At 58.9% G+C, this 225,193-nt stretch carries 206 protein-coding genes, 1 tRNA gene, 1 other RNA gene, 1 pseudogene and 1 other annotated feature (2 of these 210 only partly in view); of the genes and pseudogenes, 111 read left to right on the top strand and 98 right to left on the bottom strand.

The features are described from left to right. Window positions 1-1,129: the 5' portion of a low temperature requirement protein A gene (locus tag ACJ8OK_RS09585; protein ID WP_033634036.1), read on the bottom strand. 47 nt of this gene lie to the left of the window's left edge; the window shows 1,129 of its 1,176 coding nt (coding positions 1-1,129); it begins with the start codon at window positions 1,127-1,129; the stop codon falls past the left edge of the window. 309 nt (window positions 1,130-1,438) lie between these two features. Here ACJ8OK_RS09585 and ACJ8OK_RS09580 point away from each other — a divergent pair, with 309 nt between their 5' ends. Together ACJ8OK_RS09580 and ACJ8OK_RS09575 are read left to right on the top strand one after the other, a co-directional pair. Beyond that, window positions 1,439-1,723, top strand: a complete 285-nt coding sequence (locus ACJ8OK_RS09580; RefSeq protein WP_033634035.1) for a YdgH/BhsA/McbA-like domain containing protein — start codon at window positions 1,439-1,441, stop codon at window positions 1,721-1,723. Between the two features lie 240 nt (window positions 1,724-1,963). Continuing rightward, entirely contained in the window at window positions 1,964-2,521 is a 558-nt protein-coding gene (locus tag ACJ8OK_RS09575) for a class I SAM-dependent methyltransferase (RefSeq protein ID WP_004940516.1), read from the top strand. Here the strand turns inward: ACJ8OK_RS09575 and ACJ8OK_RS09570 are convergent, their stop codons facing one another. Beyond that, the gene (locus ACJ8OK_RS09570; protein ID WP_033634034.1) at window positions 2,522-2,983 is read right to left on the bottom strand and encodes a GNAT family N-acetyltransferase; all 462 of its coding nucleotides are present in this window, start codon (window positions 2,981-2,983) and stop codon (window positions 2,522-2,524) included. Window positions 2,984-3,202: 219 nt separating this feature from the next. Between ACJ8OK_RS09570 and ACJ8OK_RS09565 the strand changes: the two genes are divergently transcribed. From ACJ8OK_RS09565 to aroL, 4 genes are all read left to right on the top strand, one after another. Continuing rightward, a complete protein-coding gene (locus ACJ8OK_RS09565; protein ID WP_033634033.1) occupies window positions 3,203-4,318 on the top strand; it encodes an ABC transporter substrate-binding protein in 1,116 nt (371 codons plus the stop codon). Next, a complete protein-coding gene (locus tag ACJ8OK_RS09560) occupies window positions 4,311-6,434 on the top strand; it encodes a TonB-dependent siderophore receptor (RefSeq protein ID WP_033634032.1) in 2,124 nt (707 codons plus the stop codon). The genes ACJ8OK_RS09565 and ACJ8OK_RS09560 overlap by 8 nt, the downstream gene beginning before the upstream one ends. Before the next feature lie 53 nt (window positions 6,435-6,487). Beyond that, on the top strand, window positions 6,488-7,006 hold the full coding sequence (locus ACJ8OK_RS09555) for a GNAT family N-acetyltransferase (protein ID WP_004940503.1): 519 nt from the start codon (window positions 6,488-6,490) through the stop codon (window positions 7,004-7,006). 109 nt (window positions 7,007-7,115) lie between these two features. Then, on the top strand, window positions 7,116-7,640 hold the full coding sequence (gene aroL, locus ACJ8OK_RS09550; protein WP_033634031.1) for a shikimate kinase AroL: 525 nt from the start codon (window positions 7,116-7,118) through the stop codon (window positions 7,638-7,640). 36 nt (window positions 7,641-7,676) lie between these two features. On the opposite strand, the gene ACJ8OK_RS09545 is transcribed toward aroL, so the two are convergent. Next, a complete protein-coding gene (locus tag ACJ8OK_RS09545; protein ID WP_407573171.1) occupies window positions 7,677-8,420 on the bottom strand; it encodes a helix-turn-helix domain-containing protein in 744 nt (247 codons plus the stop codon). Window positions 8,421-8,516: 96 nt separating this feature from the next. Between ACJ8OK_RS09545 and ACJ8OK_RS09540 the strand changes: the two genes are divergently transcribed. The 14 genes from ACJ8OK_RS09540 to ppnP all read left to right on the top strand — a co-directional run bounded on the left by ACJ8OK_RS09540 (window position 8,517) and on the right by ppnP (window position 23,264). Continuing rightward, window positions 8,517-8,921, top strand: a complete 405-nt coding sequence (locus ACJ8OK_RS09540) for a nuclear transport factor 2 family protein (RefSeq protein WP_033634029.1) — start codon at window positions 8,517-8,519, stop codon at window positions 8,919-8,921. Window positions 8,922-8,968: 47 nt separating this feature from the next. Further along, window positions 8,969-9,169 carry a YaiA family protein gene (locus tag ACJ8OK_RS09535; RefSeq protein ID WP_015376810.1) on the top strand — a complete coding sequence of 67 codons (201 nt, stop codon included), beginning with the start codon at window positions 8,969-8,971 and terminating at the stop codon, window positions 9,167-9,169. Window positions 9,170-9,315: 146 nt separating this feature from the next. After that, window positions 9,316-9,816, top strand: a complete 501-nt coding sequence (locus ACJ8OK_RS09530; RefSeq protein WP_033637263.1) for an RNA polymerase sigma factor — start codon at window positions 9,316-9,318, stop codon at window positions 9,814-9,816. Between the two features lie 76 nt (window positions 9,817-9,892). After that, the gene (locus tag ACJ8OK_RS09525; protein ID WP_166729630.1) at window positions 9,893-10,846 is read left to right on the top strand and encodes a FecR family protein; all 954 of its coding nucleotides are present in this window, start codon (window positions 9,893-9,895) and stop codon (window positions 10,844-10,846) included. Between the two features lie 156 nt (window positions 10,847-11,002). Beyond that, on the top strand, window positions 11,003-13,690 hold the full coding sequence (locus ACJ8OK_RS09520) for a TonB-dependent receptor (RefSeq protein WP_033634028.1): 2,688 nt from the start codon (window positions 11,003-11,005) through the stop codon (window positions 13,688-13,690). Between the two features lie 78 nt (window positions 13,691-13,768). Beyond that, window positions 13,769-14,335 (top strand): heme acquisition protein HasA, encoded by a 567-nt coding sequence (locus ACJ8OK_RS09515; protein WP_004940479.1) that lies wholly within the window; start codon window positions 13,769-13,771, stop codon window positions 14,333-14,335. Between the two features lie 72 nt (window positions 14,336-14,407). Next, the gene (locus ACJ8OK_RS09510; RefSeq protein WP_033634027.1) at window positions 14,408-16,192 is read left to right on the top strand and encodes a type I secretion system permease/ATPase; all 1,785 of its coding nucleotides are present in this window, start codon (window positions 14,408-14,410) and stop codon (window positions 16,190-16,192) included. Beyond that, on the top strand, window positions 16,189-17,520 hold the full coding sequence (locus tag ACJ8OK_RS09505) for an HlyD family type I secretion periplasmic adaptor subunit (protein ID WP_060558690.1): 1,332 nt from the start codon (window positions 16,189-16,191) through the stop codon (window positions 17,518-17,520). The genes ACJ8OK_RS09510 and ACJ8OK_RS09505 overlap by 4 nt, the downstream gene beginning before the upstream one ends. A gap of 2 nt (window positions 17,521-17,522) precedes the next feature. After that, window positions 17,523-18,314, top strand: coding sequence for an energy transducer TonB (locus tag ACJ8OK_RS09500; protein WP_374930450.1), 792 nt, complete (start codon window positions 17,523-17,525; stop codon window positions 18,312-18,314). A gap of 253 nt (window positions 18,315-18,567) precedes the next feature. Continuing rightward, window positions 18,568-19,341 carry an IclR family transcriptional regulator gene (locus ACJ8OK_RS09495; RefSeq protein WP_015376816.1) on the top strand — a complete coding sequence of 258 codons (774 nt, stop codon included), beginning with the start codon at window positions 18,568-18,570 and terminating at the stop codon, window positions 19,339-19,341. A gap of 218 nt (window positions 19,342-19,559) precedes the next feature. Continuing rightward, a complete protein-coding gene (locus ACJ8OK_RS09490) occupies window positions 19,560-21,116 on the top strand; it encodes an OPT/YSL family transporter (protein ID WP_213929535.1) in 1,557 nt (518 codons plus the stop codon). A gap of 34 nt (window positions 21,117-21,150) precedes the next feature. Next, window positions 21,151-22,080: a DUF1177 domain-containing protein gene (locus ACJ8OK_RS09485; protein WP_060558694.1), complete on the top strand. Its 930-nt coding sequence runs from the start codon at window positions 21,151-21,153 to the stop codon at window positions 22,078-22,080. A gap of 4 nt (window positions 22,081-22,084) precedes the next feature. Then, complete coding sequence (locus ACJ8OK_RS09480) at window positions 22,085-22,762, top strand: AroM family protein (protein WP_213929534.1); 678 nt, start codon at window positions 22,085-22,087, stop codon at window positions 22,760-22,762. 211 nt (window positions 22,763-22,973) lie between these two features. Next, window positions 22,974-23,264: a pyrimidine/purine nucleoside phosphorylase gene (gene ppnP, locus ACJ8OK_RS09475; protein WP_004940463.1), complete on the top strand. Its 291-nt coding sequence runs from the start codon at window positions 22,974-22,976 to the stop codon at window positions 23,262-23,264. Between the two features lie 65 nt (window positions 23,265-23,329). Here ppnP and rdgC read toward each other — a convergent pair whose 3' ends face one another. Then, complete coding sequence (rdgC, locus tag ACJ8OK_RS09470; RefSeq protein ID WP_004940461.1) at window positions 23,330-24,241, bottom strand: recombination-associated protein RdgC; 912 nt, start codon at window positions 24,239-24,241, stop codon at window positions 23,330-23,332. A 217-nt stretch (window positions 24,242-24,458) separates the two neighbouring features. Here rdgC and mak point away from each other — a divergent pair, with 217 nt between their 5' ends. From mak to ACJ8OK_RS09455, 3 genes are all read left to right on the top strand, one after another. After that, window positions 24,459-25,373, top strand: a complete 915-nt coding sequence (mak, locus tag ACJ8OK_RS09465; RefSeq protein WP_442530556.1) for a fructokinase — start codon at window positions 24,459-24,461, stop codon at window positions 25,371-25,373. Between the two features lie 102 nt (window positions 25,374-25,475). Further along, window positions 25,476-25,709 (top strand): type II toxin-antitoxin system Phd/YefM family antitoxin, encoded by a 234-nt coding sequence (locus tag ACJ8OK_RS09460; protein ID WP_004940455.1) that lies wholly within the window; start codon window positions 25,476-25,478, stop codon window positions 25,707-25,709. Beyond that, window positions 25,706-26,092 (top strand): type II toxin-antitoxin system VapC family toxin, encoded by a 387-nt coding sequence (locus ACJ8OK_RS09455; RefSeq protein ID WP_015376820.1) that lies wholly within the window; start codon window positions 25,706-25,708, stop codon window positions 26,090-26,092. The genes ACJ8OK_RS09460 and ACJ8OK_RS09455 overlap by 4 nt, the downstream gene beginning before the upstream one ends. Here the strand turns inward: ACJ8OK_RS09455 and licT are convergent. From licT to sbcD, 3 genes are all read right to left on the bottom strand, one after another. Then, the gene (licT, locus tag ACJ8OK_RS09450) at window positions 26,089-26,937 is read right to left on the bottom strand and encodes a BglG family transcription antiterminator LicT (RefSeq protein ID WP_004940446.1); all 849 of its coding nucleotides are present in this window, start codon (window positions 26,935-26,937) and stop codon (window positions 26,089-26,091) included. The two genes, ACJ8OK_RS09455 and licT, sit on opposite strands and share 4 nt — an antisense overlap. A 231-nt stretch (window positions 26,938-27,168) precedes the next feature. Continuing rightward, window positions 27,169-30,420, bottom strand: a complete 3,252-nt coding sequence (gene sbcC / locus ACJ8OK_RS09445; RefSeq protein WP_442530550.1) for an exonuclease subunit SbcC — start codon at window positions 30,418-30,420, stop codon at window positions 27,169-27,171. Further along, a complete protein-coding gene (gene sbcD, locus ACJ8OK_RS09440; RefSeq protein WP_442530549.1) occupies window positions 30,417-31,649 on the bottom strand; it encodes an exonuclease subunit SbcD in 1,233 nt (410 codons plus the stop codon). Before sbcD ends, sbcC begins: the two co-directional genes overlap by 4 nt. A gap of 215 nt (window positions 31,650-31,864) precedes the next feature. Here sbcD and phoB point away from each other — a divergent pair, with 215 nt between their 5' ends. From phoB to proY, 5 genes are all read left to right on the top strand, one after another. Next, window positions 31,865-32,554 (top strand): phosphate response regulator transcription factor PhoB, encoded by a 690-nt coding sequence (gene phoB, locus ACJ8OK_RS09435; protein WP_004940438.1) that lies wholly within the window; start codon window positions 31,865-31,867, stop codon window positions 32,552-32,554. Window positions 32,555-32,578: 24 nt separating this feature from the next. Further along, window positions 32,579-33,895: a phosphate regulon sensor histidine kinase PhoR gene (phoR, locus tag ACJ8OK_RS09430; RefSeq protein ID WP_235363530.1), complete on the top strand. Its 1,317-nt coding sequence runs from the start codon at window positions 32,579-32,581 to the stop codon at window positions 33,893-33,895. 14 nt (window positions 33,896-33,909) lie between these two features. Further along, complete coding sequence (locus ACJ8OK_RS09425; RefSeq protein ID WP_004940432.1) at window positions 33,910-34,872, top strand: PstS family phosphate ABC transporter substrate-binding protein; 963 nt, start codon at window positions 33,910-33,912, stop codon at window positions 34,870-34,872. A 485-nt stretch (window positions 34,873-35,357) separates the two neighbouring features. After that, a complete protein-coding gene (gene brnQ / locus ACJ8OK_RS09420; protein ID WP_085336562.1) occupies window positions 35,358-36,674 on the top strand; it encodes a branched-chain amino acid transport system II carrier protein in 1,317 nt (438 codons plus the stop codon). Between the two features lie 73 nt (window positions 36,675-36,747). Then, complete coding sequence (gene proY / locus ACJ8OK_RS09415) at window positions 36,748-38,154, top strand: proline-specific permease ProY (RefSeq protein WP_004940425.1); 1,407 nt, start codon at window positions 36,748-36,750, stop codon at window positions 38,152-38,154. A gap of 32 nt (window positions 38,155-38,186) precedes the next feature. Here proY and ACJ8OK_RS09410 read toward each other — a convergent pair whose 3' ends face one another. Continuing rightward, on the bottom strand, window positions 38,187-38,450 hold the full coding sequence (locus ACJ8OK_RS09410; RefSeq protein ID WP_015376826.1) for a hypothetical protein: 264 nt from the start codon (window positions 38,448-38,450) through the stop codon (window positions 38,187-38,189). A 132-nt stretch (window positions 38,451-38,582) separates the two neighbouring features. Further along, complete coding sequence (locus ACJ8OK_RS09405) at window positions 38,583-39,839, bottom strand: mechanosensitive ion channel family protein (protein ID WP_342117070.1); 1,257 nt, start codon at window positions 39,837-39,839, stop codon at window positions 38,583-38,585. A 246-nt stretch (window positions 39,840-40,085) separates the two neighbouring features. On the opposite strand from ACJ8OK_RS09405, the gene malZ reads away from it, so the two are divergent. Further along, window positions 40,086-41,909 carry a maltodextrin glucosidase gene (gene malZ, locus ACJ8OK_RS09400; RefSeq protein WP_048322325.1) on the top strand — a complete coding sequence of 608 codons (1,824 nt, stop codon included), beginning with the start codon at window positions 40,086-40,088 and terminating at the stop codon, window positions 41,907-41,909. A 53-nt stretch (window positions 41,910-41,962) separates the two neighbouring features. Here malZ and ggt read toward each other — a convergent pair whose 3' ends face one another. The 3 genes from ggt to ACJ8OK_RS09385 form a co-directional block, all read right to left on the bottom strand. Beyond that, window positions 41,963-43,726 (bottom strand): gamma-glutamyltransferase, encoded by a 1,764-nt coding sequence (gene ggt / locus ACJ8OK_RS09395; RefSeq protein ID WP_442530548.1) that lies wholly within the window; start codon window positions 43,724-43,726, stop codon window positions 41,963-41,965. Window positions 43,727-43,960: 234 nt separating this feature from the next. Then, entirely contained in the window at window positions 43,961-44,563 is a 603-nt protein-coding gene (locus tag ACJ8OK_RS09390; protein ID WP_004940403.1) for a peroxiredoxin C, read from the bottom strand. Window positions 44,564-44,792: 229 nt separating this feature from the next. Beyond that, on the bottom strand, window positions 44,793-45,374 hold the full coding sequence (locus ACJ8OK_RS09385; protein ID WP_004940396.1) for an ACP phosphodiesterase: 582 nt from the start codon (window positions 45,372-45,374) through the stop codon (window positions 44,793-44,795). 120 nt (window positions 45,375-45,494) lie between these two features. On the opposite strand from ACJ8OK_RS09385, the gene queA reads away from it, so the two are divergent. From queA to secF, 5 genes are all read left to right on the top strand, one after another. Continuing rightward, window positions 45,495-46,565: a tRNA preQ1(34) S-adenosylmethionine ribosyltransferase-isomerase QueA gene (gene queA / locus ACJ8OK_RS09380; RefSeq protein ID WP_374930446.1), complete on the top strand. Its 1,071-nt coding sequence runs from the start codon at window positions 45,495-45,497 to the stop codon at window positions 46,563-46,565. Window positions 46,566-46,637: 72 nt separating this feature from the next. Next, window positions 46,638-47,762, top strand: a complete 1,125-nt coding sequence (tgt, locus tag ACJ8OK_RS09375; RefSeq protein ID WP_033634014.1) for a tRNA guanosine(34) transglycosylase Tgt — start codon at window positions 46,638-46,640, stop codon at window positions 47,760-47,762. Window positions 47,763-47,795: 33 nt separating this feature from the next. Continuing rightward, a complete protein-coding gene (gene yajC, locus ACJ8OK_RS09370; protein WP_004940391.1) occupies window positions 47,796-48,128 on the top strand; it encodes a preprotein translocase subunit YajC in 333 nt (110 codons plus the stop codon). A 24-nt stretch (window positions 48,129-48,152) separates the two neighbouring features. After that, window positions 48,153-50,000 carry a protein translocase subunit SecD gene (gene secD, locus ACJ8OK_RS09365; RefSeq protein ID WP_004940390.1) on the top strand — a complete coding sequence of 616 codons (1,848 nt, stop codon included), beginning with the start codon at window positions 48,153-48,155 and terminating at the stop codon, window positions 49,998-50,000. A 10-nt stretch (window positions 50,001-50,010) separates the two neighbouring features. Continuing rightward, window positions 50,011-50,979 carry a protein translocase subunit SecF gene (gene secF, locus ACJ8OK_RS09360; protein ID WP_004940389.1) on the top strand — a complete coding sequence of 323 codons (969 nt, stop codon included), beginning with the start codon at window positions 50,011-50,013 and terminating at the stop codon, window positions 50,977-50,979. Window positions 50,980-51,044: 65 nt separating this feature from the next. On the opposite strand, the gene ACJ8OK_RS09355 is transcribed toward secF, so the two are convergent. After that, window positions 51,045-51,605 carry a DUF3251 domain-containing protein gene (locus ACJ8OK_RS09355; protein ID WP_048322329.1) on the bottom strand — a complete coding sequence of 187 codons (561 nt, stop codon included), beginning with the start codon at window positions 51,603-51,605 and terminating at the stop codon, window positions 51,045-51,047. A 174-nt stretch (window positions 51,606-51,779) separates the two neighbouring features. Between ACJ8OK_RS09355 and nrdR the strand changes: the two genes are divergently transcribed. From nrdR to pgpA, 6 genes are all read left to right on the top strand, one after another. Then, window positions 51,780-52,229: a transcriptional regulator NrdR gene (gene nrdR, locus ACJ8OK_RS09350; RefSeq protein WP_004940387.1), complete on the top strand. Its 450-nt coding sequence runs from the start codon at window positions 51,780-51,782 to the stop codon at window positions 52,227-52,229. Window positions 52,230-52,239: 10 nt separating this feature from the next. After that, the gene (gene ribD / locus ACJ8OK_RS09345) at window positions 52,240-53,349 is read left to right on the top strand and encodes a bifunctional diaminohydroxyphosphoribosylaminopyrimidine deaminase/5-amino-6-(5-phosphoribosylamino)uracil reductase RibD (protein WP_021504683.1); all 1,110 of its coding nucleotides are present in this window, start codon (window positions 52,240-52,242) and stop codon (window positions 53,347-53,349) included. Window positions 53,350-53,456: 107 nt separating this feature from the next. Continuing rightward, window positions 53,457-53,927 (top strand): 6,7-dimethyl-8-ribityllumazine synthase, encoded by a 471-nt coding sequence (ribH, locus tag ACJ8OK_RS09340; RefSeq protein ID WP_004940385.1) that lies wholly within the window; start codon window positions 53,457-53,459, stop codon window positions 53,925-53,927. A 20-nt stretch (window positions 53,928-53,947) separates the two neighbouring features. Further along, on the top strand, window positions 53,948-54,364 hold the full coding sequence (nusB, locus tag ACJ8OK_RS09335; protein ID WP_004940384.1) for a transcription antitermination factor NusB: 417 nt from the start codon (window positions 53,948-53,950) through the stop codon (window positions 54,362-54,364). A gap of 51 nt (window positions 54,365-54,415) precedes the next feature. Then, window positions 54,416-55,408: a thiamine-phosphate kinase gene (thiL, locus tag ACJ8OK_RS09330; protein WP_033634011.1), complete on the top strand. Its 993-nt coding sequence runs from the start codon at window positions 54,416-54,418 to the stop codon at window positions 55,406-55,408. Next, window positions 55,401-55,895, top strand: a complete 495-nt coding sequence (pgpA, locus tag ACJ8OK_RS09325) for a phosphatidylglycerophosphatase A (protein ID WP_033634010.1) — start codon at window positions 55,401-55,403, stop codon at window positions 55,893-55,895. Before thiL ends, pgpA begins: the two co-directional genes overlap by 8 nt. A gap of 32 nt (window positions 55,896-55,927) precedes the next feature. Here pgpA and ACJ8OK_RS09320 read toward each other — a convergent pair whose 3' ends face one another. The 4 genes from ACJ8OK_RS09320 to xseB all read right to left on the bottom strand — a co-directional run bounded on the left by ACJ8OK_RS09320 (window position 55,928) and on the right by xseB (window position 60,099). Beyond that, complete coding sequence (locus tag ACJ8OK_RS09320; protein ID WP_049242813.1) at window positions 55,928-56,902, bottom strand: aldo/keto reductase; 975 nt, start codon at window positions 56,900-56,902, stop codon at window positions 55,928-55,930. A gap of 107 nt (window positions 56,903-57,009) precedes the next feature. Continuing rightward, entirely contained in the window at window positions 57,010-58,875 is a 1,866-nt protein-coding gene (gene dxs, locus ACJ8OK_RS09315; protein WP_025301753.1) for a 1-deoxy-D-xylulose-5-phosphate synthase, read from the bottom strand. A gap of 34 nt (window positions 58,876-58,909) precedes the next feature. Further along, window positions 58,910-59,830, bottom strand: a complete 921-nt coding sequence (gene ispA, locus ACJ8OK_RS09310) for a (2E,6E)-farnesyl diphosphate synthase (RefSeq protein ID WP_033634008.1) — start codon at window positions 59,828-59,830, stop codon at window positions 58,910-58,912. A 5-nt stretch (window positions 59,831-59,835) separates the two neighbouring features. Next, a complete protein-coding gene (xseB, locus tag ACJ8OK_RS09305; RefSeq protein ID WP_015376838.1) occupies window positions 59,836-60,099 on the bottom strand; it encodes an exodeoxyribonuclease VII small subunit in 264 nt (87 codons plus the stop codon). Window positions 60,100-60,259: 160 nt separating this feature from the next. On the opposite strand from xseB, the gene thiI reads away from it, so the two are divergent. Then, the gene (thiI, locus tag ACJ8OK_RS09300) at window positions 60,260-61,708 is read left to right on the top strand and encodes a tRNA uracil 4-sulfurtransferase ThiI (protein ID WP_004940377.1); all 1,449 of its coding nucleotides are present in this window, start codon (window positions 60,260-60,262) and stop codon (window positions 61,706-61,708) included. Window positions 61,709-61,774: 66 nt separating this feature from the next. Here the strand turns inward: thiI and yajL are convergent, their stop codons facing one another. Both yajL and panE read right to left on the bottom strand, forming a co-directional pair. Then, entirely contained in the window at window positions 61,775-62,365 is a 591-nt protein-coding gene (gene yajL, locus ACJ8OK_RS09295) for a protein deglycase YajL (RefSeq protein WP_019454200.1), read from the bottom strand. Next, window positions 62,328-63,239: a 2-dehydropantoate 2-reductase gene (gene panE, locus ACJ8OK_RS09290; RefSeq protein WP_033634005.1), complete on the bottom strand. Its 912-nt coding sequence runs from the start codon at window positions 63,237-63,239 to the stop codon at window positions 62,328-62,330. Before panE ends, yajL begins: the two co-directional genes overlap by 38 nt. A gap of 182 nt (window positions 63,240-63,421) precedes the next feature. On the opposite strand from panE, the gene ACJ8OK_RS09285 reads away from it, so the two are divergent. Further along, complete coding sequence (locus ACJ8OK_RS09285; protein WP_004940373.1) at window positions 63,422-63,913, top strand: YajQ family cyclic di-GMP-binding protein; 492 nt, start codon at window positions 63,422-63,424, stop codon at window positions 63,911-63,913. Window positions 63,914-63,947: 34 nt separating this feature from the next. On the opposite strand, the gene ACJ8OK_RS09280 is transcribed toward ACJ8OK_RS09285, so the two are convergent. The 8 genes from ACJ8OK_RS09280 to ACJ8OK_RS09245 form a co-directional block, all read right to left on the bottom strand. Next, on the bottom strand, window positions 63,948-65,312 hold the full coding sequence (locus ACJ8OK_RS09280; RefSeq protein WP_004940371.1) for an MFS transporter: 1,365 nt from the start codon (window positions 65,310-65,312) through the stop codon (window positions 63,948-63,950). Window positions 65,313-65,510: 198 nt separating this feature from the next. After that, complete coding sequence (gene cyoE / locus ACJ8OK_RS09275; RefSeq protein WP_015376842.1) at window positions 65,511-66,401, bottom strand: heme o synthase; 891 nt, start codon at window positions 66,399-66,401, stop codon at window positions 65,511-65,513. A gap of 17 nt (window positions 66,402-66,418) precedes the next feature. Then, the gene (locus ACJ8OK_RS09270) at window positions 66,419-66,757 is read right to left on the bottom strand and encodes a cytochrome o ubiquinol oxidase subunit IV (RefSeq protein WP_004940369.1); all 339 of its coding nucleotides are present in this window, start codon (window positions 66,755-66,757) and stop codon (window positions 66,419-66,421) included. After that, window positions 66,757-67,371, bottom strand: coding sequence for a cytochrome o ubiquinol oxidase subunit III (locus ACJ8OK_RS09265; protein ID WP_004940367.1), 615 nt, complete (start codon window positions 67,369-67,371; stop codon window positions 66,757-66,759). The genes ACJ8OK_RS09270 and ACJ8OK_RS09265 overlap by 1 nt, the downstream gene beginning before the upstream one ends. After that, window positions 67,361-69,352 (bottom strand): cytochrome o ubiquinol oxidase subunit I, encoded by a 1,992-nt coding sequence (cyoB, locus tag ACJ8OK_RS09260; protein ID WP_004940366.1) that lies wholly within the window; start codon window positions 69,350-69,352, stop codon window positions 67,361-67,363. The genes ACJ8OK_RS09265 and cyoB overlap by 11 nt, the downstream gene beginning before the upstream one ends. A 3-nt stretch (window positions 69,353-69,355) precedes the next feature. Continuing rightward, a complete protein-coding gene (gene cyoA, locus ACJ8OK_RS09255; RefSeq protein WP_004940365.1) occupies window positions 69,356-70,306 on the bottom strand; it encodes a cytochrome o ubiquinol oxidase subunit II in 951 nt (316 codons plus the stop codon). A gap of 440 nt (window positions 70,307-70,746) precedes the next feature. Next, window positions 70,747-72,225 (bottom strand): muropeptide MFS transporter AmpG, encoded by a 1,479-nt coding sequence (gene ampG, locus ACJ8OK_RS09250; protein WP_442530547.1) that lies wholly within the window; start codon window positions 72,223-72,225, stop codon window positions 70,747-70,749. A 51-nt stretch (window positions 72,226-72,276) separates the two neighbouring features. Next, entirely contained in the window at window positions 72,277-72,855 is a 579-nt protein-coding gene (locus ACJ8OK_RS09245) for a lipoprotein (RefSeq protein WP_033634001.1), read from the bottom strand. Between the two features lie 314 nt (window positions 72,856-73,169). Between ACJ8OK_RS09245 and bolA the strand changes: the two genes are divergently transcribed. From bolA to ACJ8OK_RS09200, 9 genes are all read left to right on the top strand, one after another. Further along, window positions 73,170-73,484, top strand: a complete 315-nt coding sequence (gene bolA / locus ACJ8OK_RS09240) for a transcriptional regulator BolA (RefSeq protein WP_004940361.1) — start codon at window positions 73,170-73,172, stop codon at window positions 73,482-73,484. 367 nt (window positions 73,485-73,851) lie between these two features. Beyond that, window positions 73,852-75,156: a trigger factor gene (tig, locus tag ACJ8OK_RS09235; RefSeq protein ID WP_031300019.1), complete on the top strand. Its 1,305-nt coding sequence runs from the start codon at window positions 73,852-73,854 to the stop codon at window positions 75,154-75,156. A 439-nt stretch (window positions 75,157-75,595) separates the two neighbouring features. Next, on the top strand, window positions 75,596-76,219 hold the full coding sequence (clpP, locus tag ACJ8OK_RS09230; protein ID WP_015376845.1) for an ATP-dependent Clp endopeptidase proteolytic subunit ClpP: 624 nt from the start codon (window positions 75,596-75,598) through the stop codon (window positions 76,217-76,219). A gap of 143 nt (window positions 76,220-76,362) precedes the next feature. Then, the gene (clpX, locus tag ACJ8OK_RS09225) at window positions 76,363-77,634 is read left to right on the top strand and encodes an ATP-dependent protease ATP-binding subunit ClpX (protein WP_004940354.1); all 1,272 of its coding nucleotides are present in this window, start codon (window positions 76,363-76,365) and stop codon (window positions 77,632-77,634) included. A 194-nt stretch (window positions 77,635-77,828) separates the two neighbouring features. After that, window positions 77,829-80,183, top strand: a complete 2,355-nt coding sequence (lon, locus tag ACJ8OK_RS09220) for an endopeptidase La (RefSeq protein ID WP_004940352.1) — start codon at window positions 77,829-77,831, stop codon at window positions 80,181-80,183. Window positions 80,184-80,399: 216 nt separating this feature from the next. Then, window positions 80,400-80,672, top strand: a complete 273-nt coding sequence (gene hupB, locus ACJ8OK_RS09215) for a nucleoid-associated protein HU-beta (protein WP_004940351.1) — start codon at window positions 80,400-80,402, stop codon at window positions 80,670-80,672. Window positions 80,673-80,850: 178 nt separating this feature from the next. After that, window positions 80,851-82,734, top strand: coding sequence for a peptidylprolyl isomerase (ppiD, locus tag ACJ8OK_RS09210; protein WP_442530546.1), 1,884 nt, complete (start codon window positions 80,851-80,853; stop codon window positions 82,732-82,734). 138 nt (window positions 82,735-82,872) lie between these two features. Further along, on the top strand, window positions 82,873-83,247 hold the full coding sequence (locus ACJ8OK_RS09205) for a ComEA family DNA-binding protein (RefSeq protein WP_004940345.1): 375 nt from the start codon (window positions 82,873-82,875) through the stop codon (window positions 83,245-83,247). Between the two features lie 154 nt (window positions 83,248-83,401). Next, entirely contained in the window at window positions 83,402-83,815 is a 414-nt protein-coding gene (locus ACJ8OK_RS09200; RefSeq protein ID WP_025301769.1) for an acyl-CoA thioesterase, read from the top strand. Window positions 83,816-83,851: 36 nt separating this feature from the next. Here ACJ8OK_RS09200 and queC read toward each other — a convergent pair whose 3' ends face one another. Both queC and ACJ8OK_RS09190 read right to left on the bottom strand, forming a co-directional pair. After that, window positions 83,852-84,550: a 7-cyano-7-deazaguanine synthase QueC gene (gene queC / locus ACJ8OK_RS09195; protein ID WP_004940343.1), complete on the bottom strand. Its 699-nt coding sequence runs from the start codon at window positions 84,548-84,550 to the stop codon at window positions 83,852-83,854. Between the two features lie 115 nt (window positions 84,551-84,665). After that, window positions 84,666-86,381, bottom strand: coding sequence for an SgrR family transcriptional regulator (locus tag ACJ8OK_RS09190; RefSeq protein WP_442530545.1), 1,716 nt, complete (start codon window positions 86,379-86,381; stop codon window positions 84,666-84,668). 104 nt (window positions 86,382-86,485) lie between these two features. Here ACJ8OK_RS09190 and cof point away from each other — a divergent pair, with 104 nt between their 5' ends. Continuing rightward, a complete protein-coding gene (gene cof / locus ACJ8OK_RS09185; RefSeq protein WP_442530544.1) occupies window positions 86,486-87,310 on the top strand; it encodes an HMP-PP phosphatase in 825 nt (274 codons plus the stop codon). Between the two features lie 60 nt (window positions 87,311-87,370). Here cof and ACJ8OK_RS09180 read toward each other — a convergent pair whose 3' ends face one another. Continuing rightward, the gene (locus ACJ8OK_RS09180; RefSeq protein ID WP_442530543.1) at window positions 87,371-88,411 is read right to left on the bottom strand and encodes a PLP-dependent cysteine synthase family protein; all 1,041 of its coding nucleotides are present in this window, start codon (window positions 88,409-88,411) and stop codon (window positions 87,371-87,373) included. Window positions 88,412-88,533: 122 nt separating this feature from the next. Here ACJ8OK_RS09180 and ACJ8OK_RS09175 point away from each other — a divergent pair, with 122 nt between their 5' ends. The 5 genes from ACJ8OK_RS09175 (at window position 88,534) to amtB (ending at window position 94,572) form a co-directional block, all read left to right on the top strand. After that, window positions 88,534-88,995, top strand: coding sequence for an Lrp/AsnC family transcriptional regulator (locus ACJ8OK_RS09175; protein ID WP_004940330.1), 462 nt, complete (start codon window positions 88,534-88,536; stop codon window positions 88,993-88,995). Between the two features lie 92 nt (window positions 88,996-89,087). After that, window positions 89,088-90,863, top strand: a complete 1,776-nt coding sequence (gene smdA, locus ACJ8OK_RS09170; RefSeq protein WP_044031830.1) for a multidrug efflux ABC transporter permease/ATP-binding subunit SmdA — start codon at window positions 89,088-89,090, stop codon at window positions 90,861-90,863. Further along, a complete protein-coding gene (smdB, locus tag ACJ8OK_RS09165) occupies window positions 90,856-92,634 on the top strand; it encodes a multidrug efflux ABC transporter permease/ATP-binding subunit SmdB (RefSeq protein ID WP_442530542.1) in 1,779 nt (592 codons plus the stop codon). Before smdA ends, smdB begins: the two co-directional genes overlap by 8 nt. Before the next feature lie 277 nt (window positions 92,635-92,911). Continuing rightward, window positions 92,912-93,250: a P-II family nitrogen regulator gene (gene glnK, locus ACJ8OK_RS09160; protein WP_004940327.1), complete on the top strand. Its 339-nt coding sequence runs from the start codon at window positions 92,912-92,914 to the stop codon at window positions 93,248-93,250. A gap of 35 nt (window positions 93,251-93,285) precedes the next feature. Then, window positions 93,286-94,572, top strand: a complete 1,287-nt coding sequence (gene amtB / locus ACJ8OK_RS09155; RefSeq protein WP_033633994.1) for an ammonium transporter AmtB — start codon at window positions 93,286-93,288, stop codon at window positions 94,570-94,572. Window positions 94,573-94,662: 90 nt separating this feature from the next. Here amtB and tesB read toward each other — a convergent pair whose 3' ends face one another. Then, window positions 94,663-95,526 carry an acyl-CoA thioesterase II gene (tesB, locus tag ACJ8OK_RS09150; protein ID WP_004940320.1) on the bottom strand — a complete coding sequence of 288 codons (864 nt, stop codon included), beginning with the start codon at window positions 95,524-95,526 and terminating at the stop codon, window positions 94,663-94,665. Between the two features lie 231 nt (window positions 95,527-95,757). Between tesB and ACJ8OK_RS09145 the strand changes: the two genes are divergently transcribed. Beyond that, window positions 95,758-96,249: a YbaY family lipoprotein gene (locus ACJ8OK_RS09145; protein ID WP_004940318.1), complete on the top strand. Its 492-nt coding sequence runs from the start codon at window positions 95,758-95,760 to the stop codon at window positions 96,247-96,249. A gap of 64 nt (window positions 96,250-96,313) precedes the next feature. Here the strand turns inward: ACJ8OK_RS09145 and ACJ8OK_RS09140 are convergent, their stop codons facing one another. Beyond that, window positions 96,314-96,628, bottom strand: a complete 315-nt coding sequence (locus ACJ8OK_RS09140) for an MGMT family protein (protein WP_033633993.1) — start codon at window positions 96,626-96,628, stop codon at window positions 96,314-96,316. A gap of 156 nt (window positions 96,629-96,784) precedes the next feature. Between ACJ8OK_RS09140 and ffs the strand changes: the two genes are divergently transcribed. Beyond that, window positions 96,785-96,881, top strand: an RNA gene (ffs, locus tag ACJ8OK_RS09135) — signal recognition particle sRNA small type. 330 nt (window positions 96,882-97,211) lie between these two features. On the opposite strand, the gene ACJ8OK_RS09130 is transcribed toward ffs, so the two are convergent. From ACJ8OK_RS09130 to ACJ8OK_RS09120, 3 genes are all read right to left on the bottom strand, one after another. Then, window positions 97,212-97,415, bottom strand: coding sequence for an HHA domain-containing protein (locus tag ACJ8OK_RS09130; protein ID WP_004940313.1), 204 nt, complete (start codon window positions 97,413-97,415; stop codon window positions 97,212-97,214). 49 nt (window positions 97,416-97,464) lie between these two features. After that, complete coding sequence (tomB, locus tag ACJ8OK_RS09125) at window positions 97,465-97,833, bottom strand: Hha toxicity modulator TomB (RefSeq protein ID WP_004940312.1); 369 nt, start codon at window positions 97,831-97,833, stop codon at window positions 97,465-97,467. A gap of 158 nt (window positions 97,834-97,991) precedes the next feature. Beyond that, on the bottom strand, window positions 97,992-98,345 hold the full coding sequence (locus ACJ8OK_RS09120) for a hypothetical protein (RefSeq protein ID WP_004940311.1): 354 nt from the start codon (window positions 98,343-98,345) through the stop codon (window positions 97,992-97,994). A 405-nt stretch (window positions 98,346-98,750) separates the two neighbouring features. Between ACJ8OK_RS09120 and ACJ8OK_RS09115 the strand changes: the two genes are divergently transcribed. Genes ACJ8OK_RS09115 through ACJ8OK_RS09105 form a run of 3 tightly spaced genes read left to right on the top strand, consistent with a single transcriptional unit; the run spans window position 98,751 to window position 101,221 of the window. Further along, window positions 98,751-99,464 (top strand): metal ABC transporter ATP-binding protein, encoded by a 714-nt coding sequence (locus ACJ8OK_RS09115; protein WP_442530541.1) that lies wholly within the window; start codon window positions 98,751-98,753, stop codon window positions 99,462-99,464. After that, on the top strand, window positions 99,461-100,318 hold the full coding sequence (locus ACJ8OK_RS09110) for a metal ABC transporter permease (protein ID WP_033633988.1): 858 nt from the start codon (window positions 99,461-99,463) through the stop codon (window positions 100,316-100,318). The genes ACJ8OK_RS09115 and ACJ8OK_RS09110 overlap by 4 nt, the downstream gene beginning before the upstream one ends. A gap of 24 nt (window positions 100,319-100,342) precedes the next feature. Next, window positions 100,343-101,221, top strand: coding sequence for a metal ABC transporter substrate-binding protein (locus ACJ8OK_RS09105; RefSeq protein ID WP_021504668.1), 879 nt, complete (start codon window positions 100,343-100,345; stop codon window positions 101,219-101,221). 108 nt (window positions 101,222-101,329) lie between these two features. Here ACJ8OK_RS09105 and ykgO read toward each other — a convergent pair whose 3' ends face one another. The 4 genes from ykgO to sdeX all read right to left on the bottom strand — a co-directional run bounded on the left by ykgO (window position 101,330) and on the right by sdeX (window position 106,274). Next, a complete protein-coding gene (ykgO, locus tag ACJ8OK_RS09100) occupies window positions 101,330-101,470 on the bottom strand; it encodes a type B 50S ribosomal protein L36 (RefSeq protein ID WP_004940304.1) in 141 nt (46 codons plus the stop codon). A 12-nt stretch (window positions 101,471-101,482) separates the two neighbouring features. Continuing rightward, a complete protein-coding gene (locus tag ACJ8OK_RS09095; protein ID WP_004940303.1) occupies window positions 101,483-101,737 on the bottom strand; it encodes a type B 50S ribosomal protein L31 in 255 nt (84 codons plus the stop codon). 185 nt (window positions 101,738-101,922) lie between these two features. Next, window positions 101,923-105,069 carry a multidrug efflux RND transporter permease subunit SdeY gene (gene sdeY, locus ACJ8OK_RS09090; RefSeq protein ID WP_033633987.1) on the bottom strand — a complete coding sequence of 1,049 codons (3,147 nt, stop codon included), beginning with the start codon at window positions 105,067-105,069 and terminating at the stop codon, window positions 101,923-101,925. A 17-nt stretch (window positions 105,070-105,086) separates the two neighbouring features. Further along, window positions 105,087-106,274 (bottom strand): multidrug efflux RND transporter periplasmic adaptor subunit SdeX, encoded by a 1,188-nt coding sequence (sdeX, locus tag ACJ8OK_RS09085; RefSeq protein ID WP_004940290.1) that lies wholly within the window; start codon window positions 106,272-106,274, stop codon window positions 105,087-105,089. Window positions 106,275-106,416: 142 nt separating this feature from the next. On the opposite strand from sdeX, the gene acrR reads away from it, so the two are divergent. The 3 genes from acrR to mscK all read left to right on the top strand — a co-directional run bounded on the left by acrR (window position 106,417) and on the right by mscK (window position 110,952). Then, the gene (gene acrR / locus ACJ8OK_RS09080; RefSeq protein WP_442530540.1) at window positions 106,417-107,100 is read left to right on the top strand and encodes a multidrug efflux transporter transcriptional repressor AcrR; all 684 of its coding nucleotides are present in this window, start codon (window positions 106,417-106,419) and stop codon (window positions 107,098-107,100) included. An 11-nt stretch (window positions 107,101-107,111) separates the two neighbouring features. Beyond that, window positions 107,112-107,465, top strand: coding sequence for a DsrE/DsrF/TusD sulfur relay family protein (locus ACJ8OK_RS09075; protein ID WP_004940282.1), 354 nt, complete (start codon window positions 107,112-107,114; stop codon window positions 107,463-107,465). A 100-nt stretch (window positions 107,466-107,565) separates the two neighbouring features. Continuing rightward, the gene (mscK, locus tag ACJ8OK_RS09070; protein ID WP_442530539.1) at window positions 107,566-110,952 is read left to right on the top strand and encodes a mechanosensitive channel MscK; all 3,387 of its coding nucleotides are present in this window, start codon (window positions 107,566-107,568) and stop codon (window positions 110,950-110,952) included. A 43-nt stretch (window positions 110,953-110,995) separates the two neighbouring features. Here the strand turns inward: mscK and rsmS are convergent, their stop codons facing one another. Further along, entirely contained in the window at window positions 110,996-111,175 is a 180-nt protein-coding gene (gene rsmS, locus ACJ8OK_RS09065) for a pleiotropic regulatory protein RsmS (RefSeq protein ID WP_004940278.1), read from the bottom strand. A 106-nt stretch (window positions 111,176-111,281) separates the two neighbouring features. Beyond that, a complete protein-coding gene (gene priC / locus ACJ8OK_RS09060) occupies window positions 111,282-111,818 on the bottom strand; it encodes a primosomal replication protein PriC (RefSeq protein ID WP_442530538.1) in 537 nt (178 codons plus the stop codon). Window positions 111,819-111,952: 134 nt separating this feature from the next. Here priC and ACJ8OK_RS09055 point away from each other — a divergent pair, with 134 nt between their 5' ends. The 12 genes from ACJ8OK_RS09055 (at window position 111,953) to ACJ8OK_RS09000 (ending at window position 125,381) form a co-directional block, all read left to right on the top strand. After that, a complete protein-coding gene (locus ACJ8OK_RS09055; protein WP_016928835.1) occupies window positions 111,953-112,333 on the top strand; it encodes a DUF454 family protein in 381 nt (126 codons plus the stop codon). A gap of 278 nt (window positions 112,334-112,611) precedes the next feature. Further along, window positions 112,612-113,163 carry an adenine phosphoribosyltransferase gene (apt, locus tag ACJ8OK_RS09050; RefSeq protein WP_015376864.1) on the top strand — a complete coding sequence of 184 codons (552 nt, stop codon included), beginning with the start codon at window positions 112,612-112,614 and terminating at the stop codon, window positions 113,161-113,163. A 92-nt stretch (window positions 113,164-113,255) separates the two neighbouring features. Further along, window positions 113,256-115,214 carry a DNA polymerase III subunit gamma/tau gene (gene dnaX, locus ACJ8OK_RS09045; protein ID WP_442530537.1) on the top strand — a complete coding sequence of 653 codons (1,959 nt, stop codon included), beginning with the start codon at window positions 113,256-113,258 and terminating at the stop codon, window positions 115,212-115,214. Then, window positions 114,547-114,611: a sequence feature (DnaX frameshifting element), on the top strand. It overlaps the preceding gene by 65 nt. 41 nt (window positions 115,215-115,255) lie before the next feature. Next, a complete protein-coding gene (locus ACJ8OK_RS09040) occupies window positions 115,256-115,585 on the top strand; it encodes a YbaB/EbfC family nucleoid-associated protein (RefSeq protein WP_004940264.1) in 330 nt (109 codons plus the stop codon). Further along, window positions 115,585-116,190: a recombination mediator RecR gene (gene recR / locus ACJ8OK_RS09035; protein ID WP_004940263.1), complete on the top strand. Its 606-nt coding sequence runs from the start codon at window positions 115,585-115,587 to the stop codon at window positions 116,188-116,190. Before ACJ8OK_RS09040 ends, recR begins: the two co-directional genes overlap by 1 nt. Before the next feature lie 143 nt (window positions 116,191-116,333). Further along, window positions 116,334-118,199 (top strand): molecular chaperone HtpG, encoded by a 1,866-nt coding sequence (htpG, locus tag ACJ8OK_RS09030; RefSeq protein ID WP_004940262.1) that lies wholly within the window; start codon window positions 116,334-116,336, stop codon window positions 118,197-118,199. 202 nt (window positions 118,200-118,401) lie between these two features. Then, on the top strand, window positions 118,402-119,046 hold the full coding sequence (gene adk / locus ACJ8OK_RS09025) for an adenylate kinase (protein WP_004940261.1): 645 nt from the start codon (window positions 118,402-118,404) through the stop codon (window positions 119,044-119,046). A 165-nt stretch (window positions 119,047-119,211) separates the two neighbouring features. Further along, window positions 119,212-120,345 carry a sugar diacid recognition domain-containing protein gene (locus ACJ8OK_RS09020; RefSeq protein WP_060558729.1) on the top strand — a complete coding sequence of 378 codons (1,134 nt, stop codon included), beginning with the start codon at window positions 119,212-119,214 and terminating at the stop codon, window positions 120,343-120,345. A gap of 119 nt (window positions 120,346-120,464) precedes the next feature. Continuing rightward, on the top strand, window positions 120,465-121,730 hold the full coding sequence (locus ACJ8OK_RS09015; RefSeq protein ID WP_015376868.1) for a GntP family permease: 1,266 nt from the start codon (window positions 120,465-120,467) through the stop codon (window positions 121,728-121,730). A gap of 9 nt (window positions 121,731-121,739) precedes the next feature. Next, entirely contained in the window at window positions 121,740-122,903 is a 1,164-nt protein-coding gene (locus ACJ8OK_RS09010) for a glycerate kinase (protein WP_250602443.1), read from the top strand. Window positions 122,904-123,022: 119 nt separating this feature from the next. Next, window positions 123,023-123,985: a ferrochelatase gene (hemH, locus tag ACJ8OK_RS09005; RefSeq protein ID WP_060558732.1), complete on the top strand. Its 963-nt coding sequence runs from the start codon at window positions 123,023-123,025 to the stop codon at window positions 123,983-123,985. 91 nt (window positions 123,986-124,076) lie between these two features. Then, window positions 124,077-125,381 carry an inosine/guanosine kinase gene (locus ACJ8OK_RS09000; protein WP_004940249.1) on the top strand — a complete coding sequence of 435 codons (1,305 nt, stop codon included), beginning with the start codon at window positions 124,077-124,079 and terminating at the stop codon, window positions 125,379-125,381. A 54-nt stretch (window positions 125,382-125,435) separates the two neighbouring features. On the opposite strand, the gene ybaL is transcribed toward ACJ8OK_RS09000, so the two are convergent. Both ybaL and ACJ8OK_RS08990 read right to left on the bottom strand, forming a co-directional pair. Then, window positions 125,436-127,127, bottom strand: coding sequence for a YbaL family putative K(+) efflux transporter (gene ybaL / locus ACJ8OK_RS08995; protein ID WP_004940247.1), 1,692 nt, complete (start codon window positions 127,125-127,127; stop codon window positions 125,436-125,438). 245 nt (window positions 127,128-127,372) lie between these two features. Continuing rightward, a complete protein-coding gene (locus ACJ8OK_RS08990; RefSeq protein ID WP_049278714.1) occupies window positions 127,373-128,593 on the bottom strand; it encodes an MFS transporter in 1,221 nt (406 codons plus the stop codon). Between the two features lie 178 nt (window positions 128,594-128,771). On the opposite strand from ACJ8OK_RS08990, the gene ushA reads away from it, so the two are divergent. Beyond that, window positions 128,772-130,424, top strand: a complete 1,653-nt coding sequence (gene ushA / locus ACJ8OK_RS08985) for a bifunctional UDP-sugar hydrolase/5'-nucleotidase UshA (protein ID WP_074469410.1) — start codon at window positions 128,772-128,774, stop codon at window positions 130,422-130,424. A gap of 107 nt (window positions 130,425-130,531) precedes the next feature. Here ushA and ACJ8OK_RS08980 read toward each other — a convergent pair whose 3' ends face one another. Next, window positions 130,532-131,299 (bottom strand): AraC family transcriptional regulator, encoded by a 768-nt coding sequence (locus ACJ8OK_RS08980; RefSeq protein WP_047025742.1) that lies wholly within the window; start codon window positions 131,297-131,299, stop codon window positions 130,532-130,534. 99 nt (window positions 131,300-131,398) lie between these two features. On the opposite strand from ACJ8OK_RS08980, the gene ACJ8OK_RS08975 reads away from it, so the two are divergent. Continuing rightward, window positions 131,399-132,562 carry a multidrug effflux MFS transporter gene (locus ACJ8OK_RS08975; protein ID WP_082997052.1) on the top strand — a complete coding sequence of 388 codons (1,164 nt, stop codon included), beginning with the start codon at window positions 131,399-131,401 and terminating at the stop codon, window positions 132,560-132,562. 3 nt (window positions 132,563-132,565) lie between these two features. Here ACJ8OK_RS08975 and ACJ8OK_RS08970 read toward each other — a convergent pair whose 3' ends face one another. The 4 genes from ACJ8OK_RS08970 to ACJ8OK_RS08955 all read right to left on the bottom strand — a co-directional run bounded on the left by ACJ8OK_RS08970 (window position 132,566) and on the right by ACJ8OK_RS08955 (window position 140,320). Further along, window positions 132,566-133,297 carry a thioesterase II family protein gene (locus tag ACJ8OK_RS08970; RefSeq protein WP_161800771.1) on the bottom strand — a complete coding sequence of 244 codons (732 nt, stop codon included), beginning with the start codon at window positions 133,295-133,297 and terminating at the stop codon, window positions 132,566-132,568. Window positions 133,298-133,396: 99 nt separating this feature from the next. Beyond that, window positions 133,397-134,134 (bottom strand): tryptophan 2,3-dioxygenase family protein, encoded by a 738-nt coding sequence (locus ACJ8OK_RS08965; RefSeq protein WP_033633975.1) that lies wholly within the window; start codon window positions 134,132-134,134, stop codon window positions 133,397-133,399. Next, window positions 134,131-134,943, bottom strand: coding sequence for a cyclase family protein (locus ACJ8OK_RS08960; protein WP_442530536.1), 813 nt, complete (start codon window positions 134,941-134,943; stop codon window positions 134,131-134,133). Before ACJ8OK_RS08960 ends, ACJ8OK_RS08965 begins: the two co-directional genes overlap by 4 nt. Next, entirely contained in the window at window positions 134,930-140,320 is a 5,391-nt protein-coding gene (locus ACJ8OK_RS08955) for an amino acid adenylation domain-containing protein (RefSeq protein WP_442530535.1), read from the bottom strand. Before ACJ8OK_RS08955 ends, ACJ8OK_RS08960 begins: the two co-directional genes overlap by 14 nt. Here ACJ8OK_RS08955 and ACJ8OK_RS08950 point away from each other — a divergent pair. Then, window positions 140,303-140,587 (top strand): hypothetical protein, encoded by a 285-nt coding sequence (locus ACJ8OK_RS08950; RefSeq protein WP_161800773.1) that lies wholly within the window; start codon window positions 140,303-140,305, stop codon window positions 140,585-140,587. The two genes, ACJ8OK_RS08955 and ACJ8OK_RS08950, sit on opposite strands and share 18 nt — an antisense overlap. A gap of 119 nt (window positions 140,588-140,706) precedes the next feature. Here ACJ8OK_RS08950 and ACJ8OK_RS08945 read toward each other — a convergent pair whose 3' ends face one another. Next, entirely contained in the window at window positions 140,707-141,642 is a 936-nt protein-coding gene (locus ACJ8OK_RS08945) for a diiron oxygenase (protein WP_033633971.1), read from the bottom strand. A gap of 13 nt (window positions 141,643-141,655) precedes the next feature. Next, complete coding sequence (locus tag ACJ8OK_RS08940; RefSeq protein WP_072010128.1) at window positions 141,656-141,940, bottom strand: 2Fe-2S iron-sulfur cluster-binding protein; 285 nt, start codon at window positions 141,938-141,940, stop codon at window positions 141,656-141,658. Window positions 141,941-142,294: 354 nt separating this feature from the next. Here ACJ8OK_RS08940 and dacB point away from each other — a divergent pair, with 354 nt between their 5' ends. Then, window positions 142,295-143,761 carry a D-alanyl-D-alanine carboxypeptidase/D-alanyl-D-alanine endopeptidase gene (dacB, locus tag ACJ8OK_RS08935; protein ID WP_033633970.1) on the top strand — a complete coding sequence of 489 codons (1,467 nt, stop codon included), beginning with the start codon at window positions 142,295-142,297 and terminating at the stop codon, window positions 143,759-143,761. 10 nt (window positions 143,762-143,771) lie between these two features. Here the strand turns inward: dacB and ybaK are convergent, their stop codons facing one another. The 17 genes from ybaK to ACJ8OK_RS08850 form a co-directional block, all read right to left on the bottom strand. Further along, a complete protein-coding gene (ybaK, locus tag ACJ8OK_RS08930) occupies window positions 143,772-144,251 on the bottom strand; it encodes a Cys-tRNA(Pro)/Cys-tRNA(Cys) deacylase YbaK (protein WP_033633969.1) in 480 nt (159 codons plus the stop codon). 228 nt (window positions 144,252-144,479) lie between these two features. Further along, window positions 144,480-145,286, bottom strand: a complete 807-nt coding sequence (locus ACJ8OK_RS08925; RefSeq protein WP_015376874.1) for a TraB/GumN family protein — start codon at window positions 145,284-145,286, stop codon at window positions 144,480-144,482. Window positions 145,287-145,419: 133 nt separating this feature from the next. After that, on the bottom strand, window positions 145,420-148,131 hold the full coding sequence (gene copA, locus ACJ8OK_RS08920) for a copper-exporting P-type ATPase CopA (protein WP_033633968.1): 2,712 nt from the start codon (window positions 148,129-148,131) through the stop codon (window positions 145,420-145,422). Between the two features lie 206 nt (window positions 148,132-148,337). Beyond that, a complete protein-coding gene (locus ACJ8OK_RS08915; RefSeq protein WP_021504656.1) occupies window positions 148,338-149,066 on the bottom strand; it encodes a DUF1295 domain-containing protein in 729 nt (242 codons plus the stop codon). A gap of 18 nt (window positions 149,067-149,084) precedes the next feature. Further along, window positions 149,085-150,143 (bottom strand): prodigiosin biosynthesis protein PigM, encoded by a 1,059-nt coding sequence (locus ACJ8OK_RS08910; RefSeq protein ID WP_088381301.1) that lies wholly within the window; start codon window positions 150,141-150,143, stop codon window positions 149,085-149,087. After that, window positions 150,140-150,787 carry a 4'-phosphopantetheinyl transferase gene (locus tag ACJ8OK_RS08905; protein ID WP_033633966.1) on the bottom strand — a complete coding sequence of 216 codons (648 nt, stop codon included), beginning with the start codon at window positions 150,785-150,787 and terminating at the stop codon, window positions 150,140-150,142. The genes ACJ8OK_RS08910 and ACJ8OK_RS08905 overlap by 4 nt, the downstream gene beginning before the upstream one ends. Then, a complete protein-coding gene (locus ACJ8OK_RS08900) occupies window positions 150,771-151,085 on the bottom strand; it encodes a RedY-like protein (protein WP_004940233.1) in 315 nt (104 codons plus the stop codon). The genes ACJ8OK_RS08905 and ACJ8OK_RS08900 overlap by 17 nt, the downstream gene beginning before the upstream one ends. A gap of 13 nt (window positions 151,086-151,098) precedes the next feature. Continuing rightward, window positions 151,099-153,387, bottom strand: a complete 2,289-nt coding sequence (locus ACJ8OK_RS08895) for a polyketide synthase (RefSeq protein WP_033633965.1) — start codon at window positions 153,385-153,387, stop codon at window positions 151,099-151,101. Further along, window positions 153,384-154,859 (bottom strand): L-proline--[L-prolyl-carrier protein] ligase PigI, encoded by a 1,476-nt coding sequence (gene pigI / locus ACJ8OK_RS08890; protein WP_241005084.1) that lies wholly within the window; start codon window positions 154,857-154,859, stop codon window positions 153,384-153,386. The genes ACJ8OK_RS08895 and pigI overlap by 4 nt, the downstream gene beginning before the upstream one ends. Window positions 154,860-154,863: 4 nt before the next feature. Further along, complete coding sequence (locus ACJ8OK_RS08885; protein WP_060558737.1) at window positions 154,864-156,810, bottom strand: aminotransferase class I/II-fold pyridoxal phosphate-dependent enzyme; 1,947 nt, start codon at window positions 156,808-156,810, stop codon at window positions 154,864-154,866. Continuing rightward, a complete protein-coding gene (locus tag ACJ8OK_RS08880; protein ID WP_004940224.1) occupies window positions 156,807-157,070 on the bottom strand; it encodes an acyl carrier protein in 264 nt (87 codons plus the stop codon). Before ACJ8OK_RS08880 ends, ACJ8OK_RS08885 begins: the two co-directional genes overlap by 4 nt. A 23-nt stretch (window positions 157,071-157,093) precedes the next feature. Beyond that, the gene (locus ACJ8OK_RS08875) at window positions 157,094-158,110 is read right to left on the bottom strand and encodes a methyltransferase (RefSeq protein ID WP_004940222.1); all 1,017 of its coding nucleotides are present in this window, start codon (window positions 158,108-158,110) and stop codon (window positions 157,094-157,096) included. A gap of 10 nt (window positions 158,111-158,120) precedes the next feature. Further along, a complete protein-coding gene (locus ACJ8OK_RS08870; protein ID WP_033633960.1) occupies window positions 158,121-160,682 on the bottom strand; it encodes an aminotransferase class III-fold pyridoxal phosphate-dependent enzyme in 2,562 nt (853 codons plus the stop codon). Continuing rightward, window positions 160,679-163,282, bottom strand: coding sequence for a hypothetical protein (locus tag ACJ8OK_RS08865; protein ID WP_033633958.1), 2,604 nt, complete (start codon window positions 163,280-163,282; stop codon window positions 160,679-160,681). Before ACJ8OK_RS08865 ends, ACJ8OK_RS08870 begins: the two co-directional genes overlap by 4 nt. 170 nt (window positions 163,283-163,452) lie before the next feature. Continuing rightward, window positions 163,453-166,119: a PEP/pyruvate-binding domain-containing protein gene (locus tag ACJ8OK_RS08860; protein WP_033633957.1), complete on the bottom strand. Its 2,667-nt coding sequence runs from the start codon at window positions 166,117-166,119 to the stop codon at window positions 163,453-163,455. Next, window positions 166,116-168,131, bottom strand: coding sequence for an FAD-dependent oxidoreductase (locus tag ACJ8OK_RS08855; RefSeq protein WP_442530534.1), 2,016 nt, complete (start codon window positions 168,129-168,131; stop codon window positions 166,116-166,118). Before ACJ8OK_RS08855 ends, ACJ8OK_RS08860 begins: the two co-directional genes overlap by 4 nt. Further along, window positions 168,128-169,285 carry an acyl-CoA dehydrogenase family protein gene (locus tag ACJ8OK_RS08850; RefSeq protein WP_442530533.1) on the bottom strand — a complete coding sequence of 386 codons (1,158 nt, stop codon included), beginning with the start codon at window positions 169,283-169,285 and terminating at the stop codon, window positions 168,128-168,130. The genes ACJ8OK_RS08855 and ACJ8OK_RS08850 overlap by 4 nt, the downstream gene beginning before the upstream one ends. A gap of 406 nt (window positions 169,286-169,691) precedes the next feature. Between ACJ8OK_RS08850 and cueR the strand changes: the two genes are divergently transcribed. Beyond that, window positions 169,692-170,093, top strand: coding sequence for a Cu(I)-responsive transcriptional regulator (gene cueR, locus ACJ8OK_RS08845; protein ID WP_015376888.1), 402 nt, complete (start codon window positions 169,692-169,694; stop codon window positions 170,091-170,093). On the opposite strand, the gene ACJ8OK_RS08840 is transcribed toward cueR, so the two are convergent. Together ACJ8OK_RS08840 and ACJ8OK_RS08835 are read right to left on the bottom strand one after the other, a co-directional pair. Beyond that, window positions 170,090-170,551, bottom strand: coding sequence for an NfeD family protein (locus ACJ8OK_RS08840; RefSeq protein WP_274850607.1), 462 nt, complete (start codon window positions 170,549-170,551; stop codon window positions 170,090-170,092). The two genes, cueR and ACJ8OK_RS08840, sit on opposite strands and share 4 nt — an antisense overlap. 2 nt (window positions 170,552-170,553) lie before the next feature. Beyond that, a complete protein-coding gene (locus ACJ8OK_RS08835) occupies window positions 170,554-171,459 on the bottom strand; it encodes an SPFH domain-containing protein (RefSeq protein ID WP_004940203.1) in 906 nt (301 codons plus the stop codon). A 325-nt stretch (window positions 171,460-171,784) separates the two neighbouring features. On the opposite strand from ACJ8OK_RS08835, the gene cfa reads away from it, so the two are divergent. Beyond that, window positions 171,785-172,936, top strand: a complete 1,152-nt coding sequence (gene cfa / locus ACJ8OK_RS08830; RefSeq protein WP_015376906.1) for a cyclopropane fatty acyl phospholipid synthase — start codon at window positions 171,785-171,787, stop codon at window positions 172,934-172,936. A 127-nt stretch (window positions 172,937-173,063) separates the two neighbouring features. On the opposite strand, the gene ACJ8OK_RS08825 is transcribed toward cfa, so the two are convergent. The 3 genes from ACJ8OK_RS08825 to tesA all read right to left on the bottom strand — a co-directional run bounded on the left by ACJ8OK_RS08825 (window position 173,064) and on the right by tesA (window position 175,437). Then, window positions 173,064-173,918, bottom strand: coding sequence for a co-chaperone YbbN (locus ACJ8OK_RS08825; protein WP_004940198.1), 855 nt, complete (start codon window positions 173,916-173,918; stop codon window positions 173,064-173,066). Window positions 173,919-173,995: 77 nt separating this feature from the next. Beyond that, on the bottom strand, window positions 173,996-174,772 hold the full coding sequence (locus ACJ8OK_RS08820) for an SDR family oxidoreductase (RefSeq protein WP_442530532.1): 777 nt from the start codon (window positions 174,770-174,772) through the stop codon (window positions 173,996-173,998). A gap of 26 nt (window positions 174,773-174,798) precedes the next feature. Further along, window positions 174,799-175,437, bottom strand: coding sequence for a multifunctional acyl-CoA thioesterase I/protease I/lysophospholipase L1 (gene tesA / locus ACJ8OK_RS08815; RefSeq protein WP_197787975.1), 639 nt, complete (start codon window positions 175,435-175,437; stop codon window positions 174,799-174,801). Between tesA and ybbA the strand changes: the two genes are divergently transcribed. Next, window positions 175,408-176,094 (top strand): putative ABC transporter ATP-binding protein YbbA, encoded by a 687-nt coding sequence (gene ybbA / locus ACJ8OK_RS08810; RefSeq protein WP_004940192.1) that lies wholly within the window; start codon window positions 175,408-175,410, stop codon window positions 176,092-176,094. The two genes, tesA and ybbA, sit on opposite strands and share 30 nt — an antisense overlap. Next, entirely contained in the window at window positions 176,091-178,523 is a 2,433-nt protein-coding gene (gene ybbP, locus ACJ8OK_RS08805) for a putative ABC transporter permease subunit YbbP (protein ID WP_033633952.1), read from the top strand. Before ybbA ends, ybbP begins: the two co-directional genes overlap by 4 nt. Before the next feature lie 94 nt (window positions 178,524-178,617). Here ybbP and ACJ8OK_RS08800 read toward each other — a convergent pair whose 3' ends face one another. The 5 genes from ACJ8OK_RS08800 to ppiB all read right to left on the bottom strand — a co-directional run bounded on the left by ACJ8OK_RS08800 (window position 178,618) and on the right by ppiB (window position 183,406). Further along, window positions 178,618-180,012 (bottom strand): hypothetical protein, encoded by a 1,395-nt coding sequence (locus ACJ8OK_RS08800; protein WP_085058557.1) that lies wholly within the window; start codon window positions 180,010-180,012, stop codon window positions 178,618-178,620. 428 nt (window positions 180,013-180,440) lie between these two features. Then, a complete protein-coding gene (gene purK, locus ACJ8OK_RS08795; protein ID WP_033633951.1) occupies window positions 180,441-181,508 on the bottom strand; it encodes a 5-(carboxyamino)imidazole ribonucleotide synthase in 1,068 nt (355 codons plus the stop codon). After that, window positions 181,505-182,029, bottom strand: coding sequence for a 5-(carboxyamino)imidazole ribonucleotide mutase (gene purE, locus ACJ8OK_RS08790; protein WP_004940188.1), 525 nt, complete (start codon window positions 182,027-182,029; stop codon window positions 181,505-181,507). Before purE ends, purK begins: the two co-directional genes overlap by 4 nt. Before the next feature lie 149 nt (window positions 182,030-182,178). Further along, a complete protein-coding gene (locus ACJ8OK_RS08785; RefSeq protein ID WP_015376912.1) occupies window positions 182,179-182,901 on the bottom strand; it encodes a UDP-2,3-diacylglucosamine diphosphatase in 723 nt (240 codons plus the stop codon). 10 nt (window positions 182,902-182,911) lie between these two features. Further along, window positions 182,912-183,406, bottom strand: a complete 495-nt coding sequence (gene ppiB, locus ACJ8OK_RS08780) for a peptidylprolyl isomerase B (RefSeq protein WP_016928800.1) — start codon at window positions 183,404-183,406, stop codon at window positions 182,912-182,914. Window positions 183,407-183,715: 309 nt separating this feature from the next. On the opposite strand from ppiB, the gene cysS reads away from it, so the two are divergent. Continuing rightward, a complete protein-coding gene (cysS, locus tag ACJ8OK_RS08775) occupies window positions 183,716-185,101 on the top strand; it encodes a cysteine--tRNA ligase (RefSeq protein ID WP_033633950.1) in 1,386 nt (461 codons plus the stop codon). A gap of 60 nt (window positions 185,102-185,161) precedes the next feature. Here the strand turns inward: cysS and ybcJ are convergent, their stop codons facing one another. Then, the gene (ybcJ, locus tag ACJ8OK_RS08770) at window positions 185,162-185,374 is read right to left on the bottom strand and encodes a ribosome-associated protein YbcJ (RefSeq protein ID WP_015376914.1); all 213 of its coding nucleotides are present in this window, start codon (window positions 185,372-185,374) and stop codon (window positions 185,162-185,164) included. Between the two features lie 10 nt (window positions 185,375-185,384). Continuing rightward, window positions 185,385-186,251 (bottom strand): bifunctional methylenetetrahydrofolate dehydrogenase/methenyltetrahydrofolate cyclohydrolase FolD, encoded by an 867-nt coding sequence (gene folD, locus ACJ8OK_RS08765; RefSeq protein ID WP_004940177.1) that lies wholly within the window; start codon window positions 186,249-186,251, stop codon window positions 185,385-185,387. A gap of 205 nt (window positions 186,252-186,456) precedes the next feature. Between folD and ACJ8OK_RS08760 the strand changes: the two genes are divergently transcribed. From ACJ8OK_RS08760 to ACJ8OK_RS08705, 12 genes are all read left to right on the top strand, one after another. Further along, entirely contained in the window at window positions 186,457-186,666 is a 210-nt protein-coding gene (locus ACJ8OK_RS08760; protein WP_033633949.1) for a hypothetical protein, read from the top strand. Window positions 186,667-187,078: 412 nt separating this feature from the next. Then, window positions 187,079-187,155: transfer RNA gene (locus ACJ8OK_RS08755), tRNA-Arg, on the top strand. Window positions 187,156-187,319: 164 nt separating this feature from the next. Next, a complete protein-coding gene (locus tag ACJ8OK_RS08750) occupies window positions 187,320-188,534 on the top strand; it encodes a tyrosine-type recombinase/integrase (RefSeq protein ID WP_442530531.1) in 1,215 nt (404 codons plus the stop codon). 145 nt (window positions 188,535-188,679) lie between these two features. Continuing rightward, on the top strand, window positions 188,680-189,636 hold the full coding sequence (locus ACJ8OK_RS08745) for a hypothetical protein (RefSeq protein ID WP_442530530.1): 957 nt from the start codon (window positions 188,680-188,682) through the stop codon (window positions 189,634-189,636). 123 nt (window positions 189,637-189,759) lie between these two features. Further along, window positions 189,760-189,957, top strand: coding sequence for a helix-turn-helix transcriptional regulator (locus ACJ8OK_RS08740; RefSeq protein WP_262190234.1), 198 nt, complete (start codon window positions 189,760-189,762; stop codon window positions 189,955-189,957). Beyond that, window positions 189,957-190,379: a hypothetical protein gene (locus ACJ8OK_RS08735; protein ID WP_442530529.1), complete on the top strand. Its 423-nt coding sequence runs from the start codon at window positions 189,957-189,959 to the stop codon at window positions 190,377-190,379. Before ACJ8OK_RS08740 ends, ACJ8OK_RS08735 begins: the two co-directional genes overlap by 1 nt. 14 nt (window positions 190,380-190,393) lie before the next feature. Next, on the top strand, window positions 190,394-191,245 hold the full coding sequence (locus ACJ8OK_RS08730; protein ID WP_442530528.1) for an antA/AntB antirepressor family protein: 852 nt from the start codon (window positions 190,394-190,396) through the stop codon (window positions 191,243-191,245). After that, on the top strand, window positions 191,232-192,119 hold the full coding sequence (locus ACJ8OK_RS08725) for an ash family protein (protein WP_442530527.1): 888 nt from the start codon (window positions 191,232-191,234) through the stop codon (window positions 192,117-192,119). Before ACJ8OK_RS08730 ends, ACJ8OK_RS08725 begins: the two co-directional genes overlap by 14 nt. Further along, window positions 192,103-192,297 carry a hypothetical protein gene (locus ACJ8OK_RS08720; RefSeq protein ID WP_407595759.1) on the top strand — a complete coding sequence of 65 codons (195 nt, stop codon included), beginning with the start codon at window positions 192,103-192,105 and terminating at the stop codon, window positions 192,295-192,297. Before ACJ8OK_RS08725 ends, ACJ8OK_RS08720 begins: the two co-directional genes overlap by 17 nt. Continuing rightward, complete coding sequence (locus ACJ8OK_RS08715; protein WP_407595760.1) at window positions 192,294-192,518, top strand: hypothetical protein; 225 nt, start codon at window positions 192,294-192,296, stop codon at window positions 192,516-192,518. The genes ACJ8OK_RS08720 and ACJ8OK_RS08715 overlap by 4 nt, the downstream gene beginning before the upstream one ends. Next, window positions 192,515-193,042, top strand: a complete 528-nt coding sequence (locus ACJ8OK_RS08710) for a hypothetical protein (protein ID WP_442530526.1) — start codon at window positions 192,515-192,517, stop codon at window positions 193,040-193,042. Before ACJ8OK_RS08715 ends, ACJ8OK_RS08710 begins: the two co-directional genes overlap by 4 nt. Before the next feature lie 57 nt (window positions 193,043-193,099). Beyond that, entirely contained in the window at window positions 193,100-195,235 is a 2,136-nt protein-coding gene (locus ACJ8OK_RS08705) for a DUF927 domain-containing protein (protein WP_442530525.1), read from the top strand. A 59-nt stretch (window positions 195,236-195,294) separates the two neighbouring features. Here ACJ8OK_RS08705 and ACJ8OK_RS08700 read toward each other — a convergent pair whose 3' ends face one another. Continuing rightward, on the bottom strand, window positions 195,295-195,501 hold the full coding sequence (locus tag ACJ8OK_RS08700; RefSeq protein WP_442530524.1) for a hypothetical protein: 207 nt from the start codon (window positions 195,499-195,501) through the stop codon (window positions 195,295-195,297). Window positions 195,502-195,909: 408 nt separating this feature from the next. On the opposite strand from ACJ8OK_RS08700, the gene ACJ8OK_RS08695 reads away from it, so the two are divergent. From ACJ8OK_RS08695 to ACJ8OK_RS08680, 4 genes are read left to right on the top strand one after another with little or no spacing between them, the layout of a single operon-like run. Continuing rightward, a complete protein-coding gene (locus tag ACJ8OK_RS08695) occupies window positions 195,910-196,377 on the top strand; it encodes a DUF2824 family protein (protein ID WP_110147368.1) in 468 nt (155 codons plus the stop codon). Between the two features lie 52 nt (window positions 196,378-196,429). Continuing rightward, the gene (locus tag ACJ8OK_RS08690; protein ID WP_141960735.1) at window positions 196,430-197,062 is read left to right on the top strand and encodes a DNA transfer protein; all 633 of its coding nucleotides are present in this window, start codon (window positions 196,430-196,432) and stop codon (window positions 197,060-197,062) included. After that, a complete protein-coding gene (locus ACJ8OK_RS08685) occupies window positions 197,062-198,366 on the top strand; it encodes a phage DNA ejection protein (protein ID WP_442530523.1) in 1,305 nt (434 codons plus the stop codon). The genes ACJ8OK_RS08690 and ACJ8OK_RS08685 overlap by 1 nt, the downstream gene beginning before the upstream one ends. Then, a complete protein-coding gene (locus ACJ8OK_RS08680) occupies window positions 198,366-201,197 on the top strand; it encodes a lytic transglycosylase domain-containing protein (protein WP_442530522.1) in 2,832 nt (943 codons plus the stop codon). The genes ACJ8OK_RS08685 and ACJ8OK_RS08680 overlap by 1 nt, the downstream gene beginning before the upstream one ends. 17 nt (window positions 201,198-201,214) lie before the next feature. On the opposite strand, the gene ACJ8OK_RS08675 is transcribed toward ACJ8OK_RS08680, so the two are convergent. Beyond that, window positions 201,215-201,493 carry a hypothetical protein gene (locus ACJ8OK_RS08675; RefSeq protein ID WP_442530521.1) on the bottom strand — a complete coding sequence of 93 codons (279 nt, stop codon included), beginning with the start codon at window positions 201,491-201,493 and terminating at the stop codon, window positions 201,215-201,217. A 1,072-nt stretch (window positions 201,494-202,565) separates the two neighbouring features. Between ACJ8OK_RS08675 and ACJ8OK_RS08670 the strand changes: the two genes are divergently transcribed. Beyond that, entirely contained in the window at window positions 202,566-202,757 is a 192-nt protein-coding gene (locus ACJ8OK_RS08670; RefSeq protein WP_442530520.1) for a hypothetical protein, read from the top strand. A 1-nt stretch (window position 202,758) separates the two neighbouring features. On the opposite strand, the pseudogene ACJ8OK_RS08665 reads toward ACJ8OK_RS08670, so the two are convergent. From ACJ8OK_RS08665 to ACJ8OK_RS08630, 8 genes and pseudogenes are all read right to left on the bottom strand, one after another. Beyond that, window positions 202,759-203,194: pseudogene (locus ACJ8OK_RS08665) on the bottom strand (hypothetical protein). A gap of 244 nt (window positions 203,195-203,438) precedes the next feature. Continuing rightward, window positions 203,439-204,311 (bottom strand): hypothetical protein, encoded by an 873-nt coding sequence (locus ACJ8OK_RS08660; RefSeq protein WP_442530519.1) that lies wholly within the window; start codon window positions 204,309-204,311, stop codon window positions 203,439-203,441. Continuing rightward, window positions 204,311-205,069 carry a HipA family kinase gene (locus tag ACJ8OK_RS08655; RefSeq protein ID WP_442530518.1) on the bottom strand — a complete coding sequence of 253 codons (759 nt, stop codon included), beginning with the start codon at window positions 205,067-205,069 and terminating at the stop codon, window positions 204,311-204,313. The genes ACJ8OK_RS08660 and ACJ8OK_RS08655 overlap by 1 nt, the downstream gene beginning before the upstream one ends. 447 nt (window positions 205,070-205,516) lie before the next feature. Continuing rightward, window positions 205,517-206,071, bottom strand: a complete 555-nt coding sequence (gene xis, locus ACJ8OK_RS08650; RefSeq protein WP_442530517.1) for an excisionase Xis — start codon at window positions 206,069-206,071, stop codon at window positions 205,517-205,519. Window positions 206,072-206,593: 522 nt separating this feature from the next. After that, window positions 206,594-206,944 (bottom strand): helix-turn-helix domain-containing protein, encoded by a 351-nt coding sequence (locus ACJ8OK_RS08645; protein ID WP_072010127.1) that lies wholly within the window; start codon window positions 206,942-206,944, stop codon window positions 206,594-206,596. Between the two features lie 145 nt (window positions 206,945-207,089). After that, a complete protein-coding gene (locus tag ACJ8OK_RS08640; protein ID WP_135637859.1) occupies window positions 207,090-207,494 on the bottom strand; it encodes a hypothetical protein in 405 nt (134 codons plus the stop codon). A gap of 297 nt (window positions 207,495-207,791) precedes the next feature. After that, window positions 207,792-208,322: a nuclear transport factor 2 family protein gene (locus ACJ8OK_RS08635; RefSeq protein WP_213929491.1), complete on the bottom strand. Its 531-nt coding sequence runs from the start codon at window positions 208,320-208,322 to the stop codon at window positions 207,792-207,794. 187 nt (window positions 208,323-208,509) lie between these two features. Beyond that, window positions 208,510-209,142: a hydrolase gene (locus ACJ8OK_RS08630; protein ID WP_033634142.1), complete on the bottom strand. Its 633-nt coding sequence runs from the start codon at window positions 209,140-209,142 to the stop codon at window positions 208,510-208,512. Window positions 209,143-209,562: 420 nt separating this feature from the next. Between ACJ8OK_RS08630 and ACJ8OK_RS08625 the strand changes: the two genes are divergently transcribed. The 6 genes from ACJ8OK_RS08625 to ACJ8OK_RS08600 all read left to right on the top strand — a co-directional run bounded on the left by ACJ8OK_RS08625 (window position 209,563) and on the right by ACJ8OK_RS08600 (window position 216,117). Continuing rightward, the gene (locus tag ACJ8OK_RS08625; RefSeq protein WP_033633947.1) at window positions 209,563-210,132 is read left to right on the top strand and encodes an NADPH-dependent FMN reductase; all 570 of its coding nucleotides are present in this window, start codon (window positions 209,563-209,565) and stop codon (window positions 210,130-210,132) included. A gap of 178 nt (window positions 210,133-210,310) precedes the next feature. After that, window positions 210,311-211,228, top strand: coding sequence for a LysR family transcriptional regulator (locus ACJ8OK_RS08620; protein WP_033633946.1), 918 nt, complete (start codon window positions 210,311-210,313; stop codon window positions 211,226-211,228). Window positions 211,229-211,387: 159 nt separating this feature from the next. Next, a complete protein-coding gene (locus tag ACJ8OK_RS08615) occupies window positions 211,388-211,531 on the top strand; it encodes a hypothetical protein (RefSeq protein WP_015376917.1) in 144 nt (47 codons plus the stop codon). A 125-nt stretch (window positions 211,532-211,656) separates the two neighbouring features. Then, the gene (locus ACJ8OK_RS08610; protein WP_336954205.1) at window positions 211,657-213,189 is read left to right on the top strand and encodes a glycosyltransferase family 39 protein; all 1,533 of its coding nucleotides are present in this window, start codon (window positions 211,657-211,659) and stop codon (window positions 213,187-213,189) included. Between the two features lie 324 nt (window positions 213,190-213,513). Further along, complete coding sequence (locus tag ACJ8OK_RS08605) at window positions 213,514-214,065, top strand: flavodoxin family protein (RefSeq protein ID WP_085336537.1); 552 nt, start codon at window positions 213,514-213,516, stop codon at window positions 214,063-214,065. A 603-nt stretch (window positions 214,066-214,668) separates the two neighbouring features. Beyond that, window positions 214,669-216,117 carry a GGDEF domain-containing protein gene (locus tag ACJ8OK_RS08600; protein ID WP_033634141.1) on the top strand — a complete coding sequence of 483 codons (1,449 nt, stop codon included), beginning with the start codon at window positions 214,669-214,671 and terminating at the stop codon, window positions 216,115-216,117. A gap of 6 nt (window positions 216,118-216,123) precedes the next feature. On the opposite strand, the gene ACJ8OK_RS08595 is transcribed toward ACJ8OK_RS08600, so the two are convergent. Both ACJ8OK_RS08595 and ACJ8OK_RS08590 read right to left on the bottom strand, forming a co-directional pair. Next, window positions 216,124-216,285, bottom strand: a complete 162-nt coding sequence (locus ACJ8OK_RS08595) for a YnfU family zinc-binding protein (protein WP_015376921.1) — start codon at window positions 216,283-216,285, stop codon at window positions 216,124-216,126. An 81-nt stretch (window positions 216,286-216,366) separates the two neighbouring features. Next, entirely contained in the window at window positions 216,367-216,846 is a 480-nt protein-coding gene (locus ACJ8OK_RS08590; protein ID WP_015376922.1) for a cold-shock protein, read from the bottom strand. 166 nt (window positions 216,847-217,012) lie between these two features. Between ACJ8OK_RS08590 and ACJ8OK_RS08585 the strand changes: the two genes are divergently transcribed. After that, window positions 217,013-217,522: a VOC family protein gene (locus ACJ8OK_RS08585; RefSeq protein WP_004940041.1), complete on the top strand. Its 510-nt coding sequence runs from the start codon at window positions 217,013-217,015 to the stop codon at window positions 217,520-217,522. Window positions 217,523-217,558: 36 nt separating this feature from the next. Here ACJ8OK_RS08585 and ACJ8OK_RS08580 read toward each other — a convergent pair whose 3' ends face one another. The 6 genes from ACJ8OK_RS08580 to ACJ8OK_RS08555 form a co-directional block, all read right to left on the bottom strand. Further along, window positions 217,559-218,386: an amino acid ABC transporter ATP-binding protein gene (locus ACJ8OK_RS08580; RefSeq protein WP_015376924.1), complete on the bottom strand. Its 828-nt coding sequence runs from the start codon at window positions 218,384-218,386 to the stop codon at window positions 217,559-217,561. Between the two features lie 9 nt (window positions 218,387-218,395). Next, entirely contained in the window at window positions 218,396-219,283 is an 888-nt protein-coding gene (locus tag ACJ8OK_RS08575) for an amino acid ABC transporter permease (RefSeq protein WP_004940038.1), read from the bottom strand. Window positions 219,284-219,314: 31 nt separating this feature from the next. Next, complete coding sequence (locus ACJ8OK_RS08570) at window positions 219,315-219,842, bottom strand: GNAT family N-acetyltransferase (protein WP_004940037.1); 528 nt, start codon at window positions 219,840-219,842, stop codon at window positions 219,315-219,317. 9 nt (window positions 219,843-219,851) lie between these two features. Beyond that, window positions 219,852-220,772 carry an ABC transporter substrate-binding protein gene (locus ACJ8OK_RS08565; protein WP_060558748.1) on the bottom strand — a complete coding sequence of 307 codons (921 nt, stop codon included), beginning with the start codon at window positions 220,770-220,772 and terminating at the stop codon, window positions 219,852-219,854. Window positions 220,773-220,798: 26 nt separating this feature from the next. Continuing rightward, on the bottom strand, window positions 220,799-222,124 hold the full coding sequence (locus ACJ8OK_RS08560) for an LLM class flavin-dependent oxidoreductase (protein WP_060558751.1): 1,326 nt from the start codon (window positions 222,122-222,124) through the stop codon (window positions 220,799-220,801). A gap of 189 nt (window positions 222,125-222,313) precedes the next feature. Then, window positions 222,314-223,477 carry a M20 peptidase aminoacylase family protein gene (locus ACJ8OK_RS08555; protein WP_033633940.1) on the bottom strand — a complete coding sequence of 388 codons (1,164 nt, stop codon included), beginning with the start codon at window positions 223,475-223,477 and terminating at the stop codon, window positions 222,314-222,316. A 345-nt stretch (window positions 223,478-223,822) separates the two neighbouring features. Between ACJ8OK_RS08555 and cspE the strand changes: the two genes are divergently transcribed. After that, window positions 223,823-224,032 carry a transcription antiterminator/RNA stability regulator CspE gene (gene cspE / locus ACJ8OK_RS08550; RefSeq protein ID WP_004940030.1) on the top strand — a complete coding sequence of 70 codons (210 nt, stop codon included), beginning with the start codon at window positions 223,823-223,825 and terminating at the stop codon, window positions 224,030-224,032. Between the two features lie 57 nt (window positions 224,033-224,089). Here the strand turns inward: cspE and ACJ8OK_RS08545 are convergent, their stop codons facing one another. Then, on the bottom strand, window positions 224,090-225,193 hold the 3' portion of the coding sequence (locus ACJ8OK_RS08545) for a multidrug effflux MFS transporter (RefSeq protein ID WP_033633939.1). It continues 87 nt past the right edge of the window; 1,104 of the gene's 1,191 nt are visible here — the last part of the coding sequence; its start codon lies off the right edge, out of view — the gene reads right to left on this strand; it ends in the stop codon at window positions 224,090-224,092.

The following is a 225,193-nucleotide window of genomic DNA, read 5'->3' as shown; positions in this document are numbered from 1 at the left end:
CCCACACCGCCACCACCACCATGATCAGCGTCGTCAGGCCATTGACCATCAGCAGATCGGTTAAATAGGCGGCGGGGGCCAATACCGCCAGCGCCAGCAGCCCAACCAGGTGCGACAGCGGGAAGCGGCGATACACCAACCGTTTATACAGCGCGTTGGCGAACAGGTAAATCGCCGGGCCGAGCAGCAGCACCGCCGCTGTGGCGTGTTGGATGCGGCCGTCAGGATGGGCGATCACCAGTTCGTTGGCCACGGCGCAGACGATGATGGCCCCCACCAGCGCGACGTGCACGTAGTGGAAATAAGCGCCCAGCTGGCCGGGGTTTTCCGCCTGGCTGATGGCGTGGCTGCCGGCTTTGCTGCTGGTGTCGAAGTAAACCCACCACATCGCCAGGCTGCCGAGAAAGGCCACCAGCGAAGCGATGAGCACCGGCAGGCTCCAGCTTTCCATTTCGCTCAGGGTGGCGCCGGTGATCAGAATGGTTTCCCCCAGCGCCACGATCACGAACAGCTGGCAGCGCTCCGCCAGATGGTGGCCTTCGATGGTCCATTCGCTGCTGCTGTCCGAGCGCCCCAGCACCGGCAGACGGAAGCCGAACATCGGCGAGACGTATTCGCACAAGACGGCGATCGCCCACAGCGCCAGGCGAGTATGGCCTTCCGCCAGCCCGCCGGCGATCCAGAAGACGGCGGAGATGCACAGCCAGCCGAGGATGCGGCGAAAGTTTTGTTTCAACGGGTGGCCAGGCGCCAGCAGGCGCAATACCGTGGCGGAGCGGCCGACCTGAATAGCGACATAAAACAGCGCGAAGATCAGGCCGCGCTCGCCAAACGCCTGCGGCAGCGCGGCGGCGGCGAACAGCCCCAGCAGCATGATCGCGAACAGCAGCAGGCGGATCTGGCGGGTATCCGGATTGAACCAGTTGGTGACCCAGGCGGTGTATTGCCAGGCCAGCCAGACGGCGAACCACAGCAGCAGGGTTTCCAGCGCGCCGGTCAGCGTCAGGTGATGCAACAGATAGTGGGAAAGTTGGGTCACGGCGAAAACGTAGATCAGATCGAACAGCAGCTCGGAAAATGAGACCGACGCGCCCTGACCGTCACGCACGCGCAGCAGGTTTTGCGACATAAGCGTTCTTCCTTAAAAGGGTAAGCCACAAAATCAGCGTAGCTCAGCGCGCTCCGGCGGGTAAAAAATCTTAAATAGACGCGGCGCGCATGCTTTATCTCGCACCGTCTTTAATTGTTCATCAAATAGGGGTAAGGTGAGGTTTATAAAGTCATTCCCGCCTGAAAATACACACCCGCTCTCACTTCCTCCTTATTCTCCTCACAATGATTGATGTTCTTTACGTTGCATGACGTCCGTTTTCATTGGCTAGCGGATAATTAACATCACTGACCACGAGCTAATAAACAAGAACACCTGGAGTCAATCATGAAACTCATCCCAAGCATCGCAGCCGTATTGATCGCCGCCGCTTCTTTCTCCACTTTCGCCGCGCCGCTGTCGTCGGTAAAACAGGTCAACAGCGAGCAGGCCGCCAATCTGCAAAGCCTCGGCGTTGTGTCGGTTTCCGGCGTTAGCGGCTCACCGCATGACGCCATCACCGCCCTGAAAGAAAAAGCTGCGGCGGACGGCGCCAGTCATTATCGCATTATCGGTCTGGACACCCCCGGGGACTCCAGCAACTGGCGCGGCAATGCGGAAATTTATCGCTAAGCGTTAGCTTTTTACCCTCTGGCCGCGGCAACGCGGCCAATAAAATAAACGGTCGCAATAATTATCTGAATAGTCGGTGTATAAACGACTTATTCTCAGGTCATTATTACGGCCGTTTTTCTTTGCGTGCCGTTGATGAGGTTGCATTTTATTACAACTGTGTCTGCCGCTTTCGGAATCATGTTAATGATTACTTAAGAAATTCGGCTCACATTGAGGGCTTAACCCAAGGAGGCCTCAATGTTAAATGCGACCCGGCTGCAACTGATGAATCACTTCGCTTACCTGCAGCAATTTATGGCTTCACCGCGCACCGTCGGTACGCTGGCGCCTTCTTCCCCGTGGCTGTGTCAGGCGATGCTGAACCAGATTGAATGGACCCGGGCGCTGTCGATCGCGGAACTGGGCGCGGCCGACGGGGTGTTGACCAAACGCATTCTGGGGCGGATGCGCGCCGATGCAGCGCTGGAGGCTTTCGAAATCCAACCCCATTTCGTGCATCGGCTGCGCGGGATAGACGATCGGCGGCTGCAGGTGATGGGCCACTCTGCGACCCGGATGGCCACGGATTACGACGTGGTGTTTTCCTGCCTGCCGCTGTTGTCGATCCCGGTCAGGATCAGCGTGCGCATTCTTCAGCAGGCCCGGCAGCGGCTGCTGGCGCGCAACGGCACGCTGGTGTTGTTTCAATACAGCCACCTGTCGGAAAAATTGCTGTCGCGCTATTTTCACTGGAAGCGCCTGCGGGTAGTGCGCAACTTCCCGCCGGCGCTGGTGTATGTCTGTACGCCGCGTTAGCTACAGCGTTTTCGCCATCACCACCACCTCTTCGTCATGCTGCCGCCGGCGTTCCACGGGATGCCAACCCCAGCCGGCGTACAGCGCTTCCGACTTGTCGGTAATGAGATGCAGAACCGAGTGATGGCGTTGCCGCGCCGCCTCGACGATGGCCATTTCAAGACGGTGGGCGATGCCCTTGCGGCGGTGATCGGGATGCACGAAGACGCCGGCCAGCCACGGAGTGAGATCCTGACGCTGGCGATCGTCGCTGGGCCACAGGCTGGCCATGCCGACCGGACGATCGCCGTCGATCATCATCAGCGTCAGGTGATCGTCGCTTGGCCGGCTGCATTGGGCGAAACGCAGCTGGGTGCGCGCCAGCGAACCGCCGCGCTGTGAACCCCATTGGCCGAAAGCCCAGGCGGCGCACACATCGGCAAACTGCGGGCACTCCGACAGCGGAATGATGCGTTGAGTCATGGAGGTCTCCCGGTTTTTTTGCTGTTTCCCCCTCCTATTTAACCGATTTTTCCGCCATTTTTTTAACTTTTTAAAGCCGCTATTTTAGCGGTTTTACGGTGTTTTACCGCGTGCCCGGCACCGTTTCCCGGATTTCTTTTGGCAATCGCGGCGTGGGATTGCAAGTGCTAATGAGAGTGATTATCATGCGCACACTATTTCTCCCGTTTCGGCTCAATCATGCGCAATTCCCTCATTTTACTGCTGCTTTCCCTGTGGTTCGGCATGTTCTCCGCCCAGGCGAAGACGGTGACCGATATCACCGGCCGCCAGGTCGCGGTGCCGGACAACCCGCAGCGCATCGTGGTGGGGGAGAGCCGCATGTTGTATACGCTGGCGCTGCTGGAGCCGGGCAACCCGGCGCAGCGCATCGTCGGCTGGCCGGCGGATCTGGCGCGCTTTGATGCGCAAAGCTGGCAGCTGTATACGCAGACGTTTCCACAGATAGCCCAGATCCCCGTCATCAGCGGTAATAACTTTCGCCAGGTCAACATCGAAAGCCTGCTGCAGCTGAAGCCGGATCTGGTGATTCTGGCGCGCTACGCGCGTGAAGACGGCGACAACGATCTGCTGGTTTCCGCACTGAGCAAGGCCGGCGTGGCGGTGATCTACGTCGATCTGCGCATCGATCTGCTGAACAACACCGTGCCGAGCGTGCGGCTGCTGGGCGAAGTGCTCAATCGCCAGCAACGCGCCGAGCAGTTCATCGCGTTTTATCAGCAGCATATGACGGTGATCCGGCAACGGTTGGCGGGCTATCAGGGGCCGAAGCCCAAGGTGATGCTGCACCTGCATCTGGGGCGGCGCGACACCTGTTGCACCACCGCCGCGCACGGCAACCTCGGCGATCTGCTGACCTTCGCCGGCGGCGACAACATCGCCAACGCCAGCGTCAAAGGGGTGTATGGCGAGCTGAACCCGGAAACCATTCTGAGCGCCAATCCTGACGTGTACCTCGCCACCGGCATGGCCGGCCCGCAGGGCAAACGGCTGTCCGATCTGCGTCTCGGGCCGCAGGTCAGCCCACAGGAGGCCGCCGACAGCTTCCGCCAACTGATCGCCAAACAGCCGATGCTGGCCAGCCTGCAGGCGGTGAAAAACCACCGCGCCTGGAGCGTCTGGCACAACTTTTACCTCAGCCCGTACCATGTCGTGTTGGTCGAGATGTTCGCCAAAGCGTTTTACCCGGATCTGTTCGCCGACATCAACCCGCAGCAGACCTTCCAACAGTTGTATCAGCAGTTTTTGCCGTTACCTTTTTCAGGGACCTATTGGAGTCAGTTAGATAATGAATAACAACAAGCGCGGCTGGTGGTGCGCATTGCCTTTGGCAGCCTGCGCGACATCGCCGGCGTGGGCGGCGGAAAAAGCCGCGCCGCAAGAAGAGAGCCTGGTGGTGGTCGGCCGCAAAGACGCCGACGGCGTGCAGAGCTATCAGCCGTTGACCAGCGTCACCGGCACCCGCAGCGAAACCAACCTGCTGAACGTGCCGCAGGCGATCGACGTGGTGCCGCAACAGGTGATTACCGATCAGGCGGTCAGCAGCCTGGACGAAGCGCTGTACAACGTCAGCGGCATAACCCAGGCCAACACGCTGGGGGGCACCCAGGACGCGGTAATGAAACGCGGCTTCGGCGACAACCGCGACGGCTCCATTCTGCGCGATGGCGTGCGCTCGGTGCAGGCGCGCAACTTTACGCCGACCACCGAGCGGGTGGAGGTGCTCAAGGGGCCGGCCTCGATGCTGTACGGCATGGGCGAGCCGGGCGGGATGATCAACATGATCACCAAAAAGCCCCAGCTGCAGCAGCATACCCACGTGGAAGGCTGGGGCAGCAGTTTCAACGGCGGCGGTGGCCAGCTCGACGTTACCGGGCCGCTCGGCACGTCGGGATTCGCCTATCGGATGATCGTCGATCACGATGAAACCGATTACTGGCGCAACTTTGGCCGCAATCGTCAGACGGTGATCGCGCCCTCGCTGATGTGGTACGGCGAGAACACCACCGTGCGGCTGGCCTACGAGCATATGGAATATCTGGTGCCGTTCGATCGCGGCACCATTATCGATTCGCGCACCGGCAAACCGGTGAATACGCCGCGCGATCGCCGTTTCGACGAGGCTTATAACGCCACCCGCGGCGATCAGGACAGCGTCACTCTGCAGATCGATCAAACGCTCAATGAGCGCTGGAAAAGCTCGCTGACCTACGCCTACAGCCGCAACAGCTACAGCGACAACCAGGCGCGCGCCACGGCGCTGGACCCGGAGAGCGGCGCATTGAGCCGCCAGGCCGACTCGACCGCCCATGCCGTCAGCCACGCCAACGCGGTGCAGCTGACGCTCAATGGTGACGTGGACTGGGGCAGCATCAATCACCAGATGCTGTTCGGCTTTGATTTTGAAGATAACCGTACCTACCGCGGCGACATGATCCGCGGTAAAAAGAACAGCGATTTCAATATTTATCATCCGGTATACGGCCTGATGCCGCCGTCGACCGCGGTCAGCGCCAAAGACAGCGACCAGCGGGAAAATCTCACCAGCTACGGCTGGTTTATGCAGGATTCCATCCAACTGACCGATAAATGGCTGGTGATGGGCGGGCTGCGCTACGACGCTTTCGACGTCTATGCCGGCAAGGGGCGGCCGTTCCAGACCAATACCGACAGCTCGGACGGCAAGCTGGTGCCGCGCGCCGGGGTGGTCTACAAGCTGACGCCTTACGTGTCGCTGTACAGCAGCTATACCGAGTCGTTCAAGCCGAACTCTTCCATCGCCACCCAGATTGATTCGCTGCCGCCGGAGCAGGGCAAGTCGTGGGAAGTCGGCGGCAAGCTGGCGCTGCCGAACGGTGTTACCGGCACGTTGGCGCTGTTCGACATCACCAAGCGCAACGTGATGGTCAGTGAGCTGGTGGCGGGCGAAACCGTGACGCGCACCGCCGGACGCGTGCGTTCGCAGGGCGTGGAGCTGGACGTGGCCGGTAATCTCACCGACTCGCTGAGCCTGATCGGTTCCTATGCGTATACCGACGCACGGGTGGTGGACGATCCGGACAACAAGGGCAAAGAGATGACCAACGTGGCGCGCCACACCGCCTCGCTGTTCCTGACCCAGAACCTGGGCAGCCCGGGTCTCTACAGCGGCGATGAGGTGCGCATTGGCGCCGGTGCGCGCTACGTAGGGCGCCGCCCGGGTGACGCTGCCAACAGTTTCTACCTGGATAACTACACCGTTGCCGATGCGTTCGCCGCTTACACCATGCCGATCAACGGCTATCGGGTGAAATGGCAACTGAACGTGAAGAACCTGTTCGATAAAACCTACTACCCGTCCAGCGGCGGCAATTTGCGCGTGGCGGTGGGGGAACCGCGTGAGGTGGTGCTGCGCGGCAGTGTCGATTTCTAAGCCACGGGCGGTGAAATTTGCTTAAATAACCGCCCCAACGTTAAGGAGAACCCATGAGCCTGCAGATTCGTTTGGCGCAGCAGCGGGATATCGCGCATCTGATGGCGGTTGAACGCTCGGCGGCGCAGTTGTTTCGCCAACAGCCGGAATGGCGCTTTATTGCCGAAGGCGAGGTGATGGCCCCGCAGCAGCATGCCGCGTTTATCGCCGAGCGCCGTGAATGGCTGGCGGAAAGCGACAACGGCGAGTGCGCCGGTTTCATCGCCGTGCTGGCTCAGGGGGAAGATTGGCACATCGCCGAATTGTCGGTCGCCGGCACCTGGCAGCGGCAGGGCGTCGGCCGCCGCTTGATCGGCGCGGTGGCGGAAGAGGCCAAACGGCAGGGTGCCGGCCGCCTGACGCTCACCACCTTCATTGAGGTGCCGTGGAATGCGCCTTACTACCGGCGGCTGGGATTCCGGCCGCTTGAGGGCGCGCAGCTCACGGCCGCCTTGCGGCGGCATCTGGATGAGGATCTGGCGCACGGCTTTGCCGTCGGCAGTCGCTGTGCCATGGAATTTACACTATCGTAAATATTGAAATACAGAGCGGGCAGGGTATGATGCTGCCACCACGCCATCGCACCCGCTCGGCATTTTGGTATGCAATGCACTCAAGTCACCGCATAAGGGACAACCCGTAATGACACAAACCCTGTTCATGATAGGCGCTCGCGGAGCCGGCAAGACCACGGTAGGCCACGCATTGGCGCTGGCGTTGGGCTATCAATTCGTCGATACCGATCTGTTTATGCAGCAGGCGGCGCAGATGAGCGTGGCGGAAATGGTCGAGCGCGAGGGTTGGCTGGGGTTCCGCCGCCGTGAGACCGTCGCGTTGCAAACCGTGACTAAGCCGTCAACTATAGTTGCCACCGGCGGCGGGGCGATCCTGGCGGAAGAGAATCGTCAGTTTATGCGCCAGCATGGCACCGTTATCTACCTGCGCGCGCCGGCCAGCGTGTTGGCGCAGCGGTTGGAAGAGTACCCGGAAGATGCGCAGCGCCCGACGCTCACCGGCAGGCCGATCGCCGAAGAGATGCGCGAGGTGCTGGCCGCGCGGGAAGCGCTGTATCAGGATGCCGCACATTACGTGATGGACGGCGCCGCCGATCCGCAGCGGGTGGTGGAACAAATCCTCGCGGTGCTGCCGCGTGAGACGGTGAAATAACCTTTTCTTCTTTTCGGGCGCTGTGCGCCCGTTTTTCTATTCCGTTTGCCGAGCGGCCGCAAAGTAGGCTCCGGGCGTGACGCCGAAGCGGCGGCGAAAGGCGGCGATATAGGCGCTGACGTTGTCATAGCCACAGGCGTCGGCCACCTCGCCAACCGCTTTGCCGCGTGATAACTCCTCCAGTGAACGCAATACCCGCGCCTGCTGGCGCCACAGCGCGAAGCTGATGCCGGTTTCCTGCAGAAAACGGCGGCTCAGGGTGCGCGGGCTGAGCCCGGCCCAGATGGCCCAGTCGCGCTGGCTGCGCGGGCTGGCGGGATCGTTCAGCAGCGCCCGGGCGATGTTCAGCAACCGGGCGTCCTGCGGCAGCGGCAATTGCAACGGCGCGCGGCTTGCCGCGTGCATTTCGTCCAGCAGCACCTGCAGCAGCCGCCGTTGCGGCGCACTCAGCGGGCCGGCGGGGAACTGCGCGATGCGCTCCACCAGGGCCTGCAACAACGCAGAGGCCGTGAACAGCTGCGGCAGCGGCGGCATCTCCGGCACGCTTTCCACCGGCAGATACAGGCTCCAGCCCGCCACGTCGCCACAGGCCAGCGCCTGATGGGCGCATCCCGGCGGCAGCCAGCCCAGCGTGCCGCCGGTGATCGCCCATTGCCGGCCCGGGAGTTCCATTGCCAGCATGCCGCGCGTCAAGAGATAGATCTGGCCGCCTTCGTGCCGGTGCCAGGGCGTCAGGTGCTTTTTTTCATGCTGAAGGCGTTGGCTGCGGATCTGCGTCATGTTGGCCGTTTAACGTTATTGAAAGTCTTTATGTGGTTATTATGCCATCGCCTGGCCGGGATAGGATCGCCGTTCACCCTATTTCGGAGAAATGTGATGACTCAACTTACCCCATTGAACCTGGTGCTCGATACGCTGCAGCAGGTGGTCGCCAGCCCGGAGCATCGGCCGACGCAGCTCGCCGCCCGTTTCAGCGCAGGCTACCGCCAGCAGGTGGATGGCAAAGTGCTGAACTTCGAGCAGTTTGAGCAGCATATGGCGCTGCTGAAGCGGCAAACTCGCCGCATGACGCTGAGCGTGATCGCGGCGGCGGAGCAGGGCGAGGCGGTACTGACTCACCATCTGGTCGAGGTGGAAAAGCGTGACGGTTCCCGCTGCCGCGTGCGGGTGCTGGCGCACTTCACCGTGCGCGAAGGCCGCATTTGCGCCTGCGACGAATTGACCGAGCTATTGGCGGGCCCCCCTGGCGATCGCGATCTCGGCTCGCGCGTGTCGGAATGAGGACGGCTGCTATACTTGCTACTGTGTGAAACACACGGGAGAACGGCATGCGCGAAAATGATCAACCTGCTTATCCACGGAGCGCCCGCGTCGTAGAGGTGTTTCGGGGGGACCCGAACCTGCATCTGCGCCGTTTTGAGGTGCGCACCGACGACATTGAGCCAAATACGCTGCTCAGTGAACATGAAACCGAGCAGGAAGCGCTCGACGCCAAGCACCGCTATGAAGACGAGGCGCTAGAGCACTGACCTGCAGCCCAGCGGAAACCGGCGTCAGGCCGGTTTCCTGTTTATCCCCCCGCGTCAGCACATATTTCCCAGAACAATATTGATAATGATAATCATTTATGTGATTTTTATCGCCCCTATTGGGTGTTTCACTTCTGGGAAAAGAGATGTCCAATTCCGAGTTGCAGGCGCTGTTTCTGCGCCATATGCGGCCGCTGCAAGCCTATTTGAACGCCAAACTGCGCGACCCTCAGCTGGCCGCGGACTTGGCGCAGGAAAGCTTTACCCGCCTTACCGAGCAATATCCGCAGGGTAACATTCTCGATATCGAAGCCTACCTGTATAAAACCGCCAAAAACCTGATGCTCGACCATCTGCGCCAGCAGCAGCGGCGGCAGACCGAAGCGGTCGAAGACGACATTCTGGCGCAGTATCCCTCCGGTGAACCGGCGCTTGAACAACTGGCGATCGATAGCCAATTGCTGCAGCTGTTGCAGCAGGCGCTGGCGGGCATGCCGCCGCGCACGCAGCAGATTTTCCGCCTTAACCGGCTTGATGGCCTGACCCAGGCGCAGGTGGCGGCGCAGCTGGGCGTGTCGCTCAGCACGGTGGAAAAACACCTGGCCAGCGCGCTCGAGCGGCTGATGGCGCGGATGGAAGAACAATAATGGCAATTTTTTTACGGGTTTATCCGCGCTCAGACGTCTTAACCTATAACCAGAAAAAACAGAGGTCTATGCCATTATGAAACCGCTAACCGCACAGGTGCGACAGCAGGCGGCCGCCTGGGCCGTGAGCCTGGCCGAAGGGGCGCTGCCGGCCGATCGGCGGCGAGCGTTGGACGCCTGGCTGGCCGCCGATCCGCAGCATCCGGCGGCGCTGCGTCAGGCTCGCCTGCTGTGGACGACGCTGGGACAGCTGCCGCCTGAGCAGCGGCAGGCGTTACAACCGCAGGTGGCGACGCTGAAAACGTCATCCCATCGCAGGTGGCCCCGCTGGGCGGTGGCGGCGGCGGTGGCGATCGCCGTTTCCTTCGGCGTTTATCACGGGCCGGATCTATGGATTGGCATGCAGGCGGATTATCAAACCGTTCGCGGCGAGGTGCGCGAAGTTGCGTTGCCGGACGGCAGCCGGGTGGCGCTGGACAGCGGCAGCGCGATCGCACTGGCGTATTCCGCAGGCGAACGCAAGGTGCGGCTGCTTAGCGGCGCCGCCTATTTTGTCGTCGCGCCGTTGGGCGGGCCGGAAAGTCGCCCGTTCAGGGTGGAGGCGGAAAACGGCGTCACCCAGGCACTGGGCACCGAGTTCAGCGTGGCGCGCACCGAGCAGGGCGTCGACGTCAGCGTGCATCAGCACAGCGTGCGGGTAACGCTTGAGCACGGTGAGCGTTCGCTGGTGGTCGCGCAACGCCAGGCGGCGCATTACCGCAACGGGCAGCTGCAGCTGACGCGGCAAACGGCCGGTGATGACGCCTGGCGGCGCGGCTGGCTGGTGATCGACCGCCAACCGCTGACGCAGGCGCTCGCGCAGCTCAACCGCTATCGCGAAACCCGCATCGTAGCGATCAATCCCGAACTCAGATCGCGTACGGTCAGCGGCGTGTTCGCGCTCAATAAACTCGACGACGGCGTCGGCGCCATTCGTCAGGAACTCTCCGCCCGCCAGCTGAATCTCCCCGGCATTACGCTGCTTTACTGAGCGGTGCAGGCGGGCCGGGATGCCCGTCTCGCCGCTATTTTCACTTTCTGTAAAAAATCTTTACGGGTTTTTGCCTCCCGGAACGTCCTTATGTTTAAACGAGATTGATTTCCATTATCACTTGGTTTGACATTCTTTCGGGTGGAACACACACGCATGCTTATTCACAAGGGAACCACGCCGGCCGGCCGCTTGGCCACGGCGGTACGCGCCGCGCTGGCGGCGATGATGTTGACTCAGCCGGCTGTGGCGCTCGCCGTCCAGGCTGAGGCGAACGGTGCGCAGGCTGCACAGCAAAAGCATTTCAACATTGCGGCGCAGCCGCTGCAGAGCGCCATGTTGCGCTTCGCCGAGCAGGCCGGCATGCAGGTGTTTTTCGACGAGGTGAAGCTCGATGGCATGCAGGCGGCGGCGCTGAACGGCAGCATGAGCGTTGAACAGGGCCTGAGGCGCTTGATCGGCGGCAATCCGGTGGCTTTCCGCCTGCAGCCGCAGGGGCAGATCGTATTGAGCCGGCTGCCGACGGCGAACGGCGATGGCGGCGCGCTGGCGCTGGATAGCCTGACGGTGCTGGGCGCCGGCGGCATCAACGCCAACGATTGGGTTTACGACGAACCGCGCTCGGTCAGCGTCATCAGCCGCGAACAGATGGACAACCGCCCGGCGCGGCACGCGGCCGATATTCTGGAACAGACCACGGGGGCCTATTCCAGCGTCAGTCAGCAAGATCCGGCGCTGTCGGTCAACATCCGCGGCATACAAGACTATGGCCGGGTGAACATGAACATCGACGGCATGCGGCAGAATTTTCAAAAGAGCGGCCATGGCCAGCGTAACGGCACCATGTACATCGATTCTGAACTGCTGTCCGGCGTGACCATCGACAAGGGCACCAGCGGCGGTATGGGCAGCGCCGGCACGCTCGGCGGCATCGCCACCTTCAATACCGTCAGCGCGAGCGATTTCCTGGCGCCGGGCAAAGAGCTGGGCGGCAAGCTGCACGCCAGCACCGGCGATAACGGCACCCACTTCATCGGCAGCGGCATACTGGCATTGGGCAACGAAACCGGCGATATCCTGCTGGCCGCCAGCGAACGCCACCTCGGCGACTATTGGCCCGGCAACAAGGGCGACATCGGCAACATTCGCATCAATAACGACACCGGCAATTACGATCGCTACGCCGAGAGCATCAAGAACAACAAAATCCCCGACACCCATTACCGCATGCACTCGCGGCTGGCCAAGGTGGGCTGGAATCTGCCCGCCAACCAGCGCCTGCAGCTGAGTTATCTGCAGACCCAGACCGCATCGCCGATCGCCGGCACCTTGACTAACCTGGGCACTCGCCCGCCCTACGAACTGGGCTGGAAGCGCACCGGCTACACCGACGTGATGGCGCGCAACGCGGCGTTCGACTACAGCCTGGCGCCGGAAGACGTCGACTGGCTCGATTTTCAGGCCAAGCTGTATTACGTCGATACTCAGGATGACAGCGACACCTACAGCACCAGTTCGCTGCTGGACAACGGCTACGCGACGCGCACCCGCCTGCGTACCTATGGCGCACAGGCGCAAAACACCTCGCGCTTCAGCCTGGCGCCGGGGCATGACTTCCGCGCCAATTACGGGCTGGAGTTCTATTACGACAAAGCGACCAGCGACTCTTCCCGCCAAGGCATGGAAGGGGTGACGCCGGCCGGCAACCGTTCGGTAGCCAGCCTGTTCGCCAACCTGACCTATGACTACGACGGCTGGCTGACGTTGGAAGGTGGGCTGCGTTACGACCGCTATCGCCTGCGTGGCCAGACCGGCCTGAGCTACGCCGACTTCCCGTATACGGCGGAGAATCCCTGCAAACAGCTGCGGCTGCGCAACTGCCTGGCGACGACCACGCAGCAGGAGTGGAACGTCGATCGCGATCAGGGCAAGCTGTCGCCGACGCTGGCGCTGGCTGTGCGTCCCGGCGTGGAGTGGCTGGAGCTGTATACCACCTACGGCAAATCCTGGCGGCCGCCGGCGATCACCGAAACGCTGACCAACGGCAGCGCGCACAGCACCTCTACGCAATATCCCAACCCGTTCCTGCAGGCCGAGCGCTCGCGCGCCTGGGAAGTGGGGTTCAACGTGCAGCAGCCTGACCTGTGGTTTGAGGGCGATCGGTTGGCAGCCAAGGTGGCCTATTTCGACACCAAAGTGGATAACTACATCAACCTGGCGATTAACCGCGACAAGCCGGGGCTGGTGCAGCCGAGCATCGGCAACGCCGCCTACGTCAACAATCTGTCGAAAACCCGTTTCCGCGGGCTGGAGTACCAGCTCAACTATGACGCCGGGGTGTTCTACGCCGACCTGACCTACACCCACATGATCGGTAAAAACGAGTTTTGCTCCAGGAACGCCTGGCTGGGCAATCGCCTGCGTTACGGCGCCAACTCCCGGCCGGGCAATTTCTACGCGGAGCAGGATCCGACGGCGAATGACGCCGTGTCCTGCGACGGCGGCTCGCAGTTCGGCACCGCCGCTTACCTGCCGGGCGATCGCGGCTCGGTGACGCTGGGCGGCCGCGCTTTCGATCGCAAGCTGGACGCCGGGGTGACCGTGCGCTTCGCGCCGGGCTATCAGGACAGCTCGGTGCCGTCCAACTACCCGTATCTGGCCGACTGGCCGAAGTACACCCTGTTCGATCTGTACGCCAGCTACAAACTGACCGACAGCCTGACGCTGCGCGGCTCGGTGGAGAACCTGACCAACCGCGCCTACGTCGTCAGCTACGGCGAGACGCTGGCCAATACCCTGGGGCGCGGCCGCAGCGTGCAGGGCGGGGTGGAGTACCGTTTTTAAGCAGTAAAAGGGCGTTGCTCATCGTTGAGCACAGAGGTCGCCTCGTAAGGGGCGCCGTTCATCAATGGAGATAGAGAAATGGCATTTTCAGTCAACTATGACAGCAGTTTCGGCAGCTACAGCATCCATAACTATCTGAACGAGTGGGCGTCGTCGTTTGGCGATATCAACCACACCAACGGTAATGTCACCGACTCCAACAGCGGCGGTTTCTACGGCGGCAGCCTGTCCGGCAGCCAATATGCCGTGACCAGCACCGCCAACAACATCACCTCGTTCGTGGCGGGCGGCAACCTGACCTACACCCTGTTTAACGCACCGGCGCACACCCTGTACGGTCAACTGGATTCCCTGTCGTTCGGCGACGGCCTGAACGGCGGCGGCTCTACGCCGTACAACATCCAGGTGCCTGACGTCAGCTTCGGCGGCCTGAATCTCAGCAGCCTGCAGGCGCAGGGCCACGATGGCGTGGTGCACCAGGTGGTGTACGGCCTGATGTCCGGCGATACCGGCGCGCTGGAAACCGCGCTGAACGGCATCCTCGACGACTACGGTCTGAGCGTCAACTCCACCTTCGATCAGGTGGCGGCGGCGACGGCGGTGGGCGTGCAACACGCCGACAGCCCGGAATTGCTGGCGGCCTGATCGCGGCCGTTTGCCCGCCGGCGCCGTGTGCCCCGGCGGGCGTTTTCTCGTTTTTAGCCGATGGAAAACGCCATGAAAAACGCCGTCAGGCGCGGAGAAGTGATGAGCGTGCTGGCAGCATACCGGCGCGGATTTTGGGGCATTGCACTGTTTACCGCAGTGATCAACCTGCTGATGCTGGCCCCGGCGCTGTACATGCTGCAGGTCTACGATCGCGTGTTGCCGTCGGGCAACCGCATGACGCTGGCGATGCTGACCCTGATGGTGGTCGGCCTTTACCTGTTTATGGGCCTGCTGGAGTGGGTGCGCAGCCAGGTGGTGATCCGCCTTGGCGCCCAGATGGATATGCGCCTCAATCAGCGAGTCTACGACGCCGCCTTCGAAACCAATTTGAAAACCGGCAACCCGCTGGCGGGGCAGGCATTGAACGATCTGACCAACCTGCGCCAGTTCGCCACCGGCAATGCGCTGTTCGCCTTTTTCGATGCGCCCTGGTTCCCGGTTTATCTGCTGGTGGTTTTCCTGCTCCACCCCTGGCTTGGCGCGTTGGCCAGCGCTGGGGTGATCGTGCTGGTGCTGCTGGCCTGGCTCAACCAGCGGGTGTCGCAGGCGCCGCTGGCGGAGGCCGGCCGCGTCGCGCTGAGCGCCACGCAGCAGGCCAACGGCAACCTGCGCAATGCCGAAGCCATCGCCGCCATGGGCATGTTGACCGACTTGCGCCTGCGCTGGCTGCGGCAGCATCAGCAGTTCCTGCTGCTGCAGAACCGCGCCAGCGAGAAAATCGCCGCGGTCACCGCCTGGTCGAAAACCGTGCGGCTGGCGCTGCAGTCGCTGATGTTGGGCTGCGGCGCGCTGCTGGCGGTCAACGGCGACATTACGCCGGGCATGATGATCGCCGGATCGATCCTGATCGGCAGGGTGCTGGGGCCGATCGATCAGCTGATCGGCGCCTGGAAGCAGTGGTCATCGGCGCGCCAGTCCCTGCAGCGGCTGGAGGTGATGCTGGCCGCTAACCCGCCACGAATACCGAGTCTGCCGCTGCCGGCGCCCGGCGGTAAATTGGCCGTGAATCAGTTGACCGCCAGTGCGCCAGGCGGCACGGCGCCTGTGTTGCACGGCGTCAGTTTTCGCCTGGAGGCCGGCGAGGTGCTGGGCGTGATTGGCGCGTCCGGCTCCGGCAAAACCCTGCTGATGCGCCAACTGGTTGGCGCGCTGACGCCGCTCAGCGGCGACGTGCGGCTGGACGGTGCAGACATTCAGCAGTGGGACAAGCAACAACTCGGGCCGCATATCGGCTACTTGCCGCAGGATATCCAGCTGTTCGCCGGCACCCTGACGGATAACATCGCCCGCTTTGGGCAGGTCGACGCCGAGAAGGTGGTGGCCGCGGCGGCGCTGGCCGGCGTGCATCAGCTGATCCTGCATTTACCGAAAGGCTATGAGACCGAGCTGGGTGAAGGCGGCAGCGGCCTGTCCGGCGGCCAACGTCAGCGGGTGGCGCTGGCGCGCGCGCTGTATGGATCTCCGGCGCTGGTGGTGCTGGACGAACCGAACGCCAACCTCGATCGCGAAGGGGAAGGGGCGCTGCAGCGGGCGATCGAAGCGCTGAAGGCGCGCGGCACCACCATCGTGTTGGTGACCCATAAACCGGCGATCCTGGCGACCACCGACAAATTGCTGGTGCTGAGCGCCGGCCAGATACAGCACTTCGGCCCCAGCGACGCCATCCTGAAAAAACTGCCTGGTTTTGCGCCCGCCGCTGCCGCCGCACCGGCCAATGCCGGGCGCAGCAACGGCGGCTTCAACGTCAATTACGCCAACTTCGCCAAAACGGCCAGCGGTGAACGAAAAGTATGAGCAATCAGAGTGTGATCCCCGGCGATATCGACGCCCTTTCCCGGCAGTTCGACGAAGGCCGTTATCTGCGGCTGGGAGGCTGGCTGGTGCTGTTGGGGTTTGGCGGTTTCCTGCTGTGGGGGCTGTTGGCGCCGCTGGACAAAGGCGTGCCGGTTTCCGGCAGCGTGGTGGTGGCCGGCAACCGCAAGGCGGTGCAGCACCCGAGCGGCGGCGTGGTGTCGCAGATTCAGGTGCATGAGGGCGACCGGGTCATCGCCGGGCAGGTGCTGTTGTTGATGGATACCGTCGACAGCCGCACCCAGCGCGATGCACTGCGCAGCCAGCAGTTGAGCAACGCCGCGCAGCAGGCGCGGCTGCAAGCCGAGCGCGATGGTCTGCAAGCGATCGCTTTCCCGCCATCGCTGCAAGCGCGGCGAGAAGAGCCGGAGGTGATGTCGCTGATGCTGCTGCAGCAACAGCTGTTCACCAGCCGCCGTGCGGCGCTGCAGAGCGAGCTGGCGGCGATCGCGGAAAGCATCGCCGGATCGCAGGCGATGTTGGAAGGGGTTCGGCAGTCTTACGCCAGCAAGCAACGGCAAAAGGCCATGCTGCAGGAGCAACTGGGCGGCATGCGCAAGCTGGCGGCGCAAGGGTATGTGGCGCGTAATCGGCTGCTGGATCTGGAGGGGCAGCATGCGCAGATCGACGGCCAGGCGTCCGAGGACAGCGGCAATATCGGCCGTCTGGGGCGCCAGATCCTGGAGCTGAAACTGCGGGCGATCCAGCGGCGGGAAGAGTATCAGAAAGAGGTCAGCAGCCAGCTGGCCGAGGTGCGGATGAAGCTGGACGAGCTGGATAACCGCCTGGCCAAGGCGGAGGCCGATCTGGGGCATACGCAGGTGAAAGCGCCGGTGGCGGGCACCGTGGTGGGGTTGAGCGTGTTCACCGAAGGCGGCGTGATCGGCGCCGGTCAGCAACTGATGGAGATCGTGCCCAGCGATCGCGGGCTGCAGGTAGAAGCGCGCATCCCGGTCGAGTTGATCGATAAAGTGCAGGTGGGGTTGCCGGTCGAGCTGTTGTTCTCGGCGTTCAACCAAAGCACCACGCCGCGCGTCGAGGGCGAAGTGACGCTGGTCGGAGCCGATCGCCTGACCGACGAGAAAAGCGGCGCGCCTTATTACAGCGTGCGCGCCAAGGTCAGCGAAGAAGGATTGCAACGCTTGAGCGGGTTGGAGATCCGCCCGGGGATGCCGGTCGAAGGCTTCATCCGCACCGGTGAGCGTTCGATGATGAACTATCTGTTCAAACCGCTGACCGATCGCCTCCATTTGGCGCTGACGGAAGAGTGAGCATGTCGGTTTCGCCGCTGCCTTTCGCCGCGCCCGGCACCGCCATGCCCTGGCGCCGTTGTCTGGTGTTGGTGCTGGCGCTGCATCTGCTGGTTGCCGCGCTGTTTTGGTCCTGGAGAGACAAGGCCGAGCCGCCGTGGGTGCCGCCGCCGGCGGTGATGGTGCTGATGGCCGCCGCGCCGCAGGCCCCGGCCGAGGCGAAACAACCGCCGGGACAAAGGACGCCGCCGCCTCAGGTTGAACCGCCGGCGCCGCCGGAGCCGTTGCCGCTAGTGAAAGCGCCTGACGCCGCGCAGCCGAACATCGCCGTGCCGCCGAAACAGAAAAAACCACCTAAGCCGGTGAAGAAAAACAACCTGCCCCGCACGCCGCCGCACGAGAGAATCATCGCGCCGCCGAAGGTTCAGGAACAAAGCGTCGGCGCGCCGCCGCCGGGCCGCGCGGATAAAACGGCCGCGCCGCAAACCCGCCTGACGCCCTATGCTCAGGCGGGGGAGGACAACTGGCGCAGCCGCATCAGCGGCCGCCTGAATCGCTTTAAGCGTTACCCCAAAGACGCACTGCGGCTGAAGCGCCAGGGCGTCGGGCAGGTGCGTTTCACGTTGGACAGACAGGGCCACGTGCTGGCGGTGACGCTGGTCAGCAGCGCCGGGCTGCCGTCGCTGGATCGTGAAATCCAGGCGCTGGTCAAACGCGCTTCGCCGCTGCCCACGCCGCCGTCGGACGCCTACGTCAACGGCACGGTGGAATTGACGCTGCCGATCGATTTCAGTTTGCGCGGCGCGGGTTTTTGAGTCGCGACGAGATATCCCCCGAACAAAACCATTTTTCAGCAGCTTGTCCTGCTATTCATTATTTTCAAAGCGTATCGTTATTTTAATCAACGTGACGAAGTTGGCGTTCTGCGCGATATTTTAATTTAAAAAGCACGAATGCCTTTTATTTTTCTGCTGATAAAAAATAAACAGCTTGACGCTGTGGAGTTCGGGTTTTAGTTTTTAATTATAAAACAGGAACTGAGTTCCATATAGTGGAACAAGGCGGATCATGACAACGCTGGAAAATGCCGCTGCGGTATTAAAACTCTTTTCTCAACAACGCGTGATGCATGGCCAGCCGGGTATAGCATTCAGCGACGTGGTGGATCAATTGGCGCTGCCGAAAAGCACGGTGTCGCGCCTGCTGCAGACCATGGAAAATCAGGGCATGCTGGAGCGCGATCCCGATAGCCGGCGTTACCGCATCGGCGCGCTGTTGCTGGCGGTATCCAGCCACTATCTGTCGATGCCGCTGGTGGACAGCCTGGCGGCCAGTATGGCGCAGCTGTGCCGCCAGACGGCGTGTACCGGCTACCTTTCGGTATTGGAGGGGCAGGAGATCATGGTGATGCGCATGTTTCCCGGCCGCCACTTTTTGCAGGTGGTCACTCCGGCGGGTTACCGTTCACCGGCGGCGGAAACCTCGGTCGGCCGGGCGATACTGGCGCGTGAAAGCGACGAGCAGGTTCGAGCGCGTTATGCCGGCGGTTACCGGGCGGCTTCGCCCAATGCGCCGCAAACGCTGGATGCGCTGTTGCAGAAGTTGCAGCAGGTGAGGCACCAGGGATGGTCGTTGGCACGCAATGAAACTTTGAACAGCATCAGTTCGCTGGCGACCGCGCTGGTGAACAAGCACGGCAGCGAGACGGTGGGGCTGTGTCTGTCCTTCCCTTCGCAGGGTGAGGAACAGCCGTTCGTACCGGAAGTTCTGGCCGAATTAACCGCAGTCACCTGCCAACTGGCGGAAAAATATGGCGATGATTATTGGCAGCAGATCAAATAACGCGTCAGAGCTGTAGCATTCCATCATAATTAACGAGTGCCGACACCAGGGAACTCATTAGTTATATTCCACCGTATTTTATTGGTGGGAATAGATAGGCTGAGTAAGAGAATAATAACGTTATGACGCCAGCAGTTCCAAATAATGGAACTGCTGCGGCGAGCTATAGCCTGGCGTTATTTCCGTCATGCGGCAGGGAATATTCAGGGAAACCAAGCATGAAATCAAATAATCCGCTAAAAGCGGCCGGCACGCTGTTGGTCATGGCGCTACTTTCGGTGATGGGGGCGATCATCGGCGTTCAACTGATCACCACGCTGGGCGTGACGCCCAACACTTCGATCATCGGCGCGCTGATCGCCATGCTGTTGGCGCGCATCCCGCTACAGATGTTCCAACGCTATCGTTCGGTGCATACCCAGAACCTGGCGCAAACGGTGATCTCCTCCGCCACCTTCGGTGCAGCCAACTGTCTGCTGATGCCGATTGCGGTGCCTTACGTGATGGGGCAACCGCAGCTTATTCTACCGATGTTCTGCGGCGTGGCGGCGGCGATGCTGCTCGACGCCTATCTGCTTTATCGTCTGTTCGATACCAAAGTGTTCCCCGCCGCCAATGCCTGGCCGCCGGGCGTCGCCGCCGCAGAGGCGATTAAAGCCGGCGATCGCGGCGGCAAGCAGGCCTGGCTCCTGGTGGTGGGCGTAGTGGTGGGCATCGCCGGATCAATGCTAAAGATCCCCATGGCGGCTTTCGGCACCGCCTTTATCGGCAATATTTGGGCGCTGAGCATGTTCGGCGTCGGGCTATTGCTGCGGGCCTACGCCGAGCCGGTGGCCGGATTCGATATTAACGCCCATTTTATTCCGCACGGCGTGATGGTCGGCGCTGGACTGGTGGCGCTGATCCAGGTCGCGCAGGTGATCCGCAGCCGCCGCGCCGATAGCGCCGGTTATACCCAACCCGACAGCGCCGTAAGCAAAGCGCTCGGTCTGGGCGCGGTCGGCTATATCGTCATCGCCGCTTTTTTGGCCCTGGTCGGCGGGCTGTTTAGCGAGATGTCGCTGCCGATGTTGGCGCTGTTCGTGATTTACGCGGCGTTTGCCGCTTTCGTTCATGAGTTGATCGTCGGTATCGCTGCCATGCACTCCGGCTGGTTTCCCGCGTTCGCGGTGGCGTTGATCACCCTGATAGTCGGTATCCTGATCGATTTCCCACCGCTGGCGCTATGCATCCTGACCGGTTTTACCGCCGCCACCGGGCCGGCCTTCGCCGACATGGGCTTTGATTTGAAAGCCGGCTTCATCCTGCGCGGCTACGGTGAGGATCTGCAGCAAGAGCTGCTGGGGCGTCGCATTCAGCTGTTTGCGGCGTTGATCGCTTTCATCATCGCCATTCCGGTGGTTTACCTCTCTTACCACAGCTATTTCCTGCAGGATCTGATCCCGCCGGTCGCGCGCGTTTACGCCAAAACCATCGAGGCCGGCGCGCAGCCGGGCATCGCCTGGAGTCTGTTGATCTGGGCGATCCCCGGCGCCGTGGTGCAGCTGGTCGGCGGCCCTAAACGCCAGCTCGGCGTGCTGCTGGCAACCGGCCTGCTGATCAACAACGCCTTGGCCGGGTGGGCGGTGCTGGTGGGCATAGCGCTGCGGGTGGCGATCCTGCGCCGTTGGGGCGATCGCGGCCGCACGCCGATGGAGATCATGGCGGCCGGGTTTATCGCCGGCGATGCGCTCTACAACTTCTTCAGCTCGATTTTTTCCAGCAAGGGCAAATAGCTCCTGCCGATGACATTGGTGAGGTAAAACGACCATGAGTTTGCAACAAACGCTGCAGGTTTTTGAATTGATTGATAGCGCATTCGTCAGCGGCCAGGACGTCGTCGACCTGTTTGCGTCTTACCCGGCGATCCGGGCCAGCACCTTGCGCGCCGAGGGGCCGAAGGGCGGCACCGATTTCGTGCGTATCGAGATCCCCGGCAGTGCAGGAAAATTCGGCGGCGGTGCGGCGCCGACGCTGGGCATTATCGGCCGCCTGGGCGGCATTGGCGCGCGGCCGACGCGAATCGGGCTGGTGTCCGACGGCGACGGCGCGATCGCCGCCATTGCCGCCGCGCTGAAGTTGGCGGAGATGCAGCGCAAGGGCGACATGCTGCCGGGCGATGTGATCGTCACCACCCATATTTGCCCGAACGCGCCGACCCGGCCGCACGATCCGGTCGATTTTATGGATTCACCGATCGATGACGTGACGATGAACGATAACGAAGTGGTGCCGGAGGCTGACGCCATCCTGTCGATCGACACCACCAAAGGCAACCGCATCATCAATCATAAAGGCTATGCGCTGTCGCCGACGGTGAAAGAGGGCTACATCCTGCGGGTGGCGGAAGATCTGCTGCGCATCATGGAGATGACCAGCGGCCGGCCGGCGGTGACTTTCCCGATCACCACGCAGGACATCACCCCTTACGGCAACGGTGTACATCACCTCAACAGCATCTTGCAGCCCTCGACCGCTACCGCAGCGCCGGTGGTCGGCGTGGCGATCTGCAGCGAATCAGTGGTGCCGGGCTGCGGTACCGGCGCCAGCCACGAAACGGACATCGCGTTGGCGGTCAAATTCGCGGTGGAAGTCGCCAAAGAATTCGGCCGCGGTACCTGCCGGTTCTATGATGCCGCCGAATACGGCCAACTGCTGGCGCTGTACGGCAGTCTAAGCCACCTGCAAAAAAGGAGATAGACCCATGACGGCTTCATTCGCCACGCTGACCATCGGTCAGGCGCCGCGCAGCGATATCATGCCGCTGCTGTCTGCTTATCTGCCGGCGGAGCGAGTGAGGCACGTCGGTTTGCTGGACGGCCTGGATATCGGGCAGATCGCCGAGCGTTATGCGCCGCAACAGGGCGACAAGCTGCTGGTGTCGCGTCTTTTGGACGGTACGCAGGTGACGCTCGGCGCCGCTCGCGTCGAAAGCGGGTTGCAGGAGAAGATCCGCGAACTGGAAGCGACGGGATGCGAGGTGATTCTGTTGCTATGCACCGGCGAATTCGGTCGATTGCAGGCGAAACGGGTGCTGTTGCTGGAACCGGATCGCATTATCCCGCCGTTGATCTCTGCGATCGTCGGCACACACCGTGTCGGCATCGTGGTGCCGGTGGCTGAACAGGTTGGGCAGCAGGCGCGCAAATGGCGGCAACTGGCGGCGCCGCCGATCTATGCCGTCGCCAGCCCCTATCTGGCGGATGACGCTGCGCTGGAGCAGGCGGCTTGCACCCTGCTGCGGCAGGGGGCGGAGGTGGTGGTGCTCGATTGTATCGGTTATCACCAGCGTCACCGCGCTTTTCTGCAGGCGCGTCTGTCGGTGCCGGTGCTGCTGTCGAACGTACTGGTCGCCAAGCTGGCCGCAGAGTTAATCGACTGATTCAAATAGCCATAAATCTGCGCTCGACGCGACCACGGGCGTTTTGCGCCCGTGAGGCGCCCCGGGCTTCAGCAGCCCTGACTGTCGGCGAGAGGGCCTGTAGCATTTTACTCTGCGCCGCGATCGCATTTCGCGCGAAAAACCAGTGACAGATCAACCGCAATCCCCCAATATGGATTTTCCATCAAGATGATTACGCGGGTGCCAGTCTATGCTGAAAGTGAATGAGTATTTTGCCGGAAAAGTGAAGTCTATCGGTTTTGACAGTAGCAGCATCGGTCTTACCAGCGTGGGTGTGATGGAAGAGGGCGAATACACCTTCTCCACCGCGCAGCCGGAAGAAATGACGGTGATCACCGGGGCGCTGAAAGTGCTGCTGCCGGGAGCGCCGGACTGGCAGGTGTTTACGCCGGGCGAGAAGTTCTTCGTGCCGGGGCACAGCGAGTTCAACCTGCAGGTGGCCGACGCCACCGCCTATCTGTGCCGCTACCTGAGCAAATAAACGTTGCTCGTTAGGGGAACGCAGGGCTCAGCGAAGGCTGGGCCCTGGTCGTTTCTGCGGCGGGATTAACGCTGGGCTTCGCCGCCGAGCGCTTCGATGGTGTTTTTGATCAACGCCGCCAGCTCGCTGGTCATCAAGATAAAGTCGGCGTCAAAGCGCTGGGCGAAGTCATCGCGATCGATATCGTCGTTCTGCTCGCGCAGCGTGTCGGCGAACTTCAGGCGCTTGAGCGAACCGTCGTCCGACAGCATCAGCTGGATGCGCTCCTGCCAATCCACCGCCAGCTTGGTCACCAGCTTACCGGCTTCGATGTGCACCGCGATTTCGTCGCTGATCAGATTCTGTTTCTTGCAGCGGATCACGCCGCCTTCTTCCAGAATCGCTTTCAGTTCCGCTTCATCCTGAATGGCGAAGCCGGCCGGCATCTCACCGGAACGCACCCATTCGGTCAGCGTCAGTTCGATCGGGCTTTCCATGGTCAGAGGCACCACCGGCAGCGAGCCGAGGCTTTTGCGCAGCAGCGCCAGCGTGTCTTCAGCGCGTTTGGCGCTGGCGGCGTCGACCATGATCAGGTCGTTGACGGTGTCTATCCACATGAAGGTCTGGTTGAAGCGGCTGAACGCGCGCGGCAGCAGGCTGTGCAGCACTTCATCCTTCAGCGCGTCTTTCTCGGTTTTCTTCAGTTTGCGGTGTTGTTCCGCCTCCAGGCGCTCAATCTTGGCCTGCAGCTCTTGCTTGATCACCGGCGACGGCAGGATTTTCTCTTCCTTGCGCGCGCAGATGACGATCTGGCCGTTGACCGCGTGCGTCAGCGCATCGCTGTGCGAGCCCATCGGGGAGACCCAGCCGGTCTTCGCCATGTCCTGGCTGCCGCACGGCGTGAAGGCGAACGCGCTGAGTTGTTTTTCCATTTCATCCGCGTTTAACGCCACTTCGCGGCTCAAACGGTAAACCATCAAATTCTTAAACCACAGCATAATGTTATCCCTGGCTGGGCGTGCGTTCGGCACGCTGATTCGTCAAAAGCAGGGCGGCATGATAACGAATTGACGCTGAAAAATCGCCCCATTCTCTCCGAATTGCGTCGCTTTGCGCACCGGGGAAGGACGGGACGGAGAATGGGAAACAGGTGATTCATTCGCGCGCTTACATTAGGCTGTGACAACGCTGCGCGGCATCGAGGAGAAAAAATACGTGCGCATTGGCATCGACTTGGGTGGAACGAAAATTGAAGTGATCGCGTTGGCGAATGACGGGCGGGAGCTGTTTCGCCATCGCATCGCCACGCCGCGCCATGACTACCGGCAAACCCTGGCGGCGATCGCCGGGCTGGTGAAACTGGCGGAGGATCATACCGGCGAACGAGGATCGGTCGGGATCGGCATTCCCGGCACGCTGTCGCCGTTTACCGGGCGAGTAAAGAACGCCAACTCGGTGTGGCTCAACGGCCAGCCGCTGGATAAGGATCTGTCGGCGCTGCTGGCGCGCGAAGTGCGCATCGCCAACGACGCCAACTGCCTGGCGGTGTCGGAAGCCACCGATGGCGCCGGCGCCGGCGCGAAAACCGTGTTTGCGGTCATCATCGGCACCGGCTGCGGCGCCGGCGTGGCGCTGAACGGCCAGGCGCATGCCGGCGGCAACGGCATCGCCGGCGAATGGGGCCACAATCCGCTGCCGTGGCAGGATGACGATGAGCTGCGCTACGCCCGCGAAGTGCCGTGCTACTGCGGCAAGCCGGGTTGCATCGAAACCTTTATTTCCGGCACCGGTTTCGCCACCGACTATGCGCGCCTGAGCGGCAACGCGCTGCAAGGGCATGAGATCATGGCGCTGAGCGAGCGGGGCGATGCGCTGGCGGCACAAGCGATTGAACGTTACGAAATGCGATTGGCGAAATCGCTGGCACACGTGATCAACATGCTGGATCCGGACGTGGTAGTGCTCGGCGGCGGCATGAGCAACGTGGATCGTCTGTACCGCACGGTGCCGCAGTTGGTGAAAGACTGGGTGTTCGGCGGCGAGTGTGAAACGCCGATCCGCAAGGCGGTTCACGGCGATTCCAGCGGCGTGCGCGGTGCGGCCTGGCTGTGGCCGCAACAGCAGCGCTAAGCGTTGCAACAAAGCGCGAGGTTGCTCGCGCTTTAAACCCTTCACTGTACAAAAACTGGACGGCGCTTTATGCTTTAGCTAACTTAGCTAAGGAGAACGCGTATGCCGATTCAGGCCAATATGCACGAAGCCAAATCCAATCTGAGCCAACTGGCGGACAGAGCCGCGGAGGGAGAAACCGTGATTATTGCAAAAGCAGGGAAGCCGTACGTACAGCTGGTCGCCATCAAGGGGGAAGCGCGCCGCCCTGGCGCCGCCAAGGGCAGGTTCACCGTGCCGGCGGATTTCAACGCCGGGGATGCGGCCATTGCGGCGCTGTTTGAGGGCGATGAATGAAGCGCCTGCTGCTGGATACCCACGCGTTGCTGTGGTGGCTGATCGATGACGCCTGCCTGGGCGCGAACGCCAAAAGGCAGATCGCCGATCCGGGCAATGCGGTGTACGTCAGCGCGGCCAGCATTTGGGAGATCTCGATTAAGCAGGCGCTGGGCAAGCTGGCGCTGCCGGAAGACATCTTTGCGATCATCGAGGCCGAAGATTTTCTGTCGCTGCCGATGGACGCCTTTCATTGCCAACAGGCCGGGCAGCTGCCGCCACACCATCAGGATCCTTTCGATCGCATGCTGATCGCCCAGGCGCAGGCCGAGGGGCTGACGCTGATTTCCGCCGACGCGGTGTTTCCGCAGTACGGCGTGCGGGTGGCGGACGCCCGCCGTTAAACCGGCTTTTCCTCGCTTTCGCTGCGCACCCGTTCGATATGAATGGTCAGGAACATCATCTCTTCCGTGGTGAGCTGGTGCTGATAGTGCTTTTCGATGTGGCGGTTGATCTTGCCGGCGCAGGCGAATGACTCGCGGTACTTCTCTTTTACCACCTGATACAGCGAGTCGTCGTCGCTGTCGACGTAGTTTTTCCCCAGCAGGCGCTGGGCGAAAAATTTCAAGTGGGTGACGAACCGGTGGTAGCTCAGGGATTCCTCGTTGTAATCAAAGCGGAAATGGTATTTGACCAGGTTGAGGATCTCTTGCATCACGCGGGTAATGTGCAGCGTGTTGTGCATCTCGTCGTTAAGCTGGGCGTTGACCAGGTGCAGGGCGATAAATCCGGCTTCGTCCTCCGGCAGCGCGGTATCCAGCCGCTGGGCGATCAGAGCCAGCGCCTCCAGCCCGACGGCGAATTCGGCCGGGTAGAGCTTTTTAATCTCCCACAGCAGCGCATTTTTGATATCCAGCCCTTGCGCATGGCGCTGCAGGGCGAAATGGATGTGATCGGTGAGCGTGATGTAGACGATGTTATGCAACTTGCCCGGCAGGCGTTCGCGGGCGAGGGTGATGATCCTGTCGGCGGTGGTGACGCAGGCCAATGGGATCTCGGCGAGCAGCTCTTTATAGCGCTCGGCGATTTCACCGCCGTTATGGGTGAACACCTTTTCGATCAGGCTTTCGTCCAGCGTATCGCCGGGCTTCTTTTTAAAGCCGATTCCTTTTCCCATCACCACCGTCTCTTCCTGACGGTCGTCCAGCGTAATCACCACGTTATTATTGAGTATTTTAGCGATTTTCATGGTTTTTCCCGGTGTTTCAGCATCCTGAAAACGAAAAAACCTGACGCCCGGAAGCGATCCCGGGCGTCAGGTTTTGCCTGTATTTTATGTTTCTGTCCTGCGGCCTGAGCGGCGAAGGGGATACAGTAACAATCCTGTTATGCCTGCATAATAACCCGTGCCCGCCGCAGCTCAACGCTTTTCACTGCGGAGTGCCGCCGCGGTCACACTTCTGCGCCGCGCGCGGCGGGATCATTCCAGCCTGAAGTGCGCCTCCAACCGGCTGACGCCGAGCCCGTTGACCTTTTTCACTTTGATCTGCACCGGAATACGCTCTTTCATCGCCTCGACGTGACTGATCACGCCGATGGTTTTGCCGGAGGCGTTCAGACTGTCCAGCGCGTCCAGCGCGGTATCGAGGGTTTCGGCGTCCAGCGTGCCGAAACCTTCGTCGAGGAACAGCGAGTCGATGCTGGTTTTGTGGCTGACCAGATCGGACAACGCCAGCGCCAGCGCCAGGCTGACCAGGAAACTCTCGCCGCCGGACAGGGTGCGGGTATCGCGCAGCGCGTCCGCCTGCCAGGTGTCCACCACCTGCAGCTCCAGCGCGTCGCTGGTCTTGCGCTGCAGCAGGTAGCGCCCGTGCAGCCGGCCGAGCTGAAGGTTAGCCAGATACACCAGATGATCGAGCGTCAGCCCCTGAGCGAAGCGGCGAAACTTGTCGCCCTCTTTTGAGCCGATCAGCTGGTTGAGGTAGCTCCAGTCGTCGTAGTCTTGCTGGCTGCGGGCGATCTGCTCGAACAGCGCCTGCTGATTGAGACGGCGTTCGGCGTCGCTTGCCAGCTGGTTGCGCAGTTCGCCTTGGCGCAGCTGCAGCGCCTTCAACTGCTGCGCCAGCTCGGCCAGCGATTGGGTGAGCGCGTCGAGATCCGCGTTGGCTTCATCCAGCCCTTCAGGGCGGTTCTGCCGGTGCTGCTCCAGCGTTTGCGTCGCCTGTGTCAGCAGGGCGGCGGCCTCCACTTGCCGCTGTTGCAGCTGCTCTTTGCGCTGCTGCAATTCGCGGCGCAGGGCGTCGTCCAGCAGCGCGGCGGCGAAGGCGGTTTCATCGGCGAATTCGCTGTCGGCCAGCGCCTGCTGCCACTGCTGCTGCGCCTGCTGCAGCCGCTCCTGCATCTGGGTGTGTTGCTGTTGCAGCCCGGCCTGCTGGCCGGCCAGGCGCTCGCGCAGTTCCTGCGCCTTTTGCCACTGCTCGGCGGCCTGCAAACTGGCCTGTTCACAGGCGGTTTGTTTGGCGCGCAGCTGTTCGCGCACCTCGGCGACCTGCTGTTCGCCGAACAGCGCCAGCCGCTGCGCGCGTCGTTCGGCAAGGGTTTTCTCGCCTTCTTGCCAGCGTTGTTGCAGCTCTTGCTGCTGTTGCAGGCTGTCGGCGTGGGCTTTCTGCAGCAGCGTAAAGCGTTCTTCGAGCAACGCCAGCTGTTGCTGCGTCTGCTGCTGCTGCGTTTGCAGAGCGATGAGCGCATCCTTCGCCTGCTGTACCGCCTGCGCCGCCTGTTCATGCTGTTGCAGCGCCTGTTGCCCGCGCCGTTCTTCGTCGTCGCAGCCGTTCAGCCAGGCGCTGAGTTGCTCGCCATCCGCCAGCGTAAAATCGAACGCCAGCGGCGCGCTGAGCTGCCGCCACTGCTGCTGTTGGCCGGCCAGCTGTTGTTCATCCTGCGCGATGGTTTGCTGCTGACGCTGCAATTGCTGTTGCAGGTTGTCGTAACGGGCTCGCAGCTCGACGCCTTGTTTTTGCAATGCTTCGGTCTGGACTTTCATTTGCTCCAGACGTTGCGCGGTTTCTGACAGTTTTACCTCTTGGTATTGTTCTACCGCCGGGTGCTCGCATGAGCCGCACAGCGGGCAGGGGGCGCCGGGTTGCAAACGGGCGCGCTCGGCCTCCAGACCCACGATCCGTTGTTCCAGCGCATAGGTTTTTTCAACATCGGCCTGGTGGGCTTTCTGCTGCTTAAATCGCTGACGGATGAGTTCTAGCTGTGGTTCCAACTGGGTCAGTTCATGTTGACCGCTGTTTAGCTCTTGCCGCTGTTGTTCCAGCCGTTTAACGATTTGCTGCGACAAAGAGGATAGAGTAAACAGCTGCTGGCGCGTCGGGCGCAGATCCGCCAGGACGCTCAGGCGCTGGCGCAGCGGGGCCAGCGGCGTTTGCGCCTCCAGCGCTTGCTGCTGCTGTTGTTGAGCGGCCAGCGCTTCGGTCAGCGCGTTCAACTGCTGCTGATGCTGTGCGGTCTGCGTCGTCAGTTGATTGCGCTGGACGGTGAGCTGCTCCAGCGCGGTCTGCTGCTGGGCGCACTGCTGCGCGGCGGCATCGCCGGCCTGTCTACGTTCGGCCTGTGTCGACTGCAGTTGGGCTATTTGATGGTCGAGCGGGGCGACCTGCTCGTCGATCAACTGTTGCTGTTGCCGCATGTGTTCGGCATGCGCTTGCTGCGCCAGACGGGCTTTTTCCACCGTCTGCTGCAGCGGCGCCAGCTGCGCCGACTGCTGTTCCTGCTGTTGCGTCAGCTGGGCTGCCTGCTGTTGTATCGTCTGCAGCTCGGCGCGGCAGCGATCGCGTTCACCGCGCAGCGGCCGCAATTTCTCGGCCGGCTCGCTGAGCGCCAGCCGCTGCAGCTGCGGGGCGGCCTCCGCCTGCTCGCGCTGGGCGGTGTCCAGCCGCAATTGCCCCTCGCTTTGCTGTTGCCGGAGGCGTTGCCATTGCTGCAGCCAGCTCAGCGCCTGTTGCTGTCGCTGGGTTTGTTCGCCGAGAGCGATTTCCTGCGCGCTCAGCGCCGTCAGCTGTTCGGTCAGAGACTGGCGCTGCTCGTCGTTCAGCAGTTCGATGCCGCTGGCGCGTTGGTGCAACGCATCCAGGTCGGTTTTGGCCTGCTTGTGCGACTCGAACACCTGTTCGGACAACCGCCCGTAGATTTCGGTGCCGGTCAGCTCTTCCAGCAGCTCGGCGCGATCGTTGGCGTCGGCGTTGAGGAAGGCGGCGAACTGCCCCTGAGACAGCATCATCGATTTGGTGAAGCGGCCAAAGTCCAGCCCGGTGATGGCGGCGGTAAGCTCCAGCTTGTCGCGCACTTTGTCCGCCAGGATCTTGCCGTCCTCGCGGCGCGCCAGTTCGACCTTCGGCGCCTGCAGATTGCCGTCCGGCGCGTTTTTGGCGCGGCGCTGGCTCCAGAAGGCGCGATAGCCGATGCCCTTGACCTCGAACTCGACCTCCGCCAGCGATTCGGCGGTGTGGCGGGTCATCAGTTCATTCTGGCTTGGCGTGACGTTGAGACGCGGCGTCTGGTGGTACAGCGCCAGGCAAATGGCGTCCAGCAGGGTGGTTTTGCCCGCGCCGGTCGGGCCGGTAATGGCGAACAGACCGTTGCTGGCGAACGGCTCGGCGGTGAAGTCAATTTTCCATTCGCCCTGCAGCGAGTTGAGGTTTTTTAACCGCAGGCTGAGGATCTTCATGAATTCGTCTCCTCGGCGTTGTGTTGCACCGCCTCGACCACCTGGCGGAACAGTTGGCGCATCCGCTGTTGGCGCGTTTCGGGCATCTCAGCCTCCTGCGCCAACCTGCGTTCGAACACCTCGTTGACGCTCAGCTCGTTCAGCGTTTCCTTATCCTGCTGCGCGATCGCCTGGCGGCGCTGCTCTTTACTGCGCCGCAGCAGCACCACTTCCACCGGCAGCTCATCCGCCAGCAGCTGGATGCGGCGCTGGATATCGCTGAGGTAGTCCTGCGTCGCCACTTCGATATCCAGCCACACCGGCAGCTCGCCGGCATAATCGGCAAATTGCCGCAGCTGCCGTTCGATCTCGGCCAGATCGCCTTTGATCAGTTGCATGGGCTGAAACTGCGGGATCGTTAACGCGTCTACCCGTTGCAAAGCGCCGTCGGCGAAATCCACCAGGAAGACGCTTTTGGCTTTGCCCAGCTCATCGAAGCTGAGCGGGATCGGTGAGCCGCTATAGCGAATATGCTCCGATTTGGCGACGTTCTGCGCGCGGTGAATGTGCCCCAACGCGATATAGTTGGCGGGCGGGAAGGCCTGCGCCGGGAAGGCGTCGAGGGTGCCGATATAGATGTCGCGCACCGAGTCGGAGGTGGTAACGCCGACGGTGGTCAGGTGGCCGGTGGCGACGATCGGCAGCGGCAGGCCCAACTGGTCGCGGCGCTCGCAGGCCGCCTGGTACAGCGCTTGGTAATGTTCGGCGATGGCTTCCTGCAGCGCCTGCTGTTTCTGCGCGCCGGATTCGCCGGCGCGGCTGGTGAGCAGATCGCGCGGCCGCAGGAACGGGATGGCGCACAGCACCGCGCCCGGCTGGCCGTCGCGTTGGTTAAGCACCACGATCTGCTGTTCCGGGGCGCCCTGCGCGCTGGCGATCACCGTGGTGTTCAGGCAGGAAAGCAGTTCACGCGATTCGTTCAGCGTCGCGACCGAATCGTGGTTGCCGCCCAGCACCACCAACTGGCAGCCGGTGCGCTGCAGTTCCACCACGAAGCGGTTGTACAGCTCGCGGGCATAGCTGGGCGGCGAGCCGGTATCGAACAGATCTCCGGCGACGATCAGCGCATCCACCTGCTGCTGATCTACCTGTTCGATCAGCCAGTTCAGAAAAGCCTGGTGCTCGGCGGCGCGGCTTTTGGTGAAAAAGTACTGGCCAAGGTGCCAGTCAGAGGTGTGGATCAGGCGCATGACACTCCCGGATGTAAAGATAATGGCGATGATTATAAAGGCGGCGGCGGCGGCTGTCCCGGCGCAATGATGATGACAACCGGATGATTTTTCGTTACTGCGGGAAATAATCGCTATGCTTACTGCCTATAACAGCCGGTTTTTTTCATAAAAGTGTCACAAAACTGACGCATAATGGCGCCCGAAAAGTCGCTAACACATTGGCAGGATTGACGATGGCAAGACGCATACTGGTGGTGGAAGACGAAGCGCCGATCCGTGAGATGGTGTGCTTTGTGTTGGAACAGAATGGTTACCAACCGTTGGAAGCCGAGGATTATGACAGCGCCGTGACGCGTCTGTCTGAGCCGTTCCCTGATTTGGTGTTGCTTGACTGGATGTTGCCCGGCGGTTCCGGCATTCAGTTTATCAAACATATGAAGCGCGAAGCGCTGACCCGCGATATCCCGGTGATGATGTTGACCGCGCGCGGCGAAGAAGAAGACCGGGTGCGCGGCCTGGAAGTGGGGGCGGATGATTACATCACCAAGCCGTTCTCGCCCAAGGAGCTGGTGGCGCGCATCAAAGCGGTCATGCGCCGCATTTCGCCGATGGCGGTGGAAGAAGTGATTGAAATGCAAGGGTTGAGCCTGGATCCGTCCTCCCACCGCGTAATGGCGAACGATCAGGCGCTGGACATGGGGCCGACCGAGTTCAAGCTGCTGCACTTCTTTATGACTCACCCGGAGCGGGTTTATAGCCGCGAGCAGTTGCTTAATCACGTCTGGGGCACTAACGTTTATGTGGAAGACCGTACCGTTGACGTGCATATCCGTCGGCTCCGCAAGGCGTTAGAAACCAGTGGGCATGATAAAATGGTTCAAACCGTTCGGGGCACCGGCTACCGGTTCTCAACGCGCTACTGATCGCGCCGCGCTGGAGAATATGCCGTGTTAGAACGTCTGTCGTGGAAGAGGCTGGCTTTGGAGCTGGCTCTTTTCTGTCTGCCCGCCTTACTGCTGGGGCTGATTTTCGGTTATCTGCCCTGGTTCCTGCTGGCCTCTGCGCTGGCTGCGCTGGTGTGGAATTTCTACAACCAGCTCAAACTCTCCCATTGGCTGTGGATCGACCGCAGCATGACGCCGCCGCCCGGCCGCTGGAGCTGGGAGCCGCTGTTCTATGGCCTGTATCAGATGCAGCAGCGCAACCGCCGCCGCCGGCGCGAGCTGGCGCTGCTGATCAAGCGCTTTCGCAGCGGGGCCGAATCGCTGCCTGACGCGGTGGTGATGACCACCGTCGAGGGCAACATCTTCTGGTGCAACGGGCTGGCGCAGCATCTGCTCGGCTTCCGCTGGCCGGAAGACAACGGCCAGCACATCCTTAACCTGCTGCGTTATCCGGAATTCAGCCACTATCTGCAACAGCAGGAGTTTTCGCGCCCGCTGACGCTGCAGCTGAACAACGAACACTACGTCGAATTCCGCGTGATGCCGTATTCCGAAGGGCAATTGCTGATGGTGGCGCGCGACGTCACCCAGATGCGGCAGTTGGAGGGCGCGCGGCGCAACTTCTTCGCCAACGTCAGCCATGAGCTGCGCACGCCGCTGACGGTGCTGCAGGGCTACCTGGAGATGATGGGCGACGAAGAGCAGGACGGTTCGCTGCGCAGCAAAGCGCTCAGCACCATGCAAGAGCAGACCCGCCGGATGGACGGGCTGGTCAAGCAGCTGCTGACGCTGTCGCGCATCGAGGCGGCGCCCAATGTCGACATGAACGAGCGGGTGGATATCCCGCTGATGCTGCGGGTGTTGCAGCGTGAGGCGCAATCGCTGAGCGGCGGCAATCACGAGATCACCTTCCGGGTGAACGAACAGCTCAACGTGTTCGGCAATGAAGACCAGTTGCGCAGCGCGGTGTCTAACCTGGTGTACAATGCGGTCAACCACACGCCGAAGGGCACCCATATCGAAGTCAGCTGGCAGCAGACGGCGCATGGCGCGCAGTTTCAGGTCAGCGACAACGGGCCTGGCATCTCCGCCGAGCACCTGCCGCGCCTGACCGAGCGTTTTTACCGCGTCGACAAGGCCCGCTCGCGCCAGACCGGCGGCAGCGGGCTGGGGCTGGCGATCGTCAAGCACGCGCTCAGCCATCACGATGCGCGGCTGGAGATCCTCAGCGAACCGGGGATCGGCACCCGCTTTATCTTTACCTTACCCAATCGGTTGATTGTTCCCGCCGCTTTATCAGAGAATGCGGTGAAAAATTAACGCGAGACACCGGTATGACCCGAATCACCCGAGGGCTGTTGCTTTGCCTGGCGCTGCTGGCCGGACGCGGCGCGCTGGCGCAGCCTGACGGCATGTTGGCGGGCAACCTGTCCAGCGTCGGCTCCGACACGCTGGCGAATCTGATGGCGCTGTGGGCGCAGGATTTCAGCCAGCATTATCCCAACGTCAACCTGCAGATCCAGGCCGCCGGTTCGTCGACCGCGCCGACCGCGTTGGCGGCGGGCGCCGCGCAGCTGGGCCCGATGAGCCGGCCGATGAAGGCGGCCGAGGTTTCGGCGTTCGAACACCGTTACGGCTATGCGCCGCTGGCGGTGCCGGTAGCGGTGGATGCGCTGGTGGTGTTGGTGCATCAGGACAATCCGCTGCGCGGCCTCAACCTGCAGCAGCTCGACCGCATTTTCTCCGCCACCCGGCGTTGCGGCGAAAGCCAGCCGCTGACGCGCTGGGGCGAGCTGGGGCTGCGCGGCGACTGGGCGACGCGCTCGCTGCAACGCTTCGGCCGCAACTCGGCGTCCGGCACCTACGGCTATTTCAAACTGCGCGCGCTGTGCGGCGGCGATTTCATGCCGCGCGTCAATGAGCTGCCCGGTTCGGCCTCGGTAGTGCAGGCGGTGGCCGGTTCGCTCAACGGCATCGGCTACGCCAGCATCGGTTTTCGCGCCAGCGGCGTGCGGCTGCTGCCGCTGGCGGAGTCGGGAGAAGACTATGTCGCGCCTACCGCCGCCAACGTGCGCAACGATCGCTACCCGCTGTCGCGCTATCTGTATATCTATATCAATAAAGCCCCCCATCAACCGCTGGAGCCGCTGACCGCCGCGTTTCTCGATCGCGTGCTGTCGACACCAGGGCAAAGCCTGGTCAATCACGACGGCTATCTGCCACTGCCGCCGGCCGCGCTGCAGAAGACCCGCCAGGCGCTCGGGTTGCCACCGCTCGCGCCGGCCACGGTGCAATAAGCGACAAAAAGCGGCGTAATTTTCGCCTTTTTTCACGGCAAAACGGAGCTTATACCACGCGAAAACCGGGCATTTATTGGCGTTTTCGCGCGGTAAAGTGATATATGCTTCACGTTTCGTGAATTCATTGTTCAAAAATGATACAAATCATGTAGTGTATATTTATTGATAGCCAATATGATCGACTGGTGGCTAAAGTTTATATGGTCGATAGCTCTGCTTTTCGCCGTGCGTCTTGCCTTGAAGCGCTATAAACGTTTACCTTAGCCTTCGTTGTCGGATTAAACCTCCATTTTTATAACTCCTAAAATTTTGCCCATCTTCATGAGCGGCCACTTTCGAATAGGGACATAAACGCCGGATCGACTGCGTTTAGGGTGCTTATTTGGCGCGGCGACGATCGGGCATGCCGGCAACCGGGTGGGGCGTTTCGCCACCACGCTATCGGACACTATTTTTCATTTGAACAGGCAACACGACATCGTATGAGTCATCGTTTAACGTCAAAAGATATCCTGGCACTGGGCTTTATGACCTTTGCCTTATTCGTCGGGGCCGGGAACATCATCTTCCCGCCGATGGTCGGCTTGCAGTCCGGTGAACATGTCTGGACTGCGGCGCTGGGCTTCCTGCTCACCGCCGTGGGCCTGCCGGTCATCACCGTCATCGCGCTGGCGCGCGTCGGCGGCGGCATCGACGCCCTCAGTTCGCCGATCGGCCGCGGCGCCGGCCTGCTGCTGGCGACCGTCTGCTACCTGGCCGTCGGCCCGCTGTTCGCCACGCCGCGCACCGCCACCGTGTCCTTTGAGGTGGGCATCGCCCCGCTGACCGGCGACGGCGCCATGCCGCTGTTCATCTACAGTCTGGTGTACTTTGCGCTGGTGATCGGCATCTCCCTGTATCCGGGCCGCCTGCTCGATACCGTCGGCCATGTGCTGGCGCCGCTGAAGATCGTCGCGCTGGCCGTACTGGGCATCGCCGCGCTGCTGTGGCCTGCCGGCGCGCCGATTCCAGCGACGGCGGCTTATCAGAGCGTGCCTTTCTCCTCCGGTTTCGTTAACGGCTATCTGACCATGGATACGCTGGGCGCGCTGGTATTCGGCATCGTTATCGTCAACGCGGCGCGTTCGCGCGGCGTGAAAGACGCCGGTCTGTTGACCCGTTACACCATTCTGGCCGGTTTGATCGCCGGCGTGGGCCTGACGCTGGTTTATCTGAGCCTGTTCAAGCTGGGTTCCGGCAGCGGCGCGCTGGTGCCTGACGCCACCAACGGCGCGGTGATCCTGCACGCTTACGTTCAGAACACCTTCGGCGGCCTCGGCAGCTTCTTCCTGGCGGCGCTGATCTTCATCGCCTGTATGGTGACCGCGGTGGGCCTGACCTGCGCCTGCGCCGAGTTCTTCGCGCAATACCTGCCGTTCTCTTACAAGACGCTGGTGTTTATCCTGGGCCTGTTCTCGATGGTGGTGTCCAACCTCGGCCTGAGCCACCTGATCCAGATCTCCATTCCGGTGCTGACCGCGATTTACCCGCCGTGCATCGTGCTGGTGGTGCTGAGCTTCACCCTGCGTTGGTGGCACAGCGCGCCGCGTATCATCGCGCCGGTGATGCTTGTCAGCCTGTTGTTTGGTATTCTTGACGCGGTGAAAGCGTCCAGTTTCCAGCAGCTGCTGCCGGCCTGGACCACTCATCTGCCGCTGGCGGAGCAGGGGTTGGCATGGTTGCCGCCTTCGCTGCTGATGCTGGCGCTGGTCGCGATTTATGATCGGGTGTGCACGCGTTCCCAAGTGACCGCGCACTGATAATCCCCCGGCTTAATCCAGGGCCACGGACATGTCCGTGGCTTTTTTACGTTTAAAACTATGGGTCATCTTCATGCAACAACAGTCACCCACCACCGCCTCCGACAATAAGCTGAAACGCGGCCTCAGTACGCGCCATATTCGCTTTATGGCGCTGGGATCGGCCATCGGCACCGGGTTGTTCTACGGCTCGGCGGACGCCATCAAAATGGCCGGCCCGAGCGTGCTGCTGGCTTACCTGATCGGCGGCATCGTGGCCTTCATCATCATGCGCGCACTGGGGGAGATGTCGGTCAATAACCCGCAGGCCAGCTCATTTTCCCGCTACGCTCAGGACTACCTCGGCCCGATGGCGGGTTACATCACCGGCTGGACTTACTGCTTTGAAATTCTGATCGTCGCCATCGCCGACGTGACCGCCTTCGGCATCTATATGGGCGTCTGGTTCCCGGAAGTGCCGCACTGGATCTGGGTGCTGAGCGTGGTGCTGATCATCGGTGCCATCAACCTGATGAGCGTCAAGGTATTCGGCGAGCTGGAGTTCTGGTTCTCGTTCTTCAAGGTCGCCACCATCATCATCATGATCGCGGCCGGCATCGGCATCATCATCTGGGGTATCGGCAACGGCGGGCAACCGACCGGCATTCATAACCTGTGGTCGAACGGCGGCTTCTTCAGCAACGGCGTTATCGGCATGATCCTGTCGCTGCAGCTGGTGATGTTCGCTTACGGCGGCATTGAAATCATCGGCATCACCGCCGGCGAAGCCAAAGATCCGAAAAAATCGATTCCCAAAGCCATCAACTCGGTGCCGTGGCGCATTCTGGTGTTCTACGTCGGTACGCTGTTTGTCATCATGTCGATCTACCCGTGGAACCAGGTGGGCACCAACGGCAGCCCGTTCGTGCTGACCTTCCAGCATATGGGCATCACCGTGGCGGCAGGCATCCTCAACTTCGTGGTGATCACCGCTTCGCTGTCGGCGATCAACAGCGACGTGTTCGGCGTCGGCCGCATGCTGCATGGCATGGCCGAGCAGGGCCATGCGCCGAAGATGTTCAGCAAGGTGTCGAAACGCGGCATTCCCTGGGTGACGGTGGTGGTGATGATGCTGGCGCTGCTGCTGGCGGTGTACCTCAACTACATCATGCCGGAGAGCGTATTCCTGGTGATCGCCTCCCTGGCGACCTTCGCCACCGTGTGGGTGTGGATCATGATCCTGTTCTCCCAAATCGCCTTCCGCCGCAGCCTGAGCAAAGAGCAGGTGAAGCAGCTGGCGTTCCCGCTGCGCGGCGGGGTGTTCACCTCGGTGGTGGCGATCGTGTTCCTGGTATTCATCATCGGCCTGATCGGCTATTTCCCGACCACGCGCGTCTCGCTGTACGCCGGCCTGGTCTGGGTGGTGTTGCTGCTGGCGGGGTACTGGTTCAAGGTCAACCGCCAGAAAAAACGCGCGCTGCTGGCGACGCAGCAAGACTAAATGGAAAAACACCGGCTGAGGCCGGTGTTTTTTTAGGGTTTATCTTCCACTTCCTCATCCCCGGCGGCGCGCGCTTCGATGCGCATGCCGCCGTCGTTCAGGCGTTCCTCCTCTTCCTCGCCGGCGCAGCGTGCCAGCACTTCGCGAATGTCCTGCAGGTTGCTGCTAAGGGCGCTCAGCGAAGGTTGCAGATTGCGGGGCATGCGGCTTTCATCCAGCGATGCGCTGTGCAGGCAGCCGATAAACAGCAGCGTGGCCATCAGGGTGAACAGCCGATGACGTAACCGTTTCAGCAAGGGCTTTCCCTCTCGGTGGTGAAGGTGATGGCGCATTAACGCCGTTTTCGCCGGGGAAAAGAAGGGGATGGAGATATCTGCTGGCAATTGAAAGCGAATAATTACCAGCAGACACAGTTACGTCAGCTGACGTCAGGAAGCGTTCGCGCTTTGTTGCAGCATGCCGCGCAGGTCGTTGCCGGTCGGCGTCTGATGCACGCGCAGGCCGAACTCGTCGATCACCGCCAGGATATGGTCGAAAATATCCGCCTGAATGCTTTCGTACTCCGCCCAGACCGTGGTGTTGGTGAAGGCGTAGATTTCCAGCGGCAGGCCCTCCGGCGTCGGCGCCAGCTGGCGTACCATCAGCGTCATGTTCTGGTGAATACGCGGATGAGCGCGCAGGTAGGCTTCCAGATAGGCGCGCAGCGTGCCGAGGTTGGTGAGACGGCGGCCGTTGAGCGGCGAGGCCAGATCGACGGCGATCTCCTGGTTGTGCTGGCTCAGTTCCTGGGTCTTAACGTTCAGGTAGCTGTGCAGCAGCGGGTTGCGCTGCAGGCGGCGCTGTTCCTCTTCCGACAGGAAGTGCACGCTGCCGGTGTCGATATTCAAGCTGCGCTTGATGCGGCGCCCGCCGGATTCCGACATCGAACGCCAGTTTTTGAACGAGTCGGAGATCAGCGCGTAGGTCGGTATGGTGGTGACGGTGTTGTCCCAGTTACGCACTTTGACCGTGGTCAGGCCGATGTCGGTGACCGCGCCGTCGGCGCCGTATTTCGGCATTTCCAGCCAGTCGCCGATCTTCAGCATATCGTTGGCGGAGAGCTGAATGCCGGCCACCAGCCCGAGGATCGGATCCTTGAACACCAACATCAAGACCGCGGTCATGGCGCCCAGGCCGCTGAGCAGCAGCAGCGGCGATTTGCCCATCAGCAATGAGACGATCATGATGCCGATCAGGATCGCCGCCACCAGTTTCAGGCCCTGGAAAATGCCGCGCAGCGGCAGCTGATTGGAAATCGGGCTTTGGCGCAGCAGCGCCAGCAGCGTATCCAACAGCGAGAACAGCGACAGCAGGGTGAAGGCGAGGATCCACACCTGTGCGGCGGTGACGATCACCGCCTGGGTCTGGCTGCCGCTCTGCAGCCACAGCGTCGCCTGGATACTGATGATCACCCCTTGCAGCAGCAGCGCCACGCGCTGGAACAGTTTGTATTGGGTGATGGCCTGTTGCCAGACGCGCTGCGATTGCTGGCCACGGCGCTGAAGAGCAGCCAACACCACCCGGTGCAGCACTAGGTGGATCGCCACCGAGATCAGAACAATCAACCCCAATACCATCAACAGCGACATCACTCCGCCGAATTCCAAACCAAACTGTTCCAGCCAGCGCGTTATCTGTTGTTGCATTACCGCTCCTTAAAAAATGCGCAAAAAATATCCTGTAAACTTAAAACGCGTTAGCCTAAGGGGTAACGTGCAGGATTTGTACCTGTTTACCTTTTTTTACATCAAGTTAGCGCTATTTTTCGGTCTCCGCCCCCCGGCTCATCCCCGGGTTTTGCGGCCAGAGAGGAGGGGGAGTTGCACTTAACGTGGCATTGTTCGTTTCTTGAAGAACGCCGTCGATTTCGTTTGGTACAGCAGGAGAACAGTATGCTTAACGCCTGGCATCAACCGGTCCCGCCTTTTGTGGTGAAGCAAGGGCAACGTTTGGATATCACGCTGTGGTTACAAGGGGATGAACTGCCGGAACGGGTGTTTTTGCGCGCCGAACCGGACAATGAAGAGTGGCTGCTGGTGATGAAAGCGCAGCGCCACGAGGGGATGCGGCGCTACCAGGCCAGCCTGACGCTGAATGAGGGCGAGCCGACGCGGCGTTACTGCTTCAAGCTGCTGTGGGCCGATCGCCAACAGTGGTTCGGCCCGCAGGGCTGGTCGCCAACGCCGCCGGGCCAGCTGGCGCAGTTCGCCGTCGACGATCCTGACAATGGCCCCGAGTGGGTGGCGGATCAGCTGTTCTACCAGATTTTTCCCGATCGCTTCGCCAGCAGCGGCGGCGAGCACGGCATCCAGAGCGGCAGCTATCGCCATCATGCGGCCGGCGCCGAGGTGATTCGGCGCGACTGGCAGCACCCGTTGGAGGATCGCCACGCCGCCTCGACCTTTTACGGCGGCGATCTGGACGGCATCAGCGGCAAACTGCCGTACCTGCAGCAGCTGGGCGTGACGGCGCTGTACCTGAACCCGATTTTTACCGCGCCGAGCGTGCATAAGTACGATACCGAGGACTATTACCAGGTCGATCCGCACTTCGGCGGCAACGCGGCGCTGCAGCGTTTGCGAGTAAGCACTCACAAGGTGGGCATGAAACTGGTGTTGGACGGGGTCTTCAACCACACCGGCGATTCGCACCCGTGGTTTGACCGCCATCGTCAGGGCGAAAACGGCGCCTGTCACCACCCCGATTCGCCGTATCGCGGCTGGTTCAACTTCTACCCGGACGGCCGCGCGCTCGACTGGAAGGGCAACGCCAGCCTGCCGAAGCTCAACTTCGCCGAGCCGCAGGTGGCGGAAGCGATTTATCAGGGCGAAGGCAGCGTGGTGCGTCACTGGCTGCGCCCGCCGTACAGCATCGACGGCTGGCGGCTGGACGTGGTGCATATGCTGGGGGAGAACGGCGGCGCCACCGGCAATCTGCGCCACCTGGCGGGCATCTATCAGGCGGTGAAGCAGGAGAATCCGCAGGCCTATGTCTTGGGCGAGCACTTCGGCGACGCGCGCCGCTGGCTGCACGCCGGCGTGGAGGATGCGGCGATGAACTACATGGGCTTCGCGCTGCCGGTGCGGGCGTTTTTGGCGGGGCTGGACGTGGCCTACCACCCGGTGCGGCTGGACGCCGCCGGGTGCGCGCAGTGGATGGACGGTTACCGCGCCGGGCTGCCGCACAGCCGCCAGCTGATCCAGTTCAATCAGCTGGACAGCCACGATACCGCGCGCTTCCTCACGCTGTTGCAGGGGAACGCGGCGCGCATGCAGATGGCGGCGGTGTGGTTACTGAGCTGGATCGGCGTGCCTTGCCTCTATTATGGCGATGAGATTGGCCTGGACGGCGGCAACGATCCGTTCTGCCGCAAGCCGTTCCCGTGGGACGTCGGCGACTGGGACCGGCCGCTGCTGGCGCTGTTCCAGCGCATGGCGGCGCTGCGTAAACAGAGCCTGGCCTTGCGCCGCGGCGGCTGTCAGGTGCTGTACGCCAGCGGAGAAACGCTGGTGTTCGTGCGTCTGTATCAGCAGGAGCAGGTGCTGGTGGCGCTGCAGCGCGACGGCAGCGGCCAGGCGCAGCTGCCGCATAACCCGCTGTTGGCGCGCGGCCCGTGGCGGCGTGTGGAAGGGCGGGGAGAGTTGAGCGAAACGGCGGGCGGGTTGCGGCTGCAGTTGGCGGAAGAGTCGGCCACCGTATGGCGCTGCGAGGGCTAAAGGGAGTGCGGGGGCAGAAACGCCCCCGCGATTAAGGTGAGTGGGTATTTACATCAGTAACCGACCGCGGAGCCTGCCGGACGGCGCACGTCGTTGGCGCCGTACAGGTAGCCTTCACGCACTTTACCGGAAACCGCCGAATCGTTGCCGGAGTTGGCCGGGCTGACGCCCGCCGCGCCCGGCAAACCGACCAGAATCAGTTCGGCGGCGCCCCACGGCGTTTGCTCGACCATCTTGTAGCCCATACCGCTCAGCAGCTTCAGCGTATCGGCGGAAACGCCGCGCTGTTCGTAGTACACCTCATCCGGCAACCATTGGTGATGGATGCGCGGTGCGTCCACCGCTTCCTGCGGCGCCATGCCGTGGTCGATCACGTTCAACGCGGTCTGCAGGGTGATGGTGATAATGCGCGAACCGCCCGGCGAGCCCAGCACCATAAAGATCTTGTTGTCCTTGGTCACCAGTGTCGGGCTCATCGACGATAGTGGGCGCTTACCGGGGGCAATACTGTTGGCGGTGCCCTGCACCAGCCCGTACAGGTTTTTCTCGCCCACTTTCACCGTAAAGTCGTCCATCTCGTCATTGAGGAAGAAGCCGGTGCCCGGTGCGATGACGACAGCGCCGAAGCGGCCGTTGACGGTATAGGTGGTGGAGACCGCGTTGCCGTCGTGATCGACAATCGAATAGTGGGTGGTTTCCGGCTTCTCATGCGGCTCCATGCCGGGCTGCACGTTTTCCGACGGCGTGGCCTTGTCCGCGACGATTTTCTTGCGGATCTGCTCGGCGTAGCTCTTGCTCACCAGCCGGTCGATCGGGTTCTTGATGAATTCCGGGTCGCCCAGGTAGGTGTTGCGATCCATGTAGGCATGACGCATCGCTTCGGTCATGGTGTGAATGGCCGCCGCCGAGTTGAAGCCCATGCTTTTCAGATCATAGCCTTCCACCACGTTGAGGATTTCGCACAGCGTCACGCCGCCGGAGCTGGGAGGCGGCGCCGACACGAACTTGTAGCCGCGATAGCTGCAGGTGATCGGCGGCGTTTCGGTGACTTTGTAGTTGGCGAAGTCGGCCGCCGTCAAAATGCCGCCGCCCTGTTTGGCTGCCGCCTCCACCGCCTGCGGGATCTTGCCTTTATAGAAGGCGTCGGTTCCGCCTTTGGCGATGGCCTCCAGCGTGTTGGCCAGATCGGTTTGCACCAGTTTATCCCCCGGCTGCAGCGGGCTGCCGTCCGGGCGCAGGAAGATTTTGGCCGATTCGGGATCCTGCTTGAAGCGTGTGATGGTGGTGTCGAGGATATCGGTGTCGGCGCGGGTCAGCACAAAACCTTCGCGCGCCAGCTTGATCGCCGGCGCCAGCACCTGTTCGCGGCTCAGCTTGCCGTACTTCTCACGCGCGGTTTCCATCCCCAGCACGGTGCCCGGCACGCCCGCCGCCAGATAGCCGTACAGGCTGGCGTCTTTTTTCACCTTGCCGTCGGCGTCCAGATACATGTTGGCGCTGGCCGCCGCCGGCGCGGTTTCGCGGAAGTTGATGAAGGTATCGGTGCCGTCCGCTAGGTGGACGGTCATAAAGCCGCCGCCGCCGATGTTGCCGCAGCAGGGGTTGACCACCGCCTGCGCATAGCCGACCGCCACGGCGGCGTCGATGGCGTTGCCGCCCATTTTCAGGATATCCACCCCGACCTGCGAGGCCAGATGCTGCGAGGTGACCACCATGCCGTTTTGGGCCTCCACCGCTGGGTTGGATGCCGCGTACAGGCTGCCGCTGACCAGCAGCGCCGCCATGGTCAGGGGTTTGCTCCATTTCTGTAAAAACATAGTTATTCCTACCCTGTCAGTTTTTTATTGTGTTGTGTTTGCTTGCCGTTACTCGCTTGCAAAGCGCGAGCCAGCGTTATTGATAGTAGCCGCAGATGGGCGTACGCGCGGTGAACAGGGTGGGAAATGTGAGCGGAAACAGGGAAATAAAGCACTGAAGGCGGGCGGGCTGCCCCAAAATGGAGCATAAAAAAACCGGCCGCGGGGGCCGGTTGATTCACTATCAGGCTGAAATTACAGCTTGGCAGCGTTTTCAGACAGGTATTTTGCCACGCCGTCTGGGGAAGCGCCCATACCTGCTTTGCCTTTTTCCCACTGAGCCGGGCACACTTCACCGTGCTCTTCGTGGAATTGCAGCGCGTCAACGGTACGGATCATTTCGTCGATGTTACGGCCGATTGGCAGGTCGTTAACCACCTGAGCACGCACGATGCCGTCTTTGTCGATCAGGAAGGAGCCGCGCAGCGCAACGCCGGCTTCCGGGTGTTCGATGCCGTAAGCTTTCTGGATTTCACGCTTAACGTCAGCAACCATTGCGTATTTCACTTCACCGATGCCGCCTTTGTCGACAGGGGTTTTACGCCATGCGTTGTGAACGAATTCTGAGTCGAAGGAAACGCCAACCACTTCAACGCCACGCTTCTGGAACTCTTCATAGCGGTGATCGAAAGCGATCAGCTCGGAAGGGCATACGAAGGTGAAGTCCATTGGCCAGAAGAACAGCACGGCCGGTTTGCCGTTCAGGTGCTTCTTCAGGTTGAAGTTTTCAACGATTTCGCCGCTACCCAGTACGGCAGCTGCAGTGAAGTCAGGGGCTTGACGAGTTACCAGGACCATAATTACTCCTGTAATAGGTGTTAAAGGGTGGATGTAAAAGCAAGGGCCAGTATAGGGGCCGTGACTTGGTGAATAAAGGGTAAAAGACCAATCGATGAGATAGCTTTTACCTATCAAAATCGTTGATATATTTTATCGAGCTTTAAAAATAACCTTTTCCCACAAAAGGGCAAGCGGCAAAACGTAAATTCTTGCAAGCCGCTGCAATTTCAAACGCTTGGGCTTGACCTCAGAGCGTTTTTTCCTTCGCCTGCCGCATCATTTGCGGATAAAACTGCCAGAATTGTGTTTCAAGCTGATGATAATGTTGTTCGACATCGGCGAACGAGCCGGCCAGCGCTTCGAGGCGCGGGCGGCGGCTGGCCATGCCCTGCAACACTCGGGCGATGAACGGCAATTCGGCGTAGCGTTCCAGCCAGCGCTCCGGCCACAGATAGCCGTTCAGGTTCTGAAAACGCGGCGGCGTGAGCGGCAGGTAAGGTTCGATCTGGCTGCGGGCTTCCTGGGTAAACTGGTGCAGATCGCGCGAGGGCTCCAGCTGCTGCCAGTGGCGCGCCAAAAAATGGTCCCACACCACGTCGAGGGTGATCGGCGCCACGCGGCGGTAGGGGGCGCTGAAATAGTCGCGGCTGGTTTTGACCTGCGGCAGGCTGTCGGTCAACACGTCGACGCGGCGGTGCATCATGATGCCGGCCACCACGTCGGGCTGGTAGTCGGCGGCGGGATTGCCGCGCACGAAGTCGGCCAGCAGGTTGCCCAGCAGCGAGCTGTCCGCCAGCATGGCCAGGTGAAGATGAGCGAGAAAATTCATCCCTCAACTATACCTGAAGTCAGGCAAATCCTCCTTATTTCTTGCCGCTGACCGCCCCCGGCTTTAGACTAGGCCGCCTGTTTTTTACCAACCAGCCCTAAATTGAAGAAGTGAATACCCATGCGCGTCGCTGATTTTTCGTTTGAACTTCCCGAATCCCTGATTGCCCATTATCCCCAGGCCGAGCGCAGCGCATGCCGCCTGCTGCAGCTGGACGGGCCGAGCGGGGCGCTGACGCATGGTGTATTCACCGATCTGCTGGACAAGCTGGAGGCCGGCGATCTGCTGGTGTTCAACAATACCCGCGTGATCCCGGCGCGCATGTTCGGCCGCAAGGTCAGCGGCGGCAAGATTGAAGTGCTGGTGGAGCGCGTGCTGGACGACCATCGCGTGCTGGCGCACGTGCGCGCGTCGAAAGCGCCAAAGCCGGGCGCCGAGCTGCTGCTGGGGGATGACGAGAGCATCACCGCCACCATGGTGGCGCGCCACGAGACGCTGTTCGAGCTGCGTTTCAACGACGAGCGCGACGTATTCACCATTCTCAACGCGGCCGGCCATATGCCGCTGCCGCCGTATATCGCTCGCCCGGATGAAGACGCCGACCGCGAGCTGTATCAGACGGTCTACAGCGAGAAGCCGGGCGCGGTCGCCGCGCCGACCGCCGGCCTGCATTTCGACGAACCGCTGCTGGCGGCGCTGCGCGCCAAGGGCGTGGAAATGGCGTTCGTGACGCTGCACGTCGGCGCCGGCACCTTCCAGCCGGTGCGCGTGGAAACCATCGAAGATCACGTGATGCACGCCGAATACGCCGAAGTGCCGCAGGAGGTGGTCGATGCGGTGCTGGCCTGCAAAGCGCGCGGCAAGCGCGTGGTGGCGGTGGGCACCACCTCGGTGCGTTCGCTGGAAAGCGCCGCGGCGGCCAGCAAAGAGGCGCTGATTGCGCCGTTCTTCGGCGACACCAGCATCTTTATCTATCCGGGCTATCACTACCAGGTGATCGACGCGCTGGTGACCAACTTCCACCTGCCTGAATCCACCCTGATCATGCTGGTGTCGGCCTTCGCCGGCTATAAAAATACCATGAACGCCTATCAGCAGGCGGTGGCCGAGCAGTATCGCTTTTTCAGCTACGGCGATGCGATGTTCATCAGCCGTAATCCGCAGGCGGAAAACGAATCCGTCGGCGGCTAAATTCCCGGGCTGCGCGCACGGCGCGGCCCCGTTTCAACGACATCAGACTGTTTCTCTGATGCTGGAGGCTTTGTGAAGTACGAACTACAAACTACCGATGGCCGCGCTCGCCGCGGCCGCCTGATTTTCGACCGCGGCGTGGTGGAAACCCCGGCCTTTATGCCGGTCGGTACCTACGGTACGGTCAAGGGCATGACGCCGGAAGAAGTGAAAGAGACCGGCGCGCAGATCCTGCTGGGCAACACCTTCCACCTGTGGCTGCGCCCGGGCCAGGAGATCATGAAACTGCACGGCGATCTGCACGACTTCATGCAGTGGCCAGGTCCGATCCTCACCGACTCCGGCGGTTTCCAGGTGTTCAGCCTGGGGGCGATGCGCAAGATCAAAGAGGAAGGCGTGTACTTCCGCAACCCGATCAACGGCGACAAGGTGTTCCTGAGCCCGGAAAAATCGATGGAGATCCAGTATGACCTGGGCTCCGACATCGTGATGATCTTCGACGAATGCACGCCATACCCGGCCGACTGGGACTATGCCAAGCGTTCGATGGAAATGTCGCTGCGTTGGGCACAGCGCAGCCGCAAGCGTTTCGACGAACTGGAAAATAAAAATGCGCTGTTCGGCATCATTCAGGGCGGCGTTTACGAAGATTTACGTGATGTTTCCGTCAAAGGGCTGGTGGATATCGGCTTTGACGGGTACGCTGTGGGCGGCTTGGCTGTAGGCGAGCCGAAAGAGGATATGCATCGCATTCTTGAACACGTTTGCCCGCAAATTCCGGAAGATAAGCCACGCTATTTGATGGGCGTCGGCAAGCCGGAAGATTTGGTGGAAGGCGTGCGCCGCGGCATCGACATGTTCGATTGCGTCATGCCGACCCGCAACGCCCGCAACGGCCATTTGTTCGTGACTGACGGTGTGGTAAAAATCCGTAATGCCAAGCACAAGGATGATACTTCTCCGCTGGATAAGGACTGTGATTGCTACACTTGTCGCCATTACAGCCGCGCCTACTTGCACCATCTCGACCGTTGCAACGAAATATTGGGTGCTCGACTGAACACGATTCATAACCTGCGTCACTACCAGCGCCTGATGGCGGGTTTACGCCAGGCTATCGAAGAGGGTAAATTAGAGCAGTTTGTTGCGGATTTCTATGGTCGGATCGGCAAGCCGATTCCGCCTTTAAACGCTTGATCTAATAATTGATAACTTAATGAGGGAATTTCAATGAGCTTTTTCATTTCTGACGCCGTCGCATCCGCAGGGGCTCCGGCTCAGGGAAGCCCGTACTCTCTGATCATTATGCTGGTGGTGTTCGGCCTGATCTTCTACTTCATGATCCTGCGCCCACAGCAGAAACGCGCGAAAGATCACAAGAAGCTGATGGACTCCATCGGTAAAGGCGACGAAGTGCTGACCACCGGCGGCCTGATCGGTCGCGTGACCAAAGTGGCCGACACCGGCATCATCGCCATCGCGCTGAACGACACCACGGAAGTGATGATCAAGCGTGACTTCGTGGCGGCCGTTCTGCCGAAAGGTACCATGAAGGCCCTGTAATCTTTTTTCCCGAAGGGAATTGCCGTGCTAAACCGTTATCCTTTGTGGAAGTATCTGATGTTGATCGTCGTGATCCTCGTCGGTCTGCTTTATGCGCTTCCCAACATCTACGGTGAGGATCCGGCCGTACAAATCACTGGCGCGCGCGGCGTCGCCGCCAGTGAAACTACGCTGGACCAGGTCCGTACCGTATTAGAAAAAGACAACATCGCGAGCAAGTCGATTGCGCTGGAAAATGGCGCCATCCTGGCTCGCTTTAAAGATCCTGACGTTCAGCTGCGCGCCCGCGAAGCGCTGGTGACCGAGCTGGGTGACAAATTCGTCGTGGCGCTGAACCTGGCGCCGGCCACGCCGACCTGGCTGGCCATGCTGGGCGCAGAGCCGATGAAACTCGGCCTGGACCTGCGCGGCGGCGTGCACTTCCTGATGGAAGTGGACATGGACACCGCGCTGAGCAAGCTGCAGGAACAGACCATGGATACCCTGCGCAGCGAGCTGCGCGAGAAGGGCATTCCTTACGCGTCTATCCGCAAGCTGGACAACAACGGCGTGGAAGTTCGCTTCCGCGACGATGCGGCTCGCGACCAGGCCATCAGTTACATCGGCCCGCGTCAGCGCGATCTGGTGCTGTCCGCCAATGGCGCCAACACCATGAAAGCCAACCTGACGGACGCCCGTCTGAGCGAAGCGCGCGAATACGCCGTACAGCAGAACATCACTATCCTGCGTAACCGCGTCAACCAGCTCGGCGTCGCCGAACCGCTGGTGCAGCGCCAGGGCGCCGACCGCATCGTGGTTGAGCTGCCGGGCATTCAGGACACCGCGCGCGCCAAAGAAATTCTGGGCGCCACCGCGACCCTGGAGTTCCGTCTGGTGAACACCAATGCGGATGCCACTGCGGCGGCCAACGGCCGCGTGCCGGGCGACTCCGAGGTGAAATACACCCGTGACGGCCAGCCGATCGTGCTGTACAAGCGCGTGATCCTGACCGGTGACCACATCACCGACTCCACTTCGAGCACCGACGAATACAACCAGCCGCAGGTTAACATCTCGCTGGACAGCGCCGGCGGCACGTCGATGTCCAACTTCACCAAGGACAACATCGGCAAGCCGATGGCGACTCTGTTCGTGGAGTATAAGGACAGCGGCAAGAAAGACGCCAACGGCCGTGCGGTGCTGGTGAAACAGGAAGAAGTGATCAACGTGGCGAACATTCAGTCGCGTCTGGGCAACAGCTTCCGCATCACCGGCATCGGCAACCCGAACGAAGCGCGCCAGCTTTCGCTGCTGCTGCGTGCGGGTGCGCTGATCGCGCCGATTCAGATCGTCGAAGAGCGCACCATCGGTCCAACCCTGGGTCAGCAGAACATCACCCAAGGTCTGGAAGCCTGTCTGTGGGGCCTGGTGGCGTCCATCGTCTTCATGGTGGTCTGGTACCGTAAGTTCGGCGTGATCGCCACCACGGCGCTGGTCGCCAACCTGGTGCTGATCGTCGGCGTGATGTCCCTGTTGCCGGGGGCGACGCTGACCATGCCGGGCATTGCCGGGATCGTGTTGACGCTGGCGGTGGCGGTCGACGCCAACGTACTGATTAACGAACGTATCAAGGAGGAGCTGAAGAACGGCCGGTCCGTTCAGCAGGCGATCCATGAGGGCTATAAAGGCGCGTTCTCCAGTATCGTCGACGCCAACATCACCACTCTGATCACCGCGGTCATCCTGTACGCAGTGGGCACCGGTTCGATCAAAGGCTTTGCGATCACCACCGCTATCGGTGTGGCGACGTCCATGTTCACCGCGATTGTCGGTACCCGTGCCATCGTCAACCTGCTTTACGGCGGCAAACGCATTAACAAGCTGTCTATCTGAGGAGTGCGTTGTGGCACAGGATTATACTGTTGAGCAACTCAACTACGGCCGTAAAGTCTACGACTTTATGCGCTGGGACTATTTGGCCTTCGGCATCTCGTTGCTGCTGTTGGTCGCGTCGATCGTCACCATGTCGGTGCGCGGCTTTAACTGGGGTCTGGATTTCACCGGCGGTACGGTGATTGAAATCAACCTGGAGAAGCCGGCTAACCTCGACCTGATGCGCGATACGCTGGAGAAGGCCGGGTTCCAGGATCCGATCATCCAGAACTTCGGCAGCAGCCGCGACGTGATGGTGCGCATGCCACCGGCGACCGGCACCGCAGGCCAGGAACTGGGCAACAAGGTGATCGGCGTGATCAACGACTCGGTGGATAAAAACGCCACCGTGAAGCGTATCGAGTTCGTCGGCCCGAGCGTGGGCAGCGAACTGGCGCAAACCGGCGGCATGGCGCTGCTGGTGGCGTTGATCTGTATCCTGATCTACGTTGGTTTCCGCTTCGAATGGCGCCTGGCGCTGGGGGCGGTTATCGCGCTGGCGCACGACGTGATCATCACGCTGGGCGTGCTGTCGCTGTTCCACATCGAGATTGACCTGACCATCGTCGCTTCCCTGATGTCGGTTATCGGTTACTCGCTGAACGACAGCATCGTGGTTTCCGACCGTATTCGTGAGAACTTCCGCAAGATCCGCCGCGGCACGCCTTACGAGATCATGAACGTGTCGTTGACCCAGACGCTGAGCCGTACGCTGATGACTTCCGGTACTACCCTGATGGTGGTGCTGATGCTGTACATCTTCGGCGGCGCGATGCTGCAAGGCTTCTCGCTGGCGATGCTGATCGGCGTGTCGATCGGTACCGTCTCCTCCATCTACGTCGCGTCCGCGCTGGCGTTGAAACTGGGGATGAAACGCGAGCACATGCTGCAGCAAAAAGTGGAAAAAGAGGGCGCGGATCAGCCTTCGATTCTGCCTTAACCGCCGCAGTATTCAGCGAAATGAGAAGGAGCGCCGCCGGCGCTCCTTTTTTTTGCCTCGAGTTTTCAGTGTTGCTGCACCACCGCCGGTTGGGCGGTCGAAACCAGACTGTGCAGACGGATATAGCCCAGCTGTTCCGGCGTCAGGCCGCTGAAGCGCAGCTCAAAGTCCTGGCCGGGCTTCGGCAGCAGCGAGTCGGCGCTGACGATCGGTTGCGACAGCGCCTCGGCGGTCAACGGCCGGCCGGTGGCCTCATCCAGTTGGCCCCATTCCACGACCGCGTTGAACGGCGGCAGCGTGGCCTGTGAGAGGATGCGCACATGCAGCTGCGCCTGCGTGCCGTTGGCTTCGCTCTTGATGTGGCTCAGCGAAACGCTCAGCTCGCCGATGCCGCTCTGCAAACGGGCGGCGCTTCGGGCCGCCGGCAGCAGGTAGACGCCGTTGTCGGAGTGCTGATTGAGCATATTCTGCCGCTCCAACGCGGTGGTTTGATCGGTCAGCACGCTCACTTTCTGGTTCAGCGCGGCGACCTGATGGCGCAGTTGAGGGACGGCGGCGTTGTGCGCGCAGCCTGCCAGCAACACGGCGGCGGCGAGCAGGGCGATTTTGGGGTAACGGGTTGTCATGACGGCGATTTCCTATGCTGAATCTCCTGTTATCAGCTTAGTCCGCCCGGAGGGGAAAGTCATATCGGCGCCGCTTCCCGGCTGCGTGTCGCAACAAATGGCCGCCGCCCTTTGTTGTGGCTGCACTTCGGGGTAAACTGCATTTATCTATAAAAACGTTTATCAGGACGTGTTATGCATTGCCCTTTCTGCGCCGCCGTTGATACCAAAGTCATTGATTCCCGCCTGGTGGGGGACGGTTCGCAAGTGCGCCGCCGCCGCCAGTGTCTGGTGTGCAATGAACGCTTCACCACCTTCGAGGTGGCCGAGTTGGTGATGCCGCGAGTGATTAAAAGCGATGAGGTGCGCGAGCCGTTCAACGAAGACAAACTGCGTCGCGGCATGCTGAAAGCGCTGGAGAAGCGCCCGGTCAGCTCGGACGACGTGGAAAACGCCCTTAATCATATCAAATCCCAACTGCGCGCCACCGGCGAACGCGAAGTGCCGACCAAACTGGTGGGCAACCTGGTGATGGACGCGTTGAAAAAGCTGGATAAGGTCGCCTACATTCGCTTTGCGTCGGTGTACCGCAGCTTCGAGGACGTGCGCGAGTTCGGCGAAGAGATTGCCCGCCTGCAAGACTAAAGGATCTTTCATGCATCACGACGAATTTTACATGGCGCGCGCCTTCGAACTGGCGCGGCTGGGGCGTTTCACCACCGCGCCCAATCCGAACGTCGGCTGCGTTATTGTGCGCGACGGCGAAATTGTCGGTGAAGGCTATCATCTGCGCGCCGGCGAGCCGCACGCGGAAGTGCATGCGCTGCGTATGGCGGGCGACAAGGCGCGCGGCGCCACCGCCTATGTGACGCTCGAGCCGTGCAGCCATCACGGCCGCACGCCGCCCTGCGCCGATGCGCTGGTGGCCGCCGGCGTAACGCGAGTGGTCGCGGCGATGCAAGATCCCAATCCGCAGGTGGCGGGGCGCGGGCTGTACAAGCTGCAGCAGGCCGGCGTCGAGGTGCGGCACGGCCTGATGCTGGCCGAGGCCGAAGCGGTCAACCTGGGCTTCCTCAAACGCATGCGCACCGGTTTCCCCTATGTGCAACTGAAGCTGGGCGCGTCGCTGGACGGGCGCACGGCGATGGCCTCCGGCGAGAGCCAGTGGATCACCTCACCCGAAGCGCGTCAGGACGTGCAGCGCCTGCGCGCGCAGAGCGCCGCCATTCTCAGCACCAGCGCCACCGTGCTGGCGGACGATCCGTCGCTGACGGTGCGTTGGGATGAGTTGGATGCGGAGACCCAGCGCCTCTATCCGCGCGAAAATCTGCGTCAGCCGCTGCGCATCCTGCTCGACAGCCAAAACCGCATTACCCCGCAGCACCGCGTGGTGCAGCAGCCGGGCGCCACCTGGCTGGCGCGCCTGCAGGCGGATGAACAGGCCTGGCCGCAAGACGTTGAGCAGTTTATCTGCCCGGCGCACGGCGGCGGCGTCGATCTGGTGGTGATGATGATGCTGTTGGCCAAGCGCCAGGTGAATTCAATCTGGGTGGAGGCGGGCGCATCGCTGGCCGGCGCGCTGCTGCAGGCCGGCCTGGTGGATGAGCTCATTTTGTACATCGCGCCAAAACTGTTGGGCGATAATGGCCGTGGCCTGTGCCACCTGCCGGGCCTGGAGCGGTTGGCCGACGCGCCGGAATTCGTCTTTAGCGACGTGCGCCAGGTTGGCCCCGATCTGCGTTTGCGCCTGCGGGCGAAACACTGAATCTCGCGCCCGCGCGCCGGTTTTACAAAAGCGCCGCGCAGGCGATGAAAGAATATGATAGAATCCGCCCCCCTGCGGGGTATTGAACCCATTTTTAAGGAAAGCCCATGAAAGTTATCGAAGGTGTTGTTGCTACTCCAAATGCCCGTGTGGCGATCGCAATTGCACGTTTTAACAATTTCATCAACGACAGCCTGCTGGAAGGCGCCATCGACGCGCTGAAACGCATTGGTCAGGTTGCTGACGACAACATCACCGTTGTCTGGGTCCCGGGCGCTTACGAGCTGCCGTTGACGGCGAGCGTATTGGCCAAAACCGGCAAATACGACGCGGTTATCGCGCTGGGCACCGTTATCCGTGGGGGCACCGCGCACTTCGAATATGTGGCGGGCGAAGCCAGCTCCGGCATCGGCAACGTTGCGATGAATGCCGAAATCCCGGTTGCCTTTGGCGTGCTGACCACCGAAAGCATCGAACAGGCGATCGAACGCGCCGGCACCAAAGCGGGCAACAAGGGCGCTGAAGCCGCGTTGACCGCACTTGAAATGATTAATGTTATCAAAGCTATTAAAGCCTGAATTTAGTTAAGGGGAATTCCGTGAAACCTGCTGCTCGTCGCCGCGCTCGTGAGTGCGCTGTTCAAGCGCTTTACTCTTGGCAGTTGTCTAAAAACGACCTTGCCGATGTTGAACACCAGTTCCTGACGGAGCAGGATGTCAAAGATGTTGACGTCGCCTATTTTCGCGAGTTGCTGTCCGGCGCGGCAGTGAATGCAGGTATGCTGGACGAACTGATGGCGCCATACCTGTCGCGTCAGCTCGAAGAGCTGGGCCAGGTGGAGCGCGCAGTGCTGCGCGTCGCGCTGTTTGAACTGAAAATGCGCGAGGATGTCCCTTACAAGGTGGCGATCAACGAAGCGATCGAGCTGGCGAAAACCTTCGGCGCGGAAGACAGCCACAAGTTTGTGAACGGGGTGCTGGATAAAGTGGCGCCAACCCTTCGCAAGAAAAAGTAAAACATTAAGGCCGGCATTCCCGGCCTTAATTTCTTCTCGTGGAATATCGATATGGCATGCGGTGAATTTGACCTCATTGCCCGCTATTTTGACCGGTTTAAGCGCGTGCGCCGGGATGTACAGTTGGGCATTGGAGATGACTGCGCACTGCTGGCAGTGCCGGAAAAACAGCTGGTGGCCGTCAGTACCGATACGTTGGTGGCGGGCGTGCACTTCTTGCCGGATATCGATCCGGCCGATCTCGGTTATAAAGCGCTGGCGGTCAATCTGAGCGATCTGGCGGCGATGGGCGCCGATCCGGCGTGGCTCTCGCTGGCCCTGACCCTGCCGGAGGTGAACGAGCCCTGGCTGAAGGCCTTCAGCGACAGCCTGTTTGATCAGCTCAACTATTACGGCATGCAACTGATCGGCGGCGATACCACGCGCGGCCCGCTGAGCATGACCTTGACCATTCAGGGCTTGATCCCGGCCGGCCGGGCGTTGACCCGCAGCGGCGCGCGCATCGGCGACTGGATCTATGTGACCGGCACGCTGGGCGACAGCGCCGCCGGTTTGGCGATCCTGCAGGATCGTCTGGCGGTGACGGATACGGCGGCGCGCGATTACCTGATCGCTCGCCATCTGCGCCCGCAGCCGCGGGTGTTGCAGGGGCAGGCGCTGCGCGATCTGGCCAGTTCGGCGATCGACATCTCCGACGGCCTGATCTCCGATCTGAAACACATCCTGAAGGCCAGCGACTGTGGCGCACGCATCGTGCTGGACGAGCTGCCGATGTCGCAGGCGCTGAGCAGCCACGCGGATGCCGAGCAGGCGCTGCGTTGGGCGCTGGCGGGCGGCGAAGATTACGAGCTGTGTTTCACCGTGCCGGAAATCAACCGCGGCGCGTTGGAAGTGGCGCTGAGCCACCTCGGGGCCGACTACACCTGTATCGGTCAGATTGGTCCGCTGTCTGAAGGCATCCGCTATTATCGCAACGACGAGGCGGTGGAGCTGGACTGGGTCGGGTTCGACCATTTCAATGCGGAGCCGGGCAACCATGGATGAAGCCAAGCGCCGGCTGCGGATGAGCAATCCGTGGCACCTGCTGGCCACCGGTTTTGGCAGCGGTTTGTCGCCGGTGATGCCGGGTACCATGGGATCGCTGGCGGCGATCCCGTTCTGGCTGCTGCTGATCCAACTGCCGTGGCAGCTCTACTCGCTGACGGTGATGTTCAGCATTTGCATCGGCGTCTATATTTGCCACCGCACGGCAAAAGACATGAAGGTGCACGATCACGGCAGCATCGTCTGGGATGAGTTCGTCGGCATGTGGATCACGCTGATGGCGCTGCCGGTCAACGACTGGCGCTGGGTCGCCGCCGGTTTCGTCATCTTCCGCATTCTGGATATGTGGAAGCCGTGGCCGATCCGTTGGTTCGACCGCAACGTGCATGGCGGCATGGGCATTATGGTCGACGATATCATCGCCGGCGTGCTGTCTGCGGGCATCATCTACCTGATTGGCCACCACTGGCCGATCGGGCTGTTCTGACCGCCGGGCGCGGCGTTTCGCGCCCGCTTCTCTTATTCAAACCCCGTCACCCGATGCGGCACGTAAGCCGTCTCCAGTTCCGCCACCTCTTGCGGCGACAAACTCAAATCGACCGCGGCGATGGCGTCATCCAACTGCTCACTGCGTGACGCGCCGACGATCGGCGCGCTGACCGCCGGTTTGTTCAGCAGCCAGGCCAGCGCGATCTGCGCGCGTGAAACGCCGCGTTCTTCGGCGAGGCTGGCGACGCGCTCGGCGATGATGGCGTCGATGCCTTCAGTTTCCTCGTACAGGCTTTTGCCGAACTGGTCGGAGACCAACCGCGCGGTGGTTTCGCCCCAGGGGCGGGTCAGGCGGCCGCGCGCCAGCGGGCTCCACGGCAGTACGGCGATGCCTTCGGCGGCGCACAGCGGGTGCATCTCGCGCTCTTCTTCGCGCTGGATCAGGTTGTATTGATCCTGCATGCTGACGAAGCGCGTCCAGCCGTGCAGATCGGCGGTATACAGCGCCTTGGCGAACTGCCAGGCGTACATGGAAGAGGCGCCGATATAACGCGCCTTACCGGCTTTCACCACGTCGTGCAGCGCTTCCAGCGTCTCTTCCAGCGGCGTTTCGTAATCCCAGCGATGGATTTGCAGCAAATCGACATAGTCGGTGCCGAGACGGCGCAGGCTGTCGTCGATGGACTGCATGATCTTGGCGCGCGACAAACCGCGCTCCAGGTTGCTCAGCGGGAAATAGACCTTGGTGGCGATAACGACGTCCTCGCGGCGTGCATAGTCGCGCAGCGCCCGGCCGAGGATCTCCTCGCTGCTGCCGTCGGAATAGCTGTTGGCGGTGTCGAAAAAGTTGATGCCGGCTTCCAGCGCCTGTTTCAGCAGCGGGCGGCTGCTCTCTTCCGGCAGCGTCCAGGCGTGATTGCCGCGGTTCGGTTCGCCATAGGTCATGCAACCCAGGCAGATGCGTGAGACGTTCAGATCGGTGTTGCCCAGTTTCAGGTACTTCATGTTTGCCTCCCATTCACAGCTCAGACAGTAACTGTAGCGCGGATCCCGGAGGGCGGAAACGAAAACGCCCCCGAAAGCGGAGGCGTTTTATCAGGCGCGGGCGGCGATTACTGCGCCAGCCAGGTTTCGATTTGGCGCTGAATGCCGGCGGCGTCCAGCCCCAGATCGGCACGCAGTTCTTCCTGGCTGCCCTGTGAGACGAAGCTGTCCGGCAGGCCGAGGTTCAGCACCGGCACCGGACGGCGTTTGGCCATCAGCAGTTCGTTGACGCCGCTGCCGGCGCCGCCCATGATGGCGTTCTCTTCCAGCGTGACCAGCGTTTCATGGCTGGCGGCCAGTTCGAGCACCAGCTGCTCGTCCAGCGGCTTGACGAAGCGCATGTCGACCAGCGTGGCGTTGAGCGCTTCCGCCGCTTGCGCGGCCTCCGGCAGCAGGGTGCCGAAGTTGAGAATGGCGATCTTTTCCCCCTGGCGACGCACCACGCCTTTGCCGATCGGCAGCAGGCTGAGCGGCTCCAGCGCCGCGCCGGTGCCGGTGCCGCGCGGATAGCGCACGGCGCTCGGGCCGTCGTTATAGTGATAGCCGGTATACAGCATCTGGCGGCATTCGTTTTCGTCGCTCGGCGTCATGATCACCATGGTCGGGATGCAGCGCATGAACGACAGATCGAACGCCCCCTGGTGGGTCTGGCCATCGGCGCCGACGATGCCGCCGCGATCGATGGCGAACATCACCGGCAGGTTTTGGATCGCCACGTCGTGGATCAGCTGGTCGTAGGCGCGTTGCAGGAAGGTGGAATAGATCGCCACCACCGGCTTGTAGCCGCCGATCGCCAGCCCAGCGGCGAAGGTGACCGCGTGCTGTTCGGCGATCGCCACATCGAAATATTGCTGCGGATAGTCGCGAGAGAACTGCACCATGCCGGAGCCTTCGCGCATCGCCGGCGTGATCGCCATCAGTGAGCTGTCTTTGGCGGCGGTTTCACACAGCCAGTCGCCGAAGATTTTCGAATAGGTCGGCAGACCGCCGGCGCTTTTCGGCAGCGTGCCGCTGGCGGGATCGAACTTCGGCACCGCGTGGAAGCTAATTGGGTCCTTCTCCGCCGGCGCGTAACCGCGGCCTTTCTTGGTCATGATGTGCAACAGCTGCGGGCCTTTCAGATCGCGCATGTTTTTCAACGTGGCGACCAGCCCCTGCACGTCGTGGCCGTCTACCGGGCCGATGTAGTTGAAGCCCAGCTCTTCGAACAGCGTGCCTGGCACCACCATGCCTTTCAGGTGCTCTTCGGTGCGTTTCACCAGCTCCTTGATCGGCGGCACGCCGGCCAGCACTTTCTTGCCGCCTTCGCGCAGGGTGGAGTAAAGCTTGCCGGACAGTAGCTGAGCCAGATGGTTGTTCAGCGCGCCGACGTTTTCCGAGATCGACATCTCGTTGTCGTTCAGCACCACCAGCATGTCCGGATTGATATCGCCGGCGTGGTTCATCGCTTCGAACGCCATGCCGGCGGTGATGGCGCCGTCGCCGATCACGCACACCGTGCGGCGGCCCTTGCCTTCACGCTCTGCCGCCACCGCCATGCCGAGGCCGGCGCTGATCGAGGTCGACGAATGGCCGACTGACAGCACGTCGTATTCGCTTTCGGCGCGCCACGGGAAGGGGTGCAAGCCGTTCTTTTGCCGGATAGTGGCGATCCGGTCGCGGCGGCCGGTCAGAATTTTGTGCGGGTAGGCCTGGTGGCCGACGTCCCACACCAGATGATCGAACGGCGTGTTGTAGACGAAATGCAACGCCACCGTCAGTTCGACGGTACCCAGCCCGGAGGCAAAGTGGCCGCTGGAACGACTGACGCTGTTCAGCAGGTATTGCCGCAGCTCATCGCACAGCTTCGGCAAGCTCTCTTTGGGCAGTGAGCGGAGTTCCTCGGGGTTTTCCGCTAGCGCCAGGGTTGGGTATTTGGCTATATCAAGACTCATTCGATACTCATATCAGAGGAGTTAACGTCACACGTTAATTGTCGCGTTCAATAATGAAGCTGGCTAACGCTCGCAATGGCGCTGTGTTATAAGATTGCGCTGCCAAAGTGTCTAATGCAGCTAATGCTTCCTGATAGAGATCCCACGCTTTTGCTTTCGCGCTGTCAAGCCCGAGCAACGCCGGGTAGGTACTCTTTCCGTGTTGTTGGTCCGCGCCCTGGCGCTTGCCGATCTTTTCAGTCTCGCCGACAACGTCCAAAATGTCATCCTGCACCTGGAACGCCAGGCCAACCGCGGCGGCGTAACGATCCAGCTGCGGCAGCGCCGCTCGCCCGGCTTCGCCGGCGCTCAGCGCGCCCAGGCGCACCGCCGCGCGGATCAGCGCGCCGGTTTTGTGGCGGTGGATCTGTTCCAGCGCCTGCAGATCAACGCGCTTGCCTTCAGCTTCCAGATCCAGCGATTGGCCGCCGCACATGCCGGCGACGCCGCTGGCGGTCGCCAGTTCGGAGACCATCGCCAGCCGATCGCGCAGCGCCACGTCGGGCATCTCGGCATCGGCCAGGATCGAAAACGCCAGCGTTTGCAGCGCATCGCCGGCCAGGATCGCGTTGGCTTCGCCGAATTTAATGTGACAGGTCGGCTGGCCACGGCGCAGATCGTCGTCGTCCATCGCCGGCAGATCGTCATGGATCAGCGAGTAGGCGTGTATGCATTCCACCGCCGCCGCCGGCGCGTCCAGGTTGCTCAGCGACACGCCGAACATCTGGCCGGTGGTGTACACCAGGAACGGACGCAGGCGCTTGCCGCCCAGCAAGGCGCCGTGACGCATCGCCGCCACCATGTTGCCGTCGTTGAACGGCAGCGGGGCGATGAAGTCCAGCAGCGCGCGATCGGCCCGCTGGCGGAAAATCTGCAGTTGATCGGCAAAAGCGGCCGATGGTGCGATCTCAGACATGTCGGTTACTCGGCATCCGGTGTGAAAGGCGCCAGCGCCGCATCGTCGGCGCTGTCGTTAAGAAGTATCTGCACACGCTGTTCCGCCTGTTGCAGTTTCTGCTGGCCTTGGCGCGCCAGCTGCACGCCGCGTTCGAATTCGTTCAGCGCGTCTTCCAGCGGCAGTTCGCCCGACTCCAGACGCGTCACGATGCTTTCCAGCTCGCCGAGGGCGCTTTCAAAGCTGGCTGTTTGCTCTGTACTGGCTGATTGTGCTGGTTTTTTCGGCATAATTTTCTTTTTACGTCATCATGTGAACCGTGGCGCCAGAGCCTATCCTAGCGGATCTTGATTAGCAAATCATGGCGCTCATGTGTGGTTTTGTGCGCAGAGCGCGGCGATATGGTGATATACTCCGCGCCGTAATTCTTATCTGACAACAAAGACCGCCATGAAGTTTATCATTAAATTGTTCCCGGAAATCACCATCAAGAGCCAATCTGTGCGCTTGCGCTTTATCAAGATTCTCTCGACCAATATTCGCAACGTCCTGAAGCAGTATGATGAAACGCTGGCGGTCGTCCGTCACTGGGATCATATCGAAGTTCGCGCCAAAGATGAAAACCAGCGGCCGATCATCGCCGACGCGCTGACGCGCATTCCCGGCATCCACCATATTCTGGAAGTGGAAGATCGCGCTTATACCGACATCCACCACATCTTCGAGCAGACGCTGGAAGCCTACCGCGCCCAGCTGGAAGGCAAAACCTTCTGCGTGCGCGTCAAGCGTCGCGGCAAGCAGGCGTTCAATTCGCAGGACGTGGAGCGTTACGTCGGCGGCGGCCTGAACCAGCATATCGAGAGCGCGCGCGTTAACCTGACCCGCCCGCAGGTCACGGTAAACCTCGAGATTGAAGACGACAAGCTGATGCTGGTCAAACGCCGCCTCGAAGGCATCGGCGGTTACCCGGTCGGCACCCAGGAAGACGTGATGTCGCTGATTTCCGGCGGTTTCGACTCGGGCGTGTCCAGCTATATGCTGATGCGCCGCGGCTGCCGCGTGCACTTCTGCTTCTTCAACCTGGGCGGCGCCGCGCATGAGATTGGCGTGAAGCAGGTGGCGCACTACCTGTGGAACCGTTTCGCCAGCTCGCACAAGGTGCGCTTCGTCGCCATCGACTTCGAGCCGGTGGTGGGCGAGATCCTGGAGAAGGTCGACGACGGCCAGATGGGCGTGGTGCTCAAGCGCATGATGGTGCGTGCCGCTTCGCAAGTGGCCGAACGCTACGGCGTGCAGGCGCTGGTAACCGGTGAGGCGCTGGGGCAGGTGTCCAGCCAGACGCTGACCAACCTGCGCTTGATCGACAATGCGTCCGATACGCTGATCCTGCGTCCGCTGATTTCGCACGATAAAGAGCACATCATCAAGCTGGCGCGCGAAATCGGCACCGAAGACTTCGCCAAAACCATGCCGGAATATTGCGGCGTGATTTCGAAGAGCCCGACGGTGAAAGCCGTCAAGGCCAAGATCGAAGAGGAAGAGAGCCACTTCGATTTCAGCATTCTCGATCGGGTGGTGAGCGAAGCGAAGAACGTCGATATTCGCTCCATCGCCGAGCAGGCGCAGGAGCAGGTGACCGAAGTGGAAACCGTTGCGGCCTTCGGCGCCGACGAGGTGATCCTGGATATCCGCTCCAACGACGAGCAGGAAGAGAAGCCGCTGCAGCTGGAACAGGTTGAAGTGAAAGCGTTGCCGTTCTACAAGCTGAGCACCCAGTTCGGCGATTTGGATCAGAGCAAAACCTATCTGCTGTACTGCGAGCGCGGCGTAATGAGCCGCCTGCAGGCGCTGTACCTGCTGGAGCAGGGCTTCAGCAACGTGAAGGTTTATCGCCCGTAACGCGGGCAGCGGCGTAAACGAGAGGGGCTGAACTGGTGTTCAGCCCTTTTTTTATCGGCAAGCCGCTCAGTCGCGGAAATCGTACATCCCAGGGATCAGCACCAGCTGCGCGGCGATCTCCGCCGCTTTGGCCTTGCCGAGCAGCAGATCGATCAGCTTCAGCGCAAACTCCATCGCGGTGCCCGGCCCCTGGCTGGTGAGCAGGTTGACGCGCGCGTCATACACCACGCGGCGTTCCATCCATTTATCCGCCGGTATCTGGTCTTTCAGGCCCGGGAAACCGGTCATGTTGCCGACCGGGAACAGATCGTGGTGCTGCAGCACCAACGCCGGCGCCGCACAGATGGCGGCGACGATATTCCCCTGCAGGTGCATCTGCCGCACTTTTTCCACCAGCAACGGGCTGTCGCGGAAGCATTCTGCGCCTTTCAGGCCGCCGGGCAGCACGATGGCGTCGAAAGGCTCATCGACGATCGCCACCAGCGGCGCGTCGGCCAGCAGCTTGACGCCGCGCGAACAAACGATAGTCAGCTCGCCGTCACCGGCGACGCTGGCGGTAGTGACTTTAACGCCCGCCCGCACCAGCAGATCGATGGTGGTGACGGCTTCGGTTTCTTCGCTACCAGGTGCCAGGCAAACCAGCGCCGATACGCTCATATTCATTTTCCTTTCGTTTAATCAATTCAAACAGCCGCGCATTCTCCGGCAGCGTGAGGCCGTGACTGCGCGCACGGCGCAGCAGGTAGCCGGTGATGTAGTCGATCTCGGTATGCCGCTGGCTGCGGATATCCTGCAGCATCGACGAAACGTTGTCGGCGGTGCTGTGGATCACGTCCATCACATATTGCATCAGGCCTTCGCAGGAGGTGTGGTAGCCCTCCATCGCCATCACGCTGGCGACTTCACGACACAGCGTTTCGATCTGCTCCGGGTAGCGCTGCAGATCGCCGTTGCGGCAGCCGTACAGCGCCGTCAGCGGGTTGATCACGCAGTTGACCGCCAGCTTGCGCCAGTTGGCCGAGGCGATGTTGTTGTGCCAGGCGACGTCGGGCAGCGCCTGATGCAGCACTTCCGCCAGGTGGCTGAAGTGCTGGGCGGCCGGTGAGGTGGGGCCGATGTGGGTGATGCCGGTGGCGACGTGGATAATGGTGCTGCCTTCGTGGCGCGCGGCGTGGGTGGTGGTGCCCTGCAAGATGGGCTGGCCGTTCGGCGGCAGCTCCTCCTGAGTGCCCATGCCGTTGTGCAGCAGCAAGATGGCGCAGCGGGGGTTCAGCTTCGGCAACAGCGCGCCGACCGCGCTGGATACCTGCCAGGCTTTCAGCGTCACCAGCAGCAGCTCGCTCTGCGCGAGGTGCTCCGGATCGTTGGTGGGCAAATTGCGATTAAACGAGACGCCTTCCGGCTCTATCACGTTCACGGCGCAAAAAGGCTGCGGCACTCTTAGCCATCCCTGTACATCGTGGCCCTGCTGATACAGCCGGGAGAGCCACAGTTGTCCGAGCGCGCCGCAACCAAGAATGGTTATTTTCATTCAGTCTCCTTGGAAACACGGGAATACCGCTCAATTACCGTGATCTAACTATAGGCTTTATGGCAGCCTGAAGCGCTATCCCTGCGTGCGTTCAGCAGATTTTGTCTGAGGCGGCAAAGCGGTTATCATGCTCGGCATCAAAATCGCCTAAGCTATTAGGCACTCATTCAGGAGGAAGAAGTATGCCATCTTTCGACATCGTTTCCGAAATTGATATGCAGGAAGTGCGTAACGCCGTTGAGAACGCCACCCGCGATCTCGGCACCCGCTGGGATTTTCGCAACGTGCCGGCCAGCTTTGAGTTAAACGAGAAAAACCAAAGCATCAAGGTTGCCACCGAGTCTGATTTCCAGGTGCAGCAGTTGCTCGACATTCTGCGCGAAAAGCTGAGCAAGCGCAGCATCGACGGCGCCGCGCTGGAGATCCCGGAAGAGTTTACCCACAGCGGTAAAACCTACAGCGTGGAAGCCAAGCTGAAGCAGGGGATTGAAACCTCTGTAGCGAAGAAAATCGTCAAGCTGATCAAAGACAGCAAGCTGAAGGTGCAGGCGCAGATCCAGGGCGAAGAAGTGCGGGTGACCGGCAAGTCACGCGACGATTTGCAGAGCGTGATGGCGTTGGTGCGCGGCGGCGATCTGGGGCAGCCGTTCCAGTTCAAGAACTTCCGCGATTAATCTCGACGGGGCCGGCATTGCCGGCCCCGTTTCTTTACAGCGAATTGACCAGCGCTTCCAACTGACCGCGATTGGTCTGCTTGGTGTCCACCTTGACGTAGGCGCTGCGCTCTTCCGGCACCACGATCGCCTCGGCCACGCCGGGCTGCGCCCTCAGGCGGCTTTCCAGCGCCGAATCCTTCACCGCCAGTTCAGACAGCGTAATGCGCAGGCTGCTGACATACGGCGGCTCTTTCATGGTGCTGCTGACCAGGAACCAAACGGCGGCCAATACCGCGCCGGCGATAAACACCAAGCCTGCCCCCTGCAAACCGTACAGCCAGCCGCCGAGGCTGCCGCCGATCGCCACGCCGATAAACTGGCTGGTGGAGTAGACCCCCATCGCGGTGCCCTTATAGCCGGCCGGTGATTCTTTGCTGATCAGCGAAGGCAGAATGGCTTCCATCACGTTGAAGGCCATGAAGAACAGCTGCACGCCGGCGATGATGCCCCACAGGTGCGCGCCGGAGAGCCACAGCAGCACTTCGGCGCAAAACAGCACCGCCACGCAGCCCATAAACACCTGCTTCATGCGGCGATATTTTTCGGCATAGATGATGAAAGGCACCACGGCAGCGAACGACACCAGCATGGTCACCAGGTAGACGATCCAGTGTTCGCTGGCCGCCAGCCCGGCTTTCTCCATCGCCAGCGGCAGCGCCACGAAGCTCGACATCAGCAGGATATGCAGACACATGATGCCGAAGTTGAGTTTCAACAGGCGCGAGTTGCTCAGCACTTTGCGGAAACTGCCGCGCACAATGCTGGATTCGCGGTTCAACAGGTGAGTATCGGCGGAAGGTACCACCGCCAATGTGATGGCGATCCCGGCCAGCGCCAGCACGGCGATCATCCAGAACAGCGCATGCAGGCCGAAGGCGTGGGTAATTATAGGGCCCAACACCATGGCGATGGCGAAGGTGATGCCGAAGCTGACGCCGATGAACGCCATCGCTTTGGTGCGGTTCTGCTCGCGGGTCAGATCGGAGAGCAGCGCCATGACCGCGGCGGCGATCGCGCCGGAGCCTTGCAACGCGCGGCCGAGGATCACACCCCAGATAGAGTCGGTCGCGGCGGCGATCACGCTGCCGAGGGCAAAGATCAGCAGGCCGCCGACGATCAGCGGCTTACGGCCGATGCGATCGGACACCAGGCCGAACGGGATCTGAAACACCGCCTGCGCCAGGCCGTAGATGCCGATGGCGATGCCGATCAGCGCTTCGCTGGCGCCGTTGAGCGCCATGCCGTAGGTGGTCAACACCGGCAATACCATAAACATGCCGAGCATGCGTAGGGAGAATACGGTGCCCAATCCCCAGGTGGCGCGGCGCTCCTGCGGGGTCATTGAATTATCGTTCACATCAAACCTCGGTAAAAACCATGCCATCAGACGTTGCGACAGCGCCTGATGGCATGATTTCTGTAAAGCTGCGTCATTTTAGTGTGCGGGGCAGGGGGGGTAAATCGAATGTTGTTTAACAGATATTACAGTTTGGCCGCTTTTCGGCGTGACAAATAAAATGGGCCGCATACGCGGCCCATTGACAGATGATTTGGCTTACCAAACGTAGGTCACCAGCGCTTCAGGCGCCGCCGTGGCGCTGAAGTCGATCGACATCATCACGCTCAGCGAGGTGATGGCGACGATGGAGAACACGAACAGTTTACGCGCCCAGACGCTGTCGTTTTCGGTTTTATAACCGCGCAGCGCCATGCCCAGCCACCATACGCTCACCGCCGCAGCGACGATCAGGTATTTGTAGCCGGCGTAGCCCACCAGGGTCAGCATCAGCGTGGCGATCATAAATGCCAGGATGTAGACCGTGATGTGGTTCTTGGCGACGGAAATGCCTTTCACCACCGGTAGCACCGGAATGTTGGCCGCCTGGTAATCTTTAAAGCGGAAGATAGCGATCGCATAAGAATGCGGCATCTGCCACAGGCTAAAGATAGCCAGCAGGATCAACGCGCCGGCGTCGAACTCGTTGGTGACCGCGCAGTAGCCGATAACCGGCGGCGCGGCGCCCGACAAGCTGCCGATCAGCGTGCCGTAGACCGAATGACGTTTCATGTACAGGCTGTAAACGCCGACATAAACCACGAAGCCCATCACCGCCAGCCACATGGCCAGCGGGTTGGCCGCGATATACAGCAACGCGAAGCCCGCAATACCCAACACGGTCGCATAAACCAGGGTGACACTCGGCGCGATCAGGCCTTTTACCAGCACCCGATTCTTCGTTCTCTCCATTTTCTTGTCGATATCGCGGTCGATGTAGTTGTTAAACACACAGCCCGACGCGACCACCAACGAGACACCCACCAGGGTGGCGAGAAACAGGGGATAGTCGATGCTCCCTTTGGAAGCGAGCAGGAATCCCCCAACGACAGAAATTAAATTGCCGAAAATAATTCCTGGTTTAGTGACTTGCAGGTATTGCTTAATCATCACGTGCAGCTCAGCTCTTAATCGACCATCATATTGATGTTGAGGTTGTACATAATCCAGAGTGAACCTACAACAACGATACCGATGATCATAGCGGTGAACAGCAATGCCACCAGGTTCCAGCGCTCTTCCGATGAGGTGTTCATGTGCAGGAAGTAAACCAGGTGAACAATCACCTGGATAACCGCCATACCGACAACAACCGCCAGGATGGTGGAATGAGAGGCAGTGCCGTTCATTACCATCGCAAATGGAATTACCGTCAGGATGATCGACAGGATAAAGCCGATCAGGTATGACTTCACGCTGCCGTGGCTTGCGCCGCCGTGAGAGGTTTCATGGGATGAATGGCTCATTACATAACCCCCAGCAGGTAGACAACGGTAAATACGCAGATCCAGACCACGTCCAGGAAGTGCCAGAACAGGCTCAGGCACATCAGACGGGTTTTGTTGGTCGCGGTCAGGCCGAACTTGCTCACCTGAATCATCAGCACGATGATCCAAATCAGGCCGGAAGTCACGTGCAGACCGTGGGTGCCGACCAGCGCGAAGAAGCTGGACAGGAACGCGCTGCGATCCGGCCCGAAGCCTTCGGCGATCAGGTGATGGAATTCATAGATTTCCATCGCCACGAAGCCCAGACCAAACAGGAAGGTCAGGAACAACCAGGTGTTTACACCGCCAACTTTACCCTTGTTCATGGCGATCATCGCCATGCCGTAGGTGATGGAGCTGAACAACAGCAGGAAGGTTTCGACCAGGACAAACTTCAGGTCGAAGATGTCTTTGCCTGAGGGACCGCCAGCGGTCCCGTTCACCAGGACTGCATAAGTCGCGAACAAGCTCGCAAACAAAATACAGTCGCTCATCAGGTAGATCCAGAATCCGAAGACTTTGGTCTCTCCCGCGTCGTGGTGCCCATGCTCTGCATGGGCTGCGTTATGATTGGTCAGAGTTTCAGTTGACATGGTTCACGCCTGCTTTACGGATTTGTTCGTAGTGTTGGTTCTCAATGCGCTCGATTTCATCAACCTGCACATAGTAGTCAACATCGTGATCGAAGCTCTTGCCGATCCAGACAACGATCATACCGATGAAGCCGGCCAGAGCCATCCACCAGATTTCCCAAATCATTGCGAAACCGAATACCAGGCTGAAGAAGGCGATGATAACGCCGGCGCCGGTGTTCTTAGGCATATGAATCGGTTCGTATTTAGCCGGTTTCTTATAAGCTTCGCCTTTTTCTTTCATGTCCCAGAATTCATCGCGGTCATGAATCTGCGGCACTACGGCAAAGTTATAGAACGGCGGTGGAGACGAGGTTGACCACTCCAGAGTACGAGCACCCCATGGGTCACCGGTCAGATCGCGGTTTTGTTCGCGGTCACGGATACTGACGAAGATCTGGGTCAGCTGGCACAGGATGCCGCAGGCGATCAACGCCGCACCGCCGGCTGCAACCAGCAGCAGAGGGTGGAACTCAGGGTTGATGTTCTGGCTGATACGACGGGTCATGCCCATAAAGCCCAATGCGTACAGCGGCATGAAGGCGGTGAAGAAGCCGATGATCCAGAACCAGAACGCGCGGATGCCCCATTTTTCGTTCAGCGTGAAGCCGAAGGATTTCGGGAACCAGTAGGTCAGGCCCGCGAAGCAACCGAACACCACGCCGCCGATGATGACGTTGTGGAAGTGTGCGATCAGGAACAGGCTGTTGTGCAGCACGAAGTTCGCGCCCGGCACCGCCAGCAGAACGCCGGTCATACCACCCACGGAGAAGGTGATGATGAAGCCAACGGTCCACAGCATTGCGGAGTTGAGCTTGATGCGGCCCTGATACATGGTGAACAGCCAGTTGAAGATTTTCACCCCGGTCGGGATGGAAATGATCATGGTGGCGATACCGAAGAAGGCGTTAACGTTCGCGCCGGACCCCATGGTGAAGAAGTGGTGCAGCCAGACGATGAACGACAGAACGGTGATCGCGATGGTTGCCCATACCAGTGAGGTATAGCCGAACAGGCGTTTTCTGGAGAAGGTCGCGGTGACTTCGGAGAATACGCCGAACACCGGCAGAACCAGAATGTACACCTCTGGGTGACCCCAGGCCCAAATCAGGTTGATGTACATCATCATGTTGCCGCCCATATCATTGGTGAAGAAATGGGTGCCCAGATAGCGATCCAGGGTCAGCAGCGCGATGGTGACGGTCAGAATTGGGAAAGAAACGATGATCAGGACGTTGGTGCACAGCGCCGCCCAGGTGAACACCGGCATCTTCATCATAGGCATGCCAGGGGCACGCATCTTCAGAATGGTGGCGAAGAAGTTCACGCCGGTCAGCAGGGTACCCAGACCGGAAATCTGCAGACTCCAGATCCAGTAATCGACCCCGACGCCAGGACTGTACTCTTTACCCGACAGCGGCGGATACGCCAGCCAACCGGTCTGAGCGAACTCACCGACCCCCAGGGAGATGTTGATCAGCACCACGCCCACCACGAAGAACCAGAAGCTCAGGGAGTTCAGGAACGGGAAGGCGACGTCGCGCGCACCGATTTGCAGCGGCACCACGACGTTCATCAGGCCAACCACGAAAGGCATCGCCATGAAGAAGATCATGATGACGCCGTGCGCGGTGAAGATCTGGTCGTAGTGGTGCGGCGGCAGGAACCCGGCTTCACCGGCGGACGCCAACGCCTGCTGGCTACGCATCATGATGGCGTCGGCAAAGCCGCGCAGCAGCATGACCATCGCCACGATGATGTACATGATACCAATTTTTTTATGGTCGACCGAAGTCAGCCATTCGCTCCACAGCCACTTCCATTTACCGAAATACGTCAGCAGCGCCAGCACTGCCAGGCCCCCGACAATAATTGCGGCTACGGTGACCATGATGATCGGTTCGTGGTACGGAACCGCATCAAGTGTTAATTTTCCCAACATCAGTTATTCCTCGGCTCCGGCGTGAGCAGCATGTTCACCCATGTCCATACCTTGGCTCATGTCCATGCCTTCGTGCGCGCCAGCGCCCTTGTGCATATCCATGTCGCCCATGAATTTGGCAATTGTTTCTTTGAACAAATTCGGTTTGACAGCGGCAAAGTACTCAACCGGGTTGTTTTCACTCGGCTCTGCCAGTTTGTTAAAGTCGTCGGTGGTGTTCAGGTTTTTAGACGATGCCTTCACCTTGGCCACCCACTGATCGAAGTCGCCTTCGGTCGGGGTAACGATCGCGGTGAATTTCATACCGGAGAAGCCTGCGCCGCTGTAGCTGCTGGAGATGCCTTTGTAGGCACCGGCTTCGTTGCCGATCAGGTGCAGTTTGGTCTGCATGCCGGCCATCGCATAAATCTGTCCACCCAACTGCGGGATAAAGAACGAGTTCATTACCGAGTTAGAGGTGATCTTGAATTCGACTGGAACATCTTTCGGGAAAGCCAGCTCATTAACGGTCGCAATGCCTTGTTCCGGGTAGATGAACAGCCATTTCCAGTCGAGCGACACCACTTCGATCGTCATCGGCTTCTTGTCGGTGACAATCGGCTTGAACGGATCGAGTTCGTGGGTGGTCTTCCAGGTAATGGTGCCAAGGATGGCGATGATAATGATAGGAATGGTCCAGACGACCGCTTCGATCTTGTTGGAGTGGGCCCAGTTCGGACTGTACTTGGCGTCTTTGTTGGAAGCGCGATACTTCCAGGCAAAGGCGAACGCCATGAAGATAACTGGCACCACTACGATCAACATCAATGCGATTGCAGTGATAATCAGTGTCCGTTGCTCAACACCAATTGCTCCTTTGGGATTCATCAAAACCATATCGCAGCCACTGAGCAATACAGTGCCTGCGATTAATGACAGCATCCCAATACTTTTATTGTATTTCTTAAGTCTCATCTAACGACCTCAATAACAAAGGCTCAATTGTCGTTTCATGTGTGCGGGCATTTTACGGGAAGGTTGCAGTACTGTAAACATGCTTAAGGGAGTGTCAGCGGCTTGTTGACACTTTCTGTTAAGGGGGTCACAGATGTAACCCTGCGTGACAATTTACCAATGACAACAACGCGTTGGCACGCTGAATCGTGACGAGCAGCCCGTATGTTAAGGAAAACTAAAGGTATGATGAATTTGGCGAAGAAATGCGCGGCGGGGAAATACGCAGAAAAGGTTTATTTAATGTAAAATAATTGTGTCTTAAAGGTGAATTTAATTTTATTTCCGAGTGCGGCAGTCGGATAAAAAAATAATTTCCGCGCCGATTATCTTTTTTTACCGAAATAAATATACCCCCGGATCGCTTTTTTTTCGGCCGGTGAAATCACCGGCCGGTCAGATTATGCCAAACGGGTGCGGCGCAGGGCGAGGTAATCCAACGTACTGCCCATGGCGACGCCGAGCAGGCTCAGCGCGGCGCCGACCTGCAGCAGCCGATCGGCCAACTGCGGGGCCTGCGTCCAATCCAGCGCATTGGTGATAAGCAACAGCAACCACAGGCCCAACAGCGAACAGCCTAGCGTCAGCAAGCGCAGCGCCCAACGGTAAGATTCTGAAAACTCGGTGCGCGGCATAAAATTGCCATGCTGCTGGGTGTGCTCCAGCGTCTGACGACAGATACCGAGCAGCAGTAAGCCGGGCAGGGCAGCGGCGATAGAGAACAGGTAGAATAACGGCCAACCGTGGGCTTCAACGAACCAGCCGGCGATCGGGCCGACATAGACGCGCCCTACGGCGGACAGCGCCGACAGCAGCGCGAACTGGGTGGCGGAGAACGACCGGTTGCACAGCGTCATCAGCAGCGCCACGAAGGCCGCGGTGCCCATGCCGCCACACAGATTTTCGAGGAAGATGGCGCTGCCCATGGTGAGCAGGCTCTTGTCGGTCACCGCCAGGATCCAATACCCGAGATTGGAGACCGCCTGCAGGACGCCGAACAGCATCAGCGCGCGGAACAGGCTGAGACGCTGCATCAGCACGCCGCCGAACAGGGCGCCGACGATGGTCGCGAACAGGCCGAGGGTTTTGTTCACCAGCCCGACTTCACCGGCGTCGAACCCCACGCCGCGGATCAGGAAGGTGGTACTCAGGCTGCCGGCGAAGGCGTCGCCCATTTTGTACATCACGATCAGCAGCAGGATCAGCCAGGCGTTGTTGCGGCCGAAGAAATCGCGCAGCGGCGCGACGACCGCCTGTTCCATGGTGCGCGGCGCCGGGATGCTTTCATCCGGCTCCGGCGCCAGCAGCGTGGCGGCCACGCCGATCAGCATCAACCCGGCCATTAGCCAGTAGGTGGCTTGCCAGCCGAAATAGCGATCCGCCAGCCACAGCGCCAGGCCGCCGGAAACCAGCATCGCCAGCCGATAACCCAGCACCGAGATCGCCGCGCCCGTGCCGCGTTCTTCGGCTCTCAGCAGATCGGTTTTATAGGCGTCGAACACGATATCTTGCGAGGCGGAGCAGAACGCCACCAGCACCGCCAACGCCGCCAGCCACCATAGGTGCTGCGCGGGTTGCATAAAGCCCATCGCCACAATCGCCGCCACCAGCAACAGCTGGCTGATCAGCAGCCAACCGCGCCGCCGCCCGAGAAGCGGCGGGGTATAGCGGTCCATGAACGGCGACCAGAGGAATTTGAAGACGTAGGCCTGGCCCACCAGCGAGAAGATGCCGATGGTTTTCAGATCGATATTTTCGACGGTCATCCAGGCTTGCAGCGTGCCGGAGGTCAATGCCAGCGGCAGACCCGACGCGAAGCCCAGCAGCAGCAGAATGGCGGAGTTACGCTGGGTGAAGATGTTCAGATAGTGTTTCGACATGAGTTCCCTGTCTGCGCCGCCCGATCCGCCGGGCGGCACAAGGCGCGGCGATTAACGCGCGTTTTGCTTGATGAAATCGTTGACGCTGGTGTCCTGAGCCATGTCGGCGATCACGTCGCCCAGCACGGAGTTGACGGCGTCGGTGATCTTCTCGTTGGTCGCCGTGAAGGCGCCCTGCACGTTATAGGTCGAGCGGTAATTCTTCACCTGCTTGTTGCCGTTCTTCGCTTGGGCGATGATCGAAATGTCGGCTTTGGTGGTGATGTTGTAGCGCAGGTTACCTTCGGATACGTCCGCGTACAGATTATTGACGACGATTTGCAGCGCCACCGGGCCGTCGGCACCGATCATGTAGCCGCGTGCGCCCATCTGTTTCTCCAGCACTTCCTGCAGCAGGAAACGCAGATCGCGCGATGGCGTCAGCGTGACCAACTGGCCGTCGCGGTTCACCTTGGCCAGCGCCTGGTCGGTGCGCTGATCCGCGCCGTTGATGCTGACAGTGATGCCCTGCAGGGTAGGATCCTGCTGCGGCAGAACGATTTTCGGCGTGACGTTCAGGGTGTTGCTGCTGGTCGCGCAGCCGGCCAGCAGCAGGGCGGCCAGCAAAGGAAGACAAAGTTTCTTTAACATGTTTTCTGTCTCATTCTCGATGGATTTAGCAATAATCAGAGCGGGATAGCCGACAACAAATTGCCGACATCATAGCATCGCCGCCGTGCGGTGGAAGCGCGGAAGGCGCCTGAGTGACAAATTTTTACCTGCCGTTGATAAAAACACGCTTTTTTGGCCCGCTCAATCGGATAATCCCCCAAGCGGCGGGGATGGCGCTCATCATTTGACCGCAGAAAAGAGAAATTTGTCCCGGCGATGGTCTAAACGGGGGAAAACCGGCTAATATTGAACTAGATGGGCACGGTCCTCTGCCGGTGTTGTAAGGAGATCCTATGATTCGCGAGCAAATAGAAGCAAAGTTAAGGGCGGCGTTTGAGCCCGCGTATCTGGAAGTCGTTGATGAAAGCTATCGTCATAACGTTCCGGCGGGTTCAGAAAGCCATTTCAAAGTGGTATTGGTCAGCGATCGCTTCGTCGGCGAACGTTTTTTGACGCGCCACCGCTCCATCTACGGCGTATTGTCGGAGGAGCTGGCGGACGGCGTACACGCGCTGGCGCTGCACACCTATACGCTCAAAGAGTGGGAAGGTCTGCAGGATACCGTGCCGGCCTCGCCGCCGTGCCGCGGCGCCGGCACGCTGGCCTGAGGGGGAAATTTTCAGGTATCAGTGGAACTTTGCCCTTGAATTAGGGTATTACTACTGACGAATTTTGAAACGGCCTGCGGGCCGTTTCTGTTTTTGACGACGACACGGCCGACGCGCAATGTGGCCAACGTTCGGTCTGTTTTGGCGGCCTTTGGGCGATCGAATCGGCAAAAGTGTGAGTTTTAGCGCGCCTGCGCCGCCTAGCTTTCCTCGACTCGCCACGCATGCGCCGCTATAATGTCGCGTCTTATTTTTCCGGAATGGTTTCGGGACGCTTCTGTCATCAGGGAACTCGGTTCTTATCTGTAGCCGTCCTGGTTCTTGGAACGGAGTTGACCGAGCACTGTGATTTTTTTGAGGTAACAAGATGCAAGTTTCAGTAGAAACCACTCAAGGCCTTGGGCGCCGTCTCTCTATTACTGTACCGGCTGATACTATCAAGCAGGCGGTGAAGAAAGAGCTGATCAACGCAGCGAAAAGCGTGCGTATCGACGGCTTCCGCAAAGGCAAAGTGCCGATGAACATCGTGGAACAGCGTTACGGCGCCTCTGTTCGTCAGGACGTGCTGGGCGAAGCGATGCAGCGCAGCTTCGTTGACGCGATCATCAAAGAAAAGATTAATCCGGCTGGCGCACCAAACTACGTGCCGGGCGAGTACAAAGAAGGTGAAGACTTCACTTTCGCCGTTGAATTCGAAGTGTATCCAGAAGTTGAGCTGAAAGGCCTGGAAAACATCGAAGTCGAAAAACCCGTAGTTGAAGTGAACGACGAAGACGTCGACGCGATGCTGGATACCCTGCGCAAGCAGCAGGCCACCTGGAAAGAAACCGATCGCGCGGCGGAAGCTGAAGATCGCGTGACCGTTGACTTCACTGGTTCTATCGACGGTGAGGAGTTCGAAGGCGGCAAAGCGTCCGACTTCGTGCTGGCAATGGGCCAGGGCCGCATGATCCCAGGCTTCGAAGAAGGTCTGGTCGGTCACAAAGCGGGCGAAGAGTTCTCCATCGACGTGAACTTCCCGGAAGACTACCACGCGGAAAACCTGAAGGGCAAAGCGGCCAAATTCGCTATCGTGCTGAAGAAAGTTGAAGAGCGCGAGCTGCCGGAACTGACCGAAGAGTTCATCAAGCGTTTCGGCGTGGCGGACGGTTCCGTTGCCGGCCTGCGCACTGAAGTTCGCAAGAACATGGAGCGCGAGCTGAAAGGCGCCGTGCGTAACCGCATCAAGTCTCAGGCGATCGAAGGCCTGGTGAGCGCGAACGAAATCGACGTGCCTGCTGCCCTGATCGACGGCGAAATCGACGTGCTGCGTCGTCAGGCTGCACAGCGTTTCGGCGGCAACGAGAAGCAAGCGCTGGAACTGCCACGTGAACTGTTCGAAGAGCAAGCGAAACGCCGCGTAGTGGTTGGCCTGCTGCTGGGTGAAGTGATCAGCACCAACGATCTGAAAGCTGACGAAGACCGCGTGAAGACGCTGATCGAAGAAATGGCCTCCGCCTACGAAGATCCGAGCGAAGTCATCGAGTTCTACAGCAAAAACAAAGAGCTGATGAACAACATGCGCAACGTGGCTCTGGAAGAGCAAGCGGTTGAAGCCCTGCTGGCGAAAGCGAAAGTGACTGAAAAAGCCACTACCTTCAGCGAGCTGATGAACCAGACTCAACAGGCGTAATGCCGGCGTGCCGGGCGCGATGAACGGCGCCCCCGGTTTCGCCTGGCGAACCGGCGCACGATGAAAAAGCCCGCAACCTCAGGTTGCGGGCTTTTCTTTTTGCCACGTTGCTGATTAATCTCAGGTTAAGCGGGATAATATGCACTATATTTACCCTGTTGCCTGGGGGAACTGGCTGGCATGATAACGGTCAGAATAACGGCATCGTTTCCGGCGCGCGGAGAAAATCGGCCTCTGGGCTTGAAATCGCGCCGGGCTCCCCCAATCTGTAAAGAATAATTCTGGGGCTGTTTGCCAAAGTGCGCGGGATAAAACAACCGTCGGGTACGTGCGGCGCGGGTCGAATGCTTGAGCATAGTCATCATGGCCGTTCTCAAGTAGAATCGGCGTATTAGGGTGACACCCTGGCCGCCAAGGCAATTTCTATTAGGAGACGGTAATGTCATACAGTGGCGAACGAGATCAATTTGCACCGAACATGGCGCTGGTGCCGATGGTGGTAGAGCAGACTTCACGCGGGGAGCGTTCTTACGACATTTATTCCCGCCTGCTGAAAGAGCGCATCATTTTCCTGACCGGCCAGGTGGAAGATCACATGGCCAACCTGATCGTGGCGCAAATGTTGTTCCTCGAAGCGGAAAGCCCGGAAAAAGACATTTACCTCTACATCAACTCGCCGGGTGGGGTAATTACCGCGGGCATGTCGATTTACGACACCATGAAGTTCATCAAGCCGGACGTCAGCACCATCTGTATGGGCCAGGCGTGCTCGATGGGCTCCTTCCTGCTGACCGCGGGCGCCAAAGGCAAACGTTTCTGCTTGCCGAACTCGCGCGTGATGATTCACCAGCCGCTGGGCGGCTACCAGGGCCAGGCGACGGACATCGAAATCCACGCGCGTGAAATCCTGAAGGTGAAAGCGCGCATGAACGAACTGATGGCCGAGCATACCGGCCAGCCGCTGGAGCAGATCGAGCGCGATACCGAGCGCGATCGCTTTATGACCGCGGACGAAGCCGTGGAATACGGCCTGGTTGACGGCATTCTGACACACCGCAGCTAGAACCACGCGGCGCCGATGGACTATAGTAATCAGAGTGGGCAGGGGCTCGTTCTGTTGCGGTCCCTCGGCGTTCCCGATATGAGTTTGGGCGCACTGCCGCCGTGATTTTCCTGCGGGACAAGACTAAAGAAGAGGTTTGACTGATGACAGATAAGCGCAAAGACGGTTCAGGAAAGCTGCTGTACTGCTCTTTTTGCGGCAAAAGCCAGCATGAAGTGCGTAAGCTGATTGCCGGGCCGTCAGTGTATATCTGCGATGAATGTGTCGATCTGTGTAACGACATTATTCGCGAAGAGATTAAAGAAGTTGCCCCGCATCGTGAGCGCAGTGCGCTGCCGACGCCACACGAAATTCGCCACCACCTGGATGACTACGTCATCGGCCAGGAGCAGGCGAAGAAAGTGCTGGCGGTTGCGGTGTACAACCACTACAAACGCCTGCGCAACGGCGATACCAGCAACGGTATCGAGTTGGGCAAGAGCAACATCTTGCTGATCGGCCCGACCGGCAGCGGCAAGACTCTGCTGGCGGAAACGCTGGCGCGCTTCCTGGACGTGCCGTTCACCATGGCCGACGCCACCACCCTGACCGAAGCCGGTTACGTGGGCGAGGACGTGGAAAATATTATCCAGAAGCTGTTGCAAAAATGTGACTATGACGTGCAGAAAGCGCAGCGCGGCATCGTTTATATCGATGAAATCGATAAGATTTCCCGTAAGTCCGACAACCCGTCGATCACGCGTGACGTCTCGGGTGAAGGCGTGCAGCAGGCGCTGCTGAAGCTGATTGAAGGCACCATCGCCGCGGTTCCGCCGCAGGGCGGGCGCAAGCATCCGCAACAGGAATTCCTGCAGGTCGATACTTCCAAGATCCTGTTTATCTGCGGCGGCGCATTTGCCGGCCTGGATAAGGTGATCGGTCAACGCGTCAACACCGGCTCCGGCATCGGCTTCGGCGCGACCGTCAAGGGCGAGTCCGAGAAGGCTACCGAAGGCGAACTGCTGCTGCAGGCCGAACCGGAAGATTTGATCAAGTTTGGTCTGATCCCTGAGTTCATCGGCCGTCTGCCGGTGGTGGCGACCCTGAGCGAGCTGAGCGAGGACGCGCTGATTCAGATCCTGAAAGAGCCGAAGAACGCCCTGACCAAGCAGTATCAGGCGCTGTTCAATCTGGAAGGCGTGGAGCTGGAGTTCCGCGACGAAGCGCTGAACGCCATCGCCAAGAAAGCCATGGCGCGCAAAACCGGTGCCCGCGGCCTGCGTTCCATCGTGGAAGGCGCGCTGCTCGACACCATGTACGATCTGCCGTCGATGGACAGCGTAGACAAAGTGGTGATCGACGAGTCGGTGATCGCCGGCCAATCCAAACCGCTGCTGATTTACGGCAAGCCTGAAGCCCAGGCGTCTGGCGAATAATTAGCCAGTTAAACCAGCGCGTTATCAGTAAAATGGGGGATTTCATCCCCCATTTCTTTTTCCTGCATTCTTGCCGTTGAATGTAAGAGATTCATCCCCATATACTCATTAACCAGATTTTATGAAACGTTAGATGCTTGCGTCTCATGAGATTCCCCCTCAACCTGGCGGAAATTAAACTAAGAGAGAGCTCTATGAACCCTGAGCGTTCCGAACGCATTGAAATCCCCGTTTTGCCATTGCGCGACGTGGTGGTTTATCCGCACATGGTGATCCCGTTATTTGTTGGCCGGGAAAAATCGATTCGGTGCCTCGAAGCCGCAATGGATCACGATAAGAAGATCATGCTGGTGGCACAGAAAGAGGCCTCAACGGATGAACCTGGCATTAACGACTTGTTCTCGGTCGGCACCGTAGCGTCGATCCTGCAGATGCTGAAGCTGCCGGACGGCACGGTAAAAGTGCTGGTCGAGGGGCTGCAGCGCGCACGCATCACTACGCTGTCCGACAGCGGTGAGCATTTCGCCGCGCAGGCGGAATACCTTGAGTCGCCGGCTATCGACGAGCGCGAGCAGGAAGTGCTGGTGCGCACCGCGATCAATCAGTTTGAAGGCTATATCAAACTGAACAAAAAAATCCCGCCGGAGGTGCTGACTTCACTCAACAGCATCGACGACGCCGCGCGCCTGGCGGACACCATCGCCGCCCATATGCCGCTGAAACTCAGCGACAAGCAGTCGGTGCTCGAGATGTCCGACATCACCGAGCGTCTGGAATACCTGATGGCGATGATGGAGTCGGAGATCGACCTGCTGCAGGTTGAGAAACGCATCCGTAACCGCGTCAAGAAGCAGATGGAGAAGAGTCAGCGCGAGTACTATCTGAATGAGCAGATGAAGGCGATTCAGAAAGAACTGGGGGAGATGGACGACGCGCCGGACGAGCACGAAGCGCTGAAGCGCAAGATCGATGCGGCGAAAATGCCGAAAGAGGCGCGCGAAAAAACCGAAGCGGAACTGCAAAAGCTGAAGATGATGTCGCCGATGTCGGCGGAAGCGACCGTGGTGCGCGGCTACATCGACTGGATGCTGCAGGTGCCGTGGAATGCGCGCAGCAAGGTGAAAAAAGACCTGAACAAGGCGCAGGAAGTGCTCGATACCGATCACTACGGCCTGGAGCGCGTGAAAGATCGCATCCTCGAGTACCTCGCGGTACAGAGCCGCGTCAGCAAAATCAAGGGGCCGATCCTGTGTCTGGTGGGGCCGCCGGGCGTGGGTAAAACCTCGCTGGGGCAGTCGATCGCCAAGGCGACCGGTCGCCAGTACGTGCGCATGGCGCTGGGCGGCGTGCGTGACGAAGCGGAAATCCGCGGTCACCGTCGTACCTACATCGGTTCGATGCCGGGCAAGCTGATCCAGAAGATGGCCAAGGTGGGGGTGAAGAACCCGCTGTTCCTGCTGGATGAGATCGACAAGATGTCTTCCGACATGCGCGGCGATCCGGCCTCCGCTCTGCTGGAGGTGCTGGATCCGGAACAGAACGTGGCGTTCAACGACCACTACCTGGAAGTGGATTACGATCTGTCCGACGTGATGTTTGTCGCCACCTCGAACTCGATGAACATTCCTGCGCCGCTGCTGGATCGTATGGAAGTGATCCGCCTGTCGGGTTATACCGAGGACGAGAAGCTCAACATCGCCAAACAGCACCTGCTGCCGAAGCAGCTCGAGCGCAATGCGCTGAAAAAAGGCGAGTTGACGGTCGACGACAGCGCCATCATCGGCATTATTCGCTTCTATACCCGCGAAGCCGGGGTGCGCAGCCTGGAGCGTGAAATCTCCAAACTGTGCCGTAAAGCGGTGAAAACGCTGCTGATGGACAAGAAGCGCAAGCACATCGAGATCAACGGCGACAACCTGAAGGATTACCTGGGCGTGCAGCGCGTCGATTACGGCCGTGCGGATACCGAAAACCGCGTGGGCGAAGTCACCGGGCTGGCGTGGACGGAAGTGGGCGGCGATTTGCTGACCATCGAAACCGCCTGCGTGCCGGGCAAAGGCAAGCTGACCTACACCGGTTCTCTGGGTGAAGTGATGCAGGAATCGATTCAGGCGGCGCTGACCGTGGTGCGCGCGCGCGCGGAGAAATTGGGCATCAACGCCGATTTCTACGAGAAACGCGACATCCACGTGCACGTGCCGGAAGGGGCGACGCCGAAAGATGGCCCGAGCGCCGGTATCGCGATGTGCACCGCGCTGGTCTCCTGCCTGACCGGCAACCCGGTACGCGCCGATGTGGCGATGACCGGCGAGATCACGCTGCGCGGCCAGGTGTTGCCGATCGGCGGCCTGAAAGAGAAACTGCTGGCGGCGCATCGCGGCGGCATCAAAACCGTGCTGATCCCTTACGAGAACAAGCGCGATCTGGAAGAGATTCCGGACAATGTTATCGCCGATCTGGAGATTCATCCGGTGCAGCGAATCGATGAAGTTTTGAACATTGCGTTGCAAAACCCGGCCTTCGGCGCACTGCCGGTAGCGGCAAAATAGTGACGAATCGCAAAAACCATTGATAAAACTTATACTGGCAAGCCATTTCGGACTTGCCAGTATTTTTTTGTACCGCTAAGTTAGATCTCTGTCGGCCCGCGTTTTGTCACCCAGTCGGTGGCTTGCCAAGGTTCGATGGGATTGATATAACAGCTGCGCTGTCGCAACCGTAGGGATTTTTCGGTGCGACGATAGAATTCTAGAGGGGATGATAGAGTGAATAAGTCACAACTGATCGACAAGATTGCCGCAGGTGCTGATATTTCCAAAGCGGCAGCGGGACGTGCTTTAGACGCAGTAATCGCTTCCGTTACCGACTCCCTGAAAGCAGGGGATGACGTGGCTCTGGTAGGTTTCGGTTCCTTTACCGTGCGTGAACGTTCGGCCCGTACCGGCCGCAACCCGCAAACCGGTAAAGAGATCAAGATCGCGGCAGCCAAAGTACCTGCCTTCCGTGCAGGGAAAGCGCTGAAAGACGCTGTAAACTGATTTAGCGTCTAACCGTTTAGCGTAACAGGGTTTTGTAATAAACAATCACCTGACGCAGCGGTGCTGGTAAGGTAAGATACAAGGCGCATCGGACTGATGCGCTTTTTTTATTTTTGTCGCAGGGAACGCGCCTGCGCAAGGGTTGTTAATCCACATCACAGCGGAGTGTTGTCACACTATGATGGACAATTTACGCGCGGCTGCCAATCACGTCGTGCTCAAAATCATCCTGGCCCTGATCATCCTGTCATTCGTTCTGACCGGGGTGGGTAACTACCTGATCGGCGGCTCCGGCGATTATGCTGCGAAAGTAAATGGTCAGACGATCGAACGCGCTCAGCTGGAACAGGCTTTCCAAAGCGAGCGCAGCCGCATGCAGCAGCAGCTGGGTGACCAGTTCTCTGCGCTGGCCGGCAACGAAGGCTACATGCAGCAGATGCGCCGTCAGGTGTTGTCCCAGTTGATCGACAACATGCTGCTCGACCAGTATGCCAAGAAGCTGGGCCTAGCGGTCAGCGACGATCAGATCAAGGACGCCATCCGCAAGGCGCCTTACTTCCAGACCAACGGCCAGTTCGATAACGCCAAATATCTCGATCTGATTGGCCGCATGGGCTACACCGCCGACAACTTCGCGCAGTCGATGCGTCAGCAGTTGGTCAATCAGCAGGTGATCCAGGCCTTCGGCGAGTCCGGTTTCGTGCTGCCGTCTGAATCGCAAGCCATGGCGGCGCTGGTGCTGCAGGAGCGCGACGTGCGCCTGGCGACCATCGATTTGAAAGCGCTGCAGGCGAAACAAAGCGCCGGCGACGACGAACTGAAGGCGTATTACGATCAGAACAAGAACAGCTTCATCGCCCCGGAGCAGGTGAAGGTGAGCTATATCCCGCTGGACGCCGCGTCCATGCAGGACAAGGTGAAAGTGAGCGAAGAGGACATCAACGCTTACTACGACCAGCACAAGAGCAGCTACGGCCAGCCGGAGCGTAAAAACTACAGCGTGATCCAGCTGAAAACCGAGGCGGAAGCCAACGCGGCGCTGGACGAGCTGAAGAAGGGCGCCGATTTCGCCACCCTGGCGAAAGAGAAATCCACCGACATCATCTCACGCCGCACCGGCGGCGAGCTGGGTTGGCTGGAGCCGGAAACCACCGCCGACGAACTGAAGCAGGCTAACCTGACCGAGAAAGGGCAGCTGTCTGGCGTAGTGAAATCCTCCGTCGGCTACCTGATCGTGCGTTTGAACGACATCGAACCTGAGAAACTGAAACCGCTGAGCGAAGTGCATGACGCCATCGCCAAGCAGGTGCAGCAGGAGAAAGCGGTAGACGCCTATTACGCGCTGCAGCAGAAGGTGAGCGAAGCGGCGACCAGCGACAACGAATCTTTGGCCTCGGCTGAGGAAGCGGCCGGCGTGAAAGCGGCGCAAAGCGACTGGTTCACCCGCGACAACATCCCTGCCGCGCTGAACTTCAAACCGGTGGTGCAGGCGATCTTCGACGGCTCGCTGATCGGCGAGAACGGCGCGCCGGGCAGCAACTCCGACGTGATCACCGTAGACGGCGACCGCGCTTTCGTGGTGCGCGTGAGCGGCCACAAGCCGGAAGGCATCGAACCGTTCGACCAGGTAAAAGACCGCGTGGCGGAACTGGTGAAACGCAACAAGGCGCTGCAGGCAGCGAAGCTGCAGGGCGAGAAGCTGCTGGTTGAGCTGAAGCAGGGCAAGGGCGACGAAGCGATGAAAGCCGCCGGCCTGAGCTTTGGCGCCGTGCAGAAGATGGCGCGCGCGCCGGAAGACAGCCAGCTGGTGGAGAGCGTGTTCGCGCTGCCGCGCCCGCAGGACGGCAAGCCGGTGTACGGCATGTCGCAGGATCGTCAGGACAACGTGGTGCTGATTGCGCTTGATGCGGTGAAGCCAGGCACGCTGCCGGAAGACGAAATGAAAACCTTCGTCGGCAAGATGGAAGAGGGCGCGACCGGCGTTTCCTTCGATTCGCTGCTGGCGAGCCTGCGTAAAGAAGCCAAGATCAAAATGGGCGCCGCTGAGCAACAGCCTCAGTAATCGCCGCATTTTTCTGCAACGCAGTGCAACAAACAAAGGCCGCTTTCGCGGCCTTTTCCATATCTGACATCCGTCGATTGCTGAATATTCGCCGCCGCGGCAAGGTAGCCGTGCTGTCACACACAAGGAGGATACAGCATGCAATATTCAGAGAAAAAAGCGTTTTTCGGTTACCGTCGTCACGTTAACGCCGCGCTGACCGCGCTGTTGTTATGCCTGGCCGGGCCGGCCGCCGCGGTGGAAAAAAACGAGGCGCCGATGCTCTCAACACCGGCGAGCCATGGCGGACAATCGGTGATGACCAAGGCAACCGAAGAGGCGGCGGTCAGCATCAATCAGGCCACTGCCGAACAACTGGCCGCCGCCTTGAGCGGCGTCGGCCTGAAGAAGGCGGAAGGCATCGTGCGCTATCGCGAACAGAACGGGCCGTTCACCCAGGTTGAGCAGTTGCAGGAGGTGCCGGGCATCGGGCCGGCGCTGTTTGAGAAGAACCGCACCCGGCTGAAAATGTGATCCCGGTCGCGGCTGCGTGGCAAAATGGCGCTGAGGCCGTGACTCCTCTGCTACATTTTACAGGTCTTACCAGTTTGGCGCGTTGACCAAACGGGCGAGGGAGCCAGCGCGGCTCCCTCTTTCTGTAATCACCAGGCAGGAGCGATCGTTCCCTATGCAAACCTTTATCAAAGTTCGCGGTTATCACCTTGATGTCTACCAGCACGTTAACAATGCCCGCTATCTGGAGTTTCTGGAGGAGGCGCGCTGGGAGTGGCTGGAAAACGAGGCAGGGTTCCGTTGGATGACGGAAAACAACATCGCTTTCATCGTGGTGAACATCAATATCAATTACCGCAGCCCGGCGGTATTGGGGGATAAGCTGCGTATCGACAGCCAGATGGTGCAGCTCAACGGCAAGAGCGGGGTACTGAGCCAAAAGGTGACGCAGGATCCGGCGGGGACGCCGGTGGCAGACGCGCTGCTGACTTTCGTGTGCGTCGATCTGAAAACGCAGCGTGCGCTGCCGATCGAAGGAGAATTGCGCGAGCACCTGGAGGCGCTCACGCTGAAGGAGAATCCGCAGTAAGCTCACGGGCGGCATAGGCTGCCGCCGTCACTGCCCTCAGGCCAGGCCGGCTTTCTGTTTCAACGCCGCCATCACTTCCGCCTGGTTGGCCCGGTACTGCGTCAGGCCATTGGCGCGCAGGTTGCAGGCGGCGCACTCGCCACAGCCGTCACCCTTGATGCCGTTGTAGCAGGTCAGCGTATCCTGGCGTACGCGATCCAGCTGGTGGTAATAATCCGCCAGTGCCCAGGTCTCGGCCTTGTTCAGCCACATCAGCGGCGTTTCGAAGCGGATATCGCGGGCGATGCCCAGCGTCACCGCCTTGTTCAGCGCTTTAACGAACTCGTCGCGGCAATCCGGGTAGCCGGAGAAATCGGTTTCACACACGCCGGTGATCACCGCTTCCGCTTCGACCTGGTAGGCGTAGATCGCCGCCAGCGTCAGGAACAGGATGTTGCGGCCCGGCACGAAGGTGCTCGGCAGCGCATTTTTCTGGTTGGGATCGTAGGCGGGAACCGGAATATTGTCGCGCGTCAGGCTGCTGACGGCCAGCTCATTGAGCAGCGTTACGTCCAGCACCTTGTGCGCCTTGGCGCCGAGGGCTACCGACAGCTCTTGAGCCACTTCAATCTCGGCGCGATGGCGCTGGCCGTAATCGAACGTGACGCAGTGAACTTCGTCATACTGTTGCAATGCCTGTATTAAGCAGGTCGTGGAGTCTTGTCCACCGCTGAAAACGACAACCGCGCGCTTCATAAAATCACCTTTTTGGGCTTTGGCCTCTCCCGATACACATTCGGGCGGCAGGATAAAAATTGCGTTGCGGCGACAATAGTAGCAGAAAGGGCCGTCAGACGCAGGGCGGTTCGGTTCAGGCCGCTCCGTCGTCCACCGGCGGCGGCAGCCACGCCTGGCAAAAATCGAACCAGCCGTGGGCGGTCAGCGTGACGCCATGCATGCGCGGCGGCGCGCTGATCTGATACTGGTAGTGAAACAGCGGCGTGATGATGGCGGCGGCCATCAGCTTTTGATAATAGGCCTGCAGCCGTGCGAAACGCGGTTGCTGCGCCTGCAGCTGCTGGATCCGCCGCAGCGTATCCTGTTGCTGATGCCAGCGGCTTTCCGTCAGGATGCCGCGCCACAGCGTATCCTGCCGCAGCCAGCTCTCCAGCGTCGCCTCCGGCGCTTCGCCGATCAGGTTGTCCGCCAGCAGCAGATCGGCCTGGGCGATTTGCTCCTCGCTTTGCCAGCGCTTGCCGGCATAGTAACGCACTTCCAGCTCGCAGCCGTGCTGCGCGAGCAACCGCTTTAGCGCGGCCGTCACCGTTTCCAGCTCGACCGGCGGCCGATACAGCAGCGTCAGCCGGGCGGGCAGGGCGACATCCTCTTCGACCTGTTGGCGGGGGATGCGCCAGCCGGGCAGCATTTCATGGCTGGGGGTGATCACACTGTTGGGGATCGGCAGATGGCTCAGCAGGCCGGACTGCTGGATCAGCATCAGCAGCTTTTGCCCCTGTGCTTCGTTCAGCACGCCGTGGCGCAGGTTCAGCGCCAGATAACACCAGCCCAGGCTCATGCTGCGCTGCACCGGCCGGGCCTGCGCTAAATCGTCTTGCTGGCCTATGGTGATGCGCACCGGATGCTGGCAACTGGTGTAGGTGCCGGCGGTAGGTAAATCGGGGGTGATCCAGTATTCGATGGTATCCAGATACGGATGCTGCAGATGATAACCGGCGTGCTGTTCCAGCCGCACCAGTTGCGGCTCATTCAGTGTCAGCTTGAACGGGCCGGCGCCGATGGCCGGCAGCTCCGGGTGAGTCATCAGGCAAGGCAGCTCCGCCAGCCGGTGGGCCAGCCAGTAGTCCGGCAGGTGCAGATCGAACTGAATACACAACGGATGCGGCAGGCTGATGCGCGCGACGTTGGCCAGGCTCGGTTGGCTGCGCGGATGGCGCTGCAGTTTTTCCAGCGTTTGCAGCAGTTGGTGGCCGGTCAACGGTTCGCCGTTGTGCCAGCGCAGCTGGCTGCGCAGAAAGAAGCGCCAGCGCAGGCCGCGATCGCTAATCTGCCAATGGTGCGCCAGATCGGGCTGCGGTTCCGGGTTACCGGTCATCAGGCGCGTCAGTCCGGCGTGCAGGGTCGACACCAGATGTTGTTCGGCGCGGCCGGTCAACGTGAGCGGGTCGAGCGCTTCCAGCGTGCGGTAATAGGGAATGCGCAGCGTCGGGCTGCCGGCCTGCCATTGCCCGCCGAGGTGCGGGCTGAGCAGATCCTGCAGGTGCTGCGGATCGAGCTGCGCCATCTCCAGCGCCCCCTGATGATTGCCCTGTTGCAGCAGCTGTTGAAGTAGCTGCGCGCGCAGTTCATCCGGGGTTTTCAGGCAGTGCAGGCGAGCGCGCTTACCGCGGCCGGGCTGCGAATGCCAGCTCAGCCAGCCCTGATCCTGCAGCTGCTGCACCAGCGTGCGGGCATGGCGTTCGCTGCAGTAGAACATCGCCGCCAGCTCGCCGATGGTCACGGCGACCGGCGCGCTGCCGAGCTGTTGATACAGGCGTTGATATTGGCTGAGGCGGTGAACCAGGCGCATGGGCAGAAATCCGGAACAGTTTTCTCAAATTGTTCACTATTACTTCCGCAAATGCCATCCCATACTGCAGTGATTGTAATCGTGTTCACATTCATGAGGTCTTTATGTATCGCCTGGCAGCTTTCGATATGGACGGCACGCTGTTGATGCCGGATCACCGGGTTGGCCCGGAAACGCTGGCGGTGCTGAACCAGCTGGTGGAGCGGGAGATGGTGGTGACGTTCGCCACCGGGCGCCACTACCTCGATGCGCAACCGATCATGGCGCAACTGGGGCTGCAGGGGTACCTGATCACCGGCAACGGCACGCGGGTATATGACAACCGTGGCCAACAGCTGCACGCCACCGACCTGCCGGCGGCGGTGGCCGAAGAGGTGCTGCATCATCATTGGCGCACTCGCGCCAGCATGCATGTATTCCGCGACGAAGGTTGGCTGACCGAGTTTCCCGTGCCGGAAGAGATGCTGCGGGCGCATCACCTGAGCGGTTTTCGTTTTCAACTGGCCGATGTGCGCCGTCTGCCGGCGTTCGGCAACAGCAAGGTGTGCTTTGTCGCGCCATATGAGGAGTTGCTGGCGTTGCAGGTGCAGCTGCGGGCGCAATTGGGCGACGAGGCAGACCTGTGCTTTTCCGCCTACGACTGTCTGGAGGTGCTGCCGCTCGGTTGCAACAAAGGCACGGCGCTGGAGCGGCTGAGCTGTCATCTGGGGCTGACGATGGCCGACTGCATGGCGTTCGGCGACGCGATGAACGACAAAGAGATGCTGGGAGCGGTGGGGCACGGCGTGGTGATGGGCAACGCCCTGCCGCAGCTGAAATCCCTGCTGCCGCAGCTACCGGTTATCGGCCATTGCCAACAACAGGCGGTGGCTCACTATTTACAACATTGGCTGCGTTCACCTTGCCTCACCTATTCCCCCGAAGAATGAGGTTCTCCTTACAGCCGGCCGGGTATGACTACCCGGCTTTTTTTTACCCGAAGCCTGGCGTTACAAATCCGCCAGCTGCGCGAGATACGGCTGCAGATCGCCGATGTTGTTGCTGACCCAATCCGGGTTGTAATAGGTATCCAGATAACGCTCGCCGCTGTCGCACAGCAGGGTGACGATCGCCCCTTGCTCGCCGTTTTCCCGCATCTGCTTCGCCAACTGCAGCGCACCCCAAACGTTGGTGCCGGTAGAGGCGCCAACCTTGCGGCTCAGCACGCCTTCCAGCCAGTGAATGGTGGCGACGCTGGCGGCATCCGGCACGCGCAGCATGTTGTCGACCACCGAAGGGATGAACGATGGCTCGGCGCGCGGGCGGCCGATGCCTTCGATACGGCTGCCGCAGCTGCCGATCAGGGTGCGATCGCCGTGGTGGAAGCAGTCATAGAACACCGAGTTTTCCGGATCAACCACCGTCAATTGGGTGTCGTGCCCCTGATAGCGGATGTAGCGCCCCAGCGTGGCAGAGGTGCCGCCGGTGCCGGCGCTCATCACGATGTGTTTCGGCACCGGGAAAGGTTCGCGCGCCATCTGGCGGAAGATGCTGTCGGCGATGTTGTTGTTGCCGCGCCAGTCGGTGGCGCGCTCGGCGTAGGTGAACTGATCCATATAGTGGCCGTTCAGCTCTTTCGCCAGCTGTTCGGAGGCAGCGTAGATCTGGGCGGCATGATCGACGAAGTGACAGCGGCCGCCGTAAAAGGCGATCTGCTCCACCTTGCGGCGCGCGGTGCAGGACGGCATCACCGCGATGAACGGCAGGCCGATCAGACGGGCGAAGTAGGCTTCGGACACCGCGGTGCTGCCGGAAGAGGCCTCGATGATGGTGGTGTTCTCGGTGATCCAGCCGTTGCACAGGCCATAAAGGAACAGCGAGCGCGCCAGGCGGTGTTTCAGGCTGCCGGTCGGGTGGGTGCTCTCGTCTTTCAGGTACAGGCAGATGCCGGGAAACGCCGGCAGGTTCAGGCGAATCAAGTGCGTATCGGCGGAGCGCTGAAAATCCGCTTCTATTTCACCGATAGCATATTTTACCCAAGAGTTTGTCATGATATGGCCTCAGAATAGGGGGCTGGTTTATGGCGTAGCATAGCCTGTCGGCGGGAAAAAAGGATTGCCATTTTCCCTGTTTAATCGCCTAATGGGAGAAAATTTTTCTCCGGGTGGCCGCTATGTTAGATAAAACAGACCGTAAGCTGCTGTGCATGCTGCAGCAAGATTGCACCCAGTCGCTGCAGGCACTGGCCGATGCGGTCAATTTGACTTCGACGCCATGCTGGAAACGGCTGAAGCGCCTGGAGGACGAAGGCTATATCCGCGGCCGGGTGGCCTTGCTGGATAATGAAAAGCTCGGCCTGGGGTTGACGGCGTTCGTGTTGATCAAGACCCAGCAGCACAGCAGCGAGTGGTATCAGGCGTTTGTGCAGCTGACCAGCCAGATGCCCGAGGTGCTGGCGTTCTACCGGATGGCAGGAGAGTACGACTACCTGATGCAGGTCGAAGTGGCGGACATGAAAAGCTACGACGGCTTTTATAAGCGCCTGGTGAACGGCGTACCGGGCCTTATTGACGTCACCTCGAGCTTTGCCATGGAAAAAATCAAATACACCACCGCGCTGCCGGTGCCGGAGTGAAAAGTTAACCGGACGGGCGGCTCAACGGTGGTATCCTGCTCTGCTGAAGCAGAAAAAGAGACAAATCCCATAAAATCCTGGAATCAAACTGCGTGAGATTATTTGCACAAATCGGCTGGTACTTCCGCCGGGAGTGGCGCCGCTACCTCGGGGCGGTGGTGCTGCTGATCGTCATCGCCATCCTGCAACTGTTGCCGCCTAAGCTGGTCGGCATCATCGTGGACGGCGTCACCGAAAAACAGATGTCCACCGGCGTGCTGTTGGCCTGGCTCGGGCTGATGATCGGCACCGCGATCGTCGTTTATCTGCTGCGCTATGTGTGGCGGGTGCTGCTGTTCGGCGCTTCCTACCAGCTGGCGGTCGAACTGCGCGAAAACTTTTACCGCCAGCTCAGCCGACAAAACCCGGCGTTCTACCTGCGTCATCGCACCGGCGACCTGATGGCGCGCGCCACCAACGATGTGGATCGCGTGGTGTTCGCCGCCGGTGAAGGCGTGCTGACGTTGGTGGATTCGCTGGTGATGGGGGTGGTGGTGCTGGTGGTGATGAGCACCCAAATCAGCTGGCAGCTGACGGTGTTGGCGTTAATCCCGATGCCGCTGATGGCGATCGCCATCAAATATTACGGCGACCAGCTGCACCAGCGCTTTAAATCGGCGCAGGCGGCGTTTTCCAGCCTGAACGATCAGGCGCAGGAAAGCATGACCAGCATCCGCATGATCAAGGCCTTCGGGCTGGAAGATCACCAATCCAACCGCTTCGCCGACGTCGCGGCGCAGACCGGGGCCAAGAACATGCACGTGGCGCGGGTGGATGCGCGCTTCGATCCGACCATTTATATCGCCATCGGCGCGTCTAACCTGTTGGCCATCGGCGGCGGCAGTTGGATGGTGGTGAACGGTTCGCTGACGCTCGGGCAACTGACCAGCTTTGTGATGTACCTCGGCCTGATGATCTGGCCAATGCTGGCGCTGGCCTGGATGTTCAACATCGTCGAGCGCGGCAGCGCAGCCTACAGCCGCATCCGCAGCCTGCTCGACGAGGCGCCGGCGGTGCAGGATGGCCCGCAGGCGTTGCCGGCCGGGCGCGGCGTGCTGGAGGTGGATATCCGCGCGTTCCACTACCCGGAAAACCCGCATCCGGCGCTGCACGATGTGGCGCTGACACTGAAACCAGGGCAAATGCTGGGGCTGTGCGGGCCGACCGGGGCCGGCAAATCGACGCTGCTGTCGCTGATCCAGCGCCAGTTCGACGTCGATCAAGGGCAGATCCGCTATCACGGCCTGCCGTTGCCGCAGGTCAAACTCGACGACTGGCGTTCGCGGCTGTCGGTGGTGAGCCAAACGCCGTTCCTGTTCTCCGATACCGTGGCGAACAACATCGCACTGGGCCATCCGGGGGCGACGCAGGCGCAGATCGAACAGGCGGCGCGGTTGGCCAGCGTCCATGAGGACATTCTGCGGCTGCCGCAGGGCTATGACACCGAGGTGGGCGAACGCGGCGTGATGCTGTCGGGCGGACAGAAACAGCGCATCTCCATCGCGCGCGCGCTGCTGCTGGATGCGGAGATCCTGATCCTCGACGATGCGCTATCGGCGGTGGATGGCCGTACCGAACACCAGATCCTGCACAACCTGCGCAGCTGGGGGCAAGATCGCACGGTGATCATCAGCGCACACCGGCTGTCGGCATTAACCGAGGCCAGCGAAATCCTGGTGATGCAGCATGGCGGCGTGGCGCAGCGCGGCGATCCGGCGGCGCTGGCGGCGCAGCCGGGCTGGTATCGCGATATGTACCGCTATCAGCAGCTGGAAGCGGCGCTGGACGAAGCGCCGGAAAACGGTGAGGAGGCGTTGGCCGATGAATAAAGTGCAAAAGCTGTGGCCGACGCTGAAGCGCCTGTTGGCCTACGGTTCGCCGTACCGCAAACCGTTGGGGGTGGCGGTGCTGATGCTGTGGGTGGCGGCGGCGGCGGAAGTCGCCGGGCCGATCCTGGTGAGCTATTTTATCGATAATTACGTCGCCAAAGGGCAACTGCCGCTGATGATCGTCGGCGGGCTGGCGGCGGCCTACATTCTGCTGGAGCTGCTGGCGGCGGCGCTGCATTACTTCCAGGCGCTGCTGTTCAACCAGGCGGCGGTAGGCGTGGTGCAGCGGCTGCGCACCGACGTGATGGACGCCGCGCTGCGCCAGCCGCTCAGCGCCTTCGACACGCAACCGGTCGGGCAATTGATCTCGCGCGTCACCAACGACACCGAAGTGATCAAGGACCTGTACGTGATGGTGGTCTCCACGGTGCTGAAAAGCGCCGCGCTGATCGGCGCCATGCTGGTGGCGATGTTCAGCCTCGACTGGCGCATGGCGTTAGTGGCTATCTGCATCTTTCCGGCGGTGTTCGTGGTGATGGGCATCTATCAATATTACAGCACGCCGATTGTGCGCCGGGTGCGTAGTTATCTGGCGGACATCAACGACGGTTTCAACGAAGTGATCAACGGCATGGGCGTGATCCAGCAATTCCGCCAGCAGGTGCGCTTCGGCGAGCGCATGAGCGCCGCCAGCCAGTCGCACTATCTCGCGCGCATGCAGACCCTGCGGCTCGACGGTTTCCTGCTGCGGCCGCTGCTCAGCCTGTTTTCGGCGCTGGTGCTGTGCGGTTTGCTGATGTTGTTCGGCTTCAGCGGCGAAGGCGTGATTGGCGTCGGCGTACTCTATGCCTTCATCAACTATCTGGGGCGTTTGAACGAACCGCTGATCGAGCTGACGTCACAGCAGTCGATCCTGCAGCAGGCGGTGGTGGCCGGCGAACGCATTTTCGAACTGATGGATCGCAGCCAGCAGAGTTACGGTACCGACGACAGTCCGTTGGCTGGCGGCCGCATCGACATCACCGATCTGAGCTTCGCTTACCGCGCGGACAAAAAGGTGCTGCAGCATATTTCGCTGTCGGTGCCGTCGCGCGGCTTCGTGGCGCTGGTTGGGCATACCGGCAGCGGCAAGAGCACCTTGGCCAACTTGCTGATGGGTTATTACCCGGTCAGCGAGGGGGAAGTGCGTCTCGATGGCCGCCCGATCTCCAGCTTGTCGCACCGCACGCTGCGCCAGGGCGTGGCGATGGTGCAGCAGGATCCGGTGGTGATCGCCGATTCGGTGCTGGCCAACGTCACGTTGGGGCGCAATATCGAGGAAGACGCCGTTTGGCGGGCGCTGGAAACGGTGCAGCTGGCGGATCTGGTGCATGGCTTCCCGCAGGGTATTCACACCCGACTGGGGGAGCAGGGCAATAACCTGTCGGTTGGGCAGAAACAGCTGCTGGCGATGGCGCGAGTCTTGGTGCAGGCGCCGCAGATCCTGATCCTCGACGAGGCGACCGCTAATATCGACTCGGGCACCGAACAGGCTATCCAGCGCGCGCTGCGTGCGATCCGCGAGCACACCACGCTGGTGGTGATCGCCCACCGGCTGTCGACCATCGTCGACGCCGATTCCATTTTGGTGCTGCATCGCGGCCAGGCCGTGGAGCAGGGCAACCATCAGCAGCTGCTGGCGCAGCAGGGGCGTTACTACCAGATGTACCAGCTGCAGTTGGCGGGCGAGCAGTTGGCGGAAGCGGTGCGTGAGGAGAGCCAACCCGCCTGAACATGGGCCGCGCTCGCGGCCCTTCTTTCTTTCCAACGCACCATAAGCAGGCAAACCATCTGAGTCACGCCCCCTTTCTGCACTTTTTCGACGCGACGCGCACCAAATCAGTGCGCATTATTTAACCCATTCAAGGTATCGGTACTGCACCGCGCCGCGGCGCCGCCCGCGTGCTCGCTAATCCGCTGAATCGCCATGCAAAATAAAATTTGGCACAGCCCTTGCTACATATGAGGCGTACCGGGGTGAGTTTGGGCTTAATTCGTGGAGAGGCAATATGAAGCTGGTGACCGTGGTAATCAAACCGTTCAAGCTGGAGGACGTGCGCGAGGCCTTGTCCTCCGTGGGCATTCAGGGGTTGACCGTAACCGAAGTGAAGGGCTTTGGCCGCCAGAAAGGGCACGCCGAGCTGTATCGCGGCGCCGAATATAACGTCAACTTCCTGCCCAAGGTCAAAATCGATATCGCCATCGCCGACGATCAGTTGGATGAAGTGGTTGATGTCATTAGCAAAGCCGCCTACACCGGCAAAATCGGCGACGGCAAAATTTTCGTTGCCGAATTGCAACGCGTGATCCGTATTCGCACCGGCGAAACCGACGAATCGGCACTGTAACCGCGAACTCAGTTAAGTGATGGGGATGATTGATAATGAAAAGACTGTTATCCATGTTGGGCCTGAGTTCGGTAACCCTGGTTCCTTCTTTGGCCCTGGCCGCCCCGGCGGTCGCCGATAAGGCCGACAACGCCTTTATGATGATCTGCACCGCGTTGGTGCTGTTCATGACGCTGCCCGGCATCGCGCTGTTTTACGGCGGCCTGCTGCGCGGCAAAAACGTGCTGTCGATGCTGACGCAGGTCACCGTCACCTTCGCGCTGGTCTGCGTGCTGTGGGTGTTGTATGGCTATAGCCTGGCGTTCAGCGAGGGCAATGCGGTGTTCGGCGGATTCCAGACGGCGATGCTGAAAGGCATCGGCATCGACAGCGTCACCGGCAGCATCAGCCAGATGATCCACGTCGCCTTCCAGGCCTCCTTCGCCTGTATCACCGTGGCGCTGGTGGTGGGTGGCTTCGCCGAACGCATTCGCTTCTCGGCGGTGCTGATCTTCGCGATCCTGTGGTTCACGCTGTCTTATCTGCCGATCGCGCACATGGTGTGGGGCGGCGGTTACCTGGCCGCCGACGGCGCATTGGATTTCGCCGGCGGCACCGTGGTGCACATCAACGCCGCCAGCGCCGGGTTGATCGGCGCCTACCTGATTGGCAAGCGCGCCGGCTTCGGTAAAGAGGCCTTCAAACCGCACAACCTGCCGATGGTGTTTACCGGGGCGTCTATCCTGTATATCGGCTGGTTCGGCTTCAATGCCGGTTCCGCCAGCGCGGCCAACGGCATTGCGGCTCTGGCATTCCTCAACACCGTGGTTGCCACTGCGGGCGCCATTCTCTCCTGGACCTTCGCCGAGTGGGTGCTGCGCGGCAAGCCTTCATTGCTGGGCGCCTGCTCCGGCATGATCGCCGGGCTGGTAGCAGTGACGCCGGCGGCGGGCACCGTGGGCGTGGGCGGGGCGTTGATCATCGGCCTGGTGGGCGGCGTCGCCGGCCTGTGGGGCGTCGTGACGCTGAAAAAATGGCTGAAAGTGGACGACACCTGCGACGTGTTCGGTGTGCACGGGGTGTGCGGCATCGTCGGCTGCCTGTTGACCGGGGTGTTCACCGCCTCTTCACTGGGCGGCACCGGTTACGCCGAAGGGGTGACGATGGGCCATCAGGTCTGGATCCAGCTGGTGAGCGTGCTGATCACGCTGGTGTGGTCGAGCGTCGCCGCCTTTATCGCCTTCAAGATCGCGGGCGCCATGGTTGGATTGAGAGTGCCGGAGGAGCAGGAACGCGAGGGGCTGGACGTCAACAGCCACGGCGAGAGCGCCTACAACCAGTAAGGCTCAAAGCAGGGCAGTGCGCTAAAGACTAAAATAATGATGAAGCCAAAAGGGGCGATGGAAACATCGCCCCTTTCTTTATGCTGCGGATCAGGCGTCGCGTTGGCGAATCACCCCTTCCTGCACGGTGGTGGCGACCAGTACGCCGTCGCGGGTATAAATCTGGCCGCGCACAAAGCCCCGTGCGCCGGAGGCAGAGGAGCTCTCCACCGCGTACAGCAGCCAGTCATCCATGCGGAACGGACGGTGGAACCACATTGAGTGGTCAATGGTGGCCACCTGCATGCCCGGCTCGAGGAAACCGACGCCGTGCGGCTGCAGCGCCGTCGGCAGGAAGTTAAAGTCCGACGCGTAGCCCAGCAGATATTGGTGGATGCGCTGATCGTCCGGCATGCTGCCGTTGGCGCGGAACCACACGTAGCGATGCGGTTCTTCCACGCTGCCTTTCAGCGGGTTATGGAATTTCACCGGGCGCATTTCGATCGGCTTCTGGCCGATAAATTTTTCGCGCACTTTTTCCGGCAGCATATGCGCCAGCTTCTGGGCGATCTCTGATTCAGACAGCAGCCCCTCTGGCGGCGGCACGTCCGGCATCAGATTCTGATGCTCGAAACCCGCTTCCGGACTCTGGAAGGAGGCGGTCATATAGAAGATAGGTTTGCCGTGCTGGATGGCGCTGACGCGGCGCGCGCTGAAGCTGTTGCCGTCGCGCAGGGTTTCCACGTCGTAAACGATAGGCTTGCTGCTGTCACCCGGGCGCAGGAAGTAGCTGTGGAACGAATGCACGCTGCGTTCGTCCGGCACCGTCTGTTTGGCGGCGTACAACGCCTGGCCGACCACCTGCCCGCCGAACACCTGGCGCAGTCCCAGATCTTCACTCTGACCGCGGAACAACCCTTCTTCGATTTTCTCCAGATCCAGCAGATCGAGGAGGTTTTGCAATGCCTGGCTCATAAAGTTGTTACCTTTCTAATAATCATTTTGCGCAGTGTGCGGAATATCACGGCGCGGCGTCAACATTTTGCGTTAAGGGGCCGATGAGAATGCTCTTAATCATGGACGCCTTGGGCTGTTTAAGTGATTAATAGGCGGGGTAAAGTGGATTTATCAGTGTTTTGTGCTAGGTTTAATAGGTGAGGTGGTGAAAGCCACCAACATGTTGATAATAAAAAAGGAGACCGATCCATGAAACTCTGGCAAATCGTAGGCGGTGCTGCGGCACTGACGATCACGCTGGCAGGATGCGCGCAAAAGAGTGCCGATGTGCCTACACAGACGGCCGGTAACCCGGCGGCTGCGCAAACGCAGATTCAGGGCCCGGCGGTGACAGGTTCGGTTAATATACGTCAGCGCATTGCGCTGCCGCCGGACGCCGTACTGACGGTCACCCTCTCTGACGCTTCGCTGGCGGATGCGCCGTCCAAAGTGATTGCACAGCGCGCGGTGCGTACTGAAGGGCAGCAGGCGCCATTCAGCTTTACGCTGCCGTACAACCCGTCCGACATCCAACCGAATGCGCGCATCATTCTGAGCGCGGCGGTGACGGTCAACGGGCGCCTGATGTTCATTACCGACACCATCCAGGAAGTGGTTAACCGCAACGGCACCCGCGCCGATCTGCTGCTGGTTCCGGTTCAGGGTGTGCCGATTCAGGCTGCGCCAACCGCCATGCAGTAAACTTACTGCGGTACAGCAAGATGAAATAAACAGCCTTTGCGCTTCGGCCAAAGGCTGTTTTGTTTTACCAGCGCCAGCCGTAGCGTTCGAAATCGACCGTGCTGTGCGGGCCGAAAATTATCCCCTCCGCCAGCAGTGCCTGCCGTTGCCGTTGAAAATCCTCCCCCTGCTGCGAGATCTGTCCGTGGCGGTTGATCACCCGGTGCCAGGGCAGTGCGCTGCCTTCCGGCAAACGCCGCAGCACGCCGCCAACCTGACGCGCGGCGCGCGGCGAGCCGGCCAGCCGGGCGACTTCACCGTAAGTGGTGACTTTGCCGAACGGGATGGCGGCCACGATATGGAAAACCCGCTGGCTGAAAGAGGCGTCTTCTGGTTGCATATTGCTGTTCCTGCACGAGTCAAAACCCAGGCGAAGAGTGTGCCACAATGCAGGTGGGCAAGAAAACAGCGGTTGGCCCCGGTTGGCTTGCTATTTGGTGGGGCATCGCCGATAATGCCCACCGCTTCGGAGTACAGAAGCCGTCAATGGGGGCCCTGTTGGTTCTCCCGCAACACTAACTTGTGAACTCGGTCAGGTCCGGAAGGAAGCAGCCGCAGCAGGTGACGTGTGTGCCGGGATGTAGCTGGCAGGGTCCCCACCCATTTGGGCTTCGCCAATCCGCGCTTTTGCCGCCTCTCCTCCACGTATCTATTATCCATTTCTGTCATCAGGCAGAGCGACACGCATTTCTTTTCTTCCCGCCTTCAATTCTTTTGGATAATGAATTAGCGGGTCTGGAGAGTGGGCACAGTGAGGTGGGCGATGAGATAACCTGTCTCGATTAAAAAAGAAAATTGTTTCCGCGCAATATTATTATCGGAAGAGGGAACGCAAGTGAAGTTTTACTGTCAATAGGAAAAGTACGTATTCAACTTGAACATTGAGGCCGATAAAAGCATCGGCTCAACGCGTTGGGGGCTGATTATCTGACATATTTCCAAACGGAGGTGGGGATTTTGTCATACAGTTTGTTCATGGTGAGCTCTGCCAGACGATGATCTGCCGCTGAGTAAAACAGCTCCAGTTCATCATCGGAAAGCTCGTACTTATTTTTCTCAATAACACGTTCGAGAGTATCAATCGTGGTGCATTTACGTAAACGCATCAGATAGTCGGTTTTAGTCATGGTGGCCTTTAGTTTAATAACCGTAAAATAGCTTGGGAATAATTATCCCCTAAGTTTTCATTGTCGTACAGATGTCCTCTCCTGAGAACATTCTGAATAATCTCGCCTTGGTTTTTTGCCAGCGGCGCAGGTCGGAATCATTGATACCATAGCTGCTGAACAGCGTATAGGTATCGTCGAGATATTCTTCGACTAACTCCGACAGGTCAGATTCGTCCATGTATTTAATTTTATAACTCATCACAAACGAAGCGATATGTTCGATCAACTCATTAAGCTGCAGGTTGACGGAGGACGTCGGATCGTTGACCCACCCATGATGACTGTCTCCCAGGGTAGCGATACCTTCATCATACAAATTTTCGCACAAGAATTTGAGCTGAGCAATGTCGTGTCGCTTAGGCGAATACTCATCCATATCATCCCCTCCGTAAATCTTAATTGCGGTGTGATAACACTATGTGAGTAAGCTGATTTACATCATGAACGGAGGCAGCTTAACGGTGGTTAAATAAACTTCCCGTAAAATGAATATAAATCATTTTTTCGCGTTTGGCCTGTAGTTATTACTTAAACTTACAATTCATCCGCAGTTGATGGGCGTGAGTTATCAATGATGTCGAAGATTAAACCCCGCGCCGTCACTCGAAACCGGACGCTGTCGTTGATGATATCTTCGCTGTTGATATCCAGGCAGGCATTAAAAATGCCCCACTTATAACGATAACTCATTGAATAATCGCTGTCACCTTGCTGCACTATATCAAGTATTTCTAATGAATCTTCGGCATAGCGTGCGCTTTCAGAATAAAAGCTGAGTCCGCTGGTCAGCGCCGGCACTAACTCCGCAATATTGTCATGAACCACTTTCTTTAATTTTTTAACAGAAAGTGCGTTGACGTCCAGGTTACAGGCAAGGGTAACAAGCATTAATCTCGGCCAACAACAATGTTATCTGCTTATCTTACTCCTTTTCCGCCCTCGTCGGTAAATTTTTCGATTTACCGCTGTTCTTTACCTTACGCCAACATTCCAACCGAATGGAAATATCCCTGGGTTTTGTAAGGAGGACGGGGGGGAGATCCGCTGTGCTAGGGATTGTTACGTTCCGTTGCATTATTGTCGCGCCCTAGCTTGAGCTACGGCAGTTGTTGTGATGTTATATTGTAACTATTAACCCGTCATTTTGGTCATCACATTGATTCCCACTTCACGACATGGCGCCGCGCCGTCACTGAATTCGTTGTTCACCACCTCCGCTGCCGCGCGTTGTGCGGGGGCCGTTGTGCTGCTGGCTCTGCTGTGGCTCGGCATCTTTTGGGCGGTATCGCTGCCATGATCATCCTGCGTCAGCTGGTGCTAGGCTATGGCGCCACGCCGCTTTTCCCGCCGCTGAGCGGGCAGTTTACCGCCGGCTCGTTAACCGCGGTGGTGGGCGTCAATGGGGCCGGAAAATCGACATTGCTGAAAACGCTCGCCGGTTTGTTGCCGCCGATGGGCGGCAGCCTGAATTTCAGCGGCGGAAAGCCGCCGCGCAGAGCTTACTTACCGCAGCAGGCGGAGCTGGATCGGCAGTTCCCGATCGCGGTAAGCGATCTGGTGGCGATGGGCTGTTGGCCGCAAAGCGGCATGTTCGGCGGTATGAACAAGCATGCGGCGAGCCAGGTTAATGAGGCGCTGGCGAGCGTCGGCATGAGTGCGCTGGCGCACAGCCCGGTGGGCGAGCTCTCCGGCGGCCAGCTGCAGCGGGTGTTGTTTGCGCGCCTGCTGGTCCAACAGGCGCCGCTGATTTTGCTGGATGAACCTTTCACCGGTATCGACAGCGCCACCACGCAGATCCTGCTGCAGGCGATCGCGCAACTGCACCGGCAGGGGAAAACGGTGATCGCCGTGCTGCACGATATGTCGATGGTCGCCGAGCATTTTCCGCAGGCGCTGTTGCTGACGCCGCAGGCTTGCCACTGGGGCGCGGCCGAGCAAGTGCTGGAACAGGTGCCGAGGTATCACGCCGCCGACCGGCTGCCGGATCTGCGGGCGGTGACGCCATGATGCTATTGCATGGGCTTATCGATCCTTTTCTCTCTTTCGGTTTTATGCGCCGCGCGCTGATGGCCTGCCTGGCGTTGTCGCTCAGCGCAGCCCCGCTGGGCGTGTTTCTGTTGCTGCGCCGCATGAGCTTGGTTGGGGATGCGTTGTCCCACGCGGTGTTGCCCGGCGCGGCGATCGGTTATCTGATTTCCGGCATGTCGCTGGTGGCGATGGGCGTAGGCGGCTTTATCGCCGGGCTGGCGGTGGCGATGCTGTCCGGCCTGGTGAGCCGCCGCACGCCGCTGAAAGAGGACGCCAGCTTCGCCGGATTCTATCTGGGCTCACTGGCGCTGGGGGTCACGCTGGTCTCGTTGCGCGGTTCCAGCGTGGATCTGCTGCACGTGTTGTTCGGTTCGATCCTGGCGGTGGATGCGCAGGCGATGCTGATGGTCGGTGCGATCGCCTCGGTTTCGCTGCTGGCGCTGGCGGCGCTGTACCGCGCGCTGGTTATCGAATCCTTCGACGTCACTTTCCTGCGCGTTAACGCGCCGCGCCGGTTGGCGCTGATCCACGGCCTGTTTTTGTCGCTGGTGGTGGTCAATCTGGTGGCGGGATTCCAGATCCTCGGCACCCTGATGTCGGTTGGGTTAATGATGTTGCCCGCCGCCAGCGCGCGCTTCTGGGCGCGCAATCTGCCGCAGACGCTGGCGACGGCGATGGGCATCGGCGCGCTTTCCAGTCTGATTGGGCTGGTGTGGTCCTATCACGCTTCGCTTCCCGCCGGCCCGGCGATCGTGCTCAGCGCCAGCATCCTCTTTTTTGTCTCGATCCTGTTTGGAACGCGCGGAGGCATTTACGCCTTTGCGCGCCGTTGAGAGTGCCATTTGCAAGGAGAAAATATGAAACGTTTACCTATATCGCTGGCGGTAGCTGCTCTGCTGGCCAGCCCATTGGCGATGGCGAAGACTGTCGACGCCGTCGCCAGCTTTTCCATTCTCGGAGATATCGTCAAGCAGGTGGGCGGCGATCACGTCAAGGTCAGCACGCTGGTGGGGCCGGATGGCGATCCGCACAGTTTCGAGCCTTCACCGCAGGACGGCAAGAAGCTGGCTCAGGCTGATGTGGTATTCGTCAGCGGCCTGGGGCTGGAAGGGTGGATCGATCGCCTGGTCAATGCTTCGGGTTATAAAGGGCAGGTGATCACCGCTTCACAGGGCATCAACACCCGCCAGATGGAAGAGGATGGCAAACCGATTACCGATCCTCACGCCTGGAACAGCATGAAAAACGGCGTGCAGTACGCCACCAACGTGATGAACGCCCTGATCGCCGCCGATCCTGAGGATGCCAACTATTTTCGCCAGCGCGGCGCCGACTACATTCAGCAGCTGCAAAAGCTGGATCTGTGGGCCAAAACCCAGTTCGCCGCAGTGCCGCCGCAGAAACGTAAGGTGCTGACCAGCCATGATGCTTTTGGCTACTTTGGACAAGAGTATGGCGTCACCTTCCTTGCCCCGGTCGGATTTTCCACCGAAGCGGAAGCCAGCGCCAGCGACGTGGCGAGCCTGATTAAGCAGATTAAACAGGAGAAGGTTAACGCTTACTTTATCGAAAACCAGACCGATCCGCGGCTGGTGAAGCAGATTGCCGCCGCCACCGGCGCCAAGGCGGGCGGCGAGCTGTACCCTGAAGCGCTCTCCCGCGCTGGCGGCCCGGCGGCCACCTATGAGCAGGCGTTCAAACACAATGTCGACACGTTGCTGAGCAGCATGAAGTAATCTCTGCCCCCCGCCCGCGGGTGGGGGGCAGCTTGCAGGCACTTTCTCGCCATAAAAAAAAGCCCCGTTGAGCAGCAACGGGGCTTTGCGACAGATGACACTTGGGAGTTAACGCTTTTTCTTACGTCCCTGTACCGCTTTGAATCGCGGATTGCTTTTACAGATCACATAGATGCGGCCACGACGACGCACGACTTTGCAATCCGGATGGCGATTTTTCGCCGAACGCAATGAACTCAATACCTGCATGGGGTTTCCTTGTTACTTATTGCCGATAAAGCGGCCAAAGCGCTGCTGGAAGCGCGCCGTGCTGCCTTCTTTGGAATAGTCTTTCTGCTTACCGGTGTAATACGGATGCGAAGCGGAAGAGACGTCGAGGGTGACATACGGCCAGCTTTCGCCGTCCAGTTCGATAGTGCGATCGGTTTTGATGGTCGATCCCACTTTGAAGTAGGCATTGGCGCTGACGTCGTGGAACACCACGGTGCGATAATCGGGATGGATGCCGGGTTTCATAATGGCCTTCTTATGCAATGTTATACTATAACAATAATTATGCGCCGACCTGGCATCATGATCAAGCGTAAATTGCACTCACGAGCGAATTAATGAGAACGGTTTGCATTAACCTGCTGAAGCAAAAGAAAAAGGCCGCATGCGCGGCCTTTCGATTATCGGGTGGAGCTCACATCACTGAGCGATCAGTGGTGCTCTACCGGATGGCTGTGTTCCAGGTCTTCGTTCTTCTTGCTGAAGCGGCGGCGAACCACCACGAAGAACACCGGTACGAAGAAGATCGCCAAGACGGTAGCGGTGATCATCCCGCCCATAACGCCGGTACCAACCGCGTTCTGTGCGCCGGAGCCCGCACCGCTGCTGATAACCAGCGGCAGAACCCCGAGGATGAAGGCCAGGGACGTCATCAGGATTGGACGCAGACGCATACGCACTGCTTCCAATGTCGCCTCGATCAGGCCTTTGCCTTCTTTTTCCATCAGGTCTTTGGCGAATTCCACGATCAGGATGGCGTTCTTCGCCGATAGACCAATGGTGGTCAGCAGCCCTACCTGGAAGTACACGTCGTTGTTCATGCCGCGCATTGTCGCGGCCAACAACGCACCGATAACCCCCAGCGGCAATACCAGCATGACCGAGAACGGCACGGACCAGCTTTCATACAGCGCCGCCAGACACAGGAACACCACCAGAATCGAGATAGCGTACAGCGCCGGCGCCTGGTTGCCCGACAGACGTTCCTGATAGGACATGCCGGTCCAGTCGTAACCGATGCCGCTTGGCAGTTTGGACGCCAGCTGTTCCATCAGGTTCATCGCTTCACCGGTACTCTTGCCCGGTGCGGCCTGGCCCAGAATTTCCATCGACGGCAAGCCGTTATAGCGTTCCAGACGCGGTGAGCCGTATTCCCATTTCGCCGAGGAGAAGGCGGAGAATGGCACCATCTGGCCGCTGGTACCGCGCACGTACCACTTGTTGATGTCTTCCGGCAGCATGCGGAACGGCGCTTCGGCCTGTACGTACACCTTCTTCACACGACCGCGGTCGATGAAGTCGTTGACGTACGAGCCACCCAGCGCGGTGCTCAGCGTGCTGTTAATGGTGGTGATGCTGACACCCAACGCCTTGGCTTTCTCCTGATCGACGATCAGTTTGAACTGCGGGGTATCTTCCAGGCCGTTCGGGCGCACGCCCACCAGCACATCCGGATGCTGAGCAACCATGCCCAACAGCTGGTTACGCGCTTCGGTCAGTTTTTCGTGCCCCAGGCCGCCCTGGTCAATCAGCTCGAAGTCGAAGCCGGTTGCGGTACCGAGTTCGATAATCGCCGGCAGGTTGAACGGGAACACCAGGCCTTCTTTAATCTGTGAGAAGGCACCCATGGCGCGACCGGCGATCGCTTCGACCTTGTTCCCGGCCCCCGGACGCTCGCCCCAGTCTTTCAGGCTGACGAATGCCAAGCCGTTGTTCTGGCCGTTACCGTTGAAGCCGAAGCCCGCGACGGTAAACACCGAAACCACGTTGTCCTTTTCCTTGTTCAGGAAGTAGTCAGAGACTTCTTCCAGCACTTTGTTGGTGCGGGACTCGGTGGCGCCGGCAGGCAACTGCACCATGGTCAACAGGATGCCCTGATCTTCGTCCGGCAGGAACGAGGAAGGCAGGCGCAGGAACAGCAGGCCCATGCCAACCACGATCAGCAGGTAGATGATCAGATAGCGGCCGGTGCTGCGCAGGATGTTGCCCACGCTGTCGGTATAGTGATGCGTGCTCTTCTCGAACATGCGGTTAAACCAGCCGAAGAAGCCTGTTTTAACCCCGTGATCGCCTTTCGGGATCGGTTTGAGCAGGGTGGCGCACAGCGCCGGCGTCAGGATCAAGGCCACCAGCACCGACAGCGCCATCGCGGACACGATGGTGATCGAGAACTGGCGATAGATGGCGCCGGTTGAGCCGCCAAAGAACGCCATCGGCACGAATACCGCTGACAGCACCATGGCGATGCCCACCAGCGCGCCCTGGATCTGGCCCATCGATTTACGGGTGGCTTCTTTCGGCGGCAGCCCCTCTTCGGACATGACGCGCTCGACGTTTTCCACCACCACGATGGCGTCATCCACCAGCAGGCCGATCGCCAACACCATGCCGAACATCGTCAGGGTGTTTATCGAGAAGCCGAACGCCGCGAGTATCGCAAAGGTCCCCAACAGTACTACCGGCACCGCGATGGTTGGGATCAGCGTCGCGCGGAAGTTCTGCAGGAACAGATACATCACCAGGAACACCAGGATGATGGCTTCGATCAGCGTTTTCACCACTTCGTTGATGGAGATTTTAACGAACGGGGTGGTGTCGTACGGATAAACCACTTTCATCCCTTGCGGGAAGAATGGCTCCATCTTGGCCAGCTCGTCTTTCACACCTTTGGCGGTGTTCAAGGCGTTGGCGCCGGTTGCCAGTTTGATACCCAGGCCGGCGGCAGGCTTGCCGTTATAACGCGCGGTAACGGCATAGCTTTCCGCGCCGCGCTCGATGTGAGCGACGTCGCGCAGGCGCACCTGGGAACCGTCGGTATTCACCTTCAGCAGGATCTTGCCGAACTCTTCCGGCGAAGTCAGACGGGTCTGCGCGATGATCGAGGCGTTCAACTGCTGCCCCGGCACCGGCGGCAGGCCGCCCAGCTGGCCAGCGGCGATCTGGTTGTTCTGCTCGGTGATGGCGGAGGTCACGTCCGTGGTCGTCAGCTGGTAGTTGTTCAGCTTGTTCGGATCCAGCCAGATACGCATCGCGTACTGGGCACCGAACAGCTGCACCTCACCCACGCCGGACGAACGGCTGATCGGATCCTTGATGTTGGACGCCACGTAGTCCGCAATATCGTCCTGCGTCATGTTCGGATCGTCGGAAACGAAGCCGGCCACCATCAGGAAGCTGCTGCTGGATTTTTCTACTTTCAGGCCCTGTTGCTGAACTTCTTGCGGCAGCAACGGGGTGGCCAACGACAGTTTGTTCTGAACCTGAACCTGCGCGATGTCAGGATCGGTACCGGATTCAAACGTCAGAGTAATGGTGACGCTACCAGAGGAATCACTGGTGGAGGACATGTACATCAGGTTATCGATACCGTTCATGTTCTGTTCGATAATCTGCGTGACGGTATCCTGCACCGTTTTGGCATCTGCGCCCGGGTAGGTGGCGGAAATACTCACCGCCGGCGGTGCAATAGTGGGATACTGCGCGATCGGCAGTTTCATTATTGCAAGCACCCCCGCCAACATGACGATGATGGCGATTACCCAGGCGAAAATTGGGCGGTCTATAAAGAACTTAGCCATGTATTACAGGCTCCTTTTTATGACTTCTGCGCTTCAGACTGCGGCTGTTTTTGCGCCTGAGTGTCAACTTCCTGCACCTTTACCTGCGCGCCCGGATGCACTTTCATCAGGCCTGAGACGATCACGCGATCGCCGGCTTTCAGGCCATCGGTAACCAGCCATTTGTCGCCAATCGCCTGATCCGCCTTCAGCGTGCGCAGCTCAACTTTATCGTCTGCACCGACCACTAACGCCGTCGCTTCACCACGTGGATTGCGGGTGACGCCTTGCTGCGGCACTAGCAGCGCATCGCTGCGCACGCCTTCGTCCAGACGGGCGCGCACGAACATGCCAGGCAACAGCGTATCGTTCGGGTTAGGGAACAGGGCGCGAATGGTAATGGAGCCGGTGGTCTCATCGACGGTGACGTCAGAGAATTCCAGCGTGCCTTCCTGCGCATATTCGGTGCCGTTTTCCAGCATCAGTTTCACCTTGGCCTTGCCGTTTTCCTGCTTCAGCGCGCCGCTGGCCAGTTCTTGCTTCAGGCGCAGGAAGTCGGTGCTCGACTGGGTGACGTCGACATACATCGGATCCAACTGCTGCACGGTGGACAGGGCGGTCGCCTGGCCGTTGCTGACCAGCGCGCCTTCGGTCACGGCGGATTTGCCGATGCGGCCGGAGATCGGGGAGGTCACTTTGGTGTACGCCAGATTAATGCGCGCGGTTTCGACGGCGGCCTTGGCGGCCACCACGGCGGCATCCGCTTGCTGCAGCGTGGAGACGGCGTTGTCGTAGTCCTGCTTACTGATATAGCTGGTACCCAGCAATGGCTTGTAGCGGTTTACCGTCACGCGTGCGATGGAAGCGCTGGCCTGTGCTTTGGCCAAATCGCCTTTCGCGCTGTCGTAGCTGGCTTGATAGGTTGCGGGATCGATTTGGTACAGAGACGTCCCGGCCTTGATATCGCTGCCTTCGACGAAGTTGCGCTTCAGGATGATGCCACTGACCTGAGGGCGAACTTCGGCGATACGATACGCAGCGGTGCGGCCAGGAAGATCGGTAGTGATGTTGAGAGGCTCGGCCTTCAAGGTGACTACGCCCACTTCAGGTGCCTGTTGTTGGGCACCTTGCTGTTGGGTTTCTTTATCGTTACATCCTGTTAGCACTAAGCTGCCTGAAAGCATCAGAACGGCCGCCAGAGGCGTTAACCCTCTGTTTTTGTTCATAGAAAAACCTCAAGTGTCCGATTTCAAAATGATCAATGGATCACAAGCTTTAAAACCCATTGCTGCGTTAATTATATGTGCGTGCTATGGTACATACATTCGCGAATGTATGTAAATCACACTCCCCCTAAATAACAATGCCATGGCACGAAAAACCAAACAGCAGGCGCAAGAAACCCGACAGCAAATCCTCGATGCTGCGGTGAGAGAGTTCTCTGAACGTGGCGTTGCTGCAACGTCACTGACAGATATTGCCACCGCTGCTGGGGTTACGCGTGGAGCCATTTACTGGCACTTCAAGAATAAGGTAGACCTGTTTAATGAAGTTTGGGAATCTACCGAGCCGAAAATTGACCAGCTCGAAACAGAGTATCAGGCAAAGTTTCCCGATAATCCACTGCGGGTTATCCGGGAAATTCTGATTTACATTCTGACGTCTACGGTTGAAGACGGCCGCAGGCGGGCGTTGATGGAAATTATATTCCACAAATGCGAGTTTGTCGGTGAAATGATGCCGCTGCTGGATTCGCGCAAGGTGCTGTACCTCGCCGGTTACGAACGCATCGAAGCGGTGCTGTACAACTGCATTCACCACGGGCAATTGCCGGCCGATCTGCACACTCGTCGCGCGGCGATCATCCTGCGCGGTTATATCACCGGCCTGCTGGAAAACTGGCTGTTTATGCCGGAAAGTTTCGATCTGCGGGCTGAAGCCGAAGCGCTGGTGGATGCGTTTTTGGAGATGCTGCAGTTTTGCTCCACCTTGCGCCTCAGATCCGATATGCCGACGGCAGCACCGTCCAACGCCGGCTCCCTGCCTTTATAAGGAGAGATTTCATGTCATCAGTCGTTCTCATCGCCAACGGCGCCGCCTATGGCCACGAATCCTTGTTCAATGCGCTGCGGTTGGCCATCGCCATGAAAGAGCAGCAGAGCAGTCTCGATCTGCGGCTGTTTCTGATGTCCGATGCGGTGGTGGCCGGGCTGGCCGGGCAGCAGCCGCACGAGGGGTACCACCTGCAGCAGATGCTGGAAATCCTCACCGCGCAGCAGGTGCCGGTCAAGCTGTGCAAGACCTGCGCCGACGCGCGCGGCGTCAGCCGCTTGCCGCTGGCGGACGGCGTGGCGATCGGCACCTTGGTCGAGCTGGCGCAGTGGACGCTGGCTGCGGAGAAAGTGCTGACTTTCTGATTTCGCGACAATGGGACATCACCGGCAACGCTTTTGTTGTTCGTTGCCTGCCGGCTGTCGTGATAATCTTCAGGCTTCTTAACCGATCCGAAGCTAAATCATGCATCGCTGGTTGACTCTGCCTTCTCTGGCGCCGCTCTCGTTTGTCGGCGCATGTCGGCGGCGCATCGCCGCCGCGACACGCCTTTTTTTCCTTATTTGCGCGTTCATCTTTCCGGCGCAGGCGGCGCTGAACGGCGATCTGCCGCAGCGCAGCGACGTGCAAAGCCAGCTGGAAACGCTGAACAAGCAAAAAGCCCTGACGCCGGTCGAAAAGCTGTCCCAACAGGATTTGACCCGCACGCTGGAGCTGCTGGATGCCCTCGAGCGCAACCGGCAAGACGCCGCGCAGCTTAAACAGCAGGTGCAGCAGGCGCCGACGAAGCTCAGTCAGGTCACTGCCGAACTGGATGCGCTGAAGCAGCCGGTGGACAATGCGGCGGCGCGCGCTGCGCTGTTGCCGCTGTCGCTGCGCCAACTGGAAAGCCGGCTATATCAAACGCTCGACGAGCTGCAAAGCGCGCAGGAGAGCCTCTCCACCTACAACAGCCAATTGGTGTCGCTGCAAACCCAGCCCGAACGGGTACAAAGCACCATGTACGCCGCCTCGCAGCGCCTGCAGGAGATCCGCAGTCAGCTCAGCGGCCAGACGCCGGGGCAAGATTCGCTGCGCAACAGCCAGCAGGTGATGCTGACCACCGAGCAGGCGTTGCTCAACGCACAGCTTGAGCTGCAGCGCAAAAGTCTGGAAGCCAATACCACGCTGCAGGATCTGCTGCAAAAGCAGCGCGACTACACCTCGGCGCATATCGACGCGCTGGATCGGTCAGTGCAGCTGCTGCAGGAGATCGTCAACAGCAAACGTTTGACGCTGTCTGAAAAGACCGCCAAAGAGGCGCAAAACCCGGAAGACGCCACCGATATCCAGCACGATCAGCTGGTCAGCAAGCAGCTGGATGTCAACCGCCAGCTGAGCCAGCGGCTGATCGCCGCCACCGAAGAGAGCAACACCCTGTTCCAGCAGAACATTCGGGTCAAGAACTGGCTCGATCGCGGGCTGCAGGCGGAGCGTAACCTGAAAGAGCAGATCCAGGTGCTGAAGGGCAGCCTGGTGTTGTCGCGCATCCTGTATCAGCAGCAGCAGAGCCTGCCGCAGGGCACGCTGCTGGCGGATATGGATACGCGCATCGCCGATCTGCGGCTGGAGCAGTTCGATATCAATCAGCAACGCGACGATCTGTTCAAGGGCGAGGATTACATCAACCAGCTGGTGGCCGAAAGCAAGGAAAAGGCCGGCCCGGAGGTGATCGACGCGTTAAACGAGATCGTCGATATGCGCCGCGAGCTGCTGGATCAGCTGAACAAACAGCTCAGCAACCAGCTGTCGCTGTCGATCAACCTGCAGATCAATCAGCAGCAGCTGACCAGCGTCTACGGTTCGTTGCAGGATACGCTGACCCAGCAGATCTTCTGGGTCAACAGCAACAAGCCGGTCGATCTGGCGTGGCTTAAGGCGATGCCGGAGGCGGTGCGCGATCAGCTCGCCGGGCTCGATATCAAATTCGACGGCGGCAAGCTATTGCAGGGCGGGTTGAATGCGCTGGTGTTCCTGATCCCGATGCTATTGGCGATCGGGGTATTGCGCTGGCGCTACCGGCTGATCGACAACCATTTACAAAAGCTGGCCAACGATGTGGGGCAACTGAAGCGCGACGGCCAACTGCATACGCCGAAGGCCATCGCGCTGACCTCGCTGAAGGTATTGCCCGGCGCCGCGCTGCTGCTTGGCGTCGGTTTCTGGATGTATCGCGCCGATTTCGGCATCAGCGACTTTATCTGGGCATTGTCGCAGCAGCTGGCGCTGTCGTGGCTGGTCTTCGGCTTCAGCTATCGGATGCTGAAACCGGGCGGCATTGCCGAGCGGCATTTCAACTTCGGCGCCAATCTGTGCGCGCATTACCGCCGGCAGACGCTGCGGCTGGGATTGGCGCTGCAGCCGCTGATCTTCTGGTCGGTATTGGGCGAAAAAGCGCCGCTGCGCCTGGTGGAAGACGTTATCGGCCAGATCGTGGTGATGCTGACGCTGGCGCTGCTCGCGGTGCTGGTGTTCCCGCTGTGTCGCGACAGCTGGCGCGAAAAGGGCTCGCACGCCGTGCGGCTGATGGTAGTTACAGCCATCGCCGCCACGCCGCTGATCCTGCTGGGGCTGATGTTCGCCGGTTACTTCTATACCACGCTGCGACTGGCCAGCCGCTGGATAGACAGCCTGTATCTGTTTTTCCTGTGGAATATCGTGTACCTGACCGCGCTGCGTGGTCTGAGTGTGGCGGCGCGGCGTCTGGCCTACCGGCGCGCGTTGGCGCGGCGGCAAAACGTGGTGAAAGAGGGGGCCGAAGGCGGTGAACCGGTGGTGGAAGAGCCGCCGCTGGCGCTCGATCAGATCAACCAGCAGTCGCTGCGCCTGACCACCCTGGTGCTGTTCGCCATCTTCGCCAGCGCCTTCTATGCCATTTGGTCGGATCTGGTGACGGTCATCGCTTATCTGGACAGCATCACGCTGTGGCATTACACCAGCACCGTGGCGGGCAGCAGCGTGGCGCAGGCGGTGACGCTGGGCAACATGATGGTGGCGATCGCCGCAGTGATCGTCGCCTACGTGCTCACCCGCAACTTGCCTGGTCTGCTGGAGGTGGTGGTGCTGTCGCGGCTGCAGCTGCGGCAGGGGGCGTCCTATGCCATCACCACCGTGCTCACTTACCTGATCACCGCCGTGGGCGCCGTGGTTGCGCTGGGATCGCTCGGCGTTTCCTGGGACAAACTGCAATGGCTGGCCGCCGGTCTGACGGTCGGGCTGGGCTTCGGGTTGCAGGAGATCTTCGCCAACTTCGTCTCCGGCCTGATCATTCTGTTCGAACGCCCGATCCGCATCGGCGATACCATCACCATCGGCACCTTCTCCGGTTCGGTCAGCAAGATCCGCATTCGCGCCACCACCATTACCGACTTCGATCGCAAAGAGGTGATCATTCCGAACAAGGCGTTCGTCACCGAGCGGCTGATCAACTGGTCGCTGTCCGACACCATCACTCGCGTGCTGATCAAGGTCGGCGTGGCCTACGGCTCCGATCTCGACAAGGTGAAAAAGGTGTTGCTGCAGGCGGCGCACGACAACCCGCGGGTGATGACCGATCCCGAACCGCAGGTGTTCTTCCTCAACTTCGGCGCCAGCACGCTGGATCACGAACTGCGGCTCTATGTGCGCGAACTGCGCGATCGCAGCTACACGGTGGATGAACTGAACCGCTCAATCGACCGCCTGTGCCGGGAAAACGACATCGACATCGCTTTCAACCAGCTGGAGGTGTATCTGCATAACCAGCAGGGCAACGAAGTGCAGGAAGTGAAAAGAACGCTGTCGCCGGACGACGGCGGCCAGACGGCGGGCTGATGAACGTTGAAAGACGAAAGGGACAGCGCGGCGCTGTCCCTGGTTACTGTCCGGCGGGCAGATAGGGCGAGGTGACGCCGGCGCGCTGCAGCTTTTCCTGATAATCCCGTTTGACGATATCCAGCGCCGCCAGTGCGGTGACCGGATCGATCTCGTTGCATTCCAGCAGGTAAATCAAGTCTACCGCCAGCTGCAGTTCGGGTGAGGCGTTTTCCAGAGACATAGCACCTGCGCTTATTAATTAATGGGATGAATAACTCGCATACCGGCAGAGTATAGTGAACCCGGCGCGCAACCGGGAATAATCATTAAAATATTGTGATAAATCTTCAAAAACCGTTTTCTTTGCGCTCGATATTGCGCTCGATGCGCGCCAACGCCTGACGACAGCGCATCAGCCGCCCCTCCAGCGCCGCCAGCTCGTGCTGCAGTTTTTGCTGCGCCGCCAGCGTGGTTTGGCGGCCGAGCAGGCTTTCCCGATCCTGAATCATGGCGATCAGCCGGCGTTCGTAGTCCTGATGCTCGGCCAGCTTGTGGTAAAGATCGGCCTCGGGGGCTTCTTTCGGCTGGTTCTTGCGCCGCAGCGCCTGGGTCGCCAGCTCGCGCTGCAGGGCGGCGATCTGAGCCACCAGTTTTTCGGCCAGAAAGGCCACCTGGCTGGTGCGGTTGTCGTTGGCGGCGCTTTGCAGCTGGGCGAAATTCTTCTCCACCTCGGTCAGGTAGTCGCGCAGCCGCGTGCCGCGATTGGCGAACAGGGCGGCGTCGAAGCGCGCCTGCGGGATCGGAACGTCGCCGCGCGGGGTCACTTCGGCCGCCAGCGCCGCGATCTGCTGTGCCAACACCTGTAATAGACGCTGAGTGCTCACATAAGCTCCCTCTTGATTTCAACAGGCGTAAGCTTGCCCGCGATGCTGTTGTGAAACAAGCGCCGCATGCATATTCCGCCGGCACGGCGCCGATGCTACAGTAGGCCGCAACCGATTGAGGAGCGAAGAGCCGCATGACGCGTGGGTTATTGATCATTTTGGGCTGGTTGGCGGTGGTGCTGGCGACGTTGGGCGTGGTGCTCCCGCTGCTGCCGACCACGCCGTTCCTGCTATTGGCCGCCTGGTGCTTCGCCCGCTCTTCGCCGCGCTTTCATCACTGGCTGCTGTACCGTTCCTGGTTTGGCCCTTATCTGCGCCATTGGCAGCAGCATCGCGCGCTGCCGCCGGGGGCGAAGTGGAAGGCTGTGCTGGTGATCGTGCTGACCTTCGCCTGTTCGCTGTGGCTGGTGAAAATCTGGTGGGTGCGCGGGCTGTTGCTGCTGATGCTGGCCATTTTGCTGACCTTTATGCTGCGTCTGCCGGTTATTGACCTGCCGCAACAAAAACAGCGCTGATTGTACCTTACACTCCTCAATAGCTTTCAAGCCGCAGCCAGGCGACAAACGCAGGCATCCCCGGAAGCTTACTTAGGTAAGTGACCGGGGGGAATGCGTGCAGTCAACAACGCTGCGGGTTGAAAGATGCAGGGGAGAGTTGCATTTGTCCGCCAGTTTGCATAGATTTGGGCGTTTTCGTGCGCGGATCGCCTGCCATTTCTTCTCCGGTGTGTTTCTCCCGGGGGCGGCGGGTGAGCGGCGCGCCGGTTTTCAGGCAGTTTTATCAGGCAACAATTATGACCGCTACTGCGCAGCAGCTTCAGTTTATTAAAGACAGTATCAAAACCATCCCGGATTATCCGAAGCCGGGCATCCTGTTCCGCGACGTGACCAGCCTGCTGGAAAACCCGTTGGCCTATGCCGCCAGCATCGAGCTGCTGGTTGAGCGCTATCGCGAAGCGGGCGTGACCAAGGTGGTGGGTACCGAAGCGCGTGGTTTCCTGTTCGGCGCGCCCGTCGCGCTGGCGCTGGGCGTCGGTTTCGTGCCGGTGCGCAAACCGGGCAAACTGCCGCGCGCCACGCTCAGCGAAAGCTATGAGCTGGAGTACGGCACCGACAAGCTGGAGATCCACACCGATGCCATCACCGCGGGTGACAAAGTGCTGGTGGTGGACGATCTGCTGGCGACCGGCGGCACCATCGAAGCGACCACCAAACTGATCCGCCGTCTGGGCGGTGAAGTGAACGACGCCGCGTTCATCATCAACCTGCCGGATCTGGGCGGGGAAGCGCGTCTGAACAAGCTGGGCATCGATTGCTACTGCCTGGTGGACTTCGCCGGCCATTGATGCGGCATTGCCCCTTGGGCACAACGGCCTCGCGGATCGCCGCGGGGCTGTGTTAGCATGACCCTCCAGATTCCTCGACTTCTCCGGTATTAATGAGCTATCAGGTTCTCGCCCGTAAGTGGCGCCCTCAAACGTTCGCAGACGTGGTCGGCCAGGAACATGTCCTGACCGCGCTGGCCAACGGCCTCTCACTGGGGCGGATCCATCACGCCTATCTGTTCTCGGGCACGCGCGGCGTGGGGAAAACCACCATCGCCCGCTTGCTGGCCAAAGGCCTGAACTGTGAAACCGGCATCACCGCCACGCCATGTGGCCAATGCGACAACTGCCGCGAGATCGAGCAGGGGCGCTTTGTCGATCTGATCGAGATCGACGCCGCTTCCCGAACCAAGGTGGAAGATACCCGCGATCTGCTGGACAACGTCCAGTACGCGCCGGCGCGCGGCCGCTTCAAGGTCTACCTGATCGACGAAGTGCACATGCTCTCGCGCCACAGCTTCAACGCGTTGCTGAAGACGCTGGAAGAGCCGCCGCCGCACGTCAAATTCCTGTTGGCCACCACCGATCCGCAAAAGCTGCCGGTGACCATTCTCTCGCGCTGTCTGCAGTTCCACCTCAAAGCGCTGGACGTCGATCAGATCCGTCAGCAGCTGGAAACGGTGCTGACGGCGGAGCAGATCACCAGCGACGCCCGTGCGCTGCAGCTGCTGGCGCGCGCCGCCGACGGCAGCATGCGCGACGCGCTGAGCCTGACCGATCAGGCGATCGCCATGGGGCAGGGGCAGGTGACCGCCGCCACCGTCAGCCAGATGCTCGGCACGCTCGATGACGAGCAGCCGCTGGCGATCCTCGAAGCGCTGGTCAGCGCCGACGGCGAAAAGGTGATGGCGCAGGTCGCGCAGGCCGCTTCGCGCGGCGTGGACTGGGAAAACTTGCTGGTGGAGACGCTGGCGCTGCTGCATCGCATTGCGATGGTGCAGCTGTTGCCTTCGATGCTCGACAACCACTACGCCGCCGTGGAGCAACGGCTGCGCGAGCTGGCGCGCACCCTGCCGCCGGCCGATGTGCAACTTTACTACCAGACGCTGTTGGTGGGCCGCAAAGAGCTGGCCTATGCGCCGGATCGCCGCATGGGGGTTGAGATGACCCTGCTGCGCGCGCTGGCGTTTCACCCGAAAGCGGTGATCCCGGAGCCGGTGGCGTTGGTGCAGACCGCGCCGGCGCCGATGGCGCAGCCGCAGCAGGCCGCATCGCCACAGCCGCCGCAGTTTCAGGACGCGCCGCCGCCGCTAGGGCAGCCGGCCGTGCCGCAGCGACAATCATCGGCCCCTTTACCGGATGCCACCGCCCAGCTGTTGAAAGCGCGGTCCCAGCTGCAACGACAGCAGGGAGCATCCACACCAAAAAAGAATGAGCCGGCGGCGCCAGGAATAGCGCGGCCGGCAAACTCGGCGCTGGGGCGTTTGGCTTCGGTGACCGAGCGCAGCCAGCAGCGCCTGGCGGAGAAGAAGGTGCCGGAAAAACCGGCGAAACCGGAAGCCTATCGCTGGCGCGCGCAAACCGAGCCGGAAGCGGCGCCGGAACCGCTGGCGACGCCGAAAGCGCTGCGCACGGCGTTGGAACATGAGAAAACGCCGGAGCTGGCCGCCAAGCTGGTGGTGGAGTCGCTGGAGCGCGACGCCTGGGCGGCGGAAATCGATAAGCTGAAGATCCCGAAACTGGTGCAGCAGCTGGCGTTGAACGCCTTCAAGCAGCAGCCGGAGCCGGGCAAAATTAACCTCCATCTGCGGTCTTCGCAGCGCCATCTGAATTCGCCTTCGGCGCAGAAGACGCTGGCCGACGCGCTCGGTGAGCTGTACGGCAGCCCGATCGCGCTGACCGTGGTGGAGGACGATAATCCGGCGGAGCGCACCCCGCTGGAATGGCGACAAGCCATCTATGAGGAAAAGCTGGCGCAGGCGCGCCAGTCCATCGAAGCGGATACCAACATTCAGACGCTGCGCCGATTCTTCGACGCGGATCTGGATGAAGAGAGTATTCGCCCCCTTTAAACGCCGCGCGATGTGCGCGGCCCTAGCGACGAGAGACGACTATGTTTGGTAAAGGCGGTCTGGGCAACCTGATGAAGCAAGCCCAGCAAATGCAAGAAAAAATGCAGCAGATGCAGGAAGAAGTCGCCAAATTGGAAGTGACCGGCGAATCCGGCGCGGGCCTGGTGAAAGTCACCATCAACGGCGCGCACAACTGCCGCCGCGTGGAAATCGATCCAAGCCTGATGGAAGACGACAAAGAGATGCTGGAAGATCTGATCGCCGCGGCGTTTAACGACGCCGCGCGCCGCATCGAAGAGACCCAGAAAGAGAAAATGGCTTCCGTCTCCAGCGGCATGCAGTTGCCGCCTGGCTTCAAGATGCCGTTCTGATGCAAACCAGCCCGCTCCTTGAATCCCTGATGGAGGCGCTGCGCTGTTTGCCGGGCGTCGGCCCGAAATCGGCGCAGCGCATGGCGTTTCAACTGCTGCAGCGCGATCGCAGCGGCGGCATGCGCCTGGCGCAGGCGTTGACGCGCGCGATGTCGGAGATTGGCCACTGCGCCGACTGCCGCACCTTCACCGAACAGGACGTCTGCACCATCTGCGCCAATCCGCGCCGCCAGCAAAACGGCCAGATTTGCGTGGTGGAAAGCCCGGCGGATATCCACGCCATCGAGCAGACCGGCCAGTTCGCCGGGCGCTACTTTGTGCTGATGGGGCATCTGTCGCCGCTGGACGGCATCGGGCCGGGCGATATCGGTCTGGATCGCCTGGAGCAACGGCTGGAAAAGGAAAGCATCACCGAAGTGATCCTCGCCACCAACCCGACGGTGGAAGGGGAGGCGACCGCCAACTACATCGCCGAGATGTGCGGCCAGTATGGCGTGCTCGCCAGCCGCATCGCCCACGGCGTGCCGGTGGGCGGCGAGCTGGAGATGGTCGATGGCACCACGCTGTCGCATTCGCTGGCCGGGCGCCACGCCATCAAGTTCTGATGTTTTCCCGGATGGGGCCGCCCGGCCCCATTGTTTTTTGCCAAAAAAATCCCGCCGTCCGCTTGAAAAACAACACCCTGACCCTCATCTGATCCTCATTGTTCGATTTTGGTAGCCATTGTCTTTTGAGGTAATCAATGAGTATGAAAGGTCAAGAAACCCGCGGGTTCCAGTCTGAAGTAAAACAGCTGCTTCATTTGATGATCCATTCGCTGTACTCCAACAAAGAAATTTTCCTGCGCGAGCTGATTTCCAACGCCTCTGACGCCGCCGACAAGCTGCGCTTCCGCGCCCTGTCCGCGCCAGAGCTCTACGCCGGCGACGGCGAGCTGCGCGTACGTTTGTCCTTCGATAAAGAGCAGCGCACCCTGACCATCGCCGACAACGGCATCGGCATGCGCCGCGAAGAAGTGATTGAAAACCTTGGCACCATCGCCAAGTCAGGCACTAAAGCATTCCTGGAATCCATCGGTTCCGATCAGGCGAAAGACAGCCAACTGATCGGCCAGTTCGGCGTCGGTTTCTACTCGGCGTTCATCGTGGCGGACAAAGTGACCGTGCGCACCCGCGCCGCCGGCGCCGCCGATGACGAAGGCGTGTTCTGGGAGTCCGCCGGCGAAGGCGACTACACCATCGCCGACATCACCAAAGAGACCCGCGGCACCGAAATCACCCTGCATCTGCGCGAAGGCGAAGATGAGTACCTCGACGCCTGGCGCCTGCGTTCGGTGATCGGCAAATATTCCGATCACATCGCCTTGCCGGTGGAGATCGAAAGCAAAAACGAAGAAGACGACACCGTCACCTGGGAGAAGATCAACAAGGCGCAGGCCCTGTGGACCCGCAGCAAGGCTGACGTGACCGACGAAGAGTACAAAGAGTTCTACAAACACATCGCCCACGACTTCACCGATCCGCTGAGCTGGAGCCACAACCGGGTTGAGGGCAAGCAGGAATACACCAGCCTGCTGTACATCCCGGCGCAGGCGCCGTGGGACATGTGGAACCGCGATCACAAGCACGGCCTGAAGCTGTACGTGCAGCGCGTGTTCATCATGGACGACGCCGAGCAGTTCATGCCGAACTATCTGCGCTTCGTGCGCGGCCTGATCGATTCCAACGATCTGCCGCTGAACGTATCGCGCGAGATCCTGCAAGACAGTCGTGTGACGCAAAACCTGCGCGGCGCGCTGACCAAGCGCGTGTTGCAGATGCTGGATAAGCTGGCCAAAGACGACGCCGAAGGCTACCAGAAATTCTGGCAGCAGTTCGGTCTGGTGCTGAAAGAGGGCCCGGCGGAAGACAACGGTAACCAGGAAGCGATCGCCAAACTGCTGCGCTTCGCCTCTACCCACGGTGACAGCTCGGCGCAGACCGTATCGCTGGAAGAGTACGTCGGCCGCATGGCGGAAGGGCAGGAGAAGATTTACTACATCACCGCCGACAGCTACGCCGCGGCCAAGAGCAGCCCGCACCTGGAGCTGTTCCGCAAGAAAGGCATCGAAGTGCTGCTGCTGTCCGATCGCATCGACGAGTGGATGATGAGCTACCTGACCGAGTTCGACGGCAAGCCGTTCCAATCGGTCAGCAAGGCGGATGAAGCGCTGGATAAACTGGCGGATGAAACCGAAGAGCAGAAGGCCGCCGAGAAGCAACTGGAACCGTTCATCGAACGCGTGAAAACCCTGCTGGGCGATCGCGTGAAGGATGTGCGCCTGACGCACCGCCTGACCGATACGCCGGCGATCGTGGTAACCGACGCCGACGAAATGAGCACCCAGATGGCCAAGCTGTTCGCCGCCGCCGGTCAGCAGGCGCCGGAAGTGAAGTACATTTTCGAGCTTAATCCGGAACATGCTCTGGTCAAACGCGCATCCGACGTGGGCGATAACGAACATTTCGCCGAATGGATCGACCTGTTATTGGATCAAGCGCTGCTGGCTGAACGCGGCACGCTGGAGGATCCGAACCTGTTCATCCGCCGCATGAACAAGTTGCTGTCCGCCTAAAGTTGAAGATATGCGCCCTTAACGGCACCGTTAGGGGCGCATTTTCGGTTTTTCCCCGCCTTTTCTCGCCTTTTGTTCGTCGGTTTTTTTGCACATTCCGCAATCGATTTCCTTCGCGCGCCTTGAGCCTGCCCCCCCTGAAATGGTATCGTTGAGCGTTTTCGCAATTTTATAAAAACTACATAGCAAGGGGATTTACGCAATGCGTATCATTCTGCTGGGCGCTCCGGGCGCTGGTAAAGGTACTCAGGCTCAATTCATCATGGAGAAATACGGCATTCCGCAAATCTCCACCGGTGATATGTTGCGCGCAGCCGTGAAGGCCGGCAGTGAACTGGGCAAGCAGGCGAAAGAGATCATGGACGCCGGCAAGCTGGTGACCGATGAGCTGGTGATCGCGCTGGTCAAAGAGCGCATCGCTCAGGAAGATTGCCGCAAGGGCTTCCTGCTGGACGGTTTCCCACGCACCATTCCGCAGGCTGACGCGATGAAAGAAGCCGGCATCAACGTGGACTTCGTGCTGGAGTTCGACGTGCCGGATGAGCTGATCGTTGACCGCATCGTTGGCCGCCGCGTGCACGCGCCGTCCGGCCGCGTATACCACGTGAAATTCAATCCGCCGCAGGTGGAAGGCAAAGACGACGTGACCGGCGAAGAGCTGACCACGCGCAAGGACGATCAGGAAGAGACCGTGCGCAAGCGTCTGGTGGAATACCATCAGATGACCGCGCCGCTGATCTCTTACTACAGCAAAGAAGCGGCAGCGGGCAACACCCAATACCGCAAAATCGACGGCACCCGCAAGGTGGCCGAAGTGAGCGCAGAGCTGGCGACCATCCTCGGTTGATCGCAAGCGCATCGTGCATGACGCCGGGCCCGTGGCCCGGCGTTTTTTTTGCCGTTTTGCCGTCAAATTGTGATCGCGGCGGCTTGTTGCAACCGTGCCCGTTAATCGCCCGCGCCAAATGGCGTATAACAAGCCTGCGTTTTCACCCTCAGCAGGGAGCCGGGCATGCTCAGACAAACCACTCTTCTGGCGGAAGCCACCGCGCGCCAGATCGTCCAGCGGGCGATGGGCATCATCAGCCATTCCGTCAACGTGATGGACAGCAACGGCGTGATCATCGCCTCCGGCAATCCGCAGCGTCTGTTTCAGCGCCATGAGGGCGCGGTGCTGGCGTTGGCGGAGAATCGGGTGGTAGAGATCGATCGCGCCACCGCCGAGCATCTGAAAGGGGTGCGGCCCGGCATCAACCTGCCGTTCAGCTTTCGTAACCAGCGAGTGGGAGTGATCGGCATTTCCGGCGAGCCGGCCGAGGTGCGCGCCTACGCCGAGCTGGTCAAGATGGCTGCGGAGATGATGGTGGAGCAGGCGGCGCTGCTGGATCAGCATCAGTGGGAAAAGCGCTACCGGGAAGAGCTGGCGAACCAGCTGCTGCAGCCGCAGCCGAACACGGCATCGCTGGAAGCGATGGCGGCGTATCTGGGATTGGACCTGCGCCAGGCGCGCATCGTGTGGATCGTCGAACTGCAAGAGGCGCAGCCGCACCTGCTGCGCGAGCTGTTGGCGGAGCTGGAGGCCACCCAGCGCGATGCGTTGATCGCCATTACCGGCTTCAATGAAATGACCCTGCTGCGCCCGGCCTGCATGGCGCAAGGTGAGTGGAGCCTGAAGCTGGAGCGCCAACAGGCGCAGCGTCTGCAAAACCAGCTTAAACACCGTTTTCGGGTGCGGCTGATCGTCGGCGGTTTCTACGACGATCCGCAAAGCGCCTACCGCTCCAGCCTGACGGCGCGCGCCACCCAGGCGATGGCGCAGCGCCTGAAACTGCGTCACGCCACGCTGTTCTACCACGACTATCCGTTGCCGTCGCTGCTGTGCGATCTGGGAGAGGACTGGCGCGCGCAAGAGCTGGGGCGCCCCTGGCGGAAGCTGGGCGAACAGGATGAAAAAGGCGTGCTGCGCGCCACGCTGCGCCACTATTTTTCGCAGAATTGTGATCAGACGCAGGCCGCCGCGCAGCTGCATATTCACGTCAATACCCTGCGCTATCGCCTGCAGCGCATCGAAGCCATAACCGGCATGAAAATCAATCAATTAACCGACTCTCTGCGGTTGTATATCGGCATGCTGATGCACGACTGAGTTGTGCCAACCCACAAATTCCGCGCCGTTCCCCCGGCGATTTTTTGTTGTTTTCCCTCAGGTCAACGCCGGGCGCGCGGGATATGTTGGCCTGCACATCAACCACGGAGAAAACAACAATGACAACCGTATCCACTCTGGGGGCGCTGGTGGCGTTAGCCGTCGCCATCGTCCTGATTCTACGCAAGGTGCCGCCGGCTTACGGCATGATCGCCGGCGCACTGGCGGGCGGGCTGTGCGGCGGCGCCGATCTGGTGCAGACCGTGACGCTGATGATCGGTGGGGCGCAGGGCATCACCAACGCCGTGATGCGCATTCTGGCGGCGGGGGTGCTGGCCGGGGTGCTGATCGAATCCGGCGCGGCGCACACCATCGCCGAAACTATCGTGCGCAAGGTGGGCGAAACCCGCGCGCTGCTGGCGCTGGCGGTAGCTACACTGATCCTGACGGCGGTGGGGGTGTTTATCGACGTGGCGGTGATCACCGTCGCGCCGATCGCCCTGTCGATCGCCCAGAAGGCCGGCATTTCACGCGCGGCGATCCTGCTGGCGATGATCGGCGGCGGCAAGGCCGGCAACGTGATGTCGCCCAACCCGAACACCATCGCGGCGGCGGACAATTTCCACGTGCCGCTCACCTCGGTGATGATGGCCGGCATCGTGCCGGGGCTGTGCGGCCTGGTGGTGGCCTATCTGCTGGCGCGCCGCCTGAGCGATAAAGGCAGCAAGGTGATGGCCGAAGAGCTGACTCAGCATGCCGAAGGGGCGCGGCCGGGCTTCGCGGCGGCGATCAGCGCGCCACTGGTGGCGATCCTGCTGCTGTCGCTGCGGCCGATCGCCGGGATCGCCGTCGATCCGCTGATCGCGTTGCCGGCCGGCGGTTTGGCGGGCGCGCTGTTGATGGGGCGCATTCGCCAGTGCAATCAGTTCATGGTCTCCGGCCTGTCGCGCATGGCGCCGGTGGCGATCATGCTGCTCGGCACCGGCACATTGGCGGGCATTATCGCCAACTCGGCGCTGAAGGATGTCCTGATTAACGGTTTGACGCATACCGGGCTGCCGGCCTGGCTGCTGGCGCCGCTGTCCGGCGCGCTGATGTCGATGGCGACCGCGTCGACCACCGCCGGCACCGCCGTCGCCTCCGGGGTGTTCAGCTCCACGCTGCTGGAACTGGGGGTGAGCGGGCTGGCCGGCGCGGCGATGATCCACGCGGGCGCCACGGTGCTGGATCACCTGCCGCACGGCAGTTTCTTCCACGCCACCGGCGGCAGCGTCAATATGGCGGTGCACGAGCGGCTCAAGCTGTTGCCGTATGAAACGCTGGTGGGGTTCACCATTGCGGCAATCTCGGCGCTGATGTTTGGCGTATTTAACCTGGCGGGATAAGGAACAGTGATGAAAACGCTAAAAAAAGTGGTTATTGCTCCGGATTCTTTCAAAGAGAGCCTGAGCGCGCTCGGCGTCGCCGACGCCATCGAGCGGGGATTCCGTCAGATTTATCCGCAGGCGCACTACGTGAAGCTGCCGATGGCGGACGGCGGCGAAGGCACGGTGGAGTCGATGGTGGCGGCCACCGGCGGCGAAATCGTCCAGGTGACGGTCACCGGGCCGCTGGGGGAGCCGGTGCAGGGATTCTATGGCCTGCTGGGCGATGGCGAAACCGCGGTGATTGAAATGGCCGCCGCTTCCGGGCTGCATCTGGCGCCGCCCGATCGGCGCGATCCGCGCATCACCACCAGTTACGGCACCGGCGAACTGATGTTGGCGGCGTTGGATCGCGGCGTAAAGGCGATCGTTCTCGGCATCGGCGGCAGCGCCACCAACGACGGCGGCGCCGGGATGATGCAGGCGCTGGGCGTTAAACTGCTGGATAAGGATCGTCGCCCGCTGCCGGTGGGCGGCGCGGCGCTGGCGCAGCTGGCGCACCTCGATCTCGCAGGGCTGGATATGCGCTGGCAACGGGTGAGCGTGACCGCCGCCTGCGACGTCGATAACCCGCTGTGCGGCGAAAAGGGCGCGTCGGCGGTATTCGGGCCGCAGAAGGGGGCGACGCCGGAGATGGTGGCGCAGCTCGATGCGGCGCTGCATCACTACGGCGAGCTGCTGGAACGGGAAACCGGCCGTGCCGTGCTGGCCCAGCCAGGGGCGGGCGCGGCGGGCGGCATGGGGGCGGCGCTGCTCGGCATGCTCGACGCGCGCTTGCGGCCGGGCATCGAGATCGTTACTGAAACCCTGCGCCTGGATGAGGCGGTGCGCGATGCAGATTTGGTGATCACCGGAGAAGGGCGGCTGGATAGCCAGTCGATCCACGGCAAAACGCCGATCGGCGTGGCGCGGGTAGCCAAGCGCCACGGCGTGCCGGTGATCGCCATCGCCGGCAGCCTGACGCCGGATTACCAGGTGGTGCATCAACACGGCATCGATGCGGCGTTTTCGGTGCTCGACCGCATCGTGACGCTGGAAGAAGCGCTGGCGGGCGCCGATCGCAATCTGCAGGTGACGGCGCGCAACGTGGCGGCGGTATGGCAGCTGGCGCAGGGAAGAAGCCCACAGGCATAGCCTGTTGCTGTTATCGGTTTCGATGCAGGACTTTTCCGTTACAATAGCCGGCATTAATGGCTGCTGACATCCCGACCCAGAACGGAATGCCGGCCGGAAAGGAAATGAGGGGAACTGAGATGAAGCAAGAGAAACACGGCGTATTGCTGGTGAACCTGGGCACGCCAGATGCGCCGACCTCGTCGGCGGTCAAACGCTATCTGAAGGAATTCCTCAGTGACGATCGCGTGGTCGACACGGCGCCGCTGATCTGGTGGCCGATCCTCAACGGCGCGATCCTGCCGATCCGCTCGCCGCGCGTGGCGAAACTCTATCAGTCGGTGTGGATGGAAGAGGGCTCGCCACTGCTGGTGTACAGCCGCCGCCAACAGCGGGCGCTGGCGGCGCGCATGCCGAATACGCCGGTGGAGCTGGGCATGAGCTACGGTTCGCCAAGCCTGGCGGAAGCCATCGACAAGCTGCTGGCGCAGGGCGTGACCAACCTGGTGGTGCTGCCGCTCTATCCGCAATATTCCTGTTCCACCAGCGCGGCGGTATGGGATGGCGTGGCGCGGGTGCTGAAAGGCTATCGCCGCTTGCCTGCTGTGGCCTTCATTCGCGATTACGCCGAACACCCGGCCTATATCGCCGCGCTGCAGCAAAGCGTGGAGCGCTCGTTCGCCGAGCACGGCCAGCCGGACCGGCTGGTATTGTCGTTCCACGGCATCCCCAAGCGCTATGCGCGTCTGGGCGACGATTACCCGCAGCGCTGCGAGGATACGCTGCGTGCGCTGAGCGCCACGCTGCCGCTGGCGCCGGAGCGGGTGATGATGACGTACCAATCGCGCTTCGGCCGCGAGCCGTGGCTGACGCCGTACACCGATGAAACCCTGAAGGGATTGCCGGCGCAGGGCGTGAAGCACATTCAACTGATTTGCCCCGGCTTCTCGGCAGACTGCCTGGAAACGCTGGAAGAGATCAAAGAGCAGAACCGCGAGATCTTCCTCAAGGCCGGCGGCGAGAAGTTTGAATATATCTCGGCGCTGAACGACGAGCCGGCGCATATCGACATGATGCAGCAGCTGGTGGCGCAGCGTCTGTAATCATCCATAATCTGTCTATTTAGGTGCATCGTGATCGGGCGGGGATGTGTTAACATTCTCCGCTTGTTAAACCGTCACCACCGCCAATCACATGAAATTTCCTGGTAAACGCAAGTCCAAACACTATTTTCCGGTGAGCGCCCGCGATCCGCTTCTGCAGCAGGCCCAGCCCGAAAGTGAAATCAGCACCTCGTATATTGTCGGCATCGACCAGACGCTGGTGGATATCGAGGCAAAAGTGGACGATGCTTTTGTCCAGCGTTACGGCCTGAGCCTGGGCCACTCTTTGGTGATCGAAGACGACGTCGCCGAGGCGCTGTATCAGGAACTGAATGAAAACAACCTGGTCACCCATCAGTTCGCCGGCGGCACCATCGGCAATACCATGCACAACTATTCGGTGCTGGCGGACGATCGTTCGGTACTGCTCGGCGTGATGTGCAGCAACGTGAAAATCGGCAGCTACGCCTACCGTTATCTGTGCAATACCTCCAGCCGCACCGATCTTAACTATTTGCAGGGCGTTGATGGCGCCATCGGCCGCTGTTTCACGCTGATCGGCGAAAGCGGCGAGCGCACCTTCGCCATCAACCCCGGCCAGATGAACCAGCTGCGCCCGGAAAGCATTCCTGAAGAGGTGATCGCCGGCGCGTCGGCGCTGGTGCTGAGTTCTTACCTGGTGCGCTGCAAGGAAGGGGAGCCGATAAAGGACGCCACCCTGCAGGCGATCGAATACGCCAAAAAACACGATGTGCCGGTGGTGCTGACCCTGGGTACCAAGTACGTCATTGCCGACAACCCGCAGTGGTGGCGCGACTTCCTGAAGGAAAATGTGACGATTCTGGCGATGAACGAAGACGAAGCGCTGGAGCTGACCGGGCTGAGCGATCCGCTGACCGCCTCGGACATGGCGCTGGAGTGGGTGGATCTGGTGCTGTGCACCGCCGGGCCGAATGGCCTGTATATGGCGGGCTACACCGAAGAAGCCAATAAGCGCCAGACCCAGCACCCGCTGCTGCCGGGGCATATCGCCGAGTTCAACCGCTACGAGTTCAGTCGCGCCATGCGCCGCGAGCACTGTGAAAATCCGCTGCGCGTTTATTCGCATATCGCGCCGTATATGGGCGGGCCGGAGAAGATCATGAACACCAACGGCGCCGGCGACGGCGCGCTGTCGGCGTTGCTGCACGATATCGCCGCCAACGGCTATCACCGCCACAACGTGCCGAACTCCAGCAAGCATGTGCGCAGTTACCTGACCTACTCCTCCCTGGCGCAGGTGTGCAAATACGCCAACCGCGTCAGCTACCAGGTGTTGAACCAGCATTCGCCACGCCTCACGCGCGGCCTGCCGGAGCGGGAAGACAGCCTGGAAGAGTCCTACTGGGAGCGTTAACCCGCTGAAAAAGAAAAGGTCCGGTATGCCGGACCTTTTTTTATGCGCGGTGCCTCAGATCGGGCAGCCGCCCATTTTTTCTTCTTCGCTCAGGGTGTCCAGCTGCAGGATGTTCAGCATGCTGTTGGCGATCTCGCGTTCGCCCATGACCACCTGATTGGCGCCGCGATCGGTGATGTAGGCCACTTCATCGTCGTAGTGGGCGCGGGCGATGATCTCGATGTTCGGCCGCTTGGCGCGCGCCGAGGCGACGATCTCGCCGGCCTCGTAGCCATTCGGGATGGTCAGCAGCAGCCAGCGCGCGCAGTCGAGCCGAGCCAGATCCATCACTTCCGGATTGGCGGCGTTGCCCAGCACCGTCTTGATACCCTGTTCGCGCAACGCTTCCACCCGCGGGCGGGAATTCTCGATCACCACCAGCGGGATGCCTGCTTCGGCCAGTTTGCCGCCCAGCAGGCTGCCGACGCGGCCGTAGCCGACCACCAGCGCGTGATTGCACATATCCACCGGGATCTGTTTCTCTTCTTCCACCGCCTCTTCGAGGATTTGCTCTTCGATGGTTTCGGTTTTGGCCAGATAGCGTTCCAGCAGGGTGAACAACAGCGGGTTGAGCATGATGGACAGAATGGCGCCGGCCAGCACCAGATTGCGGCCGTGCTCCGACATCATGCCGAGCGCGATGCCGAGGCCCGCCAAAATAAAGGCGAACTCGCCGATCTGCGCCAGGCTGGCGGAAATGGTCAGCGCGGTGCGCTTGGAGTGACCGAACATTTTCACCAGCAGGAACGCGGCGGCGGATTTGCCGAACACGATGATCGCCAGCGTCGCCAGCACCGCCAGCGGTTCGTTAATCACGATCATCGGATCGAACAGCATGCCAACCGAGACGAAGAACAGCACCGCGAACGCGTCGCGCAGCGGCAGAGTGTCGTGCGCCGCGCGGTGGCTCAGCTCGGACTCGTTCAGCACCATGCCGGCGAAGAAGGCGCCCAGCGCAAAGGAGACGTCGAACAGCTTCACCGCGCCGTAGGCGATGCCGAGCGCCAGCGCCAATACCGCCAGGGTGAACAGCTCGCGCGAGCCGGTGCTGGCGGTTTTCGACAGGATCCACGGCACCAGGCGGCGGCCGACCACGATCATCAGCGCGATGAAGGCGATGACTTTACCGATGGTCAGCGCCAGCTCCATCAGCAACTGGCTGCTGCTGGCATTGTCATTGCCCAGCATATTGCCGAAGGCCGGCAGCAATACCAGCGTCAGCACCATCGCCAAATCTTCGACGATCAGCCAGCCGATGGCGATTTGCCCGCGCTGGCTGTCGATCAGTTGCCGTTCCTCCAGGGCGCGCAGCAGCACCACGGTGCTGGCGGTGGAGAGGCAGAGGCCGAACACCAGACCGGAGATCAGATCCCAGCCGAGCAGCTTGGACAGCCCCATGCCGAGCAGGGTAGCGACGGCTATCTGCGCCACGGCGCCGGGAATGGCGATAGATTTTACTGCGAGGAGGTCTTTCAAAGAGAAGTGCAGGCCAACACCGAACATCAACAGGATAACGCCGATTTCCGCCAGTTCCGGCGCCAGTGAGGTGTCGGCGACGAAACCGGGGGTGAACGGGCCGGCGAGCACCCCTGCGGCCAGATACCCCACCAGAGGGGAGATGCGCAGGCGGTTCGCCAGCATGCCGAGGAGGAAGGCGAGTACTAACCCTCCGACGATGGTGGTGATGAGCGGTGTTGAATTATGCATCCATACTCCTTCTGGCTATGCATCGCGGCACGGGAGAAACGCAACAAAGTTACGAAAAGATACATTTAGTTTATTGCATTTGTTCGCGGCTTGCTTGGCTAATTTGGCCTTTTTTGTAAAAAAGCAGAGGATTTCACTTAAGGCATGGCAATGAGGGGGTTTTGGGGAAGATAAACCAAATAACATTGATTTATCCATAGGATAACCCGGATGAATAAATAATTTCATCCGGGCAGACAGCGGGGTTATTGCGCTTTATGCTCCATATTGGGCAGTAGCGCGGTAATAATGCCGATCAGTGGCAGGAAAGCACAGATTTGGTAGACCAGTTCGATACTGGTCAAATCGGCGACATAACCAAGAACTGCCGCACCTAACCCGCCCATACCGAAAGCAAAACCGAAGAATAAGCCGGAAACCATGCCGACTTTACCGGGGATCAGCTCCTGAGCGTAGACCAGAATGGCGGAGAACGCCGAGGCGAGAATAACCCCGATGATCACCGTTAAAATGCCGGTCCAATAGAGGGATGCATAGGGTAAAACAAGGGTAAACGGCGCAGCGCCGAGAATAGAGCCCCAAATTACGTATTTACGCCCTATCTTGTCGCCAAGAGGCCCGCCGATAATGGTGCCTGCTGCTACCGCAAACAGAAAGGCGAACAGGTGAATTTGGGCATTCTGCACCGAAACGCCGAACTTATGTATCAGATAAAAGGTGTAATAGCTGCTGATGCTGGCCAGATAGAAGTATTTGGAGAAAATCAGCACCAGCAGGATGCCCAGCGAGTAGGCAACGGTACGTTTTGGCAGCGGTTTCAGCAGCGACGGGCTTTTCGGCTGCCCTTTAGTTGCCCGATGCTGATGTTGATACCACTTGCTGACCTGCAGCAACACCACGATCGCCAGCAGCGCCGCCAGCGAGAACCAGGCGACGTTGCCCTTGCCGTAAGGCGCGATGATCAGCGCCGCCAGCAGCGGGCCGAGCGAGCTGCCGAAGTTGCCGCCGACCTGGAAGAGCGACTGCGCCAGGCCGTGCCGCCCGCCGGAGGCCATGCGCGCCACGCGCGAGGATTCCGGGTGGAAGACCGATGAGCCGGTGCCCACCAGCGCCGCCGCCAGCAGCACCAGCGGGAAGGTGCTCGCCACCGACAGCAGCAGCAGGCCGGACAGGGTAAAGCCCATGCCGATCGGCAGCGAGTAAGGCTGCGGGTGTTTATCGGTGTAATAGCCGATCAGCGGTTGCAGCAGCGAAGCCGTTAGCTGATAGGTCAGGGTAATCATGCCGATCTGCACGAAGCTGAGATGGAAATCGGCTTGCAGGATCGGGTAAATCGCCAGGATCAGCGACTGGATCATATCGTTGAGCAGGTGAGACACGCTGATGGCGCCGAGGATGGAGAAAGCGGTCCTCTTTACCGTACTGCCCTTGGCGGGCGGCATCGCGCTTTGGCTACTGTCGGTCATATTATTATTAGCCTGATAAGTTGTTGAGCACAGAGATGACATCTTAGGCAGGGCGTTCAATTTTTACCATATCTGAAATAATCAGACTCACATCGCAAAAAATTGAAATCAGCTGTCATTAATTCGCGCTACAATTTCGCCCTCATCATAAAAGCCATTTAATACACGGAGATCCGCCATGCGTTTTTCGCTGAAAACCACCGCATGCGCGTTGGCCGTATCCCTGACGCTGCTGTCGGGGGCCGCCAGTGCCTGGGAAAAGGATAAGACCTACGCCATCACCATTCTGCATACCAACGATCATCACGGTCACTTCTGGCAGAACGATCACGGTGAATACGGTCTGGGCGCGCAGAAAACCCTGGTGGACGGCATTCGCCGCGAAGTGGCGGCGCAGGGCGGCAGCCTGCTGTTGCTGTCCGGCGGCGATATCAACACCGGCGTGCCGGAATCGGATCTGCAGGACGCCGAGCCGGACTTCCGCGGCATGAACCTGGTGGGTTACGACGCGATGGCGATCGGCAACCACGAATTCGACAACCCGCTGAGCGTGCTGCGCCAGCAGGAGAAGTGGGCGACCTTCCCGCTCTTGTCCGCCAACATCTACCAGAAAAGCACAGGCCAGCGCCTGTTCAAGCCTTACGCCTTGTTCGACAAACAGGGTATCAAGATTGCCGTGATCGGCCTGACGACCGACGACACCGCCAAGATAGGCAATCCGGAGTACTTCACCGACATGGAGTTCCGCGTGCCGGCGCAGGAAGCGAAGCAGGTGGTGGAGCAACTGCGCAAGGACGAGAAGCCGGACGTGATCATCGCCGCCACCCATATGGGGCACTACGACAACGGCGAGCATGGCTCTAACGCGCCGGGCGACGTGGAGATGGCGCGCAGCCTGCCGGCGGGATATCTCGACATGATCGTCGGCGGCCACTCGCAGGATCCGGTATGCATGGCCGGCGACAACCGCAAACAGGCGGATTATGTGCCGGGCACGCCGTGCTCGCCGGATCGCCAGAACGGCACCTGGATCGTGCAGGCGCACGAGTGGGGCAAATACGTGGGGCGCGCCGACTTCGAATTCCGCAACGGCGAGCTGAAGCTGGTGCATTATCAGCTGATCCCGGTGAACCTGAAGAAGAAAGTGGAGAAAGCGGACGGCACCAGCGAGCGGGTGTACTACACCCGGCAGATTGCGGAAGATCCGGCCATGATGAAGCTGCTTACGCCGTTCCAGGATAAGGGCAAGGCGCAGTTGGACGTGAAGATCGGCAGCGTCAACGGCAAGCTTGAAGGCGACCGCAGCAAGGTGCGCTTCGTGCAGACCAACCTGGCGCGGGTGATGCTGGCCGCGCAGAGGGAGCGCGCCGACGCCGACTTCGCCGTGATGAGCGGCGGCGGGGTGCGCGATTCGATTGAAAGCGGCGATATCACCTACAAGAATGTGCTCAAGGTGCAGCCGTTCGGCAACACTCTGGTGCATGTCGATATGAAAGGCAGCGAGGTTGAGCAGTACCTGGCGGTGGTGGCCAACATGAAGCCGGATTCCGGCGCCTACGCCCAGTTCGCCAACGTCAGCCTGGTGGCGGACGGCAAGGGCGTCAGCGAGGTGAAGATCAACGGCCAGCCGCTGCAGGCGGATAAAACTTACCGCATGGCGACGCTGAACTTCAACGCGCTGGGCGGCGACGGCTATCCGAAGCTGGACGGGCTGCCGAGCTACGTCAACACCGGCTTTATCGACGCCGAGGTGCTGAAGCAATACATCGAGAAACACTCGCCGCTGGATGCGGCGGCTTACGAACCGAAGGGCGAAATCGTGTATCGCTAGAAGCGTCGCGGAACGGCGCTCTCGCTTGTCGCGGGGCGCCGTTCCCGCCGTCGCTTTTCTCCTCTGAATCAACGCCTTTTGTCAGCGTTGCCGTTTTAAACGGCGTCTTACTTTCTTCTCTCCATATACGCCCTCGGCGGGCAGCCCGCCATATTCTTGAAAAAAGTGGCGAAGGCGCTGTCGCTGGAAAACGCCAGCCGACCGGCGACGTCGGATTGGCTCAGCCCTGCGGCCAGCATCTCTATCGCTTTGATCAGGCGCCATTGCTGACGCCATTGTTGATAACCGAGCCCGGTTTCACGGCGGAAAATCCGGCTGATGGTTTTCTCGGAAGCGCCGCTATAGCGCGATAGCTCGTGCAGCGGCGGAAGCATGTCCAGATTGGCCAGATGGCGCAGGCGGCGGTCGCTGGGCAGCGGCAGCAGCGTCAGTTCGCGCGGCGCGGCGGCGATCTCGTCCAGGCAGACCGCCAGAATATTGGCGTAAGGCCCATGCTGCCAGTCGGTGTCGAAGGCGGCGAACGCGATGCGTTCCAACACCTCGCGCAGCAGCGGCGAGGCTGTCAGTACGGCAAGCTGCGCAGGCAGACAGGCATAGCGATCGGCGTCGAGATAAAGCGAACGGTAGCCGACGACGCCGTTGACCTGAACGCGGTGAGCCACCTGCGGCGGGATCCAGGCGACTCTGCCCGGCGGCAGCATACAGATGCTTTGGTTGAGCGTGATGCGCATGCTGCCTTGCTGACAGAACAGCAACTGCCCCCTGTCATGCCAATGCGTGCCCGAGTCGTGCTGCGCCAGTTCGGCGGCGATCCCGAGCACCCCGTTGTCGAGCGTATCCGGATTAAAACTGTCCTGCGCCTGAAGCCACGCCATAGTCTGTCCGATTTTGTAAATTTATTGTCTTTTATATTGTAATCGGCGATGGGACCAGATGCTACCTTGTGCAGCCTATTCTTGGCTACAGGATCTGTTATGCAACGTAAACTGACGCTGACGTTGGCGACGTCGATGATGATGTTTCCCCAGGTGGTGGAGACCATCTATAGCCCGGCATTGACGCATATTGCGCACGGTTTCCGGGTCAGTGCGGAGATGGCGGCGCAAACGCTCTCTTGCTACTTTTTCGCCTTTGCGCTGGGCGTGGTGGTATGGGGGCGGATGTGCGACGTCATCGGACGCCGTCCCACCATTTTGGCCGGGCTGACGCTCTATCTGCTGGCTTCTCTCGTTGCGCTGTTCAGCGGCAGCTTCAGCGTGCTGCTGGCCGCGCGGGTGCTGGCCGCCTTTGGCGCGGCGGTCGGTTCGGTCGGGACGCAAACGGCGATTCGCGATCGCTTCGACGGTTATGAATTGGCGCGGGTGTTCTCGGTGATGGGGATCGCCATGGCGATCAGCCCGGCGGTTGGCGTGTTGAGCGGCGCAGTGCTGACTCACTATTGGGGCTATCAGGGGGTGTTCGGCGGTTTGGCGCTGTTGGCGGCGCTGTTGCTGGGCTATGCCGGTTGGCAACTGCCGGAGACGCGTCCGCAACAGGTGGTGAAGAATTCATTTTTCGGCACGCTGGGACGGATGGTCAAGGACGGGGATATTTGGCTCAGCGCGCTGTTGGTGGCGTTGTTCAATATTTGCATGTTCAGCTATTACCAGCTGGCGCCATTCCACTTCTCGGCGTTGGCGCTGCCGGCGCAGTGGTTCGGTTATACCGGTTTGGTGTTGGCGGCCGGGGTGGGCATCGGCGCGGCGATCAACAAGTTTTTGATCGGTAAGCACTGGTTGTTCCCCGCACTGTTGATGCTGGCCTGCGGATTATCGCTGATCGGCGGCCTGCTGGTACTGCTGCTGGAAGGGAGCTTGTGGTTCGTTCTGCCGATGATGCTGGTGGTGATGGCGTACGGCATCGCCATTCCCAATATTCTGGCGCGCGCGCTGCGCCATTATAAAGACTGCATGGGCACCGCCGGCGCCATCCTTGGCCTGATGTATTACCTGATGCTCGGCGGTGGCTTGGTGTTGGCGGGGCTTTCGCAGCACCTGGGCGCCGTGCTGTCGCTCAGCAGCCTCTGCGTGCTGCTGTTGGCGTGGCGGGTGGTGCACAACGAGCGTCGTCTGGCGATGCCTGAGAGTGAAAACGCCTGACGGCTATATGCTGGCTGGTTCACTCAGGTGGCCTGCCAGCAACTGGTGAATGCCGGCTATCACGGCGTCGCGCTGCGTGGTGATATACATATGTCCGCCGGCAAAAGTGCGCTGCTGAAAATCGCCTTGCGCGATCCGGCGCCAGTCGAGCAAATCCTGCCGATCGATCAGCTCGTCGTTTTCACCATAAAACATCGCCAGCGGGGCGGGGTAACCCGGCTGCTCAGGAAAAAGCAATTGGCTGGACAGCATCAGATCGGCACGGATCAGCGGCAGATAGTAATCGAGCAGCGCGCTGTCGCCGATGAGCGACGCATCCAGACCCTCGCCGGCACATAGCGCGTTCAACAAAGCGGCACGCGGCATTCTCAGCAACGCACTGTGGCGCGCCAGGAAGGGCGATGAACTGGCGGAAATGATCAACTGCAGCGGCGGCTGAGGCAGCGCCGTCGCTAACGCCAGCGCAACCCGTCCGCCAAGACTGTGGCCGAAAAAGATCAGCGGTTTGTCCTGCAGTGGCTGCAGTGCCGGCATCAGTTGATTGATGAGTGATTGGGGGTGACAGAGCGGCGCTTCGTTTGCCCGCTCCTCTCGACCGGGGTATTGCACGGCATAGAGTTCGATGTCCTGATGCAACGAGGGGCTCCACCCCTGAAAGGCAGTGGCGCCGGCGCCGGCATGAGGAAAAGCGATCAGCCGCAGGCTGCCCTGGCGCCCTGGCGTCAGCGGTTTCAAGCTGCGTGGGGCGTTGGGGAAGTGGGTGCAATGCATGGCGAAATCCGTATTTTCAGGAGGCCAAGGAAGCCTGAGCTTCCTTGGCGTTAAGGAACGCATTCAGTTGATGGCGTTCCACAATTCATCGAAGATCGGCGTGAACAGCGTAGATTTCAGATAGTCCGAACCCGATGAACCTCCGGTACCTTTCCGCTGCCCGATAGTACGTTCCACCAGTTTCACATGGCGGTAACGCCACTCCTGCAGCAGTGAATCCAAATCCAGCAGTTGATTGAGCAGCAGCGACTCGCAGCTCGAACGCGTCAGCGATTGCCTGATGATGTCGTCGAAGCCCCGCGCCGCCTGATTGGGCTGGTCATTGAGACGCATCAGATGGCCGCGTATTGCCTGCCATAGTGAAACCGGTTGGATGATAGCCGCCAATCGGCGCTGTGCCTCTTCATCACCCTGATACTGCTGTAGTTTTTTCGGATTTTCCTTGCCGAGCAGCGCTTCTATGCCGGCGAACTGGTAGGATTGAAAACCGCTGGCGGTGCCGAGATAGCTGCGAAAACGCTGGAATTCGTGAAACTTCAGCGTGCAAATCACGGCGATCTGATTCACCACGGTTTGGGTAATGGCATTGACGCGCGTCATCGTTTCGATCGCCGCCGGTATATCTCCTTCTTCGATCTGCGCGATCGCCAGATGAAGCTCATCGATCAGCTGCTTGAACCAGAGCTCGTAGGTTTGATGAGTGATGATAAACAAGTTTTCATTGCGGTGTTCCGCAGACGGCGAGGCTGGCTGTTGCAGCGACAGCAGCTGGTTTAGCTGCAGATAGCTGGCGTAATTCATGATGTCACTTTCCCTGTAGAAAACGAAAATAAGATGGGCCGGCTGGGAAGGGCATCCCCGCTCAGATCCGGCAGTTGAATGGTCAGAAAATAGTGTCCCGCCGTGGCCTGCGCGGGAACCTGAATCAGCTCGGTCACGGAGGCGTATTTGCGCCCTTCTTGCGGCCTGTCGGGGGCCTCAAGCCCCCAAAAACGGCGATGGTTGTCCATGCGTCCGCCGTCGTATAGTCGGTCGATCGACGGAATGTCCACCAACAGATGCTGGACGCCGAGTTCGACGATGCGCGCCAAGGCTTGATGGCTGAAGTAGGGCGCGCAGGACGCGGCGCGGAATTCGCTCGGCGCCTCGATCGCAATCACCAAAGCCTGCAGGTAGTCGCCCGACAACGGCGCCAATGCGTCATCGAGCGCCGCCCGGGTAATCAGCCAGTCTTCGCAGACAGCGCTGGCGTTATAGCTTTCCGTGGTCGCGTCCGCTCGCTGCGGCCTGACGCGAATCAGGGTGGCGGCGATGAACGGTTCAAGCGGCAAATCAGCCACGTTGTGCGTTTCAGGAAGAATATGGCCGATGCATTCGGTGTGCGTACCATGGCAGTGCGGCACCAGGCTGATGCGCTCGGCGTTGCAGACCCCGCCATGACGCACGCTGGCGACGGTATCACCGTAACTCAGCGGCGCCGAGTCGGCGGGGGCCACACCATAAAGGTTGGTTGAGTTATCGGCGAAGTCCAGCCTGGCCGAGAGCCGCAGCGGCTCTCGGTGGTCAAGGTGATGACAACGCCCTTGGTGGTACACCTCAATGCGTTTCATCGGCGACCTCGGCAGTTTTGCTCAAGGCCAGAGCGGTAAGTTCGCGGATCTGGCTGTGCATGATGAATTCGCGGATAGTCAGCGAGACGCCCATCTGTTGACGAATGGCGTGCAGCAGCTGCGGGATCTGCAGTGAATTTCCACCCAGGCTGAAGAAGCTGTCGCAGACGCTGATCTGCGTCTGCGACAATACTTGTTGCCAGATATGCTGCATGGCGTTTTCCGCCTCGTTGGCCGCAGGCGTGTAGTCCGCTTCGGAAGCCGAGTAGCGGGTTTCCGGCGCTGGCAGCCGACGAATGTCGATTTTGTTGTTGTTGGTGAGCGGGAAGGCCGACAGCACCACAAAACCGGACGGGATCATGATATTCGGCAAACGGGCTTTCAGCGCCGTGCGTACCGCTTTTTCATTCAGCTCTTCGCCCGGCGTTAACTGCAGGTAGCTGACGATGCGGGCCTGCTGGCCTTCACCGACAATTAAACTGAGTGACCGCTCGATATTGTCGAGGGACGATAGACTGAGATCGATTTCGCTCAACTCAATACGGTGGCCGCGAATTTTGACCTGGTGATCGTTCCGGCCGAGATACTCCAGCTGCCCCTGTCGATTAAAACGCACAATGTCGCCGGTGCGGTACATATAGCGCTCGGCGCCGAACGCCTGACGCCGTAGAAAGACCTTATCGCTCAGCGTCGGGTTGCGCCAATACCCCGGCGATACCCCTGCGCCGCCCAGCCACAGCTCACCAAATGCGCCGCTTGGCAGCGGGTTGCCGGCCTGATCCATGACCAGAACCTCAGTCTTCTGGATCGGCGTGCCGATACAGTCGCTTGCGCCTTCGTGAGTCAGATCGGCGCAGGTCGACCAGATGGTGGTTTCCGTCGGGCCATACACCTGCAGCACCCGTGTCGCGATGCGTCGCAATTGCGTCAATAGGGCCGCCGGCATCTTCTCGCCGCCGCATAGCACGGTCAGGGGGCGTTGGCTCGCCGCCGGCAGATGGTGGGCGATGGTACTCCAGACGGTAGGTGTCGCTTGAATCACGCTGGGCTGCTGTCGCTCGATAAAGTGATACAGCTTGACCGGATCCATGGCGGTTTCTCGTGGACACAGCGTGACGTGCGCGCCGCCGGCGAGCGAGCAGAAAAGTTCCAACCCAAAAATATCGAAACTGATGCTGGTCAGGCTGAGCACCTTATCGCGCGCGCTCAGCGCCAGCCGCCCGACGAAGTCGTTGGTGAAATTGTTCAGGTTGCCGTGCGTGATCATCACCCCTTTGGGGTTACCGGTTGAGCCTGAGGTGTACATGATGTAGGCCAGCGTATCGTCGGCTGGGATCGGCAACGCGTCGGCCGCTGCAGGATGAGAAACCAGCGAGTCGAAACCGACGGCGGGACTGGCCCAACCTTGCTCTGGCTCACCATCGGTCACCAGCAACCGGGCTTGCGCGTTCTCGATCATGTAGCTCACGCGGTCGGCCGGGTAGTGTACGTCAATCGGCACGTAGTGTTTGCCGGCTCTCAGCACGCCGAGCAGGAGCACGGCGACGTGGCAACTTTTCTCCATCATGACGCCGACCGAGAAAGGCCGGCTGTCGATGCGCAGCAATGCATGCGCGACGCGCTCAGACTGCGCCCACAGCTGACGGTAGCTGTACTGTTGCCGTTCGCAGCTGACGGCGAGGCTGTCAGGCTGAGTATGTGCCAACCGGCCAATGTGCATCAGCAACGAGTCACGTGAACCTGCGTCGGCGTTGACGGCCAACTGTTGCAGCCAATGTTGTTCCCGTTCGCATAGCGGGTTGAGGGCAAGCTGCGCCGTATTGGCCGGCAGGGTGAGCAGTTGCCGCAGCGTTTGCTGATAGTTGTCCAACAGCATTTGCATGCTGGCGGGATAAAACAGTTCGCTGGCGTAATCGAGCTCGATGGCGACGGCGTCCTGTTCCACACTGAAGTTCCAGGTCATATCGAACATCGAGAAGCCGGACGAAAGCGGCAAGCGATGCAGCGTGCAATCGCGCAGGTTTTGTTGGCATACGTCACCGGCGTTCTGCAGGATAGCCATGATCTGGAATAACGGATTTTTGTTCGACATCCGTTCGTATTCGATCTGGTGCAAGATCCGGTCGAAGGAGAGCTGCTGATGCTGGTAGGCGCCGATGCAGGTTTCCATCATGTTACCGATCAGTCCGGCCAGAGTGTCCTGTTCGCTCAGTCGGATACGCAGCGGTACGGTATTGACGTGGAAGCCGCTGACCTGCGCCTGATCCAGGTTATCCCGCGCTGCGATGGCGGTGCCGATGACGATATCCTGCTGCTGGGTATAACGGCTGAGCAGCAAACTTAATGCCGCGCAGAGCAAGGCGAAAGGCGTGGCGCCCAGCGCTTTGCCTCGTGACGCCAGCAGACCGGCCACGTCAGGCTGCAGCTGATAATGGATGCGCTCTCCGGCGTGCGTCGGCATCAGCGGGCGCGGTTTATCCAGCGGGAAGTCCAGTTCGCGGCAGTCTTGCAGTTGCTGTTGCCAATAAGCGACATCCGCCGGCGCAGGTGACGCGATGCCGCTATTGACGATGTCGATAGTTTGAATCTGCGGTTGCGGTGCGTCCAAGCCGTGGTGATCGTCAAGCTCGTTATAGCGCTGCCACAGATCGTTAAGGATCAGTTGTTCGCTCCAGGCGTCGGTAATAATGTTGTGTTTTACCCAAATCAAAACATGGTGCTGCTGATGATACTGGACCAGCCGAAGCACCAGCGGCGGGCGAGCGGTGATGTCGAAAGGCGTGGCACACAGTTGGCGCACCCACTTTTCTGCCGACAGCGTTTGGCCGTCCACCCAGTGATCGGCAAGGCGAATCGGGGTATGCGGTTCTGCCAACTGATAGGCGACACCGTCGGTTTCGCTGAAACGAGTGCGCAGGCTTTCATGTTTTTCATAAATAAAATTGATCGCCTGCTCAAAGCGCCCCAGATCAAGCGGGCCCTGGATGTCTATCGCCAGCGGCAGGTTGTAACTGCAATCGTCAGGATTCAATGCGCTCAGGTACCAAAGCAGGTTCTGCTGTGGGCTGAGCGGCGCGCGGCGTTCGTCGCAGATCGCGATGGCGCGCTCTGCGGCAACGGCCTTATTCTCGATATATTCGGCCAGTTTGCGCACCGTATTGTGGCGGAACAGATCGGCGATGCTCAGGTGGCAGCAAAGATCGCGTGCGACGAGCGCGACGATTTTGCTCATTGTCAGCGAGTGCGCGCCCAGGTTGATGAACTCCTGGGTGACGTCGGCTTGCGGACAGCCGATCGCGTTGGCCACGATGCGCTCGAGAATGGCCTCCGTTTCGGTTTCCGGCGGCGTCAGGCGCTCATTCCGCTCATCCAGTGGCCAGTTTTCCAACTGTTGGCGGGCGATCTTGCCATTGATGGTCAGCGGCAGCGCCGGCAAGAAAATAAAGACGCTGGGGATCGCGGCGGGGTGGAGCAGTGTGACTAACGCGTGGCGCAGCGCGTCGATCGTCAGCTCAGGCGAAGCGGGTTGCACGAAGGCGGCGAGAATTTTGCCCGAGGGCTGGCTGCGAGCGACCACGCAGGCGCTTTCAACCAGTGGATGACTGCGGACGGCGCTTTCCACTTCTCCCATCTCGATGCGCACTCCGCGTATCTTCACCTGGTGATCACGGCGGCCGACGAAAATAATGTTGCCCTGTTCGTCCCATTTGGCGATGTCGCCGGTTCGATAAAGACGCTCTTCGGCCGCCATATACGGCAGCCGACAGATAATGAACTTCTCTGCGCTCAGCGCCTCTTGATGCAGGTAACCGTGCGCCAGGCCGCTGCCGGCGATGCACAGTTCGCCCTCAAAACCGACCGGCAGTGGATTATGGTGGAGATCAAGGATGTGGCAACGGTAGTTTTTCAGCGGTTTGCCAATGCAGTTCCAGGGAACGCCGGGACGATACTCGCACAGCGAAGTGGCAATGGAAGCCTCGGTCGGCCCGTAACCGTTGCACAATCGGGTGCGCTCGGCCCACCAGGCGACGACGTCCGCAGGCGGGGCGTCTCCCATGACGATCATCGTCCGCAGTCCCGGCCACATTTCGCGGGGCAACAATTCCAGAATTGCCGGCGTAATAGTGATATGGCCGATATCGTGTTGAGTCAGATAGTCGTGCAGCGCGCCGACATCGGTATGCAGCTCCGAGGGCGCAAGATAAAGCGTCGCGCCGCTGACTAACGCGCCATAGACGTCCCAGCCGAAGGCGTCGAAACCCAGCGAGGCGATGGCCAGCACGCGGCTGCCTTGCGCCAGTCCAATGAAATCGCGGTGGTTTTGCGCCACGTTGCTCAGGCCTTCACGCCCGATCATGACGCCTTTGGGCTTGCCTGTCGTCCCGGAGGTATAGCAGACGTAAGCCAGAGCGTCTCGCGATTGAGGGAGTTGCTCCGCATGGATGTTCAGCGAACGGTAATCAATGCTTGATGGCGCAATGCACGGCGCGTCGCCGGAGTGCAATGGCGAGTCGGCCAAAATCAGCGCGGGCTGTACGTCGTCAAGAATGCTTTGATTGCGTGCCGCTGGCGCCTGCGGGTCGAGCAGTACATAGGTTTTATTGCTTTTCAGTATCCCCAACAGCACGATCAGCAGCGTCGCTGACTTGTCCATCGAGACGGCGACGACCGAACTGGCGGCGCCGCTGTGTTCAAGCAGCCAACAGGCAAACTGATCCGAGGCGCGATCGATTTCTCCATAGCTGTATGTCTGGCCATCGGCATGCAGCGCGGCCTGTTGCGGATGAGCGGCGGCGGCGTGGCGGAACAAAGCGATGACGTCGTGCGCCAGGAGCTCGGCATCGTCGGTTGCGTTGAATTGGCTCAGGCGATGTAACGTTTGAGGTTGAGTAACAATGGGCGCGGCGACGGGATCGGCCGGATCTGCCAATAGCGCGTCAAGATAGTCGGTGAACGCGTTGAAACGCATGTCGTCGCCATACAGGGTAAGCTGAGTGCCGTCACCGCAAGCCGCTACGTCGACCATCACTCGTGGCTGGGCGTAGCGTCCCTGTTTGAGCGCGCCGGTTTCATTAAAGAAGAAATGTTGCAGCTGTGCGGGGGACGTGATGTCCGCTACCGGCACCGTATGGAAGTCGGCGCCGGGTTGCCAGGTGAGATGGCAGAGATCGCTGCCGCAACGTCCCTGCATCTGATCGCCAAGACGTTCCATCAGCAATGCAGTCAATTCGCGCATGCGCGTCGGTGATTCGGCATAGTATTTACGCGCCAAGCGGTAGGGAAGTTCTTGTACCGGCGGTATACCGCCACGCGACAGCTCGACCACAATGTCGACAAGCCTTTCCTGCAGCAGGGGAAGTTGGGCGTCAGCGGCCATATCCGACAGCGCATCGCACAGATAAGCGGCCTGGCCGGCGGAGCTAAAGTACAGAGAAAAGTGTTCTTGGTTTTGCAGGGTGTCAATGTCGTTAATATTTTTTTTATTGGTTGCGAGCGTCAGCAGATTTTTTCCCTGCTGTTGCAGTCGTCGTATTGTTTCAGCGTTATTTTCAGTGGTGATAATAAGGTCGAGCTTTTCGGTTGGACGGTGTTCGAGACTGATAAAGCTAACCTGATGGCCGTATTCCCGGATTTCGTCGGTTAATAATTTACCGCAGGCACTGTCGCCGAAATAGCCAATATGAAGTAATTCCATTTTTGCTTCCTGAGAATAATGGTTTCCCTTGCGGAATATCAAAGGTGCTGGATTTTTATACCGGTTAATTAGATTGTTGCATGCAGCGCATCGGCGATAGGCAAATCAGCCAGAATGCCCGATTTATTCAGCGCCACCAACATTTGCTCCGTGACGATATTATTGGTTTCCCACGGTTTAACATGCGTTGCTGGATAAGTGTCTGCGATGATGTCGATAATTTCCGCTTCTGTCAGTCCTAGTTGGCGCAACATGCAGGCGCTGAAATCTTTGGCGATAGCGTCGGTTGCGTAGCCTTCCAGGAAAGCCAAAATCGGTTGTTGCAACGCTTGCTTGGTCGCCGCGTCGCTGTGGCGCCAGATATGGCTCAGCACCTGCTGTGAGAAGCGGGCATGGCGGCCTTCATCCGCAACGTGATCTTTCATCACCAGATAGAAGGTCGGGAAAATATCTTCGTTGTTGATCACATCGATCAGATCGGTCGTCAGCGCCTGCTCCGACAGGGACACGCAAACCAGTCGCAGCAGTTCGCGCAGACGTTCGTCCCCCATTGCCAACGATTGAGCCAGGGCATAGGAGGCCTCGGTATCTTTTGGCATCGGCAGCGGCGCAATGGACGTCATCTGCTCTACCTGATTGATCAGATCCAGCGCCACCAGGGCGTGATAGGACTCATCCACGACCACAGTCAGCGCGTCTAAGCGCATTTCAAGCGGAAAGTCTACGCCGACCGCGTTTTTATAGAGCTTGTAACTGGAATCATTGATGATATCCAACTCGATGTTGGCGATGCCATTCAGGTAATGGTAGAGGGTTTGTACCTGAATATAGCGCAAGGCTTGTTCACCGAGCGCGGCAACGCGCGGATGGAGGCACAGCGGCAGACGTTCGAGGGGGAAGAAAAGGGTTGATTGGCTGTCCTGTTCGTTGAGAAGGCGACGCGGGCGGGAGCGAACAATCGCGGCGCGATCCCATTTTTTCAACGTGGTTTCAATGAGGCTCATCGGTTAATCCTTATTAATAGAGTTCTATTTCAATATCCGATTGTGAATAGGCGCAGCAGGCCAGAATAATATTCTCTTCTAACTCCTCTTCGCATAAGGCACTCTGTTTTTCATGGCGTATATTTCCGCTGATTAGAAGTAATTTGCAACAGCCGCACCTCCCCTTTCGGCATAGGTTGGGAATGTCGATATTTAATCTTTCAAAGTTTTCAAGCAGCGACGTTTCAGGACAAAAGTCACCGATGCCCGCGCCATCAAAAATAACTTGATGACCATCGGGCCCTGTATTTTCAGACATGGCGTGTTATTCCCTATGGAAGTCAGTGAGTGAGATCACATTTTAAAATTCATATAAGTAAATTGTTATTAATAATAGGTTGTGAGTTTTAATGGGGAGTAACGATAGCTTTGGCTTTGTTTATTGTCAACAAGACACATTAAAAACATTAACATTATATTAAAGGTTATTTCACATAATATAGTTCACATTCAAACTTTATTGCCTTGATTGTTTAGCAATTCTTATTATTGCTTGTTTTATAATATCAATAAGCAAAAATCGTTGTTTAGTGAATGGAAAACAGGACGCCGCCGCCTTCCAATGATAGCCTGAGCGACAATTTGGTTTTGATAACGCAAACAGGAAGATGACATGTTGAAAACCGCAGGCTGGCTGCTGCCCGCCATCGTGGCGCTGGCGGGGTGTTCGTCATCCGGCCAACGTCACGAACAAACCCTCAGCCAGGCGCTGGCGGCCCTCGGCCAGGACAAGGCGCTGGTTGGGGCGTCGAGCGGCGTGATGGTGCGCGATGCCGAGAGCGGCGCCGTGCTGTATCAGGCGCACGCGGATCAGCGTTTGGCGCCAGCTTCCAACATGAAGATGTTCACCTCTCTGGCGGCGTTCGGCGTGCTGGGGGCCGATTACCGCTTTGAAACCCGGCTGTTGACCGCCGGTAAACAGCGTGGCGACACCTTGCAAGGGGATCTCTATCTGCAGGGCAGCGGTGACCCGACGCTGCATCCGGACGATCTCGACACCTTCGCCGCAGCGCTGGCACAGCGCGGCATCCGTCATATACAGGGGCGGTTGTTGCTGGATGCCGGCGCCTTCGATCAGACGCCATTCGGCGCCGGTTGGAGCTGGGACGATGAACCTTTCGCCTTCGCTGCGCCGATCTCGGCGCTGAACTACGCCTTTACTCCCGGCGGCGATATCAACGTGGTGCAGGTGGCGGTGCGGCCGGGCGCCCGCGCCGGCGCGCCGGGACGGGTGAGCTTCTATCCCGCCAATGACGCGGTGACGCTGGTCAACCGCACCACCACCGGTAGTGACACCGCGCTGACGTACGAGCGCCGGCCGGGCAGCAACCGGATCGTGGTCAGCGGCACCATCGCCGCGCAGGCGGAGGCCAACTCGCGATTGATTACCGTCGATCAACCGTCCCTCGTCGTCGGCGCCTTATTGCAACATGCTCTGCGCGCGCACGGCATCACTCTGCGCGGCAAGGTTGAAGAGGGCGTGACGCCGGCCGGCGCACAGCTGCTGGCGGAAAAAACCTCTCCGCCGCTCTCCCGCCTGGCCGTCACCTTCCTGAAAGTCTCCAATAACGGCTACGGCGAGATATTGACCAAGGCGATGGGCCGCAAGACGCAGGGTAAAGGGGATTGGGCCGCCGGCCTTCGGGCGATAAACGGATTTGTGCAAAGCCAGGGCGTCGCGGCCGACGCGTATCGCCAGGTGGACGGCTCAGGGCTGTCGCGCATGAACCAGATCACGCCGCAACAGCTGACGACGCTGCTGCTGGCGGCCAGAAAACAGCCGTGGTTCGCCGACTGGTATCACGCCTTGCCCGTCGCGGGCGAGCCGGGGTTGCTGGTGGGCGGCACGCTGCAAAGCCGCATGGTGAACAGCGCGGCGGCGGGGCGCGCCCACGCCAAGAGCGGTTCCATGACCGGCGTATCGTCGCTCAGCGGCTATGTCGATTCGGCGACCGGGCGGCCGCTGGCATTCGCCATCATCAGCAATAACTATCTGGTGCCGGGCGCGCAGGTGAAGGCGCTGGAGGACCGCCTGGTGGAAACGCTGGCGGCCTGTGACGCCACGGTGGCGTGCCGCTGAGCGCGCGGCGTCAGTCGCGTTTGGCGATGTCGGCGAAGCTGCCGGCCAGCAGGCGGCACAGATCGGCGGCGGCCAGTTCGATGTCCAGCCCGCGTTTGCCGCCGGAAACGTAGATGGTGGTGAACGCTTGCGCCGGGCTGTCGATCACCGTCGGCAGCCGTTTTTTCTGCCCCAGCGGGCTGATGCCGCCCACCAGATAACCGGTGACGCGCTGCGCCAACTGCGGATCGGCCATCTCGGCCTTTTTGGCGCCGAGCGCGCGGGCGACCTTCTTCAGATCCAACTGGGTCGCGACCGGCGTGACCGCCACCGCCAGGTGTTTGGCGTCGCCGTTCAGCGCCACCAGCAAGGTTTTGTAAACCCGATCGGCATCCAGCCCCAGCTTTCTCACCGCCTCGTCGCCGAAGTTGGTTTCGTCGCTGTCGTGGTGATAAGGATGGAGGGTGAAGGCGACCTTTTGTTTCTCAAGCAGAACGACTGCGGGCGTCATGATGTGTTGTCCAAAATGTCCCCGGTGGGGAAAGGGTGATAACCAGCCTTAAAAATACAAAAATCCAACCTGCCCGGCAACCTGAGCGGCTGTTACATAAAGCGGGTTGCCAAGATATTCACCGGGTTGCTACCCTGTTTACTGTAACCGTTAACACGGTTGCTATGCGTATAACTAGAATACAAGAAATTCCTCTTTGACTGGCCAATAGCGATATTGGCCTCTTTTTTACCCCTGCGGCTGCAGCATCGCCGGCAGGTTATCCTCGCCGTACAGGTGCAATGCGCCAACCGCCACCACATAGTCACCGGCAGGCAGCGCCTCCAGCTGATGCCGCCAGTCGCGATTGCGCTGATGCATCAGCACGTCATACAGCCCGGCGCTGAAGGTGGCGGGCAGCGTGTCCAGCGTACCGCGCGGTTTGGCGTCCAGCCACCAGCTCACCATGGTTTGCAGCAGCCGCGCGTTGGTATGCCAGTGCTCCAGCGTATCGCGCAGCAGCGCAATGCCGCCCTCCGGCAATTGTTCCAGCATCGCCAGCTGCTGCTGCGCGCCTTCCAGTTCGATCACCGGTTTGTCCTGCGCCCGGGCGGCTTGCAGCAGCTGATAGTCCACGCCATATTCCGCGCGCAGCCCCAAACGCTGAGCCTGGCGCGCCTGCATCATCAGCGCCACCTGCCAGCCGGGCAGGGTAGCGAAGGCGTGCGGGTCGGCACCCAGCTCATGGCACAGCGCCAGCAACCGTTGATATTCTTCGGCGGACAGGCGCTGTTCCAGCTCCGGCTGCAGCTCGGCGTGGTCGAAAGGGGAGGCGGAGTCGGTGATATCGGCTTCGACGATCAGCGCGTCGGCCTGCTGCAGCCGGGCGGCCAGCCGGGGCGGCAACGGCGACATATCGACGGTGCCCATATGGATGCTGCCCACCAGATGCAGCCGACGATCGCCAGGCAGGGTGATGTCCAACGCCGGATAAGCGTAACGCTTGGGCGAGATCAGACCGAGAAAGGCGGCGAGGCGGCGTAACAGTTGACCCATACGGCGTGGCTCCTGAATAACGGGTGCGCGTTTCAGCATGAAAGGCGAGGGGAAATCGTTATTCATGCTAAACGCTATCCGCCGCGCAGGAAAGCCCGGAAAACAGCGGGGCGCCATGACGGCGCCCCGGCGATCACTTCTGCGGTTTAAAACGCAGCAACCGGTTGGCGTTGCTGACCACGGTAATGGACGACAGCGCCATCGCCGCGCCCGCCACCACCGGGCTGAGCAGCGTGCCGGTCAGCGGGTAGAGCACGCCGGCGGCGATCGGAATGCCCAGCGTATTGTAGATAAAGGCGCCGAACAGGTTCTGCTTCATGTTGCGCAGCGTCGCCTTCGACAGCGCTACCGCATCCGCCACGCCGTGCAGGCTGTGGCGCATCAGGGTGATGGCGGCGGTCTCGATGGCGATGTCGCTGCCGCCGCCCATCGCGATGCCCACGTCGGCCTGCGCCAGCGCCGGGGCGTCGTTGATGCCGTCGCCGACCATCGCCACGCGCTGGCCCTGCGCCTGCAACTGTTTGATCGCCGCCGCTTTGCCGTCCGGCAGCACGCCGGCAATCACCCGATCGATACCGGCCTCTTTGGCGATGGCGTTGGCGGTTACCGGGTTGTCGCCGGTCAGCATCACCAGCTGATACCCCTGTTGGTGCAGGCGCTGCAGCGCCGCGACGCTGTCCTCGCGCAGCGGATCGCGAATGGCGAACAGCGCGGCCGGTTTACCGTCCACGGCCAGCAGCACCGGCGTCACGCCGCGTTCGGCCTGGGCGCGCATCGGCGCTTCCAGTTCGGCGGTCGCGACCTGATGCTGTTCCAGCAGCGCGGCGTTGCCCAGCAGCACCTGCACGCCGTCGATCTCCCCGCTGACGCCGGCGCCGCGCAGGGTGCGGAACTGCGCGACCTGCGGCAGCGTTTGCCCAGCGGCGCGTTCCATGATGGCGCGCGCCAGCGGGTGGTTGGAGCCTTGTTCCAGCGCGGCGGCCCAGCCGATCGCCTGCTGTTCGCTGACCTGATTGAAGGTCAGGATCTCCACCACCTGCGGTTTCCCTTCGGTCAGGGTGCCGGTTTTGTCGAACACCAGGGTGTCCAACTGGCTGGCCTGCTGCAGGGCGTCGGCGTCGCGCACCAGCACGCCGAACTCCGCCGCGCGGCCGACGCCTGAAATGATCGACATCGGCGTCGCCAGGCCCAATGCGCACGGGCAGGCGATGATCAGCACCGTGGTGGCGATCACCAGCGTATAGACCAGCTGCGGCTGCGGGCCAAAGAAGTACCATATCGCCGCGCTGAACAGGGCGATCGCCACTACCGCCGGCACGAACACCGCCGAGACGCGGTCAGCCAGTTGGCCAATCGCCGGTTTACTGCTCTGCGCCTGACGCACCAGTTTGATGATGCGCGCCAGCGTGGTTTGGCTGCCGATGGCGGCGGCGCGGAACAGCACGCTGCCGTCGTCGACCACCGTCCCGGCATGCACCGTGTCGCCGGCGCCTTTCTGCTGCGGCACCGCTTCGCCGGTCAGCATCGCTTCATCGAGCCAGACTTCGCCCTGTACGATTTCACCGTCGACCGGCACGCGATCGCCGGTGGTCAGCCGCAGCGTCATGCCGAGCTGCACCTCCGCCAGCGGGATATCGCGCTCGCCGTCGTCGGTCACCAGGCGCGCGGTGGGCGGCGTCAGATCCAGCAGCCGCTCCAGCGCCTGTGAAGAACGCTGACGGGCGCGCTGCTCCAGCGCATGGCCGAGGTTGATCAAACCGATGATCATCGCGCTGGCCTCGTAATAGAGGTGGCGCGCTTCCATCGGGAAGAAATCGGGCCAAACGTTGACGGCGATCGAGTAAAGCCAGGCGGCGCCGGTGCCGAGCGCCACCAGGGTGTCCATGGTGGCGCTGCCGTTCATCAGCGCGCGCCAGGCGTTGCGGTAGAAGTGCCCGCCGGCGAACACCATCACCGCCAGGGTGATGACGCCGACCAGCAGCCAGGGGCGCTGGGTTTCCGGCGTCAGCGTCATGCTGCCGCCGAACAGCCCCCAGGCCATCAGCGGGATACCCAACGCCAGCCCCAGCGCCGCCTGCCAGCTAAAGCGCTTCATGTTGGCGCGTGCGGTCTGCTGCTGGCGTTCGCGGCGTTCGGTTTCGTCCTGAATCATCTCGGCGCCGTAGCCGGCTTTTTCCACCGCCGCCACCAGCGCTTGCGCATCGGCGGCGCCGGTCACCAGCGCGCTGCGTTCCGCCAGGTTGACGCGCGCGTGTTCTACGCCGGGTACGCTTTGCAGCGCCTGCTGCACTTTATTGACGCAGCTGGCGCAGGTCATGCCGCTGAGCAGCAGCTGTACGCTGTCGTCCGCGCTGTCGGTTGCCGGAAGGGAAGGTTGCGCCGCTGGCTGAACGTCCGGCAACGAAGGTGTTGCGTCAGCCAACGGCTCAGTTTTTGGGACGACGGCGCCCGCCACGCTGGCGTGATAACCGGCATCTTCCACCGCAGCGATCAGCGCCTGCGGATCGGCATCGCCGTACACTTTCGCGCTGTCGATCTCGACGTCGGCGGCGAACACGCCCGGCACCGCTTCCAGCGCCTTGCGAGTGGTGCCGACGCAGTGCATGCAGCTCAGGCCGCTCAGCTGCAGTTCGGTATCGGCGTGCGGCGCGACTTCGGCCTGATAACCGGCGGCGATCACGCTGTCGATCAATGCGCTGTCCGGCGCCTCGCCGGTCACTTTGGCGTAATGCACGTTAACGTCCGCCTGTTCGACATCGCTGCGGCTTTCCAGGGCTTTTTTCACCCGCTGCGCGCAGTTCATGCAGGACAGCCCCTGCAATGCCAGCATAGTGGTGTGTGACATGATTGGACTCCTTGCTTAGAAGGCGGTGTTTAAAGGTTGACCGCCTGACCTGTTTTCACTAAGAAGGGAGCTTAAACCTTCCCGCAAGGGTAAGGTCAAGGCGGTTTTTACTTGCGCGGGCGTGACGGTCGTTTTGTGTTGTATAACAAGGTGTTTTATCGGCGGCAACGCGGTCAGCTTGCCCGGACCGCGCTGCCGCCTTGGGGTTACAGCACGAAAGGAATGAAACACTTAACCTGACGTTTATAGTTGCGCCAGACCTCGCCGTAGCGCTTCTCGGCCATTTTCTCGCTTTTGGGAATGGCGTCGGCGAAATACTGCACCAGGTTAGTCAGCGGTGCGATCAGGCCAAACAGGTTGCCGGCAAGCAGCCCGAAGCTGACGAAAATAAGAAAGTCGCCGAAATAATTCGGATGGCGCGCCAACCCCCAAAAGCCACTGTTCAGCAGCCGGCCTTTATTGTTCGGATCCTGTTTGAAGCGCCGTTTTTGATAATCGCTGCCGAAGTGGAACAGCGTGCCTATCAGGTAGACCCCAATGGCCAGCCATTGCAGCGCGCCCCACGGCCCCTGCAGTTGGCTGGCCCAATAGAAGGGCAGGCAGTACAGGCCGCCGAAGATCATGACCATCATCACCGCCAGCCATGGCACCTGCTGCGTGGGCATCACGTCCTTGAGTTTGGCCGCGGCGGTATTGCCGTACCAACGTGTCAGCACGATGTTCATGCGCAGCAGGTACAGGCCGACCATGACAAGGATCAGGGCTTTGTGGCTCAGATCGCCCTCGCCGAAATAGCAATAGACCAAGGTAACCGGCCCCATGGCGTTGAACCCCCACAGAAACATCGGGCGAGTGTCTTGAGCGCCGCGGCTGGTAATAAACGCCAGCAGGGCAAGGATCAACAAAACAGCGGCCAAAGCAATCCATACGTTCATTGTGTTCTCCTCAGCGGATTAGGGGGAATCGTTCCCCGGGGGCGCGCATTCGCCGGATGGCGGCGCGGTCAAAATGCTTTGCCAGCTGCGTCTGGGCGCTGCGCTGCCCCATTGTTGCAGGTGGCCGAAGCGGGCAAAAAACACCGGGGGAGCGCTGAGCGCCAGGGTTGCTGCGAGCTCGCGACGCGCCTCGGCGTGTTGCACCAGAACGCTGATCGGATGCAATCCCCAACCCCAGTGTTGCAGCGTGAGCCACAGACGTCCAAGCCGCATGCCGGTGGCGAACAGGTGCTCGGCACTTTCGTCGTTCAGACACAGCGCCAGGTATTGCGGGCCTTCCGCGACGCGTTGCGCCAGCCCTTGCGCCATATAAGCCGGCAAGCGCAGCCCGGCCGCCAGCCGGCTTAAGCGAGGATGAAACGCCACTTGGAAGAAGCGCTTGAATGCTGGGGATACCGGGCCAAACAGGTGGTGCAGGTGAAAACCGTCGTCGGTAGGCTGCCGTTCGTTGAAGCGGATGTATTGATAGGTTTCGCGCCAGGCTTGGCGATCCGAGAAATCGAGCGCGGCGTGACGAGCGGTGAGCTGCGCGACCCGGCGGCGAGCGCGTTCGTCACCTGCGATACTGAGCGAACTCGCCGTTCCGTCGAACAAGGTTTGCAGCTGCATCCGCTGCGCTTCATTGATTGGCGTAGGCTGATAGGCCGCCCGTGCGGTATGCCGCTCGCCGATCAGCTGCGCCAATTGGCGATGGGCGGCGCGATCGGGCGCGGCAGGCGCGGCGGGGGCAAAGCTCAGTAAATGCGTGGGGCCATGCTCCCAACGCCAGGCGAGAGGCGTGCCTGCACAGTTGAGCAGCGCGCTGAGGTACTCGAAGAAAATCCCGCAGCTCATCAGCATCTCGCGTTCCAGCGAAGGCAGACTCTGCAAGGCGCGACGGCGGTCGATAGCCAACCGGCCACATCGGGCGTCGGCGTCATAGTGGAGAGACCAGGGTTGGCAGTTGTGTGAAGAGGGCGCCTGCCGCGCGATGTCCACGGCCTGTTGCAGCGCCGCGGCGAAAAGGTCTTGGGTCATGATAAGGCTCCGAAAGCGGAAGGGGCGGGCAGGGAAAATACGGTAACGTTCGCTCTGAACGACATGCTTTCCTCCGCCGGAAAGCAGAGTGCGCATGCCCAGTCCAGGCTGCGCCACAGCCAGAAGCGTCTGCTCGCCAAACTGCCGTCTGCGCTTGAGACCAACCCCGTGTGCCAGTCGATGCCGAGCGTCCGCAATTCGTAGGGCAGGCCGCGGCCGTGGCTTTTTAAAAATGCTTCGCGAATGGCCCAGACGGCGCAGGCCTGTATGCGTCCCAATCGCTGCTCCGCCTCGCCAAAGGCCCAGCGCAGCGCCGCGCCGGAGAAGGGGCGATAATGCTGCAGATCGATGCCGAGCGGGATATCGCCGGTGGCGCTGGCGTACCAGGCATGCGAATGGCTGAGAGAAACGTGGCGGCGTCCCAGCAGGAGGTGTTCGCCGAACGGTTGTCCACTCGCCTCATGGCGCAGCGTAAAGCCGGTCGCGTCCCCCCGGCACCATGTCCGGTTCAGCAGCGCGATGGCCTGTGCCCGCGCGTGGTTTTTCACCGCCGACAGATGCCGCAATCCCCGAACGGCGGCGCAGCGGTGGGGGCCGCCCAGCGCGATGACGATACGCGGCGCCACGCTAAGCTCGATAACCATCGGCGATGCGTTCTCCGCTGATTTCGTCAACGACTTCCGCCAACTGATTAAAGCGTTCAACCAGGCTTTGAAACAGCGGGGTTTGCATCTCGCGCTCGAACATTTTCAGCGAGTTCAGCTGAATGATTTCGATAAAGTGAAACGGCGCCTCCGCCGAAGGGCTGACTTCGATGACATCGAAGGCGCGTACCGCATCGAGGTGGCGGCAAGCCTGGTAATCGGTCGTCTCCACCCAGTCGCGAAACGCGGCGCGGTGGGCGATGTCTTTTAGCCGAATCTTATGGACGATAATGTGCATCTGGGCGGCCTTTTTAAATGGGTTGATGGATAAGCAAATGGTAATTGATGCCACCGGTGCCAAAGCCGTTGATCGCCGCCCGACGCCCGTCTTCACCCTGTGGCCAGTCGAGCGCGATTTGCGGGATTTCGGCCGGGATCGCCGCCAGCGGCAGTTCGGCATTCAATGTCGCCACCGGCGTGGGCGGGATTTGACCGTGTTCGAAAGCGCTCAGCACTTTGCACAGGCTGAGCGCGCCGGCGCCGGCGAAACAGTGGCCGAAGTTGTACTTCACTGAACCGATGTACAAAGGGGCGCGCGCGGCGCGGCGATACCCCTGATGCAATGACGCGACTTCTGCCCGATCGCCCAGTTCGGTGCCGGTGCCGTGCGCTTCGAGATACTGTATCTGGCGCGCTTCGACGGCGCTCAGGCTCTGGGTTTTTTCGATTGCCAACGCCTGGCCCTCGGGATCGGGCGCGGTCATGGAATAGCTGTCGCAAGATCCCGATATCGCTTCGATGGTGGCGATGGCCCGCGATGTCGCCTGGCCGGTCAGAATGAAGAAGCCGCCACCGTCGCCGGGAGTAAAACCGTCGGCTTGTCGGGCGAAAGGTCGCATACGCGAAGCGGAAAGCATCATTTGCGCGCTGCACAGCACCATATCGCGTTCGAGCGTCGCCGTTTCTATGCCGCCGACGAGCACCGCATCGTAGCGGCCGGCCTGTAACGCCCTGACCGCATTGTGCAAGGCGGCCAGCGAACTGGCGCAGGCCGCCTCGACCGCGTAGCAGTCCGCCTCGACGCCGAGCTGTTGCGCCAACAGCTGTGCGGTGCCGAGGCCGCAGGCGCCATGCCAGCTCCAGCGGTTGATCGCGGGTTGGGGCGGTGGCGAAAGGGGGACGCCGGCGGAAGGCAACGCCGGCCACAGCGCGCTCATGGCCTGCTGTCGATCGGCGCTCAAAGACAGGTTGCTGGCGACGATAATGGCGATGCGTTCAAAGCGTCGCAGGCTGTCGGGCCACGCCGCGCAGCCGTTGAGGGCGTGCAGTTGTGTGACGTCGAGGCGCTGCTTTTTGGCCGGCATCATAGGCCGCGTCAGCTCAAGCCGCACCGGATCGTGCGTTGGGAAGCACATGGCATGAGCGGTGTAGGCGCTGAGCTTTTGCGGCGTGGGGCGCACGAAGGCGCCGGGGTGCAACTGCTCGGGGCTGTGATCGCGCAGGGCGTCCTCACCGTTGCGCAAGGCCTGCCAGAAACGCGCTTTATCCAGCCCCTGCGCGGTGATGGGCTGATAGTCGATGATGCTGATGCGTGGCGAAGCCGTCGGTTTTAATGAGGGGGGAGACGCCGCGTCAATCCGCCAGCGATAGCCGGTGAACGAGTGGCCGGCGCACGTCTGTTGCCGTTGCAACAGCATGTCGAGGAGATGGCAGAAAACCTGATTGGCGCCGGCAAAATAGCCGGCGCTCGGCGCGGCATCCTGTCGTTCGGCGATCAGGGTCGACAATTGTGCGATCGCTGGCCATCCCTGTTCCTGAGCGACGTCCAGCGGGCAAACGACCAGGCTGATCGCCCCCTCCAGCCAACAGGCCGAAGAGGAAACGCCCTGCGCCAACAGCATGTCCGCCTGGGGTTGATGGTGGAAGCATTGTACGGCGGTCAGCACCGCCATGCGGCTGTCGGCATGGCGAAAACAGTCTTGCGCCAACTGCAGCAAGCGCAGGCCGCCCAGATCGGCGCCGTCGAGGGTTTGGCATTTACCGCGCGTGCGGGCGAAATGGGCGATGCGCGCGGGAATGCTGGAGGCCATTTCCCCTACGCGATCGTGGGATGAACTGCCGAACGCCTGGGCCAGCGGCTGTTTGTAATCGTCAATCCGGCGCATGACCGCTGCCGGTGAGAGCCCCTGAGCGTCAAGCCGTTCGGCCAGCCTGCGCAGCGCGCCGATTTTGGTGGCGTTGCGATAGGCCGCATCACTGCCCAAATGGGTGGCGCAAAATTGATCGCAGCGGTCGCGCAACGCGTCGGATAACGTCAGATGCTGCATGGCGGCGGAGGCGGCCTGCAGCGCCAGGCGGGTCTCGCGGCTGACCGCCAGTCGAAACAGCGGCGGGATGGCGAATTTTTTGAAATCAAACGCGGCGTCGTCGATCTGGCGACCGCGGATCGGCGCGGCCGCATCGCTCCACGGCATCGGCGGCGGGGCGTCGAACAGCGCCGACCAGGCGGCGCCGTTGGACAGATCGATACGATCGATGCCGGGCAGTGCGCAGCCGATGCCGACCAGCGCCAGCGGCGCGGCATGAATTTCCTGGTTCATCGCGCGTTCACCTCGGACAAACGTCCTCTGTCCACCTTGCCGTTGGCGTTGGTGGGCAGGCTGTCGGCGACCACCAGTTGGCTGGGGAGCATATAGGCGGGCAGCCTGGGCTGCAGGAACTGCTTGAGCTCCAGCAGGTTGGGGCGGAGCGCGCCGGGATGGAGGGTGATCACGGCGATCAGTTTTTGCTTCAGCTCGCCGAGCTCGACATACAGTGCGGCCTGGCTGACCGAGGGATGGTGATGAAGGATCGATTCAATCTCACCCAATTCCACCCGGTAGCCGTTGATTTTCACCATGTCGTCCAGCCGGCCGCGGTAGACCAGCCCATTCGCCGTCGTCTCCACCCAGTCGCCGGTCGCGTGGCATTGGCGCGGATGCCATTGCGCTTGCCGCGATGAGGCGACGTTGCTGTAGCCGGGGGTAACGCACGGCCCGCCGATCAGCAATTCTCCGCGTCGGCCCGGCGTACCGTCAATCGGCTGCAGGCGCCCCTGTTCATCGACCAACTGCGCCGTCAAGCCGGGCAGCGGATGGCCGATGGGGATCTGCTCCAGCGTCGCCAACTGCGTTCGATCCAGCGCGTAGGCGGTGCAGACATTGGTTTCCGTCGGGCCATACCAGTTGCTGACGCGGCACCGGGCCGGCAGATGCGCAACCAGACGCCTCAGCGCGGCGGCCGGATAAGGCTCACCGGCGAACGTGACCTGGCGCAGCGTTTTCACCGTCGACGGCGCCAGCAACGCGCTCTTTTCCAGCATGGCTAAAATCGAAGGCACGCTGTACCACAGAGTGACGCCGTGCGTTTGCAATCCGCGAACGAGAGCCTGGCAATCTTTCTGTTCATCTTCGCGCACGATCCAGGTCGCGGCGCCGGCGCAAACGCCGGCGAACAGATCGAAGGTGCTCAGATCAAAGGCGAAACTGGCATGATTGGCCAGCACGTCGCGCGCCGTCAGTTGTGTATCGCTGACGGCCCAGCCGATGAAAAACGTCAGCATGTCATGGGTGATTTGCACCCCTTTCGGGGTGCCTGTGGAGCCTGAAGTATAGAGAATGGCGGCGAGGGGGGAGCCGAGCGCGATGATCGCTTCCGGCCAGGCGCCATCGAGATCGGTGCGGCCATCGAGCGCGCTCAACCAGCCCTCATCGACGATCAGCGCGGGTGAGGCGGCGGCGATAATGCGTTCGATGCGCGCCGTCGGTTGGCTGAAATCGATAGGGACATAGTGGTTGCCGCTCAGCCAACATGCGTACATGGCGGCGACGGCGTCGGGCCCTTTCTGCAGGTTGAGCAGCACGGCCTGCTGCTTCAACCCGGCATTTCGCAGCGCCGCCGCCATCATGCAGGCGCGATCGGCCAGGCGACGATAGCTCCAGCGCCGATCGCCGCACAGCAGAGCGGTGCTTTCCGGCGCTTGGCGGGCGTGCCGGAACAGGGCCTCCAGTATCGGTGAAATGAAGGTTGCCATGATGTCAGACCTCGGCGGCGCGTGCGCGCTCTTCCCGTCGGACATCGCCGTTGACCGGCACGCCGGTCTCCAGCGCCGCCGCCACCAAAATGGCGTAGGCTTCATCCAGATCTTCACGCGTGTGTTCACTGGTCACGCTGATGCGTAAGCGGGCGTCACCCACGCTGACGCCCGGGAAGACCACGGTCTGGCAGAATAGCCCGCGCGCCCGGACGGCGCGGCCGAACAGCAGCGTTTTGGCGTCGTCACCCACCACCACCGGAATGATGGCCGAGTCGGAATGCTCAAGGTCAAAGCCGGCGTTAAGCAGCAGCGTGCGGAAGTAGTAGATGTTGTCCCACAGCTTGGCCAGTCGCTCGGGTTCACGCAGCATCACGTCGATGGAGGCGATCACGCCGGCGGCGACTGCGGCGGGGATGGTGGCGGCGAAAACATAGGAGTTGGAGTAGAAACGCAGGTATTCGACCACTTCGCCATCGGCGCAAACGAAGCCGCCTAATCCCGACAGCGCCTTGCTCATGGTGCCCAGCTCGAGATCCACCCGGCCTTTCATATTGAAGTGTTCCGCCGTGCCCGAGCCGGTTTTGCCCAAGACGCCGGTCGCGTGCGCGTCGTCGACCAATACGCGTGCGCCGTAGCGTTCGGCCAGCTTCATCAGGCGCGGCAGATCGACGATATCGCCGTGCATGCTGAAAACGCCATCGGTGACGATCAGCTTGCCGCCGGGGTGATCGGCGTATTTGGCCAGCGATTTCTCAAGGCTGGTCAAAGAGTGATCATAAATTTTCCGCTGCGCGCCCGCCAACTTGCAGCCGTCCTGGATGCTCATGTGGTTGATGGCGTCGGTGAACACCAGGTCGTGTCGGCTGGTCAGAGCCGAGATGCATCCCAGGTTGGCCGAGTAGCCGGACGGATAGACGATGCAGTCTTCGCGCCCTTTGAGCTTGGCCAGTTTGCGCTCCAATTCCAGATGCAGCACGTTGCTGCCGGCGATGATGCGGCACCCGGTATTGGTGGCGCCGTACAGGCCGGCGGCGTCCTGGATGGCGTGGATCACTTCCGGATGGTTCGACAATCCCAGATAGCTGTTGGAGCCGAACATCAGAAATTCGCGGCTTTTGCCGGTGACCTCGTCGAACATGACCGCGCGGTTTTTGCACGGCGTTTCAAGCGGCATACCGTACCAGTAAAGCTGACGCTGTTTTTTATCGCGATAAAAAGCGCCGAACTCACGCGTTTTATGGAACAAATCCGGGTGCTCGATGCCGACGAAGTCCCGCATGGTGCGCGGATCGCCGAGCTCATCGCGCGCGTCCGGCGACGCGGGCGCCTTGGTGGGCTGCGGCGCAGCGGATGCGGCGGTGTGCTGGCCAAAGCGGCTGAACCACGCTTCGCCCTGTTCCTGAACCAGCCGCGCCGTCAGGTTGTGCTCCAGCTCAGCCAACGTGCGGCACTCCGCCAGCGCTGCGTTATCGTCCAGGCCCAGCGTTTTGAGCAGCTCGTTGCGCGCCATCACCACCGCGACGGAGTCGATGCCCAGGTCGCCTTCGATGGCGGCGTCGGGGGGCAGATCACGCACTTCATATCCGCTGTGGGTGGCGAACACCTGGCGCACGAGAACGCTCAACCAGGCCTGAGGCGTCTCGGGGGCAGGTTGCGCGGCGGCGTTCGGCGTCGGCAGCGTGAAACCGCGCTGCAAAATACCGTCGAGCGCATCCTGAATGGTTTTGATCTCCTGGATCTCCAGCGGCGTATTTAATTGAAACTGACGGTTCAGCACCATGGCAATTTCCGCCAGCGCGATGGAGTCGACGCCCAAATCGTTTTCCAGATGGCTGCTCAGGGCCAGTGCCGACGGTTCATACTCGGTCAGCCGGGCAAAGGTGTGCAGCACCGACTGCCGGACGGCTTCATGCGCGTTTGCGGCGCTATCGACGGCGTGAACGCTCATGCGACACCCCCTGCGGCGACTTGCGCTTGCAACCGTTGCACCAGCGCGACCATCGCCTGCACCGAGGCGAAGTTCGCCGGATGGATCTCATGCATGCCGATGGCGACATGAGACTCCTGACGCAGAAAATCCACCAGATCGAAAATGGAGGCGGAATCGACGACGTTCAGTTCAAACAGCGGGGTTTGAGCGTTCAGGCCGTCGTGATCGCCATCCAGATACTGGGTGGCGATATGCTGGATCAATTTGCTTTCTAACATTGCGAGCTCCCGTTGCTAACTGGTTATTTTTCGCCGACGATCAGGGTGCGTGGGCCGGCAATTTTCATGATGCGCGCGTTGCTGAACCCCGCCAGACGGAATCTGTCCAGGTATTCCTGCGCGCTGCTCTCTATGCCACCGTCGGTGGAGACCAGCATGTTCAGCGACAGCAGGGCGGTAAATTCCGGCCCTGATTTGTCTTCGTTCAGCGGCGTTTCGGAAGCGATGAAGCGGCCGCCGGCCGGCATCGCCCGATAGATGTTGCGCAGGATGGTCAGTTGGGTTTCCGGGGCGTAGTCGTGCAGCATCCATCCCAGGTGGATCAGGTCATAGCCGCCGATCGGCAGATCGCCGCTGATGACATCGCCCTCCACGACGTCAATGCGTTCGCCATAGCCTTGCAGCGTCAGCTTGTCGCGCAAAAACGCCGAGGCCTGCGGCAGTTCGCAGATCGCCAGTGCGATCCCCGGATAAGCGTCGGCGATCGCCATCGGCAGGCTGCCGATCCCGCTGCCGATGTCCAAAAACGCACGGTGTTGCGAGAAGTCGTAATCGCGAACAAAGCCGGCGATAAAGGGCGCGGCGAATTTACCGAGAAACTCCTGGAAGTCCGCCACGTCGTCCGGATTTTGGTACAGGATGTCGAACCAACTGCGGTCATCGCCGAATACCGTGCGGCGCTGGTGGGCATCGTTTCGCACCGCCGTTTTCAGCTCGCCCCACAGCGGATACAGGAAGGTATCGATGTGGCGGCCCAGCCATCCCAGCCACTGCGGTTCGTCGCTCAACAGAAAAGCCCGGTGGGCGGCGGGCAGATGATAAAGGCCGTCTCGTTGGTCGAGATACCCCATGGCCCGCAGCGCGATGAGCAACTGTTCGGTCGAACGCGCCGGGCAGTCAAGCCGCGCGGCGATGTGCGCCGCGTCGGCGTCCCGATCGCGCAACTGATCGAACAGCTTCAGCGCCAGCGCGGCGGTCAGCGCCTTGGCCTGGAAAAAGCCCATCATCTGATTGACGGCATCTTGCTTGGTTAAAGGCATTGCTGGCTCCCTAGTCTAAAAAGGTGGAGAGTTCCTCGCACACCGTGGCAAAGGCGCCGACGAAACGGTCGATCTCGGCTTTGCTGATGATGAGCGGGGGTTGAATACGGATCACCGTCGAGCTGTTGGCGGTAATGAAGGTCAGGATCTTGTGGTCCTGGCACAGCTTGGTGACGAATTTCATGCAGAACATTTCGCCGAGCGCCTGTTCCATGCGATCCATCGCAGCCCGCAGATGGGCTTGCACCGGATCGGGCAAGAATTTCCAGGTGGTGTGCCAATCGCCGGGCAGCCGGGTGGCGAATTCGCGGGCGGAGGCGTTGACCGCGCCGGTGAACGCCTGGTCGAACTGGATCCCCAGCATCAGGCCGCGGCCGCGCACCTCGCTGACGAACGGATAGCGGGCGGCGATCTCGCTCAGTGCCTGCTTAAAGTAGGCGCCCATCCGTTCGGCATGGCCGACCAAATCCTGCGCCAGGATCTCGCGCAGCGCGCTGAGGGCGACGACCGAGGCGAGGTTGCCGCCGCCGTAGGTGGAGCTGTGCACCAGGAAGCGATCCGCCGTGCCATAGGCTTTTTGCCAAAGATCGGCTCGGCACAGCGTGGCGCCGATGGGGATCAGGCCGCCGGACAGGGATTTCGACAGCATCAGCACGTCCGGCTCGATACCGTCCCATTCGCAGGCGAAAAGTTTGCCGGTGCGCCCAAGCCCGGTTTGCACTTCGTCCACCATCAGCAGCACGCCGGTCTCGCGGCAGAGCTGCTGCACCGCCTGCAGGTAACCGGCGGGCGGGATATGCACGCCGCCTTCGCCCTGGATCGGTTCGATCATCAGCGCGCCGACGTCTTCACGGTTCAGCGCTTCCCGCAGCGCGGCGAGATCGCCGAACGGCACCTCCACCATCGCGTCCAGCAGCGGTGTGAAATAGCGGCGGTGTTTGTCTCGTCCGGTGATGGACAACGCACCCAGCGTTTTACCGTGGTAACTGTTGCGCAGATAGGCGATGCCCGGCTTGCCCGTCGAGGCCTTGGCGATCTTCATCGCGGCCTCGACGGCTTCGGTGCCGGAGTTGCTGAAGAACACCCGGCCCATGTTGCCCGGCGCCAGACGACAGAGCACTTCGGCCAGCTTGGCGGTCTGTTCGGGAATGGAAATGTATTGAATGAAGTTGGGGCCTTGAGCGTCGAGGTAGTTTTTCAGCGCGTTGACCACTGGCTGCGGGTTGTGGCCCAGGTTTAGGCACCCGTAGCCCGCCACCATGTCCAGGAAAGCCTCGCCCGCATCGTCATACAACTGGGTGCCGGCGGCGCTGCGGAAAACGTTGTCGCAGCGCTGCAACTTGAGGAAGTCCACCATCATGGGGTTGATGTATTGATGATAGCGGTCGAGGGTGTCTTCCCTGGCCGGCGTTTGGGCGATGACCGCGTCGATAAACGCCAGGCGCGATGCGGGCAACGCCGCATCAGCCGATTCCCCGGCATAGATGTCATGGTGGTAGTAGCGCTTGAGATTGATCACGCTCTGCCGATCGATGCGCTCGCCGTACGAGGCCAGCGGATAGGCGAAGAACCCGTGGCGCTCGGCGATTTCACCGATCTCCAGCACTTTTTCCGGCGCCAGATAGCGGCCCAGCGAAAAGTTTTCCCGCCGGTTTTCCAGTGCCAGCACAATGGTTTCCGCCATGCAGCCGTTCAATTGTTGCTTGATGGTGACGTTGAGCGATTCTCCTCCCAACTTGACCGCATCGGTGGCGGTGACGCAGCCGCCGTCGATGATCAGAATGTCATCCCGCGCCGGGCGCGTTTCCGAAGCGATATCGCGCGGCAGCGCCACGTCGATGAAGATCGAGCCGGGTTGCAGTCTGGCGGGGTCGATCACGCCGCCGGCGGAGGTCGCGGCGGCAAACAGTTTGCAGCGCGGGTAGAGATCTTCGGGATCGCTGGTCAGGGTGACGCGCGAGTGATACTCCTCGGGCAAATGGCTGAGCAGTTCGCTGCGATCATGGTGGCCGGCGCGGTGCAGCAAATGGAGAGAGAAACCGTGCGCCAGCAGCAGACGGCTTAGCGCCAGGCAGATCGACCCCGGATAGCCGACGATGGCGACGGGTTCCTCCTCCGGGCGGATTTCCAGCCAGGACTGGATCTGCATCAAGGCCTTGTAGCCGGCGTAGGTGGTCAGCGAGTTGCCGGAGGTGACCGGCACCGGCGACTTTTCCGCAGTGGCTTCGCCGCGTCGCCCAACGATAGAGGTAAAACCGCCGAGACCGACCAGTTCGGCGCCATCGCCGGCCAGCTCTTCGATGCCTTGGACCACCCTGGCGGCGATACCGCGTGCGTCGGCCAGCATCTCATCCGCCACCAGCGGCATGTATTTGATCACCCCTTCGCAAGTGGCGCCGGTCGCCGAGGTGATCCTGGCGAAGTTCATAAAGGGAACCAGGTTTTGTCGTTCCCACAGTTCACGCGTATAGCCGCTGTGCTGCTCGGTCGAGTTGCGTTGCAGCAGATCGAGCATTTTGACGTAACGTTTCAACCCCAGCGAGGTGGGATGAGCGATGAATCCGAATTTCATGAGGTGGCTTCCTGTGTAGGATCTTGGTCGAAGGCGGTGCTGGTCGATTCGGGCTGTTGGGCCGCCCAGGCTTTGCGCTCCTGCAGGGCGTCGTGGTCGCTCGGATCGCGCTGCCAGCCTTTGGCGGTGGCCAGCGAGATACCGTCGCCTTCATTGTTGTGCCCCAGCACCACGGAGAACAGATTGAGTCGGTGCGGCGTGGTCAGCGCCTGGCGAATGACGTCTTCGTCGAAATGCGTAAGCGTTTTGCTCTGGATATGGAAGTTATTGACCGTTTGTTCGACGTCCGGCTGTTCGACGTTCACCAACCGCATTTGCCGCGAGGTGCGATTGAACAGAATGCGTTCCTGATAGGTATTGATGACGGACAGCCCGCCGTTGCATAAATAGAAGACGGTGATGCTTTTATTCAGCAACTGCGGATGGGTGAGAATGTTGTCGATAAAGGCCGGCAGGATGTCCGGTACGATCCCTTTAGCACCGTCGCCGATAAACGCCATCACGTGGCTTGGGCTGGTGTAAGCCAGGTAGCCGGTGGCCAGTAGAGCGTCGCCCATCAGGGCGCGGCCATACCAGCCGGAAAAGCCGCGGCGCGTTTTGGCGACGTTGCGCGCGGCGGAGATGCCGCACCGGCCGACGTCATATACGCCGGTAAAATCGAATCCCTCCGTTTCGATCAGTTCTTCAATCACTCGGTTCAACTGGCAGAAGAAGTAGTTGGCCGACATGGGCAGACTGGGAAGCTGGCTGACCACGTCGGAAGGCGAATCGAGATAGGCGGCGATCAGCGCGCGGCGTCTTTCCCGCAATGCCGGATCGACGTCGAGATGCGCTTTCACCGTGCGCAGGAACGCCAGACAGTTCATGTGCAGGTGCAGATCGGCATAGGGCGACAGATGGCGCTCATCGTGCGTAAGCTGCACCAGGTGAACCTTGCGCTCCAGCCTGCCGTCGGAGAAGGGGGTGGTGATCTGAGCGACGCGGCTTTTGATCATAAACAGGCTCTGCTCGCTCATGGCGTTGAGCTTGTCGTTGGTGTGCAGGAAGTTGTAGACGCGCGGGCTGTAGCCGTAAATCGCCAGGGTGCCCAGGTAGTGGGGATTGCGCCGGCCCTGATAATATTTCGGCGCCGAGCCTGGATGGGCCAACGAGTCCACCAGGGCGATGCCGGCGGCGTCGGCGATGTCATGGATCAGGGCGTATTCGTCGTCGCTGACCGGGCCCAGCTGCCACACCAGCCGTTCCGGCCCGCGGTTGATCAGCGCTATCGCCTGTGCCAGGCTTTCGCTCATCGGCAGCGGATCGTCCGCCGACAGAACCGGGATCGGCGAGGGATCGCAGACGGCGCCCTCCAGCGACAGGGTCGACTCCAGCACGTTTTGCGTTGCCAGAATCACCACCGGGCCCTGGCCTTGATGATAAAGGCGGAAGGCTTCCGTCAAACCGGTGCCGATCGTTTCGACGTCATCGATATAAACGAACGGGATGCGGCGGGCGACAAGCACTTCACGCATGTCTTCCGTCGGCGTCAGCGTTCCCTGGAAGCTGTACCATTGATTGCCGCGGTTTTCCGCCGCGACGATGATGCCCTGGGCGGCGGTTTCCTTGAGGTTGGCCAGCGTCCCCTTGAATTCATCCATCATTCCGGAGGTCACTACGCCGAGGAACGGCATGCGATACAGCTGCCAGTTGGCCATGGCGCCGCAGGCGATGGCGTGTTCGTTAGGGCCGCGCAGGATCAGCGCGCCGCGCGCCTCCGCATGCCGATCCAGATAGCCGATCAGATTGGAGATGATCGACCCGGTGTAATAGGACACCAGCCAGCGTTCGGCGGCGGTACGCTCGAAAAATTGAATCAGCTGCTCACCCAGCGTGTTGTGCAGCGCCAGCGCGCCGATCGGCTTGACCCGGCGGTTGGTGTAGTTCATCTCGAAGAAGTCCATCCACAGGCACAACAGCTCGGTTTGGAAAATCGCCGGATCTTCGCTGCGCACGATTTCGCGGTATTGCTGCGGCAGGTAGCGGAAGGGCGATCGCAGCTGGCGAATGAACGCAACGGTGGAGAAGGTGGTGTAAAACGCGGGAATGCCGCTGCGCTGCAAGGCGCTGTAAAAGGCGTCCAGATCGCGATCGATCTGTTCGATGCTGTCATCGACGCCGGCCGGCGTGGTCTGATCGTAGAACAGCATGCCCAAATGAAATTCGGGACGCTGTTCCAGCGCATGGGTATAGATGATCTTGCCGGTGGCCTCGGCCAGGCTGGCGCATTGGATGATGCGAACGTTGATAGCCTTGTTTTGGCCTTTGAGAAAGTGCAGCGCCTTTTCGCGCGCGGCCAGATAAAGCGAGTCCGCCGCCAGATCCAACAGTTTCAGCGGCATCTCGGACTGGATATGCACGCGGTTGAAAACATAATCGCGGATATCGTTCAGTACGCTGAGCCCGGTTTGGAAAAACGCCGGGTTGCGCGTCACCACCACCACGCCGACCGTCAGGGTATCGGGATCTGCGTCGGTGCGGCAGGCCTGGCGTTCCGCTTGCCACACTTGCTCGTAGGCGGCGGAGTTGGTGAGTCTTGCTTGTCCTGTCAGGGTCGTCATGATGAGTTCCTTGTGCAGCCAAAATGGAGTGACGGCTTCAGCCAGGCGGGCAAATTCGGCACGACAAAGCCCGCGACGGTCTCTGCAGGCGGCGGTTGCCGCGCGCATCACCTTCGTTGAATTGTGCTGTTTTCAGGCGGATGGTTTACCTTCGCCGGATGTGGTGCTGACTAGCCATCGGCACGTTCTCCGCGTTGAATAATGACCGTCCCGCTGTCGCCGTCGAGAATCAAGGTGTCGCCGCTGTTGATCAGCTGGGTGGCGTTCTTGAGATTGACCGCCGCGGGGATGCCGAATTCGCGTGCGACGATGCAGCTGTGGGACAGCGCGGAGCCGATATCGGTGACGATGCCCGCCGCCAGCGCGAAGAGCGGGGTCCAGCTGGCGTCGGTAAAGCGCGCCACCAGGATTTCGTTGGGCTGCAGCTCGCCGGCCTGCGCCAGCAGATCGGTGATGACGCGCGCTTTCGCCACCACTTTGCCAGGGCTGGCCGCCAGGCCGGACAGCATGCCGGCGGCGTTTTCCGCCGTGGGGGCTTTCATCCTGGGCTGATACCCCCCGACGATCGCCATCGGCGGCTCTTCCGCATGCAGGTTCAGCAGATGCTGGTGGCGATTGCGCTCGATCAGATCGGCGGCGAACGCCTCCTGCGCCGACTGTTCCCCCGCCATAAACGCGCGGAAGCGCTCGAAGTCCACATAGGGCAGATCGGCCTGTTTGACCAGGCCTTGCGCCTCCAGGCGCCGCAGCACTTCCAACATGATGCGGCGGTAGAACCAGGTTTCGGTGACGAAGGTTGGCCGGGTCGCTTCGCGGCGTTCGGCCATCACGCCATACAGTTTGGTGATGAACTTCAGCTTCATCCGGCCAAACCAGGGCATCGCTTTAAGCAGCGTCTCGCTGTCTTCATGGCGCAGCCGCTCTGTTTCCCGCAGTTTCGTGTGCAGATCCACCGGATGTTGCAGATACATTTTCATCACTTGCAGCAGGTAGCTGGGATCGTCGTTCCAGCGCGGAAGACTCAATTCGAACTCCTGGCGGCCACGGGCGCCGAACTCGAACAGGAAGGCGCTGAAGTCGCTTTGCCAGAAGGCGCGCGATTCGGGATCGATGGGCAGGACGGTGACCAGTTCCTGTGCGCTGTGTCGCTCGAACACGGCCTTCAACGCCGGTTGACGATTGACCGTCTCCACCAGGCTGAGAATGCCCAGCGTGACTTCGATGGTGCGCAGGTTGTTCATCGACGCCTTGATGCGATTTTGCAATCCGTTGCCTCGGCCTTTGAGGTAACGTTCGCAGGTCAGTGCCAGCGCATCGTAGAGCGCGAACGACTGAAGGAAGAAGGGCATATAGGCGGCGCAGCTGTCGAGGAAGTAACCGTCGATGCGGCTGAGTTCCCGCTTCAGCTCCTGATGCGTCATGGTGGTCAGATCCAGCGCCAGAAAGCGGCGCGTCTCGCGCTGGCGCAGGGCGATCATGGCATCGACGGTCGCGCCGGCGCTGCGCAGGTTATGCCTCTGCTGTTTCAGCCAATGCCAGGCGCTCTTGAGATAAGCCCATCCCTGTACGCCGGGGCCATAGGGGTTTTTGTACCCGCTGAAATCGATATCGGCGGTGGCGTAGCGGGTCGTGAACTTCATTTCGTCGCGGGTGGGCGGGCATTGGCGGAGCATGTAGGCCGATCCGGAGATATTCAGATAGACGTAGCCTTGCAAATACCCCATATAAATCTGCCAATCGCCGATATCCGCCAGCCCCATGGTTTTGATCGCCGGGCCATGAATATGCTTTTGGTAGAACTGGCAAAACGACAGCCCCAGCGGCGTCATCAAGCCGGTGACGATCTCGCCGGTGTCCATTCGGGAGAAAAAGGCCTGTTCCTTGATCGTCGGATCGCTTTCCCACGGGTTGGCGTAAAGCATCTGAACCGGTTTGGCCTGCGTGGTGATCGGCCGCGCCTGCAGGAGCCACACGCGATCGTCTTTCACCGCCCATTCGATATCCAGTTCCGCGCCGTAAATCATCCGCGTTTGCCTGGCCAGCCTGGCAAGCTGTTGCAGCTGTTCCGGGGTTAGGCTGGGAGCGTCTCGCCTGGCTTCGGGCGTTTGCAGCAGCGTGACCTGTCCCTGCGGATCGCGTTGGCAATAGTGCGGTTTGTGACGAATTTGCCGCTCGCGGATCTCGCCGCTCGCCTTATCCAAAATGAAGCTGTCGGTGGTGACCTGTCCGGAGACCACGCCTTCCCCCAGTCCCCAGCAGCTGTCGATGACGATGTGGTTGGCATCGCCTGTCAGCGGATCTTGGGTAAACATGACGCCGGCGGCGTCCGCATCCACCATGATTTGCAAGACGACGGCGATATCGCTCTGCGCCGCCGATGTCCGGCTATACTGGGCGGCGCGTTCCGCCCAGAGCGACGCCCAGCAGGATTGCACCTTGCGCACCACCTCGTCATCCCCGCGCACGTGCAGGTAAGTGTCGTATTGCCCGGCGAAAGAGTGGGTCAGGCCGTCTTCTTCCAGCGCCGAAGAGCGCACGGCGAGCGAGGCGCCGTCGCCCAACTGTTTGCAGGCGTGACGGATCGCCAGATCGAGCGGGGCGGGGATGGCGGCGCTCAAAATCATATCGCGCACGTTGCCCGGCGCGCCCGTGTCGAGCAGCGCTCCCGGCACGGCGAATTCGATAAACTGCCGGTAAGCCTGCGCGGTGATGCAAAACGCCGGCGGCACCGGCAAGCCCGCCTGAATCAAATGATTCAACGAATGGGCTTTGCCGCCCAGGCGATGGGGTTCCAGCGTTTTATCGCCGGAAAGTTCAACCACCAGGGTAGGATTCATGACATCACCTCCGCAGGCGTAACGGGCATTGCGAGGCGTTCTCTCACCGCTTTGGCGGCGTTCAACCCGGCTAACACCGCGCTTTCGATATTACCGATGCCCACGCTGTCCTGATTGGCGAAGTGAATATTCTCAAACGGCCTGCTGGCCTGGTGAAACACGCCCTGAGCCTGTTGTCCGGCGACCGAGGTCACCAGACCCGCGGGCCAGAACCAGATTTGAATGTCTTCAATGATGTCGGCGTCAATGCCCATGTTGCCCAGCACTTTGGCGATTTCGATATAGGTCTGTTGCTGCAGCGCCGGGAACTCGTTCTGCGCGGTGCGACCTTGACGCTCTGGGCGAGTGGTCGGTTTGAGCAGGGTTAATACCCCGGTTTCCGCGCTGAGGCGATTGTCCATCCAATTGGCGATCAGGCAGGTGCCGGCTTTGCTCCAATAGTAAGGTGTGCGGGTGTTTTCCGGCTCGATCAGATAGCCGCCGAACGAGTGTTCGAGGATCGGTTTTTTCAACAGCACGTTCGCCAGGTAGTAATCTTCATGGCGGATCTGACGGATCGCCGCCAATTGCTCTTTGGGCAGGGTGGGCAACCAGGTGGGCAAATGCGTTTTGGGGGCGGCCCAGATCACTTGTTTGGCTCTGATTTCGCTGGCCGCGCCATTGACGCTGAACCGGATCACCGTTTCGTCGCCGCCGGGCGTGATGCTTTGAAGCTGTACGCGGCTTTGCAGCCTGACGTTGTTTTGCTCCTCAAGATAGTCGAGCAGCCCGGCGCTGATGCTGCCGTTACCGCCCGGCAGCGTGACCAGATTGCCGCGTAAATACCCCACCAGGAAGTGCAATCCGACATAGGCGGAGACTTCGCGAATATCGAGACATTCCACGCGCAGCGTGGTGCTGACGGCATTCTCTACCAGCTTGCCGAATTTTCTCGGTGGCCGCAGATCCGCCGGGATCTGATCCAGTTTGTGCGGTTCGAACAGATAAGTGTACAGCGGGATAGTGTCGAGCAGCGCCATATTCGCTTTGCTCCAGGTGCTCTGCGGCGTCCAGGGCAGGCTGGGGTACCGCTCGCCGCGCGGTGAGAAGGTATCGAGGAAGGCGTACAGATCGGCAAAGATCGGATCGCCCAGCTGTTTTGCCGCGATAACATAAGGTTTACCGATCAAGGCATGCAGGAATAGTTGTCCCGTCAGGCGCCAGACGGCGGGTTTCAGCAGGTAGACCGGCTGTTTGAGAAAACCAACGACGACTTCACCCAGGCATCGGAGCAGCAAGAAGGTGTCGAAAAACACCAGCGTGTCCTTTTCATTGGACTTGTAAGCGCCGCTCAGACCGATTTTCTTCAGCAGTTGCAACATGAACGAACCCGGCAATGGCTCCTGGAAGCAGACGCCGGCGATGGGAAACTTCAGGCGATTCACCGCGCGGTAGCGCGCGTTGCCGCCAAAGGAAGCGCTTTTTTCCAGCACCAGAACCCGGCGTTCGGTCAGTTCGCTGGCCGCGGCCAAACCGGAGACGCCGCCGCCGATGATCACCACGTCATACTCGCCGTCCAGCGTGGGGGTTACCGAGCCGCCTGACGCCGGCGTGGGCGTGGAAAAGTCGCGCGTGGGGAACGTGCGCGGCTTGGGTTTGCGGTGGTGTTGCTGCCGCAGCATGTACAGCGCCGCCAGCGCGAAAATCGCATCGAGCAATATGACCTGCGGCTGGGCGCGGTGCAGGATCGTGACAAATCCCGCCATCATCAGCAGCTGGCAGTAGATGACCAATGTCGTCCAACGCGGGTTGAACATCAAGACCGCACCGGAGGCAAACAGCGCCACGCCGATCAGCGCGTTAACCGCTGTACCCTGCGCCGCCAGCCAAGCCGTCGCTCCGGCGTACCAGGTGCCCTGGTTCGCCACGGCTGCCTGCTGCAGAATATCGGCGACGTTTTCCAACTGAGGGAAGGCTTTCGCCAGGCCGGCCAACATATAGAGCACGGCAAAAACGCGTTGAACGATCATCATGCGCCTCCCCGCAGACCCAGCTTGCGGGCGACAATTTCTTTTTGTATCTCGTTGGTGCCGGAGAAGATCCGGCTGGGGATCACGTTCAGCAAGTGGCGCACCAGACCGAGTTCTTGATCCATGCCGGCTCCGCCGAAGATTTGAATCGCGTCCAGCGCGGACTGCACGGCATATTCGGAAATCAACAGTTTGCTCATGGCGATGTCGATCTCGGCGTCCTGGCCCCGATCGTGTTTCCAACAGGCGCGGTAGAGCATTAGCCGACACTGTTCCAGACGCAGTTTCATCTCGATGATGCGGTTGGAGACGGACTGAAATTGGCCGATCGCTTTGCCGAATTGTCGGCGTTGTTTGGCATAGTCCAGCGCGCTGTCGAACACGCGCTCCATTGCGCCGATAAACAGAGCCGACAGGCAGCCCTTTTCCCAGATCATTGAATCGTGGAAGATGGCGCCGCCGGCGCCCGGCATGCCGAGCCGTTGGGACTCTGGAATGAAGACGTCGTTGAAGGTCAGTTCGCTCCACGGGCAGTTGGAGAGGCAATCTTTCGGGCTGACGGCGCCTACGTTTAAGCTTGGCATCCCTTTCTCGAGCACAAATGCGGACACGCCCATAAAGCCATGTTCGGGATGGGTTTTCGCATAGACGATGAAGATGTCGGCAATCGGCGCGTTGGTGATGAAAATTTTGTTTCCGTTGAGCCGGTAGCCGCCTTCACAGGGTTGAGCGGTTGATTTCATGGCATAAATATCGGAACCGGCGTCCGGCTCCGTCGCCGCATTCGCCGCGATCAGTTTTCCGGCCGCCAACGCTTCGAGATACTGCGCTTTTAATGCTTCGGAACCGAAGCGGGAAAGCGGGATCACGCAGGCGCACAGATGGGCGCAGAGCGAAAAGGACATGCCGATGTCGCGGCTGCCTTTACCCAGCGCCTCAATCATCAGCGCAGTATCGAGCGCGCTCATGCCCAATCCGCCGAACGCGCTCGCCACGGGGGCTCGGGTAAAACCATAGGCGGCGGCTTGTCGCCACAAATCCAGGCTTAATACCTGCCGTGAAAGCCGATCATGCGCATCCTGATCCAGCACCTCGCGGGCAAAACGCTGAGCGGATTCGCTTAGAGCCTGCTGCTCGCTTGATAAGTTAAAATCCATGACGAACTCCGCCATCGGGTTGAGAGATTAAATTAGCTAATATTTCTAGTTTGGAGGTGGCCAAAACTCAAACAGGCGCAGTAATGGCAAATGTAAACAAATGTTTATTTATGTGGTCTATTATTACAATTTTGTTAATTTGTTTTTTTATTTTGTTGTTTTAATTGTGTTTTATTTTGTGTTATTTATACACAAAAATTTACATATAATAAAAGTCTTAATTTGATCAAATTTTAATAGGTTAGATTGTCTATTGTTTTTTGATGAATACTTTGCAAGTGAAGTATCTATCTTTTGGCTGTGGCTATCGGTTTCTCATCGCTATCGACGGTAGGGCGTTGAGGCTTGGTGAGTGGCGGAAAGCGGCTTAAGATAGGAGGTGAGCAGGAGCATTCCGGAGGAAAAAATGAATATTAGCGACGTCGCGAAAAAGACCGGGTTAACCAGCAAGACGATTCGTTTTTACGAGGAGAAAGCGCTGATTACCGCCCCGATCCGCAGCGATAACGGTTATCGCCATTATTCCGCCAGGCACGTTGAAGAGCTGACGCTGCTGCGCCAGGCGCGGCAGGTGGGCTTCAACCTGGACGAGTGCCGTGAGCTGGTGGCGTTGTTCAACGATCCGGCCCGTCACAGCGCCGACGTGAAGGCGCGCACGCTGCAGAAGGTGGCGGAGATCGAAAGGCACATCAGCGAACTGGGAGAAATGCGCCAACGCCTGTTGACGCTGGCGGAACAATGTCCGGGCGACGAAGGGGCCGAGTGCCCCATCATCAATAATCTGGCGGGATGCTGTCGTTCGAATTAACGGCTGATGGCGCGGATCACCAGTGTGACCCCTTCCACCGCCACCACTTCCACTTCGGTGCCGGCGGGCAGATCTTCCGCCGCCTGCGCGCGCCAGCTGCTGTCGCCGATATTGATGCGCCCCATGCCGTTGTGCATCGGCTCCGTCAGCGTGGCGCGGGTGCCGATCAGCTGACGGTTGCGCTGGTTGAGCACCGGTGAACCGCCGGACACGGCCGCCGGGCGGCGACGCAGCCAGTACCACCATAGATAGGCGACGACGACGGTCAGGACGGCGAAGATCACGCCTTGCCATTCCCAGGAAAGCGGTGGCAGCAGCCAGATCAAGGCGCCGACCAACAGCGCCGCCACGCCGCTCCACAGCAGGTAGCCGCCGGCGCCGAGCATTTCCGCCGCCAGCAACACGCCCCCGAGGGAGAGCCAGAACCACAGCGGATTCGCCGCGATCAGTTCGAGCATGATTATTTGCCTTTGCTTTCTTTCAGCAGTTCGGTAATGCCGCCGATCGAGCCGAGCAGGCTGCTGGCGTCCAGCGGCATCATCACCACTTTGCTGTTGTTGGAGGAACCGATCTTCTGCAGCGCGTCGGTGTATTTCTGCGCCACGAAGTAGTTCACCGCCTGAATGTTGCCGCTGGCGATGGCGTCGGACACCAGCTGGGTGGCGCGCGCCTCGGCCTCGGCGGCGCGCTCACGCGCTTCCGCCTGCAGGAACGCCGACTGGCGTTCGCCCTCGGCCTTCAGGATTTGCGATTGTTTCTCACCCTCGGCGCGCAGAATGGCCGCCTGGCGCACCCCTTCCGCCTCCAGGATGTCGGCGCGCTTGGTTCGCTCGGCTTTCATCTGGGCGTTCATCGAGGCGATCAGTTCCGCCGGTGGGCGCACGTCGCGGATCTCGATACGGGTGATCTTCACCCCCCAAGGGTTGGTCGCTTCATCGACGATGTGCAGCAGGCGGCTGTTGATGCTGTCGCGCTGCGACAGCATTTCGTCCAGCTCCATCGAGCCGAGCACGGTGCGGAAGTTGGTCATGGTGAGGTTGACGATCGCCTGTTCGAGGTTGCTGACCTCGTAGGCGGCGCGCGCCGGGTCGACGACCTGGATAAAGCACACCGCATCGATGGCGACGTTGGCGTTATCGCGGGAAATCACTTCCTGCGAAGGGATGTCCAGCACCTGCTCCATCATATTGATTTTACGGCCGATGCGGTCCATGAACGGCACCACCAGGTTCAGGCCCGGCATCAGCGTTTTGGTGTAGCGGCCGAAGCGTTCTACCGTCCATTGGAACCCCTGCGGCACAATTTTGACGCCGGCGAACACCACAATCAGCGCGACGACGATCACGATGGGAATAAAAGTAAGCATGCAAACCTCCTGTCAGACATATGTAAACAGATATTACGCCAGCGCCGGAAAAATGCCTACCGATACCGCGACTTAATCCAGGGCGTTGGTGATTCCGCCATAAGCGGAACCGCTGTTCCGAACAGGGAGAAAAACGTTATTGAAATAAGTCTGGCACAGTTGGCAGATAAGTATGCCTAAATGGCATGATTTCAATAATTTTTATTCATTTCATGATGTTGCTCGCCTTGGCTAGAGTAAAAACACCCCCGTGTTTACCGTCAAAAATTTGTCATTTTTATTTGCGACTATGCTTTTTGAAATGACATTTCGGCCAAGGATTGTTATGGATTCGCTCAGTGTTGATGAACTCGCCCAGAAGAAAGACCGCTGGTATCGCATTGTAGAGGAGATGCTGGCCGAAGCCGGCGTCGCCATCAACGGCCCGCGCGCCTGGGATATCCGGGTGCATAACCCGGCGCTGTTCAAACGCATTTTGCAGGAAGGCTCGCTCGGCTTCGGCGAGAGCTATATGGACGGCTGGTGGGAATGCGAACGGCTGGACATGCTGTTTACCCGCATTCTGCAGGCCGGCGTCGATGAGCGGCTGCCGAAAAGCCTGAGCGACATCGCGCGCATCGCCTATGCCCGGCTGTTCAACCGCCAATCGCGCAAGCGCGCCTGGCAGGTGGGCAAAGAGCATTACGACATCGGCAACGACCTGTTCCGGGCGATGCTCGATCCTTACATGCAATACTCCTGCGGCTACTGGAAAGAAGCGCAAACGTTGGAGCAGGCGCAGCAGGCCAAGCTCAGGATGATCTGCGAAAAACTGCAGCTGAAACCGGGCATGACGCTGCTGGATATCGGCTGCGGCTGGGGCGGGTTGGCGCAGTTTGCGGCGCAAAACTACGGCGTCTCGGTGCACGGCGTGACCATTTCAGCCGAGCAGCAGAAGCTGGCGCAGGCACGCTGCGCCGGGCTGGACGTCGAGATCTTGCTGCAGGATTACCGCGATCTGGATCGTCAGTTTGATCGCATCGTGTCGGTCGGCATGTTCGAGCACGTCGGGCCGAAAAACTACGAGACCTATTTCAGCGTCGCGGCGCGTAACCTGAAGCCCGACGGCCTGTTTTTGCTGCACACCATCGGTTCCAATCAAACCGACCTTAACGTCGACGCCTGGATAGACAAATACATCTTCCCCAACGGCTGCCTGCCTTCGGTGCGGCATATCGCCGAGGCCAGCGAAGGGCGTTTCGTGATGGAGGATTGGCACAACTTCGGCGCCGATTACGATCGCACGCTGATGGCCTGGCTGGAGAATTTCAAACGGGCGTGGCCGGAATTGGCGGGCGGTTATTCCGAGCGCTTCGAACGCATGTTCACTTATTACCTGAACGCCTGCGCCGGCGCGTTTCGTTCGCGCAACATTCAGCTGTGGCAGGTGTTGTTCAGCCCGGCGGGCGTGGAGGGCGGGGTGCGGGTCTATCGCTAATTCCCGTCATCTTTCAAGCTGCTTCTGTGTTGGCTGCGTTTGTGCATCCCGGTCACTGACTTGAGTAGGTTCCCGGGGACTTGCAAACACAGCCAACAACGATGCGGCTGGAAAGAAGCAGGGTATATCAGTACAGCAGGGAGTATAGCTGGCGGCGATATTTAGCGGCCAGCGCGTCGCCGGTGCCGAGTGCGGCCAGAATGTCCATCAGGGTCTTGCGCGCGTTGCCGTTGGCGGCGGCCAGATCTTTCTTCAGATGCCCCATCAGCAGTTCCAGCGCTTCTTCGTTACGCCCGACCTGATGCAGTTGCAGCGCCAGCTGCACCGCCAGCTCGACGTTGTCCGGCTCTTGCTGCACCTGCTGTTGCAGCTGTTGGATTTCCGGCGTGTCCGCTGCCTGCTTCAACAGTTCAATCTGCGCCACCAGACCTTGATAGCGGGTATCGCGATCCTGCAGCGGGATAGTCGCCAGCACCGCTTCGGCATCTTCGCTGCGGCTGAGCGCGATCTGCGTTTCGGCCAGCGTCAGACCGATGTCGCTGCGCTGCTGGCTGCTCTGCCAGGCGTCTTTCAGCAGCGGCAGCGCTTCGGCGGCGTTGCCGGCGGCCAGCAATTCCTGCGCCTGCGCCAGTTTCAGATCTTCTTCCTTCGGCAGGAAACGCTGCAGCAGGTCGCGGATCGCTTCTTCCGGCTGCGGGCCCTGGAAGCCGTCGACCGGCTGGCCATCTTTAAACAGGTAGACCGTCGGAATGGAACGCAGCCCGAACTGGGAGGCGATCATCTGCTCGGCGTCACAGTCCACCTTGGCCAGAATGAACTGACCGGCGTATTCCGCCGCCAGCTTGTCCAGCACCGGCGTGAGCTGCAGGCAGTGTTGGCTGCGCTCGGACCAGAAGTAGAACAGCACCGGAATGGACATCGACTGTTCCAGCGTCTGGTGCAGGTTAGTTTCGTTAATATCAACAACAGCTTGAGCTAGCATCTTTTTTCTCTCTGATCGTGCGGAGCCATGGGGTGTAAATGGGGGCGCGCCGCCATTCTTCAACCCCGTCGGGCGAATTAAGCGTTACTGCGCAGCAGCCAATCCAGACAGCGGCCCGGCAAAATGCGGCGCAGCACGCTCATCGCGTGCGCCAGCAGGGTGACCGGATAGCGCAGTTTGGCGCGCGGGCTTTCCAGCGCGTGGCGCAGTTTGAGCAGAATGGCCTCCGGCGGCAGCGTCAGGCGCTTGGCGATGCCGGGGTTGTGCACCGGCTTGTCGCTCTGCGCCTGGTTGACGTTCTGGCTAAAGTGGGTGGAGATCGGCCCCGGTTCGATCAGGCTGACCTGAATGCCGCTGCCGTGCAGCTCCATGCGCAGCGCGTCCGACCAGGCTTCCAGCGCGAACTTGCTGGCGGCGTAGGCGCCGCGCCCGGCGCTGGAGACCAGACCCATCACCGAGCTGGTTTGAATGATGCGCCCTTCGCCGTGCGGCAGCATTGCCGGCAACAGCAGCTGGGTTAGCTGGTGGGTGCCGAACAGGTTGGTGGCGAACTGCCGCTCCAGCTGGCTGCGCGAAATGCGGCTGAGCGGGCCGTAAACGCCGAACCCCCCGTTATTGAACAGGCCGTACAGGCGGCCGTCGGTCAGCGCGATCACCTCGGCGGCGGCGCGCTCGACGCTGGCGCTGTCGTCCAGATCCAGCTCGATGCCTTCCAGCCCGAGCTGGCGCATGTTTTCCACGTCCTGCGGCTTACGGCAGGCGGCCAGCACCCGGTAGCCGCGGTTGCGCAGATCCTGCGCCGCAATCAAGCCAATCCCGCTGGAACAGCCGGTTATCAATACCGCTTTTTGCATAACTTTACCTAGTGTACGACCCTAATTTAGTGAGACTCATGCTTTACTAGCGGTTCCAGGCGCTCCGCCATCCATGTGGCGATAAACGGCTGAGCGTCCCCATTGGGGTGCAATCCGTCATCCTGCATCCATTCCGGCTTTACCACCACCTGTTCCATATAGAACGGCAGCAGCGGAATGTTGAACTGCTTGGCCAGCGCCGGGTAGACGGCGCTGAACGCCTCGGTATAGCGGCGGCCGTAGTTAGGCGGGATGCGGATCTGCATCAGCAGCGGCTGCGCGCCGGCCTGCTGCACCCGTGTGATGATTTGGCCGAGATCGCGCTGTACGTCCTGCGCCGGGAAGCCGCGCAGGCCGTCGTTGGCGCCCAGCTCGATCAGCACCCAGTGCGGCTGATGCTGTTTCAGCAGCGCGGGCAGACGCGCCAGCCCCTGTGCGGCGGTGTCGCCGCTGATGCTGGCGTTGACCAGCTGCGGCGCGCCCGGTTTTTTCTGCCACTGTTCGGCCAACAGCGTCGGCCAGGCCCGCTCGATCGGCAGGCGATAGCCGGCGCTTAAACTGTCGCCCAAAATCAATAAGGTATCGGCGGCGGCAGCGCGTAAACTGAATAATCCCAACAGCAAAAGGAAGGGAAGATGCCAGCGGAAAACGTTCTTGAAGTTCATCATCTTAGTAAACACGTTGGTCAGGGTGAGCATCAGCTCACCATCCTCACCGGAGTCGAGCTGCTTGTCAAACCCGCGCAGACGATCGCCCTGATCGGCGAATCCGGATCGGGGAAATCGACCTTGCTGGGCATTTTGGCCGGGCTGGACGACGGCAGCGAGGGCGAGGTGCGTTTGCTCGGCGAGTCGCTGACCGCGTTGGACGAAGAGGGGCGCGCTGCGCTGCGCGCCAGGAACGTCGGCTTTGTGTTTCAGTCGTTCATGTTGGTGCCGACGCTGAACGCGCTGGAGAACGTGCAGCTGCCGGCGCTGCTGCGCGGCGAGAGCGACAGGCAGAGTCGCGAGCAGGCGGTGCAGTTACTGGAACAGCTGGGGCTGGGCAAACGTCTCGATCACCTGCCGGCGCAGCTGTCCGGCGGCGAGCAGCAGCGCGTGGCGCTGGCGCGCGCCTTCAGCGGCCGGCCGCGGGTGCTGTTCGCCGATGAACCGACCGGCAACCTCGATCGTCAGACCGGCGATCGCATCGCCGACCTGCTGTTCTCTCTCAACCGCGATTTTGACACCACCCTGATCCTGGTGACCCATGACGAAACCCTGGCGGCGCGCTGCCAGCGGCGGCTGCGGCTGCGTGAAGGCAAGCTGTGGGAGGAAGCATGATCTGGCGCTGGTTCTGGCGCGAATGGCGCTCGCCGTCGCTGCTGATCGTGTGGCTGGCGCTGACGCTCTCCGTCGCCTGCGTGCTGGCGCTGGGCAGCATCAGCGATCGCATGGACAAAGGGCTCAGCCAGCAGAGCCGCGATTTTATCGCCGGCGATCGGGTGCTGCGCAGCGCGCATCCGGTGCCGGAAGGCTGGCTATTGGACGCGCAGCAGCAGGGGCTGAAGGTGAGCCGTCAGCTGTCGTTCACCACCATGACCTATGCCGGCGATCGGCCGCAGCTGGCGGACGTGAAAGCCACCGATTTGGCCTATCCGCTGTACGGCAAGCTGGAAACGCGCCCGGCCAACATCAAACCCGAACCGGGCAGCGTGCTGGTGGCGCCGCGTTTGTTGGCGCTGCTGAACGTGAAAGTGGGGGATTCGCTGGAGGTGGGCGACACTACGCTTCGCATCGCCGGTGAAATCATTCAGGAGCCGGATGCCGGCTTCAATCCGTTCCAGACCGCGCCGCGCATCATGATCAACCTGGCGGACGTCGATAAGACCGGCGCGGTGCAGCCGGGCAGCCGCCTGACCTACCGCTACATGTTCGCCGGCGCTGAGCCGGATATTCAGCGTTACGAGGAACGGCTGGCGCCGCAGTTGACGCCGGATCAGCGCTGGTTCGGGCTGCAGGAATCCGGCAGCGCGCTCGGCAAGTCGCTGCAGCGCTCCCAACAGTTCCTGCTGCTGTCGGCCCTGCTGACGCTGCTGTTGTCGATCGCCGCCGTGGCGGTGGCGATGAGCCACTATTGCCGCAGCCGTTACGATCTGATCGCGGTGCTGAAAACCCTCGGTGCCGGGCGCGGCGCGCTGCGTAAATTGATCGTCGGCCAGTGGCTGGCGGTGATGGCGCTGGCGGCGGCGTGCGGCGGGGCGATCGGGCTGGCGTTTGAAGCGTTGCTGATCCGCCTGCTGAAGCCGGTATTACCGGCTGCATTGCCTGCCGCCGGCGCCTGGCCGTGGCTGTGGGCGCTCGGCGCGCTGGTGCTGATCTCGCTGCTGGTCGGGCTGCGGCCGTATCGCCAGCTGCTGGCCACCCAGCCGCTGCGGGTGCTGCGCCGAGACGTGACGGCCAACGTCTGGCCGCTGCGCTACTTCTTGCCGGTGACGGCGGCGATCGTGGTGGCGCTGTTGGTGGCGCTGATGGGGGCCAGCACGCTGCTGTGGGCGATCCTGGCTGGCATGGCGGTGCTGGCGCTGCTGCTGGGCGGCATCGGCTGGGGCAGCCTGCTGTTGTTGCGCCGCATCACGCTCAAGAGCCTGGCGCTGCGGCTGGCGGTCAACCGCCTGCTGCACCAGCCGTGGGTGACCATCAGCCAGCTGGCGGCGTTTTCGCTGTCGTTCATGCTGTTGGCGCTGCTGTTGGTGCTGCGCGGCGATCTGCTCGAACGCTGGCAGCAACAGCTGCCGCCGGACAGCCCGAACTATTTCCTGCTCAATATGACCGAGGCGCAGGTGCCGCAGGTGAAAGCCTTCCTGCAGCAGCACCAGATCAAGCCGGAAACCTATTATCCGATCGTCCGGGTGCGCCTGACCGAGATAAACCAGCAGCTGGCGACCGAGCGGGTGCATGAAGACGATCCGGGCGGCGAGGCGGTGAACCGCGAGCTTAACCTGACCTGGTTGGCCGATCTGCCGGATCACAATCCGCTGGTGGCGGGCAATTGGCCGCCGAAAACCGGTGAGGTTTCAATGGATGAAGGCATCGCCGGGCGGCTGAAGATCAAGCTGGGCGATACGCTGACCTTCAGCGGCGATACCCAGGCGTTCAGTGCCAAAGTTACCAGCCTGCGCCAGGTGGATTGGGAAAGCCTGAAGCCGAACTTTTACTTTATCTTCCCGCCGGGCGCATTGGACGGCCAGCCGCAGACCTGGCTCACCAGCTTCCGCTACGACGGTGACGGCCAGATGCTGACCCAGCTCAATCGCCAGTTCCCGACGCTCAGCCTGCTGGACATCGGCGCGATCCTGAAACAGGTCGGCGGCGTGCTGCAACAGGTCAGTCGCGCGCTGGAGGTGATGGTGGTGCTGGTAGTGCTGTGCGGCGGCCTGCTGCTGCTGGCGCAGGTGCAGGTCGGCATGCGTCAGCGGCGGCAGGAGTTGGTGGTGTACCGTACGCTGGGGGCCGGCAAACGGCTGCTGCGCCGCACGCTGTGGTGCGAGTTTGCCCTGCTGGGGTTGGTAGCGGGCATCGCGGCGGCGGTGGGCGCCGAGGCGGCACTGTGGCTACTGCAGAGCCGGGTGTTTGACTTCCCGTGGACGCCGACGCCGGTGCTGTGGTGGGCGCTGCCGCTGGCCAGCGCGCTGCTGCTGTCGCTGTGCGGCGGCTGGCTGGGCGTGCGCCTGCTGCGCGGCAAGGCGCTGTTCCGCAGTTATGAGGGCTAGTTGATATCGAGGCAGGTAGCGGCCGAAAAGGGTGAGTCTCTTTGATCCGGGCAGGGGACTCAGTAAGCGGCGGGCATTTTCCCCGCCGCTTACCTTAATAGAGTTTTGAATGCTTATTAACTGTGAAATCTTCATTTATTAAGTAGTAGTAGTTAAAACAATCTTCGAATGAAAACCCTCCTGTTTTTTGACAGTATTTCGTTATTCTACCTTTTTTATTGCTGAGGGATTGGCTTGTCATTGTCATTAGTAATGTTATTACATTCCGGTTGAATATATCGTTGTGGTTAGAGATAAAAGAATCAGGTACTGAAATGAAATCTATAGGATCGTTGTCGAAACAAGGGAGTCTATCATGGTGATATTGTTCTTTCTGGTGCAGGGTACGGGTACAATAAGAATTAAATTTCCATGGTCCGATAATGCCGGAATTGATAGCTTCCGGTATCAATTGCTCAATGTCTAACAGGTCTTCTTTTTTTGATATTTGCGCGGGAATATGGTACTGAGATGTCCTGGTGTCGCTCACGGTATGTTCTTTATTATACATGTAACCCGTGGTAAACATTTTAAAGTTGCCTACCGTTATATCGTCAAGATCCTGCTCTTTTATTTTATATTTTACCCCGAAGTAATCTCTTTCTATCTCTACCTGTGACCATCTTATGTTTTTGCCAAAAAACTGACCTACCGGGAATGCCACGTTGGTAGGGATATCAGCGCGAGAACTGATGACATACATCAGTGACGGCATGGGTTTTCCTTGAGCGCCCAGTCTCATGCTGCTCTCTTTTAAAAGGAGGGCTTGGTTTGCTTCTACCGCAGGGTTTAAAAGAATCAAGCCGTCGCCAAAGGGTTTCAATGTACTATTATTTTCAGCTGTTCTCATTCTCTCCAGCAGGTTATCGTTCAAAGCGGAAAGTAAAATATCGGCACCAAAGCTGTGTCCCACTGTGAGCATAAAATTATTGTTATTTTTACCAACGATTGACTCCAGCTTGATGAGAAAATCTTTTACTCCGTTGCGGCCCACCTCCTCTGCCACGGATTTACGATCCCAAAAAGTGAGGTTTTCAAGCTCTGCGCCATGAAAGCTCATTCCGCGCCAGCCAATGTAGATCCCCAATAGTTTTCTTTTTCCTATTATCCTTGGGGCAGCAACGTAGGAGAGCGTTTTTTGGAAGTTTTTTACATTTTTATCAAGTACGGATGCATTATGCTTCCAGCCATGGATAAACACGATGACACCAACGTCTTCTTTCTCTTCCATACGCGCTATATTTGATAAAAGCTGCGCTGTTTGCTGTGGAGCAAAATCATGGCCGCGCTCACTAAATTCGATAAACCCCAAATCATAGCCGGTGTGTGTCTCATAGTTACTGCCACACCCTCTCCAGTGGTCGCAGTTTTTCCCATCGGAAGTACGAAATGGTGCATTGGCCACACATCCGCTTAGCATTAAAATGAGGGTGAGAAATATAAGCTTCATTTTGTCACTCCGGAAGATATCAGTGCTTCAGTTGTAGCTCAGACCTTTTGGATGGTTGTTTTTAGAATGAATAGGTCAGTATCTATTTTAATGCATATAGTAATGACAATTTTTTATAATTTCATGTCATTAATTATTTTAGGTTTACAGACCCCTCATACTTTTATTTAATTATCATGTATAGTGTAAATTTAGCTCTTGATTTTATTTTTTCAAATTAGAATGATGCAGATTGATAGTGCAATGATTAAATGTTGGTGTTCGTCTTATTTTTGATGTTTTATTCAATATCTCATGCCGATATTGCTCATTGTTTATATATATTATGCTGTTGATAAATGACGCTATCGGGCGGTTTTTTTGATTGTACCAGGCCTAAAAAAGGGTTCAGCCAAAGCTGAACCCTTTTACTTTCGGCGGCGTGCGCTTTAGGCCAGCTTCTGCTGTGCCCAGGCCAGCCCGCTTTGGTATTCGCCCGGCAGCAGCGGTGCCAGCGCTTGCAGCGCCTGGCGCAGATCGGCGGTGTTCGGGTCGTTCAGATTGAGGTGGCCGACCTTGCGGCCAGGGCGCACCTCTTTCTCATACCAGTGCAGATGCACCAGCGGCAGCGACAGCCACTGTTCGTTGACGGCGGTGCCGATCAGGTTGACCATCACCGACGGCGTGCTCACCACCGGCTGCGGCAGCGGCAGGCCGAGGATGGCGCGCAGGTGCAGCTCGAACTGGCTGATGGATGCGCCGTTTTGCGTCCAGTGGCCGCTGTTGTGCACGCGCGGCGCCAGTTCGTTGATCAACAGTCGATCGCCGACGATAAAGCACTCCATCGCCATCACGCCGACGTAGTTCAGCTCGTTCAGGATCGCCGCCAGCATCTGCTCGGCCTGTTGCTGCAGCGCCGGATTGGGCTGCGGCAGCGCCACGCTGGCGCGCAGGATGCCGTCTTCATGCAGGTTGTGGGTCAGCGGGTAGAAGACCGAACGGCCGTCGTGGCCGCGCGCGCCCACCAGCGACACTTCGCCGGAGAAATTGATGCCTTGCTCGACGATGCACTCGCCATAGGCATCGGCCGGCAGTTCGGCTTCCTGGCCCGGGCGCAAGCGCCACTGGCCGCGGCCGTCATAGCCGCCGACCCGGCGTTTGACGATCGCCAGCTCGCCCAGCGCAGCGAACACCTGCGGCCATTCGGCGGCGCTCGCCAGCAGCTGCCACGGCGCGGTCGCCAGGCCGAGTTGATCGAGCAGCTGCTTTTGCGTCAGGCGATCCGCCAAACGCGGGAAGATGTCGCGGTTGACGAAGGCGCTGTGAGTCGCCAGTTCGCGCGTCAGCGCGGTTTCCGGCCAGCGTTCAATCTCGGCGGTAATGACGCTGTTCTGATACGGCACCGCCTCGGGTTCGGCATCGATGCCGACAGGGTAGACGGCGATGCCCAGCGGTTCGCCGGCCTGGCGCAGCATGCGCCCCAGCTGACCGTTGCCCAATACGCAAACCGGCTTCATGCGTCCTCCCGCGGATCGGGGTGGTTCAAAACGTCTTCAGTCTGCGCCTGACGCCAGTCCGCCAAACGCTGCGCCAGCGCGGCATCGTGCAGCGCCAGGATCTGCATCGCCAGCAGCCCGGCGTTGGCGGCGCCGGCTTTGCCGATCGCCAGCGTCCCCACCGGAATGCCGCGCGGCATCTGCACGATGGAGTAGAGGCTGTCCACGCCGCTCAGCGCGGCGCTTTGCACCGGCACACCCAGCACCGGCACCAGCGTTTTCGCCGCCAGCATGCCCGGCAGATGCGCGGCACCGCCGGCGCCGGCGATGATCACGTCAAAGCCGTTGGCGGCAGCCTGCTCGGCGAAGCTGAACAGCTTGTCCGGCGTGCGGTGAGCGGAAACGACTTCGACATGGAAGGGGACATCGAGCTGGGTCAGGACTTCGGCGGCGAACTGCATGGTGGCCCAGTCACTTTTCGATCCCATTACAATTGCGATTTTAGCCCCGGCATTGGCGGCTGAAGCGGCGTTGGCTCCCATGGGTGTAAGGCTCCTGTGATTTGTCTGGCGTCGGCTGAGGGCCGAATGAGGGCGTAGAGCATACCATGAGCGCACGGTAAGGAAAACGGTTGCGTCGCCGGTTTTCACCGGCGAAAGCGCGAATTTTCACCCGCGCGCCAGTGCGGCACTCAGAACGGGAATTGGATCAGCTCGACGGCGTCGGCGCTGACTTTGATCATCGATCCTTCGACGTGCCAGGCGCCCAGCACCGCGCGATGGGCTTCGCCGTTGCTCAACGCCAGCCGGTGCACCGCCGGACGATGGGTATGGCCGTGGATCATCCAGTGCACGTCGTGGCGCAGCATCGTTTGCTCGACCGCCTGCGGGTTGACGTCCATGATGGCTTCCGACTTGTACTGGTTGGATTGCTGGCTGCGGGCGCGCATGTTGGCGGCGATCTTCAGTCGCCAGCGCAGCGGCAGCGCGAGGAACAATTTTTGAATCAGCGGGTTGTGCACTTTACGGCGGAATTGCTGATAGGCTTGATCGTCGGTGCACAGGGTGTCGCCGTGCAGGATCAGGATCCTGCGGCCGTACAGCTCCAGCACTTTTTCTTCCGGCAGCAGCTGCATGCCGCTGGCGCGGGCGAAGCGCTTGCCGAGCAGAAAATCGCGGTTGCCGTGGATGAAATAGCAGGGCACGCCGGCCTGTTGCAGCGCTTTCAGCGCCGCGGCGATCTCCGCGTGCAGCGGCTCGGGATCGTCGTCGCCGATCCAGGCCTCAAACAGGTCGCCGAGGATGTACAGCGCGTCGGCGTGCACCGCTTCGCGCCGTAAAAAACGCAGAAAACCGGCAGTGATTGCCGGTTCCTGTGCGCACAAGTGCAGATCTGCGATGAACAGCGTACTCATGCAGCCGCGATTACTCGCTGACGGTCACGCTGTTGATGACGACGTCTTCTACCGGTACGTCCTGGTGCATGCCGCTGCGGCCGGTTTTCACGCCTTTGATCTTGTTGACCACGTCCATGCCTTCAACCACTTCAGCGAACACGCAGTAGCCCCAGCCCTGTACGTTTTCGCCGCGGAAGTTCAGGAAGTCGTTGTCGGCCACGTTGATGAAGAACTGTGCGGTGGCGGAGTGCGGATCGTTGGTGCGCGCCATTGCCAGGGTGCCGATGGTGTTTTTCAAACCGTTGTTGGCTTCGTTCTTGATGGCCGCGTTGGTCGCTTTCTGGTTCATGCCCGGCTCGAAACCGCCGCCCTGGATCATGAAGCCGTTGATCACACGGTGGAAGATGGTGTTGTCGTAGAAACCGGCGCGGCAGTAGTTCAGGAAGTTTTCAACGGTAACCGGCGCTTTGTCAGCAAAGGTCTTGATAACGATATCGCCGTGATTGGTGTGGAAAGTAACCATAGTTTTAATCCTAACAAGGTGAAGTGAGACGTCACGTAAAGCGAGTGAACATTCAGACCGCCCTTATAACATATCCGCCCCAGCGAGTCAGCAGCGGCTCAACCGCGCACTGTCTGTGGTAATTGCATTTGTGTTATATTATAACAATTGTGCTGGCCGGCGAATTTCGCGCATTTTATTCGCGTGAAGTCAGCAAAGCTTGGCCTTAACCTTGCAATAGATCAGGCTTCAGGTTTCAATACGCTACCGGGCGTAAAACCTGAAGCCCGGTTATCTTTTTTGTTATCACGCACACCACGGAATCTCCCGATGCTAAAGATTTTTAATACCCTGAGTCGTCAAAAAGAGGAATTCAAACCCATTCATGCCGGGAAAGTGGGCATGTACGTGTGCGGGGTAACCATCTATGACCTGTGTCACATCGGCCACGGTCGTACCTTTGTCGCTTTCGACGTGGTGGCACGTTATCTGCGCTATCTCGGCTATTCGCTGAACTACGTGCGCAACGTCACCGACGTAGACGACAAAATCATTCGCCGCGCGGCGGAAAATCATGAGACCTGCGACCAGCTGACCGAACGCATGCTGGCGGAAATGCATGCCGACTTCGACGCGTTGCTGATCGATCGCCCGGACAGCGAACCGCGCGCGACCCAGCACATCGCCGAGATCATCGAGATCACCCAGCGCCTTATCGATCGCGATCACGCCTATGTGGCCAGCAACGGCGACGTGATGTTCTCCATCGACAGCGATCCGCAGTACGGCCTGCTATCGCGCCAGGATCTGGAGCAGCTGCAGGCCGGCGCGCGCGTGGAGATCGACGACGTGAAGCGTAACCCGATGGACTTCGTGCTGTGGAAAATGTCCAAGCCGGGCGAGCCGAGCTGGCAGTCGCCGTGGGGGCCGGGCCGTCCGGGCTGGCACATCGAATGCTCCGCCATGAACTGCAAACAGCTGGGCACCCACTTCGATATCCACGGCGGCGGTTCCGATCTGATGTTCCCGCACCACGAGAACGAGATCGCGCAGTCAAGCTGCGCCCACGACGGCCCGTACGTCAATTACTGGATGCACTCCGGCATGGTGATGATCGACAAAGAGAAGATGTCCAAATCGCTGGATAACTTCTTCACCATTCGCGACGTGCTCGGCCATTACGATGCGGAGACGGTGCGTTACTTCCTGATGTCCGGGCACTATCGCAGCCAGCTGAACTACAGCGAAGAGAACCTTAAGCAGGCGCGCACCGCGCTGGAGCGCCTCTATACCGCGCTGCGCGGCACCGACGCCGATGCCGAGCCGGCCGGCGGTGAAGCGTTCGAAGCCCGCTTCCGCGAAGCGATGGACGACGACTTCAACACTCCGGAAGCCTACTCGGCGCTGTTCGATCTGGCGCGCGAGGTTAACCGCCTGAAGAGCGAAGACATGGCGGCGGCCAACGGCATGGCGGCGGAGCTGCGCAAGCTGGCGAAAGTGCTCGGCCTGCTGCAGCAAGAGCCGGAGCAGTTCCTGCAAGGGGGCGCACAGGTTGACGACGGCGAAGTGGCGGAGATCGAAGCGCTGATCAAACAGCGTAACGAAGCGCGTGCCGCCAAGGACTGGGCGCTGGCGGACGCCGCTCGCGATCGCTTGAACGAGATGAACATCGTGCTGGAAGACGGGCCGCAGGGCACCACCTGGCGCCGTAAGTAAGCCGGCCGAAGTGAAAACAAAAAAGGCGCTGAATTCAGCGCCTTTTTCTATGGCTGCAGGTTAGGGTTTAACCATGACCTTGCCGCCGTTGAACTCCACCACCTGATCGGCGACGATCTTGCAGCGCTTGCGGGTTTCGACCTTGCCGTCGACTTTCACCAGCCCTTCGGCGATGACTTCTTTGGCGGCGCCGCCGCTTTCACACCAGCCCTGGAACTTCAGCAGATCGCACAGTTCGACGTGGGGATGATTGTCCAGATTGAAAATTTCCATACTGCCTTACTTATTTAGGTTGAACGTCGTGATATTCCTCGCAGGCCTGCAAGGTATTTTGGATCAGTGTAGCCACGGTCATCGGGCCAACGCCACCCGGCACCGGGGTGATGTAGGCGGCGCGCTCGCTGGCGGCGTCGAAATCGACATCGCCCACCACTTTACCGCTTTCCAGACGGTTGATGCCGACGTCCACCACGATGGCGCCCGGTTTGATCCAGTCGCCCGGAATGAAGCCCGGTTTGCCGACCGCCACCACCAGCAGATCGGCGTTCTCGACGTGATGACGCAGATTTTTGGTGAAGCGGTGGGTGACGGTGGTGGTGCAGCCGGCCAGCAGCAGCTCCATGCTCATCGGGCGGCCGACGATGTTGGAGGCGCCGACCACCACGGCGTTCAGGCCGTAGGTATCGATGTTATAACGCTCCAGCAGGGTGACGATGCCGCGCGGCGTGCATGGGCGCAGCTTGGGCGCGCGCTGGCACAGGCGGCCGACGTTGTACGGGTGGAAGCCGTCGACGTCTTTGTCCGGATGGATGCGTTCCAGCACTTTGACGTTATCGATGCCGGCCGGCAACGGCAGCTGCACCAGAATGCCGTCGATTTCCTCATCGGCGTTCAGCTGGTCGATCAACGCCAGCAGCTCGGCTTCACTGGTGGCAGCGGGCAGGTCGTAGGAGCGGGAGAGGAAGCCGACTTCATCGCAGGCGCGGCGCTTGCTGGCGACGTAAATTTGCGAAGCCGGATTCTCGCCGACCAGCACAACCGCCAGCCCTGGCGCGCGCTTGCCGGCCGCCAGACGTTGTTTCACTTGCTCAGCCACTTCGTTTCTAACCTGCTGCGCAATCGTTTTACCATCAATAATCTTTGCTGACATCAGTGTGGAAATCCATCAATTAAGAAAAGCGGGGATGCCGCTATTCTGTCAGAAGCTGAGCGCGCTGTCAGGCGCAGAATCACCCTCGCCGCCGTTGGCGAGACCGATTTATGCTTTTTTTATGCCGGCTTCAGGAACCTCTACACCATTTTTACCGGCATTTGCCTACGCTGGGGCCATACACAGGGCGAAAGAGGGCAGGATCATGAGAGCGATAACCCGGCTTTATCCGTTGCATCATCAGCCTGATCAGCAACCGGCGCAGCCTAAACATGTGGGGGAGACGGTGTTCGATTCTTCGCTGCATCCGGCGGACAGTGAGCAACTCACCGCGCTGCATCAGCTCGGCAAGCATGAGGCGGCGCCGTTGTGGCGGGCACGCCTGAATGCGCTGTGGCGGAAGTTATGCGTATGAAGGGCTGCGCCTGGGCAGGCTGCACGCTGTTGCTGGTTTGGGCATCGGGGAGCCAGGCTTCTTTAAACAGCGCACGCCCTGACGCCGCATGGGTTGAAAACGTGGCGGCGACTTGCAACACACGGGTGATTGAGCATGCCGATTGGGGGGACATTGCCGCAGTGGTTATGTCTGCTCGCCTCTGCCAGCGGCGGGACAACGGGCGGCAAGGGCGTGAGCACGCGCCGATTTACGTAGGCGCCGGGCTGGCTCAGCGTAACGGCGCCCGTTGACGAGAACCCTCACCGCGCGGGCGCTGGTGGAAAAAACGCCATAAAGCACGGCCGCCGCCGTAACGTCATGAAAAGGCATTGACTCGCTAACCTCTGACCGTATAATCGCAACCCGCAGCCGCAGGTTGCCGCATCTCAATGCGCCCTTAGCTCAGTTGGATAGAGCAACGGCCTTCTAAGCCGTAGGTCATAGGTTCGAATCCTATAGGGCGTGCCATTAACACCTCTCCTGATGTCTACAACAGTCCACAAAAACCCAGTATTCCCGCGATTAATCCGTGCATTCACTATCTCCACGTCTACTTACATCTATTGAAATCTACACCCAAATGGGGGCATTATTGGGGGCATTGTCAGGTTCAATGAAAGCGATGCCCCCAAATGAAGCTAAATGCTCGCCAGATAGACACAGCTAAGCCGAAGGACAAAGCCTATAAATTGGCCGACGGTGGGGGCATGTACCTAGAAGTGTTCCCCAACGGAACTAAAAGCTGGCGCATGAAGTACCGGATAGGCGGGAAAGAAAAACGTGTCGTCTTCGGTATTTACCCGGCAGTATCACTGGCTGACGCCAGAGGAAAGCGCGAAGAAGCCAAAAAGGTATTGGCTGCTGGTGGAGATCCGGGGCAAGAGAAGCGGGCCGATAAACAGGCGAGACTGCTCGCAGCTCAAAACAGTTTTGAGTCTGTCGCCTTGGAATGGCATGAACACAAGCGCTCTACATGGTCGGATGGTTATGCTTCTGATCTGCTAGAGGCCCTAACTAAAGATATCTTCCCTTATATCGGTAAACGCTCCGTTACCGAGATTAAACCTGTCGAAATGCTCGCCGTTCTGAAGAAAATGGAACAGCGTGGAGTATTAGATAAACTCAAAAAGACTCGCCAGGCGTGCCGCCAGATATTCACTTATGCCGTAATCACGGGTAGGGCAGAGCATAATCCCGTGGTGGATTTGGCCGGCGCGCTGAAAACACCAAAGCAAAAGCACTTCCCTCATTTGGCGTTAAATCAGATTGGTGACTTCCTTCTTGCGTTGAACGACTACAGTGGCAGCTTGATTACACGCAGCGCGACCAAGTTGTTGATGTTGACTGGAACACGAACTATTGAACTTAGGGCGGCAGAGTGGGTGGAAGTCGATTTTGATGCGGGAATTTGGGAGATCCCCGCAGAAAGAATGAAGATGCGCCGCCCCCATGTGGTGCCGTTATCTACCCAAGTAAAAGAGTTATTGCTTGAAGTCCATCAGCTAACCGGGCGTGGCAGATTTGTTTTCCCTGGGCGCAATGATGCCGGTAAGCCAATGAGCGAAGCCAGTATTAACCAGGTTATCAAGCGTATTGGTTATGATGGTAAAGCTACTGGACATGGCTTCCGTCATACCATGAGCACTATCTTGCATGAGCAAGGCTATAACACTGCCTGGATTGAAACCCAACTGGCCCACGTGGATAAGAACAGTATCCGGGGAACTTACAACCATGCCCAGTATCTGGATGGCCGGCGGGGGATGCTTCAGTGGTATGCCGACTACATGGAAAGTCTGGAGCATGGGGGAAATTTGGTACATGGAGCATTTGGGCAACGAGCATGACTGGATGTATAGACAGTACCATTAGACCGCAGTAGACTTAGGTAGACGAACAAAGAATAGGCTATGTCTAGGTTGATCCCCGAAAACCCGTACACCTCTACGGGCTGGCATAGCCGCCAAAATTCAGAGGGCGTGAGGTGGCGTTATGTCTGGTACTACAATCATACCGTTTTCATTTTGCCGTATAAAAAGAGCTGCGGAATTTTTAGGTGTTTGCACTGATGACTTATTAAGTCTTGCTGTGTCTGAGAAAATAACCCTGTGTGTGATGTTAGATGGTTTAAAATCAACGCTTTTGGTTGAAGGAAATGATAAAAAAAACACTGATTGGTACTTATCCTTAAGCATTAATCAGAGTCATTTGGCTCCTGCTTACAATATATCTAAATATTCATCCTTCGCTATTGACCGTGTTTCATATGATGAGGAAAGTGATAAGGCAATATTTAATCCACTGTTTTATCCGCTTCAGTATGTTGACGGTAGCTCTTCTATCGAGGAGTCACAAAGCCATCCAGGTAGAGCTTACGGATTGTGGAAGCCTCAGCTGCCAGTAATAAACACTGTATTGAACTATGGAAAATCATCTCTTCTTTGGGGGTCTTTGGGACTTTACAATACAGATGAAAAAACACCAAACCTATGCCTAATACCTTTGGCGATTAATAATGATGATATTTGTGCTGGAGAAGATGACTATGTTCATGATGAAGAACAGTTTCCTGATATTGAAATAACTGCAAATGATTTGTGGATAACAGCCGATCAAGCGAGGGTTTTGTTGAACCATAATGGTGATTATAATGATATTTCAAGCTTCATTCACCAAAATAAACCATTAAACTCTGATCTCTCACATGGACTTAAAAAAGTTGGCCATATTGCAGAATACCATGCGGCCAATAGAGAGATGTTATTAAGATCGGCAATTTGCTTACTTTCAAAATATCCAGATGAATGCCGTGGCGAACGCAAAGAGATAAGCCCTGAAAAGTGGCGAGACTGTATCATTAACCATCTGGACGAGATCCCTCCATTATCTATTAAAAACGAGGCTGTCATCCTAAAACATCTCAGGTCTGCTACTAACAACAAGGGGTAGAGTTGCCTAACTATATAGGCACAGTGCTGTAACTGTGCCTTATCCTTTTCAAACTTGCCCGTCATAATCGTTTCTGTATCTACAGGCGTCCACTGGTGACGCCACATATCTACAGGAGGTTTTATGACAAAGCGACTAATAAAAATGCCTGAAGTTATGCATCGAACTGGCAATGGGAAAGCATGGATTTACAAACTCATTGCTCAAGATCGCTTCCCGCGACCTGTAAAAATCGGCTCACGTTCAATTGCTTTTATTGAAAGTGAAATTGATGAGTGGATTGATCAGCGCATCGCTGAGTCTCGTGGGGAGGTTGCGTAATGGAAATGAAAAACCGCCCTGTACAGCAGGCGGCTAGTCAGAAGGTTGGCACCTCTGATAATAGCGACATACCTACTATCAAGCCAGCACCGAAGAAGCACCGCGCCCGTGTATACATGCTGAAAACTGGCGTTAATGGCTGGACAGAAAATGACATTCTCAAGTATTGCCGCCTCTCATCTGGCCGCAACTACGCAAGCGAGCTGGAGCGCAGTCTTGATATTCAACTGGAGCGCATCGATGAGAAGAACCCGGATGGCATCGGCAGCCATTTCCGATATCGCTTTGTGAGCTGTGCTGACGTTCTGCGCGTGATCCGGTTGGTCAACCATAACGCCGCTGCTGGTGGTTATAACGGCCTATCCCAGAGCGACATAGCCAACATACTGACCTTGTACCCGGATGCCTTCACCGCCGCCTAACGGAACCTGACAATATGACTATGAAAAATACGGCCAACACTGGCCGGGGCCAAACTCACCCCAAAGAAAGCCACTGTGATATTAACAGTAATGACTTTGCTGCCTTGGTACCGGTTATTTCCGGTCAGATCGGCGGGCGTGAAAGCAATATTGTTAGCGCCAAGGCATTGCATAAATCGCTGGGAGTGGGGCGTGTATTTTCCAGCTGGTTTAATGCGAGAGTGGAGGAATACGATTTCAAAAGCGCGGTTGATTACGCTGAGTCTGATACACCCATTTCGGTGTTTCAAAGTTCAAATATTGATCAGGTAATGCCAGCGCGAATGCAAGTATCCCGAGGCGGCGACAGGCGCAGCAAAGATTACTCTATCACTCTGAGCATGGCTAAAGAGCTGGCGATGGTTGAACGCAACGATCAGGGTCGAGCTATTCGCCGTTACTTCATCCAGTGTGAGGAGGAGTTATACCGCAGTGTCCCAGAGATAGCCTCACGTTTACGCCACCAGCTCAAGACACGTATTGGGGCTGCCAATATGTTCAACGCGATGTGTACAGCCTTAGAGGCTGCTCGCGCTGAACAGGGCAAGCAAACCTCTCAGAATCACTACACCAACGAAAGCAATATGATTGCTCGTATCGTCCTGGGAGGCATAACCGCTAAGCAGTGGGCGTTGGCTAACGGATTAGATGGTGATCCACGCGACAGCATGAACACTGAACAGCTTGAGCACCTCTCCTACATGGAAAGCACCAACATTACTCTGATTGATATGGGGATGGACTATGAGTCGCGCAAAACTGAACTGATGCGCCTTTCGCAGCGTTGGTTAACCAAGCGCCTGGAGAGCGAGAATGATGATAAATGATGATTTTCTCGGCGCTATGAACCTGTCAAAACCTGACATTGGGAAATATGTTGTTGGTACTGAAGGAGGTTTTTCGGCGGCAATTTCGCTAGATGGGTTGAGTTTCGCGACCAGCACATGTGCAGAGTTTTCGGAGTCCATAAAAAAGGGCTTGCTAAGTAGCGTCTACCGAGACTATGGTTATATTGCACCTGCAAAATCAGGTGTCAGGATTGGCGTCCTGGTAATGTTATCGGCGACACATGACGCGCCTAGCGTCTTTTTTTGTGTCGTAGGCTTGGCTCACCCTTTTTCTAGCGATGCGGTTATAATCCGTGCCGCACACGAAGTTATGGTGGGCTGGGTGGGGGCATCGAAAGATGCGCCGGTTTCCGATAACGCCGGTTACGCCAACCCTGCTCAGCTCACCACCAGTGAAATTGGCGTTTCCGGTGGTGGGGATTTGACCCAGTTATCGGAGGCTGCCATATGTTGGCTACTACCCTCACCAAAAAACCGCAAATTTGTTGGATTATCGCCGCTGTTCGGCGCGATTGCCCGACAATCAAGCCTGTTGTCTTCCATATCCAAGCAGATAGCGAGCGTGATGCGCGTCGCTCACTTGCTCGCGACCATGTCACCTTCTTCATGGGCCGTATCCCTTTGGGGGTTGAACATGCTTAGAACCTATGACCTCCCATCCAATCCAGTAGATCGCGTGTGCGACCTTATTAGCCTAACCGAACTGATGCGCGATGTTCATGCCGGAGATTCAGACTGCAAAGATGAGTATGTATCTGCACTGATTTCCATGATGGAACTTGCATTGCGCGATCTGCGTAGCTTGCTTGAAGGAAATGAAATCCCTGGGGGCAACCATGAAAAATCAAACTAATAAACAGAAGTCTGCTTGGGCAAAAGAGCACATAGAGCATGCCGAGGCGGTGCTGGTGGCGCTTAGTCTGGCGGCGGAAAACATGGAGCCATGTGACATCGTGGATGTTGTTGACGTCTGCAGATCGATTCTCGCACAAGCTGGGCAAGTAATTACTGAATTGGAGGGAGAGTTATGAGCCAGGTATCTCTAGCGGATTCAATTTGCCGCGTACAGCAGGCACAAGCTGTTTTATCAATCTGGTTAGAGCGCACCTCTTTACGCACGCACAGCAATGGTGAGGAGGATTTAATCGGAGCAATTATGTCACTTCTTCAAGGTGTTCCAGAGATTATGGAAGGTGCCGACGAAGTTTTGGCAGGGATGGTTATGCAGGGGATGGCAGGTAAAAAATCATGAACAAAAAGAACCAGCCGAATAATCTAGTGGATGAAAAGAAGCTATTAGATAAAGAGACTGGAAAATTAGGCACCCATTCGGTGCCTAAACCTGGCTCAGAATTTGCCCCTAGCTCACTTCCCTTAGAGCAATCAGAAACATTCAGCAGCGCCTTATCTAACCAGGCAGAATCAGTAATTTCGGCTGAGCTTGGAGAAAAGGTAGCTGGCGTTGCTGGCGCGGTATGGGTTCACAACCTGAGCGAATCGGGCACAGAATCAATGACAATCATCACCAAGGAGGGGCGCAATATTAATACCCCTCTAAAGCCTTCTGATGTTTGCGAGCTTATTTGCGGCTTTATGTACCCGATCATGCAAAAGGTGCATGGGGATATGTGGCTGATGACCACATGTGCCGAGCTTGAGCTGTGGATGAATAAAGATCGCACGTTATCAGAATACGGCATAACAAAGTGGGGGATGCTGGTGGATTACATGGCCAGAGCCATCGATTTTGTGGGGTATGGCGATGAAAGGCATTGATGTGATCGCATTCCGTATGAAAGCCATTAGTCCCAATAAAAAATTAGAGGGTAAATCATGAAAAGCGCCCCGAACGTTAAGCACCTGCCTAAGGATATCTTTACTGAGGCGGTTATATTTGCAGGCCATGATGCGTGGATTCACGCCAAGCACTGGCAGGCGGGAAACCCTGCTAAAGATAATACCCCTCCGGTAGTTCTATCAGACAAGGAATTATCAGCGCTTAATTCAATACGGATCGTAGATGATGGTAGACGTTTTGCGCGGGTGTATCGTGCCGGTAAATTGAGCGAACTCCACATAACTGCTATTGCGACACAGTTAGCGATTTCAGGAGTTTCCCAGGCGCGTTTTTATTCAGAAAGCTATGAGTTGATTGAGGATTGGACATCACAGCTCGCAAGGCTCAAAGAAGAGGCTGAGAGCGGAGAGGCGCTAGCAGTACAGCTCCATGTAATTAGTGGAGAGAAAGAGAACAACAAGATTACAACAAGCGACACAGACCCATTAAAACCGCGAGTAGAAAGCCGCGATGATGGCGTGTTCTGGATTACGGCCAGCATCGATAAAACAAGCGGCGAGATTGCCAGCAATGAAACTTGGCTAGCATCTCCAATGGAAGTGATAGGAACCGGACGCGATGACAAAGATCAGTATCTAATTATCCGCTGGAAAGCCTTTGGTGCCGATCATGCAACGACAGCAGCCATACCGCTTGCCGATATAGGAGAAAGGGAGGGATGGAGAACCCTCAAGGCTGGTGGCATAAACATAACCACTAAAAGTAGCCTGCGGGCAATATTAGCTGATTGGATACAACGTAGCGGCTCATGTGCGTTCTGGCGCGTATCGCATGCGACCGGCTGGCAGTGCGGGGCATACATCATGCCAGATGGTGAGATTATCGGATCACCAGAAATCCCAGTTTTGTTTAATGGGCGCAGTTCGGCGGCGTCTGGTTACAGCATAAAAGGGACTGCAAAGGGATGGAAAGAAACTGTAGCCATGCTGGCTAGCGGCAATTACTCCATGATGACCGGCACGGCCGCCGCCCTGGCCGCTCCGCTAATTGGGCTATCTGGCTCAGATGGATTCGGAATCCATTTTTATGAGCAATCAAGCGCCGGTAAGACAACTACAGCCAACGTGGCGAGTAGCCTCTATGGAAATCCAGACCTGCTTCGCCTTACTTGGTATGGCACCGCATTAGGGCTAGCAAACGAAGCAGCAGCGCATAATGACGGACTAATGCCTCTAGATGAAGTTGGACAAGGTGCTGAGCCTCAAAGCGTCTCACAAGCAGCCTACGCGCTTTTTAATGGGGTAGGTAAATTACAGGGCGCAAAGGAGGGGGGGAACAGAGACCTAAAGCGCTGGCGCACGGTGGCGATCAGCACCGGCGAGATGGACTTAGAGACCTTCATTGCCACATCAGGACGGAAAACAAAAGCCGGACAACTGGTTAGGCTGTTGAATATCCCGCTTAGTAAGGCTGTTAAGTTCCATTCGCATCAGAACGGAAAGCAACATGCTGACGCTCTTAAAGATGCGTGGATTAATCATCATGGGGCGGCAGGCAGGGAGTGGATTAAATGGCTAGCAAGCCACCAGCAGCAAGCCATTGATTCAGTGCGCGCGTGCGAGGCCAGATGGCGTAGCATCATCCCATCAGACTACGGCGAGCAAGTTCACCGCGTGGGAGCAAGATTTGCCATTCTAGAAGCCGCTTTGCTGCTGAGTGAAGGAATCACCGGATGGGATGCGCAAACTTGTCGTGATGCGATACAGCACAGTTATAACGCATGGTTGCGCGAATTCGGCACTGGCAATAAGGAACATCAGCAGATCATCGCTCAAACGGAGTCATTTCTTAACGCCTATGGGCTAAGCCGTTATGCGCCACTACCTTACTGTCACGAAGCATTACCAATAAAAGAGCTGGCCGGTTTTAGGCAGAGGGGAGAGCATGACGAAAGTCCTACGATTTTCTACACGTTCCCGGCGACGTTTGAGAAGGAAATCGCGCAGGGATTTAACGCTAAGCAAGCGGCAGAAGTCTTAAAGCAGGCTGGCATGCTAACACCTCCAACAAGCGGTAGAGGGTATCAGCGTAAATCGCCGCGCTTCCAAGGAAGGCAAATTAACGTCTATGTTCTCAACTTCCAGCCAGAGAGCGATAGCAAGGAAGAATAACAAGCAGTCCACATACGTATAAATGGTGTTGGTTCAGTTGGTTTAGTTGGTTCAGTTGGTTATGTTCTTTGTTTTTTAAGGATATTAAATTGAATAATGAACCAACATTGAACCAACAACCCAATATTTTGAACCAACAAATCAGAAGAGATAAATAGTTTTTTGAGTCCATAAAAAGGGGTGTAGACCAGATAGACAAGAGTAACGCGACGCCAAAAGATATCACCACCAACCCTAGCTTTATGCCAGGGCTTAAATTCATCCATTCCATCTAACCTCGCTTAAATTTACGCATGATTAGATATGTCAACCTTTGACAGTTTTTATGATGCGTAACGGTTTACGGCATTAACAATAGATCCCTCATGACGAGCTATCCGCCGGTCGTTTTGCATGTAAATTATTTCATTATTTGCAATGTTTGTGTTGTTAATTGCATAAAATGAAATAAAATAAATATGTATGAATAACCAGTGAGGTGATGAAATGGCATACAATCCAAACTACAAGCCAGTGCTTCTAACAAAGGAGCAGATAGAGGCAGTTAAGCAGCTACAGGAAGAAGAACGGCGCAGATCGCCGCTAAATGTAGCACCTACAGTCAACGCAATCGTGCGCGGATTGGTAAACAAAGCTTTGGCAAGCGCCGTATAGGGCGCACGGTAGGTCAGAGGATGAAATTAAAGATCATCGAAGACCCCCGGAGATTGCAGGAATTTCTAAACGATCCATGCAATACCGGAAACATCGTAGATGCTGGTGATACTTACCAAATAAAGCATGACGCCCTATACCTAGGGATTTACGAGGGGACAATCCTCGCTGGCGTCCACGAGGTTAGAAACTTTTGGCATAGCGTTGTTGAGTGCCACGCGATTTACGAGCCTGGTTTTCGTGGCGAGTACGCGCTCCATGGACACCGCTTGTTCTGTAAATGGCTCTTAAGCAATTCCCCCTTCCTGAACAGCATCACGATGGTGCCAGACACCACTAAATACGGCCGCGCAATTATTCGTCTGCTTGGCGCTACACGCGTTGGGCACCTTGATGACGCATACAAAAGCCAAGGCAAACCAGTAGGAGTGACCATTTATCAGCTAAGGCGCTCACAATATGAGGAATATCTGAATGAAATTATTTGATGTTTTTGAAAACAGCCGCTGCGGGAACTCCAAGCGGATGAAAGAAAGCCGCATGCGCAAAGGTGGGGGGGATGGTGGCGCTGGTGCGCAGGCAGAAGCACAACAAAAAGCCATTGATTTGCAGCGTGAGCAATGGAATACGGTGATGAATAATCTGAAGCCGTATGCAGAGGTTGGCCTGCCAGCACTCCAAAACCTTCAATCACTGATGACACTAGACGGCCAGAATAAAGCTGCAAACGATTTTTTTGGATCTGGATTATACAAATCACAAGCAGACCAGGCTCGATACCAGCAGTTGGCGTCAGCAGAAGCAACCGGCGGCCTTGGTAGCACCGCTACCAGCAACGGCTTAGCGACAATTGCTCCGCAGCTCTATAACAACTGGCTTTCAGGCCAGATGAACAATTACGGCAACCTGCTTAGCGTAGGCATGAACGCAGCGTCAGGGCAGGCAACGGCTGGACAAAACTACGCAAACAACACAAGTCAGCTTCTGCAAGGGCTAGGCTCAATCCGTGCCGGACAGGCTCAACAACCATCTAGTTTGGCTAGAGGGATCGGTGGCGCAGCTACAGGCGCGATTAGTGGAGCGGCATTAGGCACGGTTCTACCAGGAATTGGTAATGGGTTAGGTGCCGTTCTGGGTGGCGGTCTTGGCTTGCTCGGGGGGATTGGATTCTAATGGCTACATGGCAACTTACCGGGCTAACTGATATGGCCCCTAAAAACAGTAACGCTCCCGGATCATCGGTTCCCACCCCTATGCAGTATCAGCAGCAGCCCAATTTAGGGCTGGTGGCGCTTCAGGGGTTGAGAGGTGTTGCTGAAATAGGTCAGGCAGCGCAACAGCAGCAACAAAGGCAGGACTTCCAGAAGAAACTAGGAGGCTTTGTATCACAGAACGATCGAGCTGGTGCTCAAAAGCTAATTGCTGATTATCCGCAGTTTATGGATGAAGCACAGAAGCAGATGGGGTTTATTGATGCCGAACAAAACAAGCAAACAGCAAATGCCGCCATGAACTTACGGCTAGCTTCTCAAACCAATGACCCACGCGCCATGCAGAGCGCAATCCAGGGAGCATCGCCGGTATTACAGCGATTTGGGCTGACGCCTGATGAAGTTTACCAATCCTGGCAGCAAGACCCGCAAGGGTTTAGCCGAACCGCTGACCTAATTCACCTGCATGCTGATCCCAACAGCTATTTTAACGTTACCAACCAACAACAGGCGCAAGGAACATCGCAACAGAACGCTAATACTGCTCAATTCTCTGCGCAGCAAGGGGCTAGACAGGGAGATGAGCGATTAGACCTTGATCGCTTCAAAGTTCAGACAGATAACCAATTGCGCACAAGAGAGATGTCACTGAAAGCGCGGATTGAAAACGCATCAAATAGCCTAGAGAGGGAAAAGCTAAACGCTGAGCTGTCCAAGGTAAAACAGGCCCAGACAGAGAAGCTTAACGACAAAATAAACACTGCGGCGAGTAGCATTGAAAACCTTAACCAGGCTCTAGGCGTTGGCAATGAGATATCAGGTATTGTAGGTGAGCACCCCTCAGCAGTTAGCCGCGCTCAGGGCGGTAGTGTTGGCTGGGCTCCAAACTGGGCGGATGACACAAGGACTCTTAGCGCAAAGGCTAATGAGTACAACACGAAGATGGTACTGCCGATTCTTAAAGGGACATTTGGCGGCAATCCTACTGAAGGTGAACGCGCAGCGCTCATGCAATCAGTAAACAGCCTTAAATCAGCAACAAACAACAACGATTTCATGCGCGAGCTGAACAAGACCCAGAATACGATCGTGCGCATGCAGAAGCGACAAATATCAGACCTCGGCATTCCTGTTAAAAAGTCCAGCGATGAGACCACTGACACAAAAATGCTATTGCAAGATCCGTCTCTGGTTAAGGAATACATCACAGCGCACGGCTACCTCCCTGAGAGCTACTACCAGGCCAAACTGAAAGGGGGCATGTAATGTCAGGAATCAGCAACGATCAAGCCTCGTATGCCCGCAGGCTGGACGAGAAATACGGATTCCCAAGTGGGACTATGGAAACATTGGTAAACACCGAGTCATCTGGCGACGGTAAAGCCACATCATCAAAAGGCGCGCGTGGCTATGGCCAGTTGATGCCGTCTGCTATGACCGATGCCGGAATGAAAGGAGTCGATCCAGCGTCACTACCTTATCGGGAACAGCTCAATATCGCAGCCAATCACCTCAACAAGGGATTTAAACGCTTTGGCGATATTGGGCTAGCCCTTGCCGGGTATAACGCCGGGAATGGGCGTGTAAACGCTGTAAGGAACGGAAAATCGACACTGCCTGGAGAAACGGCGGACTATGTGAGGAAATTTGCAGACGCTGGAATAATTCCTCCAGATAGTGAAGTGATTCAGCACGCTCAGCTAGCGAGAGCAGGCGCAAGTAAAAAGCTTTCTGAGCCAGATTACTCCAAGCTTGATGAGGATATTTCGTCAGTAGGGAATACATCGGCATGGGATGCAAAACGAGCACAATTCAAAGAGCAGGCCGCCGCTGGTCAGCAAGATAGCGCCCAGCCACCAGCAACCGAACAAGCGCCAGCAGACTCATGGGAGGCTAAGAGAGCGCAGTTTCTGGCCTCTCAGCAGCAGGGGCAGCAACCAGAGCAGCAGCAGATTGCACGGTCTAATCTAAATCCTGAAATGGAATACTTACCACCAGGGCTAACTAGCGCTCCAGAGCAAGCTCTTAGAGGTATTGCCAATATTCCATCAGACCTAATGGACGCAGGAGTAGGCGTGATTAACGCAGCAGGGAACGCGGCGGCATGGGCAAACGGCGTCCTGGGCGTAAACGGTGGTGAGTTTACTCCTATGTCGCCGGTTGCGCGTCCGGTTGCTCAGCCCACAGATCAATACGCCAGGCTGGGAGAGGAGATAGGCCCGTATTTAATCCCTGGCGTTGGCGCTGAGAGAACTGCCGCAGCTATTGCCTCGGCAGCTAATGGCGGTCGAGCGGAAAGAGTAGCAACAAGTATTGCCGGTATGCTCGGCGAAAACCTGCCAGGAACTTTGGCATCATCTCAACAGAATGGACAGATAGACCCGTCAAAACTAGCAGAGGAAACAGCGCTCGGGCTGGCCGGCTCACTTGCTGGCCGGGCAGTTGTAGGCGGAGTGTCAAAAGCTACCGACGCCTTGCAGGGCATTAGAGCAAGAGCGGCAAGCGCCGAGCCAGCAGCGGCCATCCCAGCAGCCAATGGATTGACTGACACGCTTTCATCATCAGCTGAGCGAGTTGGCAGGGCTGCGCAGACCGGCGATAAAGGCCGAATCGCTGAAGTGGTTAATGATATTCAGCCTGATAAAAACACGGTTGATGCCGCGCGGCAGCTTGGACTAGATCCTGATGACATGCTAGAGGCTTACACGTCAGGTAACGATGCGTTTAAAGCCGTCCAGATGGCGCTAGCGTCACAGGATGAATCAGTCCTGGCCAAAGTTAAGCGAGATAGCATAAATCGTATTTCAGAACGGGCATCAAAAATTATTGATGACGCTGGAGCAATGCCTGACCGGTTGGCAATGAATGATAAATTCAAGGCAGATTTTGAGTCATCTAGAAATGCGCTCAAAGCCAAAGAAAGAGAGTTATACAAACCAATTCAGGATGCTATACCACCACGATCAGCAGTAGATGCGGTGAATACGAGAAACCAACTAGACTCCATGGCTGATGATGTAGGCGGCTACCAGCATTTATCTTCAGTGGAGAAAAAGGTTTATGACGCTGTATCACCGATGTCCGAAAATTCAGGGCAGCTAACTTACCAGAGACTAAACAATATGCGTGCTATGGTTGGCTCTGAGCTGAATCGGGCTGGCACGCCATTTGGCAGCACCGAAGAGAGAAACCTTAGCCAGCTTTACGCTGTGCTTTCAAAGGATAGGGATGCTGTAGCCGCATATGCAGGATACATAGACCAAGTGAAAGCGGCGAATGCGGTAACCGCTCAGCGTAAAATGATGGAGAAGCGAGTCTATGAGCTTCTTGGTAAGGACTTGAGCGGTGATGTCACGGTTAAGGCGAAAAGCGCTCTTGATGGCTTACAGAGCGGAAATACGCAGCCATTCATTCGGCTGATGAGATCCGTGCCGGACAAAGAGGCCAGAAGCCAAATTATCGCTACTGGAATGCGCGACATGCTGCGTAAGGGTAGCCGTTCTGACCTGGCGAATAACATCAACGGGCTGGTGGACTTCTACGGGGATTTGAAGCGAAAGGGAACCATACGGCTCTTGGCTAACGAATTGCCACCAGAAACGATGAAGGAGCTAGATAGCTTTTACACGCTTGGTAGAAACGTTAAGTCAGCAAACGCATATCACTTAGAGACTGGCAAACTTAATGGCTTTTTGAAGAAGTTCGATCAGCCAGGCGGATTTATTGACCAGCTTTCCAAGCATGGGAAAATGTCTCTAATCGCAACAGCGATGGGGCATGTGCCAGTTGTCGGGCCGGTGCTTAATACCTCGATAGCTGCTCACATGGGAGCCAAAGCTGCTTCAAGAAAAACGGGAGCCCAGGCCGCTCAAGACTTGATGGTAAGTCCAGTATGGCGAGATATGGTTAACGCGGCCAAGACCAGCAAAAGCCAGGCAAAGCAAAATGTAGCATCAAGCCATTTTGAAAAAAGAATAGCAGCTATGCCAGCGTGGAAAGAGTTCTACAGGTCACTACCAGCAGCAGAGAAGGCAAAGATAGCCAGAGTGGGAATAATTGGCTGGCTATCTGGTGAGGCTGAGGGCGATAGTTATTAATCATCGGCCAAGGATGGCTACGAGCTAGGCAGGAAGGAGGAAAGCTTGTTCATCTTGCTTGATAGGCTCCAGGCTGAATCATGCGCAGCTTTAGCTACCCCCTCGACTTCAGATAGGTTTTGCAAAACCTGAGATATCTTGTAATCGCTTTTTCTTTCCTTCCCTTCCAGCGATTCGACTCGCTCTTTTAAGTCGGAAATTACTGTTTGTTGGCAAGCAATGGTCTTGGCCTGGATGCTAACCAGCAGCAGAAGAATGGCGCATAAAACGATACATACAACCACGGCAGCGATCATGGCAATCTACCCCTCACAAAAATGGATTTCTTAAGTAGAAATATATGGATAAACAATATCAGCAAAAACTAGCTATACGAGAGTAAAACCTTACAAAACCTAACCCGCCAAAGCTAGCCATAGCATTGTTAATCGCCAGCTATGGCCCGCAAGCCGCACCAGTTGGAGTTTCGCAACCAGTACGCGCACGCGCGCGGTTATACAGATGAAATTTCCCACTGGAATGTTAAGCGCTACCTATTATGGACAAAAAAGATTAGATGGATTATTGCACGAAGACTTTATGCAACAGTACGCGCGTGCGAAGGTTTTTCGGACATCGCCACGCGAGCGTGAAGATTTATCTGATGCCACCACGCGAGCAGAAGGTTTATCGGTGATCACCACGCGAGGAAGATTTATCGGACATCGTTATGTTAGATCGGCGTGAGTTTTGCGAGTCCATAAAAGCACCGCTAGGCAAAGATGCGCTCAAATTTGAGCACATCTATTTAGATGTCTTACCACTGGCATCAAGTCAGGGTGAAGAATTGTGCGTCTGACAAGATTTTTTCGGGGTCACTATGCGAAGAAATAACCACCAGCTTCACTACGACTTATCTAGCTTAACCCTAAGGAAAGCCTCCCCGTAACATCCCCGTTACTTAACCCTAAGGAAACCCTAAGGAAGCACTAAGGATTTCGTTACGTTCGCTCTGAAACCGCCTTTTACGTGGTAACTTTTTTGGTAACCTATCGCCAGCCACTTTATTCCTAAACACCTCAATTAAGATGCGAGAAAGTTTGCTCACACCTTCCAATCATGTTGGTTTAATCCGTCTTGGCGTTGGTTCAAAAGCATTTCGCGTTGGTTCATTTTTCTGATAAAAACATAATAAAAACAATGCTATTTACAAATTTAACCAACTGAACCAACTGAACTACATCATTTTGCACATGTTATAATGGTCATGCCATCCGTCACGATGGTAGGTGACTTACTGTATGGCACAGTTAACAGCGGTAAGATTACGGTAATTCCTGCATTCATTTTTCCGACCTGCACTTTTAGTGTAGAAACTTGAGGGGTTTTATGATTGATCGCCAGAAGCTAGAAATGGCCATGATTGAAATAGCCAAGCAGAGCGGGGAGGAAATTGACCGACACACCCTCTACACCATCCGCAATGACATCAGGAACGCGCTGGCGGCAACGGCAAGGCACCATCAGCGCATGAGCTCCAATAGCTACCAATGGGAGCGGCCAAAACCGCCGCGACGTTAATTTATTGCTGCGCCAGAGCTTCAGCCAGCCTGTTAGAAACGCCATTCATGCGCTTCCAGGCGCTATAAATATCCTTATCCCACGCTCTGCCTGCCTTTGTCTGATAACCGGCGTCATTGATGCGCTCGGCGATAATGCGCCCATTAATCCAGCCCCTGCCTAATCGTGCTAACGACAATCTTGATCACTTCTGCTTAATCGTACTGTTTTGTGGGTATCCCTTGCTTGCCACCTATCAACGCAGCAGCGGCAACTTCCATCCTCTCCACCAGCTCACACAATCGAGCATCTACACCCGCAACAGGCAGCCCCAGCTTCAACCGCATGGCATCCACAAGCCATGATGTTTTATCCAGGCCAGACGCATCAACATCAGCAGAAAAATTATCCGCCAACTCTGCAGGAACGCGGAAAGTAACAGAGATTGATTTACTCATTAGCATCATCACCGCTAGCAAAAGAACTATTGACCAATGTTATCGCCGTAAGACAAAGCTGTTATGGATAGTTATGCAGAAGAGAAGGAAGAGTAAGGGATCATAGAAAAGGAAAGCATTACGCAGAAATTTCACGCAGAATGAAAAAATCATGACGGCAAGATTGCGGCATCGTGAATTATAGAAACTGGCGTAAGCACGATTAATGCGATTTACAGCAGATTAACAGGGCGCTGATGGAAATTTAGGCAGCAATTAGCACGATTCTTTCAGCGGCCTCCAAGGCGTTATGTACAGAGATAAAGTTGATACCTTCCTTAAAGGCAAGCTCAGTTAATTCGTCTACATATCCACGCATGCTTGCAACTGTTTTCGGTGGGATTGTCGGATCTTCAAAAGACGGTATACCCACTATCACATCAAGTGTTTCCGGCTTTAAAACCATGCTGGAACGAGAAAGTGATTCTAAATCATACACTTTTGCTTTGATGGAATTTATAGATGCCGAAAGACGACTTGGAACCATTAAGCCGAAATTGGAAGCGTAAACGTCGTTATAAAATCCGAACTTTGTGTGTAATTGAACACTTGATAGCTGTACGCGCGTACCAAAAAAGTCAGACAACTTAGGATTCAGGTTTCTAGCTTCATCTGATATTTTCGTAGCCCATTGTTCTGACTGCTTTTGGTTCGGCCGATCATCTTCTTCTGACCTGTCAGCCTCAAGGGTTAAGGTGCCTAGACTGGCAGTAAGTCTGACTGCCTGCCTTAAAATTCCAGATAGACTATCGTCAAGGGCTTCTGCGCTCCGTGAAATAATGAACCCAGATACAGGGGATCTCCACTGCTCTAACTGGAAGTGCGAACCTAAGTGCGTTCGTAAAGAGTTTTTAACCCATGAAATCATATCTTTTATAGCGTCGGATTTTGTTCCGTAGATGGAGTCAAGAACCTCGTCTCTTATCGACTGTATTATATCAATTTTACCGTCAGTTCCACGAGCGACAATGATGGCATTGATCCTTTCCCCAGAGCCAATGATCGGTTCAAAAGACACCGACCACCACTTACCTGCGTAAGCTGGTTTTGCTGGAAAAAATGAAAGGTCAATAGCCATTAGAACATGTCCATCTGAGATATGCATAACCTTGATCTTATCAGAGTTTCCATTGATGACAATCTATCAGTTAGGAAGCTCAGAATTTCCTTAATTACTGCGTCAGGTATGAAGCGGGACGCTTGTGTACTAGTCATTATCTCCTCTAGATTTAAGGAGCGATACATGGGGGTGATTGTTTGAGAAGTGGTACGTAAATCTCTGAATTTCTCCATCTCAGTCTTGATGGCAAACAAAACCCTAAGGATGTTGTTATCACTTGCTGGCGTATGTGCCTGTAAACCTTGTGGTATAGCAAGTCCGTGATCAATAAACAGAAAATCATCGCCACCATCATAAAGAATGTTACCTACATTGCGGTCATGATTAGCTATCCATTCATCGAAAACGCCAACATCTAAGGATGCTTTGAAATTTTGGAGTTTTTCATAGGATTCAACGCAATTTGCGTACCTGCGAAAGCTTGGGTAGGCCGCGTCCTCTGAGCCAAACATAAGCGCATGTTGGCCTTCTGGGACTACGTTTAAAGTAGAGCTGTCGGCAAGGATAAGAAATGGTTTAGGGATGGGGATCCCCAGTTGTCTGCCTAGAGTCGCACAAAATGCTTCCACGCAGATCTCTCTTGGCTCAATAATTTTTGCAAAGACAACAACCGTATCTGTTGCGGTTCTAACATGGCCCTTCCATGTTTGGTTGATGTTGCTATCACTGAAGGGTTCTGCTCCAGGTAAAAGCGTAGCGATCTCTATAGCGTCCATTTTGGGCCCAAAAAATTTTTATTAGTCTGAGATTACACGGATTCATCTTATTGCAATATCCTGACAAATGATCAGTGAAATGCTTTCTGGCAAGGTTTCTTTATTTTACCTAGTGATTGGCTTGAGCCCGCCATGGCTCTAGCATCCTAAAGTAGATACCTTCCGTAAGTGTCATGTTTGAACCGTATTGACGCTTACTAGCGCCCGTGGCAGTCGATTTTCCCATCGCGGGGGTATTAGGCTGAGGCCCATTTAAAGCTCAATTAAGAGAAACTGAAGGCGATAGTGATCTCGAGTCATTGTTTGATAGGGCAATTCGCTGGTATCGAAGGAAAGCCGCATACCAAGGCCTTCATTTGCACGGGTGCCTTTGTTTTGTGGACGCAACCTTACTGCCATGCCATATGCTGCTCATAAATCTCTGGGATGTGATTGGCATGAATTATCTTATGGCTTGGCAATTGCCCTCAACCTCACCAGGACGCGCCAGTCATCTTTCTGATGTTTTTCGCATTCGATATGAGCCGTTGCCTTTTCAAGAATTCTTTTGGCGTTATTGGTATTGTTTACGTACTCATGAGCCATTGACCAGTAAGCGCCGGCAAGCCGGTGTTCAGCTACACGTAGAAGCGGCTCAATTTCAGCTATTCGGCCAATCATGAATGCTGCATGGTTCCAGAGCCAACATAGCGTGCACAACTCTTCATCACTGAGTTTTGTTGCCTGCTTGTGGTTTTGATTAGGACTAATTTTCGGGAGAGTTTGGCTATCTTTCGCGATCTTTCCCTGGGCTTGTGGTTTTGACGAGCTTAATAACGACTCTGCATCCTGCCATGCCAGAACCTTCCATCTCTTCCAGCGGTTAGCTCCACCAGCGTGGGTTACATCGGGTCTAGGAAACGGATTTACTGGTTTCATTTGCATTCGTAGCAACGTTCTGGATGACACACTAACTAAAGAACACACCTGTTTGGTTGTCATCCAAGCCTCCTTATCGAGCATATATCCTCCTTCATCACCATAGCTCTACAGAAGGGTATACACGTAAATTCCGGGTGTTTTTTGTGCAATAGTGTGGGGCTTAGCAAGATGTGGGGGCATTATTGGGGGCATGTTAATAAATCGAATTTGAAAATTTTTATTTTTAACAACTAGTTATTGCTTTATATCGAATCCTATAGGGGCCATTAACACTTCTCCTGATGTCTACTACAGTCCATAAATCCCCCGTATTTCTGCAAGTTCTCGATTATTCCTATGTCTGCTCGCATTTATTGATAGCACTTCTTATTTTATTGTATTGGGATATTGTTATCAGGTATATGACGTACAGATGTCCTAAATAAGCGACGCGTAGAGAGGCCTGACTCTTATCTCAAGTATGACAAGAATAATGTCAGTATTTTACTTCGTGATTTTTCGACCTGACTCTACTTAGACACCCGATCGTTTAGACGAGAGAAGGATTAACTCGGTACACGATATGAATGGGAAGAATTTTCCCATGATGATTAACTTGTTATATTATTTTTTGTCATTGTGCTTCATTTTTATTTTTCCGGGAGAGATGCCATAGCATTTTTTGAAGCTCCTAATAAAGGATTGTTGAGTCTTGAATCCTACAGCACAAGAAACAGCAAATACGGATAATTTTGTTGTAGAAAGCAAGTTATAAGATTTTTTTAATTTTCTTTCAAGAATATAGTCACCAAGGTTTTTTCCCGTATGTTTCTTAAATAACCTTTGAAAGTGCCAGTTTGAATAGCCTGATACCTTGGAAATGTCTGCAAGACTGATGCGATGTTCAAGGTTGTTTTCTATCCAACTCATGATCTCTGTGGTGACTTTTTTTTGAAAGCAAGTGTTTTCTTTCATGATATGCCTGAGTCATATTTTCAATTGATTATGCGTGTTTTTTTAATTGATCTATTTTAAATCTAATTATTGCAATTGAGTTTGTTCTTTAAGGAAGTTGGATTAAAGGGCTTAGCATATGCTGCCCTTTGTGATGTTATCATGCTTAGCGCATTGTTTCTTTATGTGATAAAACAAGTGCGCAGGTTGAAAAAATAAATCCAACCGCCCAAAAAAGAGGCCCTAAAATCCCTGGCCAAATAGGCGTGTAACCAGGGATTAGAATGTAAATAATAAAGCCAATATCAGTGGCGCTGACAACGGCTAAATTTATCCACCATCCTCTGATGTCATTGCGCCAATTCAAGAAAATAGACGTCAAGGCAGCGCAAAGTGCAAAGCAAAATAAATTCCATGCATCTTGTTCTACTCGCCCACTTGCCATTCCTGGTGGCATGCTATCGCCTAATTTATAAACTCCCCAGGCAGCTTGAAAATGTAGAAGAGCCCAGATGAAATAAGCAATAGCCCCCCCTTTGGCGAACCAGGAAGATAAGTCTTTTTTCTGCATTGTCATGATACCTCAAGTTTGTTAATTATCGATCATCAACTGTTGACGGCATTCCTATTTACCACTCACTGCTTTTTAAAACTCTGGCTGGGCAGTGTAATAAATATATTTTCTTTTGTTGCTAGTGTTTTAAATGTATTATATGAGTCTGGAAGTATGGCTAATTATTTATGACAAAAACAATCCGATTGAAAAACGTCCTGTGTTCGCTGGTTGTTTTTGATGATGCAATGATGTGACTGAGGATATAGTTTTTAATCAGGTTATATCCTCAATCGTTATATCGCTCTCCCTGTATCAAATTTCCACTGTCGAACCACTGGGATCGGCTTTGATATGGTAGGTTCCACTCTCGCGAAAACTTCGTACTGTGGCGAAGGTATCTTCCATGAACTGTACGAAAGTTAACTTACCGTCCTTGGCGCGAGCCAAAATCGAGAGGGGGGAGGTGACCGTCTTACCCAAAACAGTAGAGCGATAAGTAAAATAACCGAAGACGGCAGCACCGTCGGCATTCTCAAAAGTGTCCTGTAATTCGAATGCCAGTGTAGACCAGTAGGCGTTCACATCCTTGAAGGTCTGGACCAAGCCTTCGGTTCCTGCTGTCGTCCCTGCCCAAGGCATGATGGCTTTTAGTTCCGGATGTTCATAATTGAGTGAAACATAGATGAAATTGTCCGCCGTAAATTGGCGGACATGCTCGAGATCCGCGGGTTTTTTCAGAAGGTCCAGCAGGAGAGCCAAAGGGCTGCTGAACGTGGCCGGTTTCGCGAGGCTAGCAGCCTGCGCTTCTTTTATGTTAGCGATTTTCTTGTAGACGTTTGACATGGTCTCCCCTTATTCCGGGAACGGCACGCTGAAGTGTGCCGTTCCCTTCAATAATCAATCTTCTGCTAAGACAATTCTCTTGTCTTTTCCAATATGGTGCGCTGAATTGCCGAGTATGGTTGGCAGGCCGGACAGTGTTGACACGACGGCCAGAGGATTCTTCAACCAGCAATTTGCCAACCGCATTTTAGCCTTTGAAATCTTTCTCTGGATTAAAGCCGTCCCAGTTCTCGAATACGTCCATGAAACCAGGAACGGTCTCTTGGCGAGCCCAGTCTCGCTGCAGCTCGCACCAGAGCTGTGTCTTGGAAATCAGTTTGCCACCCGCTTGTTCGACGCGGCGTAGAGCCAACTCATGAGCCGCTACTGAAGTTCCGCCGATGGCGTCGGCGACGACATAGACCTCGTACCCTTCCCTGAGTGCATCCAGAGCGGGGAAGGCCAGGCAGACTTCGGTCCAGAGTGCCGTCATGATCAACTTCCGCCGTCCAGTTGCCTGCACTGCCTGCTTGAATTCGACGTCTTCCCAGGCATTAACCGTCGTACGATCAATAACGGGGTCATTAGGGAGTAGCGCCATGATCTCTTTAATTGGCGGTTTGTTTAAGCCCGTCGCAATATTTACCGCCGAATGAATAATAGGTACGTTATAATTCTTCACAGCTTTAATGCTATGGGTGATGTTGAAAACCAATTCCTTTTGGTCCATCGAACGGATCGAACTCACCTGAATGGGTTGATAGTCGATCACGATGAACACGCAGTTCTCAGGGGTCAGGAGGTGGTCAGCCTTAGGATCACGGATAGATTCACTGGTCATTAGATAACTCTCTTTCACGTTACAGATTAGGTTAGACTCATCGCAATCGCGATAGGCCAAAGAAGGGATCTCAACATCGCCTTCAATGAAAGCAATCTTAATTGGGGTCATGTAATTGTGAGATATCATGCTAAGTCGATACAGCGGACCCGACAATCCCAATTCCGGAGAACATATTGTTCTCATTTTTGGGCTGTGAGAGTAGATCGTAACTTTAGTTGGGTGGGTTTAAGTCCTCGTCATTCACCCAGTCCTAACGCTGTACTTAAATAAGAGAACACAGTGTTCTTTTATTGAGGCTTTCTAATTTTTGTAGAGGAGGTAATGTTTGTCCTTTGTGGGGAGAAAGAACCGTCAGCACAAACGAACATTGTCATCTGCAGTAACGACAGTCATTCCATTGCAAAAAGCGAGTAGATCATGACCCATATCATTGGAATTTCAGGAAGTCTTCGCAGCGCTTCCTTTAACCATTCACTTCTTCAGGCTGCAGTGCAATTGGCACCCGAGAGCGTGACTCTGGATGTTCGTCGAATCAATGGGATACCGCTTTATGATGCCGATGTTGAAGTTAAATCTGGCATTCCCGCTTCTGTTGTCGAATTGAAGGAGGCGATCGCGGTAGCCGATGGCGTGCTCCTTGCCACCCCTGAGTACAATAATGGTATTCCAGGGGTATTCAAAAACGCCATTGATTGGGTTTCACGTCCAGACAGCGATATACGACGCGTTTTCGGCGGAAAACCTTTCGCCTTGATTGGTGCATCGCCGGGGGGATTTGGCACAATCCTATCTCAGGAAGCTTGGCTACCCGTGTTGCGAGCACTTGGAACCCGACCTTGGTTTGGCGGACGGCTTCTCGTTTCCCACGCCAACCAACAATTCGACGTCGATGGCAATCTGACCGACGAGTCGACGCGTCTTCGCTTGGAGGGATTCTTGAGTGGGTTCGTGGAGTTTATTCGTTCGAACGAGCCTTCCATCCGTTAGAGAGTATCGCGCTACCCTGGATCCAGCAGCGCCTGCGCATAATACATTTTTCGGCATCGTCTGACGTGGGGGGCGGAAAGCGTGCGTCTCGATGCCGTTCCTCGAGAGGAATAGCGGTCGCTAAGTGATGCCGTATCATTGTGATTGACATATTTGGAATTGAAAAGGTTGCGGAAGCATGGCCGATCGCTTTGAGGAACTGAAAACTTATATTGCTGTTGTTGAGGCTGGCGGTTTTGCGGCGGCTTCAAAGCGCCTGGCCTTGGCTAAATCTGCGATCAGTCGCCGCATACGAGATTTGGAAATTCGGCTTGGTGCCCCGTTGCTGAACCGGAGCACCCGACAGATCCATCTGACGGACACAGGGCTGAAGTTTTATGAGCAAGCCAAACGCATACTGACTGAGTTGAATGAGGCTGAAAATGCCGTTGGAGGGCGACATAACGATTTACAAGGGCGGTTGCGAATCGCCGCTCCCGTTTCGCTGACCGTACATTGCCTTAGCCGGGTGGTTGGTCAATTTATCGAAGCGAATCCGAATCTGGCACTGGAGTTTGATGCCGACGACAAGATGGTTGACATCATTCGTGATGGATTTGATCTCGCCATCAGGATTTCTAAATTGCGCGACTCTTCCTTGGTAGCCAGGCGGATCACAACCATTCGCCATGTCTGTTGCGCGAGCCCGTCTTTGCTAGATCGGTACGGTCGTCCAAATAGAGTGGAAGACTTGGCGGCATTGCCGGGCATTCGCTATAGCAACGTTGAAGAAAGTTATTATTGGCGCTTTGCTGGCGGTCATACGCCAATGGTGAAATCGCGGCTCTGTTTTTCCAACGGTGATGCTGTTCGTGAGGCCGCCATCGCGGGTTTGGGGATCGCTATGTTGCCCACTTTCATCGCGCATGAGGCGATCAGAAAAGGTGAGCTCGAAGTTGTATTACGTGAGCATATGCGTCCTCCCATTGGTATGTATGCGGTTTTTCCTTCATCACAAAACATGCCTGCGAAAATGCGCGCATTCATTGATTTTTTACTTGCTAATTTCAGTGATGAGCCTTTTTGGGATCGCGATATATTGACCAATGAGAGATGAATCGCTTTGAAAAGAAGGCGTTTGCTTGAAAGTCGAATTACTCTAGCCGTTATGCTGCCGTCTTTCTGAATGAGCGCGAGGCTCTCGACCCGCCGCCAATTGAACCTTCGTTTAGTTTGTCGCGCTACAATAGGCGAAAATTTCCCCATGGAGCCTATCGTGCGCAAATCCAGATTCTTTCTCGTGACCTTGCTGTGCCTGTGCGCCGCCGCCGTGCTGTACGTGATGGCATATCGGGCGCTGGGGCATTACCTCAGTGACGGCGAGAAGGCCTACCCGGATATCAGCGTTGAAATTCGCTGAGAGCCGTGCGGCCTGAAGGGGACTGCGCCGACTTTTTCGCACTGATTTACCCGCCATTTACCCGCCGTCGGCAATGATGACGCTGCGTCTCCACATTGTGTGGTTCTCTTGGGCGGAATGCGGTTATGTCACTGCAGCAGGTTTCGAATGTCTCTTTAAGCAACAACGGCTTAAAGGGCATCGATTACAAACATTATGCGTTGGTGATCGTGGCGTTTTCGGCGCTCGTACGGTCTATATCCTTAACCGACAGGTATTTTTGGTGCGATGAAGCCTCCAGCGTGCTGACCAGCCGTTACGATGTGGGCGCGTTGCTCTATCACGCTTCTTTCGATGTTCACCCGCCGCTTTATTACCTGCTGTTGCATGGCTGGATGGTGCTGTTTGGCGATGGCATTCTGGCGGCCCGCTCGTTGAGCCTGGTGTTCGGCGTGGTGACGGTGGCACTGGCGATGCGCTTTATCCGTTGGCTGGCCAATGAACGGGCGGCGCTGATCGCGGGCTGGCTGATGGCGATCATGCCGATGGCGGTGCGCTACAGCCAGGAGGCGCGCATGTATGCGCTGATGGGGCTGCTGGCGATCGCCGCCGCCATGGCGTTGGCGAAGTGGCTGAAAACGCCGGATAACCGCCGTTATCTGGCGTTGTATGCGCTGTTGATGACGCTGAGCTTTTATACCCATTACTTCACGATTTTCACGCTGATCGCGCATTGGCTGGTGGTGTTGGCGCTGTCGTGCCGCCGCGAAGGCGAGTGTTATATCAAGCGACCGGTATGGTGGCTGGCCAATGCGGCGATCGGGGTGGCCTACATTCCCTGGCTGCTGGTGTTGTTCAATCTGCTGGCGCATATCGCCGAGCTGAGGGTCGGCGGCGACGTCGGTTGGATCCCTCAGGTTTCCTGGAGCGATCTGCCGGCGATGTTCTGGCGTTTTCTCACCGGCCATGATGGCAGCAACTATCCCACGATCATTCTCTGGCTGTTGCCGGCGATGTTTGTCGCTTTATGTTCACTGCTGCTGTGGCGGCGCCAGATGCCGAGAAAATTCTCTCTGCTGCTGCTCTGCGGCATTCTGATCCCGGTGACGCTGGTATTCGCCATTTCCTGGCGCTCGCCGCTGTTTGTCGATCGCTATCTTTATTCCGCCGCGCTCGGCATTCCGCTGGTGTTGGGCGTGCTGATCGCCGGAACGAAAAACCGGGTGCGCGGGATCTCTTTGCTACTGTTCTTCAGCCTGCTGTTCGGCTACGGCGTACGTAACGACTACCCGGTCGAAAAAGATGAGTTCAAGGTCATGGTGCACTATATCAACAGCCACTATCAGCCTAACGATGCGGTGGTGGTCAGCAACATGTTCAACTACCTGAGCTATGTGTATTACAACAAGCAGGGCTACCGCGCCTTGCTGTATACCCCGGCCAGGCCCAATGGTATCTCGGGTAAGCCCAATGCCTATGGTTTCGGTACCTTTTTCCACGATCGGGCGGCGCAGACCTACGTCGATAAGCTCAGCGTTTTATCGAAAGGCCATCGCCGGATCTGGCTGGTCAGCGGCGGGGATTTCAATCAGGACTTCGGCCGTTCGCCGCCGGGGTGGGTCAATACCGGCACCTTCAAGAGCGGCGGCTTTGAGTCGCGCCTGTTCGTGGTGCGTTGAGCAAAATGTCATATTTCCCATTCGGCGTTACATCTGGCCGAGCAAACTTACGCGGGGATGACAGTTCTATACATTGAGATTGGTACTGTAGCTCTACCCGATGATGTTGTGTGTTATCCATTCCCTGTAGTGTATTACCCCATCCCTGTTAAGTTTATCCCGCCTTGTGCGGGATTTTTTTTATCTGAGCATGCCTGGCGGGGTAACGCGATTTTTTTGAATAACACCGTCAGTTTTATTCGGTATTCAGTCGCTGTGCGCTTGATTAGATTGAACGCGAGAGGGGCGCCGTCGGCGCCTTTGTGCAATGAGTGGAGAATTTCTATGGCGAAGACAGTAGTGGTGTTTCATTCCGGCTACGGCCATACCGAGCGTTTGGCGAAAGTGGTGGCGGAAGGCGCCGGGGCGGAACTGATCGCCATCGATCAGAACGGCGATATCAGCGACGAAGCCTGGCAGACGCTGGATGAGGCGGACGCCATCATCTTTGGTTCGCCGACCTATATGGGCGGCCCATCCTGGCAGTTCAAGAAATTCGCCGACGCCAGCTCCAAAGCCTGGTTCGGCCGCAAGTGGCAGGATAAAGTGTTCGGCGGTTTTACCAACAGCGCCAGCCTGAACGGCGACAAGCAGGTGACGCTGATCGCGCTGCAGACGCTGGCTTCGCAACATGGCGGCCTGTGGGTCAGTCTGGGGCTGCTGCCGGCCAACACCAAATCGGCGCAGCGTACCGATGTCAACAACCTGGGCGGTTCGGTGGGGCTGTTGGTGCAAACGCCGTCGGATGCCGGCGTGGATGAGATGTTGTCGGGCGATCTGGCGACCGCCAAGCTCTATGGCCAGCGCGTGGCGGGCTTTGCCGCCAAACTGGCGTAAGGCCTTGCCGCGTGCAGCGTTCATTTTCTCTGCACATTTGGCGTGTAAGCTGCGAGATGTTATTAGCCTACTTGGGCTAACGCTGCATTTCGTACAAATATTCCCGGTTCCTAGGCCGGGTTTTTTGTTGCTAAGGTCTGCTTAAGCTTTCACCGCTATACTGCGCGTCAGCACGGTCATGCAATGCATGGCCGTGTCGTAACTGTCGATTTGCTGTTGTTCAAGCAAGCCCGCTTCATGCGGGCTTTTTTTGGGTTGTTATTGCACAGGCGGCCCAGTTGCAGGAAAATAATCGCGTAGTCATTCAAATATCATTCAACGAGCAATAACCACAATCTTATTAATGTAATTAACGTCGGTCGGCGGCCTATTACGCTATGCGCTATGCTGACAGCAGAGCTGAGCATTATTTTCCGACGGTATGCGGGGGAGTCCACCGCCGCCACATTAGGTTAAGAAAAGTCTGTTAATTAATTGTTAATGCTTTTTATTATTGATTTGTCTGGCTTTTTTGGTTGAAATCCGGGTTGATTATCCCTCACTGGCCGGGCGAGAGAGTATGCACATTATTATTCTGGTTATTAGCAAAATATGGGCGAGGCGATGAACGCCAGAATAAACGCCAGGCATGGCCTGCCGCTTACGGTTCAGCTCATCAATCTTTTCATGCTGGCCTTTTTACTTTCCCTGGTGGGCATTCTTAGCCGGCCGATTGGCTCGCTTTCTTTATTTTGGCCGGTGAATGCGATTTTGCTCGGCCTGCTGCTGCGCAAACCCGCTTACGCCACGCCGCTCGGCTGGCTCACGACCTACCTGGGCATGGTTGCCGCCGATCTCAGCACCGGCGAGGGCTGGTCTTTGGCGCTGTGGCTGAACGCCTGCAACATGTCGCTGATCGTCGTCGGTTACGGCATCATGCTGATGTTGCCGCAATCTCAACGGCGCATGGGCAAACCCCAGGCGATACTCTATATGTTCAGCGCCAGCCTGGCCGGTGCGGCGGTGGCGTCGACGCTGTCGGTGCTGCGTAACGACAGCCTGTACAACAATACGGTGGTGGTCGCCTGGTTGGCCTGGTTCAGTGAGCAGTTCTCGACGACCTTGTTGCTGTTGCCGGTGCTGATGGCGGCGCCGCGGTTGAAACAGCTGTTTCGCATGCAGGTGCGTTGGCGCCTGAAAGGCTGCCTGCCGCTATTGGCGCTACTGCTGTCGCTGGCGTTCAGCGTCTATATCGGCGGGCCGGGCGCCATCGCCTTCCCGATCCCGGCGCTGCTGTGGTGCGCAGTGCGCTACCAGTTGTTCCCCGTGACGCTGTTGACGCTGTTGACCGGCATGACCGAGATCAGCAACATTTCAGCCAACCTGGTGCTGTATGAAACGCCGAACAATCACAACGCCTTCCTCGACACCCTGATGTCCGCCCGCTTGGGCATCGCCATGCTGGTGATGGGGCCGCTGATCCTCGCCAGCTCTATCGCCGCCAATCGCAAGCTGATGCGGCGTCTGGAGCACAGCGCCAACCACGATTTCCTGACCGGGGTGCTGGCGCGCAGCGCGATGACGCGCAAAGCGGGCGAGCTGCTGGAGCACAAGCACCGCTCGAAAGAGGCGGTGTCGCTACTGCTGATCGACATCGATCATTTCAAGCAGATCAACGATACGCACGGCCACAGCGCCGGCGATCAGGTGTTGGCGTCGTTCGCGCACATCGTGCGGCGCGAGCTGCGGCACGATCAGCTGTTCGGCCGCTTGGGCGGGGAAGAGTTCGCCATCATGCTGCCGCGCGCGCTGGCGGCGCAGGGCGTGGCGCTGGGGGAGCATCTGCGCCGGTTGGTGGAGCAGGCGGAACTGCAGGCGGAAGGCAAACAGACGCTGAAAATCACCATCAGCGTCGGCGTCGCCAGCCTGGCGATGAACGAAGTGAAATCGCTGGAGCAACTGATGAATATGGCGGATATCGCGCTGTATCGCGCCAAATCGCAGGGGCGTAATCGGGTGGAGTCGTTCAACGTGGTGAACGGCAACAGCGTCGAGCATATTCTGTTCCGCTAACCGTTTTCAGCCTTGCCTGGGCTCGAAGCGGGTTTCGCAATTAGGGCAAATCAGTATCACGTCTTGCAGCATTGCCGCGCATTTTTGCCGGGTAACATAGCCGCATTTAGGGCAGACGATTTGGGTGGAGCGGTTGATAAAACCTTTGACGCTGCTGGAATCGGACATATCAATAGCCTGTGTCAGGTGAAAACTCACGCTAACACAGGCGACGACAAATTTCGTTGGTTATTTTCTGTACGCAGAGGCTTACAGGCTTTTCAACGCCTTGATGGTTTCATCCATGTCGATCTCGTGCTCGGAGAAGGTATGGGTGGTGTTCTGGAAGGTGGTGATGGTCAGCATGCGCAGCGTTTGCATGGCCTGCGCCTGGTCTTCGGACTGCGGGCGAATGCGATTCATCAGCAGGCCGACCGACAGCACGGTGTTCTCTTTATCCACATCGGCTTTGACCGGCACTTCCTTGGTGAAGGTATTGAAAGACTTGATGCTGGCGATCTTGATTCTTTCATTGGCGATGATGATGTATTTGCTGGGCGCCAACACTTTGACCGCATAAGCCGACGGGCCTTTGGTGTTGTTGGTCGGTTCGAAGGTCACCGCCGCGTTTTTCTTAATCAGCTCCGGATTCTGCACTTTAATCACGTGAAAATAACGATTTTCTCCGTTCTCGTCGGTAATAAAGCCGAAGCCTTTGTCTTCAAAAAAAGTCGTTATCTTGCCGTTCATCGTTATTCTCACAAAAGGGATCAATACAGCGCTTATGATAGCGCGGAATGCCTTGCAGCGACAGATTGCGCGGGCGGCATTTAGTCATGCGATAACGGCATTTAGCGGCTTTCCCCCCACATGCTATGTTCATGCTGACTTCATTCAATGCGAAAAAGGAATATCGATGGGCATCAAACGTCTCAATCACGCCGTGCTGTATGTCAGCGACGTGCGGCAGAGCGCCGACTTTTATCATCAGGTATTGGGCTTCAAGCTGAAGCCGTCCGACAGCCCCGATCGGGCGGTATTTACCCAGGCCGCCGATTCGGACAACGATCACGATTTGGCGCTGTTCAGCAAGAATCTGGGCCAGCAGCGCGCCGGGGTGTTTCGCGCCAACAACGAGCCGCCGGCAGAGCATGAGCCACCGGCCGGGCTGTACCATCTGGCCTGGGAAGTGGACAGCCTGGAAGAGCTGGAGCGCATTCGTCACCAGCTGGCCGAACGCGGCATTCTCGGGCTGGAAGAGGATCACGGCGTGCACAAAAGCATTTATGGCCACGATCCGGACGGGCTGCTGTTTGAGGTGACCTGGTTTATTCCGCCGGCGCTGCTGACCGAAGAGGATAAAAACCAGCAGGGGATCCGTCCGCTGGATTTCGCCGCCGAGAAGCGGCGTTTCGCCGGTCTTTAACCTGCTCCTGAGCGGGGCGCCGCGGCGCCCCGACGATCACAGCACTTTGTTAAGGAAGTTAACGGTGCGAGGGTGCTGCGGCTGAGCCAGCACCTGCCTGGCGTCGCCCTGTTCGACGATCTGCCCGTCGACCATAAACACCACCCGATCCGCCGCTTCGCGCGCAAAGCCGATTTCATGCGTGACGACCACCAGCGTGACGCCCAGATCCGCCAATCCCTTAATCACGTCCAGCACTTCGCCGACCAGCTCGGGATCGAGCGCGGAGGTCGGCTCATCGAACAGGATCACCTTCGGGTTCAGCGCCAGCGCGCGCGCGATGGCGATGCGCTGCTGTTGGCCACCGGAGAGGTGGCGCGGGTAGGCATCCGCCTTGTGACGCAGCCCGACGGTATCCAGCAGCTCATAGGCCACCGCCTTCGCCCGTTCGCGGGAGTGAATTTTGTGCACCACCGGCGCTTCGATGATGTTTTCCAGCACCGTCAGGTGCGGGAACAGGTTGAAGTTTTGGAACACGTAGCCGACGTTGATGCGCTGCCGGAGGATGGCCTTTTCCTTCAGCTCGTACAGCCGGTTGCCCTTGCGGCGGTAACCGACGTAGTCGCCGTCGATGCGGATAAAGCCTTCGTCCACGCGCTCCAGGTGGTTGATCGCCCGCAGCAGCGTCGATTTGCCCGAGCCGGAAGGGCCGAGGATCACGGTCACGGTGCCCGGCTGCAGCGTCAGGCTGACGTCGTCCAGCGCCTTGTGTTTGCCGAAAAACTTGCTGACATTGCTGATTTCGATCAGGCCGCGCGCCGGCACCGGGGTGAGGTTGCGTGCCGGCTGCTCGGGCAAGGCGTAATAATCAATGGCTTCAGACATGCGGGTCTCCTAACGTTTTAGCCAGCCGGCCAGTTTCTGCCAGGGCGTCGGCGGCAGTTCGCGCACCGCGCCCCGGGCGAAATAGCGTTCGATGTAGTATTGGATCACCGACAGGGCGGTGGTGATGAACAGATACCAGACGGTGGCCACCATCAGCAGCGGTATCACCTGCTGGGTGCGGTTATAGATCACCTGGATGGTGTAAAACAGCTCCGGCAGCGCCAGCACATAAACGATCGAAGTGCCTTTCGCCAGACTGATGATCTCGTTGAATCCGGTCGGAATAATGGAGCGCAGCGCCTGCGGCAGAATGATGCGGAAGGTGCGGCGATAGCCCGGCAGGCCCAGCGCCGCCGCCGCTTCGTGCTGGCCGTAATCCACGCCCAGGATGCCGCCGCGGATGATCTCGGCGGTATAGGCGGACTGCACCAGCGTCAGGCCCAGCACCGCCACGGCGAACTGGCCGAGGATATCGATGGTCGGGTAGCTGGCGAACACCACCGAGGTAAAGGGAATGCCCAGCGAGATGGCGTCGTACAGATAGGAAAAGTTATACAGGATGATCAGCACCAGGATCAGCGGCAGCGAGCGAAACAGCCAGATATACCCCCAGGCCAGTGACGCCAACAGGTAAGAGCGCGACAGCCGCGCCAGCGCCAGCAGGGTGCCGAACAGGATGCTGAACAGCGTGCCGAGCAGCGTCAGCAGCAGAGTTTGCCCCAGCCCGGCCAGCACCGCCGGGGCGAAGAACCACTCGGCGAACACGCCCCATTCCCAGCGCGCGTTGCCCGCTACCGATTGCACGATGGCGGCCAGAATAAACAGCGAGAACAGGGCGCCGATCAGCCGCAGCGGATAGCGGGCGGGCACCACTTTCAAGACTTCTTGTTTGGACATGTCATGTCTCCTGACTACAGATAAAGGGGGTTTAGGCGATTTTCCTTTCCGACGCGCAACAACACGCGTCCTCTGCAATCAGGCTTTTGCGGAACGGCAGGCGGCCATCGTAGGGCGGGTGGCTGTAAACCTCGCTGTCAACGGTGGGATCGAACTGCGGCTGATAACCGTTGCTCAGGTACAGGCCCACCGCTTCGGGCTGGCGAAAGCCGGTGGTCAGGTAGAGCCGGCGATACCCCTGCGCCAGCGCCAGCGTTTCCAACTGCTGCAACACCCGCTGCGCCAGGCCCTGGCGGCGCAGATCGCCCCGGGTCCAGATGCGCTTCAGCTCGGCGGTTTGCGCGTCATAGCGTTTGAAGGCACCCATGGCGATCGGCGCACCGGCGCGCAGCAGCACGATGAAGGCCCCTTGCGGCGGTGCATACAGGTCCAGCGGTTCCGGTTCCTGGTCACCAAAATAGTCGCCGTAACGCTGGCGATACTCGCCGAACAGCCCCTCGATCACCGGGGCGATCAGCGGGTCGGTCGGCAACGTCTGAATGAAGGTGTCTTGCGTCATTGCGCGCTCCTAATCGCCCAGGCCGGGCGGGTTGATTTCCGACTGCGCAAGGCGTTCGACGCTCTCGCCCCAGCGATTGAGCACCTGATCGTACTGTCCGCCGCGGATCGCGCCGTTCAGCGCTTCGTTCACCGCCTGCACCAGTCCGTTGCCTTTACGGGTGGTGACGGCGATGTGCGCCGCCTTGGGCCAACCGCCTTCCACCGTGCCAGCGAGCCGGGTGCGGCCGTTCAGCGCCGCTTTATAGGCGCCCAGCACGTTCGGCCCGAAGTAGGCGTCGGCCCGGCCGGACTGGATCGCCAGCGTGGCGGCCGCATCGTCGGTCACGTAGATCGGCTGGAAGGGTTTGAGCCCCTGTTGCCGGTTCTGTTTGTCCCACTCCAGCAAGATGGCTTCCTGGTTGGTGCCGGAGCCGACGATGATCTTTAATCCGGCGATATCGGCAGGCTGTTTGATCGTTGCGATCTTGCCGCCGGTTTTGACGTAAAAGCCGAGCGAGTCGATGCGGTAGGTGGCGAAGTCGAAGCGGGTTTTGCGCTCTTTGGTCACGGTGACGTTGGTGATGGCCGCGTCATACTTGCCGGAAACCACCCCCAGCGGCCAGTCTTCCCACGACGTTTGCACTACGTTAAGCGTTAGGCCCAGGCTGTCGGCCACCAGCTGCGCGATATCCACTTCGCTGCCGATAAGCCGCCGGTTGTCGGCAGCGAACAGCGCCAGCGGCGGCGTGTTGAGCGCGGCGATTGCAACGGTGAATTGGCCCGGCTTCACGAAGTGGAAATCGGCCGGCAGTTTGGCGATCGCCTGCGGGTTTTTCGGCGCGTGGATCGGGGTTTCATTGGCCTGTAAATCGATGCCGGTGCCCGCCTGCGCGGCGCCGGTCAGGCTCAGCAAGGCCGCCACGAGAGCGGCGGTAACGGTTTTCTGCATAGCGGGTATCCCTGAAAACGATCTTATTATTGGGTGAATCTGTTCAACGGGCGCATGAGGCCCAGGTGTTCGCGCAGCGTATCGCCGTGGTACGCCCGGCGGAACAGGCCACGTTGTTGCAGGATGGGCACCACCCGATCGACGAAGTGCCCGAAGGCGTTGGGCGTACCGCCGCTGATGATGAAGCCGTCGGCGGCTTCGCCGTCGAACCAGCGTTGCAGGCCGTCCGCCACCGCTTCCGGCGTGCCGCTGAACACCGGGCGTGGCGAGGCGGCTTCCAGCGCCACCTGGCGCAGCGTGAGGTTCCGCTCGCGGGCGTTGCGCTTGATGGCGTCGGTGGTGCTGCGGAAGCTGTTTTGCCCCAGATCGCCGATGTTCGGGAAGGGGGCGTCCAACGGATGGCGGGAAAAGTCGTAATGTTCGAAGTAGCGGCCAAGGTAGTTGAGGGCGTTCTCGATGCTGACCAGACGGGCGGTCTCCTGGTACTGACGCTCGACGTCCGCATCGTCGTCGCCGACGATCACGCTGACGCCCTGGAAGATGCGCAAGTCGTCCGGTTCGCGCCCCTGTTCCACCAACTGCCGCTTCACGTCCTGGTAGAAATCCTGCGCCTGCTCCAGCGTGTCGTGATGGGTGAAGATCGCATCGGCGTGCTTGGCCGCCAGCCGTTTGCCGTCTTCAGAGGCGCCGGCCTGGAACAGGATCGGGCGGCCCTGCGGCGTGCGGCCGATGTTCAACGGCCCCTGCACCGAGAAGAACTCCCCCTGGTGATTGAGGGTGTGCAGTTTCCCGGCGCGGAAAAATTCGCCGCTGGCCTTATTGCGCACGAAGGCATCGTCTTCCCAGGAGTCCCACAGTCCTTTGGTGACGTCGAGAAACTCGCCGGCGATGCGGTAACGCAGGCTGTGCTCCGGGTGTTCGGCGCGCGAGAAGTTTTTTGCCGAACCTTCCAGCGGCGATGTCACCACGTTCCAGCCCGCGCGCCCGCCGCTCAGGTGATCGAGACTGGCGAACTGGCGGGCGACGGTGAACGGATCGCTGTAGGAGGTGGAGAGCGTGCCCACCAGGCCAATTTTGTCGGTGGCGGCGGACAGTGCGGCCAATAAGGTCAACGGCTCGAAACGGTTAAGAAAATGCGGAATGGACTTTTCGTTGATATATAAGCCATCGGCGACGAAGACGAAATCGAATTTGCCCTGTTCGGCTTTTTTCGCCGAGGCGATATTAAATTCGAGGTTGATGCTGGCGTCGGCGGTGGCGTCCGGGTGGCGCCAGGCGGACATATTTCCCGATGCGCCGTGCAGAATGGCGCCCAGCCGTAATTGCCGTTGATTATTCGCGTTGTCGCTCATCGTGATTATCCTGTCATGCGCCGCAAAGGCGCGCGGTGTTTGATGCGTCCACTATTGATGAGCGGCAACGGGATGTAAAACAACAAAACAGCATATTCAAATGTTGAAAACTGCAAATATCACGGCGAGCGAAAATAATAATCCCCGACGCGGCATCAGCGGCGTCGGAGAAATACTATTTCACGTTATTCAGGCGTTGCTGAGGGCTTTTTTCGCTGCGGTGGTTAATTGTTGCAGCGTGCGCTCCGCCAGCAGCGAAAAATAGTGGGCGGCAGGGAAGAGGGCGCGCTCATCGGGATTGAAACGCGGATGATGCAGTCCGAATTCGCTGGCGGAGCCGATGCTGACGAACGCGCCCGGCACGTGATGCAGATACAGCGCGAAATCTTCGCCGCCCATCTGCAGCTCCGCCTCTTCGACCCGGTAGCCGGCTTCGGCGGCGACGGTTTTGCTGAACGCCGCCCAATGGGCGTCGTTGATCACCGCCGGCGGCCCCGGCTGCCAGTGGAGTTCGGCCTGCGCGCCGAGCGCGGCGGCGACGCCGTCGATCACCTGGCGAATTTTATCCGGCACCTGGCGGCGCACCGCGTCGCTGTGGGTGCGCACCGTGCCTTCCAGCTCGACGGTTTGCGGCAGCACGTTCCAGGTATTGCCGCCTTCGATGCGCGTTACGCTCACCACCAGCGATTCCAGCGAGCTGAAGCTGCGGCTGGGCAGCGTCTGCAGCGCGCCGACGATCTGGCTGGCGGTGACGATGGTATCGACGCCCTGTTCCGGTTTGGCGGCGTGGGCGCCTTTGCCGGTGATGCGGATCTGGAAGCGATCGACGTTGGCGTAGAACGGTCCGGCGCGGGTGGCGAAGGTGCCGGTGGGCAGCTCCGGCGCGTTATGCAGACCAAATACCGCCGCGACGTTATCCAGCGCGCCGGCGTCGATCAGGTGCCGGGCGCCGTTGAAGGTCTCTTCCGCCGGCTGGAAGAAGATGCGCACCGTGCCGGGCAGCTCGGCCTCACGCGCTTTGAGCAGGTGCGCGGCGCCGAGCATCACCGAGGTGTGAAAGTCGTGGCCGCAGGCGTGCATCACGCCGCTGTTTTGCGAGCTGAAGGGCACGTCGGCGATTTCGTCGATTGGCAGGGCGTCGATGTCGCCGCGCAGGGCGATGATCGGCCCCTTGCCGCAGCCGATCTCCGCCACGACGCCGGTTTTCAGCGCCAACGGCAGAATACGAATGCCCGCCTCTTGCAGCCAGCGGGTCAGGCGGGCGGTGGTGGCGAATTCGTGATTGGAAAGCTCCGGGTTTTGGTGCAGTTCACGCCGATAGGCGATGATCTTGTCTGCCAACTGGCTGGTCATAGGCTTGGCTCACAGTGGGAAATAAACCCTAACCCTAGTGCAGGGGGCGCCGAAGCAAAAAGACCATCTGGTTATATTTCATAGCGATTGTGTCTGCACGGCGCGTCAACGATCGGGGGAAGGGGCAGGTTTAGGCGTTCGCGCGTTGTTTGCCGGCGCAGGGAGAGGATTGGCCTGGAACGGTAACGTATCGCAACCGGTGCAATGCATTTACACCGGGCAACACGGATTTTTTCACTCTTTATCGGATTTCTGTGATCGCGGTGGTGGACAAAATCCTGCCTGCTTGCTGTACTGTAATCGACACAGGTTTTGTGTCTTTCATTCACGTTAAAGGTAAGTTTGATGTCTAAGATTAAAGGTAGCGTTAAGTGGTTTAATGAATCCAAGGGCTTCGGTTTCATTACTCCGGAAGATGGTAGCAAGGACGTTTTCGTTCACTTCTCTGCCATCGTTAGCAACGGTTTCAAAACGCTTGCTGAAGGCCAGCGTGTAGAATTTGAAATCACGAACGGTGCCAAAGGCCCATCTGCCGCTAACGTTACTGCTATCTAAGCTGCGTAGCTGAATTTCTTAAAACCCGCTCATTGAGCGGGTTTTTTATTGGGCGCGTTATGCTTCGCTGCGGCGGGCCAACTGGCTGAACAGCAGGATGGCGATGGCGTAACAGCCGACGATGGTCAGCGCCATCGACAGGCCTGAGGTGCCGCCCAGCCCGGTGAGCGGCACGGCGCAGGCGCCGAGCGCGAACATGCACACGCCGATCAAGGCCGACGCGCTGCCGGCTTTGTCCCCCTGGCTTTGCATCGCCAGCGACGAGGCGGTCGGGCCGACGATGCCGATCACCGCCACCGAGAAGAACAGCGGCACCAGCAACACGACCAACGGCGCATGCAGCGCGGCGGCCAACAACAGCAGCAGCGATGCGACGGCCGCCAGCGTTAACCCGCCCCTCAACACCCGGCGTTCCCCCCAACGTGAACTGAGACGGCTGGCCAGCTGCGCCGCAATGATCAGCCCGACGCCGTTAATGGCGAAGCACAGGCTGAACATCTGCGGGCTGAGGCCGTAGATCTGCTGCAAGACGAAAGGCGAAGCGCCGATATAGGCGAACATGCCGGCCATTACGAAGCCCTGCGTCAGGCACAGCCCCATAAAATAGCGCTGGGTCAGCAACCCGCCGAGCGACATCAGCATCGCCAGGATACCGCCCTGGCTGCGGCGCTCTACCGGCAGGGATTCGCGCAGCTTCAGCGCCGACAGGCTGAACAGCAGCACCGCGATGGCCGCCAGTACGCCGAAGATGCCGCGCCAGTTCATCACCTGCAGCATCACGCCGCCCAGCACCGGCGCGACGATCGGCGCCAGGCCGTTAACCAGCATCAGCAAGGCGAAGAAACGGGTCAGCTCATGGCCGGCGTACAGATCGCGGGCAATGGCGCGGGAAATCACCGCGCCACCGGCGCCGGCGATGCCCTGGAGCAGGCGAGCGATCAGCAACTGGTCGATGGTGGGCGCCAACGCGCACCACAGCGAAGCGCCCAGCAGCAGGATCAGCGACAGCAGCAGCGGACGCATACGGCCCAGCTTGTCGCTGTAAGGGCCGAAAATCAGCTGGCCGACGCCCAGGCCGAGCAGCCCGGCGGTCAGGCTGAGCTGCGCGGCGGCGGTGGAGGTATTCAGCTCGCCCGCCATTTCCGGCAGGGCGGGCAGATA

Source organism: Serratia sp. CY71090, from assembly GCF_052166845.1.
In the GTDB taxonomy this organism is placed as follows: domain Bacteria; phylum Pseudomonadota; class Gammaproteobacteria; order Enterobacterales; family Enterobacteriaceae; genus Serratia; species Serratia nematodiphila.
The sequence above is the reverse complement of the archived record's forward strand: the minus strand, read 5'-3'. Positions and strand labels throughout refer to the sequence as shown.

Excerpts from the sequence above, each read along its gene's own strand:
- ACJ8OK_RS09580 (WP_033634035.1), top strand. The coding sequence starts at position 1,439 with ATGAAACTCATCCCAAGCATCGCAGCCGTATTGATCGCCGCCGCTTCT.
- ACJ8OK_RS09575 (WP_004940516.1), top strand. The coding sequence starts at position 1,964 with ATGTTAAATGCGACCCGGCTGCAACTGATGAATCACTTCGCTTACCTG.
- ACJ8OK_RS09570 (WP_033634034.1), bottom strand. The coding sequence starts at position 2,983 with ATGACTCAACGCATCATTCCGCTGTCGGAGTGCCCGCAGTTTGCCGAT.
- ACJ8OK_RS09565 (WP_033634033.1), top strand. The coding sequence starts at position 3,203 with ATGCGCAATTCCCTCATTTTACTGCTGCTTTCCCTGTGGTTCGGCATG.
- ACJ8OK_RS09560 (WP_033634032.1), top strand. The coding sequence starts at position 4,311 with ATGAATAACAACAAGCGCGGCTGGTGGTGCGCATTGCCTTTGGCAGCC.
- ACJ8OK_RS09555 (WP_004940503.1), top strand. The coding sequence starts at position 6,488 with ATGAGCCTGCAGATTCGTTTGGCGCAGCAGCGGGATATCGCGCATCTG.
- aroL (WP_033634031.1), top strand. The coding sequence starts at position 7,116 with ATGACACAAACCCTGTTCATGATAGGCGCTCGCGGAGCCGGCAAGACC.
- ACJ8OK_RS09545 (WP_407573171.1), bottom strand. The coding sequence starts at position 8,420 with ATGACGCAGATCCGCAGCCAACGCCTTCAGCATGAAAAAAAGCACCTG.
- ACJ8OK_RS09540 (WP_033634029.1), top strand. The coding sequence starts at position 8,517 with ATGACTCAACTTACCCCATTGAACCTGGTGCTCGATACGCTGCAGCAG.
- ACJ8OK_RS09535 (WP_015376810.1), top strand. The coding sequence starts at position 8,969 with ATGCGCGAAAATGATCAACCTGCTTATCCACGGAGCGCCCGCGTCGTA.
- ACJ8OK_RS09530 (WP_033637263.1), top strand. The coding sequence starts at position 9,316 with ATGTCCAATTCCGAGTTGCAGGCGCTGTTTCTGCGCCATATGCGGCCG.
- ACJ8OK_RS09525 (WP_166729630.1), top strand. The coding sequence starts at position 9,893 with ATGAAACCGCTAACCGCACAGGTGCGACAGCAGGCGGCCGCCTGGGCC.
- ACJ8OK_RS09520 (WP_033634028.1), top strand. The coding sequence starts at position 11,003 with ATGCTTATTCACAAGGGAACCACGCCGGCCGGCCGCTTGGCCACGGCG.
- ACJ8OK_RS09515 (WP_004940479.1), top strand. The coding sequence starts at position 13,769 with ATGGCATTTTCAGTCAACTATGACAGCAGTTTCGGCAGCTACAGCATC.
- ACJ8OK_RS09510 (WP_033634027.1), top strand. The coding sequence starts at position 14,408 with ATGAAAAACGCCGTCAGGCGCGGAGAAGTGATGAGCGTGCTGGCAGCA.
- ACJ8OK_RS09505 (WP_060558690.1), top strand. The coding sequence starts at position 16,189 with ATGAGCAATCAGAGTGTGATCCCCGGCGATATCGACGCCCTTTCCCGG.
- ACJ8OK_RS09500 (WP_374930450.1), top strand. The coding sequence starts at position 17,523 with ATGTCGGTTTCGCCGCTGCCTTTCGCCGCGCCCGGCACCGCCATGCCC.
- ACJ8OK_RS09495 (WP_015376816.1), top strand. The coding sequence starts at position 18,568 with ATGACAACGCTGGAAAATGCCGCTGCGGTATTAAAACTCTTTTCTCAA.
- ACJ8OK_RS09490 (WP_213929535.1), top strand. The coding sequence starts at position 19,560 with ATGAAATCAAATAATCCGCTAAAAGCGGCCGGCACGCTGTTGGTCATG.
- ACJ8OK_RS09485 (WP_060558694.1), top strand. The coding sequence starts at position 21,151 with ATGAGTTTGCAACAAACGCTGCAGGTTTTTGAATTGATTGATAGCGCA.
- ACJ8OK_RS09480 (WP_213929534.1), top strand. The coding sequence starts at position 22,085 with ATGACGGCTTCATTCGCCACGCTGACCATCGGTCAGGCGCCGCGCAGC.
- ppnP (WP_004940463.1), top strand. The coding sequence starts at position 22,974 with ATGCTGAAAGTGAATGAGTATTTTGCCGGAAAAGTGAAGTCTATCGGT.
- rdgC (WP_004940461.1), bottom strand. The coding sequence starts at position 24,241 with ATGCTGTGGTTTAAGAATTTGATGGTTTACCGTTTGAGCCGCGAAGTG.
- ACJ8OK_RS09460 (WP_004940455.1), top strand. The coding sequence starts at position 25,476 with ATGCCGATTCAGGCCAATATGCACGAAGCCAAATCCAATCTGAGCCAA.
- ACJ8OK_RS09455 (WP_015376820.1), top strand. The coding sequence starts at position 25,706 with ATGAAGCGCCTGCTGCTGGATACCCACGCGTTGCTGTGGTGGCTGATC.
- licT (WP_004940446.1), bottom strand. The coding sequence starts at position 26,937 with ATGAAAATCGCTAAAATACTCAATAATAACGTGGTGATTACGCTGGAC.
- sbcC (WP_442530550.1), bottom strand. The coding sequence starts at position 30,420 with ATGAAGATCCTCAGCCTGCGGTTAAAAAACCTCAACTCGCTGCAGGGC.
- sbcD (WP_442530549.1), bottom strand. The coding sequence starts at position 31,649 with ATGCGCCTGATCCACACCTCTGACTGGCACCTTGGCCAGTACTTTTTC.
- phoB (WP_004940438.1), top strand. The coding sequence starts at position 31,865 with ATGGCAAGACGCATACTGGTGGTGGAAGACGAAGCGCCGATCCGTGAG.
- ACJ8OK_RS09425 (WP_004940432.1), top strand. The coding sequence starts at position 33,910 with ATGACCCGAATCACCCGAGGGCTGTTGCTTTGCCTGGCGCTGCTGGCC.
- brnQ (WP_085336562.1), top strand. The coding sequence starts at position 35,358 with ATGAGTCATCGTTTAACGTCAAAAGATATCCTGGCACTGGGCTTTATG.
- proY (WP_004940425.1), top strand. The coding sequence starts at position 36,748 with ATGCAACAACAGTCACCCACCACCGCCTCCGACAATAAGCTGAAACGC.
- ACJ8OK_RS09405 (WP_342117070.1), bottom strand. The coding sequence starts at position 39,839 with ATGCAACAACAGATAACGCGCTGGCTGGAACAGTTTGGTTTGGAATTC.
- malZ (WP_048322325.1), top strand. The coding sequence starts at position 40,086 with ATGCTTAACGCCTGGCATCAACCGGTCCCGCCTTTTGTGGTGAAGCAA.
- ggt (WP_442530548.1), bottom strand. The coding sequence starts at position 43,726 with ATGTTTTTACAGAAATGGAGCAAACCCCTGACCATGGCGGCGCTGCTG.
- ACJ8OK_RS09390 (WP_004940403.1), bottom strand. The coding sequence starts at position 44,563 with ATGGTCCTGGTAACTCGTCAAGCCCCTGACTTCACTGCAGCTGCCGTA.
- ACJ8OK_RS09385 (WP_004940396.1), bottom strand. The coding sequence starts at position 45,374 with ATGAATTTTCTCGCTCATCTTCACCTGGCCATGCTGGCGGACAGCTCG.
- queA (WP_374930446.1), top strand. The coding sequence starts at position 45,495 with ATGCGCGTCGCTGATTTTTCGTTTGAACTTCCCGAATCCCTGATTGCC.
- yajC (WP_004940391.1), top strand. The coding sequence starts at position 47,796 with ATGAGCTTTTTCATTTCTGACGCCGTCGCATCCGCAGGGGCTCCGGCT.
- ACJ8OK_RS09355 (WP_048322329.1), bottom strand. The coding sequence starts at position 51,605 with ATGACAACCCGTTACCCCAAAATCGCCCTGCTCGCCGCCGCCGTGTTG.
- nrdR (WP_004940387.1), top strand. The coding sequence starts at position 51,780 with ATGCATTGCCCTTTCTGCGCCGCCGTTGATACCAAAGTCATTGATTCC.
- ribD (WP_021504683.1), top strand. The coding sequence starts at position 52,240 with ATGCATCACGACGAATTTTACATGGCGCGCGCCTTCGAACTGGCGCGG.
- ribH (WP_004940385.1), top strand. The coding sequence starts at position 53,457 with ATGAAAGTTATCGAAGGTGTTGTTGCTACTCCAAATGCCCGTGTGGCG.
- thiL (WP_033634011.1), top strand. The coding sequence starts at position 54,416 with ATGGCATGCGGTGAATTTGACCTCATTGCCCGCTATTTTGACCGGTTT.
- pgpA (WP_033634010.1), top strand. The coding sequence starts at position 55,401 with ATGGATGAAGCCAAGCGCCGGCTGCGGATGAGCAATCCGTGGCACCTG.
- ACJ8OK_RS09320 (WP_049242813.1), bottom strand. The coding sequence starts at position 56,902 with ATGAAGTACCTGAAACTGGGCAACACCGATCTGAACGTCTCACGCATC.
- dxs (WP_025301753.1), bottom strand. The coding sequence starts at position 58,875 with ATGAGTCTTGATATAGCCAAATACCCAACCCTGGCGCTAGCGGAAAAC.
- ispA (WP_033634008.1), bottom strand. The coding sequence starts at position 59,830 with ATGTCTGAGATCGCACCATCGGCCGCTTTTGCCGATCAACTGCAGATT.
- xseB (WP_015376838.1), bottom strand. The coding sequence starts at position 60,099 with ATGCCGAAAAAACCAGCACAATCAGCCAGTACAGAGCAAACAGCCAGC.
- thiI (WP_004940377.1), top strand. The coding sequence starts at position 60,260 with ATGAAGTTTATCATTAAATTGTTCCCGGAAATCACCATCAAGAGCCAA.
- yajL (WP_019454200.1), bottom strand. The coding sequence starts at position 62,365 with ATGAGCGTATCGGCGCTGGTTTGCCTGGCACCTGGTAGCGAAGAAACC.
- panE (WP_033634005.1), bottom strand. The coding sequence starts at position 63,239 with ATGAAAATAACCATTCTTGGTTGCGGCGCGCTCGGACAACTGTGGCTC.
- ACJ8OK_RS09285 (WP_004940373.1), top strand. The coding sequence starts at position 63,422 with ATGCCATCTTTCGACATCGTTTCCGAAATTGATATGCAGGAAGTGCGT.
- cyoE (WP_015376842.1), bottom strand. The coding sequence starts at position 66,401 with ATGATTAAGCAATACCTGCAAGTCACTAAACCAGGAATTATTTTCGGC.
- ACJ8OK_RS09270 (WP_004940369.1), bottom strand. The coding sequence starts at position 66,757 with ATGAGCCATTCATCCCATGAAACCTCTCACGGCGGCGCAAGCCACGGC.
- ACJ8OK_RS09265 (WP_004940367.1), bottom strand. The coding sequence starts at position 67,371 with ATGTCAACTGAAACTCTGACCAATCATAACGCAGCCCATGCAGAGCAT.
- cyoB (WP_004940366.1), bottom strand. The coding sequence starts at position 69,352 with ATGTTGGGAAAATTAACACTTGATGCGGTTCCGTACCACGAACCGATC.
- cyoA (WP_004940365.1), bottom strand. The coding sequence starts at position 70,306 with ATGAGACTTAAGAAATACAATAAAAGTATTGGGATGCTGTCATTAATC.
- ampG (WP_442530547.1), bottom strand. The coding sequence starts at position 72,225 with ATGTCGAAACACTATCTGAACATCTTCACCCAGCGTAACTCCGCCATT.
- ACJ8OK_RS09245 (WP_033634001.1), bottom strand. The coding sequence starts at position 72,855 with ATGTTAAAGAAACTTTGTCTTCCTTTGCTGGCCGCCCTGCTGCTGGCC.
- bolA (WP_004940361.1), top strand. The coding sequence starts at position 73,170 with ATGATTCGCGAGCAAATAGAAGCAAAGTTAAGGGCGGCGTTTGAGCCC.
- tig (WP_031300019.1), top strand. The coding sequence starts at position 73,852 with ATGCAAGTTTCAGTAGAAACCACTCAAGGCCTTGGGCGCCGTCTCTCT.
- clpP (WP_015376845.1), top strand. The coding sequence starts at position 75,596 with ATGTCATACAGTGGCGAACGAGATCAATTTGCACCGAACATGGCGCTG.
- clpX (WP_004940354.1), top strand. The coding sequence starts at position 76,363 with ATGACAGATAAGCGCAAAGACGGTTCAGGAAAGCTGCTGTACTGCTCT.
- lon (WP_004940352.1), top strand. The coding sequence starts at position 77,829 with ATGAACCCTGAGCGTTCCGAACGCATTGAAATCCCCGTTTTGCCATTG.
- ppiD (WP_442530546.1), top strand. The coding sequence starts at position 80,851 with ATGATGGACAATTTACGCGCGGCTGCCAATCACGTCGTGCTCAAAATC.
- ACJ8OK_RS09205 (WP_004940345.1), top strand. The coding sequence starts at position 82,873 with ATGCAATATTCAGAGAAAAAAGCGTTTTTCGGTTACCGTCGTCACGTT.
- ACJ8OK_RS09200 (WP_025301769.1), top strand. The coding sequence starts at position 83,402 with ATGCAAACCTTTATCAAAGTTCGCGGTTATCACCTTGATGTCTACCAG.
- queC (WP_004940343.1), bottom strand. The coding sequence starts at position 84,550 with ATGAAGCGCGCGGTTGTCGTTTTCAGCGGTGGACAAGACTCCACGACC.
- ACJ8OK_RS09190 (WP_442530545.1), bottom strand. The coding sequence starts at position 86,381 with ATGCGCCTGGTTCACCGCCTCAGCCAATATCAACGCCTGTATCAACAG.
- cof (WP_442530544.1), top strand. The coding sequence starts at position 86,486 with ATGTATCGCCTGGCAGCTTTCGATATGGACGGCACGCTGTTGATGCCG.
- ACJ8OK_RS09180 (WP_442530543.1), bottom strand. The coding sequence starts at position 88,411 with ATGACAAACTCTTGGGTAAAATATGCTATCGGTGAAATAGAAGCGGAT.
- ACJ8OK_RS09175 (WP_004940330.1), top strand. The coding sequence starts at position 88,534 with ATGTTAGATAAAACAGACCGTAAGCTGCTGTGCATGCTGCAGCAAGAT.
- smdB (WP_442530542.1), top strand. The coding sequence starts at position 90,856 with ATGAATAAAGTGCAAAAGCTGTGGCCGACGCTGAAGCGCCTGTTGGCC.
- glnK (WP_004940327.1), top strand. The coding sequence starts at position 92,912 with ATGAAGCTGGTGACCGTGGTAATCAAACCGTTCAAGCTGGAGGACGTG.
- amtB (WP_033633994.1), top strand. The coding sequence starts at position 93,286 with ATGAAAAGACTGTTATCCATGTTGGGCCTGAGTTCGGTAACCCTGGTT.
- tesB (WP_004940320.1), bottom strand. The coding sequence starts at position 95,526 with ATGAGCCAGGCATTGCAAAACCTCCTCGATCTGCTGGATCTGGAGAAA.
- ACJ8OK_RS09145 (WP_004940318.1), top strand. The coding sequence starts at position 95,758 with ATGAAACTCTGGCAAATCGTAGGCGGTGCTGCGGCACTGACGATCACG.
- ACJ8OK_RS09140 (WP_033633993.1), bottom strand. The coding sequence starts at position 96,628 with ATGCAACCAGAAGACGCCTCTTTCAGCCAGCGGGTTTTCCATATCGTG.
- ACJ8OK_RS09130 (WP_004940313.1), bottom strand. The coding sequence starts at position 97,415 with ATGACTAAAACCGACTATCTGATGCGTTTACGTAAATGCACCACGATT.
- tomB (WP_004940312.1), bottom strand. The coding sequence starts at position 97,833 with ATGGATGAGTATTCGCCTAAGCGACACGACATTGCTCAGCTCAAATTC.
- ACJ8OK_RS09120 (WP_004940311.1), bottom strand. The coding sequence starts at position 98,345 with ATGCTTGTTACCCTTGCCTGTAACCTGGACGTCAACGCACTTTCTGTT.
- ACJ8OK_RS09115 (WP_442530541.1), top strand. The coding sequence starts at position 98,751 with ATGATCATCCTGCGTCAGCTGGTGCTAGGCTATGGCGCCACGCCGCTT.
- ACJ8OK_RS09110 (WP_033633988.1), top strand. The coding sequence starts at position 99,461 with ATGATGCTATTGCATGGGCTTATCGATCCTTTTCTCTCTTTCGGTTTT.
- ACJ8OK_RS09105 (WP_021504668.1), top strand. The coding sequence starts at position 100,343 with ATGAAACGTTTACCTATATCGCTGGCGGTAGCTGCTCTGCTGGCCAGC.
- ykgO (WP_004940304.1), bottom strand. The coding sequence starts at position 101,470 with ATGCAGGTATTGAGTTCATTGCGTTCGGCGAAAAATCGCCATCCGGAT.
- ACJ8OK_RS09095 (WP_004940303.1), bottom strand. The coding sequence starts at position 101,737 with ATGAAACCCGGCATCCATCCCGATTATCGCACCGTGGTGTTCCACGAC.
- sdeY (WP_033633987.1), bottom strand. The coding sequence starts at position 105,069 with ATGGCTAAGTTCTTTATAGACCGCCCAATTTTCGCCTGGGTAATCGCC.
- sdeX (WP_004940290.1), bottom strand. The coding sequence starts at position 106,274 with ATGAACAAAAACAGAGGGTTAACGCCTCTGGCGGCCGTTCTGATGCTT.
- acrR (WP_442530540.1), top strand. The coding sequence starts at position 106,417 with ATGGCACGAAAAACCAAACAGCAGGCGCAAGAAACCCGACAGCAAATC.
- ACJ8OK_RS09075 (WP_004940282.1), top strand. The coding sequence starts at position 107,112 with ATGTCATCAGTCGTTCTCATCGCCAACGGCGCCGCCTATGGCCACGAA.
- mscK (WP_442530539.1), top strand. The coding sequence starts at position 107,566 with ATGCATCGCTGGTTGACTCTGCCTTCTCTGGCGCCGCTCTCGTTTGTC.
- rsmS (WP_004940278.1), bottom strand. The coding sequence starts at position 111,175 with ATGTCTCTGGAAAACGCCTCACCCGAACTGCAGCTGGCGGTAGACTTG.
- ACJ8OK_RS09055 (WP_016928835.1), top strand. The coding sequence starts at position 111,953 with ATGACGCGTGGGTTATTGATCATTTTGGGCTGGTTGGCGGTGGTGCTG.
- apt (WP_015376864.1), top strand. The coding sequence starts at position 112,612 with ATGACCGCTACTGCGCAGCAGCTTCAGTTTATTAAAGACAGTATCAAA.
- dnaX (WP_442530537.1), top strand. The coding sequence starts at position 113,256 with ATGAGCTATCAGGTTCTCGCCCGTAAGTGGCGCCCTCAAACGTTCGCA.
- ACJ8OK_RS09040 (WP_004940264.1), top strand. The coding sequence starts at position 115,256 with ATGTTTGGTAAAGGCGGTCTGGGCAACCTGATGAAGCAAGCCCAGCAA.
- recR (WP_004940263.1), top strand. The coding sequence starts at position 115,585 with ATGCAAACCAGCCCGCTCCTTGAATCCCTGATGGAGGCGCTGCGCTGT.
- htpG (WP_004940262.1), top strand. The coding sequence starts at position 116,334 with ATGAAAGGTCAAGAAACCCGCGGGTTCCAGTCTGAAGTAAAACAGCTG.
- adk (WP_004940261.1), top strand. The coding sequence starts at position 118,402 with ATGCGTATCATTCTGCTGGGCGCTCCGGGCGCTGGTAAAGGTACTCAG.
- ACJ8OK_RS09020 (WP_060558729.1), top strand. The coding sequence starts at position 119,212 with ATGCTCAGACAAACCACTCTTCTGGCGGAAGCCACCGCGCGCCAGATC.
- ACJ8OK_RS09015 (WP_015376868.1), top strand. The coding sequence starts at position 120,465 with ATGACAACCGTATCCACTCTGGGGGCGCTGGTGGCGTTAGCCGTCGCC.
- ACJ8OK_RS09010 (WP_250602443.1), top strand. The coding sequence starts at position 121,740 with ATGAAAACGCTAAAAAAAGTGGTTATTGCTCCGGATTCTTTCAAAGAG.
- hemH (WP_060558732.1), top strand. The coding sequence starts at position 123,023 with ATGAAGCAAGAGAAACACGGCGTATTGCTGGTGAACCTGGGCACGCCA.
- ACJ8OK_RS09000 (WP_004940249.1), top strand. The coding sequence starts at position 124,077 with ATGAAATTTCCTGGTAAACGCAAGTCCAAACACTATTTTCCGGTGAGC.
- ybaL (WP_004940247.1), bottom strand. The coding sequence starts at position 127,127 with ATGCATAATTCAACACCGCTCATCACCACCATCGTCGGAGGGTTAGTA.
- ACJ8OK_RS08990 (WP_049278714.1), bottom strand. The coding sequence starts at position 128,593 with ATGACCGACAGTAGCCAAAGCGCGATGCCGCCCGCCAAGGGCAGTACG.
- ushA (WP_074469410.1), top strand. The coding sequence starts at position 128,772 with ATGCGTTTTTCGCTGAAAACCACCGCATGCGCGTTGGCCGTATCCCTG.
- ACJ8OK_RS08980 (WP_047025742.1), bottom strand. The coding sequence starts at position 131,299 with ATGGCGTGGCTTCAGGCGCAGGACAGTTTTAATCCGGATACGCTCGAC.
- ACJ8OK_RS08975 (WP_082997052.1), top strand. The coding sequence starts at position 131,399 with ATGCAACGTAAACTGACGCTGACGTTGGCGACGTCGATGATGATGTTT.
- ACJ8OK_RS08965 (WP_033633975.1), bottom strand. The coding sequence starts at position 134,134 with ATGAATTACGCCAGCTATCTGCAGCTAAACCAGCTGCTGTCGCTGCAA.
- ACJ8OK_RS08960 (WP_442530536.1), bottom strand. The coding sequence starts at position 134,943 with ATGAAACGCATTGAGGTGTACCACCAAGGGCGTTGTCATCACCTTGAC.
- ACJ8OK_RS08955 (WP_442530535.1), bottom strand. The coding sequence starts at position 140,320 with ATGGCCGCTGACGCCCAACTTCCCCTGCTGCAGGAAAGGCTTGTCGAC.
- ACJ8OK_RS08945 (WP_033633971.1), bottom strand. The coding sequence starts at position 141,642 with ATGAGCCTCATTGAAACCACGTTGAAAAAATGGGATCGCGCCGCGATT.
- ACJ8OK_RS08940 (WP_072010128.1), bottom strand. The coding sequence starts at position 141,940 with ATGTCTGAAAATACAGGGCCCGATGGTCATCAAGTTATTTTTGATGGC.
- dacB (WP_033633970.1), top strand. The coding sequence starts at position 142,295 with ATGTTGAAAACCGCAGGCTGGCTGCTGCCCGCCATCGTGGCGCTGGCG.
- ybaK (WP_033633969.1), bottom strand. The coding sequence starts at position 144,251 with ATGACGCCCGCAGTCGTTCTGCTTGAGAAACAAAAGGTCGCCTTCACC.
- ACJ8OK_RS08925 (WP_015376874.1), bottom strand. The coding sequence starts at position 145,286 with ATGGGTCAACTGTTACGCCGCCTCGCCGCCTTTCTCGGTCTGATCTCG.
- copA (WP_033633968.1), bottom strand. The coding sequence starts at position 148,131 with ATGTCACACACCACTATGCTGGCATTGCAGGGGCTGTCCTGCATGAAC.
- ACJ8OK_RS08915 (WP_021504656.1), bottom strand. The coding sequence starts at position 149,066 with ATGAACGTATGGATTGCTTTGGCCGCTGTTTTGTTGATCCTTGCCCTG.
- ACJ8OK_RS08910 (WP_088381301.1), bottom strand. The coding sequence starts at position 150,143 with ATGACCCAAGACCTTTTCGCCGCGGCGCTGCAACAGGCCGTGGACATC.
- ACJ8OK_RS08905 (WP_033633966.1), bottom strand. The coding sequence starts at position 150,787 with ATGGTTATCGAGCTTAGCGTGGCGCCGCGTATCGTCATCGCGCTGGGC.
- ACJ8OK_RS08900 (WP_004940233.1), bottom strand. The coding sequence starts at position 151,085 with ATGCACATTATCGTCCATAAGATTCGGCTAAAAGACATCGCCCACCGC.
- ACJ8OK_RS08895 (WP_033633965.1), bottom strand. The coding sequence starts at position 153,387 with ATGAACCAGGAAATTCATGCCGCGCCGCTGGCGCTGGTCGGCATCGGC.
- pigI (WP_241005084.1), bottom strand. The coding sequence starts at position 154,859 with ATGGCAACCTTCATTTCACCGATACTGGAGGCCCTGTTCCGGCACGCC.
- ACJ8OK_RS08885 (WP_060558737.1), bottom strand. The coding sequence starts at position 156,810 with ATGAGCGTTCACGCCGTCGATAGCGCCGCAAACGCGCATGAAGCCGTC.
- ACJ8OK_RS08880 (WP_004940224.1), bottom strand. The coding sequence starts at position 157,070 with ATGTTAGAAAGCAAATTGATCCAGCATATCGCCACCCAGTATCTGGAT.
- ACJ8OK_RS08875 (WP_004940222.1), bottom strand. The coding sequence starts at position 158,110 with ATGCCTTTAACCAAGCAAGATGCCGTCAATCAGATGATGGGCTTTTTC.
- ACJ8OK_RS08870 (WP_033633960.1), bottom strand. The coding sequence starts at position 160,682 with ATGAAATTCGGATTCATCGCTCATCCCACCTCGCTGGGGTTGAAACGT.
- ACJ8OK_RS08865 (WP_033633958.1), bottom strand. The coding sequence starts at position 163,282 with ATGACGACCCTGACAGGACAAGCAAGACTCACCAACTCCGCCGCCTAC.
- ACJ8OK_RS08860 (WP_033633957.1), bottom strand. The coding sequence starts at position 166,119 with ATGAATCCTACCCTGGTGGTTGAACTTTCCGGCGATAAAACGCTGGAA.
- ACJ8OK_RS08855 (WP_442530534.1), bottom strand. The coding sequence starts at position 168,131 with ATGATGATCGTTCAACGCGTTTTTGCCGTGCTCTATATGTTGGCCGGC.
- ACJ8OK_RS08850 (WP_442530533.1), bottom strand. The coding sequence starts at position 169,285 with ATGGATTTTAACTTATCAAGCGAGCAGCAGGCTCTAAGCGAATCCGCT.
- cueR (WP_015376888.1), top strand. The coding sequence starts at position 169,692 with ATGAATATTAGCGACGTCGCGAAAAAGACCGGGTTAACCAGCAAGACG.
- ACJ8OK_RS08840 (WP_274850607.1), bottom strand. The coding sequence starts at position 170,551 with ATGCTCGAACTGATCGCGGCGAATCCGCTGTGGTTCTGGCTCTCCCTC.
- ACJ8OK_RS08835 (WP_004940203.1), bottom strand. The coding sequence starts at position 171,459 with ATGCTTACTTTTATTCCCATCGTGATCGTCGTCGCGCTGATTGTGGTG.
- cfa (WP_015376906.1), top strand. The coding sequence starts at position 171,785 with ATGGATTCGCTCAGTGTTGATGAACTCGCCCAGAAGAAAGACCGCTGG.
- ACJ8OK_RS08825 (WP_004940198.1), bottom strand. The coding sequence starts at position 173,918 with ATGCTAGCTCAAGCTGTTGTTGATATTAACGAAACTAACCTGCACCAG.
- ACJ8OK_RS08820 (WP_442530532.1), bottom strand. The coding sequence starts at position 174,772 with ATGCAAAAAGCGGTATTGATAACCGGCTGTTCCAGCGGGATTGGCTTG.
- ybbA (WP_004940192.1), top strand. The coding sequence starts at position 175,408 with ATGCCAGCGGAAAACGTTCTTGAAGTTCATCATCTTAGTAAACACGTT.
- tesA (WP_197787975.1), bottom strand. The coding sequence starts at position 175,437 with ATGAACTTCAAGAACGTTTTCCGCTGGCATCTTCCCTTCCTTTTGCTG.
- ybbP (WP_033633952.1), top strand. The coding sequence starts at position 176,091 with ATGATCTGGCGCTGGTTCTGGCGCGAATGGCGCTCGCCGTCGCTGCTG.
- ACJ8OK_RS08800 (WP_085058557.1), bottom strand. The coding sequence starts at position 180,012 with ATGAAGCTTATATTTCTCACCCTCATTTTAATGCTAAGCGGATGTGTG.
- purK (WP_033633951.1), bottom strand. The coding sequence starts at position 181,508 with ATGAAGCCGGTTTGCGTATTGGGCAACGGTCAGCTGGGGCGCATGCTG.
- purE (WP_004940188.1), bottom strand. The coding sequence starts at position 182,029 with ATGGGAGCCAACGCCGCTTCAGCCGCCAATGCCGGGGCTAAAATCGCA.
- ACJ8OK_RS08785 (WP_015376912.1), bottom strand. The coding sequence starts at position 182,901 with ATGAGTACGCTGTTCATCGCAGATCTGCACTTGTGCGCACAGGAACCG.
- ppiB (WP_016928800.1), bottom strand. The coding sequence starts at position 183,406 with ATGGTTACTTTCCACACCAATCACGGCGATATCGTTATCAAGACCTTT.
- cysS (WP_033633950.1), top strand. The coding sequence starts at position 183,716 with ATGCTAAAGATTTTTAATACCCTGAGTCGTCAAAAAGAGGAATTCAAA.
- ybcJ (WP_015376914.1), bottom strand. The coding sequence starts at position 185,374 with ATGGAAATTTTCAATCTGGACAATCATCCCCACGTCGAACTGTGCGAT.
- folD (WP_004940177.1), bottom strand. The coding sequence starts at position 186,251 with ATGTCAGCAAAGATTATTGATGGTAAAACGATTGCGCAGCAGGTTAGA.
- ACJ8OK_RS08760 (WP_033633949.1), top strand. The coding sequence starts at position 186,457 with ATGAGAGCGATAACCCGGCTTTATCCGTTGCATCATCAGCCTGATCAG.
- ACJ8OK_RS08750 (WP_442530531.1), top strand. The coding sequence starts at position 187,320 with ATGAAGCTAAATGCTCGCCAGATAGACACAGCTAAGCCGAAGGACAAA.
- ACJ8OK_RS08745 (WP_442530530.1), top strand. The coding sequence starts at position 188,680 with ATGTCTGGTACTACAATCATACCGTTTTCATTTTGCCGTATAAAAAGA.
- ACJ8OK_RS08740 (WP_262190234.1), top strand. The coding sequence starts at position 189,760 with ATGACAAAGCGACTAATAAAAATGCCTGAAGTTATGCATCGAACTGGC.
- ACJ8OK_RS08735 (WP_442530529.1), top strand. The coding sequence starts at position 189,957 with ATGGAAATGAAAAACCGCCCTGTACAGCAGGCGGCTAGTCAGAAGGTT.
- ACJ8OK_RS08730 (WP_442530528.1), top strand. The coding sequence starts at position 190,394 with ATGACTATGAAAAATACGGCCAACACTGGCCGGGGCCAAACTCACCCC.
- ACJ8OK_RS08725 (WP_442530527.1), top strand. The coding sequence starts at position 191,232 with ATGATGATAAATGATGATTTTCTCGGCGCTATGAACCTGTCAAAACCT.
- ACJ8OK_RS08720 (WP_407595759.1), top strand. The coding sequence starts at position 192,103 with ATGAAAAATCAAACTAATAAACAGAAGTCTGCTTGGGCAAAAGAGCAC.
- ACJ8OK_RS08715 (WP_407595760.1), top strand. The coding sequence starts at position 192,294 with ATGAGCCAGGTATCTCTAGCGGATTCAATTTGCCGCGTACAGCAGGCA.
- ACJ8OK_RS08710 (WP_442530526.1), top strand. The coding sequence starts at position 192,515 with ATGAACAAAAAGAACCAGCCGAATAATCTAGTGGATGAAAAGAAGCTA.
- ACJ8OK_RS08705 (WP_442530525.1), top strand. The coding sequence starts at position 193,100 with ATGAAAAGCGCCCCGAACGTTAAGCACCTGCCTAAGGATATCTTTACT.
- ACJ8OK_RS08700 (WP_442530524.1), bottom strand. The coding sequence starts at position 195,501 with ATGGATGAATTTAAGCCCTGGCATAAAGCTAGGGTTGGTGGTGATATC.
- ACJ8OK_RS08695 (WP_110147368.1), top strand. The coding sequence starts at position 195,910 with ATGAAATTAAAGATCATCGAAGACCCCCGGAGATTGCAGGAATTTCTA.
- ACJ8OK_RS08690 (WP_141960735.1), top strand. The coding sequence starts at position 196,430 with ATGCGCAAAGGTGGGGGGGATGGTGGCGCTGGTGCGCAGGCAGAAGCA.
- ACJ8OK_RS08685 (WP_442530523.1), top strand. The coding sequence starts at position 197,062 with ATGGCTACATGGCAACTTACCGGGCTAACTGATATGGCCCCTAAAAAC.
- ACJ8OK_RS08680 (WP_442530522.1), top strand. The coding sequence starts at position 198,366 with ATGTCAGGAATCAGCAACGATCAAGCCTCGTATGCCCGCAGGCTGGAC.
- ACJ8OK_RS08675 (WP_442530521.1), bottom strand. The coding sequence starts at position 201,493 with ATGATCGCTGCCGTGGTTGTATGTATCGTTTTATGCGCCATTCTTCTG.
- ACJ8OK_RS08670 (WP_442530520.1), top strand. The coding sequence starts at position 202,566 with ATGATTGATCGCCAGAAGCTAGAAATGGCCATGATTGAAATAGCCAAG.
- ACJ8OK_RS08660 (WP_442530519.1), bottom strand. The coding sequence starts at position 204,311 with ATGGCTATTGACCTTTCATTTTTTCCAGCAAAACCAGCTTACGCAGGT.
- ACJ8OK_RS08655 (WP_442530518.1), bottom strand. The coding sequence starts at position 205,069 with ATGGACGCTATAGAGATCGCTACGCTTTTACCTGGAGCAGAACCCTTC.
- xis (WP_442530517.1), bottom strand. The coding sequence starts at position 206,071 with ATGCTCGATAAGGAGGCTTGGATGACAACCAAACAGGTGTGTTCTTTA.
- ACJ8OK_RS08645 (WP_072010127.1), bottom strand. The coding sequence starts at position 206,944 with ATGAAAGAAAACACTTGCTTTCAAAAAAAAGTCACCACAGAGATCATG.
- ACJ8OK_RS08640 (WP_135637859.1), bottom strand. The coding sequence starts at position 207,494 with ATGCAGAAAAAAGACTTATCTTCCTGGTTCGCCAAAGGGGGGGCTATT.
- ACJ8OK_RS08635 (WP_213929491.1), bottom strand. The coding sequence starts at position 208,322 with ATGTCAAACGTCTACAAGAAAATCGCTAACATAAAAGAAGCGCAGGCT.
- ACJ8OK_RS08630 (WP_033634142.1), bottom strand. The coding sequence starts at position 209,142 with ATGACCAGTGAATCTATCCGTGATCCTAAGGCTGACCACCTCCTGACC.
- ACJ8OK_RS08625 (WP_033633947.1), top strand. The coding sequence starts at position 209,563 with ATGACCCATATCATTGGAATTTCAGGAAGTCTTCGCAGCGCTTCCTTT.
- ACJ8OK_RS08620 (WP_033633946.1), top strand. The coding sequence starts at position 210,311 with ATGGCCGATCGCTTTGAGGAACTGAAAACTTATATTGCTGTTGTTGAG.
- ACJ8OK_RS08610 (WP_336954205.1), top strand. The coding sequence starts at position 211,657 with ATGTCACTGCAGCAGGTTTCGAATGTCTCTTTAAGCAACAACGGCTTA.
- ACJ8OK_RS08605 (WP_085336537.1), top strand. The coding sequence starts at position 213,514 with ATGGCGAAGACAGTAGTGGTGTTTCATTCCGGCTACGGCCATACCGAG.
- ACJ8OK_RS08600 (WP_033634141.1), top strand. The coding sequence starts at position 214,669 with ATGAACGCCAGAATAAACGCCAGGCATGGCCTGCCGCTTACGGTTCAG.
- ACJ8OK_RS08595 (WP_015376921.1), bottom strand. The coding sequence starts at position 216,285 with ATGTCCGATTCCAGCAGCGTCAAAGGTTTTATCAACCGCTCCACCCAA.
- ACJ8OK_RS08590 (WP_015376922.1), bottom strand. The coding sequence starts at position 216,846 with ATGAACGGCAAGATAACGACTTTTTTTGAAGACAAAGGCTTCGGCTTT.
- ACJ8OK_RS08585 (WP_004940041.1), top strand. The coding sequence starts at position 217,013 with ATGGGCATCAAACGTCTCAATCACGCCGTGCTGTATGTCAGCGACGTG.
- ACJ8OK_RS08580 (WP_015376924.1), bottom strand. The coding sequence starts at position 218,386 with ATGTCTGAAGCCATTGATTATTACGCCTTGCCCGAGCAGCCGGCACGC.
- ACJ8OK_RS08575 (WP_004940038.1), bottom strand. The coding sequence starts at position 219,283 with ATGTCCAAACAAGAAGTCTTGAAAGTGGTGCCCGCCCGCTATCCGCTG.
- ACJ8OK_RS08570 (WP_004940037.1), bottom strand. The coding sequence starts at position 219,842 with ATGACGCAAGACACCTTCATTCAGACGTTGCCGACCGACCCGCTGATC.
- ACJ8OK_RS08565 (WP_060558748.1), bottom strand. The coding sequence starts at position 220,772 with ATGCAGAAAACCGTTACCGCCGCTCTCGTGGCGGCCTTGCTGAGCCTG.
- ACJ8OK_RS08560 (WP_060558751.1), bottom strand. The coding sequence starts at position 222,124 with ATGAGCGACAACGCGAATAATCAACGGCAATTACGGCTGGGCGCCATT.
- ACJ8OK_RS08555 (WP_033633940.1), bottom strand. The coding sequence starts at position 223,477 with ATGACCAGCCAGTTGGCAGACAAGATCATCGCCTATCGGCGTGAACTG.
- cspE (WP_004940030.1), top strand. The coding sequence starts at position 223,823 with ATGTCTAAGATTAAAGGTAGCGTTAAGTGGTTTAATGAATCCAAGGGC.